This is a genomic window from Halogeometricum sp. S3BR5-2, assembly GCF_031624635.1.
Lineage (GTDB): Archaea > Halobacteriota > Halobacteria > Halobacteriales > Haloferacaceae > Halogeometricum > Halogeometricum luteum.
Window position 1 is genome coordinate 1 of record NZ_JAMQOQ010000001.1, and the last position, 226,004, is coordinate 226,004.

At 67.9% G+C, this 226,004-nt stretch carries 215 protein-coding genes, 4 tRNA genes and 1 rRNA gene (1 of these 220 running past the window's edge); 126 read left to right on the forward strand and 94 right to left on the reverse strand.

The features are described from left to right. Positions 1-121: ribosomal RNA gene (locus NDI79_RS00005) — 16S ribosomal RNA — on the reverse strand; the annotation flags it as partial. 724 nt (positions 122-845) lie between these two features. Here NDI79_RS00005 and NDI79_RS00010 point away from each other — a divergent pair. Beyond that, positions 846-1,406, forward strand: coding sequence for a TATA-box-binding protein (locus NDI79_RS00010; RefSeq protein WP_310926403.1), 561 nt, complete (start codon positions 846-848; stop codon positions 1,404-1,406). 65 nt (positions 1,407-1,471) lie between these two features. Next, positions 1,472-2,305, forward strand: coding sequence for a helix-turn-helix transcriptional regulator (locus tag NDI79_RS00015; RefSeq protein ID WP_310926404.1), 834 nt, complete (start codon positions 1,472-1,474; stop codon positions 2,303-2,305). A 195-nt stretch (positions 2,306-2,500) separates the two neighbouring features. Here NDI79_RS00015 and NDI79_RS00020 read toward each other — a convergent pair whose 3' ends face one another. After that, positions 2,501-3,706 (reverse strand): Cdc6/Cdc18 family protein, encoded by a 1,206-nt coding sequence (locus NDI79_RS00020; RefSeq protein WP_310926406.1) that lies wholly within the window; start codon positions 3,704-3,706, stop codon positions 2,501-2,503. A gap of 1,222 nt (positions 3,707-4,928) precedes the next feature. Between NDI79_RS00020 and NDI79_RS00025 the strand changes: the two genes are divergently transcribed. From NDI79_RS00025 to NDI79_RS00040, 4 genes are all read left to right on the forward strand, one after another. Continuing rightward, positions 4,929-5,468: a hypothetical protein gene (locus tag NDI79_RS00025; protein WP_310926407.1), complete on the forward strand. Its 540-nt coding sequence runs from the start codon at positions 4,929-4,931 to the stop codon at positions 5,466-5,468. A gap of 143 nt (positions 5,469-5,611) precedes the next feature. Beyond that, positions 5,612-7,714: a DEAD/DEAH box helicase gene (locus NDI79_RS00030; protein WP_310926408.1), complete on the forward strand. Its 2,103-nt coding sequence runs from the start codon at positions 5,612-5,614 to the stop codon at positions 7,712-7,714. Between the two features lie 165 nt (positions 7,715-7,879). Then, positions 7,880-10,279 (forward strand): N-6 DNA methylase, encoded by a 2,400-nt coding sequence (locus NDI79_RS00035; protein WP_310926409.1) that lies wholly within the window; start codon positions 7,880-7,882, stop codon positions 10,277-10,279. Positions 10,280-10,319: 40 nt separating this feature from the next. Then, positions 10,320-10,393: transfer RNA gene (locus NDI79_RS00040), tRNA-Tyr, on the forward strand. A 171-nt stretch (positions 10,394-10,564) separates the two neighbouring features. Here NDI79_RS00040 and NDI79_RS00045 read toward each other — a convergent pair. After that, positions 10,565-10,948, reverse strand: coding sequence for a 2Fe-2S iron-sulfur cluster-binding protein (locus tag NDI79_RS00045; protein WP_310926410.1), 384 nt, complete (start codon positions 10,946-10,948; stop codon positions 10,565-10,567). A gap of 123 nt (positions 10,949-11,071) precedes the next feature. On the opposite strand from NDI79_RS00045, the gene NDI79_RS00050 reads away from it, so the two are divergent. After that, a complete protein-coding gene (locus NDI79_RS00050; RefSeq protein ID WP_310926411.1) occupies positions 11,072-11,353 on the forward strand; it encodes a DUF7999 family protein in 282 nt (93 codons plus the stop codon). 103 nt (positions 11,354-11,456) lie between these two features. On the opposite strand, the gene NDI79_RS00055 is transcribed toward NDI79_RS00050, so the two are convergent. Further along, positions 11,457-11,873 (reverse strand): MaoC family dehydratase, encoded by a 417-nt coding sequence (locus NDI79_RS00055; protein ID WP_310926412.1) that lies wholly within the window; start codon positions 11,871-11,873, stop codon positions 11,457-11,459. A gap of 84 nt (positions 11,874-11,957) precedes the next feature. After that, positions 11,958-13,718 carry an MFS transporter gene (locus tag NDI79_RS00060; RefSeq protein ID WP_310926413.1) on the reverse strand — a complete coding sequence of 587 codons (1,761 nt, stop codon included), beginning with the start codon at positions 13,716-13,718 and terminating at the stop codon, positions 11,958-11,960. A 243-nt stretch (positions 13,719-13,961) separates the two neighbouring features. Between NDI79_RS00060 and NDI79_RS00065 the strand changes: the two genes are divergently transcribed. The 4 genes from NDI79_RS00065 (at position 13,962) to queC (ending at position 16,511) form a co-directional block, all read left to right on the forward strand. Continuing rightward, positions 13,962-14,354, forward strand: a complete 393-nt coding sequence (locus tag NDI79_RS00065) for an acyl-CoA thioesterase (protein ID WP_310926414.1) — start codon at positions 13,962-13,964, stop codon at positions 14,352-14,354. Positions 14,355-14,445: 91 nt separating this feature from the next. Next, positions 14,446-14,931: a 6-pyruvoyl trahydropterin synthase family protein gene (locus tag NDI79_RS00070; RefSeq protein WP_310926415.1), complete on the forward strand. Its 486-nt coding sequence runs from the start codon at positions 14,446-14,448 to the stop codon at positions 14,929-14,931. After that, the gene (locus NDI79_RS00075; RefSeq protein WP_310926416.1) at positions 14,931-15,701 is read left to right on the forward strand and encodes a 7-carboxy-7-deazaguanine synthase QueE; all 771 of its coding nucleotides are present in this window, start codon (positions 14,931-14,933) and stop codon (positions 15,699-15,701) included. The genes NDI79_RS00070 and NDI79_RS00075 overlap by 1 nt, the downstream gene beginning before the upstream one ends. Positions 15,702-15,770: 69 nt before the next feature. Further along, positions 15,771-16,511, forward strand: coding sequence for a 7-cyano-7-deazaguanine synthase QueC (gene queC / locus NDI79_RS00080; RefSeq protein ID WP_310926417.1), 741 nt, complete (start codon positions 15,771-15,773; stop codon positions 16,509-16,511). Between the two features lie 15 nt (positions 16,512-16,526). Here the strand turns inward: queC and NDI79_RS00085 are convergent, their stop codons facing one another. After that, positions 16,527-17,174 carry a histidine phosphatase family protein gene (locus NDI79_RS00085; protein ID WP_310926418.1) on the reverse strand — a complete coding sequence of 216 codons (648 nt, stop codon included), beginning with the start codon at positions 17,172-17,174 and terminating at the stop codon, positions 16,527-16,529. A gap of 127 nt (positions 17,175-17,301) precedes the next feature. Between NDI79_RS00085 and NDI79_RS00090 the strand changes: the two genes are divergently transcribed. Both NDI79_RS00090 and NDI79_RS00095 read left to right on the forward strand, forming a co-directional pair. Beyond that, positions 17,302-18,105, forward strand: coding sequence for a class I SAM-dependent methyltransferase (locus NDI79_RS00090; protein WP_310926419.1), 804 nt, complete (start codon positions 17,302-17,304; stop codon positions 18,103-18,105). 246 nt (positions 18,106-18,351) lie between these two features. Next, positions 18,352-20,379, forward strand: a complete 2,028-nt coding sequence (locus NDI79_RS00095) for a hybrid sensor histidine kinase/response regulator (protein WP_310926420.1) — start codon at positions 18,352-18,354, stop codon at positions 20,377-20,379. Positions 20,380-20,390: 11 nt separating this feature from the next. Here the strand turns inward: NDI79_RS00095 and NDI79_RS00100 are convergent, their stop codons facing one another. Next, complete coding sequence (locus tag NDI79_RS00100; RefSeq protein ID WP_310926421.1) at positions 20,391-20,903, reverse strand: SRPBCC family protein; 513 nt, start codon at positions 20,901-20,903, stop codon at positions 20,391-20,393. Between the two features lie 73 nt (positions 20,904-20,976). Then, on the reverse strand, positions 20,977-25,512 hold the full coding sequence (locus NDI79_RS00105; protein WP_310926422.1) for a DUF7997 domain-containing protein: 4,536 nt from the start codon (positions 25,510-25,512) through the stop codon (positions 20,977-20,979). 215 nt (positions 25,513-25,727) lie between these two features. Here NDI79_RS00105 and NDI79_RS00110 point away from each other — a divergent pair, with 215 nt between their 5' ends. From NDI79_RS00110 to NDI79_RS00125, 4 genes are all read left to right on the forward strand, one after another. Then, positions 25,728-27,839 carry an alpha-amylase family glycosyl hydrolase gene (locus NDI79_RS00110; RefSeq protein WP_310927603.1) on the forward strand — a complete coding sequence of 704 codons (2,112 nt, stop codon included), beginning with the start codon at positions 25,728-25,730 and terminating at the stop codon, positions 27,837-27,839. A gap of 4 nt (positions 27,840-27,843) precedes the next feature. Continuing rightward, positions 27,844-30,366 carry a glucosylglycerol hydrolase gene (gene gghA / locus NDI79_RS00115; RefSeq protein WP_310926423.1) on the forward strand — a complete coding sequence of 841 codons (2,523 nt, stop codon included), beginning with the start codon at positions 27,844-27,846 and terminating at the stop codon, positions 30,364-30,366. 192 nt (positions 30,367-30,558) lie between these two features. Continuing rightward, the gene (locus NDI79_RS00120) at positions 30,559-30,801 is read left to right on the forward strand and encodes a hypothetical protein (RefSeq protein ID WP_310926424.1); all 243 of its coding nucleotides are present in this window, start codon (positions 30,559-30,561) and stop codon (positions 30,799-30,801) included. Between the two features lie 17 nt (positions 30,802-30,818). Further along, the gene (locus NDI79_RS00125; protein WP_310926425.1) at positions 30,819-31,316 is read left to right on the forward strand and encodes an HPP family protein; all 498 of its coding nucleotides are present in this window, start codon (positions 30,819-30,821) and stop codon (positions 31,314-31,316) included. Positions 31,317-31,320: 4 nt separating this feature from the next. Here the strand turns inward: NDI79_RS00125 and NDI79_RS00130 are convergent, their stop codons facing one another. Next, complete coding sequence (locus NDI79_RS00130; protein ID WP_310926426.1) at positions 31,321-33,696, reverse strand: DEAD/DEAH box helicase; 2,376 nt, start codon at positions 33,694-33,696, stop codon at positions 31,321-31,323. A gap of 141 nt (positions 33,697-33,837) precedes the next feature. Here NDI79_RS00130 and NDI79_RS00135 point away from each other — a divergent pair, with 141 nt between their 5' ends. The 3 genes from NDI79_RS00135 to NDI79_RS00145 all read left to right on the forward strand — a co-directional run bounded on the left by NDI79_RS00135 (position 33,838) and on the right by NDI79_RS00145 (position 36,265). After that, entirely contained in the window at positions 33,838-34,263 is a 426-nt protein-coding gene (locus NDI79_RS00135) for a DCC1-like thiol-disulfide oxidoreductase family protein (RefSeq protein WP_310926427.1), read from the forward strand. Then, positions 34,263-34,745, forward strand: coding sequence for a GIY-YIG nuclease family protein (locus tag NDI79_RS00140; RefSeq protein WP_310926428.1), 483 nt, complete (start codon positions 34,263-34,265; stop codon positions 34,743-34,745). The genes NDI79_RS00135 and NDI79_RS00140 overlap by 1 nt, the downstream gene beginning before the upstream one ends. 398 nt (positions 34,746-35,143) lie before the next feature. Further along, entirely contained in the window at positions 35,144-36,265 is a 1,122-nt protein-coding gene (locus NDI79_RS00145) for a pyridoxal phosphate-dependent aminotransferase (RefSeq protein ID WP_310926429.1), read from the forward strand. A gap of 48 nt (positions 36,266-36,313) precedes the next feature. Here the strand turns inward: NDI79_RS00145 and NDI79_RS00150 are convergent, their stop codons facing one another. After that, a complete protein-coding gene (locus NDI79_RS00150) occupies positions 36,314-39,442 on the reverse strand; it encodes an FAD-binding and (Fe-S)-binding domain-containing protein (protein WP_310926430.1) in 3,129 nt (1,042 codons plus the stop codon). 193 nt (positions 39,443-39,635) lie between these two features. On the opposite strand from NDI79_RS00150, the gene NDI79_RS00155 reads away from it, so the two are divergent. Further along, positions 39,636-39,929 carry a PRC-barrel domain-containing protein gene (locus NDI79_RS00155; RefSeq protein WP_310926431.1) on the forward strand — a complete coding sequence of 98 codons (294 nt, stop codon included), beginning with the start codon at positions 39,636-39,638 and terminating at the stop codon, positions 39,927-39,929. Positions 39,930-40,003: 74 nt separating this feature from the next. On the opposite strand, the gene NDI79_RS00160 is transcribed toward NDI79_RS00155, so the two are convergent. Further along, entirely contained in the window at positions 40,004-41,455 is a 1,452-nt protein-coding gene (locus NDI79_RS00160) for a DHH family phosphoesterase (RefSeq protein ID WP_310926432.1), read from the reverse strand. A gap of 180 nt (positions 41,456-41,635) precedes the next feature. On the opposite strand from NDI79_RS00160, the gene NDI79_RS00165 reads away from it, so the two are divergent. Further along, positions 41,636-41,709: transfer RNA gene (locus NDI79_RS00165), tRNA-Lys, on the forward strand. A gap of 266 nt (positions 41,710-41,975) precedes the next feature. On the opposite strand, the gene NDI79_RS00170 is transcribed toward NDI79_RS00165, so the two are convergent. Both NDI79_RS00170 and NDI79_RS00175 read right to left on the reverse strand, forming a co-directional pair. Then, entirely contained in the window at positions 41,976-42,320 is a 345-nt protein-coding gene (locus tag NDI79_RS00170; RefSeq protein WP_310926433.1) for a DUF7999 family protein, read from the reverse strand. A 124-nt stretch (positions 42,321-42,444) separates the two neighbouring features. After that, positions 42,445-42,933, reverse strand: coding sequence for an Lrp/AsnC family transcriptional regulator (locus NDI79_RS00175; protein ID WP_310923898.1), 489 nt, complete (start codon positions 42,931-42,933; stop codon positions 42,445-42,447). Between the two features lie 199 nt (positions 42,934-43,132). Here NDI79_RS00175 and NDI79_RS00180 point away from each other — a divergent pair, with 199 nt between their 5' ends. From NDI79_RS00180 to NDI79_RS00195, 4 genes are all read left to right on the forward strand, one after another. Continuing rightward, positions 43,133-44,119, forward strand: coding sequence for a DMT family transporter (locus NDI79_RS00180; RefSeq protein WP_310926434.1), 987 nt, complete (start codon positions 43,133-43,135; stop codon positions 44,117-44,119). A gap of 65 nt (positions 44,120-44,184) precedes the next feature. Then, positions 44,185-45,465: an MFS transporter gene (locus NDI79_RS00185; RefSeq protein ID WP_310926435.1), complete on the forward strand. Its 1,281-nt coding sequence runs from the start codon at positions 44,185-44,187 to the stop codon at positions 45,463-45,465. Positions 45,466-45,533: 68 nt separating this feature from the next. Continuing rightward, positions 45,534-46,091 carry a hypothetical protein gene (locus NDI79_RS00190; RefSeq protein WP_310926436.1) on the forward strand — a complete coding sequence of 186 codons (558 nt, stop codon included), beginning with the start codon at positions 45,534-45,536 and terminating at the stop codon, positions 46,089-46,091. Positions 46,092-46,116: 25 nt separating this feature from the next. Beyond that, entirely contained in the window at positions 46,117-47,589 is a 1,473-nt protein-coding gene (locus tag NDI79_RS00195; RefSeq protein ID WP_310926437.1) for an alpha/beta hydrolase, read from the forward strand. 41 nt (positions 47,590-47,630) lie between these two features. Here NDI79_RS00195 and thrS read toward each other — a convergent pair whose 3' ends face one another. After that, on the reverse strand, positions 47,631-49,556 hold the full coding sequence (gene thrS, locus NDI79_RS00200; protein WP_310926438.1) for a threonine--tRNA ligase: 1,926 nt from the start codon (positions 49,554-49,556) through the stop codon (positions 47,631-47,633). Between the two features lie 205 nt (positions 49,557-49,761). Between thrS and NDI79_RS00205 the strand changes: the two genes are divergently transcribed. From NDI79_RS00205 to NDI79_RS00215, 3 genes are all read left to right on the forward strand, one after another. Further along, positions 49,762-50,679, forward strand: a complete 918-nt coding sequence (locus tag NDI79_RS00205) for an endonuclease/exonuclease/phosphatase family protein (protein WP_310926439.1) — start codon at positions 49,762-49,764, stop codon at positions 50,677-50,679. Positions 50,680-50,773: 94 nt separating this feature from the next. Beyond that, a complete protein-coding gene (gene malQ / locus NDI79_RS00210; protein WP_310926440.1) occupies positions 50,774-52,264 on the forward strand; it encodes a 4-alpha-glucanotransferase in 1,491 nt (496 codons plus the stop codon). A 206-nt stretch (positions 52,265-52,470) separates the two neighbouring features. After that, entirely contained in the window at positions 52,471-53,568 is a 1,098-nt protein-coding gene (locus NDI79_RS00215) for a CNNM domain-containing protein (protein WP_310926441.1), read from the forward strand. Here the strand turns inward: NDI79_RS00215 and NDI79_RS00220 are convergent. Then, a complete protein-coding gene (locus tag NDI79_RS00220) occupies positions 53,565-54,146 on the reverse strand; it encodes a DJ-1/PfpI family protein (RefSeq protein ID WP_310926442.1) in 582 nt (193 codons plus the stop codon). The genes NDI79_RS00215 and NDI79_RS00220 overlap by 4 nt on opposite strands. Positions 54,147-54,220: 74 nt before the next feature. Here NDI79_RS00220 and NDI79_RS00225 point away from each other — a divergent pair, with 74 nt between their 5' ends. The 3 genes from NDI79_RS00225 (at position 54,221) to NDI79_RS00235 (ending at position 56,803) form a co-directional block, all read left to right on the forward strand. Beyond that, positions 54,221-55,177, forward strand: a complete 957-nt coding sequence (locus NDI79_RS00225) for a mechanosensitive ion channel family protein (RefSeq protein ID WP_425499555.1) — start codon at positions 54,221-54,223, stop codon at positions 55,175-55,177. A 68-nt stretch (positions 55,178-55,245) separates the two neighbouring features. After that, positions 55,246-56,178, forward strand: coding sequence for a DNA-3-methyladenine glycosylase family protein (locus NDI79_RS00230; protein WP_310926443.1), 933 nt, complete (start codon positions 55,246-55,248; stop codon positions 56,176-56,178). A 178-nt stretch (positions 56,179-56,356) separates the two neighbouring features. Next, positions 56,357-56,803, forward strand: coding sequence for a DUF555 domain-containing protein (locus tag NDI79_RS00235; protein ID WP_310926444.1), 447 nt, complete (start codon positions 56,357-56,359; stop codon positions 56,801-56,803). Positions 56,804-56,952: 149 nt separating this feature from the next. Here the strand turns inward: NDI79_RS00235 and NDI79_RS00240 are convergent, their stop codons facing one another. Then, positions 56,953-57,189: a UPF0058 family protein gene (locus NDI79_RS00240; RefSeq protein ID WP_310923795.1), complete on the reverse strand. Its 237-nt coding sequence runs from the start codon at positions 57,187-57,189 to the stop codon at positions 56,953-56,955. 275 nt (positions 57,190-57,464) lie between these two features. On the opposite strand from NDI79_RS00240, the gene NDI79_RS00245 reads away from it, so the two are divergent. After that, positions 57,465-57,872, forward strand: a complete 408-nt coding sequence (locus NDI79_RS00245; protein ID WP_310926445.1) for a translation initiation factor IF-2 subunit beta — start codon at positions 57,465-57,467, stop codon at positions 57,870-57,872. A 42-nt stretch (positions 57,873-57,914) separates the two neighbouring features. On the opposite strand, the gene NDI79_RS00250 is transcribed toward NDI79_RS00245, so the two are convergent. The 9 genes from NDI79_RS00250 to NDI79_RS23545 form a co-directional block, all read right to left on the reverse strand. Further along, positions 57,915-58,094, reverse strand: a complete 180-nt coding sequence (locus NDI79_RS00250) for a DUF7836 family putative zinc-binding protein (protein WP_310926446.1) — start codon at positions 58,092-58,094, stop codon at positions 57,915-57,917. Between the two features lie 117 nt (positions 58,095-58,211). Next, positions 58,212-59,210, reverse strand: a complete 999-nt coding sequence (locus tag NDI79_RS00255; RefSeq protein WP_310926447.1) for a transcription initiation factor IIB — start codon at positions 59,208-59,210, stop codon at positions 58,212-58,214. Between the two features lie 227 nt (positions 59,211-59,437). Then, entirely contained in the window at positions 59,438-60,433 is a 996-nt protein-coding gene (gene corA, locus NDI79_RS00260) for a magnesium/cobalt transporter CorA (protein ID WP_425499556.1), read from the reverse strand. Beyond that, a complete protein-coding gene (locus tag NDI79_RS00265) occupies positions 60,430-60,597 on the reverse strand; it encodes a hypothetical protein (protein WP_310926448.1) in 168 nt (55 codons plus the stop codon). The genes corA and NDI79_RS00265 overlap by 4 nt, the downstream gene beginning before the upstream one ends. Positions 60,598-60,646: 49 nt before the next feature. Beyond that, the gene (locus NDI79_RS00270; RefSeq protein WP_310926449.1) at positions 60,647-61,291 is read right to left on the reverse strand and encodes a DUF6517 family protein; all 645 of its coding nucleotides are present in this window, start codon (positions 61,289-61,291) and stop codon (positions 60,647-60,649) included. A gap of 131 nt (positions 61,292-61,422) precedes the next feature. Next, on the reverse strand, positions 61,423-61,917 hold the full coding sequence (locus tag NDI79_RS00275; RefSeq protein ID WP_310926450.1) for a glutathione S-transferase family protein: 495 nt from the start codon (positions 61,915-61,917) through the stop codon (positions 61,423-61,425). Next, positions 61,914-62,051 carry a hypothetical protein gene (locus tag NDI79_RS00280; RefSeq protein ID WP_310926451.1) on the reverse strand — a complete coding sequence of 46 codons (138 nt, stop codon included), beginning with the start codon at positions 62,049-62,051 and terminating at the stop codon, positions 61,914-61,916. The genes NDI79_RS00275 and NDI79_RS00280 overlap by 4 nt, the downstream gene beginning before the upstream one ends. Further along, complete coding sequence (locus tag NDI79_RS00285; protein ID WP_310926452.1) at positions 62,048-62,503, reverse strand: DUF8009 family protein; 456 nt, start codon at positions 62,501-62,503, stop codon at positions 62,048-62,050. The genes NDI79_RS00280 and NDI79_RS00285 overlap by 4 nt, the downstream gene beginning before the upstream one ends. Continuing rightward, positions 62,496-62,630 carry a rubrerythrin-like domain-containing protein gene (locus NDI79_RS23545; protein ID WP_425499557.1) on the reverse strand — a complete coding sequence of 45 codons (135 nt, stop codon included), beginning with the start codon at positions 62,628-62,630 and terminating at the stop codon, positions 62,496-62,498. The genes NDI79_RS00285 and NDI79_RS23545 overlap by 8 nt, the downstream gene beginning before the upstream one ends. A 163-nt stretch (positions 62,631-62,793) precedes the next feature. Here NDI79_RS23545 and NDI79_RS00290 point away from each other — a divergent pair, with 163 nt between their 5' ends. After that, a complete protein-coding gene (locus tag NDI79_RS00290) occupies positions 62,794-63,012 on the forward strand; it encodes a hypothetical protein (RefSeq protein WP_310926453.1) in 219 nt (72 codons plus the stop codon). 110 nt (positions 63,013-63,122) lie between these two features. Here NDI79_RS00290 and NDI79_RS00295 read toward each other — a convergent pair whose 3' ends face one another. From NDI79_RS00295 to NDI79_RS23550, 3 genes are all read right to left on the reverse strand, one after another. Next, a complete protein-coding gene (locus NDI79_RS00295; protein ID WP_310926454.1) occupies positions 63,123-64,469 on the reverse strand; it encodes a glycoside hydrolase family 68 protein in 1,347 nt (448 codons plus the stop codon). Positions 64,470-64,678: 209 nt separating this feature from the next. Then, positions 64,679-67,099, reverse strand: coding sequence for a heavy metal translocating P-type ATPase (locus NDI79_RS00300; protein WP_425499558.1), 2,421 nt, complete (start codon positions 67,097-67,099; stop codon positions 64,679-64,681). After that, the gene (locus NDI79_RS23550; protein ID WP_425499559.1) at positions 67,096-67,416 is read right to left on the reverse strand and encodes a heavy-metal-associated domain-containing protein; all 321 of its coding nucleotides are present in this window, start codon (positions 67,414-67,416) and stop codon (positions 67,096-67,098) included. The genes NDI79_RS00300 and NDI79_RS23550 overlap by 4 nt, the downstream gene beginning before the upstream one ends. Before the next feature lie 275 nt (positions 67,417-67,691). Here NDI79_RS23550 and NDI79_RS00310 point away from each other — a divergent pair, with 275 nt between their 5' ends. Next, a complete protein-coding gene (locus NDI79_RS00310; RefSeq protein ID WP_310926455.1) occupies positions 67,692-68,051 on the forward strand; it encodes an SHOCT domain-containing protein in 360 nt (119 codons plus the stop codon). Positions 68,052-68,162: 111 nt separating this feature from the next. Here NDI79_RS00310 and NDI79_RS00315 read toward each other — a convergent pair whose 3' ends face one another. From NDI79_RS00315 to NDI79_RS00340, 6 genes are all read right to left on the reverse strand, one after another. Next, positions 68,163-68,564 (reverse strand): helix-turn-helix domain-containing protein, encoded by a 402-nt coding sequence (locus NDI79_RS00315; RefSeq protein ID WP_310926456.1) that lies wholly within the window; start codon positions 68,562-68,564, stop codon positions 68,163-68,165. Positions 68,565-68,657: 93 nt separating this feature from the next. Next, a complete protein-coding gene (locus NDI79_RS00320; protein ID WP_310926458.1) occupies positions 68,658-69,656 on the reverse strand; it encodes a sulfite exporter TauE/SafE family protein in 999 nt (332 codons plus the stop codon). Positions 69,657-69,658: 2 nt separating this feature from the next. Further along, positions 69,659-69,805, reverse strand: a complete 147-nt coding sequence (locus tag NDI79_RS00325) for a DUF7512 family protein (protein WP_310926459.1) — start codon at positions 69,803-69,805, stop codon at positions 69,659-69,661. 95 nt (positions 69,806-69,900) lie between these two features. Then, positions 69,901-70,377, reverse strand: coding sequence for a YeeE/YedE family protein (locus NDI79_RS00330; protein WP_310926460.1), 477 nt, complete (start codon positions 70,375-70,377; stop codon positions 69,901-69,903). After that, complete coding sequence (locus NDI79_RS00335; RefSeq protein WP_425499560.1) at positions 70,374-70,871, reverse strand: YeeE/YedE family protein; 498 nt, start codon at positions 70,869-70,871, stop codon at positions 70,374-70,376. Before NDI79_RS00335 ends, NDI79_RS00330 begins: the two co-directional genes overlap by 4 nt. Before the next feature lie 24 nt (positions 70,872-70,895). Next, complete coding sequence (locus NDI79_RS00340) at positions 70,896-72,131, reverse strand: MBL fold metallo-hydrolase (RefSeq protein WP_310926462.1); 1,236 nt, start codon at positions 72,129-72,131, stop codon at positions 70,896-70,898. A gap of 232 nt (positions 72,132-72,363) precedes the next feature. Here NDI79_RS00340 and NDI79_RS00345 point away from each other — a divergent pair, with 232 nt between their 5' ends. The 4 genes from NDI79_RS00345 to NDI79_RS00360 all read left to right on the forward strand — a co-directional run bounded on the left by NDI79_RS00345 (position 72,364) and on the right by NDI79_RS00360 (position 74,520). Then, a complete protein-coding gene (locus NDI79_RS00345) occupies positions 72,364-72,609 on the forward strand; it encodes a sulfurtransferase TusA family protein (protein WP_310926463.1) in 246 nt (81 codons plus the stop codon). 2 nt (positions 72,610-72,611) lie between these two features. Next, on the forward strand, positions 72,612-73,220 hold the full coding sequence (locus NDI79_RS00350) for a DsrE/DsrF/DrsH-like family protein (protein WP_310926464.1): 609 nt from the start codon (positions 72,612-72,614) through the stop codon (positions 73,218-73,220). Between the two features lie 45 nt (positions 73,221-73,265). Next, positions 73,266-73,652, forward strand: coding sequence for a DUF302 domain-containing protein (locus NDI79_RS00355; protein WP_310926465.1), 387 nt, complete (start codon positions 73,266-73,268; stop codon positions 73,650-73,652). A gap of 202 nt (positions 73,653-73,854) precedes the next feature. Then, positions 73,855-74,520: a DUF2270 domain-containing protein gene (locus NDI79_RS00360; RefSeq protein ID WP_310927607.1), complete on the forward strand. Its 666-nt coding sequence runs from the start codon at positions 73,855-73,857 to the stop codon at positions 74,518-74,520. 35 nt (positions 74,521-74,555) lie between these two features. On the opposite strand, the gene NDI79_RS00365 is transcribed toward NDI79_RS00360, so the two are convergent. Beyond that, a complete protein-coding gene (locus NDI79_RS00365; protein ID WP_310926466.1) occupies positions 74,556-75,686 on the reverse strand; it encodes a VIT1/CCC1 transporter family protein in 1,131 nt (376 codons plus the stop codon). Positions 75,687-76,069: 383 nt separating this feature from the next. Between NDI79_RS00365 and NDI79_RS00370 the strand changes: the two genes are divergently transcribed. From NDI79_RS00370 to NDI79_RS00390, 5 genes are all read left to right on the forward strand, one after another. Next, positions 76,070-76,924 (forward strand): NOP5/NOP56 family protein, encoded by an 855-nt coding sequence (locus NDI79_RS00370; RefSeq protein WP_310926467.1) that lies wholly within the window; start codon positions 76,070-76,072, stop codon positions 76,922-76,924. Beyond that, positions 76,921-77,556, forward strand: coding sequence for a fibrillarin-like rRNA/tRNA 2'-O-methyltransferase (locus NDI79_RS00375; protein WP_310926468.1), 636 nt, complete (start codon positions 76,921-76,923; stop codon positions 77,554-77,556). The genes NDI79_RS00370 and NDI79_RS00375 overlap by 4 nt, the downstream gene beginning before the upstream one ends. 496 nt (positions 77,557-78,052) lie before the next feature. Continuing rightward, positions 78,053-79,129, forward strand: a complete 1,077-nt coding sequence (locus NDI79_RS00380) for a glutamate--cysteine ligase (protein ID WP_310926469.1) — start codon at positions 78,053-78,055, stop codon at positions 79,127-79,129. 52 nt (positions 79,130-79,181) lie between these two features. Continuing rightward, positions 79,182-79,712, forward strand: a complete 531-nt coding sequence (locus NDI79_RS00385; RefSeq protein ID WP_310926470.1) for a winged helix-turn-helix transcriptional regulator — start codon at positions 79,182-79,184, stop codon at positions 79,710-79,712. Positions 79,713-79,779: 67 nt separating this feature from the next. After that, entirely contained in the window at positions 79,780-80,280 is a 501-nt protein-coding gene (locus NDI79_RS00390) for a phosphopantetheine adenylyltransferase (protein WP_310926471.1), read from the forward strand. A 47-nt stretch (positions 80,281-80,327) separates the two neighbouring features. On the opposite strand, the gene NDI79_RS00395 is transcribed toward NDI79_RS00390, so the two are convergent. Further along, on the reverse strand, positions 80,328-80,636 hold the full coding sequence (locus tag NDI79_RS00395; RefSeq protein WP_310923779.1) for a transcription initiation factor IIB family protein: 309 nt from the start codon (positions 80,634-80,636) through the stop codon (positions 80,328-80,330). Between the two features lie 145 nt (positions 80,637-80,781). Here NDI79_RS00395 and NDI79_RS00400 point away from each other — a divergent pair. The 12 genes from NDI79_RS00400 (at position 80,782) to NDI79_RS00450 (ending at position 94,822) form a co-directional block, all read left to right on the forward strand. Continuing rightward, positions 80,782-80,866 (forward strand) — tRNA-Leu (locus NDI79_RS00400). A gap of 50 nt (positions 80,867-80,916) precedes the next feature. Continuing rightward, positions 80,917-82,077 carry a tyrosine-type recombinase/integrase gene (locus tag NDI79_RS00405; RefSeq protein ID WP_310926472.1) on the forward strand — a complete coding sequence of 387 codons (1,161 nt, stop codon included), beginning with the start codon at positions 80,917-80,919 and terminating at the stop codon, positions 82,075-82,077. 374 nt (positions 82,078-82,451) lie between these two features. Beyond that, entirely contained in the window at positions 82,452-82,643 is a 192-nt protein-coding gene (locus NDI79_RS00410; protein WP_310926473.1) for a hypothetical protein, read from the forward strand. Positions 82,644-83,034: 391 nt separating this feature from the next. Next, the gene (locus NDI79_RS23555; protein WP_425499575.1) at positions 83,035-83,190 is read left to right on the forward strand and encodes an LEPR-XLL domain-containing protein; all 156 of its coding nucleotides are present in this window, start codon (positions 83,035-83,037) and stop codon (positions 83,188-83,190) included. A gap of 908 nt (positions 83,191-84,098) precedes the next feature. Beyond that, positions 84,099-88,010, forward strand: coding sequence for an Eco57I restriction-modification methylase domain-containing protein (locus tag NDI79_RS00415; protein WP_310926474.1), 3,912 nt, complete (start codon positions 84,099-84,101; stop codon positions 88,008-88,010). 62 nt (positions 88,011-88,072) lie between these two features. Next, a complete protein-coding gene (locus NDI79_RS00420; protein WP_310926475.1) occupies positions 88,073-88,708 on the forward strand; it encodes a DUF3267 domain-containing protein in 636 nt (211 codons plus the stop codon). Positions 88,709-88,867: 159 nt separating this feature from the next. Beyond that, positions 88,868-90,562 carry a DUF262 domain-containing protein gene (locus tag NDI79_RS00425; RefSeq protein ID WP_310926476.1) on the forward strand — a complete coding sequence of 565 codons (1,695 nt, stop codon included), beginning with the start codon at positions 88,868-88,870 and terminating at the stop codon, positions 90,560-90,562. A 313-nt stretch (positions 90,563-90,875) separates the two neighbouring features. Then, positions 90,876-90,949, forward strand: a tRNA-OTHER gene (locus NDI79_RS00430). A gap of 305 nt (positions 90,950-91,254) precedes the next feature. Further along, the gene (gene dacZ / locus NDI79_RS00435) at positions 91,255-92,076 is read left to right on the forward strand and encodes a diadenylate cyclase DacZ (RefSeq protein WP_310926477.1); all 822 of its coding nucleotides are present in this window, start codon (positions 91,255-91,257) and stop codon (positions 92,074-92,076) included. After that, positions 92,076-92,915 carry a mechanosensitive ion channel domain-containing protein gene (locus NDI79_RS00440; protein WP_310926478.1) on the forward strand — a complete coding sequence of 280 codons (840 nt, stop codon included), beginning with the start codon at positions 92,076-92,078 and terminating at the stop codon, positions 92,913-92,915. Before dacZ ends, NDI79_RS00440 begins: the two co-directional genes overlap by 1 nt. Before the next feature lie 90 nt (positions 92,916-93,005). After that, on the forward strand, positions 93,006-93,734 hold the full coding sequence (locus NDI79_RS00445; protein WP_310926479.1) for a hypothetical protein: 729 nt from the start codon (positions 93,006-93,008) through the stop codon (positions 93,732-93,734). Between the two features lie 50 nt (positions 93,735-93,784). Further along, entirely contained in the window at positions 93,785-94,822 is a 1,038-nt protein-coding gene (locus NDI79_RS00450) for a sensor histidine kinase (protein WP_310926480.1), read from the forward strand. A gap of 52 nt (positions 94,823-94,874) precedes the next feature. Here NDI79_RS00450 and NDI79_RS00455 read toward each other — a convergent pair whose 3' ends face one another. Beyond that, the gene (locus NDI79_RS00455; protein ID WP_310926481.1) at positions 94,875-95,435 is read right to left on the reverse strand and encodes an acyltransferase; all 561 of its coding nucleotides are present in this window, start codon (positions 95,433-95,435) and stop codon (positions 94,875-94,877) included. Between the two features lie 59 nt (positions 95,436-95,494). Then, positions 95,495-96,787: a phosphoribosylamine--glycine ligase gene (gene purD / locus NDI79_RS00460; protein WP_310926482.1), complete on the reverse strand. Its 1,293-nt coding sequence runs from the start codon at positions 96,785-96,787 to the stop codon at positions 95,495-95,497. Positions 96,788-96,950: 163 nt separating this feature from the next. Here purD and NDI79_RS00465 point away from each other — a divergent pair, with 163 nt between their 5' ends. Continuing rightward, on the forward strand, positions 96,951-98,354 hold the full coding sequence (locus NDI79_RS00465) for a PQQ-binding-like beta-propeller repeat protein (RefSeq protein ID WP_310926483.1): 1,404 nt from the start codon (positions 96,951-96,953) through the stop codon (positions 98,352-98,354). 102 nt (positions 98,355-98,456) lie between these two features. Next, positions 98,457-100,634, forward strand: coding sequence for a thioredoxin domain-containing protein (locus NDI79_RS00470; RefSeq protein ID WP_310926484.1), 2,178 nt, complete (start codon positions 98,457-98,459; stop codon positions 100,632-100,634). A 1-nt stretch (position 100,635) separates the two neighbouring features. Here the strand turns inward: NDI79_RS00470 and NDI79_RS00475 are convergent, their stop codons facing one another. Both NDI79_RS00475 and NDI79_RS00480 read right to left on the reverse strand, forming a co-directional pair. Then, positions 100,636-101,442, reverse strand: coding sequence for a hypothetical protein (locus NDI79_RS00475; RefSeq protein WP_310926485.1), 807 nt, complete (start codon positions 101,440-101,442; stop codon positions 100,636-100,638). Between the two features lie 33 nt (positions 101,443-101,475). After that, a complete protein-coding gene (locus NDI79_RS00480) occupies positions 101,476-101,907 on the reverse strand; it encodes a thioredoxin domain-containing protein (protein ID WP_310926486.1) in 432 nt (143 codons plus the stop codon). 127 nt (positions 101,908-102,034) lie between these two features. Here NDI79_RS00480 and NDI79_RS00485 point away from each other — a divergent pair, with 127 nt between their 5' ends. Continuing rightward, positions 102,035-103,207: a low temperature requirement protein A gene (locus tag NDI79_RS00485; protein ID WP_310926487.1), complete on the forward strand. Its 1,173-nt coding sequence runs from the start codon at positions 102,035-102,037 to the stop codon at positions 103,205-103,207. A gap of 79 nt (positions 103,208-103,286) precedes the next feature. Then, positions 103,287-104,321, forward strand: a complete 1,035-nt coding sequence (locus NDI79_RS00490) for a PLP-dependent cysteine synthase family protein (RefSeq protein WP_310926488.1) — start codon at positions 103,287-103,289, stop codon at positions 104,319-104,321. A gap of 9 nt (positions 104,322-104,330) precedes the next feature. On the opposite strand, the gene NDI79_RS00495 is transcribed toward NDI79_RS00490, so the two are convergent. From NDI79_RS00495 to NDI79_RS00505, 3 genes are all read right to left on the reverse strand, one after another. Then, positions 104,331-104,786 carry a DUF5804 family protein gene (locus NDI79_RS00495; RefSeq protein WP_310926489.1) on the reverse strand — a complete coding sequence of 152 codons (456 nt, stop codon included), beginning with the start codon at positions 104,784-104,786 and terminating at the stop codon, positions 104,331-104,333. 97 nt (positions 104,787-104,883) lie between these two features. Beyond that, a complete protein-coding gene (locus NDI79_RS00500; protein WP_310926490.1) occupies positions 104,884-105,156 on the reverse strand; it encodes a hypothetical protein in 273 nt (90 codons plus the stop codon). Positions 105,157-105,280: 124 nt separating this feature from the next. Next, entirely contained in the window at positions 105,281-106,459 is a 1,179-nt protein-coding gene (locus tag NDI79_RS00505) for a tRNA sulfurtransferase (RefSeq protein ID WP_310927608.1), read from the reverse strand. Between the two features lie 196 nt (positions 106,460-106,655). On the opposite strand from NDI79_RS00505, the gene ppk1 reads away from it, so the two are divergent. Then, positions 106,656-109,379, forward strand: coding sequence for a polyphosphate kinase 1 (ppk1, locus tag NDI79_RS00510; RefSeq protein WP_310926491.1), 2,724 nt, complete (start codon positions 106,656-106,658; stop codon positions 109,377-109,379). A 31-nt stretch (positions 109,380-109,410) separates the two neighbouring features. Here the strand turns inward: ppk1 and NDI79_RS00515 are convergent, their stop codons facing one another. Next, positions 109,411-110,616, reverse strand: coding sequence for a methionine adenosyltransferase (locus NDI79_RS00515; protein WP_310926492.1), 1,206 nt, complete (start codon positions 110,614-110,616; stop codon positions 109,411-109,413). Between the two features lie 91 nt (positions 110,617-110,707). Beyond that, on the reverse strand, positions 110,708-111,268 hold the full coding sequence (gene cyaB / locus NDI79_RS00520) for a class IV adenylate cyclase (RefSeq protein WP_310926493.1): 561 nt from the start codon (positions 111,266-111,268) through the stop codon (positions 110,708-110,710). Between the two features lie 111 nt (positions 111,269-111,379). Here cyaB and NDI79_RS00525 point away from each other — a divergent pair, with 111 nt between their 5' ends. The 5 genes from NDI79_RS00525 (at position 111,380) to NDI79_RS00545 (ending at position 115,916) form a co-directional block, all read left to right on the forward strand. Continuing rightward, positions 111,380-111,898, forward strand: a complete 519-nt coding sequence (locus NDI79_RS00525; RefSeq protein ID WP_310926494.1) for a DUF6789 family protein — start codon at positions 111,380-111,382, stop codon at positions 111,896-111,898. A 90-nt stretch (positions 111,899-111,988) separates the two neighbouring features. Continuing rightward, a complete protein-coding gene (coxB, locus tag NDI79_RS00530; RefSeq protein ID WP_310926495.1) occupies positions 111,989-112,753 on the forward strand; it encodes a cytochrome c oxidase subunit II in 765 nt (254 codons plus the stop codon). Then, positions 112,750-115,413: a cbb3-type cytochrome c oxidase subunit I gene (locus tag NDI79_RS00535; RefSeq protein WP_310926496.1), complete on the forward strand. Its 2,664-nt coding sequence runs from the start codon at positions 112,750-112,752 to the stop codon at positions 115,411-115,413. Before coxB ends, NDI79_RS00535 begins: the two co-directional genes overlap by 4 nt. 11 nt (positions 115,414-115,424) lie before the next feature. After that, positions 115,425-115,682, forward strand: coding sequence for a cytochrome C oxidase subunit IV family protein (locus NDI79_RS00540; RefSeq protein ID WP_310926497.1), 258 nt, complete (start codon positions 115,425-115,427; stop codon positions 115,680-115,682). Between the two features lie 15 nt (positions 115,683-115,697). Further along, a complete protein-coding gene (locus NDI79_RS00545; protein ID WP_310926498.1) occupies positions 115,698-115,916 on the forward strand; it encodes a hypothetical protein in 219 nt (72 codons plus the stop codon). Positions 115,917-115,931: 15 nt separating this feature from the next. Here NDI79_RS00545 and NDI79_RS00550 read toward each other — a convergent pair whose 3' ends face one another. Then, positions 115,932-116,483, reverse strand: coding sequence for a GNAT family N-acetyltransferase (locus tag NDI79_RS00550; protein WP_310926499.1), 552 nt, complete (start codon positions 116,481-116,483; stop codon positions 115,932-115,934). A gap of 86 nt (positions 116,484-116,569) precedes the next feature. Between NDI79_RS00550 and NDI79_RS00555 the strand changes: the two genes are divergently transcribed. Beyond that, positions 116,570-116,773: a hypothetical protein gene (locus tag NDI79_RS00555; protein ID WP_310926500.1), complete on the forward strand. Its 204-nt coding sequence runs from the start codon at positions 116,570-116,572 to the stop codon at positions 116,771-116,773. Positions 116,774-116,824: 51 nt separating this feature from the next. On the opposite strand, the gene NDI79_RS00560 is transcribed toward NDI79_RS00555, so the two are convergent. From NDI79_RS00560 to NDI79_RS00570, 3 genes are read right to left on the reverse strand one after another with little or no spacing between them, the layout of a single operon-like run. Beyond that, positions 116,825-117,112, reverse strand: coding sequence for a DUF7410 domain-containing protein (locus NDI79_RS00560; protein WP_310926501.1), 288 nt, complete (start codon positions 117,110-117,112; stop codon positions 116,825-116,827). Then, positions 117,109-118,536, reverse strand: a complete 1,428-nt coding sequence (locus NDI79_RS00565) for a hypothetical protein (protein WP_310926502.1) — start codon at positions 118,534-118,536, stop codon at positions 117,109-117,111. The genes NDI79_RS00560 and NDI79_RS00565 overlap by 4 nt, the downstream gene beginning before the upstream one ends. Before the next feature lie 9 nt (positions 118,537-118,545). Then, positions 118,546-119,007: a hypothetical protein gene (locus NDI79_RS00570; protein WP_310926503.1), complete on the reverse strand. Its 462-nt coding sequence runs from the start codon at positions 119,005-119,007 to the stop codon at positions 118,546-118,548. Positions 119,008-119,243: 236 nt separating this feature from the next. On the opposite strand from NDI79_RS00570, the gene NDI79_RS00575 reads away from it, so the two are divergent. Continuing rightward, the gene (locus tag NDI79_RS00575) at positions 119,244-120,251 is read left to right on the forward strand and encodes an FKBP-type peptidyl-prolyl cis-trans isomerase (protein WP_310926504.1); all 1,008 of its coding nucleotides are present in this window, start codon (positions 119,244-119,246) and stop codon (positions 120,249-120,251) included. Between the two features lie 70 nt (positions 120,252-120,321). Beyond that, positions 120,322-120,591, forward strand: a complete 270-nt coding sequence (locus NDI79_RS00580; RefSeq protein ID WP_310926505.1) for a DUF8049 family protein — start codon at positions 120,322-120,324, stop codon at positions 120,589-120,591. Between the two features lie 20 nt (positions 120,592-120,611). Here NDI79_RS00580 and NDI79_RS00585 read toward each other — a convergent pair whose 3' ends face one another. From NDI79_RS00585 to NDI79_RS00595, 3 genes are read right to left on the reverse strand one after another with little or no spacing between them, the layout of a single operon-like run. Beyond that, positions 120,612-121,235 (reverse strand): RAD55 family ATPase, encoded by a 624-nt coding sequence (locus NDI79_RS00585; RefSeq protein ID WP_310926506.1) that lies wholly within the window; start codon positions 121,233-121,235, stop codon positions 120,612-120,614. 21 nt (positions 121,236-121,256) lie between these two features. Beyond that, positions 121,257-121,955 (reverse strand): nucleotide-binding protein, encoded by a 699-nt coding sequence (locus tag NDI79_RS00590; protein WP_310926507.1) that lies wholly within the window; start codon positions 121,953-121,955, stop codon positions 121,257-121,259. Between the two features lie 53 nt (positions 121,956-122,008). Next, positions 122,009-122,383, reverse strand: a complete 375-nt coding sequence (locus NDI79_RS00595) for a YlbF/YmcA family competence regulator (RefSeq protein WP_310926508.1) — start codon at positions 122,381-122,383, stop codon at positions 122,009-122,011. A gap of 135 nt (positions 122,384-122,518) precedes the next feature. Here NDI79_RS00595 and NDI79_RS00600 point away from each other — a divergent pair, with 135 nt between their 5' ends. Genes NDI79_RS00600 through NDI79_RS23755 form a run of 3 tightly spaced genes read left to right on the forward strand, consistent with a single transcriptional unit; the run spans position 122,519 to position 125,341 of the window. Further along, complete coding sequence (locus NDI79_RS00600) at positions 122,519-124,009, forward strand: hypothetical protein (RefSeq protein ID WP_310926509.1); 1,491 nt, start codon at positions 122,519-122,521, stop codon at positions 124,007-124,009. A gap of 48 nt (positions 124,010-124,057) precedes the next feature. Continuing rightward, positions 124,058-125,092, forward strand: coding sequence for a diphthamide biosynthesis enzyme Dph2 (dph2, locus tag NDI79_RS00605; RefSeq protein ID WP_310926510.1), 1,035 nt, complete (start codon positions 124,058-124,060; stop codon positions 125,090-125,092). 42 nt (positions 125,093-125,134) lie between these two features. Further along, positions 125,135-125,341: a DUF8173 domain-containing protein gene (locus tag NDI79_RS23755; protein ID WP_484494541.1), complete on the forward strand. Its 207-nt coding sequence runs from the start codon at positions 125,135-125,137 to the stop codon at positions 125,339-125,341. 22 nt (positions 125,342-125,363) lie between these two features. On the opposite strand, the gene NDI79_RS00610 is transcribed toward NDI79_RS23755, so the two are convergent. Then, positions 125,364-125,810: a TIGR00725 family protein gene (locus tag NDI79_RS00610; protein ID WP_310926511.1), complete on the reverse strand. Its 447-nt coding sequence runs from the start codon at positions 125,808-125,810 to the stop codon at positions 125,364-125,366. Positions 125,811-126,360: 550 nt separating this feature from the next. Between NDI79_RS00610 and NDI79_RS00615 the strand changes: the two genes are divergently transcribed. The 3 genes from NDI79_RS00615 (at position 126,361) to NDI79_RS00625 (ending at position 129,850) form a co-directional block, all read left to right on the forward strand. Then, positions 126,361-127,194: an MBL fold metallo-hydrolase gene (locus NDI79_RS00615; protein WP_310926512.1), complete on the forward strand. Its 834-nt coding sequence runs from the start codon at positions 126,361-126,363 to the stop codon at positions 127,192-127,194. Positions 127,195-127,272: 78 nt separating this feature from the next. Next, positions 127,273-128,859, forward strand: coding sequence for a hypothetical protein (locus NDI79_RS00620; RefSeq protein WP_310926513.1), 1,587 nt, complete (start codon positions 127,273-127,275; stop codon positions 128,857-128,859). Positions 128,860-128,953: 94 nt separating this feature from the next. After that, a complete protein-coding gene (locus tag NDI79_RS00625) occupies positions 128,954-129,850 on the forward strand; it encodes a phosphoribosyltransferase HisG-related protein (protein WP_310926514.1) in 897 nt (298 codons plus the stop codon). Between the two features lie 63 nt (positions 129,851-129,913). On the opposite strand, the gene NDI79_RS00630 is transcribed toward NDI79_RS00625, so the two are convergent. From NDI79_RS00630 to NDI79_RS00650, 5 genes are all read right to left on the reverse strand, one after another. Then, positions 129,914-131,140, reverse strand: coding sequence for an AI-2E family transporter (locus tag NDI79_RS00630; RefSeq protein ID WP_310926515.1), 1,227 nt, complete (start codon positions 131,138-131,140; stop codon positions 129,914-129,916). A 70-nt stretch (positions 131,141-131,210) separates the two neighbouring features. Next, positions 131,211-131,822 (reverse strand): class I SAM-dependent methyltransferase, encoded by a 612-nt coding sequence (locus tag NDI79_RS00635; protein WP_310926516.1) that lies wholly within the window; start codon positions 131,820-131,822, stop codon positions 131,211-131,213. Positions 131,823-132,017: 195 nt separating this feature from the next. Next, positions 132,018-133,073, reverse strand: a complete 1,056-nt coding sequence (locus NDI79_RS00640) for a tyrosine-type recombinase/integrase (RefSeq protein WP_310926517.1) — start codon at positions 133,071-133,073, stop codon at positions 132,018-132,020. After that, positions 133,063-133,449, reverse strand: coding sequence for a DUF5805 domain-containing protein (locus NDI79_RS00645; RefSeq protein ID WP_310927609.1), 387 nt, complete (start codon positions 133,447-133,449; stop codon positions 133,063-133,065). Before NDI79_RS00645 ends, NDI79_RS00640 begins: the two co-directional genes overlap by 11 nt. 1,139 nt (positions 133,450-134,588) lie before the next feature. Continuing rightward, the gene (locus NDI79_RS00650) at positions 134,589-134,900 is read right to left on the reverse strand and encodes a hypothetical protein (RefSeq protein WP_310926518.1); all 312 of its coding nucleotides are present in this window, start codon (positions 134,898-134,900) and stop codon (positions 134,589-134,591) included. Positions 134,901-134,965: 65 nt separating this feature from the next. Between NDI79_RS00650 and NDI79_RS00655 the strand changes: the two genes are divergently transcribed. The 7 genes from NDI79_RS00655 (at position 134,966) to NDI79_RS00685 (ending at position 144,746) form a co-directional block, all read left to right on the forward strand. Next, complete coding sequence (locus NDI79_RS00655; protein WP_310926519.1) at positions 134,966-135,514, forward strand: gluconate 2-dehydrogenase subunit 3 family protein; 549 nt, start codon at positions 134,966-134,968, stop codon at positions 135,512-135,514. Next, positions 135,511-137,136: a GMC family oxidoreductase gene (locus tag NDI79_RS00660; protein WP_310926520.1), complete on the forward strand. Its 1,626-nt coding sequence runs from the start codon at positions 135,511-135,513 to the stop codon at positions 137,134-137,136. The genes NDI79_RS00655 and NDI79_RS00660 overlap by 4 nt, the downstream gene beginning before the upstream one ends. 73 nt (positions 137,137-137,209) lie before the next feature. Then, positions 137,210-138,382 carry an alpha-1 4-glucan-protein synthase gene (locus NDI79_RS00665; RefSeq protein WP_310926521.1) on the forward strand — a complete coding sequence of 391 codons (1,173 nt, stop codon included), beginning with the start codon at positions 137,210-137,212 and terminating at the stop codon, positions 138,380-138,382. After that, positions 138,375-139,553: an extracellular solute-binding protein gene (locus NDI79_RS00670; RefSeq protein WP_310926522.1), complete on the forward strand. Its 1,179-nt coding sequence runs from the start codon at positions 138,375-138,377 to the stop codon at positions 139,551-139,553. Before NDI79_RS00665 ends, NDI79_RS00670 begins: the two co-directional genes overlap by 8 nt. A gap of 16 nt (positions 139,554-139,569) precedes the next feature. Continuing rightward, positions 139,570-141,216 (forward strand): ABC transporter permease, encoded by a 1,647-nt coding sequence (locus tag NDI79_RS00675; RefSeq protein WP_310926523.1) that lies wholly within the window; start codon positions 139,570-139,572, stop codon positions 141,214-141,216. Then, positions 141,209-142,471, forward strand: coding sequence for an ABC transporter ATP-binding protein (locus NDI79_RS00680; protein ID WP_310926524.1), 1,263 nt, complete (start codon positions 141,209-141,211; stop codon positions 142,469-142,471). Before NDI79_RS00675 ends, NDI79_RS00680 begins: the two co-directional genes overlap by 8 nt. 1 nt (position 142,472) lies before the next feature. Further along, positions 142,473-144,746 carry a DUF7846 domain-containing protein gene (locus NDI79_RS00685; RefSeq protein ID WP_310926525.1) on the forward strand — a complete coding sequence of 758 codons (2,274 nt, stop codon included), beginning with the start codon at positions 142,473-142,475 and terminating at the stop codon, positions 144,744-144,746. A gap of 19 nt (positions 144,747-144,765) precedes the next feature. On the opposite strand, the gene NDI79_RS00690 is transcribed toward NDI79_RS00685, so the two are convergent. The 3 genes from NDI79_RS00690 to sp36 all read right to left on the reverse strand — a co-directional run bounded on the left by NDI79_RS00690 (position 144,766) and on the right by sp36 (position 146,785). After that, entirely contained in the window at positions 144,766-145,464 is a 699-nt protein-coding gene (locus NDI79_RS00690; RefSeq protein ID WP_310926526.1) for a dolichyl-phosphate hexose transferase, read from the reverse strand. Between the two features lie 66 nt (positions 145,465-145,530). After that, positions 145,531-146,577 (reverse strand): DUF7972 family membrane protein, encoded by a 1,047-nt coding sequence (locus NDI79_RS00695; RefSeq protein WP_310926527.1) that lies wholly within the window; start codon positions 146,575-146,577, stop codon positions 145,531-145,533. Further along, positions 146,570-146,785, reverse strand: coding sequence for a Sp36 family protein (gene sp36, locus NDI79_RS00700; RefSeq protein ID WP_310926528.1), 216 nt, complete (start codon positions 146,783-146,785; stop codon positions 146,570-146,572). Before sp36 ends, NDI79_RS00695 begins: the two co-directional genes overlap by 8 nt. A 118-nt stretch (positions 146,786-146,903) precedes the next feature. On the opposite strand from sp36, the gene NDI79_RS00705 reads away from it, so the two are divergent. After that, on the forward strand, positions 146,904-148,214 hold the full coding sequence (locus tag NDI79_RS00705) for a DUF389 domain-containing protein (RefSeq protein ID WP_310926529.1): 1,311 nt from the start codon (positions 146,904-146,906) through the stop codon (positions 148,212-148,214). 59 nt (positions 148,215-148,273) lie between these two features. Here NDI79_RS00705 and NDI79_RS00710 read toward each other — a convergent pair whose 3' ends face one another. Further along, positions 148,274-148,978 (reverse strand): SOS response-associated peptidase, encoded by a 705-nt coding sequence (locus NDI79_RS00710; RefSeq protein WP_310926530.1) that lies wholly within the window; start codon positions 148,976-148,978, stop codon positions 148,274-148,276. A gap of 131 nt (positions 148,979-149,109) precedes the next feature. Here NDI79_RS00710 and NDI79_RS00715 point away from each other — a divergent pair, with 131 nt between their 5' ends. Next, complete coding sequence (locus NDI79_RS00715; protein ID WP_310926531.1) at positions 149,110-149,940, forward strand: ribonuclease H-like domain-containing protein; 831 nt, start codon at positions 149,110-149,112, stop codon at positions 149,938-149,940. 73 nt (positions 149,941-150,013) lie between these two features. Further along, the gene (locus tag NDI79_RS00720; protein ID WP_310926532.1) at positions 150,014-150,355 is read left to right on the forward strand and encodes a DUF8002 family protein; all 342 of its coding nucleotides are present in this window, start codon (positions 150,014-150,016) and stop codon (positions 150,353-150,355) included. 40 nt (positions 150,356-150,395) lie between these two features. Here the strand turns inward: NDI79_RS00720 and NDI79_RS00725 are convergent, their stop codons facing one another. Beyond that, on the reverse strand, positions 150,396-150,596 hold the full coding sequence (locus tag NDI79_RS00725; RefSeq protein WP_310923722.1) for a DUF5800 family protein: 201 nt from the start codon (positions 150,594-150,596) through the stop codon (positions 150,396-150,398). A 98-nt stretch (positions 150,597-150,694) separates the two neighbouring features. On the opposite strand from NDI79_RS00725, the gene NDI79_RS00730 reads away from it, so the two are divergent. The 3 genes from NDI79_RS00730 to NDI79_RS00740 all read left to right on the forward strand — a co-directional run bounded on the left by NDI79_RS00730 (position 150,695) and on the right by NDI79_RS00740 (position 153,766). Next, positions 150,695-151,546 carry a polymer-forming cytoskeletal protein gene (locus tag NDI79_RS00730; protein WP_310926533.1) on the forward strand — a complete coding sequence of 284 codons (852 nt, stop codon included), beginning with the start codon at positions 150,695-150,697 and terminating at the stop codon, positions 151,544-151,546. A gap of 75 nt (positions 151,547-151,621) precedes the next feature. Continuing rightward, positions 151,622-152,536, forward strand: a complete 915-nt coding sequence (locus NDI79_RS00735; protein ID WP_310926534.1) for a DUF4349 domain-containing protein — start codon at positions 151,622-151,624, stop codon at positions 152,534-152,536. A 54-nt stretch (positions 152,537-152,590) separates the two neighbouring features. Further along, the gene (locus NDI79_RS00740) at positions 152,591-153,766 is read left to right on the forward strand and encodes a redox-regulated ATPase YchF (RefSeq protein ID WP_310926535.1); all 1,176 of its coding nucleotides are present in this window, start codon (positions 152,591-152,593) and stop codon (positions 153,764-153,766) included. A gap of 209 nt (positions 153,767-153,975) precedes the next feature. Here the strand turns inward: NDI79_RS00740 and NDI79_RS00745 are convergent, their stop codons facing one another. Both NDI79_RS00745 and NDI79_RS00750 read right to left on the reverse strand, forming a co-directional pair. After that, positions 153,976-154,272 (reverse strand): DUF7344 domain-containing protein, encoded by a 297-nt coding sequence (locus tag NDI79_RS00745; RefSeq protein WP_310926536.1) that lies wholly within the window; start codon positions 154,270-154,272, stop codon positions 153,976-153,978. A gap of 158 nt (positions 154,273-154,430) precedes the next feature. Continuing rightward, on the reverse strand, positions 154,431-155,552 hold the full coding sequence (locus NDI79_RS00750; protein ID WP_310926537.1) for a pyridoxal phosphate-dependent aminotransferase: 1,122 nt from the start codon (positions 155,550-155,552) through the stop codon (positions 154,431-154,433). A gap of 243 nt (positions 155,553-155,795) precedes the next feature. On the opposite strand from NDI79_RS00750, the gene NDI79_RS00755 reads away from it, so the two are divergent. Beyond that, positions 155,796-156,719, forward strand: a complete 924-nt coding sequence (locus NDI79_RS00755; protein ID WP_310926538.1) for a sulfite exporter TauE/SafE family protein — start codon at positions 155,796-155,798, stop codon at positions 156,717-156,719. Positions 156,720-156,725: 6 nt separating this feature from the next. On the opposite strand, the gene NDI79_RS00760 is transcribed toward NDI79_RS00755, so the two are convergent. Both NDI79_RS00760 and NDI79_RS00765 read right to left on the reverse strand, forming a co-directional pair. Further along, positions 156,726-156,878, reverse strand: coding sequence for a hypothetical protein (locus NDI79_RS00760; RefSeq protein WP_310926539.1), 153 nt, complete (start codon positions 156,876-156,878; stop codon positions 156,726-156,728). 64 nt (positions 156,879-156,942) lie between these two features. After that, on the reverse strand, positions 156,943-158,187 hold the full coding sequence (locus tag NDI79_RS00765; RefSeq protein WP_310926540.1) for an inorganic phosphate transporter: 1,245 nt from the start codon (positions 158,185-158,187) through the stop codon (positions 156,943-156,945). A gap of 120 nt (positions 158,188-158,307) precedes the next feature. Here NDI79_RS00765 and NDI79_RS00770 point away from each other — a divergent pair, with 120 nt between their 5' ends. Then, complete coding sequence (locus tag NDI79_RS00770) at positions 158,308-159,708, forward strand: DEAD/DEAH box helicase (RefSeq protein WP_310926541.1); 1,401 nt, start codon at positions 158,308-158,310, stop codon at positions 159,706-159,708. Positions 159,709-159,760: 52 nt separating this feature from the next. On the opposite strand, the gene NDI79_RS00775 is transcribed toward NDI79_RS00770, so the two are convergent. After that, positions 159,761-160,168, reverse strand: coding sequence for a transcriptional initiation protein Tat (locus NDI79_RS00775; protein WP_310926542.1), 408 nt, complete (start codon positions 160,166-160,168; stop codon positions 159,761-159,763). Between the two features lie 68 nt (positions 160,169-160,236). Next, entirely contained in the window at positions 160,237-160,635 is a 399-nt protein-coding gene (locus NDI79_RS00780; protein ID WP_310926543.1) for a hypothetical protein, read from the reverse strand. A gap of 137 nt (positions 160,636-160,772) precedes the next feature. On the opposite strand from NDI79_RS00780, the gene NDI79_RS00785 reads away from it, so the two are divergent. Beyond that, a complete protein-coding gene (locus NDI79_RS00785) occupies positions 160,773-162,317 on the forward strand; it encodes a DUF790 family protein (RefSeq protein ID WP_310926544.1) in 1,545 nt (514 codons plus the stop codon). Positions 162,318-162,542: 225 nt separating this feature from the next. Here the strand turns inward: NDI79_RS00785 and NDI79_RS00790 are convergent, their stop codons facing one another. Then, positions 162,543-163,094, reverse strand: a complete 552-nt coding sequence (locus NDI79_RS00790; protein ID WP_310926545.1) for a DUF7122 family protein — start codon at positions 163,092-163,094, stop codon at positions 162,543-162,545. Next, a complete protein-coding gene (locus NDI79_RS00795; protein ID WP_310926546.1) occupies positions 163,091-164,029 on the reverse strand; it encodes an RsmB/NOP family class I SAM-dependent RNA methyltransferase in 939 nt (312 codons plus the stop codon). The genes NDI79_RS00790 and NDI79_RS00795 overlap by 4 nt, the downstream gene beginning before the upstream one ends. A 97-nt stretch (positions 164,030-164,126) precedes the next feature. Between NDI79_RS00795 and NDI79_RS00800 the strand changes: the two genes are divergently transcribed. After that, positions 164,127-164,867 carry a proteasome assembly chaperone family protein gene (locus tag NDI79_RS00800; RefSeq protein WP_310926547.1) on the forward strand — a complete coding sequence of 247 codons (741 nt, stop codon included), beginning with the start codon at positions 164,127-164,129 and terminating at the stop codon, positions 164,865-164,867. 10 nt (positions 164,868-164,877) lie between these two features. Here the strand turns inward: NDI79_RS00800 and NDI79_RS00805 are convergent, their stop codons facing one another. Then, on the reverse strand, positions 164,878-165,558 hold the full coding sequence (locus NDI79_RS00805) for a hypothetical protein (protein ID WP_310926548.1): 681 nt from the start codon (positions 165,556-165,558) through the stop codon (positions 164,878-164,880). Between the two features lie 103 nt (positions 165,559-165,661). Between NDI79_RS00805 and NDI79_RS00810 the strand changes: the two genes are divergently transcribed. From NDI79_RS00810 to NDI79_RS00835, 6 genes are all read left to right on the forward strand, one after another. Then, entirely contained in the window at positions 165,662-166,342 is a 681-nt protein-coding gene (locus tag NDI79_RS00810) for a nucleotide exchange factor GrpE (RefSeq protein ID WP_310926549.1), read from the forward strand. A gap of 117 nt (positions 166,343-166,459) precedes the next feature. Further along, entirely contained in the window at positions 166,460-167,191 is a 732-nt protein-coding gene (locus NDI79_RS00815; RefSeq protein ID WP_310927610.1) for an alpha/beta fold hydrolase, read from the forward strand. 233 nt (positions 167,192-167,424) lie between these two features. Next, on the forward strand, positions 167,425-169,350 hold the full coding sequence (gene dnaK, locus NDI79_RS00820; RefSeq protein ID WP_310926550.1) for a molecular chaperone DnaK: 1,926 nt from the start codon (positions 167,425-167,427) through the stop codon (positions 169,348-169,350). A gap of 155 nt (positions 169,351-169,505) precedes the next feature. Next, positions 169,506-170,684 (forward strand): molecular chaperone DnaJ, encoded by a 1,179-nt coding sequence (gene dnaJ, locus NDI79_RS00825; protein WP_310926551.1) that lies wholly within the window; start codon positions 169,506-169,508, stop codon positions 170,682-170,684. A gap of 139 nt (positions 170,685-170,823) precedes the next feature. Further along, positions 170,824-171,144: a cupin domain-containing protein gene (locus NDI79_RS00830; protein ID WP_310926552.1), complete on the forward strand. Its 321-nt coding sequence runs from the start codon at positions 170,824-170,826 to the stop codon at positions 171,142-171,144. A 70-nt stretch (positions 171,145-171,214) separates the two neighbouring features. Then, complete coding sequence (locus NDI79_RS00835; protein ID WP_310926553.1) at positions 171,215-172,309, forward strand: CobW family GTP-binding protein; 1,095 nt, start codon at positions 171,215-171,217, stop codon at positions 172,307-172,309. Here the strand turns inward: NDI79_RS00835 and NDI79_RS00840 are convergent. Further along, entirely contained in the window at positions 172,284-172,457 is a 174-nt protein-coding gene (locus NDI79_RS00840) for a hypothetical protein (RefSeq protein ID WP_310926554.1), read from the reverse strand. The genes NDI79_RS00835 and NDI79_RS00840 overlap by 26 nt on opposite strands. 121 nt (positions 172,458-172,578) lie before the next feature. Here NDI79_RS00840 and NDI79_RS00845 point away from each other — a divergent pair, with 121 nt between their 5' ends. After that, positions 172,579-172,734, forward strand: coding sequence for a hypothetical protein (locus tag NDI79_RS00845; RefSeq protein ID WP_310926555.1), 156 nt, complete (start codon positions 172,579-172,581; stop codon positions 172,732-172,734). Between the two features lie 46 nt (positions 172,735-172,780). Here NDI79_RS00845 and NDI79_RS00850 read toward each other — a convergent pair whose 3' ends face one another. Continuing rightward, the gene (locus NDI79_RS00850; protein ID WP_310927611.1) at positions 172,781-173,938 is read right to left on the reverse strand and encodes a glutathione-independent formaldehyde dehydrogenase; all 1,158 of its coding nucleotides are present in this window, start codon (positions 173,936-173,938) and stop codon (positions 172,781-172,783) included. A gap of 237 nt (positions 173,939-174,175) precedes the next feature. Between NDI79_RS00850 and NDI79_RS00855 the strand changes: the two genes are divergently transcribed. Beyond that, positions 174,176-174,931 (forward strand): AMP-binding protein, encoded by a 756-nt coding sequence (locus NDI79_RS00855; protein ID WP_310926556.1) that lies wholly within the window; start codon positions 174,176-174,178, stop codon positions 174,929-174,931. Here NDI79_RS00855 and NDI79_RS00860 read toward each other — a convergent pair whose 3' ends face one another. After that, on the reverse strand, positions 174,932-176,983 hold the full coding sequence (locus tag NDI79_RS00860) for an AMP-binding protein (protein ID WP_310926557.1): 2,052 nt from the start codon (positions 176,981-176,983) through the stop codon (positions 174,932-174,934). It abuts the gene before it with no gap. 122 nt (positions 176,984-177,105) lie between these two features. Between NDI79_RS00860 and NDI79_RS00865 the strand changes: the two genes are divergently transcribed. Together NDI79_RS00865 and NDI79_RS00870 are read left to right on the forward strand one after the other, a co-directional pair. Next, the gene (locus tag NDI79_RS00865; protein ID WP_310926558.1) at positions 177,106-178,515 is read left to right on the forward strand and encodes a short-chain fatty acid transporter; all 1,410 of its coding nucleotides are present in this window, start codon (positions 177,106-177,108) and stop codon (positions 178,513-178,515) included. Positions 178,516-178,566: 51 nt separating this feature from the next. Continuing rightward, positions 178,567-179,160, forward strand: a complete 594-nt coding sequence (locus NDI79_RS00870; RefSeq protein ID WP_310926559.1) for a GNAT family N-acetyltransferase — start codon at positions 178,567-178,569, stop codon at positions 179,158-179,160. 17 nt (positions 179,161-179,177) lie between these two features. Here NDI79_RS00870 and NDI79_RS00875 read toward each other — a convergent pair whose 3' ends face one another. Continuing rightward, on the reverse strand, positions 179,178-179,477 hold the full coding sequence (locus NDI79_RS00875) for a DUF8142 family protein (RefSeq protein WP_310926560.1): 300 nt from the start codon (positions 179,475-179,477) through the stop codon (positions 179,178-179,180). 71 nt (positions 179,478-179,548) lie between these two features. Next, entirely contained in the window at positions 179,549-179,848 is a 300-nt protein-coding gene (locus NDI79_RS00880) for a DUF7520 family protein (protein WP_310926561.1), read from the reverse strand. 87 nt (positions 179,849-179,935) lie between these two features. Here NDI79_RS00880 and cdd point away from each other — a divergent pair, with 87 nt between their 5' ends. The 3 genes from cdd (at position 179,936) to NDI79_RS00895 (ending at position 182,630) form a co-directional block, all read left to right on the forward strand. Then, on the forward strand, positions 179,936-180,349 hold the full coding sequence (cdd, locus tag NDI79_RS00885; protein WP_310926562.1) for a cytidine deaminase: 414 nt from the start codon (positions 179,936-179,938) through the stop codon (positions 180,347-180,349). 125 nt (positions 180,350-180,474) lie between these two features. Further along, positions 180,475-181,293 carry a nucleoside phosphorylase gene (locus tag NDI79_RS00890; protein ID WP_310926563.1) on the forward strand — a complete coding sequence of 273 codons (819 nt, stop codon included), beginning with the start codon at positions 180,475-180,477 and terminating at the stop codon, positions 181,291-181,293. Between the two features lie 146 nt (positions 181,294-181,439). Next, positions 181,440-182,630 (forward strand): NAD(P)/FAD-dependent oxidoreductase, encoded by a 1,191-nt coding sequence (locus tag NDI79_RS00895; protein WP_310926564.1) that lies wholly within the window; start codon positions 181,440-181,442, stop codon positions 182,628-182,630. A gap of 218 nt (positions 182,631-182,848) precedes the next feature. On the opposite strand, the gene NDI79_RS00900 is transcribed toward NDI79_RS00895, so the two are convergent. Further along, on the reverse strand, positions 182,849-183,382 hold the full coding sequence (locus NDI79_RS00900; protein ID WP_310926565.1) for an Rrf2 family transcriptional regulator: 534 nt from the start codon (positions 183,380-183,382) through the stop codon (positions 182,849-182,851). Positions 183,383-183,593: 211 nt separating this feature from the next. Further along, positions 183,594-185,036: a TIGR00341 family protein gene (locus NDI79_RS00905; protein ID WP_310926566.1), complete on the reverse strand. Its 1,443-nt coding sequence runs from the start codon at positions 185,034-185,036 to the stop codon at positions 183,594-183,596. A 143-nt stretch (positions 185,037-185,179) separates the two neighbouring features. Between NDI79_RS00905 and NDI79_RS00910 the strand changes: the two genes are divergently transcribed. Next, positions 185,180-186,631 carry a DUF389 domain-containing protein gene (locus NDI79_RS00910; protein ID WP_310926567.1) on the forward strand — a complete coding sequence of 484 codons (1,452 nt, stop codon included), beginning with the start codon at positions 185,180-185,182 and terminating at the stop codon, positions 186,629-186,631. Positions 186,632-186,691: 60 nt separating this feature from the next. Then, positions 186,692-187,600: an arginase gene (gene rocF, locus NDI79_RS00915; RefSeq protein ID WP_310926568.1), complete on the forward strand. Its 909-nt coding sequence runs from the start codon at positions 186,692-186,694 to the stop codon at positions 187,598-187,600. Between the two features lie 158 nt (positions 187,601-187,758). Here the strand turns inward: rocF and gyrA are convergent, their stop codons facing one another. Beyond that, positions 187,759-190,296: a DNA gyrase subunit A gene (gyrA, locus tag NDI79_RS00920; protein ID WP_310926569.1), complete on the reverse strand. Its 2,538-nt coding sequence runs from the start codon at positions 190,294-190,296 to the stop codon at positions 187,759-187,761. Next, positions 190,297-192,210 (reverse strand): DNA topoisomerase (ATP-hydrolyzing) subunit B, encoded by a 1,914-nt coding sequence (gene gyrB / locus NDI79_RS00925; protein ID WP_310926570.1) that lies wholly within the window; start codon positions 192,208-192,210, stop codon positions 190,297-190,299. A 248-nt stretch (positions 192,211-192,458) separates the two neighbouring features. On the opposite strand from gyrB, the gene NDI79_RS00930 reads away from it, so the two are divergent. Both NDI79_RS00930 and NDI79_RS00935 read left to right on the forward strand, forming a co-directional pair. Continuing rightward, positions 192,459-194,855, forward strand: coding sequence for a DNA topoisomerase VI subunit B (locus tag NDI79_RS00930; protein WP_310926571.1), 2,397 nt, complete (start codon positions 192,459-192,461; stop codon positions 194,853-194,855). 5 nt (positions 194,856-194,860) lie between these two features. Then, positions 194,861-195,955, forward strand: a complete 1,095-nt coding sequence (locus tag NDI79_RS00935) for a DNA topoisomerase IV subunit A (RefSeq protein ID WP_310926572.1) — start codon at positions 194,861-194,863, stop codon at positions 195,953-195,955. Positions 195,956-195,985: 30 nt separating this feature from the next. Here the strand turns inward: NDI79_RS00935 and NDI79_RS00940 are convergent, their stop codons facing one another. From NDI79_RS00940 to NDI79_RS00955, 4 genes are all read right to left on the reverse strand, one after another. Further along, positions 195,986-196,801 (reverse strand): alpha/beta fold hydrolase, encoded by an 816-nt coding sequence (locus NDI79_RS00940; protein WP_310926573.1) that lies wholly within the window; start codon positions 196,799-196,801, stop codon positions 195,986-195,988. Positions 196,802-196,885: 84 nt separating this feature from the next. Then, the gene (locus tag NDI79_RS00945) at positions 196,886-197,602 is read right to left on the reverse strand and encodes an MBL fold metallo-hydrolase (RefSeq protein ID WP_310926574.1); all 717 of its coding nucleotides are present in this window, start codon (positions 197,600-197,602) and stop codon (positions 196,886-196,888) included. 136 nt (positions 197,603-197,738) lie between these two features. Further along, on the reverse strand, positions 197,739-199,166 hold the full coding sequence (locus NDI79_RS00950) for an alkaline phosphatase family protein (RefSeq protein ID WP_310926575.1): 1,428 nt from the start codon (positions 199,164-199,166) through the stop codon (positions 197,739-197,741). Further along, the gene (locus NDI79_RS00955; RefSeq protein ID WP_310926576.1) at positions 199,163-200,485 is read right to left on the reverse strand and encodes an inositol-3-phosphate synthase; all 1,323 of its coding nucleotides are present in this window, start codon (positions 200,483-200,485) and stop codon (positions 199,163-199,165) included. The genes NDI79_RS00950 and NDI79_RS00955 overlap by 4 nt, the downstream gene beginning before the upstream one ends. Before the next feature lie 190 nt (positions 200,486-200,675). On the opposite strand from NDI79_RS00955, the gene NDI79_RS00960 reads away from it, so the two are divergent. From NDI79_RS00960 to NDI79_RS00975, 4 genes are read left to right on the forward strand one after another with little or no spacing between them, the layout of a single operon-like run. Then, complete coding sequence (locus NDI79_RS00960; RefSeq protein ID WP_310926577.1) at positions 200,676-201,551, forward strand: TatD family hydrolase; 876 nt, start codon at positions 200,676-200,678, stop codon at positions 201,549-201,551. Positions 201,552-201,557: 6 nt separating this feature from the next. Then, on the forward strand, positions 201,558-202,388 hold the full coding sequence (locus NDI79_RS00965; RefSeq protein ID WP_425499576.1) for a sugar phosphate isomerase/epimerase family protein: 831 nt from the start codon (positions 201,558-201,560) through the stop codon (positions 202,386-202,388). 5 nt (positions 202,389-202,393) lie between these two features. Next, on the forward strand, positions 202,394-203,326 hold the full coding sequence (locus tag NDI79_RS00970; RefSeq protein WP_310926579.1) for a UbiA family prenyltransferase: 933 nt from the start codon (positions 202,394-202,396) through the stop codon (positions 203,324-203,326). Positions 203,327-203,341: 15 nt separating this feature from the next. Beyond that, positions 203,342-204,187 (forward strand): sugar phosphate isomerase/epimerase family protein, encoded by an 846-nt coding sequence (locus tag NDI79_RS00975; RefSeq protein ID WP_310926580.1) that lies wholly within the window; start codon positions 203,342-203,344, stop codon positions 204,185-204,187. Between the two features lie 14 nt (positions 204,188-204,201). Here the strand turns inward: NDI79_RS00975 and ligA are convergent, their stop codons facing one another. Next, on the reverse strand, positions 204,202-206,025 hold the full coding sequence (gene ligA, locus NDI79_RS00980) for an ATP-dependent DNA ligase LigA (protein WP_310926581.1): 1,824 nt from the start codon (positions 206,023-206,025) through the stop codon (positions 204,202-204,204). Between the two features lie 146 nt (positions 206,026-206,171). On the opposite strand from ligA, the gene NDI79_RS00985 reads away from it, so the two are divergent. Continuing rightward, positions 206,172-207,701 carry a glutamate-cysteine ligase family protein gene (locus NDI79_RS00985; RefSeq protein WP_310926582.1) on the forward strand — a complete coding sequence of 510 codons (1,530 nt, stop codon included), beginning with the start codon at positions 206,172-206,174 and terminating at the stop codon, positions 207,699-207,701. A 133-nt stretch (positions 207,702-207,834) separates the two neighbouring features. Here the strand turns inward: NDI79_RS00985 and psmB are convergent, their stop codons facing one another. Together psmB and NDI79_RS00995 are read right to left on the reverse strand one after the other, a co-directional pair. Beyond that, complete coding sequence (psmB, locus tag NDI79_RS00990) at positions 207,835-208,566, reverse strand: archaeal proteasome endopeptidase complex subunit beta (RefSeq protein ID WP_310926583.1); 732 nt, start codon at positions 208,564-208,566, stop codon at positions 207,835-207,837. A 161-nt stretch (positions 208,567-208,727) separates the two neighbouring features. After that, on the reverse strand, positions 208,728-208,913 hold the full coding sequence (locus tag NDI79_RS00995) for a hypothetical protein (protein WP_310926584.1): 186 nt from the start codon (positions 208,911-208,913) through the stop codon (positions 208,728-208,730). Positions 208,914-209,208: 295 nt separating this feature from the next. Here NDI79_RS00995 and NDI79_RS01000 point away from each other — a divergent pair, with 295 nt between their 5' ends. Both NDI79_RS01000 and NDI79_RS01005 read left to right on the forward strand, forming a co-directional pair. Continuing rightward, positions 209,209-209,577, forward strand: coding sequence for a DUF555 domain-containing protein (locus NDI79_RS01000; RefSeq protein WP_310926585.1), 369 nt, complete (start codon positions 209,209-209,211; stop codon positions 209,575-209,577). Positions 209,578-209,620: 43 nt separating this feature from the next. After that, positions 209,621-210,160, forward strand: a complete 540-nt coding sequence (locus NDI79_RS01005) for a CBS domain-containing protein (RefSeq protein WP_310926586.1) — start codon at positions 209,621-209,623, stop codon at positions 210,158-210,160. A gap of 44 nt (positions 210,161-210,204) precedes the next feature. Here NDI79_RS01005 and purM read toward each other — a convergent pair whose 3' ends face one another. Then, positions 210,205-211,212 carry a phosphoribosylformylglycinamidine cyclo-ligase gene (purM, locus tag NDI79_RS01010; RefSeq protein WP_310926587.1) on the reverse strand — a complete coding sequence of 336 codons (1,008 nt, stop codon included), beginning with the start codon at positions 211,210-211,212 and terminating at the stop codon, positions 210,205-210,207. A 365-nt stretch (positions 211,213-211,577) separates the two neighbouring features. On the opposite strand from purM, the gene NDI79_RS01015 reads away from it, so the two are divergent. Next, positions 211,578-211,826 carry a DUF8028 family protein gene (locus NDI79_RS01015; protein WP_310926588.1) on the forward strand — a complete coding sequence of 83 codons (249 nt, stop codon included), beginning with the start codon at positions 211,578-211,580 and terminating at the stop codon, positions 211,824-211,826. 81 nt (positions 211,827-211,907) lie between these two features. On the opposite strand, the gene NDI79_RS01020 is transcribed toward NDI79_RS01015, so the two are convergent. Continuing rightward, a complete protein-coding gene (locus NDI79_RS01020) occupies positions 211,908-212,546 on the reverse strand; it encodes a zinc metalloprotease (RefSeq protein WP_310926589.1) in 639 nt (212 codons plus the stop codon). Between the two features lie 106 nt (positions 212,547-212,652). Further along, a complete protein-coding gene (locus NDI79_RS01025) occupies positions 212,653-214,332 on the reverse strand; it encodes a TraB/GumN family protein (protein WP_310926590.1) in 1,680 nt (559 codons plus the stop codon). Between the two features lie 53 nt (positions 214,333-214,385). On the opposite strand from NDI79_RS01025, the gene NDI79_RS01030 reads away from it, so the two are divergent. From NDI79_RS01030 to NDI79_RS01050, 5 genes are all read left to right on the forward strand, one after another. Then, positions 214,386-215,768, forward strand: a complete 1,383-nt coding sequence (locus NDI79_RS01030) for a glycerate kinase type-2 family protein (RefSeq protein ID WP_310926591.1) — start codon at positions 214,386-214,388, stop codon at positions 215,766-215,768. Between the two features lie 58 nt (positions 215,769-215,826). Next, positions 215,827-216,441 (forward strand): ArsR/SmtB family transcription factor, encoded by a 615-nt coding sequence (locus tag NDI79_RS01035; RefSeq protein ID WP_310926592.1) that lies wholly within the window; start codon positions 215,827-215,829, stop codon positions 216,439-216,441. Between the two features lie 74 nt (positions 216,442-216,515). Further along, complete coding sequence (locus NDI79_RS01040) at positions 216,516-216,983, forward strand: bifunctional nuclease family protein (RefSeq protein ID WP_310926593.1); 468 nt, start codon at positions 216,516-216,518, stop codon at positions 216,981-216,983. A gap of 73 nt (positions 216,984-217,056) precedes the next feature. Further along, positions 217,057-217,515 (forward strand): DUF7992 family protein, encoded by a 459-nt coding sequence (locus tag NDI79_RS01045; RefSeq protein WP_310926594.1) that lies wholly within the window; start codon positions 217,057-217,059, stop codon positions 217,513-217,515. A gap of 50 nt (positions 217,516-217,565) precedes the next feature. Further along, positions 217,566-218,147 carry a DUF8130 domain-containing protein gene (locus NDI79_RS01050; protein ID WP_310926595.1) on the forward strand — a complete coding sequence of 194 codons (582 nt, stop codon included), beginning with the start codon at positions 217,566-217,568 and terminating at the stop codon, positions 218,145-218,147. 9 nt (positions 218,148-218,156) lie between these two features. On the opposite strand, the gene NDI79_RS01055 is transcribed toward NDI79_RS01050, so the two are convergent. Then, positions 218,157-218,420, reverse strand: a complete 264-nt coding sequence (locus tag NDI79_RS01055) for a glutathione S-transferase N-terminal domain-containing protein (RefSeq protein ID WP_310926596.1) — start codon at positions 218,418-218,420, stop codon at positions 218,157-218,159. A gap of 137 nt (positions 218,421-218,557) precedes the next feature. Here NDI79_RS01055 and ileS point away from each other — a divergent pair, with 137 nt between their 5' ends. The 4 genes from ileS (at position 218,558) to dhaM (ending at position 223,991) form a co-directional block, all read left to right on the forward strand. After that, positions 218,558-221,695, forward strand: a complete 3,138-nt coding sequence (gene ileS / locus NDI79_RS01060) for an isoleucine--tRNA ligase (RefSeq protein WP_310926597.1) — start codon at positions 218,558-218,560, stop codon at positions 221,693-221,695. A gap of 107 nt (positions 221,696-221,802) precedes the next feature. After that, positions 221,803-222,798 carry a dihydroxyacetone kinase subunit DhaK gene (gene dhaK / locus NDI79_RS01065; RefSeq protein ID WP_310926598.1) on the forward strand — a complete coding sequence of 332 codons (996 nt, stop codon included), beginning with the start codon at positions 221,803-221,805 and terminating at the stop codon, positions 222,796-222,798. A gap of 96 nt (positions 222,799-222,894) precedes the next feature. Then, positions 222,895-223,608: a dihydroxyacetone kinase subunit DhaL gene (gene dhaL / locus NDI79_RS01070; protein ID WP_310926599.1), complete on the forward strand. Its 714-nt coding sequence runs from the start codon at positions 222,895-222,897 to the stop codon at positions 223,606-223,608. Next, positions 223,605-223,991, forward strand: coding sequence for a dihydroxyacetone kinase phosphoryl donor subunit DhaM (dhaM, locus tag NDI79_RS01075; protein WP_310926600.1), 387 nt, complete (start codon positions 223,605-223,607; stop codon positions 223,989-223,991). Before dhaL ends, dhaM begins: the two co-directional genes overlap by 4 nt. Positions 223,992-224,021: 30 nt before the next feature. Here dhaM and NDI79_RS01080 read toward each other — a convergent pair whose 3' ends face one another. Both NDI79_RS01080 and glpK read right to left on the reverse strand, forming a co-directional pair. Then, on the reverse strand, positions 224,022-225,077 hold the full coding sequence (locus tag NDI79_RS01080) for a DUF7973 family transport facilitator (RefSeq protein ID WP_310926601.1): 1,056 nt from the start codon (positions 225,075-225,077) through the stop codon (positions 224,022-224,024). 2 nt (positions 225,078-225,079) lie between these two features. Then, positions 225,080-226,004 carry the 3' portion of a glycerol kinase GlpK gene (gene glpK / locus NDI79_RS01085; RefSeq protein WP_310926602.1) on the reverse strand. The gene runs 617 nt beyond the window's last position, so the window shows 925 of its 1,542 coding nt (coding positions 618-1,542); its start codon lies beyond the right edge, outside the window; its stop codon occupies positions 225,080-225,082.

The window sequence follows — 226,004 nt, forward strand, 5'->3', positions numbered from 1 at the left end:
GTGTCTGCAGGGTAGCTTGGCCACGTGTTACTGAGCTATCTGCTGCGAGTCTGAACTCGCGCAACTAGCATGGCTAAGTCGGACTCCGATAGCAATGGCCTCCGGCAGGATCAACCGGAATGTTCCCTTCTGTGACGAAGGGGGTTTGGCGGGATGGTCCTCGACGATGTGTCGAGGGCATCACCATTGCGTGGTCCGTTCGTGGTGCTCGGCACCACCGTATAACCGAACGGGTGGCACCGAACTACCAAGGCTAACATCAGATTCCATCTGTACGGCGGACCGCAGGGGTGGAATCCTCATGGCTTCGGACTTGGACGTTGCACGTTCGTTGGCTTAAGGCCGTCGGTTCGTGCTCGGTCGAGTGGTCCCGAAGGACCGTGTCCGAGTGTGCGCCGGGATTGAACCGTCGCACGGTCGCGGTGTGTCGTTCGCATTCTTCCGAAATGGACTCGAACACTTAAGGGCGTCGTCTCGCGTTTGTCGTGAGAGTGCGAGGCACTCCCCCGACGGGAGACGAGGCGGTTCAAGCTGACTCGGAAGGTGGCGCTCCGGACCTCGGTGGCCCGGGGCGCCCCGCGTATTTCTACGAATGGCCGGGTTGTACTTAACCTCGTTGATTCGGGACGATCTCCAAAAAATAGTGAGATATTGGTGGTATTGTGTAACGAAGACGCGCTATAGCTCGCCTCGAACGACATCCGAACAGATTATATACCGCTCGGGATGCCAACGTACGCGGGCGAACGCGCGAAACGAGCAGTGGTATAAGTGCCGAAGGCCGGTTAGGTCCGTGTGACAACGGGTCGCTTTATAAGCTAGGGGAGAGACGTTTGCAGCGAACAATGAGTGCGCCGGCAGACTCCATCGAGATTCAGAACGTAGTCGCATCGACCGGAATCGGACAGGAACTCGACCTCGAAGCACTCGCGGACGACCTCCCCGGTGCCGACTTCAACCCCGACAACTTCCCCGGTCTGGTCTACCGGACGCAGGACCCGAAGGCGGCCGCCCTCATCTTTCGGTCCGGAAAGATCGTCTGCACGGGCGCGAAGAGCATCGACGACGTCCACGAGGCACTGGGCATCATCTTCGACAAACTCCGCGGGCTGAACATCCCCGTCGACGAGGACCCCGAGATAACCGTTCAGAACATCGTCTCCAGCGCGGACCTCGGACACAACCTCAACCTGAACGCTCTCGCAATCGGCCTCGGCCTCGAAGACGTCGAGTACGAACCGGAGCAGTTCCCCGGTCTCGTCTACCGGATGGACGAACCCGAAGTCGTCATCCTCCTGTTCGGTTCCGGTAAGATAGTCATCACGGGCGGAAAACAGACCGACGACGCCGAGACGGCCGTCGTCGAAATCGTAAAGCGCATCGACAACCTCGGACTGCTCGACTGACTGCCAGGTTCGAGGGGGCCGAGCAGTCCAAAGCGTGATAGCACCGGCCAAGCAAGTAGTCGAGTATGAGTGCACGCGATGAGATAGCGTTTCTCGTCGGATCTGAGAGTCGGGTCGCGATTCTGCGGGCCCTTCGGAAACACCCTCACCGACCGAGCGAGTTGGGGACGGAGTGTTCGTGCGCGCGCGAGACGGCGCAACGGACGGTGAGCGCCTTCGTCGAACGCGGATGGGCCGAAAAGGAGACCGAGGACGGGCGGTACGCGCTGACGGCCGCGGGGGATATGGTCGCGGACGGATACGAGGAGTTCGAGGCGACGGTCGCCGTCGCCGACCGGTTCTCGGTGCTACTCGCCAATGTGGGCAGCGTCGTCGCCGACCTCGACCCCGTCGTTCTCCGCCGACTCCACGGGACGGCGGCGACGTCTGACAACCCGCACGCGCCTATCAACCGATTTCTGACCGTCACCGGGAGCGAGTACGTCGACGAGTTCCGCGGAATCACGCCCATCGTCAGCCGCATCTTCAACGAGGCGGCCGAGCGCATCATCGGCCCCGAGTCGAGCGTCCAACTCGTCATCGACGAACGCGTCTTCGAGACGTCCGCGTCGGAGTATCCCGACGACCTCGCCCGCGCCTACGAACTCGACCAGTTCCAACTGTTCGTCTCGCCGAGGCGATTGGAGTTCGGACTCATGCTGGTGGACGGCCACGCGTACCTCGCCGCGTACGACGAGCAGGGCAACCTCATCGCCAGCGTCGACGGCACCGACGAGGAGTTCGTCGACTGGGCCGAACGGACGTACGCCCGCTACCGGACCGACTCGTACACCCCCTCGGTGGGCGACGAGACGAACGGCGAGACGGCGAAGAACCCCTTCGAGCCGGACGGTGCGTGAGCCGCCCGGTCACTCGTGACCGTTCCAATCACTTCTGAACGTGGGAAGATATAAGTTCCCGCTCGTGAACTATCAGATGCGGTTGCGTCGATGTCGATCCCGACGCTCGGACCCCGCTTCGCTTCGGCCCGACACCGCCCGGCGGCCAGTGAGCGCGTTCGGCTGAGCACTCGTGCCTCGTGCCCTTCGGACGACTCACGTTCCGACGTTTTCGGTCAGTACGTCCCTGACGACTTGCGGGTCTTCGAGCAGTTGGTGTTTCGTGTAACTCCCCTCGGCGCTCCCGCCGCTGTGTTTCGACTGCTCGATGATGTCGAGGAACGCGTGTTCTTTCAGCAGGTCGCGGACCCGCCTGAGCGACAGGCTGTCGGAGCCCTGACCCGTGCAGATGTTTTCGTACACCTCGTAGACACGACTGGTCCGGAAGCCGTCCTTGCGGTCGTTCGAGAGCGACAGCATCGCGAGGGCTTGGAGGACGTACCGGGAGTGCGGCGTCGACCCGCGGATGAGTTCCCGGAAGCGGTCGGTTTCGGCCCGTTCGCGGGCCTGCGTAACGAACTCCTCGCGAACGGTCGAGGCGGCCGTCGACTGCGCTATCTCGCCGGCGTAGCGGAGGATGTCGATGGCCTTCCGAGCGTCGCCGTGTTCCCGCGCGGCCAGCGCCGCGGCCCGCGGAATCGTCGACGCGTCCAGCACGCCGTCGCGGAAGGCGTCGCTGCGGGCCTGCATGATGTCACGGAGTTGGTTCGCGTCGTACGGCGGGAAGACGAACTCGCGTTCGCAGAGACTGGATTTGACCCGTTCGTCCATCCGGTCTTTGTACTGTATCTTGTTGCTGATTCCGATGACGCCCAGTTTGCACTGGTCTATCTTACCGGCCTCGCCCGCCCGCGAGAGCTGCATCAGGATGTCGTCGTCGTTCAACTTGTCTATCTCGTCGAGGATGATGAGAACGACGTCGTACTGCGCGTCGAGGATGCGCCAGAGGCGTTTGTAGTATGTCGACGTGCTGAGACCTTTGTCGGGGACCTTGATTCCGGTCACCTCCGACCGGTTGACGCTGTCGGCGATGGTCTGGACCGCTTGGGTCTCGGTCGTGTCCTGCGCGCAGTCCACGTAGGCGAAGGTCGCTTTCACCGCCTCCTCGCTCGCGGTTTCGACGAGGCGCTGTGAGACGTACTTCGCGCAGAGCGACTTTCCGGTACCCGTCTTTCCGTAGATGAGGACGTTGCTCGGACTCTGCCCGAAGATGGCGGGGTTGACCGCCGTCGCGAGGTTGGATATCTCGTCGTCGCGGCCGACGATGCGGCCCTCGCCCGGCAGGTGGTTTATCTCGAGGAGTTCCTTGTTGGCGAAGATGGGGTCCTCCCGAGTGAAGAGGTCGTCGCTGGCGTTCGGCATACTACAGGACACCACGTTTCCGGTGAAATGGCTTGTCATCTTCAGGTCCGACACACACACCGGGTTTCCGGTGAACGGCCCCACACCCGGGGGTAGGTCCAGTCGAAACGGGGGAAGAGGTTCACCGGAAACCCGGTGTGTTCGGCGGCGTCCTCGCTCTCCGTGGAGGGACGAAGAGGGGGAATCGTCGCGGAGAAGGTAGCGAAGGTATCGGGGCGAGTGAAGCGCTCGGGACTCCACGAGAAGCCGCGTGACCGCAAGAGAAGCCGCGTGACGACGAGAGAAGAGTCGAACCGGAACTCGAAGGAAGCAGTCATCTCGGACGAGAGCCGAGTCGACGACACCCTCGTGGACCGGATGCGCGAGCGGTAAGTCCTCCCCAGTCGGACGCGGCGAACGAAATCGAGCGTCTCACTCGCCGAGTCGGTGAACGCCTTCCCTTCTCCTGTAGTCGGTTCGAGTATCGAACCTCTAATCTCTTGCGAGTGTATCAATGGACGTTTACACTAAACAACTATTTAATAGTTGTTATAGTAGTCGTTCTAGATGCCGGTGGTGGCCTCCGCCACGTGTGACCCCTGATGGTAAAATCGGGAGAAAAAGGACGATTAGGGGAGTCGGGAGTTGTCCGGGCGTCCCGGACCGATCGGGTCCACGACGGAGTACCGTCACCGTTCGAGCCGAACCGTTTCACCGGAAACCCGGTGTGACCACGACTCACACGAGGTCTGAGCTATCTGCCTCTCCGTAGCTGTCATCCCGTCGAACGGGGAAATACACCGGAAATGGGGTGCGAACCACGGGTTCGAGAAATTCCCCGTTGCTCGCAGATTGGCCTCCCCGTGACCCTCGCCTCCCGTCGACCCGATTCACCGGAAACCCGGTGTGTCCGCGTCTCACGGAACCCCGCCGTCGCTTCGCGTCGTCTCACCGGAAATCCGGTGTGTCTCCGCCACCACCCGTCCGCAGTCGACGGGTCCGTCACCCCGAGACCGCCCGCGCCGTTTCACCGGAAACACGGTGTCCGCCCGCGCGTCGGACTCCCGTCCGCCCTCTCGGTTCGACCGTCGCCCTAGGTCGGTGTGGGAGACACTCGTTCACCGGAAACCCGGTGTGTCTCTCCGAGACGGCCGAGGAGCGCCGCGTCGCTCCCGACGGGAGACTACCCGGCCGGCGGCGCGCGTCCGTCAGTTCGATAAGGGGTCCCGCCCTACGGTCGGTGATGACGTCTTCGGTGCTTCGCCGAACGGGGCGCGGGGTCCGACGGGTCGGGTCCCGACTCACCGCACCGTTTCGGCGAATCGTACACGCGGTTCGACCGTCCGACGACGCCTCCGACGACGACGGCTGGCGACTCGCGGACCTCCGACAGACCGAGACGCGGTGGCGGCGAGGCGACGAGACGGTTCGCTGTTTCCGCTTCGACGACGGCTACGTCTCCACCGTCGAGTACGGGTCGCGCGACGTGACCTGGCAGTTGACGCCCGGACAGGTCCCCCTCGCGAGCGCGCTGGCGATGACGGCGCTGTACCTCCAGCACGGGACGACTCCGCAGTCGGACCCGGACGGTCGCCCGTTCGTCGCCGTCGGCGAGTCGGGACCGCGGCAGGTGTTCGAGGAGATAGCCGACGAACCCGTCGACTACGTCTACCTCGACGCCGTCCGGACGCTGGAGGAGTTCCCCGCGTTCGTCGAAGTCGGAGAGGACCTCCGGGCCGTCTACGACCAGATGTCGCCGGCGCGGTTCAACACGCTCGGCTGACGCCGGTCGGCCGAGACAGAATCCGCGGCGTTCCGAACTCGCTTTTCGCCGTCTCGACCGCCCTCTGTCGCGCCGAACTCGCTTCCTCGACGGACTTCTCCGCAGCGCAAGCCGTTTCCCCGCCGCGCCCCAGACGTGAGACGATGACCGAGGACGACGCCGGCGACACCGGCGACGCCGATGCCGACGCCGACGTTGACGCCCGCGCTGGGAACGACTCCGCGCCCGGTGCCGACGGCGCCGACGGCTCCGACGCTCCTTCGACGCTCTCCGAGATGCGGTCGCAGGAGTCCAACACCGGTGTCCGCGACGAGGCCGACGAAGCGACCGCCGGCGACGCGGCCGCGGACGACCACGACCGAGACGCGACTCCGGACGACCCCGGCGAGGCTGTCGAACCGGCGGACGACGCGGCGCCCGCAACGTCGGCCGAACTCGTCGACGTCTCCGTCGACGGCTTCTACGACGCTTTGGAGGCCGAGGGTCGCCCCGTCGTGACCGCCCAGCAGGCGAGCCGACGGCTGGGCCTCACGCAGTCGGAGGCGTCCGAAGCCCTCGACCGGTTGGCCCGCGAGGGGGCGGTCCAGCGGATGAACGTCGAGGCGGACCCGGTGGTCTACTACCCGACCGAGTGGGGGAAACTGGCCGAACGCGAACGCGTCGTCCTGTTCCCGGAGCGCCGCGAGATAGTCGTCGACCACCCGACACAGTACACACGCGCGCGACTCGCCCAGTTCGCCCACCTCGTCGACTCCACGGGCGACCGGAACACCGGCACTCGGGGCTACCTCTACAAGATTCGACAAGAAGACGTCTGGCAGGCGCCGTTCGAGTCGCTGGAGGACTTACTGCGGATGATGCGCTCGGTGCTCCCCCGCCGGTCGCCGCACCTCGAACAGTGGGTCGAGAACCAGTGGAAGCGCGCGAACCAGTTCCGCCTCTACACCCACGAGGACGACTACGTGGTGCTCGAAGCCGCCTCCGAGAGCCTGATGGGCAACGTGGGGCGGCAGAAACTCGACGAGGAACACCTCGTCGCGCCCATCTCCGACACCGAGAGCTGGGTCCGCGACGGCAAGGAGTCGCACATCAAGCGCATCCTCTACGAGGCGGGCTACCCGGTGAAAGACGACCGCGACTTGGAGACGGGGGCGCCCCTCGACGTGGACCTCCGCGTGGAACTCCGCGACTACCAGCAGGACTGGGTCGACCGCTTCACAACGCAGAAGGCGGGCGTCCTCGTCGGTCCGCCCGGGGCGGGCAAGACCGTGACCGGCATCGGCGTCCTCGGGGCCGTCGGCGGCGAGACGCTCATCCTCGTCCCCTCGCGCGAACTCGCCGCGCAGTGGCGCTCGGAACTGCTCAGACACACCTCCTTGGAGGAGGACCAAATCGGCGAGTACCACGGCGGGGAAAAGCAGGTCCGACCGGTCACCATCGCCACCTACCAGACGGCCGGGATGGACCGCCACCGTTCGCTGTTCGACGACCGCGAGTGGGGCCTCATCGTCTACGACGAAGTGCACCACGTCCCCTCGCGCATCTACCGCCGGAGCGCGGACCTGCAGGCGAAACACCGACTCGGCCTCTCCGCGACGCCCATCCGCGAGGACGACAAGGAGAAGGAGATATTCACGCTCATCGGCCCGCCCATCGGCACCGACTGGTCGAAACTGTTCGACGCGGGCTACGTCCAAGAGCCCGAAGTCGAAATCCGCTACGTGCCGTGGGCGGACGACACCGCCCGCAACGAGTGGTCCAGCGCGGACGGGCGCGAGAAACACCAACTCGCGGCGATGAACCCGCAGAAGGTGGCCGAGACGCGCCGTCTCCTGCGCCAACACCCCGAGTCGAAGGCGCTCGTCTTCGTCGACTACCTCGACCAGGGCGAGGCCATCGCGGAGGCGTTGGACGTCCCCTTCATCAGCGGCGAGATGCGCCACCACCACCGCGAACGCCTGTTTCGGCAGTTCCGAGAGGGGGAGCTCAGAACGCTCGTCATCTCCCGCGTCGGCGACGAGGGTATCGACCTCCCGAACGCCGAACTCGCCGTCGTGGCCTCGGGTCTCGGCGGGTCACGCCGACAGGGCGCCCAGCGCGCGGGGCGGACGATGCGCCCCGCGGGCAACGCTCTCGTCTACGTGCTCGCCACGCGCGGGACGAGCGAGGAGGACTTCGCGCAGCGACAGATGCGCCACCTCGCGGAGAAGGGCGTCCGCGTCACCGAGAGCGACCTGAGCGACTGACGAGCGACGACGGACGAGACGACTGACTATGGACCACGCTCTCGGCTCCCCCCATTCCTCCCGAACGGATGCCGTTAAGTCCGGACCGCCCGTCGTCCGGTGCAGACGCGCGCGTCGTCGCCCCGTCTCGCCGCGCCCCGCCGGACGGCGACGCGTTCCCAACCGATGACCCCCGCACCCGAATCCGACTCCAACCTCGACGAGGACCGACTCGACGCCTGCGAGACACTCCTCGACCGGTACCGCGCCGCCCTCCGCGACCGCTCGGACGACCCTCCGGTGGCCGAGGCCCGCGAGTCGTGGCGGGCGTTCGTCGGCGAGCACCACGGTCCGGTGTTCGACCGACTGGCGGACGAATCGACCTCCGGTTCGCGGTCCGCGACCGAACCGCTGTCGCCCCCGGACGACGCCGACGATGTCGCCCGCGAGGTGTTCGTCCGGACGCTCTCGTTCGATTTCCTGCTCTCGACGCTCTCGGCCGCCGCCGAACGCGAGTTCTCGGTCGCGGTGACTCCCCCTCGTTCGTCCGCTTCCGACGGCGACGGCGGTCGTTCCGATTCCACCCCCGACCTCCTCGCCGCGTTCGACGCCGTCCACGGGACGGTCCGTCCCGACCTCTCGTCCGCGGTTCGGACCGCCGCGGCCGACGCGGCGGGCGCGTTCGTCCGCGAGTCGGACCCGACGGCCGTCGCCGAACTCCACCGGCGGACCGTCCCGCGCCCCGTCCGGCGCGTCTTCGGCCGCTACGACACCCCCGCCGGACTGGCCGAACTGGCGGTCGAGAGCGTCCGCGCCGACGAAACCGATGCGTTCCGCGACGCCCTCGTCCTCGACCCGGGGTGCGGCGCGGGCGCGTTCCTCGCCGCCGCGGCGCGGGCGAAATTCGACTCCGCAGACGCCGACGCCGACGCGAACCCCTCCGCCCTCGCCGCACACGTCGCCGAGTCGGTCCGCGGGTTCGACGTGAACCCGGTCGCCGTCCGCGCCTCCCGCCTCGCACTGGTCCTCGCGTGTCGTCCCCTCCTCCGCCGCGACGGCGTCGAAGCGTTCGCGCCGCGGGTCGCCCTCGCGGACGCGACGGAGACGACGGCCGAAGACGCACCCCTGAGCGGTGCGCGCGCGGACGTCCTCCTCGGCAACCCGCCGTGGCTGACGTGGGACTCGCTGACGCCGCGGGTGAAAGAGCGCTGGCGCGAGGGGCCGATGGCCGACCCGGCTCTCGACCTGTTTCCTCATCGGGGGCGGGAGGCCCGCCTCGGGCACGCGAACGACGACCTCTCCGTCCCGTACGTCTGGACCTGTCTCCACCGCCTCCTCCGCGACGGCGGCCGCGCGGCGTTCGTCCTCAAGCGAGACCTGATGACCGGACCGGCGGGCGAACTCCTGCGCCGGCGCCGCGTCGGCGACCGCTCGCTGGCGATGCGCCGCGTCCACGACTTCGGGTCGCTGTCGCCGTTCGGCCGCGAGGTCGACGCCGGAACCGCGCTGTACCGTCTGGACGTGGGCGGCGCGGGGAGCGCCGACACGCCCGACGACTCCGCGGCCGAGAAATCCGCCGCCGACAACCCCGGTACCGACGTCGAGATTCCGGCGACGAGGTGGTCGCGCGCCGACGCGCGACCCGACGACGCGCGGTCCGCCGACGTCGCGCCCGCGTTCGGATCGCTGTCGGACCTCCGGCGGACCCTCGCCGCCGAGGAGACGGCGTTCGTCGCTGCCGACCCGACGACCGAGGCGTCGCCGTGGATTCGCGCGGACGCCGAACGCGGGGCGCTCGGTCCCTCCGAGTACCGCATCCGTCACGGCGTCAAGGACGACGCGAAGGCGGTGTACGCGCTGGACCGCGAGACCATCGAGGCGAACGACATCGAACCCGACCACGTCTACCCCTACCTGAAATCCAAGCACGTCGTGAAGTACGGCCTGTTCGGCCACGATAGACTCCTCGTCCCCCAGCGACTCGCCGGCGAGAACAACGAGGCGGCCCTCCGCCGCGAGGCGCCGAACACGTACGCCTACCTCGACGCGAACCGCGAGCGACTGGAGTCCCGCGGGTCGTCGTGGTTCGACGGCGGGCCGTTCTACTCGCTGTTCGGCCTCGGGCCGTACACGTGGGCCGACTACAAGGTCGTCTGGTGTCGCCTCGGCTACAAACCTCACTTCGCGGTCGTCTCGACCGTCGATGACCCCCTTCTCGGCGAGAAACCGGTCGTCCCCGGCGACCACTGCATGTTCGTCGGCACCGACGAGGAACGCGAGGCGCACTACCTCTGCGGCCTCCTGAACTCCGCGCCGTACCAGCGCTGTCTGCGCGATATCTCTTCGGGGGGAAAATCGAGCCTCTCGAAATCGACCGTCTCCAGACTGGCGACGCCCGAGTGGGAGGGCACGGAGCGACAGGCCGCCCTCGCAGAGGCGTCGATGCGAGCCCACCGAATCGTCCCCGACCACGTCGACTGCTCGAAGCGAGCGTACAACGCGAAGACCGTCCCGGAACTCGACGCCGCGCAGGCGCGGGTCGACCGACTCGCCGAGCGGTTTCTGGCCGCCCGCGACGACCAATGAGTAATTCTTAAGTCCGGCGACGGCGCTACGAGTAGATGGACCGCCCTTAGCTCAGACTGGTAGAGCAGCCGACTGTAGATCGGCTTGCCCCCCGTTCAAATCGGGGAGGGCGGACTCGTTCTGTCGCCGCCACTACGCGAGCGAAGCGAGCGTACGTGCGGCGATCGTCGTGGCACCCTCGACTCGATTCGAGCAGCGAGCGAACGCGGTGAGCGAGTGAGTTCAAATCGGGGAGGGCGGACTCGTTCTCTCACGCGACCCACACGGCCTGAGCGGCTGAACTCGTCATTCCCGTCCGCCCCACACGTACTTGTCCTCGACCAACTCCACCGTCATGGGTTCGCGCACTCGAATCTGACACGAGAGCCGCGGGTAGCCGAACCGCGCCGCCAGCCTGTCGTGCCAGTGCTCCGGCGCGGGTTCGCCCTCTCTAATCCGAACGCCGCAGGTGGCACAGAGCCCGTTGCCGCCGCAGTTCGCGCGCTCGGTCAGCCGCGTGTACGGCGAGAGGCCGCAGTCGAGCAGGTGGTCTCTGAGCGTCTCGCCGACGGAGGCGAACGTCTCCGTTTCCTCGTTCCCGTGGCGAACGAGGACGCGAACCTCGTCTCGATTCCTGTTCTCATCTCCGCTCGCGCCGTTCCCGTCCCCGTCCCCGTGCCGTTTGTTCACAAACGAGCGTTCGTCCACACCGAACGAAACGGTTCCGGCCGAGAACCGTGCCAATCGCCGTCTCTATACCACGATATATTCAACATATTTCAGTTTAAGGGCCTCCAGTCACAAGTGGGAAGTATGAGCGTCGAAACCACCGCGCCGACGCGCGTCGTCGTCAGAAAGACCATGAACGACCACCACACGATGACCGTCGAAGTCGAGCGGTCGAACGAGACCCGTCACCTCGTCGACTACGCCGACGCCGACCTCCGCGACACCTTGGCGGCGCTTCCGCCGGGGACGACCATCCCGGTATCGCTCTCGCGCGCCGGCGCCCGGTCGAACGTCTGGCGCGTCGAGTCGCTGCACCGCGGGGCATCCGCGGGCGGTCCGGACCGGGCCGCGCCCACGTCGGACTGACGGCGCCGACCGCTCGTCACCCGACGAGTCCCGCCCCGGCGACGCTCTCCACGGCTTCGCAGGCCGTTCTTCTCTTTTCGGCGCGGCAGTTGCTAGAGACTCGCTAGCACGCGTTCTCCTCTCCGTCCTCGTGCGGGAGCGACAGCACCGTCGCCTCGCCGCTCACCGCGACCGCCCCGTCGACGCGGGCCGTCGTCTCCGCGCGGAGGCGGTCGCCGCCCAGTTCCTCGACCACCTCAGCCGTCGCTCGAATCTCGTCGCCCGGCCGGACCGGACGCTCGAAGGTGAGGTCCTGCGAGCAGTAGACGATGTCGCCGGGCAGTCTCGCCATCGCCGCGCTGAGGACGGAGGCGGCTATCATCCCGTGAGCCACCCGGCCGCCGAACAGCGTCTCCGCGGCGTAGGCGTCGTCGAGGTGGATGGGGTTCTCGTCGCCCGAGAGGGCGGCGAACTCGTCGATGGTCGACTCGGTGACGCGGAGCGACGCCTCGGCGGCGTCGCCGACGGTTGCGACCGGCATGCGTGACGGTTCGCGCCCGGGCACTTCGTCTCTGTGACGGATCGAGAACGCGAGAGAGGGCAGTTCGGAAGCACTACCGGTCGTTCACTCGCCGCCGCTTCCGCTCCTGCTCCCGCTCTCGCCTCCGTCGCTCGCGGACTCCGGTTCGGCGTCGCGAGGGGCGGCGCTCGGCTCCCGCGTCCGTCCCCGACGCGGCTTCGACAGGGTGAGAAAGCTCGACGCGAGGAGCGTGACGAGGACGAACAGCACGAGGACGACGAACACGCTCCGCTGTGCGCTCACCATCGCCTCCCGGATAATCTCGGTGAGTTGCCGCTGCACGTCGGGGGACAACCCGTTCACGAACGCCTGTTGCTGCGCCTGTGTCGTCGTCTCCACGGCGTCTTCGAGTTTCACCGCGAGTTGTCGCCGCTCCTCGCCGGTGACCGCCGTCCCGTTCGAGAGCAGCGTCGCCCCCGCGACGACGTCCGAGTAGAACGCGGCGAGTTGGATAGACCCGACGACGGCCGTCCCGAACGCGTACCCGAGTTGGCTCAGCGAGTTGATGACGCCCGAGGAGACGTCCGAGTACGACTCCGGAACGGCCGACATCGTCAGGTCGACTAACTGCCCGGTGAACAGGCCGAGGCCGATACCTATCACCGACATCGGCAGTATCATCCCGGAAACGGTCTGGTCGAGTCCGGTCTGCCCGAGCAGCAAGAGCATGCCGGCGCCGATGAGCACGAGGCCCGCTTGGACGATGCGCTTCTGGGCGGCGTAGCGCCGCCAGCCGGTCGAGACCACCGCCACCACCAGCGTCGCCACCGAAAACGGCAGCAGCGCCACCCCGCTGTCGAACGCCGACAGGCCGAGCGCCGACTGGAGGAACACCGGGACGGTGAACATGAATCCCGACAGGAACAGCGACTCGCTCGCGAACGTCGAGATGCCGGCGGCGAACGTCCGGTTCCGCAGGACGGTCGGCGGGACCAGCGTCGGCCGGTCGCGGCGTTCCTGCCGGAGTTCCCACTGGACGAACAGCACGAGGAGGGCCGCTCCCAGCCCGATGCACCATATCGCGGGCGAGAGCCCGAGCGGTTGGACGAGGGCTCCCTCCACGACGAGCGGGCGCAACGGGCGGACCCAGCCGTAGTGTCCGGCCAGCAGCGACCCGCCGATGACGCCGACGATGCCCAGTATCGACAGGACCGTCCCGCCGACGTCCAACCGGATTCGTCCGTCGCTCGGGTTCGACTCCAAGTATCGCAGGGTCAGCGCGACGATTCCCAACACGACGAAGAACTCGCCGATCAGCCCCCAGCGCCAGCTCGCGTACGTCGTGAGCGTCCCGCCTATCATCGGACCGACGGCGACGCCGACGGCGGTCACCCCGCCGACGGCCCCGAACGCCCTCGCGCGGTCGCTCCCCCGGTAGTTCTCGACGATGAGCGAGTAGGTTATCGGCAGCAACAGCGCCGCGGCCATTCCCTCGATTACCGACCAGCCGAGGAAGAGCACCGCCATGCTCCAACTGAACCCCGCCAAGAGCGTCCCGACGCTGTACACGGCGAGCGTAGCGACGAGGAGGCGCTTGGTGTCGATGGCCGCCCGGAGGCTCCCCCCGGGGATGATGAGCGCGGCCATCACCATCGAGTACACCGCGATGGCCCCCTGAAGCGCGCTCACCGAGGTGTCGAGGTCCCGCGCGATGGCCGGGACGGCGACGTTCATCATCGAGGAGTCCAGCACGCCGAGGAACATGCTCGACGCCGCAACCACGGCCGGCGCCCAGTACCGGAACCCCTTCCGCCCGCCGCCGAGCGCGGAGCCCTCTTCGTCGGCCGGGTTCGTTGCTGTGCTCATGCCCGACTCTACGTCGCACTCTCAAATAATCGAATTGGTGACATATACTGAACTAATATCGGGTCATTCACCGACTGAGGTCCGTCTCGGGGGGTGATAGGGACTCACGAGAACAGTCAGACTACAGTACTATATGTTCGACACCCACCGACGCGCCGTCTCCGCCGAAGGTGCGACGGCGCGGGGGTGACCGAGAGAGCGACGACCGGCGGAATTTAGCGCCCCGCCGGCGACCACTCCCACGTGACAGAGTTCATCTACGAGAGCGAACTGCAGGTCCGTTTCCGCGACCTCGACCCGCTCGGACACGTGAACAACGCCGTCTACGCCAGTTACTGCGAGCAGGCCCGAATCGAGTTCTTCCAGGAGGAGTTCGACATCGAGGAGGTCAACACCGTGCTGGCGAACATCGAGATAGACTACCGCCGACCCATCGAGGGCCTCGGCGAACTGACCGTCGGCCTCGACGTGACCGACATCGGTAACTCCTCGTTCGAGATGTCCTACGAACTCCGGTCCGAGGGAGAGGTGGTCGCCACCGCCTCCACCGTGTTGGTCGTCATCGACCCCGAGACGACGGAACCCACCCGGGTGCCCGACGAGTGGCGCGAGGCCGTCGCGGAACTGCGGGGCTGAGCGGGTCTGAGCGGGGAGGAAACGAGGACGGCGAAACTCGGGGACGCCGCCGAAACGGCGGACTTTTCACCCTAACGGATAATCTCGGAGTATGCCCGAGAACTTATTGGGGTCCGAACGGAGTCGTAACGACTCCGCCGACCGCGCCTCGCTCGCGGCCCGGGCGGGCGAACGCGTCCTCCGCATCGGCGCGGACCGGCCGATTCGCATCAGCGCCGGACACCGACTCCTCCACCACGACGGCAAGTGCAGTCGCCCGCACGGCCACAACTACGAGATAGCCGTCGAGGTGACCGGCGAACTCACCAAGGAGGGCTGGGTCGTCGACAAGGGCGCCGTGACGGACGTGATAGACGAGTGGGACCACCGCTTCCTCGTGGAGTCCGGCGACCCCCTCGTCGAGGCGTTCGAGGCCAGCGGCGACGGCGACTCGCTGGTCGTCCTCGACGCGCCGCCGACGGCCGAGGTGATGGCCGCCCTCCTCGAAGAGGAACTCTCGGCCCGCCTCCCGGACACCGTCTCCGACGTGGCCGTCGAGGTGGCCGAGACGGGCGAACTCCGGACGAGCCGTCGATAATGCCCGTCTCCTCCGAGGTCGAGAGACCGGAGAGCGCCCCCGACGGCCCCGCCCTCCCGGTGAACGAACTGTTCGCCTCGTTACAGGGCGAGGGCAAACTCGCCGGCGTGCCGAGCACGTTCGTCCGCACCAGCGGCTGTAACCTCCGCTGCTGGTTCTGCGACTCCTATCACACCTCCTGGGAGCCGACCCACGCGTGGATGGGCGTCGACGACGTCGCGAGCGAGGTCGACGCCCGCGACCCCGACCACGTCGTTCTCACCGGCGGCGAACCCCTCATCCACGACGAGAGCGCGACGCTCCTGCGCGAACTCGCCGACGACTACCACGTCACCGTCGAGACGAACGGCACCGTCGTCCCCGACGCGCCGATGGACCTCGCCTCGATAAGCCCCAAACTCTCCACGTCGACGCCGACGCCCGCCAACGCGCCCGAGGGCGTCGACGTGGGCGAGTGGGAGGCGCGCCACGAGGAGCGTCGCATCGACCTCGACCCGCTCTCGACGCTGGTCGAACGGCACGACTTCCAGTTGAAGTTCGTCGTCACCGGCCCGGACGACCTGCCCGAAATCGAGGGCCTGCTCGACGATTTGCGCGGCGTCGCCGACGCCGAGATACGCGACGACGACGTGCTCCTCATGCCCGAGGGGCAGACCCGCAAGGAACTGGCGGCGACGCGGAACGTCGTCGCGGACCTCGCCCTCGAACGCGGCTACCGGTACACCCCGCGTCTCCACGTCGACCTGTGGAACGACGCGCCCGAGACCTGAACCGACGAACCGCGACGTTGAACCGAGAACCCGCCACGACCGAACACGACCCCGCCACACCACACGACGATGACCGACCAGACTCACGACACCGACACGACCGACGCCCCCGCCGACGAGGACGGACGGACCGCCGTCGTCCTCCTCTCCGGCGGCATGGACAGCGCGACGACCGCCTACGAGGCTAAATCCAGAGGCTACGACCTCCACTGTCTGCACACCTCCTACGGCCAGAAGACCGAATCGAAAGAGTACGACTGCGCGAGACGGCTCGCCGACGACTTGGACGCCGCGGACTTCCTGCACGTCGAGACGGACCACCTCTCCGACATCGGCGCGTCGAGCCTCACCGACGCCGAAATCGAGGTCGACGACGCCGACACGGACAGCGAGGAGATACCGACCTCCTACGTCCCGTTCCGCAACGCGAACCTCCTCTCGATGGCCGTCTCCTACGCCGAGGCGAACGGCTGTTCGGCCGTCTTCGTCGGGGCGCACTCGGAGGACTACGCGGGTTACCCCGACTGCCGCCCCGAGTTCTTCGAGGCGTTCGAGGCGATGGTCGACGTCGGGACGAAGCCCGAAACCGACATCGCAATCGAAGTCCCGTTCGTCACCGACTCGAAGACGGACATCGCCCGCCGCGGCCGCGAACTCGGCGTCCCGTTCGAGCACACGTGGTCGTGCTACCGCGACGAGGAACCGGCCTGCGGGACGTGCGACTCCTGCGCCTATCGCCTGCAGGCGTTCCGGAACGTCGGCGCGCGCGACCCCATCGAGTACGCCGAGCGACCGGAAAACGCGAAGTAAGAACCGGCGACCGCCTCACGCCTCGCCGTCGAGGTGCGCCGCGTCGCCGGACCGCTCGACTCGCCAGTCCGTTCCTCTCTCTTCACCGTTTTCACCTCCGTCGCGGGCGAACTCCGTCACCCCGCACGGCGGCGCCTCGACTCCCTCGGCCGACCCGACGAGGCCGTGGGCGACGCCGTCGACGGTGGCGCGGTGGCCGACGAACAGCACCCGGTCGGCGTCCGCGCTGTCGAGGATTCGCCGCGCCGTCTCGCCGATACGTCGCTCCGCGTCGGCGGCGTCCTCGGGGAACGTCGGTTCGAGGAGCGGTCGGTGGTCGGTGTCGGTCCGGGGGAACCGCTCGACTCGCTCCGCGCGCCCGAGTAGTTCCGGGTGCGCGTCGAACCGTTCGGGGTCGAGGTGCTCCCCGAGGCCCGGTTCGACGCGGACGGGGACCCCGACGGCGTCCGCGACGGGCGCGGCCGTCTGGACCGCCCGGAGGAACGGCGACGCGTATATCTCTCCGACGTCCGCCTTCCGGAGTCGCTCGGCGGCCCGGTCCGCCTGTCTGCGCCCGCGGTCGGTCAGCCCCGGGTCGTGGACGCGTTCGGCCGTCTCCCGCCGGTTCTTCTCGACGCTCTCCCGCCGTTCCCCGTGTCTGAGGACCAGTACGACGTCGGTCATTCCCTCCGGAACTCGCCCGCCGACTCGAATGAGGGTTGCGGCGGTCCGCGTTCGCGGAGCGTCCCTCGCCGCGGACGCGTCGCCGTCGGGGCGGTCCTACTTCCCCCCGCGCCGCGAACCGGCGCGTATGAGCGACGACCGGGGAGACGGCAAGCGCGAGACGGCGAGGCGGTTCGGCGCCGCCGCGTCGGCGTACTTCGAGAGTTCGGTGCACAGGGACGGCGAGGACCTACGGACGCTGGCGTCGTGGTGCGGGGACGCGACCCGCGCCCTCGACGTGGCCACCGGCGGCGGCCACACCGCGGGCGCACTCGCCGAGGCGGGCGTGCCGCGCGTCGTCGCGGCGGACGCTGCCCCCGAGATGGTCGCCACCGCGGTCCGCGAGTACGGCGTCGAGGGCGTCACCGCGGACGCCGAACGACTCCCGTTCGCCGCCGACGCCTTCGACGCGGCCGCCTGTCGCATCGCGGCGCACCACTTCCCCGACCCGGCGGCGTTCGCCGCCGAAGTCGCGCGCGTCCTCGAACCCGGCGGCGTCCTCGCCTTCGAGGACAACGTCGCCCCCGAGGACGACGAACTCGCGGCGTGGCTGAACGGCGTCGAACGCCTCCGCGACCCCGCGCACGTCGCCCTCCTCTCGGTTTCCGAGTGGACGGACCTGTTCGAGGACGCCGGTCTGACCGTCGAGGAGACGACGGGCGCGAAACTCACGCTCGAATTCGACGCGTGGGTCGAACGGACCGGCGTCGCCGACTCGGACGTCGCCGAACTGCACCGCCGGTTCCGAGAGGCGCCCGACGGCGCGCACGACCTGTTCGAGGTCGAGTTCGCCGACGGTGCGGGAGCGAAAGACGCCCGCGACGCCGACGACCCGCGCACGGTCGTCTCGTGGGCGAATCCGAAGGCGCTGATGCGGGTCCGCAAGCGCTGACCCGCCCGAGAGCCGTTCGGTCCCGCGCCGTCCGACCGCCTCCCGGCCGAGCGTCGTATCGGATTCGGTACTCGACCGACCGGAACACCGTCTCTCTGACAGATATCAATATTGATTCTTAGAGGAAAACAAGTGCAGATGAGACGCAAACAGCTCCGGATTCCTCAGTTTGAATAACCAACGAGAATATCCATTCTGATATTGAGGTCGCAACGCTGATATGCCATCGAGTCAGCTAGACGTGATATGACGTTCCGCGAGGAGATATCCGTGCTCTACGTCGACGACGAGACGGAACTCTCCTCGATGGTCGCCACCTATCTCGAACGGGAGGTCGGGGACGCCGGACTCGCCGTCGAGACGGTGACGGACCCCCGCGAGGCCCTCGACCGCCTCGCGGACGCCGAGGTGACGGTCGACTGCGTCGTCAGCGACTACGAGATGCCGGACATGAACGGCGTCGAGTTCCTCCGCGCCCTCCGTCGCGTCCGGCCGAACCTCCCCTTTATCCTCTACACCGGCCGAGGGTCCGAAGACGTCGTCCGCGACGCGTTCCGGGTCGGAGCGACCGACTACGTGCAGAAATCGACGGGGACGGACCAGTACGCCGTGCTGGCGAAACGGGTCGCGAACGCCGTCTCGCGGAACCGCGCCGAGGAGACGACCGAACGCTACGACAGCGCGTTCGAGGCGCTGGAGACGGCCGTCTACGTCCTCGACCGGTCGGGCCGGTTCGTCTCCGTCGACGACGTGTTCGTCGATCTGCTCGGGTACGACCGCGACGCCGTCGTCGGCAGCCACGTCTCGACGGTGTCGGTGGACGAGGAGGACCGCATCCGCGAGAAACTCGACCGCCTGTTCGACGAAGGCGGGTCGGAGACGGCCCGCTTCGAGACTGAAGTGTACACCGTGGACGGCGAGCGCATCCGCTGTGTCGCCACCGTCTCCCCCCGCGTGTTCGACGGAAGCGTGCACCGCGCGGTGGGCACCCTCCACGACGTGACCGAACAGCACCGCCGCCGGGAGGTCGAGCGGTCCAGAGAGCGACTGAAGGACCTCGTCCTCGACACGTCGACGACGCTGATGAGCGCCGAGGTGGACGAGATAGCGACGAAGGTACACTGGACGCTCCAGAACGTCGGCGAGTTCGCCGGCGTCGACGCGGCGGCCGTCTACTCCTACGACGCCGACGCGGAGGCCCTACAGAAGACCCACGAGTGGACGACCGACGGGGCGTCGCCGCGACCGACCGCGGTGACGTCGGGCGACTGCGAATGGTTCCTCGACCGCCTGTGCCGCTTCGAGAACGTCCGCGCACCCGACGCGGGCGCCGTGCCCCCCTGCGCCGCCGACTCGCTGTCGCTTCCCGACGGCGGGAGCCTCCTCGCGTTTCCGATGGTGTCGAACTGGTCGCTCGCGGGGGCCCTCGTGCTCGTCTCCAACGACCCCCGGCGGTGGCCCAACAAGGAGGTGTCGCTGTTCGGCACCGCGGCGGACGTGCTGTCGCACACGCTCGAACGCAAGCGGCGCGAGCGACAGCTCCGCCAGCAGAACGAGCGACTGGAGGAGTTCGCCAGCGTCGTGAGTCACGACCTCAGAAATCCCATGAACGTCGTCGAAGGGTTCGTCGACCTCGCCCGCGAGACGGGCGACGTCTCCCACCTCGACCGCGCGGTCGACGGCCTCGAACGGATGAACGCTCTCGTCAACGACGTGCTCGAACTCGCCCGGCAGGGCCGGACCGTCGGCGAGACGTCCACCGTCGACCTCGCCGGCGTCGTCGAACGCGCGTGGGACGCCGTCGAGACGGGCGGGGCGACGCTCGAACTCGTCGGGGACCTCGGCACCGTCTCCGCCGACGCCGGCCGACTCACGCAGGTCGTCGAGAATCTCGTTCGGAACAGCGTGGAGCATGGCTCCACGAGCAGTCGGGCGAAGCCTGACGACGCTGTAGAGCACGGGTCTACAGGCGCCCGAACGGAGTCCGACGATTCCCTCTTTCTCACCGTCACCGTCGGCCCCCTCCCGAACCGCGGCGGCTTCTACGTCGAAGACGACGGCCCCGGCATCCCGCCCGAGGAGCGCGCGTCCGTCTTCGAGCAGGGCCACACCACGACCGAGGGAGGGTCGGGGTTCGGCCTCTCCATCGTCGAGAGCATCGTCGAGGCCCACGGCTGGTCCGTCGCGGTCACCGAGGGGACGGCGGGCGGCGCGCGCTTCGAGGTGACCACCGCGCCGCACGCGCAGGCGTTCGATCCGACCCGCGCGGACTGACGCGCCGCCGGTCACTCGTCCCGTCGACCCCGCGCCCGGATGCCCGACTCCAGTAGCTCCTTCGTCTTTCGGTGGCGGTAGCGGAACATCGGTTCGAAGCCGACGACGGCCGCCGGCGACGCCGCCCGGCCGACGGGACCGCCCGGCAGTTCGTACTCCAGGCGGTCCTCGACGAGCGTCTCGTCGCCGTCGGCATAGAACTGGTGGGTGTGGACCCACTTGCGGAACGGGCCGCCGACCATCTCGTCGCGGAACATCGCCGTGCCGCCCCCGTACTCGCGTTCGACGATGTGGGAGGTCCACCGCTGGGCCGGGCCGATGCCGAGCGGTCGCATCGACATGCGGACCTTCGACCCGGTCAGCAGTTCCTCGGGGTCGGGTTCGCCGTCGGGGCCGCGGACGGCGACGACGTCGAGGTTCATCCACTCGGGCGTCAGCGCCTCCAGTCCAGATATCTTCGAGTGAAACTCCCAGACCTCCGAGAGCGGGGCGGCGACCCGCGTCCGACGGGTGTACGTGGCCATACCCCGGCTACGGGCGTCCGAAGGAAAAGCCCGCGGGCGTATCGGGCCGCGGGGTGACGTGAGCGACGCCCTCTCAGAGCGTAAAGCGGGTGACGGTCGTGCCGGCGGCGGTCAGGTCGGCGTCCGTCGCGCCGGCGACGGTCACCTGGTTCTCGCCGTGTTCGATGTCGACGGCCACCTCGAAGGCGCCGTCCTCGGGTTCGACCATCGACGTCTCGCTCGGCGTCTTGACCGCGACGACGGCCGCGTCCGTCTTCCCGGAGACGACGAGGTTGTCGCCCATGAAGCGCGTGCTCACCTGTAGCTTCGGCCCCTCGGGCCGGTCGGTGTCGAGGTAGCGTTCGCGGACGAACGCGGGCATCTCGACGGGTTCGCCCACGTCGATGCTGTGCGCGAGGCGCACGAACTGCGCCATCGACCACGCCAGCGGCGTCGCCGCGCCCGTTCCCTCGCCGAACTCCCAGTTGTAGGCGGTGCTGTACTCGCGGTCCCACACCTGCTCGGATATCATCCGCCCGGAGTTGGCGAAACTGGCCATCGTCTCCAGCATGTTCGCGGGTTCGAGCGCCTCTTCTTCCGTCTCGTTCAGGAGTTCGAACTCGCCGCGCTCGCCGGTGAAGATGGGCCAGAGACGACCCTTCCCCTTCGACTCGATGGACCACGGCGCACCCTCCTCGTCGCGTTCGCGTTCGCCGTAGCCGTCGCCGTTGTAGCGGTAGAACGCCGGTCCGTACGGCGTGTCGACGCGGATGGTGTTGTCCACCTCCGCGACGGTGTTCTGGACCACCTCGTCGTCGGCGGACTTGATTCCCAGCCTGACGAGTTCGAGGAAGCCGCCGTCGATTATCTCGCGTTCGTCCAGCGTCGGACCGCTGTTCGCGAGAGTTCGCAGGTGGCCGGCGTCCGGGTCGCCGTCGCGGGTGACGCGGACGTAGTACGGCGTGTGCTCGTGGCGGTCGGTGCCCGACTCCGTCGCCGTCCACGACTCGACGCTCTCCGTCCAGTCGTCGGCGAGGGCCAACCAGATGAGCGCGTCGGCGTCGTGGCCCTCGTCGATGGCGAGGGCGGCGGCCGAGGCGAGGCCGGCTATCTCGGCGGCGATGGACGAGGGCGAGTAGCCCGCTTCCTCCTCCCAGCGCTCCTGGGCCGTCGGCGGCCCGTTGCGCGCCACGTAGTCGGCCGAGCGCTTGACGTTCACGTAGTCGTAGCTCACGTCGTCGAACTCGACGCCGCGTTCGGACAGCATGTACGCCATGACGGCCGGGAACGAGATGTTGTCCATCTGCTCGCCGCCCCAGCGCGTCCGACCGTTGAGGTAGGTGTTCTGCGGGATGAAGCCGCGTTCGTCCTGCTGGTACTCGTAGATGTACTGCAGGGCGTGGACGCCCGTCTCCACGTCGCCGATGGCGTCGAAGACGGTGAACACCTCGTACAGGTCGCGCGACCAGACGAAGTTGTACCCGTACCCCTTCGGCTCCTCGGAGGTGACGGCTTCACCCCACGGCACCGACGGCGACGCGATGCCCGCGCCGAGGAACGTCTTGTCCTCGACGGCGCGCAGCGCCATCAGGCAGGCGCGGTACTGGTTCGCCAGCGTCTCGTCGCCGGCGACGGAGGCGGGCAGTTCCTTGTCCGCGAGGAACGCCTGCCAGGAGTCGACGTACTTCGCGCGCGCCGACTCGTAGCCGCGCGTGAGGGCGCCGGCGGCCTCGCCGAGGGCCGCCGCGGTGTCGGCGTTCTCGGCGAATCCGAGCGCGAGCGTCTCGCGCACGCGCGTTCCGGTGCCGATTCGACCCACGAGCACGACGTTCTCGTTGTCGACGCGCTCCTGGGCGTTCGGCAGTTCGCCGTTCGAGAACAGTCGCGCGAGGTGTTCGGTGCCGGCGACGCCCACCGTCGCCCAGTCGAACCGCCCGGCGGCGGTCATGGCGACGGCGACGCTGTACTCGTCGCCGTTCTCGTCGATGAGGAGCGGTCGGGCCTCGCCCTCCTGGTCGTACGCGCCGGCGTCTCGGGCGACGAGGTGGTAGCTGCCCATCTGCCCGAGGCGGAGGCCGCGGTCCTTCCCGCCGGTGTTGACGAGCGCCGTGTCGGCCACCGCGTACAGTTCGTACTCGTTGTCGTCTTCGGCCTCGAAGGAGGCGTCGACGAGGAGCGCGTCGTGTTCGGGGTCGGCGGCGTACTCGATGGTCAGTTTCCACTGGTGGCCGCGCCCGTCGCCGGACTCGGTGATGACGTGTCTGAACACGAGGGCGTCGTCCTCGGCCATCTCCGTCCGGCGCTCGATGGTGTCGGTGGCGTCGTCCCGGCGCGTCTCGTTGTGCGTCCGCGCGGTGTACGACGACTCGGGGTCGGCGTCCACCACCAGCATGTCGAGCGTCCGCAGGTTCATCAGGTCGACCCGCGGGAACCGCACCTCGGTGAGCGACCCCTCGGTGAGCGTGAACCAGACCCGCGAGGGGTCCTCCTCGGTGTGGTCGGCGACGGTGCCGACGCCGTACTTCTCGCCGGTGGTCCACCGGGGGCGGCTCTCGGGTCCGGAGGGCGCCGGTTTCGGCGCCGGCAGCGCGTCGTACTCCGAGAGCAGGGCGGTGGTGTTCAGACGAACCGCGTGCGACCACCCCAGCGGCGCGGCGCTGTCGGGCGTGCCGTCGTCGAACACCTGTTCGGTCAGGTAGCCGCCGCCCGTCGTGAACGCCCCGTCGGGGCGGAGCAGGTCGTACAGGTCCGTCGCCTCCTCGAGGAAGGCGTCGGCCTCCTCGCTCCGGCCGTACTCGTCGAGGAGGACGGCGAACGTCGCGGCGGCGTTGGCGCCCCACGCCGTCGACAGCGACCACAGCTTCGGCTCGTCCTGCTCCGCGGTCCGCCACCAGTCGTCCTCGAAGCGGACGAGGCCGGCCACCTCGCCGGTGTCGCGGTAGAGTTCCGACAGCGTCGTCTCAAGGTGCGACTCAAGTCGGTCGAGGGTGTCCTCCGAGAGCCCCTCCAGTCCGTCGTACGCCGCGAACGCGTCGACGAGCGACAGCGTCGCGGAGTCGAGCCGCGAGTCGAGTTGCTCGCCCTGCAGTCGCGCGCCGTACACCTCGCGCTCGTCGTCCCACAGCGCGTCGAGCCCCTCGAAGACGGCTCTCGCCTGCTCGGCGGCGTGCCCGGCGAGCGACGAGTCGACGGGGGCGCGCGAGACGGCGACGTACGCCTGCAGGAACGTCGCGGCGGTGTGCGTGAACCGGCCCACCATGTTCTCCCACGCGTTCTGACACGTCTCCGGGAGCCCGTCGTCTTCGAGGCTGTCGTCGAGCGACTCGACGCCCAGTTCGATGGCGTCGCGGACCCGCCCGGCGAGTTCCTCGTCGAGTTCGTCCCGGCGGCCGTCGAGGAGCGTCGAGAGGAACGTCACGACGCTGGCCGTCTGGTCGGCCTGGTATTCGGGCTTCTTGGACCCCTCGACGCGGGCGTTCGCCCACCCCGGCGCCAGCGACCCGTCGACGGCCCACGCGCGGTGGGGCCAGGAGCCGTCGTCCAACTGCGTCTCGCAGAAGAACTCCGCGTTCGTCGTCAGTCGGTCGGTGAGTTCCAGGTCGAAGGAGTCGTCGGCGCCGAGGAGGTACCGCGACACCTCCGCCTCGTCGCGGAACCACGTGTAGCCGTAACCGCCCGAGTGGGTGTAGAAGGGGTCGAACTCCGGCCCGGCGATGTGCGCGCCCGTGGGCGCGGTCAGGAGCGACAGCGCCCGCAGGTCGGCGCGGACGAGGTTCTGTCGGGGCACGTGTTCGGGGACGTACACCTCCGCGCGTTCGCGTGCCGCCGCCCGCAGGTCGTCCGCGGTTGCGTGCGCCAGCGCGCAGTGGTTCAGGTCCGAGAGCGCCTCCTCGCGGCTGAGCGAGCGGTGGTCGGACAGTTGGGTGACGAGCGTCGCTCGGACCGCCCGGCCCTCCGGTTCGAGGGGGGCGGAGACGACGATGTCGCCGCTCAGGTGGGTGTCCTCGTACCGCTCTAAGACGGCCTCGCGGGGGAACTCGAAGGTGTCCTCGGAGAGTATCTCGTCGAACCGCTCGGGCACCTGCCCGCGGACGTCGTCGAGGCCGGTGGAGGCCGTCACGTAGTCGTGCTCGTTGCGGTGGAACACCTCGACGGCCTGCGTCCCTTCGGGGCCGCCCTCCTCGTGGACGAGGCGGCCGACGCGCGTCTCGCGCCCTTCGGGCGCCAGCGTCAGGAACGCCGTCAGGTGCGCGTCGGTCGGGATAGCGCCTCGAAGTTCCACGTGCGTGACGTGCGCTCGGCCGAGCGTGAGGTCGTACTGGTGGACTGTGTACTCGCCGGCGTCGTACTCCGTCTCCACGAGGCTCGTCTCGCGGTAGTAGTGCTGTCGAACCGTGTCGAGGCTGTCGAACCAGCGGATCTCGCCGTTCGCCTCGATGGCGAACCGCGACCGGTCGATTCCGTACAGTCCCGAGAGCGCAGAGGAGTAGTCGCGCAGTTCGCCGTCGGTCCCGACGTGCACTAATCGGTCGCCGTGGCCGGAGAACGCCCCGTCGGCGGTCGGACGCTCCTCCGGAAAACGCCCGCCGTGGTCGCGCTTGTATTCGTTCAGCGCGGTCCGTAGTCTCATATACGCAGGAGGTGTGCGCTCGGAGCATAAGTATTGGCCGTCTTCGTCCGCGTTCGGACGTGCCTACGTCGGAGTGTCGCCGAACGAAACGAACTCGCGAGTCCGCGGGCGTCGCGCGCCCGTCACAACACGTCACGCCGCCCGAAGGAGGGGTAAAGGCAAAGTCCCGAGGGGTGTTTGCTCTCTCCATGCACCATCCCGGCCCACCGCGATTCATGGCCGTCGGCGAGACGGTACAGCTCGCACCGAGAGACCCCAACCCCGACGAGACGTACCGCTGGCACCTGAAGAGCGCGCCCGTCGCGAGCCAACTCGAACTGCCCGACGACGAGGACGTCGTCTCCTTCTCGCCCGACACGGCGGGGACGTACGTGCTCGAACTCGACGCCCCCGACGGGACGCACACGCTCACGGTCCGCGTCTTCTCCGGCGAACTCGCCCCCGTCGGCGTCGGCGGCGGCGCCAGCGGAATGAGCGGGATGAGCGGAATGAGCGGGTCGGCGCGCCCGGCCGGGCAGAGCGGCGGCGCCTCCGGGTCCGGGTCGGGCGCGGGGTCCGGCGGCGGCAAGGGCGGCGGTCGACCCCGCGTCCAACTGCAGGGCAGCGTCGAGGACGACGCGTTCGTCGTCCGCGCCGACCCGCATCCCCACCCCGACAGCGACACCGACCGCGACGACATCGTCGTCGAGTTCCTCGTCGACGACCGCGACGGCGTCTCCTCGTCGGCCGTCTCGATAGACGGCTGGGAGCTTCGGATTCCCCTCTCGGCCGTCGGGAACCGCGTCCGCGTCCACGGCGTCGCCCTCGCGGACGCCTACAGCGTGCCCGACACCGTGGAGTTCTCGCGCGAGCAGATGACCGACGGCGGCGAGGAAGCCGCGGATTTTCGAGCCTCGTCAGAGCTCCGCTCTGACGGCGACGAGCGAGTCGAAGAGTCGCGAACTACGTCGGCGCTTCGTTCCGACGGCGGTGAGCGAGTCGAAGAGTCGCGAACCTCGTCGAAGCTCTGCTTCGACGGCGGCGAGGCGGAGGCGGTGCAGACCCGCGGGGACGCCGTCGCCGGCGTCGTCGACCGCCCGAACGACCCGCCGGAGTGGTCCAAGGACGTGACGCTGTACGAGATTTACGTCCGCGGGTTCACCGACGACGACGAGCACGACTCGGTGTTCGAGGCGTTCGAGGAGCGACTCGACTACCTCGAAGAACTCGGCGTCGACTGCCTGTGGCTCACGCCCGTCCTGCAGAACGACCACGCGCCGCACGGCTACAACATCGTCGACTTCTACGACATCGCGGAGGACCTCGGCACCCGCGAGGACTACGAGGCGTTCGTCGACGCCGCCCACGACCACGGGATGAAGGTGCTGTTCGACCTCGTGTTGAACCACTCCGCCCGCGACCACCCGTTCTTCGAGGACGCGTACAAGAACCCCGACTCGGAGTACTACGACTGGTACGAGTGGCAGGACAGCGGCGAACCGGGCACCTACTTCGACTGGGAGTACATCGCGAACTTCGACTACACCAACCTCGAAGTCCGCCGGTACCTCCTCGACGCCGTCGACATCTGGGCGGAGATAGCCGACGGCTTCCGCTGCGACATGGCGTGGGCCGTCCCGAACACGTTCTGGCAGGAACTGCACGACCGGGTGAAGGAGAAAGACCCCGAGTTCCTCCTCCTGGACGAGACCATCCCGTACATCGCGGACTTCCACAACGGGATGTTCGACATGCACTTCGACACGACGCTGTACTTCACGATGCGGCAGGTGGGCGACGGCAACATGCCCGCCGAGGGGATTCTCGACGCCGTCGACCAGCGAGCGGAGGTCGGTTTCCCGCCGCACGCGTCGTTCATGCTGTACATCGAGAACCACGACGAGACGCGCTACATCGTCGAGTGCGGCGACGACGCCGCGATGGCCGCCGCGGGCGCCCTGTTCACGCTTCCCGGCGTCCCGATGCTGTACGGCGGGCAGGAACTCGGCCAACGGGGCCGCCGCGACGCCATCGCGTGGGACCACGCCCGCGAGGAGATACAGGAGCACTACAAGCGTCTCATCGAGGTGCGAAACGAGACGCCCGCGCTCGGGTACGACGGCGCCTACCGGCGCATCGACTACGAGTCCGACACCGACCGCGCCGTCGCGTTCCTCCGCGAACTCGACGGCGAGGCGTACGTCTGCGTCCTCAACTTCGGGTCCGACCCCGCGACGGTGACGCTGGACGACCGCGAGGTGGAGTCGGTCGACCTGGTCACCGGCGAGGACGCCGCCACCGCCGAAGGTCTCGAAGTCGACCACGTCGCCGTCTTCCCGGTGAACTGAGGGGATGACGACCGACGCCGGCGTCCGACTGCTCGACGAACCGACCGACGAACTCCTCGCGTGGCACCGCGAGACGGCCGCCGCACACGACGACCCCTTCGAGGCGGCCAAGCGACTCACCGAACGCCTCGGCGCGCACGTCGTCCGCGACGGTTCCGACGCGACAGTCGCCGACGACGGGACGGGCACCCACGACGGGACGGACGAGACCCGCACCGAAGTCGGCTTCTGGACGCCCGAACTCCTCGAAGACGGGGTGCCGGCGGAGGACGTGTTCCTCGAAGTGCTCACGCCCGACGCCGACGTCGACCCCGGCGAGACCGACGTTCGGGAGGTCCGCTTCCGCCGCGACCGCGTCCCCCTCCGCCGCGAGGGCGAGTACCACTGGGGCGTCGTTGCCGGGATGCGCGCCGGGACGCGGGAGCGACTCGGGTCGCTGTACCGCCTCGTCTACCGCGAGAACGGAAGCAGAAACGACGGCCGCGACGACGGGGGCGGATGGGAAACCGTCGCCGACTCCCTCGCGTACTCCGTCCCGTTCGGCGCGTTCGCGCCGGCCGAGTTGTACGACGTCGAGCGACTGGACGAGACGCGCGCCGACCGCGACTACTTCGCCTCGCTCGGCACCGACGAGGAACGCGTCTCCACCACCGACCACGACGGCCTCCCCCGAATCGACCCCGCGGCGAGCGTGCTGGAGATTCACCCCGGTACCGCGACCGAATCCGGATCGCTCGCCGGTCTCGCGGACGTGTACGAGGATATCGGCGAGAAACTCCGGGCGGACGAACCGCTCGCCCCGTGGGAGCGCAACTTCGCCGGTTACGACGGCATCCAACTGATGCCCGTCGAACCGCTCACCGAGAACCCCGAGACGCACGAGTTCTGGTCGGTCGCAGACGAGACCGAGGACGAACTCCTCGTCGCCGTCGGTCGGCCGGACGCGCTCAACTGGGGGTACGACATCGTCGTCAGCGCGTTCTCCGCGCCGAACCCCGCCATCCTCGAATCCGGCCGACCCGACGAACTCGTCGACTTCATCGCCGCCTGCCACGCCCTGCCGCGGCCGATTCGCGTCGTCTTCGACGTGGCCCTCGGCCACGCCGACGACCGCGGGGCGGAACTGTTGGACGACCGCTACGTCCTCGGGCCGGGGATGTACGGCAAGCACCTCGACTACACGGAACCCACGGCGAGAGCGGTCATCCTGGAGATGCAGCGCCGGAAGATGGACTTCGGCGCCGACGGCATCCGCGTCGACGGCGCGCAGGACTTCACCTCCCACGACCCCGAGACGGGGGAGATGTACCACGACGACGCGTTCCTCGCGGAGATGGACGCCGTGACCCAGGAGGTGGCCGGCACCGAGTACCGCCCGTGGATGATATTCGAGGACGGCCGGCCGTGGCCGCGGGAGGACTGGGAACTCGCCTCCTCCTACCGGGCGCTCATCGAGCAACATCCCCACTCGTTCCAGTGGTCGCCGGTGACGTTCGCGCACAACACGCCCGCGCTTCTCACCTTCTGGGCGACGAAGTGGTGGCGCGTCCGCGAGGTGGCCGAGTTCGGCGGCCACTGGCTGACCGGCGTCGCCAACCACGACACCGTCCGGCGGGGAACGCAGATAGACCCGACGGTGGCGTTCAACCAGTCGCCGGTGAACCCCTATCTAGGCGACGACTACCCCGAGACGCTGGACGCCGCCTACGACAACCCCGCGGCGGCGACGCTGTTTCACTGCTTCCTCCCGGGCGTACCGATGGACTTCGTCCACGCCAACATGCGGGCGCCGTGGGGGTTCGTCCGCGACACCGACCCCGAGTGGAACGTGAAGGTGGTCGCCGAGGAGGCGAACTTCCTCTACTGGCAGCTCGGGGACGAGAAGTTCGACGACCCGACGCAGTTCCGGCGCGTGAAGGACCTCGGCTTCGACTCCCTCGACTCGCTGCACTCGTTCATGGACGCTCTCGCCGCGTCCGTCGAGGCGACGGAGTACGACCTCGACGCGATGGCCGCGATGCTCTCCGCGTTGGACAACCCCCTCGGGGGCGGCGACGGCGAGAACGGGAACCTCTCCGCGACCGACCTCGACGCCTACGCGGACGCGTGGATGCGCGACGTGTACGAGTTCGCCAACCTCGCCCACTGGCGCGACGGACAGGACGACGACCGGACGGCGAATCGCCTCGCAGTTCGGGAGTTCCGCCACGACCGACCGTGGCTCCGAGAGGACCTGCGCGACGGCGATTACTTCACCTACCGCCACCCGACGGAGGGAACCGTCCTCTACTACGGGTTCCGCGAGTCGCCGGACCGCGACGAGCAACTCCTGTTCGCGGCGAACATGGAGGGGGTGCCCGTCGAGGTGTCGCCCGACTCCCTCGCCGCGGACGCCGCCGGAGACGCGAACGCCCCGCCGATTCCGACCGACGGCTGGGAACCCGCGCTGACCGCGCCGGACGTCGACGCCGGTACCGATGTCACGCTCGCCAACGCCGACGCAATCGTCTGGCGGCGGGAGCCGTAGCACCGGAGCGACTGGGTCGAGACGCCGCTTTTCGATGTGGCAGCACAACCCACGCGGGCGAGACTTCCGCGAGATATGTTCGACGTTCCGGTCGTCTTTCCGACCGTTCCGGTTCGTCTCACACCGAAGCAGCCGTCGGAGAACGGACGCGACCCGCAAACCCTGAATACCCGCAGTTCAAACGGGGGGACAGTGACAGAGACGTACGTCTGCCCGCACTGCGGCACGACCCAGGAGCGTTCGTATCGGGTCAGGCTCATCATCGTGACGTGCCCGGAGTGCGGCGAGAACGGTCGGCACGTCCACGCCTCCTACGTGGACCTGCTGGACGACGTGCCGGAGGAGGACAAACCCGACGAGTGGTCGCGGATGCCGCTCGACGAGCGACTACTGGACGCGGTGAAGCGCGGCCTCGTCGACCTCAGGTTCTCCTGAGTCTCTTCCTCGACTCGATGCCTCTCAACGGACCGACGTTCGGTCTGCCGGACCCCGTCACCGTCGGCGTCCGAGCGACGCTCCTCTTGGCCATCGCGGGGGCGACGGCGTGGATTACCGGGATTCCTGCGCTGTTTCCGAGCCTCGGCCCCTCCGCGTTCGTCCTCGCCGCTCGAGACCAAGGGCCGACCCCCCGAACGGTTCTCGGCGGCCACGCCGTCGGCGTCGTCTGCGGCCTCCTCGCCTACACCGCCGCCGCGGCGGTGTTCTCGGTGCCGTCGACGCCGCTGGATTTCCACCCGCCGTGGCTCGTCGTCAGCGGCGTCGTCGCCGTCGGCCTCACGAGCAGCGGGATGCTCGCCGTCGACGCCGTCCATCCCCCGGCGTGCGCCACGACGCTCATCGTCGCCCTCGGCCTCATGTCGACGCTGTCGGAGGCCGCGCTGGTCCTCCCGGCGGTGGCGTCGCTGCTCGTCGTCGACCGGTTCACGTCCCGGATTCACCTTCCCTTCTGACGGCTCACGCCTCCCGCCCGCTCAGCGCCGCCAGTAGGTACACGGCCTCGGCCTTCGACAGCGGGTCGTTCGCGTTGCCGCACTGCGGCGACTGCACGCAGGCCGGACAGCCGTCCTCGCAGTCGCAGTCGCGTATCAACTCGTGTGTCCTCCGAAGTAGCGTTTCGACCTCTCCGTACCCGCTCTCCGTCAGGCCGACGCCGCCCGGGTGGCCGTCGTAGACGAACACCGTCGCCCGGTCGGTGTGCGGGTGGTGCGGCGTCGACAGGCCGCCGATGTCGCCGCGGTCGCAGAGAAAGGACAGGGGAAACAGCGATATCATCCCGTGCTCGGCGGCGTGGATGCCGCCGCCGAAGCCGTACTCGCCGCCCGAGAGGTCGTACTGCCCGGCGCCGTCCTCGCGCGTCTGCTCGCCGATGGCGCGCATCTCGCGTTCGACGCCGTCGGGGACGGTGTAGTAGAGCGCCTTCGTACGGAGCGTCGTCTCCGGCAGGTCCAGCGACTCCCGACCGATGGCCTCGCCGCGTTTGGGGTCGCGGCGCTCGAATCCCGTTATCCGTTTGCGCATCGTCACCTCGGCGAAGCGCACCTCGGTGTCGGGCCGGGCGTCGAGCGGTTTCGATTTCACGTCCGCTTCGACGGTTATCTCCTTGTCGTGCAGGACGCGCGTGTAGTAGTCCGCCCACGTCGGTTGGAGCGTCGCCACGTCGCGGTCCAAATCGAGTTCCGACACCTCGTAGGACTGCCCCTGGTGGTGGTATATCGCGCCGGGGTGGGCGTCGCGGAGGGCGTCCCCGAACGACAGCGACGCGATGACCTCGTTCGAGCGGCCGTCGAGGAGGTCCACCTCGCGGCTCTCGATGGTCCGCAGGCTCATCTCGTGCTGGGGGCTGCCGCCCCCCGAGTGGGTCCAGCGGACCCCGTCGGCGGTGTCGCGGCGCTCCAGCGACCCGGCCGACTCCAACTCCGCCACCACGTCGGGCGTCGTCGGGCCGAAGTGCCGGTCGTCGTCGGGTTTCAGCCAGTTCTCCGCGGCGGCGCTCTTCAGGTGTGCGGGAAGCAACTCCTCGTTCTCGGGGTTGCAGACGGCGCGTTCGGGCTCTCCGTCCCAGAACTCCTCGGGGTGGCGCACGAGGTACTGGTCGAGTTGGTCCTCGCCGCCGACCAGAATCACCAGGGCGTCGTCGCTCCCTCTTCCCGCCCGCCCGGCCTGCTGGAACGCCGACATCCGCGTGCCGGGGTAGCCGTCGATGAGGACGGCGTCGAGGCCGCCGACGTCGACGCCGAGTTCCAGCGCGTTCGTCGACCAGACGCCCGTCACGCTCCCGTCGTGCAGGCCGGCCTCTATCTCCCGGCGCTTCTCGTGTTTCAGCGCGGCCTGGTACGCGGCGACGCCGGCGGCCGCCTCGGTCTGCCCGCGTTCTCTGAGTTCGCTCGCGCTCTCGGAGGCGTAGCGCTCGGCGGCCTGTCTCGCCCGCGTGAACGCGAGCGTCTGGTGGCCCCTCGATAAGAGGTCCGCAAAGAGGTTCTTCGTCTCGACGTGGCTGGAGCGCCGCCGGCCGCTCCCGCCGCGGTCACCCTCGTACTCCGGCGGGTTCCACAGCACCCAGTGGGTCGCGCCCGTTCCGCTGGTGTCCTCGTCGACGAGGCGGAAGGTGTCCTCGCCCTTCCCGGTGATTCGCGCGGCGTGCTCCACCGGGTTGCCGATGGTCGCCGAGCAGCAGACGTACTGCGGGTCGCTGCCGAACCGCTCGCAGACGCGGTTCAGCCGTCGGAGCGTCAGGGCGACGTGGCTGCCGAACACGCCGCGGTAGCCGTGTACCTCGTCTATCACGACCGTCTCCAGCGAGGAGAAGAACCACTCCCAGAGGCGGTGGGCGTGCGGCAGGAGGGCGTAGTGGAGCATGTCGGGGTTCGACAGGAGGACCGTGGGGCGGCGGTCGCGCACGTCCTGCTTTTCCGTCTTCGAGAGGCGGCCGGTGTACTGCTCGACGGAGACGCGACTGCCGAAGCCGAGGCCGTGTGCGAGGTCCGACAGCGTCTCCTCCTGGTCGGCGACGAGGGCGTTCTGCGGACCGAGATAGAGGGTCCGGCCGCCGTGGTCCATCGCCCGTTCGAACGCCGGCACGGTGTACGCGAGGCTCTTTCCGCTGGCCGTTTGCGTCGCGAGGACGACGTTCTCGCCGTCGCGGACGCCCTCGACGGCCTCGACTTGGTGTCGGTAGAGGCGGTCGATGCCGCGGTCCGCGAGCGCCGATTCGAGGCGGGGTTCCAGCGTCGTCTCCGCGAACTCGGGGTCGCGCGCCGGGACGCGCCGGTGGTCGCGTATCTGCCCGTCGTAGTACGGTCGGTCCCGAAGCCACGCGACGAGTTCGTTCACGCCGCCCCTCGGGACGCGACCGACCTGACGGTTTCGGGTGGGGGCGGTTCGGGGAGCGGCGCCGGTCGCTTCGCGTCCGGTTTCACTCTCGACCCGCCCGACCCCGGCACCGTTTTGCGGTCGCGGCCCCGATATCGGACGATGTCCGAGTACGAGTCGGTCCTCGTGTACGACGGCGAGTGTCCGTACTGCTCCGTCGCGGCGCGCGCCCTCCGGGAACTGGAGGACGTGGGAGCCATCTCCTGGTACGACGACGCCGCGCAGTCGTTTCTCGAACGGCAGTTCGGCGAGGCGCCGTTCGCCATGTTCCTCGTCGACCGGCGGGAGGGGCGCGTCTACGCCGGGCGGTCCGCGGCCGAAGAACTCGCGGAGCGCGCGGGGACGCCGGGTCTCGTGAGTTCGCTCGTCCGCGACAACTACGAGCGCATCGCGAAGGTCGTCGGTGCGGCCAGCGGACGCGGCCGCGACCCGGACGACTACCACGAGGCGTACGACCTGACCGACGACGCGGCCGCCCGCTTCGACGCCCTCGTCGACGCCGCCGCGGAACGACCCGCGGCGCTCTAGTGGTTTCGCTGCTCGACCCCGATGCGATAGCGGCGGGGACGGACCCCCTCGGCGTCGGCGCGGGCGACGCGCCGCCCGGGACGTACGTCCTGCTCTTCGAACTCTCGGAGACAAGCGAGATAGCCGTCGGTGCGCTCGGAGCGGCGACGTTCCCGGCGGGCGCGTACGCCTACGTCGGGAGCGCCTTCGGGTCGAACGGCCTCGGACGGGTCGACAGGCACCGCCGCGTCGCCGCCGGCGAACACGGCGTCCGCCACTGGCACGTCGACTACCTCGGCGGCCACCCGAACGCTTCTCTCGCCGGCGTCGCGGCCGCCCCCCGCGCGGATATCGAGTGCGACCTCGCGGCCGCGTTCGACGCTCGAACGTCGCCGCTCGCGGGGTTCGGGGCGTCGGACTGCGACTGCGAGGCGCACCTCGCGCATCGGACGGAGTACGAGAGACTGCGCTCGGCGGTCGTAGGATATCTCGAAGGGAAATGACTGGGGGAGACCCCCAGTCGACGCGTCGGTCCGGGCAAGGCCGACGCGACGTAACTGCCGGTTGTCAGAGGCACCCCGGCGAGATTACGTAGTGTTCTTACCGACTTATATTCACTCGTCGACTATCCACTCACCGAGTGGTAATAGTATAAATAAATTTCTATTATTTATATACCCGGCCGAAGCAAGAAAGCGAAACTGACGTCGTCGCGGCGGTGAGACGGGGGACGGACGCCCCCGCAGTCGTGCGATGGCGGCCGCTCGGACGGCCGCGTCTCCGGTCTCGGGGACGAACTCCGGAGGGCGGTCCGCGCTCCGATACGTGTCCCGCTTCCGGTCCGCTCTCGCTCGAACGCACACCATTTTGTGGTCGACCGTCTACTCTGGGCCGACGCTCTATGTTCCCACCGTTACCCTATCTCGAGTGGATATCCGGCCGGCCGGAGGAGGCGACGTACGACCTCGGGTCGAGCGACCTGCGAACGTCGGCGCACCGGTCGGGGGTAATCCCCGAGAGTCTGGCCGACCTCCCCGACCCCGACGAGGAGGTGACGCTCCGCTCGCAACTCGCCGACGAGTACGGCGTCGCCGAGGAGAACGTGCTCGTCACCGCCGGCGCGACGCACGCGAACCTCATCGCCGAGTCGGCCGCCCTCTCGGTCGCCGAGAGCGGGGACGGTGACGAGGACGACGGGACGCCGCCGCAGGTGCTCGTCGAGAAACCGGGCTACCAACCCCTCGTCTCCACGCCCGGCGCCCTCGGCGCCCGCGTCGACCGGTTCATCCGACCGGAGGAGGACGACGAACTCTCCGCGGACCGAATCGCCGCCGCGGCGCGGAGCAGTTTCGCCCTCGCGGTCACCTCGAACCGCCACAACCCGACGGGTCGGCTGACGACCCGCGAACGCCTCTCGAAGGCGGCCGACGCCGCCCGCGAGGCCGGCGGGTTCCTCCTCGTCGACGAGGTGTACGGCTCGTTCGTCACCGAGAACCCGGCCGGCCGCGCCTTCGGCGGCGTCACCGCCGCCGGCCTCGACGGGGCGGCCGTCACCGGGTCGCTGACGAAGTTCTACGGTCTCGGCGGCCTCCGAATCGGCTGGCTCATCGGCCCCGAAGAACTGCTCGACGCCGCCCGCGACGCGGCGTTTCACCTCCCCACCGTCGCCGAACCGAGTCGGGCGCTGGCCCGCCGCGCACTCCACAACCGCGAGCGACTCTCCGAGGCGGCCCGCGAACACCTCCGCGCGAACCACGAACTCCTCGCGGGGTTCGCCGCGGCGCACGAGAAACTCTCGGGGGAGGTGCACGACGGCAGTTCCTACGCGTTCCTCGCCCACGAGGACGCCGACGGCGACGAGGTGGCGGAGGCGGCGTGGGAGGAGGGCATCCTCGTCGTCCCGGGCCGCTTCTTCGACGACGCCGACGGCTTCCGGGTCGCCCTCGGGCGCGAACCCGACCACGTCGAGGCGGCGCTGGACGCCCTCTCGGAGGTGCTGGCGTCGTTGTCGGCGGACGACTGATTTTCCCGTCGCGCTCCGTTCGCCCCGGTTCCATCCCGTCCGCTTCGCTCAGGTCAGCGCTTCGGCCAGCATCTCCACCGGGTGCGGCGGTTCTTCCCCCTCCTCGCGTTCGCCGAGTTGCGACCGGCAGGACGCGCCGGGGGCGACGACCACCTCGCCCTCCGAACCCTCGACTTGGTCGTAGAGGATGCGTCCCATGGCCTTCGACAGCGAGTAGTGTTCGCGTTCGTAGCCGAACGACCCGGCCATCCCGCAACAGGTCGAATCCAGCGGGTCCACCTCGTAGCCCGCGCGGCGCAGGACGCCGACGGCGTGGTGGTCCTTCTTCGTCGACTTCTGGTGGCAGTGACCGTGGTACGTCAGCGACCGGGGCGGGGCGTTCGCCTCCAGACCCGCGTTCTCCAGGAGACGGAAGGCGTCGAAGTACTCCATCACGCCGTAGGTGTTCGCCGCGACGGTCTCGACGTCCTCGCCCGAGAGCAGGTCGAGGTAGTCGTGTTGGAACATCACCGCGTCGGAGGGTTCGACGACGACGACGCTCCAGTCGTCGCGGACCTGCGGCGCGAGGGCGTCGACGTTCTGCTTCGCGCAGTCGCGCGCGCTGTCGACGAACCCCTTCGAGTGCGGCGGCCGGCCGGACCCGGTGACGCCCTCCGGAATCCGGACGTGGACGCCCGCCGCTTCGAGGGCGCGGACGGCCGCCCTGCCGGCGTCGGGGTGGTTGTAGTTCGTGTACGTGTCGGGGAACAGGAGCACCTTCGAGGCGGCCTCCCGCTCCGATATTCGGGCGCCGCCACGGGAGTCAAACCAATCCACGAACGACTCGCGGTGGAACTCGGGGAGGTCGCGTTCGCTCGCGATGCCTACCGTCTTCTCCATCACGAAGCGCGCGCCGGGCACCTTCGAGGCGAGGTTCGAGACGGGGGCGAGGGCGCTGCCGACGGCCGACAGCGTCCCGATGTTCGCGAACATCTTGTCGCGGAGGCTGGACCCGTTGCGCCGGTGGTACTCGTGGGTCAGTTCCGCCTTCATCTTCGCCATGTCGACGCCGCTGGGGCAGTCCTTGATGCAGCCCTTACAGCCGACGCAGACGTCCAGCACCTCCTCGACGAACTCGTCCGTGAACTGCTCCTCGTCCGAGAGGTCGCCGCTCATCGCCTGTCGGAGCATGTTCGCCCGCCCGCGCGTGGACTGTATCTCCTCCTCTGTGGCGCGGTAGGTCGGACACATCACGCCGCCCGTCGTCTCCTGCGGGCCGCGACAGCCCGCACAGCCGTGACAGAGTTCGGCCATCCCCTGAAAGCCGTTCTCGTTGGGCCACTCCATCGCTGGGTCGAACCCGGCGTCGAACTCGTAGTCGGGGTCGAAGCGGAGGTGCTCGGTCATGTCGTGGGCGCTCCTCCCGACCGTTCCCTCCGGTCGCTGCTCGTCGTCTTGGTAGCCGCAGACGTTGCCGGGGTTGAGGAGCCAGTCGGGGTCGAACGCGGTCTTGAGGTCGCGGAAGGTCCGCCAGAGGTCGTCGCCGTACAGCTTCCGGTTCCACTGCGTGCGGGCGCGGCCGTCGCCGTGTTCGCCCGATACCGACCCGCCGTACTTCATGACGAGGTCCGTCGCCTCGTCGGCGATGGCCTCGAACGTCTCGACGCCCTCGACGGTCTTCGTGCTCACCAGCGGCCGGATGTGGAGGACGCCCGGTCCCGCGTGGGCGTAGTAGGAGGCGAACGTGTCGTGCTCTTCCAGAATCTCCTGGAACTCCGCGACGTACGCCGGGAGGTTCTCCGCGGGGATGGCGGTGTCCTCGATGTAGGCGATGTGCTTCTCGTCGGTGGTCCGCGAGAGGAGGATGGGGAGGCCGGATTTGCGCATCTTCCAGAACTTCGCGCGCGTCTCGGCGTCGTGCGCCTCCATCGCCGCCACGGCGGTGTGTGACTTCCCGGTCGTCTCCGCCGCGCCCGCCGAGGGGTCGGCCTCGCTCACCCCGCCCGGAACTCGGTCCGCGACGAGGTCGGCGACCTGCTGACGACCGTGTTCGTCGTCCTCGGCGTAGAACTCGACTAAGAGAACCGAGTCGGTCCCGTCGGGCAGCATCCCGACCACGTCCTCGAACTCGGGCGTCTCCCCCGCCAACCCGAGAAGCACGTCGTCCATCACCTCGACGGCGGCCGGGTCGTGTTCGAGGATGGGGGCGACGTCCTCCATCGCGTCGACCACGTCGTCGTACGTCAGAAGCGCCACGGCGGCGGTGTTCGGGACGGGTTCGAGCGAGACGGTCGCCTCCGTGACGATACCGAGCGTCCCCTCGGACCCGGCGACGAGTCGCGCGAGGTTCACCGTCCCCGGTTCGCTCTCGGGGTCGACGCCCGAGTCGTCCGGGAGGCGTCGCTCCCCGCGCATCTCGTCGACCAGCATGTCGAGGTTGTACCCCGAGACGTTGCGTTTCAGGTCCGGATAGCGCTCCGAAATCTCGTCGGCCTCCTCGTCCAGCACCCGCGCGACTTCGGCGTAGATGCGCTCTTCGATGGAGCCGTCGGGGTCGCCCTCCTCGCGGAGCGTCTCGACTTCGACTTCGCCGAACGTCGTCACGGTGCCGTCGGCGAGCACCACCTCCGCCGATTCGAGATAGTAGTCGGTCTTGCCGTACTTCAGCGAGTGCGCGCCCGTGGAGTTGTTGCCGACGGCGCCGCCGAGCGCCGACTTGTCCCCCCACGCGGGGTCGGGGGCGAACTTCAGCCCGCGCGGCTCCAGTTCGGCGTTCAGGTCGCCCAGTCGGACGCCGGCCTGCGCCGTCGCCGTCGCGGCGTCGGGGTCGACGTCGTAGACGGCGTCCATGTTCGCCATCAGGTCGAGGACGACGGCCCGGTTGACCGTCTGCCCGGCGAGACTCGTCCCGCCGCCGCGCGGGAGGACCGGAATCTCCCGCCTCGCGCAGTACTCCATCACCGCGACCACGTCCTCGGTCGAAGCCGGCATGACGACGCCGATGGGCGTCTGCTCGTACGCCGAGGCGTCCGTCGCGTACAGTTCCCGCGAGTAGGTGTCGAAGCGCACGTCGCCCTCGACCAGCGACTCCAAGTCCGAGACCATCCCCGGACGCTCGACGTCGTCGTTCACGTAGTCGTAGTTCGCGTCGTCGTCCGCCGCGGGGTCGGCGAACCGCTCCCGTGAGTTCGATGCCATCAGTTGTCACGTCGTTCGGCCGTTCCGCGTATAAACCCCGGGACGGCGGCACCCCGGCCGGAAGGATTCCGAGTCCACTCGGTCCTCGGTCGGCGCCCCGTCAGACGGCCGTCTGCCGCCGTCTCCCTCGCGACCGGCTCTCGCGGCCGCGGAGCTACGAACAATTAAGGCGGATGGCCTCAAGAGAATCCACATGGACGGGACTCCCGAAGAGCTGACGACGCTCGTCGGGCGCGAGGTCTACTCGAACAACGGCGTCTTCGTCGGGGAGGTCGAGGACATCCGCCTCGACCTCGACCGACAGACCGTGACCGGACTCGCGCTCGGTAGACTCAACGACGAACTGTTCGGCACCCGGATCGAAGCCGGAAAGGGCGTGCTGCTCCCCTATCGCTGGGTTCGCGCCGTCGGCGACGTCATCCTCGTCAACGACGTGATAGAGCGTCTGAGACAGCCCGAAGAGGAAGAGGAGACGGTCGTCGCCTGAGGCGGGCGGAGCCGAACTCGAACTCGAATTCGACCCCGACCGCTCTCAGTTTCGTTTCTGCTTCAGTCTCAATCTCAGTTTCCGTTTCCGCTCTCGCTCTCGACGCCCATCGCCGCGAACAGTTTCTTGCGGACCGCCTCCTCGGTGAGTTGGAGCAGCGTATCGCGGTTGTCCTCCGAGGTTTCGATGCCGGTGAAGATGCCGAGCGGAATCTCGACGTCGCCCTGCGTGGAGTGGCCGCCCGCCTCGCCGATGCCCTGGAAGGCGTCCTGCAGGACGTTGCCGATGTTCATGCGGATGTCCTTCGACCGGGCCGAGAGGTAGATGTTGTTGTCGACGATGCCGAAGACGGCCGTCGTCGTCACGCCCTCCAGATTGAGGAGGTGCTGAGCCGCCTGCCCGAGGGCGTCCCTGTCGCGGATGAACCCCGCGTTCGAGACGAGGTGACTCCCCTGTACGTCGCGGTTCTGGATGGCTTCCGCGAGGACGTCCAGCGTCTCCGGCGACATCGACGGCGACTCCACCTGTTCGAGGGTGTCGTGGTCGGCGAACGGGTAGAGGTACGCCGCGGCCGTCAGGTCGGCGGGCGTCGTCTCGCGCTTGAAGTCCAGCGTCTCCGCGCGGATGCCGTAGAGGAGGGCAGTAGCGACGGCCTCGCTGGGGCTGATGTTGAACTCCTGGATGTACTTCGTGAGGATGGTCGACGTCGAGGAGACGTTCGGTCGCACGTCGATGAAGGCGGGGTCGATGGTTTCGCTCGGCTCGAAGTGGTCGATGAACACGTCCACCTCGGTGCCGATGTCGGGTTCGCCCGACTTCATGTGGTCGACGAGGGCCACCGCGCCGTAGGAGGCGAGGTCCGGCGCCTCCGACAGTCGCAGCAGGTCGATGCCGAGGAGGTTGACGAACGCTCGGTTCTCCTGGTGGCCCATCTCGCCGTCGTAGAGGATGTCGGCCTCCACGTCGTACTCGGTGGCGATTGCCTGGAGGGCGGCGGCGCTGGCGATGGAGTCGGGGTCCGGGTTGTCGTGCGTCAGGATGGCCAGCGTCCCCTCCGTCGACTCCAGGAGGTCGGCCAGTTGGCGGGCTTTGTACTCCAGTTCGCCCGACTCCAGGGAGCGGAGCGCGGAGTCGGCGATGACCTCCGAGGGGTTGATGACGACGTCGGCCCCGAGTTCGGCGAGTTCGTCCTCGGAGACGGGGTCGGAGGCGCGGACGACGACGAACTGGTCGTCGCCCCGTTCCCGGATGGCCGACACCGCCGCCTTGTTCGCCTCGACGTCCGACGAGAGGATGAGGATCACGTCCCGGTCGCTGACGACGTCCCCCACCTCGGACTCCGAGATGTCGGTCGTCTGCGCGTTCAGGTCCTGGTCGCGGAGGGCTTCGACGCGGCTCTCGTCCTTGTCGAGGATGAGGACGTCTTTTCCCTCCTCGGTGAGTTCCTCGGCGACGGCGTGCCCGACGCTCCCGCACCCCAGAATCGCGTAGGTGGACATCGAGGAGATGGTGACCCCAGCACTCATAATCGTCAGCACGTCTGGTCGGACGACACTTAACAGCACTCGTTTCCCGCGGTAGCGTCTGCGAACCGACGCGTTCGCCGACGGCGCCCCATCCGGTCAGCCGGTCGGCGTGCGCCGTTCTCCCACCAAGGGACTTAAACGAAAGGTCTTTACTTATCCCCCGGAAACGAACGACTGCACGGGCCGGTAGCTCAGTTAGGGAGAGCGTCTGACTCTTAATCAGACGGTCGGGGGTTCAACTCCCTCCCGGCCCGCTTCACTTCTCTTCGGAACCACGCCCGCCGAGCGGCGGGCTCGGCCGACACACCACGTTTCCGGTGAAATTTCTATAGAGAGCCCTCGAAAAATCTGTTTTCGGCGTTATCGCTCCGCCAGTTCGAAGCCGCTCTCGGAGTCGGCCCACGAACAGGTCGTCGCGGGCGGTGCCGAACGAGTCCGTCCGGGGTGCTCGGCGAGGAATACGGCGAAGAAGGGGTCGAATCGAGTCGCTTCCGAGGCATCGTCGACGCGGCGCTCCGTCTCAGACCTCGACGCGCCGTTCGCGTTCGCCGCGTTCCTCGTCGGCGCGGCGGGCGTCGTCGCGCCTCGGGGCGTCCGTCCGTCGGGTGTGGTCGACGCCGACGAGTTCGGTGACGCGCCACGCGTTGCCGCGCGACCCGAGCGACTCCATCTTCAGCGGTACCGTCGCCCCCGTCGGAAGCCGCGCCAGCGTGCGCCGAACGGCGTCGCTCTCGTACTCGACCAACTGTCGAACCTCGCTCGACGCCTCCACCCGCACCGTCATCGCGCCGTGGTCGTTCATCGGCCACTCGATTCGCGCCGTCGTCGTCCCCGCGCCGGACGGGTTGGTGGTGTGGGACCACATACTGAATACCTGTCACCACACCATCTTAAACTCTAGTTTGCAGCCGCTGTGTTTATTATCATAATCTGAGAACAACAAGAACTAGTGAAGAATTATCTCGTCTCGAAGACGATGCGTCCGGCGGTTACTCGTCTTCGAGTAATTCGTCGAGAAGCGTCTCCAACTCGTAGTTCTGGAGGACGCGCGAACTGTCGCGGAGCGTCGAGACGACGAACGTGGAGTTCGTCCGTTCCACCTCGTCTATCTGCTCGAAGTCGGTGATGAGTCGTTCGACCATCTCCCGGCCCGAGAGGTGGGCGACGACGATGAAGTCCGTCTCGCCCATCGTGAAGTACGCCTGCGTGACCCCCTCCACGTCGAGAATCTTGTCCTGAAAGGTGTGGTGGGGTCCGCTGTAGTCGGTGAGCAACTCGACCAGTACGGTCACGCCGAGTCCCACCTTCTCCAAGTCGATGTCGTACAGGTCGTTCTTGATGATGCCCGCGTCGCGCAGGTTGTTCAGCCGGTAGTGTATCGTCGAGACGGGGATGTCCGTCTCCTCGTGGAGTCGTTCCGGACTCCCGGTTTCGAGGTCGGAGATGGCCTTTAGAAGGCGGATATCACGTTCGTCCATGGCCCAGTTGTCTCTCCATACGTCGCTCCGCGGTTGTATGTTCCGTCTTCCGCTCGGATTAGCGCCGCGCCGCAACTCGGTGGCCCGTGTATCGAATTACCACGGGTTTTGTGGACACAAGATTGTACCAGAATCGGATTTACAACGAACTCTTGTAGACAGGTTTAATTACCCGCGGACGAATGAATGTACTACGCAGATGTCGCTCCGAACCTCCTCCACCTCCGCCGACCGAAACGCCCTCCTCTTTCTCGCACTCGCGTGCTTTTGGGGTACGTCGTTCGTCGCTATCGAAACCGGACTCGAATACTTCCCGCCCGTGCTGTTCGCGGGCGTGCGCTACGTCCTCGCCGGCCTCGTCATCCTCGCCTACGCCGTCGCCACCACCGACCGCTGGATTCCCCGTACCCGCGCGGAGTGGCTCAGCGCGGGCGTCGCCGGTCTGTTCGTCATCGCGGCCTACCACGCGCTGGCCTACCTCGGACAGATGCACGTCTCCGCGCCCGTCGCCGCCGTCGTCGTCAGCCTCTCGCCCGTGCTGACGGCCGTGTTCGCCGCGGCGATGCTCGACGAGTCGCTCGACGCCGTCGCGGGCGTCGGCTTCCTCCTCGGCGTCCTCGGCGTCGTCATCGTCGCCAACCCGGACCCGGCGAACTTCCTGTCGTCGAACCTGCTCGGCATCGTTCTCGTCCTCCTCGGGGCCGCAAGTTTCGCCCTCGGGTCGGTGCTCACGGCGCCCCTGCGGACGACGCTCCCCACCGAGTCGATGCAGGCGTGGGCGATGCTCATCGGCGCCGCCGTCCTCCTCGCGGTGTCGGCCGCCCGCGGCGAGTCCGTCGCCGCCGTCGAGTTGACGCTCCCGGCGCTCGTCTCCCTCGGCTACCTGACGCTCGTCTCCGGCGTCGTCAGCTACCTCATCTACTTCGCCCTCCTCGACCGCGTCGGCGCGACCGAGATCAACCTCGTCGGCTACCTCCAACCCGTCGCCGCCGCCGTCACCGGGTGGGCGCTGTTCGGTCAGGTCGTCGACGCGACGACGCTCGCCGGCTTCCTCGTCATCTTCGTCGGCTTCGGTCTCGTCACCCGCGAGACGCTCCGCGCGCGCCTCTTCGGCCGGTCCGCCCCCGCCGCCGTCCCGGACGGTTCGGCGACGACGACACGGGCCGACGGCTACGACGCGGACTGAGCGCCGATACCGTCGAATATACTACGAATCGAAACCGCTTTTCGACCCTCCCGCGCAGTACCGCCGTGAACCGGGAGAAAATACAGTTTTACGCGCTCTACCTCACGCGCTTCGCCGGCGGTTACGGGTTCATCACCCTCATCACGCTCCTCTCCGAGTACATCGACGCGCTCGACCCTACGAGCGTCTCCGTCTTCGGCCTCTTCACGGTCGGGGCGGGGTTCATCGTCGGAATGTACACCGCGGGGTTCACCGGCGCGCAGACCGTCGCCGTCGTCCCCCTCGCGTGGGCGGGCGACCGCTTCGACAAGGGCGACGTGCTCGTCGGCGTCCTCGCCCTCGGAACGGTCGCGTACGCGCTCTTCGTCCCCGTCGACTCCAGTCTCGGGTTCATCGCCGTCCGCGCCCTGCAGGGCGTCGCCGTCACCGGCGCCGGCCTGATGTCGCTGGCGCTGGTGGGCGAACTCTCCGCCGTCGGGTCCCGCGCGAACAACATCGGCAAGGCGAACGCGTCGGCGTTTGCCGCCTCCATCCTCGGCAGCCTCCTCGCGGGGGCGCTGTACGACGCCTTCGGCTTCACGCCCATCTTCGCAATCATCGTCGTCATCATGGCGATAGCCACCGTCACCTGCTGGCTGTTCCTCGACGACGACGACACCCGCGTCCCCGGCTTCCCGTTCACCGACCTCGCGCTGAACCGACGCATCCTCACCATCGCCACCTTCCGCGCGCAGTACGCCGTCGCCGTCACCCTCGTCCGGACGTGGGTGCCCATCTATGCCGGTGTCTCGGCGGCCACGGGCGGCCTCGCCTACGCCAGCCTCGCCGTCTCCTTCACCGTCGTCGCCGAGAAGTTCACGAACATGCTGTTTCAGCCCCGGACGGGGACGCTCTCGGACCGCTACGGCCGCGCCCTGTTCGTCTTCGTCGGCGGCGGCGCGTACGGCCTCGTCGCCCTCGCGGTGCCGTTCTCGCCCGCCATCGGCGCCGCCCTCGATCTGCCGGGCGCGTTCCCGATTCTGGGACCGCTCTCGCCCGCGTTCCTCCCCCTCGTGGGGCTGTCGGGGCTACTCGGCGTCGCCGACAGTTTCCGCGAACCGGCGAGCATGGCGCTGTTCGCCGACGAGGGCACCGACAGCGGCGGCGTCGCCTCCTCGTTCGGCATCCGCGAACTGCTGTGGCGGCCGGGGAGCGTCGTCGGCCCCCTTCTCGGCGGGTGGCTGATGTACGAAGTCGGAATGGAGTGGGTGTTCTTCGTCGGCGGCGGAACGGCGCTTACGGGCGTGCTGACCTTTCTCGCCGTCCTCGTCTACGACTTCGGACCGGGTGCGCTCACCGAGTGGTGAGCGCCCGGCTATCATTCAAGATAACCGACCGGTCGGTATTTATGCCGTTGGCGGCTTCGTTTCACCTCATGTTCCGCGCGGACGCACCACCGGAGGAGGCCTACGAGCGACTGCGGAAGACGCTCCGTTCGCTCCCCGAGGAAGTGGTGCCGCTGGCCCGAGTGACCGAAGAATTCCAACACGCCTACGGGGGATTGTTCCCCGACCTCAACGTCCCGCGGGCGATGCAGGACCTCATCGTCCTCGGCGAGGTCGAACTGTGCGCCGAGACCGAATCCGGCGCGCGCGTTTGGCTCCGCCACCGCTGGGGGGACGTCGATCCGGACGACAGGGCGGACGACCACCTCGCCGTCGCCGGGACGGCGTGGCGGTCCTACGTCGCCCCCGACTTCCGCCGCCGCCGCGCCGACCGCCTGTTCACCACCCGGAGCGCCGCGTTCGACCACCTCCGGCGCGCCGGCGGCGTCGACGTCGACGCGCTCGAACCCGTCTGGTTCCTCGACGAGGTGTGGGCCGCGGGGCTCGACTCCGGCGAGACCGCCGTCGTCCGGCGCGAACCGGTGTACGAACGCGAGGCCGCCCACGGCGAGTTCTACGAGGACGCGAGCGACTTCGGCCTAGAGTGAAGAAACGCCCCCTCGTAGGGACGGTATGGACAGCCTCGACACCCCGCGCCGACACCGACTCCTCGGCTCCCGCCTCGGGGGCCTGTTCGAGACGCAGACGTACGAGACGGTGGCGCTGCGTCGACTCCGGCGTCGGTACGCGGTCCGCCGCGCCCGCGCCGCCGCCGACGTGTCGCTCGGTTCCGGCCCCGCGGCGTTCCTCCGGGCGGCCGACGCGCCGCCGGCGCCGCACCTGCACGAGCGAATCGAGGCCGCCTTGGCCCGCTTCGCCGATATCCGAGAGCGACACGAGGACGCTGCCGACCGCTGGGAGGCGGCGTTCTGGGGCGACGAGGAGACGACGCCGGACGAACGCGTCGCCCGCGAACGCGAGCGTCGGGCGGCCGACGACGCCCACGCCGTCCCGGACGACGTGTTCGGGTTCCTGGACCGCGACCACCTCGTCCCGCCCGTCGCGTTCGACGTCCCGACTCCCGACGACGCCCGCGAGCGCTGGGCGCACGAACTCGCCGAACCCGAACGGCTGTACGGCTTCGCCGACTCCACGGTGAACGAGTCGCTCCCGCGCGTCTCGCGGTCGAAGACGGTGCACGGTCCCGAGACGGTGGAGTACCGCGTCCGGTTCGACACGCCGTCGCTGCACGTCGGCGACACCGCCACCGCCCGGGTGTACGAACCCGAGTCGGCGACCGACGACCTGCCGACGCTCGTCTTCTTCTCCGGTCTCGGCTCCCTCGGCGACCGGACGGCGTACTGGCTCGAAGAGGAGGCCGTCGCCCGACCGCTGGCCCGCGAGGGGTACCGGGTCGTCCTGCCGGACGCGCCGTGGCACGGCCGGCGCGAACCCCTCGGCGCCCACGCGGGCGAACCCTACCTCGCCCGGGCACCCGTCGGCCACTTCGAGTTGTACGGCGCCGCCGCCCAGGAGACGGGCGTCCTGGTCGACTGGGCGCGCACCGAGGGGGCGCCGGCCGTCGCCGTCGGCGGTCTGAGCCTCGGCGCCATCGTCTCGCTGCACGTCGCGGGTCGGTGCGGCGACTGGCCCTCGTCGATGCGTCCGGACCTCGTCGCTCCCGTCTCCGGCGTCGGCTCGGTCGCGCAGGCGCTCACCGGGTCGCGCCTCGTCTCCATCCTCGGCGTCGACGACGCCCTCACCGCCGCGGGGTGGACCGGCGACGACCTGAACGAGTTCGCCCCCCTCTTGAATCCCCCCGCGAAACCGGCGCTGCCGCCCGAGCGAATCCTCGCCTGTTACGGCTCCCGCGACGACGTGGCGCCCGCCGAGGGGATGGCGAGCCTCCTCCGCCGCTGGGACGTCCCCCGGCGGAACGTGATGGTGTGGGACCGCGGCCACGTCGGCACCGCGACGCGTCTCGCCCGCGACGACGGCTTCAGAAACGTCCTGACCGACGAACTCGACCGTCTGGCGGCGGACGCGGGCGGGAACGGCGACGGGAACGAGGGGGCCGACGAGGACGCCGCGGCGTCGACCGAGTAGACCGACGCTGTAAGTCGGCGCGTCGCTCCCGAACCGGAGAATCAGTCCGCGAGGAAGTCGGGTTCGAGGCGCTTCTCGCCGTACTCGGCGTCGAGGTGCTCGCGGAACGCCTCGACGGCAACGTCCTGCTCCTCGCGCTCCTTCCGGTCGCGCACGGAGATGGTGCCGGACTCGGCCTCGTTCTCGCCGACGACGAGCATGTACGGCACGTTGTCCTCCTGCGCCTCGCGTATCTTCCGCCCGAGCGTCCACGAGCGGTCCTCCACGTCGACGCGGAACTCGGAGAGTTCGTTCTTCACGCGGTGGGCGTAGCCGAGTTGGTCGTCGGAGATGGGGAGGATTCGGACCTGTTCGGGCGCCAGCCACAGCGGGAACTTCCCGTCGAAGTGCTCGATGAGGACCATGAAGAACCGCTCGTAACTGCCGTACAGCGCGCGGTGAATCATCACCGGGCGGTGCTCCTCGTTGTCCTCGCCCGTGTACGTCAGGTCGAACCGCTCGGGCATGTTGAAGTCCACCTGCACCGTCGGGCCGTCCCACTTCCGGCCGAGGGCGTCCTCGAACGCGAAGTCTATCTTCGGCCCGTAGAACGCGCCGTCGCCGGGTTCGAGGTCGTAGTCGATGTTCTGGTTGTCGAGGACGGAGCGGAGTTGCGTCTCCGACTGCTCCCATATCTCGTCGCTCCCGACGGACTTCTCGGGGCGCGTGGCGAGGGCGACGTGTGCTTCTAATCCAAACGTCTCCAGCACCTCGTAGATGGAGTCCATCACCTGTCGAATCTCCGCCTCTATCTGCTCGGGGCGACAGAACAGGTGGCCGTCGTCGATGGTGAACGACCAGACGCGCGAGAGGCCGGACAGTTCGCCGCGCTGTTCTTTTCTGTAGACTTTCCCGTCCTCGAAGTAGCGGACCGGGAGATCCCGATAGGACCACGAGTGCTGGTCGAAGATGGTCGCGTGACCGGGGCAGTTCATCGGTTTCAATCCGTACTCCTCGTCGTTCACGTCGAGGAGGAACATGTCGTCGACGTAGTTGTCGTAGTGCCCCGACTTCTTCCACAACTCGGTTCGAAAGAGGTGCGGCGTCTCGACGGGGTCGTAACCGGCGTCGACGTTCAGCGACTCCGCGAAGCCCGACAGTTCGTCGAGTATCTTCTTGCCGTTCGGGTGGTAGAGGGGGAGGCCCGGCCCCGTCACCTCGGGGATGGAGAAGAGGTCCATCTCCTGACCCAGTTTGCGGTGGTCGCGCTCCTCGGCCTCCGCCCGCAGTTCCATGTACTCCTCTAAGTCCTTCTCGGACTCGAACGCCGTGCCGTACACGCGCGTCAGCGTCTCGTTGTCCTCGTCGCCGCGCCAGTACGCCGAGGAGATGTTCAGCAGTTGCACCGCGCCGATTTCGCCCGTCGACTCGACGTGCGGACCCTTACAGAGGTCCTCGAAGTCGCCCTGCACGTAGAAGGAGAGTTCCTCGTCGCCGGCGGCCTCGTTCTCCAAGATGTCGCGTTTGTACGGGTTGTCCTCGTACAGTTCCAGCGCCTCCTCGCGCGAGCGGAGTTCGCGCTCGACGGGGAGGTCCTCCTCGAGTATCGACTCCATCTCGGCCTCTATCGCTTCGAGGTCGTCGGCGTCGAGGTCGACGTCCGTCACGTCGTAGTAGAAGCCCTCGTCCGTCGGCGGCCCGATGGCGAGTTTCGCCTCGGGGTGCAGGCGCTGGAGCGCCTGCGCGAAGACGTGCGCGGCCGTGTGCCGGAGGACGCGGAGGTACTCGTCGCTCTGGTCGGTGACGATGACGACCTGCGCGCCGTCGTGGACGGGGGCGGCTTTGTCGACCAGTTCGCCGTCGACGACGCCCGCGACCGTGTCCTTTCCGAGCCCCGGCCCGATTTCGTAGGCGACGTCCGCGACCGTCGCACCCTCCTCGACGGACAGCTCCGAGCCGTCGGGGAGCGTCACCACGATTTCACTCATGTGCGTTCGGAATCGGAGCGCACGAATAAGTGTTTTTGAAGGGCGCTACGGGGTCGCACGGGCGCGCTGGCCGTCGAGGACGGCCGCCGTGCGACCGGTCCGCGACGCCGTCTCCGGCGCGCCCCTCGGGGGCGACCGGCGCCCGAAGAGCGCGAACTTCGGAGACGGCGAAAATACCTTTGCACCGCCGCACGCACGAACCTGAATGGATATCTCCTCGCTGTCGCGACGCGAAGCGCTCTCCGGTGCCGCCGTCGCCGCGGGTGCGGTCGGGGGCGGAGCGCTGGTCGGCGAGCGTCTCGGCTTCGACCCGCTCGGAATGGGCGGGCCCTCCGGCGACCCGACCCTCGCGGCCTGTTCGTTCAACGTCCTGCACGAGACCTCCGACAGCGAGTTCCCGTGGGAGCCCCGACTCCCCCGCGTCGTCGACGCCATCGAGCGCATCGACGCCGAACTGCTCGGTCTCCAAGAGATCATGCCGGAACAGCGGAGCGACCTGCGGGCGGCGCTCGACGGCTACGAGTGGTACGGCCGCGGCCGCGAGGGCGGCGACGAGAGCGAGGCTGTTCCCGTCGTCTGGTCGGCGGACCGCTTCGAGGCGCGCGACCGGGGAGATTTCTGGCTCTCGTCGACGCCCGGAGAGCCGAGCGCCGGGTGGGGCGCTCCCAACCGACGCGTCGCGACGTGGGTGAGCCTCACCGACGGGAACACGGGAACCGACATCTGGTTCTGCAACACGCACTTCTCCTGGGCCGACGAGGAGACGCGCCTCCGGTCGGCGGAACTCGTTCGACGGCGGGCGGTCGAACGCGCGGAGGGCGGCGAGTCGGTCGTCCTGACGGGCGACCTCAACGCCGAACCGGAGTCCCCGGCCCACCGCCGCCTGACGGGTGCGTCGGAGACCCGTTCGAGCCCGCTCGCCGACGGCCGCCGGACGGCGGACGCCGATTCGGTGTCCGGCCCCTCGCGGACGTACCACGACTTCTCGGACGACCTGGAGGACCGGGTCGACTACGCGTTCGTCCCCCGGGAAGCGGACGTGCTCGGTTATCGAACGCTCGGAATCCGGGAGGAGGGCTACCGCTCGGATCACCTGCCGGTCGTCGCGCGCTTCCGCCTGTAACCGGGGACGACGACGGCCCCCTCCGGACCCGTCGGCGGCCGGCCGTCGTCCCGACAGCCACACGCTTATCTCCCCGGACTCGGACAGGGAAACTATGAGATTCGACCGACAGTCGGGCGTCTTTATGCACGTCACGTCCCTGCCGGGGCCGCACGGCATCGGCGACCTCGGCGACGGCGCCCGCGCGTTCGTGGATTGGCTCGCGTCGGCGGAGCAGTCGCTCTGGCAGTTCTGTCCGCTCGGACCGACGGCGTCGATTCACGGCGACTCGCCGTACCAGTCGTACTCGGCGTTCGCCGGCAATCCGCTGCTCGTCGACCTCCGCCGACTCCGGGAGGAGGGCTACCTCACCGACGACGACCTCGAACCCGTCCCCGAGTTCTCGCCGCACGACGTGGAGTACGACCGCGTCCGCGAGTACAAGACCGAGATGCTCCGCACCGCGCACGACCGATTCCGCGCGGAGGCGACCGACGAGGACCGCGAAGCCCTCGAATCGTTCCGAGAGCGCGAGTCGGCGTGGCTCGACGGCTACGCGCTGTTCATGGCGCTGCGGACGCGCTACGACGGCGCGTGGATCGAGTGGCCGCAGGAGATACGCACGCACGAGGAGGAGGCCGCCGAGCGACACCGCGAGGAACTCGCCGAGGAGGTTCGCTACCGCGAGTTCGTTCAGTTCGTCTTCGACCGGCAGTGGCGCGACCTGAAGTCCTACGCCAACGAGCGGGGGGTCGAACTGGTGGGCGACCTGCCCATCTACGTCGCCCTCGACAGCGCCGACGTGTGGGCGTCGCCGGAGGCGTTCGACCTGACAGAGGAGAACGAACCCGCCGCCGTCGCGGGCGTCCCGCCGAACCCCGGCGACGACGGCCAGCGGTGGGGGAACCCCCTCTACGACTGGGAGTACCTCCGCGAGAACGGCTACGACTGGTGGATGGACCGGCTCGAACGGCTGTTCGAACTCGTCGACGTCACCCGCATCGACCACTTCAAGGGATTCGACGAGTACTGGGCCATCCCGGCGAACGCGCGGTCCCCCGAGGCGGGCGAGTGGCGACAGGGCCCCGGGGCGGCGTTCTTCGAGGCCGTCGAAGAGCGGTTCGGCGACCTGCCGTTCGTCGTGGAGGACCTCGGCTTCATCGACCAGAGCATGGTCGACCTGCGCGACCGGTTCGGGTTCCCGGGCATGCGCGTCCCCCAGTACGCCGACTGGTGCCAGCAGGGCGATATGTACCAGCCGATGCACTTCCCCGAGAACAGCGTCGGCTACACGTCGACGCACGACACCAACACGTTCGTCGGCTACTACCGCGACCTGCCGGACCAACAGAAGGACTGCCTGCACTACAACGTCGGAGCCGACGGCTCCGAGATACACTGGTCGGTCATCGACGCCGTCTGGCGGTCGAACGCCGTCCTCGCGTTCACGACGATGCAGGACGTGCTCGGACTCGGGTCGGAGGCGCGCTTCAACCTCCCCGGCACCGCACAGGGCAACTGGCGGTGGCGCTGCACCGACGAGGGGTTCGACCCCGACGCGGCGAACCGCCTCGCGGCCCTCACCGACGAACACATCCGCAACTAAACGACTCCCTTTCGTTCTCCCCGTCCGCCACCGCGGTTCCGCACGGCGCCGGTTGAGCAGTTGGCTGTTCGGGTCGGAACTCGAACGCCGTTCGACGGCTTGCCAATCGGAAACAATATCCTTGTGTACATGTCCTCGAAGCACGCCAAATTCAAAACGGCCGATGGATTCTAACCGCTGGCCCGGGAACCGAGAGCCACTACCAGATGAACGCAACAGTCATCAGTCTCCGTCTTCTCGCGGGCGTCGCGCTCATTCTCGCGAACGGCTTCTTCGTCGCTATCGAGTTCGCGCTGACGCGCGCCCGGCAGTTCACCGAGGACGAGTTCGTCGGCGACGACTCGCGACTCGAACGCGCGTGGTCGATGACGCAGGACCTCGAACTCTACTTGACCACCTGTCAGGTCGGCATCACCGCGTCGAGTATCGCGGTCGGTATCGTCGCGGAACCCGCGCTCGCGGCCCTGTTCGAACCGCTGTTCGGCGGCACGGCGCTCGCCACGGTCGGCGCGGGCGCGATACTCGCGTACGGTATCATCAACCTCGTCCACCTCACCCACGGCGAACAGGCGCCGACGTACCTCGGCGTCGAGCGCTCCCGGACGGTGTGCCGGTACGGCGCGGCACCGCTGTACTGGTTCTACGTCGTCATCTCGCCGCTCATCACGCTGGGCGACGCGGTGGCGAAGTGGACGCTCAAACTGTTCGGCATCGAGATGACGGGCGCGTGGCTCGAAACCGAGGAGGACGTCATCGAGACGCGCGCGCAACTCCACAATCGGATGAGTTCGCTCCTGGACCGCGGCGAGATATCCGGCGAGCGACACGAGGAGGTGCTGAACGCCTTGGAGGCGGGGGAGATTCAGATTCGAGACGTGATGGTCGACGCCGCGGACGCCGTCTACCTCTCGATGGACGCCTCGCCCGAGGAGAACCTCCGTCGCGTCTCCGACACGCCGCACACCCGGTATCCACTCGTCGACGGCAACCTCGGCTCGGTCGAGGGCGTCGTCTACGTCCCGAGCGTCGTCGACCGCATCGACGACCTGCGGTCCGGCGACGTGACGTTCGCCGAAATCGCCGCGCCGCCGATGACGATATCGGCGGAGACGACCGTCAGCGACGCGATAGACCGCTTCCAAGCCGAACGACAGGAACTCGCGGTCGTGTTCGCCGACGGCGACGCCATCGGACTCATCACCGCGACGGACGCGCTGGAGGCCGTGATGGGCGACCTGGAGGACCCGCTGGACGCGGGGGACGACCGGGACCCGTCCGACCGCGGCGACGCGACGCCGAGTTAGAGCGCCGAGCGACCGCCCTCCTCTCCGTTCGGATAATCCATCTGTTCTGCGACCGCCGCCCGCGTCTCGGCGTCGGTCAGTCGCTCGACGAGGTACAGACCGAGGTCCAGCGCCGAGGTGACGCCGCGGGCGGTCACCACGTCGCCCTCGTCGACGACGCGGTCCGACGACACCTCGCAGTACGCCGCGAGTTCCTCCGTCGCCCCGGGGTGCGTCGTCGCCGTCTTCTCCTCCAGGAACCCCGCCGCGCCGAGCAGCAGCGACCCGGTGCAGACCGACGCCAACAGGTCCGCATCGGCGGTTTCGAGCCACGCGAGGAAGTGCTTGTCCGCCTGCAGGGTTCGGGTGCCCGCGCCCCCCGGGACGACCACCAGGTCGTACCCGTCCAAGGGTTCGCCGACCCTGTCGGCCTCGAAACGGAGACCCGCCGTCGCCGTCACCGTCTCCGTGGGGGCGCAGACGTCCCATTCGAACGGGAACGGCGCGAGGTCCATCGTGTCGAGGCGGGTCAGCGGGTCGAACGCCCCGACGAAGTCGAGGGCGGTCATCTCGTCGAAGGCGACGAAGGCGGTTCGCATACGGGCGCTTCGACGCCGGAGGAGGTAAAGCCGCCCTCCGGTAGTTTTTCGCCGTCCCGCGGAGACGACGACGCGTGCCGCGCCGCCGCCTCGGTTACCTCTCACTGCTGCTCGCGCCCGCCCTCCTCGTCGCCGCCAGCGTCGTCTCCGCGTTCTCGCTGTTCGGCGACGCCGCCGTCGGCGACGTCCCCCTCACGTTCGTCGTCTCGCGGGCGCTGACCGCCGTCGCCATCGTGTCGGCCGCGTTCGGGGCGTACCTCGTGGTCCTCCACGCCGTCGCCGCCCGGTTCGACAACAAGCGCCGGTCGCACGACGCGCGGAACGTCCTCCGACTCCTCTTCGGCGCGGTGGGTCTCGTCGCCGTCCTCGGCGTCGTCACCGACCAGTGGGTGGGCGTCCTGCTCTCCTTGGGCGTCGTGGGGTTCGCAATCACGTTCGCCCTCCAGCAGCCCCTGCTGTCGCTCATCGCGTGGTTCTACGTGATGCTCAAGCGGCCGTTCTCCGTGGGCGACCGCGTCGAAATCGGCGGGACGCGGGGCGACGTGGTCGACGTGGGCTTCCTCGCCACGACGCTGTGGGAGGTGCAGGGACCGCTCGTCTCGACGGGGCAACCCTCCGGACGCGTCGTCACCGTCCCGAACGCGCAGGTGCTCTCCTCGCAGGTGACGAACGACTCGGCGCTGTTCAGTCACGTCTGGGCGGAGGTGACCGTGCAGGTGGCCTACGAGACGGACCTCGCGTTCGCCCGCGCCGTCATGGTCGAGGCGGCCGACGACCACCTCGGCGACGAGATGGCCGCGGCCGTGCGCTCGTACCGCGAACGACTCGACGAGACGGCCGTCGTCCTCGACGTGCACGACCGGCCGACCGTGAACGTCGTTCAGCGGGAGTCGTGGGTCGAACTCCGCCTGCGCTTCCTCTCGCTTCCGCGGCGCGTCACCCGGAACCGCAACGCCATCTACGAACGGGTGCTCGCGCGGTTCAACGAGGAACCCGAACGGGTGCAGTTCCCCGTCGGCCGCAACCGCTGAGGCGCCTCGAATCGGAGAGCGCCGGCGCATCGAAACCCCGATACCCGCCGCCTCCCTGACCCGAGACGATGGAGTTCGAAACCGGGGCGATTCCCCTGTCGGACCTCGACGGCGCGTTCGACCTGCAGGCGACGCTGGAGAGCGGGCAGTCCTACCTCTGGGACCGCGCGGACGGCCGGATGTACGAGACGATGAGCGTGCACGGCGGCGACGCGTGGTACGAAACGGTCGTGCCCCCGATTCCGGGCGTCTCCGAGGAGTCCCTCGTCGTCCGGGTCCGGCAGACCGGCGACGAACGCGAGGGGCGTCTGGAGTGGGAGGCGACGGGGGACGCGGTGCCGGTTCTCACCCACCTCCTCCGCCTCGACGACGACTTGGACGCGATACTCGGGGGGACGCCCGACGATTCACTGCTCGACCGCGCCTACGACGCCTACGAGGGGATGCGCCTCGTGCGCGACCCGGCGTTTCCCTGCCTCGTGTCGTTCATCTGCTCGGCGCAGATGCGCGTCTCCCGCATCCACGGGATGCAGATGCGACTCGCCCGCGAGTACGGCGAGACGGTCGCCGTCGACGGCGAGACGTTCCACGCGTTCCCGACGCCCGAACGGTTGGCCGCGCGGACGGAGGAGGAACTCCGCGACCTGTCGCTGGGCTACCGCGCGCCGTACGTCCGGCGGACGGCCGAGATGGTCGCCGACGGTGAGGCTCACCCCGACGAGGCCGCGGGACTCCCCTACGAGGAGGCCCGCGAGTCGCTGACGCGGTTCGTCGGCGTCGGCGACAAGGTGTCCGACTGCGTGCTCTTGTTCTCCTTGGGCTACCTCGAAGCGGTCCCCCTCGACACGTGGATTCGCTCCGCCATCGAAGAGCACTACCCCGACTGCGAGAAGGGGTCGTACGCCGCCACCTCCCGGGCCATCCGCGACCGACTCGGCGGAACGTACGCCGGATACGCTCAGACGTACCTGTTCTACTATCTCCGCGCCGGCGGGGAGTGACCGTCCCGGAATCCGACCGGCGGTCGCCGGACCGACCTCGGTTCTGACGACCGCGGGATACCGCCGGTACCCGATTCACCGGAATACGGGGTCGCTCGCGCCGGAGACGGGGGTTCGGCTCCGACGAGATGCGAGCGTCCGGGCCAACCTTCATGCGGCGCCCGACGTAAGGTCGACTATGGACTGCAGGGTCGTCGTCGAGGCCGCGGTTCCCGTGTACGACGTCGAGACGGAGGACGAGGCCATCCGCATCGCCATCGCGAAGACCGGCGAACTGCTGAACCCGGACCTCAACTACGTCGAGATCAGCATGGGGTCGCGCACGTCGCCCGCCGGCGAGGAACTCGTCCCGGCGTTCGTCGCCGCCGACGAGGCCCTCGTCGCCCTCGAACTGGAGATGACCGTGTTCAACGTCGAACGGGAGGAACACGCCGCGCGCATCGCGCGCAAAGAGATCGGTCAGCGACTGGAGAGCGTCCCGCTGAAGGTGCTCCGCGTCGACGTCCTCCCCGACGAGGAGGAAGAGGAGGCCGAGGAGGCGAACGGGAACGGAGGCGGGAACGCAGACGCGGACGCGGACGACGACCTCATCCCGGAGTTCGACGACCTGATGGACGACGGCTGAGGGAGTCCGTTTCGGACTTCGACCGCTCTCCCGCCGTCAGTCTCGCGACCGAAGCCCGTTCTTCGCGTCGCTCCGTCTCCGCTCGGCGCCGAGGAGAGATGTGACTCGGCGGTCGGGGTGGTCGGAGGAGTCGCTGTTCTGTGGGCGTTTCAGTCCGCGTGCGGTGCGACGGCTTCTTGCTCGGGTTCGTCCATCGACGAGGTGATTCCTTTCACGAGTTTGAAAACAGCGGCCTTGTGGTCGGTCTTGGACTTGTGAATCGACGTCGGTCGGACGCCGAGTTCGTTGTACGCTGTGAGCGGGATATCGCTGTCTTCTCGCTCCTCGATTTCTGTGTGTACCTCTGCGAGCAGGCCGTGCAGGTGGATGAGTTCCTGCTTCTTCATGAGCAAACCCCACTTGAGACTGGAGGATTATATTACTATCTTGACCCTCGTTAGCACACCCTCCCTAAACGGCCGGAAAATACCGTCTGAAGGCCGATTTCAATACGTTAGATGATGACAGTTCGGCCGCGTGCGCGGTCTCATCGCGTTCGAATACAGTCGTTCGCAGAGACCGTTCGCCGCTCGCGGCCTAAGGGCTGACGGTTCGCGGACGCGCCGTGCGGGACGCGCCGCTCTCCTGAACGTTTTAGACGCCGCGTTCCCTTCTTTCCCCCATGGGCTACGAGGACCAACTCGACAGAGCGCTCGAACAGTCGCCCGACGTCGCCGACAGGAGCGACCGCTTTCGGGTCCCCGACCCGCGGATTCGTTCGGAGGGGAACGCGACGGTGTACGAGAACTTCGACGAGACGTGCGACCGACTCGCGCGCGACCCCTCGCACCTGATGAAGGCGATACAGACCGAACTCGGGACGAGCGCGGAGATAGACTCCAAGGGCCGCCTCCGTCTCACCGGGAACTTCAACGACCGGCGCCTGCAGGTCGCACTCGACGAGTACGTCGACGACTACGTCCGCTGTTCCGAGTGCGACTCGCCGGACACGCGCCTCGTCACCGAGCAGGGGACGACGGTGCTGAAGTGCGACGCCTGCGGGGCGCTCTCGGCGGTTCCGGACCTGTAGAAAGGGGTTCCGTCGTCCGTCGCCGGGGCGTCCGACCCCGCGCTACTCGAACTGTCTCACCGTCTGGAGGTCGCGTTCGGTTCGCATGAACTCGGCGAGGCGGCGGGTCGCGCCGCACGACGAGCACGTGTAGTTCTTCTTGGTGCCGGGGAGTTCGGACGGGTTCGCTTCCCAGTCCTTCCCGCACTCGGGGCACAGCAATCGAACAAACGCTTCGACCATGGTTGCCATTGACTCGCGGTGCAGGAATAAAGGTTTCCGCGTCGAAAACTCGCGTTCCGCGTCGGGTTCGTCGGCGCCGTCCGCCGCCGAGTCGTGCGAAAAAATGCGGCCGCGTGATCAGGCGAACAGGCCCGCATCATCCACTTCGAGCAGCTCTTTGTACCGGTTCCGGATGGTGACTTCGGAGATGCTCGCCACCTCGCTCACCTGGCTCTGCGTCACCTTCTCGTTGGTGAGCAGCGCGGCCGCGTAGACGGCCGCGGCGGCGAGGCCGACGGGCGATTTGCCCGAGTGGATGCCGGCCTCCTTCGCCCCTCGGAGCAGCGTGTGGGCCTGCCGCTCGGCCTCGTCGGAGAGGTCGAGTTCGGAGGCGAACCGCGGGACGTACTGCTCGGGGTCGGCGGGCTCGATTTCGAGCTTCAGTTCGCGGACGATGTATCGGTACGTCCGGGTGAGTTCCATCTTGTCGACGCGGGAGACCGTCTTCAACTCGTCGAGCGACCGGGGCGTTCCGGCCTGTCGCGCGGCGGCGTACAGCGACGCCGTGGCGACGCCCTCGATGGACCGTCCCGGAAGCAGGTCGTCGTCAAGCGCGCGGCGGTAGATGACCGAGGCCGTCTCGCGGACGTTCTCGGGCAGGCCGAGCGCGGAAGCCATGCGGTCTATCTCGCCGAGCGCCTGCTTGAGGTTGCGCTCCTTCGAGTTCCTCGTTCTGAACCGCTCGTTCCACGTGCGGAGCCGCTGCATCTGCTCTCGCTGGCGCGCCGACAGCGAGTTGCCGTAGGCGTCCTTGTTCTGCCAGCCGATGTTGGTCGACAGCCCCTTGTCGTGCATCATCCGGGTCGTCGGCGCGCCGACGCGGGACTTCGAGTCGCGCTCCGAGGAGTCGAACGCGCGCCACTCGGGGCCGCGGTCGACGGCGTCCGTCTCGACGACGAGGCCGCAGTCGCCGCAGACCGTCTCGCCGCGGGCCTCGTCGGTGACGAGCGACCCGCCGCACTCGGGACACACCTGCCGCTCGGTCTCCGCTTCCGTCTCGCGTTCCGTCGCCGTCTCGTCGGCGCTCTCGCGCCGTCGGTCTGTGCTGACGTACTCTCTGATTGTCGTATCGCTCATGGTGGGATGCGGACCCGTCGCCGACCGGGTGAAGAACTGAGAATCGAGAGAGACCGGCGGCCCGAGTCCTTACTCTTAGTAACCGCGACAAGTATTTAAATGTTTCCCCAATTTAGACCCCAGAAAACCGCAGTACTGAGGCGACGAACGGACAGATTTCGGGCGCTTCGGGACGAATCGTGAACGACTGTTCGGATGGTATCGAATAATATATGGCTTTCGGCGGCTCAGAGCCACCCCTCGCGGTCGAAGTAGAGGAGGAGGACGGCCGTGACGAGGGTCATTCCGACCATCACCGCCGGGTAGGCGTACGGCCACGTCAGTTCGGGCATGTTCCCCGCCCCGGAGAAGTTCATCCCGTAGACGCCGACGACGAACGTCAACGGGATGAAGATGGTCGCCACGACGGTGAGGCGCCGCATCACCTCGTTGGTCGACTGGGAGACGACGCTCAGGTAGATGTCGCGGGCGCCCCGAGCCAAATCGCGGTACGTCTCGGTCAGGTCGACCACCTCGACGAGGTGGTCGTACACGTCGCGGTAGTACTTCTCGGTCGGTTCGCGGACGTGCGCGGCGTCGCCGCGGGCGAGTATCGAGACGGCCTCGCGGGTCGGCCACACCACCTTCCGGAACGACAGCAGGTCGCGCCGGACGGCGTTGAGGCCGTCGAGCACCTCCTCGTTCGGTCCGTCGAGCACTCCCTCCTCTATCTCCTCGATGGTGTCCTCGACGTCGTCCAAGAGGGCGAAGTAGTCGTCGACGACGCGGTCGATGACGCGGTAGGCCGCGAAATCCGGGCCGTTGACGAGGATGCGGCCCTCCCGGTTCTCGACGGACTGCCAGACGCGTTCGACGGCCGGCACGGCGGCGTCCTCGACGGTGAGGGTGAGCACCCAATCCGCCCCGACGAACAGGCCGACGGACTTCGTCCGCACCTCCTCGTCGAACGTCGTCTCCCCCCGCCTGAGCGACGCCGCCTTCACGAGGACGAACGTGTGGTCGGGGAACTCCTCGGTCTTCGGCCGCACGCCGTTCCGCACGTCTTCGAGTTCCAGCGGGTGGATGGCGAACACCCGCGAGACGGCCTCTATCTCCGCGTCCGTCGCGGCGCTGACGCGGATCCACGTCGTCCCCGGCGCGTCGCGCGCCCGTTCGAGGTCCGCCTCGGAGTCGACTTCGCGGGTATCGACGCCGCCCACGTCGTACACTCGCGCGTCTATCACGCGCCGCCTCCGCCCCCGCCCGTCCCGACGGCGACCAGCGTCACTCCGACCATGACGCCGACGATGGTGACCGAGCGACCCGGGTAGGCGGCGACGACGCCGACGCCGTAGCCGAGAAGCGAGAGGCCGGTCAGGACGGTTCCGGCGGTCCGTTCGCGGTTCATGCGCGGTACGTCCCGCGGCGACGAGAAAAGCGTTGTTCGGTCGCCCGCGTCAGGCCGGGTGTTCGATGGCCCGCATCATCGACAGCACGTTCGCCTCCTCGCCGTCCAGTCGCTGCGGGTAGACGCCGATGGCGACGACGAAGTCATCGCCGTCGCGGTACTTCGTGACGTGGACGTACACGTCGACTTCTTGGCCCTGCACGGTCGCGGTTCCGGAGTACTTCGTCACCTCCGTCTGTTGACCCTGAACCGTTATCGTCTGCGAACTGACCTCCTGCACGTCGTTCAGCCCTTCGTACTGGTCCTGCACGAGGGAGACGAGTCGCCGGTTCGAGAACTCCCCGATGGGGTTCAGCGTCTGCCCGGCTATCTCGACGGCGGGCGTCGAGACGACGGTGAACACGCCCAAGTCGGCCTCGAAGATGCCCAAGTCGAGCGTCTTCCGGTACGTGGTCACCTGGTTCTCCGCGACCACTTCCCGCTCCTGTCCGGCCGCGGACACCGTCCGGTTGACCGAGAGGGTGCGGGGACCGTCGGTCGAATACCCGGCGCTCTCGGCGGCCGACTCGTCCACCACCGCGGGGTCGGCGGAGAACGACAGCGCTTCATCTCCGGTCAGAAATCCGATACAGCCGGACGTCGTCGTGAGCATCGCCACCGCGAGCACCGCGGCGACGACTCGTCTGGAGGTCATCGTTAACTGACTTTTCTTCCCAAGTAGAATAAGTTGTTCGGAGAAATATCTCCGATTCGTCATTTCTGGCATTCGGGAGAATCGGCGCGTCACTCTCGCTGTGCCACCCCTGCGGCCGCCGGTTCGTCGCCCTACTCCGAACCTGTCCGGTCGCGTTCCGCCGACGGCCCCGGCGGCCCGTCGTTCGCCGTCTCGGCTCTATCGCCCGCCGTCTCCGCTCCGTCGCCCGCCGCCTCCTCGCCGTCGTCCGGCGATTCGTCCTCGGAGAGGCCGCGCCGCTCGTTCTCCCGTCGGACGATGCGGCCGACGTACCAGCAGTAGACGAGCGTGACGAACGGGAACACCAGCGCCGACGCGAACCAGAGGTGTCGGGAGAGGCCCCACTCGACGCCCTGCTTCCGCAACGCGCGGATGTCCGCCCAGATGATGCCCGAGAAGAAGATGTGCATCACCACGACGACGGCGAGGGCGCCGCTGACGTTCGCGCCGAAGACGGCGAGGGCGATGACGGTTCCGATGGTCCAGATGACGAGCAGGAGCCTCCGGTAGACGCTCCCCACCCGTCGCCTCCCCTCCGTTTCGGCCCGACGGCCGCGCCGGTAGCCGTCGTCGCTCGTCCGACTCATACCCGTTTCGTCCCGCCCCCGATGTAAAAGCCCGTCGCGCTTCCGTCGTCCCGTCGCTCGTCCCCGTTATCTCCGTCCGTCGGCGCCGCGTGTCCGCCCGCGTCGCCGTCGCGCCCCGTCTCGGCGCGACTCACCCGAGGTAGTTCACGTCCACGTCGTGGGCGCCCGACGGCGTCTCCAGCGTCGCCCGCCCCTCCAGGCTGTCGCGGACGGTCCGTCGCCACGCCTCGACGGCCTCGGCGTGACGCTCGCGGTGTCGCTCGCGGCTGTAGGGTTCCTCGGAGGCGCGGAGTTCGTCGCCCGTCTCGTCGACGGCCGGGAAGGACGGGGCGTCGCGGACCAGTCGCTCCGGCGGGAGGTGGACGGGCCGCGCGTCGTCGTCGTACCCGCCCTCGGCGCCCGCGAGGTGGAGACGCGCGCGCATCCGCCCCGCGAACGGCGGCGTCACGCGCAGGACGGCGTTCCGGCCGCGCCGCTCGTTGGCTTCGAGCGCCGTGACCACGTCTTCGGTCGTCACCGCCAGCGACCTGATCCGCTCGGGACTCCCTCGCGACTCGCCGGCGCTCGGGTCCGACTCGTCAGTCACCGGTGACTCTCGTCGGTCCGTCGAACGGACCGAGCTCTCCGCCGCAGTCGGGGCAGGTCGACCGGAACGACCCCGCCGAGACACGGTTCCCGCAGTCGCGACAGACGAAAGGTGACCGTTCGCTCATCGTTGACGGCAGATAATTAGAGACTCCGCGTGTTAAACGTTACCGCAGCGTAGGGGGTGCCCCGCAGTTCGATTTTTCACTGTATAGCGTCGCGATTTCGGGGGTGCTATGAGTCTAGATACTGTTCTTTCGGGGTTAGGGACCTTCCATGAGGGTGGATCTCATGAGCAAGAGACCACGCGGAATCGACGGCGCGTTCCTGTGGGGGTTCGCCTGCCCGCGGTGCGGGGGCGACACCGACGTGTTCGTCGACGAGCGGTCGGAAACCTACGGGTGGATCTGCCCCGCGGCGGACTGTACTGCCGTCGGGTTCGGATTCGAATCGCGCCGCGCGGCGCGAGTGGGCCTTCGCGCGTACCTCGACGAAGGACCCGCGTCCTGACGGTCGCGGTGCCGGCGCCCGAGCATCGCCGGCGGGAGCGGTGATTCCCTCCCGCCTCCGCGACCGCCTGTTTTACTCGTGTGTGTCCTCGCCTCGCGCGAGGATTCGAGTCAGTGCTGCTTGGCCCGACCGTTGCCCCGTTGCTGGGCGCCGATGGCGGGCGAGAAGTAGCCGTCCTTCATCTCGCGCACGATTTCGGTCTCCGCGCCGTCTATCCGGACCTGGAGGCTCGGTGCGAGCGTCCCCCCGAACAGCCGTTTTTGCTCCTCCGGGGGGAGGCTCCCGACGTCCTGCAACGAATCCGTCTCGCGGAAGTTGTAGAAGCTGGTGACCGCGAGGTCGTCGCCCATCGGGAGCGCGAGCCACGAGTACGTCTGGAACGGCGCAGACTCGGGGTTCGAGACGACGAGTCCGCCCTCGTTCAGCGGTTCGTAGTCGCCGTCGAGCGAGTCGGCGACGAAGCCGTAGAGACCGTCGGGACCGGTGAGTCCGGGGGCGAACGTGAACTTGTGGCTGATGGTGAACAGGTAGTAGTTCCCGTCGTTCACGACGACGTGCGGCCGTTCGAGTTGCTGGTTGACCGTGATGGCCTCCACGAGCGGTTCCTGCAGTTCCCACTCGTCCAATCCGTCGCCGGTCGCCTTCGCGACGCCGACGTTGCCGTTCCAGTCGGTGTACTCCGAGGGGTTCTCGATGGGCGTGTTGCCCTCGAACAGGGCGTACACCGCTCCCGTCTCCGGGTCCTCGAAGAACCACGGGTCGCGGAAGGCGTAGATGATGCCTTGGTCGCGCGACTGCTCCAGCGTCTGGTAGAGTTCGCCGTCCGCTTCGGCGATGATGTCGTGGTCGAACCCGTCGGTTATCTCGACGCCGTCGCCCGACGTCTCGATGGACGCCCCCGTGCCGACGGCGAGTCGCTGGCGGTACTCCGGCGCCGCGCTGACGGCGGTGTAGAACACGTTGACGTCGCCCGTCTCCTCGTCGTACATCGCGGACCCCGCCCACTGGTGGTGGCCGAGGGCGGCGTCCGCGTCGAACACCTCGCCGCCCTGTTGCCAGTCGTGGCCGTTGTGCGAGTAGAAGTAGCGGATGCTGGCGAGGTTGTGCCGGGCGCCCGGTACCACGTCGTCCGTCGCGGTCAGCGAGAAGATGACCTGGTAACCGTTCACCTTCGCGAGCGACCCGTCGCGGTTTCGGAGCGGCCACGTGTCCCAGACGTACTGCTCCTCGGAGAGTTGCTCGACGGAGTCGTCGATGAGCGGTGCGGTCGTGTCGTCCGTCCGCTCTATCTGTTCGGCCTGCTCGCGCGTCCAGTCCGCGGCGTCCGGGTAGCCGAGCGAGGCGGCGGCCGACCCCGACCCGGCGGCGAGGCCGGTGGTAGCGGCGACGCCGAGCGAACCGACGCCTTTCAGGAACGAACGGCGAGTCGCGTCTCTCGCTTCGCTGTCGTCTTCCATCGCTCATAATACAATACGCAACCGAGTAAAAGTTTTTGACCGTTTGAAAACAGGCTAAATATTATTCGTGGTCGGAGGATAAAACAGTCAACCCCGACGGTAGGTTTCCCCCGTCGCGTTCGGAGGCGTCGACCGACGGCACGGAGACGGCGAGCACCTTCCCGGCGCGAAATGTAAGTGTGTACCTCGCGCGTCGGCGCGGGAGGATGTCAGGTCGAGAGGTCGACCCGTTTGAGCCCTCGGGCGTTGATCGCGACGATGACCGTCGACAGCGACATGAACACCGCACCGACGGCGGGCGACAGGAGGACGCCGACGGGAGCCAGCACCCCCGCGGCGAGGGGAAGCGCGAACACGTTGTACCCCGTCGCCCAGACGAGGTTCTCCTGCATCTTCCGGTAGCTGGCTTTCGAGAGTTTGATCAGTCGAACGACGTCGAGCGGGTTGTTCTCGACGAGGACGATGTCGCCCGACTCGATGGCGACGTCCGTCCCCGACCCGATGGCGATGCCGACGTCCGCGCGGGTCAGCGCCGGCGCGTCGTTGACGCCGTCGCCGACCATCGCGACCAGTCTCCCCTCCGATTGGAGCCGTTCGACCGTCGTGTCCTTCTCCTCGGGGAGGACTTCGGCGAAGTACTGGTCGATGCCGAGTTCCTCGGCGACGGCCCTCGCGACGTCCTCGGAGTCGCCGGTCAGCATCGCCACCTCGATGCCCATCTCGTGCAGGGCCTCGACGGTCCGTCTGCTCTCCTCGCGAACGACGTCGGCGAGGGCGAACGCGGCCGCGACCTCGCTCTCGCCGCGAATCAGGTAGACGACCGTCTGCGCGTTCGCGCCCGCCTCCGCTGCGAACGAGACCATCGCGTCGGACCGCTCGACGCCGAGTTTCTCGACGAGGTTAGGACCGCCGAGGTGAACCGTCTCGCCGTCCCCCGGGTCACTCCGCTCCCCGTCGACGGTCGCCTTCACCCCGAGGCCGCGGAGGTTCTCGAAGTTCGAGACCCGCGCCGGTCGGACGCCGCGTTCCTCGGCGGCGTCTCGGACGGCGCGAGCGATCATGTGTTCGGAGTCGCCCTCGACGCCGGCGGCCACCGCGAACGCCCGTTCCTCGTCCCAGTCGCCCGCCTCGACGGCTTCACCGTCTTCCTGCCGCGTCTCCGACGCGACGCGGACCCCGACGACGCCCTGTTCGCCCTTCGTGAGCGTCCCGGTCTTGTCGAACATCACCGTATCGAGGTTCCGGGCCTCCTCCATGGCGATGCGGTCCCGAATCAGCATCCCGTTCCGCGCGGCGGTAGAGGTGTTGATGGCGACGACCAGAGGGACGGCGAGGCCGAGCGCGTGCGGGCAGGCGATGACGAGGACGGTGACGACCCGTTCGAGGACGGCGACTTCGAACCCCTCGACGGCAACCCACGCTACGGCCGTGAGAGCGGCGACGCCGAGGGCGACGTAGAACAGCCATCCCGCCGCCCGGTCTGCCAGCAGTTGAGTGCGGGACTTCGACTTCTGCGCCTCGTCGACGAGGCGCATGATTCCCGCGAGCGTCGTCTCCTCACCGGTCTTCGTTACGCGGACGCGGAGACTGCCGTCCTGATTCACGGTCCCGGCGACGACGTCGGACCCGGATTCCTTGTCGACGGGCTTCGATTCGCCCGTTATCATCGACTCGTCGACCGACGACTCCCCCTCGACGACTTCGCCGTCGGCGGGGACGCTGGCGCCCGGACGGACGAGGACGACGTCACCCACAACGAGGTCCGAGACGGGGACCTCCTCCGTCCCTCCGCTCTCCGTCACTCGCTCGGCGGTGTCGGGCATGAGTTTTGCTAGTTCGTCCAGCGCGCCGGACGCCTGCCTGACCGAGCGCATCTCCATCCAGTGGCCCAAGAGCATGATGTCGATGAGCGTGACGAGTTCCCAGAAGAACGGCGTCGTGCCTTCGATAAACAGGCTCGCGACGGAGTAGACGAACGCCACCGTGATGGCCAAAGAGATGAGCATCATCATCCCCGGTTCGCGGTTCGTCAGTTCCGTTCGCGCCATCGAGAGGAAGGGGACGCCGCCGTAGGCGAAGACGACGACGGAGAGCACGGGCGTAATCCAGGCGCTTCCGGGGAACGTCGGCGCGGCGTACCCGAACACGTCCTGGACGAACTCGCTGAAGAAGACGACCGGAATCGAGAGGACGAGCGACACCCAGAACCGCCGCCGGAACATCCGCTCGTGGCCGGTGTGGTCGGTGTGGGCCGCGTGACCCTCGTGACCGCCTCCGCGGCCATCGTGGCCGCTCCCGTGACCCTCGTGCTCGCCTTCTCCGTGTTCGCCTCCGCCGTGCTCCACCGCCTCTTCGGGCGGTTCGCCGTTCGTCTCGGGCGCCGTGCGGTGCGTCCGGTCGCCCGTCTCCGCGTGACCACCCGCGTGCTCGCTCCCGCGTTCGCGGGCCGAGCGGACGTCTTCCGCGGTCGGCCGCCCTTCGCGCCCTCCGTGCCCGGCGTGAGGGTCGGGACTCGCGGCCGCTCCGTCCCCTCGCGCGTCGGCGCCGGCCTCCAGCCGACAGATTCGACAGCACCGGACGCTATCGCTCGTCTCCCGTCTCGCCTCGTTCTGACTCGGATGGTCGTTCATGGGTTCGTCTCGCCCCGTTCTCTCCGATTCGTTCCCTCGCGACGCTCTTCGACCGCGTCTCGGGACCGATTTCGCGACCCGATTCGTTCGTTCGCGACTCGGCGCCTCCGGTCGACCGGGCTACGCGTGCGCGGCGTACCCGGCGTCTTCGACCGGTCGGACGAGTGCCGCGGGGTCTGCATCCCCCTCGTGTTCGCCCTCTCGCCGGCGCGGTCGGCGGCCGCGGCGGTGACGCCGTCGACGCCGCGGAGGGCCGCTTCGACGGCCCGTTCGCGGTGTTCACACGACAGTCCTTCCACGGCGATCGTCGTCGCCATCCGTCTCTCGATACGCGCTCCCCTCTTATGCGGATTATTCTATCGAACCATCCGATGCGACGGGGCTCACACCTTCGAAACCAAAGCTTTCGGGAGTCACTCACGATGCAGGGTCGCCTGGATCGGTGTCTCTCCGTGGCCGTTTCCGCTGCGACCGGTCGACACAATCCATATCGACTCTCGAACACGATATTGTGCATAATTCACTATACAATACGTCCGGAGACCGACAGTGCGCTCGGAGTCATCGGTGGAGCGACGGGAGGCGTCTGACGATGGCGACGTCGGACCGACGCAGTCTGACGGTCGTCGTTCTGGTCGTCCTCGCCGCCCTCCTCCTGTGGCCCGCGCTGATGATGCTGGGATTCGGCGGCATGGGGATGATGCGGTACGGCGGCTACGGCGGGATGATGGGCCCGTACGGCGCGTCCGGCTACGGCTGTGTCGGCCTCGGCGTTCTGGTCGCCTTCCCGCTCCTCGTCCTCGGCGGGGGTTACCTCCTCGCCCGACGGCTACTCGACGAACGCGAGGCCGGCGACCCGGCGCTGGAGGAACTCCGTCGGGCCTACGCTCGCGGCGAACTCACGGACGAGGAGTACGAGACGCGACGGACGAAACTCCGGTCCGAGGACTGAGCGCGACCGCGACGCCGCGAGCGCTCCGAGCGGGAACGTATCGCGGTTTCAGAACGAGATACACAGAAGGTCTTCCGAGGCCGGGTCACGCGACACCGGGGGAACGCTCCGCTATCCTTCGGCGGCGGACGTCGTCTCGGACCGCTCGTACTTGGTCTCGAACTCCTGGATGAGTTGACCCATCATCGCGTACCAGTCGTTGAGCATCCGCTGCATGTCGTTCGTGATTTTCGTGGGGTCCGTCGGCGAGTAGACGTGGTAGTACCCGCCCTGTTCGTAGTTGACCTGCTCTTTCTGGAGGAGCCCCGTCTGGAGCAGTCGCTGAACGGACCGGTACGCGGTCGAGCGCTCGCGGTCCACGGCGTCCGCGATTTCGTCCACCGTGAGCGGCTTCGTCTCGTTCACGAGTACCTCGAAGCAGTCCCTGTCCAACTGCTTGAGCCCGTGGAAACACTCGAGTAGCCCCTCGCACTCCATATCCTGTTGGAGCTGGGCGGACATCGAATCTGGCATGGTTATCACCGCCGAGTAGTCGATACGCGAGTAAAAGACTTGTGTATAGTTGATACAATTTTGCGTTCTCCTCGCCGGCGGGACGAGGGGGGCTTAGGCCGCGGTGAACCGACACCACGTCCCCGTCCCGTCGTTCCGGAGACGGCAGACGGCGGCGAGCACGACCGCACCGCTGACGAGGACCGCCGCACCGAAGATGAGCGCGATGCTCACCGCGCTCAGGAGTTCGATTCCGTACGCGGCCCCGAGTTCCTTCGCCGCCACGGCGACGCTCCCGGCGAGCAGCATCGCCGCGAAGTAGCCCTTGATGGCGCCCTCTTCGACGAGTCGCGTCGCGCCTGCCCCGATGCGCGCGCCGAGTGCGCTCCCGGCGAGCAGCGCCGCGACGACCGGGAGCGCGACCGACCCGGACTGCGCGTAACGGAACGCGCCGAACGCCCCCGAGACGGTGATCTGGAGGATGTCTGTTCCGACGGCGACGGCGGCCGGGACGCCGAGGCCGTACATCATCGCGGGCATCAGGAGGAACCCGCCGCCGACGCCGAGGAATCCGGACAGCACGCCGACGACGAGTCCGACCGCGGCGATTACCCACCCGGACACGCGGACGTCGCCGCGCAGCGTCACCATCGGCGGGACGCGAAGCGACTGCACGCGGTCGGCGAGGGTGCGTCCCTCGGAGTCGGTGTCAGCCGAACCCCGCGCGTCGCGCAGCGTGAACAGGCCGACGACCGCGAGCAGTCCGACGTACGCGACGCTGAGAACGAGGTCGGCCGTCCCGGTCGCATCCAGGAAGAACACGACCCGCTTTCCGCCCTCGATACCGACCGTCATGGCGGCGGTCATGATGAGCGCGAGTTTGTAGTCGACCTGCCCGTGGTTCCGGTGACGAAGCGCGCCGATGACGCTCGTCCCGAAGACGAACGCCAGACCGCTTCCGACGGCGACCGTCGAGGGGTAGCCCATCACCAACAGGGCGGGCGTCACGAGGAACGACCCTCCCATCCCGAAGAAGCCGAACAGGATTCCGACGAGCAGGCCGAAGCCGACGAATATCACCGCCAGCAACGGGCTCAATCCGAGGAACTCCACCCTCAATCACCTCCGAGTGCGTCGAGGACCGCCGACTCGACGAGGCCGCCGAGGGCGCCGTACCCCACGTACAGGACGACGGCCTCCGCGAGGACGAGCCCTACCGTCGTTATCGCTTCCATCCCGCTCACGGCTTCTACTCCGGACATGTCACTCCGTTCTCTTTTGTGTGCCTAATAGTTCCATTTCTACACAATACTACTTGTCGTCGTTTACCGAGTTGATTTCTTCGAAACATGAGGACTCAGTCGCCGGAGGCGGCGGTTCCGGCGTCGGCCTCGTCGGCGCGGGAGGCGCGGACGAACCCCTGCGCGTACGCCCCGAGGAACATTCCGAGGACGGCCCACAGGATGGGGAGGTTCCCGACGCCGACGCTCGCGTAGGCGGCGCCCGGACAGATGCCCGAGAGCCCCCATCCGACGCCGAAGATGGCCCCGCCGACGGGGACGTTCCTGTCCATGGTCTTCAGCCGACGCGTGTACCGGCGACCGGTCAGCGGCGCGCGGCCGAGGAACCGCGTCGCCCCGAAGAACGTCACCCCGGAGACGACGGCGGCCCCGCCCATCACGAACAGCAGGCCGAGGTCCTCGAACTGGAGGAAGCCCAGCACGATTTCGGGCTTCGCCATCCCGCTGAGTCCGAGGCCGAACCCGAACACGAGTCCGCCCAGCAGGATGACGAGGGTGAACGCGGGTCCGCGCCCGTCGTCGTCGTCGCTCACGGGGACACCCCCAGCGCGGCGACGACCTGCGCCGTCCCGATGGCGACGGCCATGAACGTCGCGACGTTCACCAGCGACGTCTCCGAGAGCGACCCGACCCCGCAGACGCCGTGCCCGGAGGTACAGCCCTTGCCGACGCGGGTGCCGACGCCGACGAGGAAACCCCCGCCGAGCAGACGCCACGGTTGCACGTCGGTCGTCCAGCCGAACTCGCCGAACGCGAGGGCGTACACGGCCCCTCCGCCGACGATGCCCAGCGTGAACACCACGCGCCAGTCGCGCGAGGCGAGGTACTTCGCCCGGTTGAACCGGGGAACGTCCGAGACGTACGACAGCGTCGACTCGAGGAACGTGCTCGCGCCCGCGATGATGCCCGTTCCGAGGTATATCACGGCGACGCCGAGGCCGATGAGTAGCCCACCGGCGGCGTACTGGGCGACGCCCCGCGGGAACAGGTCCGCGAACGCGATAAGCGGGAGTGTCATCATATCCATTAGCTTAGCTTCAGAGCTCCGTCATCAGTCGCTCGTCATCGCGTCGCCGCTGGCGGCGCAGTTGTTCGGTCCCAGTTCGAGTTCGAACGCCTCCTCGTCGCCGGCGTCCCGCCGACCGAGGTTCGTCGCGATGATCTCTTCGTAGTTCGAGGGGCGCGGCGGCATGTCCGAGAGGATGAACTCGACGAACTCGTCGCGGTCCATCGACAGCGCGTCCATCCGCGCCGTCAGGTCGCCGAGGCGCGCGGCGTAGGTGCCGTCCTCGCGGGGGGTCGCGGCGTCATCGGACTGCGTCCGATTGCCCGACACGTCGCCTTGCGACGTGTCGACGTCGCTGAAGTGCGCCGGCGCGACGAGCACGTCGTCGTCCAGCGGGAGAATCGTCGACCGGAGGGTGTCGTACAGTTCGCCCGCGGCCGCGCGGGCCGCCTCGTCGTCGGCGCCTTCGAGGTCCGGCCGGGCGACGCTCTCGGTGAACAGGCCGTCGCCGGTCAGGAGCACCGCGTCGTCGACGAGATAGGAGGTCATCCCGGAGGTGTGGCCGGGGGTGTGGAGCACGTCGATGTCGACGGCGCCGACCGAGAGCGCGTCGCCGTCGGCGACCGTCTCGTAGTCGGTGTCGTACTCGACGCCGCGTTCGACCGCCGACTCGGGGAGGACGACCCGCGCGCCCGTCTCGGCGGCGAGTTCGCGGACGCCGCTGACGTGGTCGGCGTGGACGTGCGTGTCGACCGCGTACTCGATGTCCGCGCCCATCACCCGCGCGTCGGCGACGTACTCGCCGACGAACGCCCGCAGGGGGTCGACGACGACGGCCTCGCCGTCGCTGACGACCATGTAGGCCAGACAGCCGCTGGAGGGGCGCTGGTACTGGGCTATCGTCGCTTCGGTGTCGGCGTCGAGTTCGCGGTAGTCGTATATCCGCGCCCACCCCTTCATGCCGCCTTCGAGGTTCGCGGCGTTCACGCCCGCCTCTACGAGGTGGCCCGCGACGTACTCGCTGGAGCCGCCCTTCGCGCAGACGACGATTGTCGGGTCGCCCGCCGGGATGCGTTCGAGTTGGTCGTCGTCGATGCCGTCGAGGAGTTCGAAGTAGGGGACGTTGACGACTTCGACGCCGTCGCCGTCGATGCGCCACTCCTCGAACTCGCTCTCGGCGCGCACGTCGAGGATGGCGACCCGCTCACCGTCGTCGATGCGCCGCTTGACCGTCTCGGGTGCGACCGATTCCACTTCCGCGTTCGGTTCCGGAGCGTCCATCTGTACCTCTCGCTACCATGCCCTCTCACATAAGAGTTTGCATAGTATTTCACAAGAGATGCAATACTAGATGGGGCGGATAGAGGCGAAGACGCGCCGGAACGGCGTAGTCAGGGGTCGGTGTAGAGGTTACTAGACGCAGTAGTGTGCGACAAACCCAAGAATCGACACACTTTTCAGTGGCCCAGTGATATTGTGGGGTAAGCCCAATACGGAAACGGGCAACCCAACAATGAGTACGGAATACACTGTCACCGAGACGCTCGACGTACAGGGCGAATCCTGTCCGATGCCGGTCGTGAAGACGAAGGGAGCCACCGACGGTCTGAGCGAGGGCGACGTGCTGGAGGTGCTCGCCACCGATTCCGGCAGCGTGAGCGACATCGCCGGCTGGGCGGAGACGACCGACGGCGTCGAACTCCTTGACCAAGAAGAGGACGGAGACGTGTTCAAACACTACGTGCGCAAGACCGAGTGAACATGAGTACGGACACCTCCGACACCTCGGACACGCAGGAAATCGCCGAATCGGTCGACGCGACCGGAGACCGCTCCGCGGCGGAACTCGCCGCCGAGGTCGAAGAGCTACGCGAGGAACTCGCGGACCTGAAGGCCGACGTCGCCGACGACGGGACGTCCATGGTCATCGTGTCGACGAAGGGGACGCTCGACATGGCGTACCCGCCGCTCATCCTCGCCTCGACGGCCGCGGCCTTCGGCTGGGACGTCACGGTGTTCCACACGTTCTGGGGGCTGGACATCCTCCACGAGGAGAAGTCGAAGAACCTCAAGCTCTCGGCGGTCGGGAACCCGAGCATGCCGATGCCGAACGCCATCGCGTCGCTCCCCGGCATGGACTCGATGGCGACGAAGATGATGAACAAGAAGATAGCCGACAACGGGACGGCGACCATCGAGGAACTCATCGACGTGTCGCTCGACCAGGGCGTCGACCTGCAGGCCTGTCAGATGACCGTCGAACTGATGGACTACGACGAGGAGGAGTTCTACGACGGCGTCACGACGGGCGTCGGCGCCGCGACGGCGCTCCAGCGCATGGCCGACGCCGACGTGCAACTCCTCGTCTGAGCACCGCCCGCCGAACACGCGATACCACCACTACTCCACCACATCATGAGTTACACGACGCGGAAACAGGTAGACGGACAGTTCGACGACGTCGTCGACCGGACGGTCGGAGCGCTCGAAGACGAAGGGTTCGGCGTCCTCTGCGACGTCGACGTGCAGGCGACGTTCGCGGAGAAACTCGACGAGGAGTTCCGTCGGTACCGGATCCTCGGCGCGTGCAATCCGCAACTGGCCTTCGAGGGTCTCCAAGAGGAAATCGAACTCGGGGCGCTCCTCCCGTGCAACGTCGTCGTCTACGAGGGAGACGACGGGTCGGTCACGGTGAGCGCGGTCGACCCCGGTCGACTCGTCGGGATGGCCGACAACTCCGACCTCGATTCGATCGCCGAAGACGTCTCCGAGCGGTTCGAGCGCGTGTTCGACGCCCTATGAGTGAGGCGCCGAACGGCCCGGTCACGACGGACCACGAGCAGGAGGCCGCCGCGCCGCCCTCCACGGGAACCTCCCCGGCTATCTGACCCACCACATGACCGACTCTACCTCGAATACGGACGAAGGAACGCGCTCCGACCCCGCGAGCGACGGGTACGACTGCGACGAGTCGTTCGACGCGGCGAGCGAGGAGGCCCGGACGATGGGTCGGGGGTTCTTCGAGGAGTCGAGCGCCCCCGGGTCGGCGATGGCGCACCTCTACCGGGGAGAGATCCACCGGATGAAACTGTGGCGCGAGCGCCTCGACCGCACCTCGAACTGGGCGGTGACGCTCATCGCCGCCATCCTCACGTACGCGTTCTCCAGCGCGACCCGCCCGCACTACGTCATCCTCGTCGGTATCGTGATGGTGACGGTGTTCCTCGTCATCGAAGCCCGACGATACCGGGGGTACGACATGTGGCGGTCGCGGGTTCGACTGCTCCAGCGGAACGTGTTCGCGTACTCGCTGGACCCCTCGCAGGGAATCGAGGACCAGAACTGGCGCCCGCGCCTCTCGCGGGACTACCGCGAACCCCGCACGAAAATCTCCTACGAGGAGGCCATCGCCCACCGACTGCGCCGGGTGTACCTCCCGCTCTTCACCGTGCTCCTCGCCGCGTGGGCGTTCCGCATCTCCGTGACGCCCGACGTCGGAAGCGCGTGGCCCGCGAGCGCGTCGGTCGGCGTCCTGCCCGGTGTCGCCGTCGCCGCCCTCGTCGGCGTGTTCTACGCGGTGCTCCTGGGCATCACGTTCCGCCCCCGCGCCTGGCAGGCGACCGGAGAGCTTCGACGGAGCGACGTCGGCGCGTGGGACGACATCGAGTGAGGTTCGCTCGCGCGCACGAAGCGCTCCGATACTGCTTATCCGACCACGGCCACCCCGATGAGCGTGCCGACGCCGTACGTGAGCACCGCCGCGGCGAGTCCGATGCCGACCTGCCTGAACCCCGAGTACAGGACGCTTCGTCCCGTCAGAAGCGTGATTCCGGCGCCGATCGCGAAGAGCGCGAGCGCGCTCAGCGTCAGGCTCGCTCCGATCGCGGCGACGCCGCCGAAGAGGAAGAACGGAAGCACGGGGACGATCGCACCGAGTGCGAACAGGACGAACGACGCGGCGGCCGCTTCCCACGCCGAGCCGCCGAGTTCCTCGGGGTCGATACCGAGTTCCTCGCGAGCGAGCGTGTCGAGCGCCATCTCCTCGTCCCCGACGAGTCGCGCCGCCAGCGATTCGGCCTGTTCCCTCGGAAGTCCTTTCGCCTCGTAGATGAGCGCCAACTCCCGTTCTTCCTCCTCGGGGATCTCGGCGAGCTCCGCCGCCTCGATATCGATCTGACGCTGGTAGAGTTCGCGAGAGCTCTGAACCGAGAGCCACTCGCCCATCGCCATCGAACCCGCGCCCGCGATGAGTCCGGCGAGCCCCGTGACCAGTATCGTCCCCGATTCGAGCGCCGCTCCCGCGACGCCCATCACCAGGCTGAGATTCGAGACGAGACCGTCGTTCGCACCGAGCACCGCGGCGCGGAGCGCGTTGCCGCTCGTCGCGCGGTGACGCCCCTCCAGTCGGGCCAAGACGCCGCCTTCGACCCCTCGCCCCGGAACCTCCGCTATCGCCGCCAACAGCCGGTCGTGAGAGTGCTCCTCCGCTGACAGTTCGGTCCCCCGCGTCTCGGGCTGCGTCGCGTACCCTCGACCGCCGGCGACTTCGCCCGCTCGCATCGTCGAGAGCACGACGCCGGGACCGACGCGTCGCGCGAGCCACGCCAGCGCTCTCGCCCGCGCGGTCGGTCCGGGGGCCGGTTCGTTCACTCCGGCCTCGTCGAGCCGCTCCGTCCAGAACTCGGCGTGTCGCGTCTCCGTCTCGGCCAACCGGCGGTACACTTCGGCGACCTGCGGGTGTGACTCCGCCTCCGCCATCGCGCGATAGACCGCCGCGCTGTCGACCTCGTCCTGTCGATTTCGGCGGTAACGCGCGACCGAATCTTCGTCCGGCATCGTCGGTCTCTATTCAACGAGATGTCACATAGTAGTACCGCGCAGTCGACCCGCGTGGGATAAATGCGGTTCTCCCCGCCCTCCGGCCCGCGCGTCGAACGGCGCCGTGCTCAACCCACCATTCGGGTTTCGCCCGTAGAAAGAGCCGAGACCCGGGTCGCTCGTCGTCCGCTCCAAACCATGATGGTTGCCAACTATCGACACTCTGCGCTCGCTCTCTCCTACTGCTCTGTTCTGCCCCGAACCACCCTCAGTTCGCCCAACCGGGGTTGCGGTTCGGCGGGGTTCGACCGACTCGACGGAGAGCGAACGGGGTCGACGGCGCCGAGGTATGCGCTCTCCGTACCGGGACGGATATACTGGTCCGGGGACAGCGTGAAACCATGAACGACGGAGCGCCCTCGGCGCGCGCGGGTTGGTTCGAGGGCATCGACCCCGGCGACGTGGACAGTGCGAGCGAGGCGATAACCGACGGCGAGGCCGAGGCGCCGCGGGACTGGCCCGCGGTCGCGGTCGAGTCGGGATTCGCCGACTCGGAGGCGGAGTACTACGAACGGCTTCGCGAGGCGACGCTGAACGCCACGAGGGAGGAAGTCCGCGAACGGGAACGAGCCGACGACAAGCAGTTGGTCCACGCCGTCCGCGCGATGGACGACGCCGAACGGACCGCGAACGAACTCGCGGAACGACTCTCCGAGTGGGCCGGAACGCTGTTCGAGGACGCCGACGTCGGCGTCGACGGCGCCCGCGCGGTGGCCGACAGGGAGCCGGAGACCCCCCTGGAAGAGCGCGTCGTCTCCTTCGCCGGGCGCATCGCGGACCTCGCGGACGAACGCGACGACTTGCGGGCGTTCGTCGAGTCGCGGGCGCCGGCCGTCGCGCCGAACCTCGCGGAGATGGCCGGCCCCGTCCTCGCGGCCCGCCTCGTCGCCCTCGCGGGCGGCCTCGAATCGCTGGCCAAGAAGCCCTCCGGGACCGTGCAGGTGCTCGGCGCGGAGGACGCCCTGTTCGCGCACCTGAAGGGGCGTGCGTCCTCCCCGAAGCATGGTATCATCTACGTCCACGACTACGTGCGCGGTACCCATCCCGACCACCGCGGGTCCGCCGCGCGCGCGTTCGCCGGCAAACTGACCATCGCCGCCCGAATCGACCACTACTCCGGGGAGCTGAAACCGGAGGTACACGAGGAGTTGCGCGAACGGATGGAGACGATTCGGGCGCGGGAGGTGGACGAGTGACCGACATACCCGAGGGCGTCGAGCGCCGCGCGTTCGACGGCCGCGAGCGACTCGCCACGCGGGGGGAGACGGTGTACGGCGAACCCCGCGACGAGGAGGGGTGGCGCGCGTGGGACGCCGGCCGGTCGAAACTCGGCGCGATGCTCGAACTCGGAATGGACACCGGTCTCGTCGGCGGCGAGTCGGTGCTGTATCTCGGTGCGGCGTCGGGCACCACCGTCTCGCACGTCGCCGACTTCGCGGGTCCGACGTACGCCGTCGAGTTCGCGGCGCGACCGGTCCGCGACCTCCTCGGCGTCGCCGAGGACAGGGAGAACCTCTTTCCCCTCCTGAAGGACGCGCGGAAACCCGAGACGTACGCCCACGTCGTCGAATCGGACCTCGACTGCATCGTGCAGGACGTGGCGACGCGCGGGCAGGCCGACGTGGCGGTGCGCAACCGGCGGTTCCTCGGCGACGACGGCCGCCTCCTCGCGGCCGTGAAGGCGCGGAGCGAGGACGTGGTGGCCGACCCCGAGGACGTGTTCGAGGCGTTCCTCGAGGACCTGCGGGAGTCCTACGAAGTGCTGGAGACGGAGCGATTGGACCGCTTCCACGAGGACCACCTCGGCGTCGTCGCCCGGCCGAAGTAGTCTACAGAAATCGCCGTCTTGCTCCCGAAACGATAGAACTCTGCATGATATGTTCGGATAATAGAATGAACCGGAGCGATTGCACTACTCCTGAGCGGGTGTTCGACGAACACCCGCTCATACGTAGTCCTCGGTAGTAACACTTAGCCTCCGCTATCTACAGTACATAGTATGACTGGCCGACCTCGAATAACCGATCTGTCGGTCATCGAACCTGAAAACTTCAAATTCCGGAACACGCAGTTTCTCGAAGACACGTCACTCACATACGAGGGGTACGGTGACTACCAATCGACCCGGCGGAATATCTGGAGTACGCGAAACCACGACCTTCGTCGAGTCCTACGCGAATTCCCAACTGACGAGCCGCTCGCCTCTGGCCAGATCGAAAAGCGGGTCGGGTTAGATTGAGATACTGCTCACCGGTTCGTCGGTCGCCCGCACGGGTCGCCGGGGTCCACGACCTATTTAATGAGCCCCCCCCAACGACCGTGCGATGGAACTAGGGTCCGCGGACGCCTTCGACCGGATGGGCACGCTCGGCGTCGAAGAGGAGTTCTACATCGTCGACGGCGACGGCCGCCCCGCCTCGGGCATCTCGGACCTCGTCTACGACAACCCTCCGGGGGGACTTCTCGGCGACCGCATCGACCACGAACTGTTCCGGTTCACCGTCGAGACGCAGACGCCGCTCATTGAGGACCCCTCGGAGGCGGGCGACCTCGTCCGCGCCGTCCGGGAGGCACTCGTCGACCACGCGGCCGACCACGGCTACCGCATCGCGGCAGCGGGTCTCCACCCGGCGGCGAAGTGGCGCGAACTCGACCACGCGACGAAGCCGCGGTACAAATCGCAACTCGACCGCATCCAGTACCCGCAGCACCGAAACACGACCGCCGGCCTGCACGTCCACGTCGGCGTCGACGACGCGGACAAGGCGATCTGGGTCGCCAACGAGGCGCGGTGGTATCTCCCGCCGCTGCTCGCCCTGTCGGCGAACTCCCCCTTCTGGAACGGGTTCGACACGGGCCTCTCCTCGGCGCGAGCGAAGATATTCGAGAACCTCCCGAACACCGGGATGCCCTCGCGCTTCGCGGACTTCGAGGCGTTCCAGGAGTTCGAGCGCCGGATGGTCGAGTTCGGCTCTATCGAGGACCGCGGCGAACTCTGGTTCGACGTGCGCCCGCACACCGGCCACGGCACCGTCGAGGTCCGGACGCCCGACGCGCAGTCGGACCCCGAGAAGACGATGGCGTTCGTCGAGTACGTCCACGCTCTCGTCCTCGATTTGGCCGAACGCTACGAGGACGGCGAGTCGGGGACGGACCTCCGTCGGGAACTCCTCGACGAGAACAAGTGGCGCGCGACGCGACACGGCCACGACGCCGGGTTCGTCGCCCGGGACGCCGAGGGGACGGTGTCGCTCGGCGAGTTCGTCGACCGGGAGTGCGACCGACTCGGCGTCGACGGCCTCCGAGCGGTGTACGACGCCGAGAGCGGAACCGAACGACAGCGACGGATTCGCGCCGAATCGGGCCTCGATGCCCTCTGTGAACGCCTGTGTCTCGACTGACCGTTCGGAAAGGTTTTTAACTGGCTGGTTTTGACCTATGGGGCAGAACAGTATGTCTGCGGACGATACTCCCGACGACACGAGAGAGGAGGGTTCGGAGAGCGACGCGGTGGCCGACCCGACCGAAACGCCCTCGGAGCAGTCGACCCGCGAGCGACTCGAAGCGGAGGCCGACCGGGCCGTCTCGGAGTTCGACGAGAACATCGTCGACCTCCTGGCCTGGTTGCTCGATACGGAGACGCGCGCTCGCATCTACGTCTACCTCCGACAGCACCCCCACACCACGAGCGACGAGGTGGCCGACGGCACCGGCCTCTACCCCAGCACCGTCCGCGAAGCGCTCGCGGAACTCCACTCCGAGGAGACGGTGACGCGGCGCAAGCGAAAGAACTCGGGAGCGGGCAACAACCCCTACGAGTACACCGCTATCGCGCCGAGCGACCTCGTCCAGAGCGTCGTCGGGCAGGTCCAATCGCAACTGAACACGGTCTTCAACCTCGACCGGCGTCTGCTCGGGGACGACGAGGCGGGCGATATCGAACCCGTCACCATCACCGTTCGCCCGGACGGCGGCGACGACTGAACCCCGGCCCCGCCGCCCTCGCTCCGTGAGCCGACCTTTTTAAGTCACGAGCCCCCGACCCCCGGATATGAACGTCGCGCTCGGCGGGACCTTCGACCCGGTTCACGACGGCCACCTCGCGCTGTTCGCGAGGGCCTTCGAACTCGGCGACGTGACCGTCGGTCTCACGAGCGACGAACTCGCGCCGCAGACCCGCCACGTCGACCGGTACGTCCGACCGTTCGAGGAGCGGAAGCGCGACCTCTTGAACCACCTGCGACCGCTGGCCGAGGAGTACGGTCGAGAGTTCGACATCCGGGAACTCGCCGAACCGACCGGCATCGCCACCGAACCCGGCTTCGACGTGCTCATCGTCTCCCCGGAGACGAAAGACGGCGGCGCGCGGGTGAACGAGATTCGCGAGGAACGCGGCCTCGACCCCCTCGACATCGAAGTGGTCGGCCACGTCGCCGCCGAGGACGGCGAGCGCATCTCCTCGACGCGCATCGTCCGCGGGGAGATAGACCGCCACGGCAACCTCACGCCCGAGCGAGACGGCCGCGAGGCGACCCGTCCGGAGGACGCTTGAGGTCGCGTTCGGTTACGATTTCCACTCTCACCCCCCCTCGACCCGCCTCACCACGTCGGCGGCCGAAACCCCGCGTCTTCGAGGATGTCCTTCCAGCGCTGTTGGATGCTGAGCCGCGTCACGTCCATCGCGTCGGCGACGCGCGACTGCGAGCGCTCCTCGCCCGCGATGAGTGCGGCGGCGTACAGGCTCGCGGCGGCGACGGCCCGCTTCGAGCGGTCGGTGTCGGGCACGTGCGAGAGGAACATGTCGCTCGCGTACGACCGCGCCTCGGACCCGAGTTCCAAGCGGTCCCCGCCCGCCTCGATCCGCTGTAACCACTCCTCGTTGTCGACCCTGTCCCGGGCGCTGTACATACTGACTGCTCCGCGTCGACGCACTTGACGCTTGCTCCGACCGACGCCGCGAATCGGCCGACGGGGTCGATTCCGCGGAGGCGGTGGGACCCGTGCCGGAGACGAACGACAGCTTCTTACCTCGATTCCTGATACTACCGGGTGCGCGCGGGTAGCCAAGCCAGGCCAACGGCGCAGCGCTTAGGACGCTGTCCCGTAGGGGTCCGCCGGTTCGAATCCGGTCCCGCGCATCCGCGGCTTCGCCGCGTCTTGCGATTTTCACTTCGGCAGGAGACCCTACATGGAAGACCTGCCAATCACGCTCTCGCGCTGTAACGTTTTCACCAACGGGGAGTTGGACACCGAACGCCCCATCCCGGTGGTGCCAAAATCGCACGACGGCGTACTGAACGAGAAGCAATTCGTAGACTACAAAGACAGGCGTGTTCGATTCCTGTCATGGCTGTTGAAGGTTGGGAAGTACCCCGACAAGGCCGAAGGGTACTCGCCGTACACCGTTTACTCGACGGCGTACCGAACCGCGCGGTTCGACCTGTGGCTCTGGGAGCAGAAGAACGAGTACACGTACCCGCCTCAATCCGATGACGCCGCCGCCTACATGGACTGGTTGGCGTTCTCCGACCAGAGTCAAGTGATGAAGGGGAAGGCGCAGGAAGGCCTCCAGCACCTCTCGAAGTGGCTCCACCACGAGTACGGCTACGACGAGTGGGAGTTCGAGTACACCTTTGACGGCTCCGGCGGCAACCACCAGCCGCAGGACTTCCTCACGCGTGAGGAGCGCCGTGCCATCCGACAGGCGGCCCTCAACGAGGGGAACATCCCCGCCTACGACTCCCTCACCGCAGAGGAGCGGAACGGGTGGAAACTCTACATCTCGAACGCACTCGGGAAGGCGTACGACGAGGTAACGCGCGAGGACTGGGACGAGGTGAACGGGTGGGAAATCACCTCTCTCGTTTGGACGAGTCTCGACGCCGGTCTCCGTCCCAACGAGGTCCGCAACGCTCGGACGGAGTGGGTGGACACGAGGAACGGCGTTCTCCGCATCCCGAAAGACGAGTCCTCGAAGAACGAGGGCAACTGGACCGTCAGCCTCACCGAGCGGACCGCGACGGCGTTGTCTCGCTGGCTTGAGGAGCGCGAGCAGTACGAACGGTACGAGGACACCGACACGCTCTGGCTAACGAGTCACGGCAATCCTCACGGCTCCAGCAGCCTTCGGAGACTCCTTCACCGACTCTGCGACCAAGCCGGTATCGAGACCGCGAATCGAAAGATGTCGTGGTACACGATACGGCACTCGGTGGGGACCTACATGACCAAGGAGCGGGACCTCGCCGCGGCGAAAGCCCAACTCCGCCATAAGAACCCCATGACGACGATGAAGTACGACCAAGTGCCGGTTGAGGACCGCCGTAGCGCCCTCGACAGGATGGGGTAAAAACCGATGACGCCGCAGACAAACCCCCACCGGAACGCCGAGAAAGTCGTCAAGTGCCCTGTGGACGGCTGTGAGGCCGAGAAGTTGAGCCGCGGAATGCACCTTCACGTCCTTCGGAGTGCCGGTAACGGACACGGCCCACAGGGAGAGGTCCCCGAACATCTCGACTTCGAGAATCTGGAGGATGTCGGGACGCGAGAGGTCGAAGTCAACTACCCCGAGGAACGGAAGACCGAGTCGGTCGCTCGGCTCTGCCCGTACTGCGGGAAGCCGTTCAAGGGCAAGAACGGGGTGCTGATTCATCTCGGACAGGTAGAAGGCCGGAAGAACCACCTGCCAACGCCTCCGAGGTCCACGAGCCGGGTGACTTCCCCGTGGTCGAACTCGATGAGGCCGAGAACGTCGTCGCCGTCGTTGAGGGACGGATACCGTCTTTGGCGGGGAACTGGCCCTACGAGGAGAGCGTCCCGGTCGAACGGGTCTACCGCCTCATCGCGGAGTTGCTGGCCGAAGGAAAACCCGAAACGGCGTCACGAGCGCGAAGCCTACTGCTCACCGACGAGTGACTGAGAACTCGTTCTGAAACGACGGACGGGTGCGTGGGAATCCACGCACCTATCCTCCGTTTGTCCTACCGGAACGGCGGGACACAACCGGGAGTCGGAGACCCCCGGATTGGGTGTCTCGTCGTCCGCATTAAGTCCGAGCAACAACTCTTTGCCTTCCTCCCTCACTCCGTTACTGTTGGACCACACTAAACCAACCCCGAAAATGGAGTGATTTTCGCCCTCAGTTCGTGACGGAACTTACTAACAAGCATGCGTTCGCCCGTTTGCTGGTGTAACAACCTATGGCAGTAACGAGTCCGGCGAAAGAGGTCGAGAGGAGGGCGAGTTGACGCAGATGTGTTTTGACGAATCTAAACCATAATGTCTGATAGACTGGACAAATGTCAAAATTGCTTTAGAGCAGAGAATCCTCCATTCCGCCGACCCTCTCCAAACGAAAATCGCCGAAGCCCTGTGCGGCCACGAGAGCGGTTCTTTTGCGACAGATGATGGATGCCACTCACAACTTGCAAAAACCGATTCTGAAGGCCATCAGGGGCCTTAAAATGGAACCTGGCCGTTTGTCTCAGCCCCTACTCGCTCTGGCCGCTAAGATGGAGGCATTTTCCTGCCTGCTTATCGCGTGACTCGTACTCTATTAACCGTCTCTCCTTGAAGAACCTACTCGTTGTGGGAACGAGTTTTGAAGGCGTTACAGAATGGCGGGGTCATCGGATGGTTACTCAAGGGGGGACTACAGGGGGGATACTACTACAGGGTATCAACTCGTTGTTCCTATCCGATGAGGGCCGCCTTTAGAGTACGTTAGTGTAAACACGTCTTTCTCTACAGTATCGAACTACGTGCTGTAAGAACGGTAATGAAACACGGGGTAGTCCACGAGGGGAAACCCTACGGGGTACTACTACGGGGATGTGTGCCCCATGGATGTGTGCCCCATGTTTGACACACCTGTACCGCGGCATTCTGCAATCGAGCCGCCGACCGAAGCGCGGGTGAACTGCTTGACGAAGTCGTTGCGTCCAATACCGCGTCACCACGGTATGTTATCTCCCGACACGGACAGAATTGTTTGGAAAACAACGTTCGTATTGGATTTTTGTGATTGAGTATGCTTTTGTCAAATTCAATCTTTTGCACAAATGTCTCCCTTCATGCGATTCAACGAGATGAATTCAAATTGCCACCGTCCATAAAGGTGGGAATTCCGCCTCTGAGAAAAAGACAAATTTGGGTTGACTGGCTACCCTGTACTGGGTTACTTTACCCGAACACAACAGTCCACTACGAGACACCCGCGCCGCCCTCATCGGCTGACTGCCGAATACCAAACGAGTGAGGAGCAACGTAGACGCCGGGGTATCCTGAAATCAGAGAAATTTGACAGACTTCCCGAGTTGACTCTCAGCAACTCGGCTACTTTTATGAAGGCCTATTGAGTTGAGGCCGCTAATGGCAGACCCTTCGGCTCTACACGACTCTCTCCAAGCCATCGCCGGACAGGTCGATGGCGACATGAGCGAGCGTGATGTTGAAAACCTCTTTCTGGAACACGGGTTCTACGACGCGCTCGACTACGAAGGAACAGGCACGGACATCCGTAGCGAGTTCACGCTTCCAGATGACCGGCGACCCGACTACATCACTCTCGATTCGAACGAAGCGGTCACGGCGGTCTACGAGTTCAAGACGACCGGTCGTGACCTCCCGCCCCACGAGTCGCAACTGTTCCACTACATGGACTACCTCCGTTCGGAGTTCGGCGTCCTAACCAACGGGGAACAACTGCGTCTCTACCGCCGAGGACAGGATTCTCCGATTCTGATTGTCTCGCTTGACTCCGCGACAGAAAGTGACGCCCGAGACCTCGTCAGTTCGCTCCAGAAACGGGAGTTCGACCTCACGAACCCGGACGACGTGAACCGATTTCTGTCCGAACTTGACCCGATTCCGCTCAACGAGGAGGCCGAACTCGGGCAGGCTCACTTCTTCGACACCTTCCGACTTGAAGATGGAAGCCCCTTCGCCGACCTCGTCACAGGGATGATGGACCTGCTCCACGAACTGCGCGACGAGGAGGAGGCCAAGTTCGTCAAAGGGGCGTACGACTTCTGGGAAGCGACCTACGCGAGCGAGCCGGATGAGGTCCCGGCCTCTTGGGACCCGTTCATCGACGGGAAGCAGTCCCTCCGTGATTTCATGTTTTGCTTGGAGAGCGGTCACGCCGTCCTCGCGCGGTTGCTACTGGCGAAGGCGACCGAAGACCACCAGTTTTTCGCGGGTACGGGTTACGACGGGATGGAGGACTACTTCCGCGGACTTCAGGGCTTCAGCGACTCAATCAACCTCGACGCCTTCCCGGTCGCCGCGGACAACCTCATCGACGACATGCAGGAACAGTTGGTCGAAGGGCTGTTCCAAGACGACATCTTCGTGTGGTGGACCGACGGCTACGCGGAACAACTCTCCCGGTTGCACGAGTCAGGGGCGAACCAGTTCAAGGCCGTGGCCGAGGGGACGGGGTCGGTCGAACGAATTAGCGCGGCCACTCGGGACCGCTTCAGTCGGGCAGTCGCCGAAGTGTTCCTCAACATCCTTCGATTCGATTTCTCCCACGTCGAAGGAGACCTGCTCGGCGACCTCTACCAGCGGTACTTCGACCCGGAGACGCGGAAGGCACTCGGGGAGTTCTACACGCCGCAACCGGTCGTTGACTACATCATGGACGGCGTCGGCTACGACCGCGGCGTCTCGAACAGACGACTCATCGACCCCTCCTGTGGGTCCGGGACGTTCCTCGTGGAAGCCGTGGAGCGGTACATCGCCGACGTTGAACGCTACGAGGACAACCCCGACTGGCAGGACAAACTCCGCGACCTCTGTACCCGCCCGCGCATCGTCGGTCTCGACATCCACCCGTTCGCCGTGCTGATGGCTCAGATTCGGTTCGTGGTCGCCATCCTCCCCGCCTACAGAAAAGCGAAGCAGGAGAACTCAAACTTCACTATCCGGCGGCTTCCGATTTACCGGACGGACTCGCTCCGGAACGAGCGCAAACTCTCCGGGGTGGATTTGGGTACCGGAGACGCGGAGACGTGGCAGTCGCCCCTCGATGCATGGGACGAGGACGAGAAGGAGGTCAAAGTCCCGGTCCCGCTTCCGGTCGAAGTGGACGAGGAAGACGGGGTCGAAACCGAGGACGGCTTCCTCGTTCGCCGCGTCCGTATGCCGCTCTATACGACGATTCGAGCGGAGACGAGCGTGAAGAACTTCGGGGAGTATTTCGCCGCCCTGCAAGGCGTGCTGGACACCGTAAAAGACCACATGGCCCAGTTCGGCGACACCACCGACTGGGATTGGACCTACGGCGGCGGCCTCGAACCTCGAATCAACCGGTACACCTCCCAAGAGTACGACGGCTTGGAGGAGTTCTTCGAGGAGTACGTCAACGACATGTTGGAGAACGTCCGGTACCTCAAGGAGGAACACAACGACGGGCGGCTGTTCAAGATGTTCGAGGACACGGTGTTGGCCCTCGTCGTGAAGAACTACATGGAATACGACTACGTGGTGGGCAATCCCCCGTACGTCCGAATCCAGAACCTCCCGGACAAGCAGAAGGCCATGATGAGCCGTCTGTACGACGCCACGACCGGGAACTACGACATCTACTGCCCCTTCTACGAGCGAGGTCTCGACTGGCTGCGGGACGATACGGGGAGACTCGGATTTATCACCCCGAATCAGTTCATGGTCACGGACTACGGCGAGGGTCTACGGAAGGTGATGCTCGAAGATAGCCGCATCAAGGAAGTGTACGACTTCCGCGACTCCGGGGTCTTCGAGGACGCGACCAACTACCCCGCCATCGTGATTCTTGAGGACGAATCCGATGAGGCCGCCCGTGAGGAGAACCAGATTCGGTGTGTTCGGGTGAAGGCGAACACGGACGATGGCGATGACCGCGAACTGGACGAGGCCATCATCGAGTCGGTACGCGACCACCGCGGCGAGCCGGGCCACTCTGACGAGTTCATCGACGTGTTCGACTTCCCGCAGGCGGAGTTGAACGAGGGGTACTGGTCGTTGATGCCTCCCGAGGAGTTGCAGGTATTCAACAAACTGGAGGAGCAGAAAGACGCGTTCATCGGGGACGTGACCGATGCCGTTTTCCAAGGTATCCGAACCAGCGCGAACAAAATCTACGTTGTAGACGTGGTGGATGCAGACCGGGTAGACTCGGACGATGAAGGCAGTACTGTGACTATAGTCCCTACTGGCGAATCAAGAGAGTACGAAGTCGAAACAGACCTTCTCCGACCGTTCCTGAAAGGCAACGACGTTGAGCGATGGCGGGGTGATTGGTCCGGATTACACGTCATTTACCCCTATCACGTTGAGGAAGGAGAGTCAGGGGAAACAGAAGCAACCCTCTATTCAGAGGATGAACTAAGAGAAAACCTCCCTCTATCTTGGGACTACTTTAGCCATCACGAGGAGGCACTTCGGGGGAGAGAGCGAGGGAATTGGGAAGACAGTAACACGTGGTGGGAGTTCGGACGAACGCAAAATCTGGAGAAATTTGAGCAACCCAAAATCATCCAAGCCCACATCTGTCAAAATGCCACGTTCATGATTGACGAAGTAGGGACGTGGTATTTTACTACGGCGTACTCCGTGCTTCTTTCGGACGACTACCGTGACTTTACCGAGGAGATGGCCTGTCAACTCAACTCGAAAGCCCTCGACTTCTACTTCAAGCACATCACGACGGTCAAGATGGGCGGATACTACGAGTACCGCTCACAGTACGTCGAGAAACTCCCCTGCGTGACCGACGACACCGCGGGCGTCTTCGGATTGATGCGCGAGAAAGCCGGGGAGATTGTGGACTCCATCGACCTCGACAGCAAGACCGACCGCTTCCCGGAGGCGTACCTCGGAGACTACGACGGTGAACTCGACTACATCACCTACGAGTGGCAGACTCGCCGCTACCCGGTGAGCGCCAACGTGCAGGGGGACGTTGGGGGGGATTTCACGGTGCAGGCCGGTCGCTCCGACACCATCAACGACCCTGCGATGTACTCCGAGGACCGCGAGGCCCGGAAGATGCGAGCCGAGTACGTCCGCGCGGCTGTGGACGGTCGGAACGTCAAGAGCGGTGAGGAGACGACCATCCCGATACCCCGGAGTGACGCAGGCGTGGGGACGCTTCTCGACAGGCTCGAATCGGACCGCAGCCGAGTTGCGGAGACAGACATCGAGGCATTGGAGGCCGAGATTGATGAGGCTGTGTACGACCTGTTCGACCTCGATGAGGGCGAGCGCGAGGTCATCGAGGACTACTTGCAAGTGTTCTGAGATTAGTTAGAATTCGTTATGTTACCCAGAAGACACTTGTTGAATCGGCGACTAATTTGTGTATGCCGGAACATTGGCCTCCAAACGGTCACACAGAACCGAAAGAGTACAACCGAAGTGAACGCGCCGTTCTCGTCCTCGGGCTAATACTGACGGGGCTGTTTGGGTTCACTACCTTTCAGCCAATCGCGGCCGGGTCTGAAGCGTACGTCAATTTGTGGTTCGACTTCGCCGCGGGCATAGGGCTTTCAATCCTTCCTGCTCTCGTCGCAGGTGTCGCAATAGTCTTTGTGGGACTCGCAGTCCTGCTCTATGGTATCGTGACGCCGGTTCACGAGGGGATACACTACGGAGTTGCCAGTTACCTGAATCTGAACCCGGACTTCGGCTTTGACGAGATGTGGCGCGTAAAAAACCCTCGCGTAGTCGCACTCTCGACGGGTATTCCGGTCTGGAAGAACATGCTGATGCTCATCACACCGTTCGTTGCGATTGGGCTTGTCTCGGCAGGAGTCCTGCTTGTCGCTAACGGTCTCGTCGCGGGCGTCGCCGGAGTCGTGCTGTGGGTTAACTCGGCGGCGTCAGCACAGGACGTGTACCATTATCTCCGCCTCCTTCGGATGGACCCAAAGGCGAAGTTCGCAAACTTCGAGCGAGACGGAGAAATCAGGACGGAGTACGTCGTTCCGGAGCGGTAACGTAGTTCCTCCGTTCTGAATTTACGTGACCCGGATAGTTCTCGCTACCCTGAGAGGACGTGAGCGAGGCGTCATAATTGTATTTCATGAAGGCGGTACACCCACCAAACAGACTATTCAACAGAAATACCTATTACTGAAACCTGTTTTCAAAGGGTCATGAGCGGAAGTCTCGGTATCTCTGCTAACGAAGATACCATCGAGAGCGTTCTCTCCCGGAACTATCGGTACACCGTCCCGGACTACCAACGCCAGTATTCGTGGGGGGAGGAACAATGGCGCGCCCTGTGGGAAGACCTCCAAGCGCTTGACAATGGAGAAACGCACTTTCTCGGTTCCATCGTCGTCATCGAACGTTCATCCGGACTGAACGAACTGGACCGACTCGAAGTCGTTGACGGACAGCAGCGAATGGCGACCATCCTTACGATGCTCGCCGTGATGCGCCAGAAGTACCTTGATGAAGGGGAGAGCGGGCAGGCCAACGCAATTCGAAGTGAATACCTGTTTGAACAGGACCTTGACCAGCAGGAATACCAGAACCTCACTCTCAGCCGTTATGACAATGACTCCTTCTCGGCGATACTCAACTGTAACTTCGGGCAGGTAGATAACGAGAATCTAAATGAAGCACTCGAATTTTTCGGCTCACGGATTCATGGCTTGACCGTAGATGAGACGGATACACTTAGAAAGCGACTGCTGAGTTCTGTCACACTTGTTTCAATCGAGTGTACTGAGGAGCAGTCGGCGTTCCGGCTATTCGAGACTCTGAACGAGCGGGGGCTGGAACTTTCCTCGGTTGACCTCATGAAGAACCACATCTTCAGTATCGCCGCACAAGACGATGATGTCGATTACGAAGCGGTCAAGCAATCGTGGCAAACGACCGTTGACAACACGGTCCCGTATCTCAACAAGCCAAGCCGATTCTTCCGCCACTACATTATGTCGGCACCGGCTCCGGACCATCCCGACGACGTTTCCGATTACAAACTTTATGACACCTTCCAAGGCATCATCAGCGATGTTCGGGACTCGGAAGACCTCACGCTCGAATCCTATCTGGCTGACGCGGCTAACCAGTCGGAGTTGTACCTACAGATAGTCCACGCGGACATTGACCGGTATGACCACGGAGGAAACGACGCCATCAACGAGAAACTGACTCATCTCCACCACATCAAGTCCGTTCAGGCCCGAACGCTACTCCTGCGTATCTTCCGGGAGTTCGACAACCCAAACAAGGTTATGGAAGCACTCGGTGTCCTTGAACGGTTCTTGGTTCGTTGGAAGGTGGCCAACTACGCGACGGGTGGACAGTTAGACCGCATCTATTCTGAACTCTGTTCGACCGTTTTCGATGAGAGCGACCCCGTAGAGGAGATGCGGGGATACCTCCGCGGCAAGTACCCGAGCGATGCCGAATTTAAGGCTGGTATTGAGAACAAGAGGGTCAAACTCAATAACCGGACAAAGTACATGCTCAAACGAATTGAGGAAGTCCACTACAACGGAAATGTGGGCCGATTGGAAGACTACGACATAGAACACATCGCACCTCGCTCCGCGTACACCGCGACTCGCCATAGTGCGTGGGTTACCACGTTGAACACTACTCAGGCAACGTTTGAACAGCACCGGGACCGACTCGGGAATCTTACGCTCCTCGAAACAGACAAGAACATCCGCGCAAGCAACGACCCCTTCGAGACAAAAAAGAGCGAATACAGCACATCGGACATCGCTATGACTCGGTCTGTCGCAGAGACCTACGACAACTGGAACCTCAACACCATCGAAGAACGAACTTCCGAACTCGCCGAAGTCGCCCTAAACATCTGGTCTCTTTAGGTTTGATTTCTCCGCGTGTCGGCTGTCTCTGAAAACAGGAGGAACGAAAGCAGCATGAAGGCCGGTATACCTCGGAGTCTAAACGTGATTCTGAAAAACGCAGTCAAAATCGACCCAATGACGCGAGCCGACTTACCAAAATGCGCGCTCGAAAGGCCCGCTCGTGTGCCAACCCGGACCCGCCCCAACGCCCCGGCCCTCATCGGATTGGTGCGAAAGGGAACAGCGACTGGGGCTGTCTCGTAGAAGCACTTTTAGCACTTGCCGTTTAGTTACGTACTGTCGAAGTGGAAATTGGGGATAGCCACCCAAAGTGCCGGGTAACGGCCCGAGGCGCTTAGGACGCTGTGTGGAAGCACTCCGCCGGTTCGAATCCGGTCCCGCGCATGGCTTCTCCGAACGTCAGTGAGGAGAGCCGTCGGTACTGCCGGATTCGAAGCAGGGAGCGTCGCGAGCGAAGCGAGCAGAGCGACCGGGGTTCGAATCCGGTCCCGCGCATTTTGCAGGTCCCACCGTCGACCGAGAATCGAACCCGCGCTGTCGACACCGACGCCTCCGTCGGTCTCCCGCCGGCAGCCCCCGGTCTCCCGTTCTCGCGCTTCCCTCGACCCCGTTGTCTGACGCACGTCAGCCGATATCACCTCCGAGAACGTCCCACAAGCCTTTTTCTCGCTGCAAGAGACGTGTAGTTGATGGTGGCGCTATCGGACCTCCTCGACGACGTCGTAGCCGACGTGGACGCGTTGTTTGTTTTCTCACCCAGCGGTTCGTACTACGAACGGTTCACCGACCCCGATTCGACCCTCGACACGCCCGTCGTGGTCGTCGCCCCCGAGAACGCCGTCGACGCGGACACGTACATCGAACTCCCCTTGGAGTTCGACAACGTCCGCGACCGCATCCGCTTCGGTATCGAGGGGGCGATGGAAGCCGACGTCGTCGAGGAGGGTGACGTCGTCGCCTGCAGCGTCGCCGTGTTCGACGGCGACCAGGACGCGGTCATCCGCGTCCGCGTCGAGGAGAAGATGCGCTCGGGCATCTACGAGTTGTTCGCCAACTCGCGGGCGGACCCCAGCGTCATCCGCGACGTGTTCGAGGTGGCCATCGAACTCGGCAAGAAGGGCCAGAAGGGCAAGCCCGTCGGCGCCCTGTTCGTCGTCGGCGACGCGGGCAAGGTGATGAACAAGTCCCGACCGCTGTCGTACAACCCCTTCGAGAAGTCCCACGTCCACGTCGGCGACCCCATCGTGAACGTGATGCTCAAGGAGTTCTCCCGCCTCGACGGCGCGTTCATCATCTCCGACTCGGGGAAGATAGTCAGCGCCTACCGCTACCTCGAACCCGCCGCCGAGGGCGTCGACATCCCGAAGGGTCTCGGCGCGCGCCACATGTCCGGCGCGGCCATCACCCGCGATACGAACACGACGAGCATCGTGCTCTCCGAATCGGACGGCCTCGTCCGCGCGTTCAAAGGCGGAAAGATGATCTTGGAGATAGATCCGGAGGACTACTGATGACGCCCGCGGCGACGCTCCTCGCGGCGCAGACCGGCGTGCCGACCGAGGCGCCCGACGCCGCCGAACCGTTCTTGGAGGGGATTTTCGGTCTCCTCCCCCGCGATATCTGGTTCGCCCTCGTCGTCCTCGTCGTCGGCGTCGCCGTCGCCCTCCTCCTCGGGACGCTCACGCGGCGCGTCCTCGAAGGCCTCGGCGTTCCCGACTCCATCGAGGGCACGTCGTTCGAGCGAACCGCGCGCAACTTCGACACCTCCACGGTCGAACTGCTCGGGTGGCTAGTCCGCTACTTCGTCGTCGGCGTCGCCGTCCTCGCGGCGCTCTCCATCGCGAACGTGAACTACGCCGACCGCTTCTGGAGTCAGGTCGTCGAGTTCCTCCCGATGCTGTTCTTCGCGGTGGTTATCGTCATCGTCGGCATCGTCGTCGGCGACAAGGTGGGACTGCTCATCGCGGAGCGACTGCGCGGCGTCAAACTCCCGCAGGTCGGCGTCATCCCCGCGGCCGCGAAGTTCACCGTGTTCTTCCTCGCGGCGCTCATCGCCCTCTCGCAACTCGGCGTCGCCACGACGGCGCTGGTGGTCCTCCTGGCCGCCTACCTGTTCGCCGTGGTGTTCCTCGGCGGCATCGCCTTCCGGGATATGCTCCAGTCGGGCGCGGCGGGGACGTACCTCCTCCTCACCCAACCCTACGCCATCGGGGACGAGGTGCGCGTCGGCGACACCGGCGGCATCGTCCAAGAGGTCGATCTGTTCGTCACGCGCGTCGAGAGCGACGACGAGGAGTACATCGTCCCGAACCGGAAAGTGTTCGACGAGGGTATCGTCCGAGTTCGGTGATAACGGCCCTAACTGACACATCAGTTACCGAAACTGTTTTGCGCTGTCAGGGGGACTATCTCCCGAACGCGAACATCCCGCACAGCATACATGAATCCGGACTCCCCTCCGACGCTCCGCTCCGACGCTCCCTGCGCGGCGGCACGCGACGTCGCCGAGACCCTCCTCGAAGCGTTCTATCAACAGGATATCCGCGAGGAGTGTCTTCTGAGCGGTGACGCGGCGGGTGCGGTCGAGGCGGCCGACGCGAGCGCCGAGGCGATGGCCGCGGTGTTCCGGGCGGAGTTTCCCGGACGCCCGCCCGAACGCGCCGAACGCGCCGGGAGGACGTTCGCACGCGCCCTGTTCGTCCAGGACGAAATCGAGAACTGGTTCGCGCTCCGGTCGAACGCCGCGGCGTTCGACCGGCCCGCGACGGAGTTCCTCTTCACCGACCTCTCCGAGGAGTACGACGGGGACGTCGGGGACGACCCTCGCTGGGCGAGAGTGCGGGGACTGCTCCGCCGCGTCTGTGCGGAGACCGGTATCGACGCCGCCTACGGCGACCGACAGACCGAGTTCTGGCGCCAACACGGTCAACGCGACGAGAACTGGGTGCGGACGGCGCTGGAAGCCCACCGGCTGAAAGTCGAGGCGATGGTCGCGGGCTGCGAGGCGGAGGAGGCGACGGCGCTCTCGGAGCGGTTCCTCTCCGGGGTGAAGTTACACGACCGGTGGAGTCGGGTCGACCGCGACCGGGATTTCGCCGCGATACGCGAAATCGTCACCGCGTACTACCAACGGGTCTTCGAACTCCGGGGAACCCCTCCCTCGGCGTGACCGACCTGTCGAACCCCGAGGATAAAATACTCTGAGCGTCTGGTGGACGTGTGGAGTGGAGCCCCGACGGAGACGACGACCGCCCCGGCGGCGAGGTGTACCGCCAGGCCTTCCGCAGTACCGGCGCTCCCGCGCTCATCGCCGACCCCAACTTCGTCATCCGCGACGTCAACGACAGCGGTCTGGAGTTTCTGGGCTACCAGCCGGGCGAACTCGTCGGACGCTCGGCGGCCGAGATATCCGGCGACGACGACATCTACGCCGACATCGTCGACCACCTCTCGCGCGGCGAGACCTGGAGCGGTCGGTTCGTCGCCCGGACGAGCAGCGGTGACAAGGTGTATGGCCGCGGGTCCGCGGCTCCCATCCTGGTGGACGGCAGCGTCGAGGGCGTCGTCGCCATCTTCGTCGACACGACGAAACAACAGCAGTACGAGAACGCCTCGGAGGTGCTGAACAGGCTGCTCAGACACGACCTGCGCAACGAACTCAACGTGATGTACGGCCACGTCCAGCGCGCGCAGTCGGCCGCCTCGAAGGACGAGGCGGCCGAGAGCCTGCAGAAGGCCCAGAAACTGATACTCGAAATCGTCCGTAAATCCGAACGCGCGCGCGACCTGCGCGACCTGTTGGAGCGCTCGTACGGCGCGACCAACCGCCCCGTCCGTCTCGATATCGTCCTCAACAACGCGATGGTCGAGGTGATGCGGGAGTTCCCCGACGCGGCCTTCCGCTTCGAGGTGTTCCCCGAAGTCGTCGTCAGCGCGGACGACCTGCTGTCGACGGCGGTGGAGGCGGTGCTGGAGAACGCCGTCACGCACAACGACAGCGCCGACCCGGTGGTCACCGTCGACGTGGAGGTCCGCGAGGACCACGTCGTCCTCGCCATCTCCGACAACGGCCCCGGCGTCCCGGAACCCCAACGCGACCTGATATTCGGGCGCGAGGAGTACGACCAACTCCACCACGGCACCGGAATCAGCCTGTTCTTCGCCGACAGCGTCTTCGACAGTTACGGCGGCGACATCTGGGTGGAGGACAACGACCCGCGCGGCGCGACGTTCAAGATTCGACTGACGCGCGTCTGATCGGTAACACGCTCCCCTCTCAACTCACTGTCCTGCCTCCTCTCGGGGGTAGTCAGTCGTCGTCGTCCTCGTCTCCGCCGTCCCCGTCCTCGAACTCCGCGCTCGACATCGGGCGGGCGGGCACGCCGGCCACCGTCGTCCCCGGCGGCACGTCTCGCGTCACCAGCGAGTTCGCGGCCACCTGCGCGTCCTCGCCGACGGTGACGCCCGGGAGAATCACGGCCTTCGCGCCTATCATCGCCCGGTCTTCGAGGACGACTTCGCCCGTGCGGTACTCCTCCTGCAGGAACTCGTGACAGAGGAGCACCGAGTCGTAGCCGACGATAACGTCGTCTCCCAGTGTGATGAGTTCGGGCCAGAAGACGTCGGGCGTGGCTTCGAGGCCCCACGAGACGCCGCTGCCGACGGTGACGCCGAGGCGCCGGAGCGCCCAGTTCTTCCACCGGAGGAACGGCGCGACGCGGGCGACCCACACCAGAACGTAGTTCAGCGCCACCCGCCAGACGGGCTTGGCGTCGGTCCAGTACTGGAGGGAGTTCAGGGGACCGGGCGTCGGGTGCGAGGTCACCCGGCGGTGTCGGGGTCCCGCCGCGTCGTCGGTGTCGTCGCTCACGTCCGTCGATTGGTCGCGTTCGTACAAAAGGCTCCGCAGTCGACGCGGCGCCGACCCGCTTACTCCCCGCGCAACTCGGCCATGTGGTCGATTCGCTGCTGCACCAACTCCGGCGTACCGATATCGTGCCGGACGCGGAGTCCGTCGCCCGCGGCCGACAGGGCCGCCTCGGCGGACTCCTCGGCGGCTTCGATGGTGTCCTCGACGCCGACGACGGCGAACGACCGCGAGGTGGTGGTGTAGAGGCCGTCCTCGCGGGCGTCGACGCTGGCGTAGAAGAGGAGGGCGTCACCGGCGCTCTCCTCGTCCACCTCGATTCTCGCGCCCGAGTTCGGGTCCGTCGGGTAGCCGTCGGGGACGGCGTACTTACACACCGTCGCCTTCCCCGAGAACGCAAGTTCCGGCAGTTCGTCGCCGTCGCGCGCGGCGGTCACCACGTCGAGGAACGGGGTTTCGAGGACGGGCAGGGTGTTCATCGCCTCCGGGTCGCCGAAGCGGGCGTTGAACTCGACGACTTTGATTCCGTCAGTCGTCAGCATGAACTGGCCGTACAGGACCCCTTTGTAGTCTTCGAGCGACTCCACGACGGCCTCCAGCACGTCGACGGCATCGGCGTACTCCTCGAACGACATGAACGGCAGTTCGGCGGCGGCGTCACTGTAACTCCCCATGCCGCCAGTGTTCGGCCCCTCGTCGCCCTCGTAGGCGCGCTTGTGGTCCTGCACGGCGGGCGTCGGGCGCACCTCGCCGTTCGCCACGAACGCCTGCACGGTGAACTCCTCGCCCACCAGACGCTCTTCGAGGACGACCTCGTCGTAGTCGGAGTCGCGGAGGTACTCCTTGGCCTCCTCCTTGGTCACCTGGTCGCCGGTGACCTTCACGCCCTTGCCCCCCGTCAAACCGGCCGGCTTGACCGCCAGGTCGCCGTCGTAGTCGTCGATGTAAGCGCACGCCTCGTCGGTATCCTCGAAGACGGCGAAGTCCGGACAGCCCGGAACGTCGTGGTCGGCCATGAACTCCCGCTGAAAGGCCTTGTCCGTCTCGATGCGCGCGTCGTCGGACGTCGGACCGAACGTGTAGACGCCCGCGTCGTCCAACGCGTTGGCGACGCCCGCTTCGAGGGCCGACTCGGGGCCGACGACGGCGACGTCGGCGCCGACGTCCCCGGCGTAGTCGACGATGGCCTCGGCGTCCGTCTCCGACACCTGCCGGAACCCGGCCGAGAGCGACGCGATGCCGGGGTTGCGGTTGCTCGCGCAGGCGTACAGTTCGCAGTCCGAATCCGACGTCAGCGCGCGCGCGATGGCGTGTTCGCGGCCGCCGCCGCCGACGAGGAGCGCAGTCTCCGTCATACTCGCCTGACCTCGGCACGAGGGTGTAAAGGTTGCTCTTCTCGGGGGCGAATCTGTGCGCGGTCGTGCACACCCGAACCCTCTCGGCGCGACGCCCGCACGTCTGTCAAACCGACGTTTGACCCACCAGAAGACCCTTTCCGTCCTCTTCACCAGTGGGCGTATGGTCTCTCGTAGACGCTTCCTCCGACTCGGCACCGGCGCGGTGACGGCGACGGCGGCCGCCGGATGCATCGGCAGTTCCCACGGCGGCGACGACACCGTCCCGGTCACCGACGCGTCCGACTCGACCGACGGGACGACGACGGGAGGGAACGGAGACGAGTCCGCGTCTCCCCTCGAACTCCCCGAGTGGGACCCCGACTGGACGCTGTCGTTCGACGGGCCGAACGTGCTCGGAGTCGATGCCGACGGCGCCGGTCCGCTGTTCGTCACGCTGAGCGACGACGGCGGCGACGCTCCGTCCTCCGCCGTCGTCGCCGTCGACCCCGCCGAGCGCTCGGTTCGCTGGCGGACCGAGATACGGGGCGAAGCGGTCGCCGGGTCGCACGCCGCCGCGCGGGGCGTCGCTCGTGGCAGATGGGGCGCGACGCTCTCCGACGATGCGCTGTACGCCGTCGCCGGCCGGACGGACGAACGGGAGTGGACGGCGCTCCACGCCCTCGACCGGTCGACCGGCGAGCGCCGCTGGTCGCTCGAACGCGGGCGGGAACTCGGCGTCGCCGGCCGCTCGGAGGGCCTCGTCGTCGCCGCCGGGACGGAGTTCTTCCCGCCGCCGGGCGTGACGCCGACCAGCCACCAGACGCCGGAGGACCCGCTGACGACCGTCGTCTACGGCCTCGGCGCGGACGACGGGAGCGTTCGGTGGACGCGCGAGTTCGAGGCCGTCTCGGACGTCGCCGTCGGAGACCGGAGCACCTTCGTCGTCGCTTCCGGCCGCCTCGTCGCCCTCGGCCGCGACGGCGAGACGCGGTTCACGCTCGGCGGCGGCGCTCCGGCCGCGCGCGTCGAAACCATCGACGACCGACCGTACCTGCTCGCCGGGGAGGACGGGGGCGCGACGCTCTCGGGCGTCGCCCCGAACGGCGACGTGGACTGGCGGGTCGACGCCCCCGTCGGCGAACTCCTCGCGGGGGAACGCCGCCTGTACGCCGGCGGCGACGCAGTCCTCGCCGTCGACCCGGACGGGACCGTCCGCTGGCGCGACGACGACTACGGGAAGTGGCTCCTCCTCGACCCCGACGGCGACACGCTGTACGCGCGGTCGGGCGTGGCCGCGGACGCCGCGACGGCGTACGGTGCGGGCGGTTCGAACGGAGGGAAGCGCTGGACGTTCGACCCGCCGTCGAGAAACGCGTGGCCCGAGGCGGCGACGGAGGATTCGCTGGCCGCCACAGCCATCACCGGCGACGACGCGGACGACCCGTTCTACACCGTCTACTCGGTGACCGGGGACGGCGAGGCGACGAAGTCACTCGGCGTCGACACGGTCTTCGACGCCCTCGGACGCGAGGAGCGGGTGTACCTCGGCGACGGCGAGTCGAACCTGCTGGCGCTGACGCCCTGAGGCTCGCGCGCGGCCGTGTCGCCACTATCTCGTCCTGCGTCGTCGCCGTCGGGACTCGCCGTCTCCACGGCCCTTTAGTCTCCGCGGCGTCGTCTATTCGATATGAGCGACGCGACGGGGCGAAATCGGCTCGGCGACGAACAGAGCCCGTACCTCCGACAGCACGCCGACAACCCGGTCAACTGGCAGCCGTGGGACGAGGCGGCCCTCGAAACCGCCCGCGAGGAGGACAAACCCATCTTCCTCTCGGTGGGCTACTCGGCGTGTCACTGGTGTCACGTCATGGCCGACGAGAGCTTCGAGGACGAGGAGGTGGCGCGGGTGCTGAACGAGTCGTTCGTCCCCGTCAAGGTCGACAGGGAGGAGCGGCCCGACCTGGACAGAATCTACCAGACCATCTGCCAACTCGTCTCCGGCGGCGGCGGGTGGCCGCTGTCGGTGTGGCTCACTCCTGAAGGAAAGCCGTTCTACGTCGGGACGTACTTCCCGAAGGAGGAACGGCGCGACAGGGGGAACGTCCCCGGATTTCTCGACCTCTGTCGGTCGTTCGCGGACGCGTGGGAGACGGATAGAGAAGAGATAGAGAACCGCGCGCAGCAGTGGACGGACGCCCTGAAGGACCAGTTGGAGGAGACGCCCGACGAGGCGGGCGAGGCGCCCGGGACGGAGGTGCTCGGCGAGGTGGCGAAGGCCGCCCTGCGCGGCGCGGACCGCGAGTACGGCGGGTTCGGTTCCGGCGGGCCGAAGTTCCCCCAACCCGGTCGAATCGAGGCGCTGCTCCGTTCGTACGTCCACTCCGACGAGGAGGAACCGCTCGACGTGGCGATGGAGGCGCTGGACGCCATGGCCGGCGGCGGGATGTACGACCACGTCGGCGGCGGCTTCCACCGCTACGCAACCGACCGACAGTGGACCGTCCCGCACTTCGAGAAGATGCTGTACGACAACGCCGAGATTCCGCGCGTCTACCTCGCGGCCCACCGTCTCACGGGCCGGGAGGACTACGCCGACGTCGCCCGCGAGACGTTCGACTTCGTCGCGCGCGAACTCCGCCACCCGGACGGCGGCTTCTACAGCACGCTCGACGCCCAGAGCGGCGGCGAGGAGGGGACGTTCTACGTCTGGACGCCCGAACAGGTGCGCGAAGCGCTGGACGACGAGACGCGCGCCGACGTGTTCTGCGACTACTACGGCGTCAGTTCTGGGGGTAATTTCGAGAACGGCACCACCGTCCTCACCGTCTCGACGCCGATAGACGAGGTGGCCGAGGAACACGGCCTGACGACCGACGAAGCGGTCGACCACCTCGATTCGGCGCGCGAGACGCTGTTCGAGGCGCGGGAGTCGCGGACCCGCCCGCCGCGCGACGAGAAGGTGCTCGCCGGCTGGAACGGCCTGATGATTTCGAGCCTCGCGCAGGGGTCCTTGGTCCTCGGCGAGGAGTACGCCGAACGCGCGGCCGACGCGCTCGGGTTCGTCCGCGAGCACCTGTGGGACTCGGATAGAGAGCGGCTCTCCCGCCGGTTCAAGGACGGCGACGTGAAGGGGGACGGTTACCTCGAGGACTACGCGTTCCTCGCGCGTGGCGCGTTCGACCTGTACCAGGCCACCGGCGACGTCGACCACCTCGCGTTCGCCGTCGACCTCTCGCGGACGCTGGTCGACCTGTTCTACGAGGAGTCGGCGGGAACGCTGTACTTCACGCCGGCCGACGGCGAGGCGCTGGTCACCCGCCCGCAGGAGCTACAGGACCAGTCGACGCCCTCCAGCGTCGGCGTCGCCGCCTCCCTGCTCCTCGACCTCGACTCGTTCGCCCCCGACGCCGACTTCGCCGCCGTCGCGGGGTCGGTGCTCGACACGCACGCCGACCGGATTCGGGGTCGGCCGCTCGAACACGTCTCCCTCGCTCTCGCCAGCGAGAAGCGCGCCCGCGGCGGGTCCGAGATAGTCGTCGCCGCCGACGCCCTGCCCGAGTCGTTCCGCGAGACGCTGGCGGCGCGGTACGTCCCCGGGTCGGTCCTCTCCGTCCGACCGCCGACGGAGGAGGAACTGGCGCCGTGGCTCGATACGCTCGGTCTCTCGGAGGCGCCGCCCGTCTGGAAGGGCAGGGAGATGCGCGACGGCGACCCGACAGTCTACGCCTGCGAGGGGCGGGCCTGCTCGCCGCCCGCGCACTCGGTCGACGAGGCGCTGTCGTGGTTCGGCGGCGACGGCGGCCTCGACGTGGAGCCCTCGGACGTGGACCTCGACGAGTCGGGACTCGACCTCGACGGCGAGTGAGTCAGCTCCGAATCCCGCGGCCGTCGTAGCCTCGGAGCGTTTCGGCGAGGAAGTCGGCGACCGACTCCGCCCGTTCGACGTCCGCGCAGGGGAGCGCTCTCGGCGGTCGGTGCAGTTTCTCCAGCGTCCACGACAGCGCCTTTCCTATCGGGTCTTCGGAGACGGGTTCGCCGAGGCTCCACGACAGTTCGAGCGCCGTTCCGTCGGCGGTGACGCGGAGTCCCCTGAGGTTCGAGATACCGTAGCAACTGCTCCGGCGTTCGTCCAGCGTCTCCTCGCAGACGGCGGGGCCGACGCTCCACCGCCGGTTTTCGGCCTCCCACTCGGTGTGGGGTTCGCCCGCGACGAGGCAGGCGTCGAGACCCGCGAGCGAGGCTTCCGCCGCCGCGAACGCGTCTTCCGGAAGTACGCCCGCGTCGACGGCGAGGTCCGTGTGGTGCGGCATCGCCGACAGCACCGTCCGACCGTCGCGGACGAGACGAATCTCGGCGACGAAGTGCGAACCGACGACGTCGTTCGTCAGTTCGACGAGGCGGCGCATCGCGTCGCGGCCCGGTCCGTCGAGTTCGACGCCCCACGCCGTCCAGCCGTGTTCGTCTCGGTTCGGGAGTCTATCGAACTCCCCGCGAATCGCGTCCCACGCCCGCGCGCAGTCTTCGATGTCCGGCGTTTCGTCCAGCCATTCTTCGTCCAGTCTGACGAGTCCGCGGCCCGCGTACGGGGACAGGGCGTCGAACAGACCGAACAGGGCGTCGACGTAGTCGCCGCTCAGGAGGGTGTGCGTCCCGTGAAAGTCGGTGGAGGGCATGTCGCCGGGGAGTCGGACGCGGCGACCGTCAGCTTACCGCCGCAGTTCGTCCGCGAGGTAGACGGCGATGGAGACGGGTTCCTCCTCGACGAACCGCGCCACTTCCTCGCCGTTGACGGCTTCGCCGTCTGCTCGGGGCGTCTCCGACGACCCGGTGTCGCGTTCGACGACGACCGTCGGAATCAGTTCGATGTCGTACTCCTCGACGAGCGGTCCGGTCTTGCTGCCGTCGTCCTCTTTCTCCACCGGGTAGTGGTGGATGTTCTCGTCCGGGACCTCGGCGGCGTCGAGGGCGGCCCCGAAGTCGGGTAGTTGGTTTCGGCAGTCGCTGCACCAGTCGCCGCCCCAGATTCGGAAGACGAGTCCGTCCTCCGAGAGGGTCTCGACGGCGTCGGCGTAGGAGTCGGCGTCCCACGCGGGGTTCGGTCGCATCGTCTCCAGCGTTCCGGATTCGGCGTCGGCCATGGGGGAGGATAGCGAACGCGGGGACGTAAACCGCGCGGTGGCGGTGAGGCTCGCCGCGCGCCCGTCTCATCGGTCGCGTGGGCTCCCCGAAGTGCTTTTGTCGATTCCTTGCTACCATATCCCATTCGTGTCGAGAACGACGCCGCGGACCGACGGCGGGACGGAGGACGACCCAGAGCGGTCGGTGACGCCGCTGGAACTGTTCTTCGACTTGGTGTTCGTCTTCGCGTTCACGCAGGTTTCGAGTCTGCTCGCGCACGACCTCACGTGGACCGGATTCGCCAGCGGCGCGGCGCTGTTGGCCGCCCTGTGGTGGGCGTGGGTCGGCTACTCGTGGCTGACGGGTGCCGTGGACGCCGAGGCAGTGCTTCCGGTTCGGCTGGTGGTTCTGACCGCGATGGCGGCGATGCTCCTCGTCGCGCTGGCGGTCCCCGACGCGTTCGGCGACGACGCACTCCTCTTCGCCGCCGGCTACCTCGTCGTCCGGACGTTGCACCTCGTGCTGTACGCCGTCGTCGCCGCTTCCGAGAGTCGCTCGGCGGTCCGACGGGTCGCGCCGGGGTTTCTCGGCGGTCCACTCATCTTGGTCGCCGCGGCGTTCTCCGACGGAGCGGTGCAGGCGGGCCTGTGGCTGTCGGCGCTCGCGTTGGACTACGGCGTCGTCTTCGTGCGCGGTGTCGAGGGTTTCCGCGTCACCGTCTCGCACTTCGTCGAACGACACCGGCTCGTCGTCATCATCGCCCTCGGCGAGTCGCTCGTCGCCATCGGAATCGGCGCCGACGGCCTGCCGTTGAGGGCGGGCGTCGTCGTCGCGGCGCTGCTCGGCATCGTCCTCGTCGTCGCGCTCTGGTGGCTCTACTTCGACTACGTCGTGCTCGCCGCGGAACGCCGACTGGCGCGCGAACGCGGGGACGCCCGGGCGGCGCTGGCGCGCGACTCGTACAGTTACATCCACCTTCTCATGGTCGGCGGGGTCATCTACGTCGCCCTCGGCATCGAACGGACGCTCGCTCACTTCGACGAACCGCTCGGCCTGCTCCCCGCCGTCGCGCTCTGCGGCGGGTGCGCGCTCTACCTCTTCGGACACAACGCGTTCCGGTACCGCGACCACCGGACGGTCAGCGTCCCGCGACTGGTCGTCGCCGCCGCGGTGCTGGCGCTGATTCCGCTCGCCGTCCGCGTCCCGTCCGTCGCCGCGCTCGCGGCCGTCACGGCGCTGTTCGTCGGACTCGCGGGCTACGAGACGGTTCGGTCGGAGCATCGCAAGCGGCTCCGGGCCGCCGGAACCGACGCCGGGTGACCGGCGACACCTCGGCGATATCGGCGTCTCTTGCCCCCGTCCGCCATCGTTTTCGGTCGGAGTCTACTACTGAGTCCCAATGGACGCGAACATCCTCGAGACCATCGGCTCCCCGCTGGTCGAGGTGTCGTCGCCCGAGGGGGCGACGGTGGCGGCGAAGGTGGAGTCGAAGAACCCGGGCGGGTCGGCGAAGGACCGCCCGGCGCTGGCGATGATAGAGGCGGCCGAGCGTGAGGGCGACATCTCGCCGGGCGACAGCCTGGTCGAACCGACCAGCGGCAACACGGGCATCGGCCTCGCGATGGTGTCGGCGGCGAAGGGCTACGACATGACCATCGTGATGTCCGATTCCGCCTCGAAGGAGCGCCGCGACGTCATGCGCGCCTACGGCGCGGACATCGAACTCGTCGAGGGCGACATCTCCGCGGCGAAGGAGCGCGCCGACGAGTTGGAGGCCGAGGGGATGACGCAACTGCGCCAGTTCGAGAACGAGGCGAACCCCCGCGCGCACTACCGGACGACGGCCGAGGAGATTCTCGAACAGGTCGGCGACAGGGAGATAGACGCCCTCGTCGCGGGCGTCGGTACCGGCGGCACGCTCTCGGGCATCGGCCGCCGCCTCCGCGAGGAGTTCCCCGAGATGACCGTCGTCGCCGTCGAACCCGCCGGGAACGCCGTGCTCTCGACGGGCGAACCCGGCCGCGACGACTATCAGGGGATGGGACCGGGGTTCGTCAGCCCCAACCTCGACAGGGACCTCTTGGACGACATCGAAGTCGTCGCCCTCGGAGACGCCGAGGCGGAGTGCCGCCGCCTCGCCCGCGAGGAGGGGATTCTGGTCGGCCAGTCGTCGGGCGCCTCGAACCTCGCCGCTCGTCGCGTCGCCGAGGAACTCGCCACGCCCGAGGCGAACTGCCCCGAACCGCCGGAACGGTACGTCATCGAGGACGCGGCGGACGACGTGCGCTCGGAGGAGTCTCGCTCCGGCGACGTGCGCGCCGACGGCGGCCCGGCGGGCGCCGGCGGGGGCGCCGAAGCCGACGACTGCCCCCTCGTCGTCACGGTGTTTTGGGACAGCGGCGAGCGCTACATGTCGACTGGAATGTTCGACTGAGGCGGCGACTCACGCGCCGAACTCCGACTCGTGGACGCGGACGACCACCGTCTCCTCCACCTCGCGCAAGTCGTAGGACGGAATCGACCCGTCCGGACGGCGCGAGACGAACATCGGTTCGACGAGGCGGCCGTCCGCGAGGCCGTAGACGGCGAGTCGCTCGCCCGTCTCCTCGGGACGCATCTCGCCGTCGCGCACCGCCTCCGCGAGGCGGCGCGAGAGCCACTCCTCCGAGGAGATACTCGGCTCCCGCACCAGGACGTGGTCGACGAAGCGGACGAGATACCAGTTCAGGTCGTTACACAGCGAGACGGCGGCGCCGACGCTCACCGTGTCGACGGCCAGGGAGTTCTCGAACGGGGTGCGGATTTCGTACGTCGAGAGGGCGGCCCGGGCGGTGTCTCTCGACAGGAGTTCGTACTGCACGTTCGCGTCGGGCGACCCTACGAAACAGACCCGCGTCACGGTCTGAGACCTGACGCGGGCGGGGTTTATCCGTTCCGATGCGGGCCGCCGGTCCGGCGGGGACTCGCCGTTCTGAGCGTTCGCGCGGAGAAGAGAACTACGCGTCGTGTTCGTACGCTTCGACCCAGTCGGCGGCGCACGCCTCGTCGCAGAAGGCGAGGAGACGACGCTCCCGGGTCAACTTCTCCGTTCGGTTCGGCGAGCGCTCGCGGTCGAGTTCGGCTTGGTAGTGCGGTCCGTCCAGTTCGACCGTCGCGCCGCAGGTGGGACAGGTGTCGGTGCCGGTCCGCCAGCGACTGCGCGGGACGACTTGCAGGACGGTCCATCCCGCGCCGGCCGCCGGAGTGGAGGGGCTGCGAGTCTCAGACATGGTCGAACGTACGAGTTCGTACTATGTAAAGGCATTTACACCCGGTTTTTCATTCGGTACGCGTCCGTTCGTGTGGAAAATAGTGAGGTTACTCCGGATATGTAATCTGTCCAGTGGTAGCCAATCACACGTCCCGGTCCAGCGGTTCCACCGACGCCTCCCGCCCCGCGCGTCGCGCCGCGTCGAGCAGTCCGTCGGGTTCGGCGGCGACGACGTCCGCCAGGGAGGCGTTCGTCTCGGGATGTGAGGGGGCGACCCGTTCGCACCCGACGGGCAGCGTCGAGTCGTCGTAGGTGCCGAGGCGGCGCGCCTCCTCGACGATGTCGGACTTGTCGGCCGTCGACACCGGTCGGTGGACGGGGAGCGCCGCCGCCGCGTCCGTGACGGCGAGGTTCGGACCGGTCTGACTCGACTTCTGCCCGATGGACTCCCCGGTCGCTATCGAGTGGGCGCCGTCGCGCCGGGCCACCGCCTCTGCCATGACGAGCATCGCGCGGCGGAGCGACAGCATGCGCGTGTCGTCGACGGCCGCGACGAGACGGTCGACCACGGCCGCGCCGTCGACGACGCGCGGGCGCAGGTCCTCGTCGGGGGCGCGCGCCGCGAGCGTCCGAACCACCTCGAACGCCCGGGCGCGGTGGTCGGCGCCACCGTAGTCGCCGATGTCGACGTACACCGGAATCGGAACGCATCCGCGGCGCATCAGTCGCCACGCGGCGACGGGGGAGTCGATGCCGCCGCTGACGAGGACGGCGACGCGGCCCTGCGTCCCGAGGGGGAGGCCGCCGGGGCCGTCGAACCGGACGACGGAGACGTACGCCTCCCCGCCCCGGACCTCGATGCGGTACGTCCGGTCGGGGTCGTCCAATTCAACCGTCGCATCCGTCAGGTCCTCCACGAGTCGCCCGCCCCCGACGTTCAGGTCCCGGCCGGAGAACCCGTGCTCCTCGGCGGGGCCGACCCGTTTCGCGTCGACGGCGAACGTCGCCCCCTCGGGGTGGCCGGCGGCGAGGGCTTCGAGGGCGCCGTACACCGCTTCGCGCGTCGCGTCGACGGCGAGCACCGGGCGGGCGAAGGAGACGCCGGGAAGCGTCGCCACCGCCGCCGCGACGGCCCGCGCCTCCTCGGCGTCCGACGGGCGGACGACGATACGGGACCACCGACGCTGCACCTCCGCCTCGAACCCGCGTTCGCGGAGGAGGGCGCGCACGCTCGCGGCCAACCGGTCGGCCATCTTCGCTCTGACCTCGCTGCTCTTGGCCCCGAACTCGCCGAACCCGACGAGGACGGCGTCCGCTCGCATCACGACGCGGAGTTGACCCCCGACCGGTATCAGCGTCCCGGTGCGTCCGCGGGAGTTATATACCATATGTATGCTACTACTTCCCACACGAGACGGACGGGGACCCAATATAAACCGATTAGTGCGGATTCGGGATACTCTCCGCTACGTACCCCGACTCCCGCCCATCGCTCCCCTTCACCCCGACCATACCACAATGGACGAAACTGACGGTTACGCCCCGTACGAACCGGCCGACCGAGACGTCGACCTGACGGACCCGACGTACTACCTCAACCGCGAGTTGAGCGAACTGGAGTTCCAGCGGCGCGTCCTCCACGAGGCCGTCGACGACCGGCAACCGCTCCTCGAACGCGTCCGGTTTCTCTCCCTCTTCACGAAGAACATGGACGAGTTCTTCATGAAGCGGGTCGGCGGTCTCAAACAGCAGATAGACGCCGACGTGACCGAACGCACCGTCGACGGCCGGACGCCGAGAGAGCAGTTGACCGCGGTGCTGGAGAAGGCCCGCCCGATGTTCCGGGCGCAGGCGTCGTGTTACCTCGAAGCGGTCCGCGGCGCCCTCGCCGCGGAGGGCATCCGCGTCCGCGACTACGGCGACCTGACCGCCGACCAGCGAGGGCGGATGCGCGAGTACTTCCGGGAGTCGGTGCTGCCGACGCTGACGCCGCTGGCGTTCGACCCCGCGCATCCGTTCCCGTTCATCTCGAACCTCAGCCTCTCCCTGGCCGTGATGACCCGCCGCGAGGCGAGGGCCGACCCGACGTTCACCCGGGTGAAGATTCCGCAGAACCGCCCGCGACTGGTCGAGGTGCGGGGGAACGGCGAGGGGAGAGACGGGAGCGAGGGGGTCGAGTACGTCCTCCTCGAGGACGTCGTCCGCTCGAACCTCGACCTGCTGTTCCCGAACGTCGAGATAGTGGACACGACGCTGTTCCGCCTCACGCGCAACGCCGAGGTGCGGCGCAACGAGGAGGTGGCCGAGGATCTCATCGACATGATCGAGGAGGTCATCGAACAGCGACGCTTCGCCACCGTCGTCCGCCTGGAGGTCGAAGAGGACGCGCCGGAGGCGGTGGTGGACCTCCTCGCCGAACAGCTAGCTCTGTCGGACGAGGAGGTGTTCCGCCTGCCCGGTCTGCTCGACTACCGGGAACTGCTGTCGCTGACCGACCTCGACCGGCCGGACCTGAAACTCGACTCGTGGACGCCGCGGCCGCACCCCCGCCTCGAACGCGACGCGACGCCGGCGGTCGGCGCGGACCGCGCCGCCGACGTGTTCTCCGAGATTCGCCGCGACGACGTGCTGCTCCACCACCCCTACCACTCCTTCGACGACACCGTCCAGCGGTTCCTCGACGAGGCGGCGAACGACCCCGACGTGCTCGCCATCAAGGCGGCCATCTACCGGACGGCGTCGGATTCGCAGGTCATCCAGAGCCTCATCGACGCCGCCGAGAACGGCAAGCAGGTGGCGGTGATGGTCGAACTGAAGGCGCGGTTCGACGAGCGGAACAACGTCGAGTGGGTGCGCCGCCTCGAAGAGGAGGGCATCCACGTCGCCTACGGCACCATCGGGCTGAAGACGCACACGAAGACGGCGCTGGTCGTCCGCGAGGAAGACGACGGCGTGCAGTTGTACTCGCACGTCGCTACCGGAAACTACCACTCGGAGACGGCGAAGGGGTACGTCGACCTCGGATTGCTCACCGCCGACCGCGACGTGGGACAGGACCTCGTGAAGGTGTTCAACTTCTTCACCGGCCCCTCGCTGGACGAGGAGTTCCGCAAACTGCTCATCGCGCCGGTGACGATGCGCGAGGAGTTGACCGAGTGTATCCGGCGCGAGGCGTGGCACGCGCGGAACGGCCGGGACGCGCGCATCGTCGTCAAAGTGAACGGACTGGAGGACCCGCAGATGGTCGAGGAACTGTACCGCGCGTCGATGGCGGGCGTCGACATCGACCTCGTGGTGCGCGACATCTGCCGGCTCCGACCCGGCCTCGACGGCGTGACCGAGAACGTCACCGTCCACAGCGTCGTGGGGCGCTTCCTCGAACACTCCAGGATATTCTACTTCGAGAACGGAGCGAGCGCGGCGCCCTCGCAGGTGCCCGACGACGGCGAGTGGGGAGAACCGGAGTGGTACGTCGGTTCGGCCGACTGGATGACCCGAAACCTCGACAAGCGCGTGGAGGCCGTCGCGCCCGTCGAGGACCGCGAACTCCGCGAACAGCTTCGATTCGTCCTCGAACTGGCGACGAACGACAACCGCAAGCGCTGGACGATGAACGCCGACGGGACGTACGACCAGTGTCACCCTACGGACGGCGAACCCGTCGTCGAGATGCAGCGAATCCTGATGGACCGGACGGCGGCCGCCGCCGAGAACGGGGACGGCCGGGGGGTGCGAACGGACCACCCCGCCGCGCCCGGCGAACTCCTCGTCGAACCGCGTCGGGACGGGGATGAGAGAGACGAGGAGAGCGGAGCGGCGGACGGGGAAAGCGACGCGGACGCCGACGCCGACGGCTCACCCGACGACGCCGACACCGGCACCGGCACCGCCGACGCCCCCGGTACCGCGGACAACGTGACCCCCGACGCGGCGGCGCCGTCGGCCGAGGCGGACGCGACGGGGACAGGGAGGGCCGACTTGGGAGACGGCGTCGACGGACCGGACGAGAGCGAGAAACGCAGCGACGCATCGCGTGCGGACGAGACCGACGCGGGGTCGGGTTCGGACTCGGACCCGAACTCGGGGGCCGACCTCCCGCCGGCGATGCGCGAACACGGGGACCGCTGGTACGTCCCCGACAGCGACCACTACGCGTACGCGGTCCGGACGCCGGACGGGGACCGGCGCTACCGGAAGACGCGCGAGGCGACGGAGGAGTTGTTGGCGCGCTACTACGGGTGAGCCGACTCGGAGCGTTCGCTCGTCGCTCGCCTCAGAACGTCGTCAGTTCGCCGTCGATGACGCGGCGCGTCACGTTCGTCACGTTCGCCAGTTTGTCGTCGATGATGGCCTCCACGTCGGCCTCGATGTCCGAGAGGGGGACGCCCTCCTCGGTGACGACTTTCGCGTCGGCGACGTGGGGTTCGTCGATGGGACGACCGATCTGCGAGAGCAGGCGCACCTGCAGGTCGCGGATGCCGTCGACGTCGGCGACGACAGATTCGGCCACGTCGGTCGACAGCAGGTTGTATATCTTCCCGATGTGGTTGACGGGGTTCTTCCCGGAGGTGGCCTCCATGCTCATCGGCCGGTTGGGCGTGATGAGGCCGTTCGCACGGTTGCCGCGGCCGACGGAGCCGTCGTCGCCCATCTCGGCGCTGGTGCCGGTGACGGTGAGGTAGATGGAGCCCTCGTCGTAGTCGTCGGCCGTGTTCACCTGCACGTTCACCTCGCGGTCGGTGTAGTCTCCGGCCACGTCGCCGACGTACTCGCGGACGTGTTCGACGGCCTCTTTGTACTCTCCGAGGTCGGCGATGTACGCGTCGACCATCGCGGCGGCGACGGTGATGTCTATCTGGTCGTCCTCGCGCTTGCCCATCACCTTCACGTCGGGGCCGAGGTAGGGGTGGCGTTCCGCGTACGGGCCGTTGAGCTGTCGCTCGACGTTCAGCACGATGCTCTCGGTCTCGGTGAGGGGGGCGTGACCGACGCCGAAGGAGGTGTCGTTCGACATCGGCACCTCGACGGCGTCCTCGCCGAAGACGTCCTGGAGGTCGCCGGAGCCCTCGCCGAGTTTCACGTCGACGATGACGTCGGTGCCGAACTCCAGTTCGGGGATGTTCTCCGCGAGGTAGTCGCGCGCGGCCTCGAGGGCGACGGCGTCGACGGGGAGTTTCTCGCCGTCGTACTGCTTGGTCGCGCGGCCCACGAGGAGGATGTAGATGGGTTCGATGACCTCGCCCCCGCCGAACCCGGGCGCGGACTCGCCGGCGACGATCTGGGTCTCGTCGGTGTTGTAGTGGAGGACTTTGCCGACCCGGTCGAGATAGAGGTTCGAGAGCGCCCGCGAGACGTTCTCCGCGATGCCGTCGGCGATGGAGTCGGGGTGACCGATACCCTTCCGCTCGACGATTTCGACGCTCTGATCCTCGACGGCGAGTCGCTCGACCGCCTCGATCTTGATGTTCCGCTCGGTCATTACGTCTCCTTCCGACCCACTCGGTGCTATAACTTGCGGAAAACTTCTTCCGCTCTCGTATTACTGGTGAGAATACGCCCCGGACGGGCGGTCACTCCGCGAGGAGGAGTGCGAGGTAGGAGGTCCGAATCTGGTCGTCCGGGTCGAGGCCGAGGCGGCGGAGAACCTCGAAGGCGCCCTCTCTGACGGCGTCTATCTCCGCTTCCGTCTCGGCCGCCGCCTCGACTTCCACGAACTCGCCGAGGCCCGCCACGGCGTCGAGGGTGACCGTGTAGCCGTCGAGGGCGAAGAACTCCCGGTCTTTCTCCACCGTCTCGACCGGTTCGAAGCCGAGGCCCGAGAGGATGCCCTCGACGCTCTCGCCGTCTCCGACGGTCGTCTCGTGTTCGCTCCGCGTCTTCGACGCCTCGTCGACGAGGGGGCCTTTGTACGTCACCTTCGTCGTCTCCCCCTCGTCTCCGCCGTCGCCGTCGTCGACGCGCGCCTCCCGGCGGATTCGGAGCGCCTCGTCCGTCTCCGCGAAGTCGCGGTGCGGGGCACCGTAGTAGGTGTCTGTCTGCTTGACACCGGCCTCGCGGACGGCGCCCGCCTCGGCGAGTCGCTCCCGAACCGTCCCGTGGTCCGCGCGGAGTTTGACCTCCACCTCGTACATACCCGGACTGGCGCCCCCCGCGGCTAAAAACGCACGTTCTCTCTCGCCGCCAGAACACTCAGAAATTCTATGTAATGGTTTATCACTCACAAGAGCGTGCTAGTATGTACCATGAGTGGAGAGCTCGCGGAGCGGGAGTCCGTCGGCGCCGAGGAATCGCTGGCCGAATCGTTCGAGATACCCATCAGCGGGCGCGTCGTCCTGATGGCGATGTCCGGCGGGTTCGTCGGCACGGTGCTGATGATGCCCGTCCTCGTCGGCATCCCCGAACTGCTGGGACTGTTTCAGACGGCGCCCATCACCGGGTTCGCCGGGTTCGCCGCGTTCTTCGGCCTCGAACCCACCCTGTTGCTCGGCGTCGTCCTGTTCGGGTTCGGCGGCACCGTCGTCCTCCCCCTGACGTTCCTCGTCCTCGGGGCGTTCCTCCCGCCGGAGTCGCCGCGCTACCTCCGCGGCGCGACGTTCGCGACGTTCTTCTGGACGGGGTTCCTCCCGGCGTTCTGGCCGGACGCCGGCCTCCTCACCGTCCTCTCCTTCCTCGTCTTCTCGCTTCTCGCCCACTGGGTGTACGGGCTGACGCTCGGCGTGGTGCTCCACCGCACGACCGGCATCCCGCAGCACGACGTCTGAACCTCCCCCTGTCCGCCCCTCCCGCACTCCCGGCGCGCCGCCGGGAAAACAGATAAATAGTATAAATAATAATTAACCACTCGTGCTCTCATGCCAACTACTACCACGGGCGTGGGGCTCGGCGTCCTCGCCCAGACGGGCCTGATTCCGCGCGGGACCCGCGCGTTCGTCTTCGAGCGCATCTTCGTCGTGTTCCTCGTGTTGGGCACCGCCGTCGGCGTCGTCGTCGTCGGCTACATGCTGTACAACGCGTACAAGTACCGCGCGGGCGGCGGGCGAGGCAGCGACGCCGACCGCCCCGTCCTCGGCGAACTGCCGTCCGGGAGCGGCGGCGGGCGGAAACTGTTCACCTCCTTCTTCCTCAGCACCGTCGTCGTCATCTCGCTCGTCTCGTGGACGTACGGGACCCTCCTGTTCGTCGAGGAGGGGCCGCAGGCGGAGGACACGATGGAGGTCCGCGTGGAGGGCTACCAGTTCGGGTGGCGGTTCGTCTACCCGAACGGGTACGAGTCCGACACCCTCTACGTCCCGCAGAACGAGTCGGTCAGACTCGTCGTCACCTCCGACGACGTGTTCCACAACTTCGGTATCCCCGCGTTGCGGGTGAAGACAGACGCCATCCCCGGACAGGAGACGGAGACGTGGTTCCGGGCCGAGGAGACGGGCAACTACACCGCTCGGTGCTACGAACTCTGCGGGTCCGGCCACTCGTTCATGACGGCGACGGTGGTCGTGATGGAACCCGGGGAGTACGAGGCGTGGTACGACGGAACCGAGGGTAACGCGTCCGTCACGGGAGGCGCGTCGGGCACCGAGACGGCGGCGAACGAGGCGGTCGCGGAGGCGGCGAAATGAGCGACGAACGCCGCACCGACGGCGGACACCCTGCAGACGACCAACCGAACACCGCGGACCGACGACCCGACGGCGGCAGCGCGGAACGGGCGGACGCCTCGACGGCCGTCGGCGAACTGACCGTCCCGGCCGCGGAGAGCGACTACGAGGAGACGGCCTCGGAGTTCCCGTCGACGGGGAGCATCCGCCGGTGGTTCGTCACGACCAATCACAAGGACGTGGGCATCCTCTACGTCGTCACCTCGCTGTTCTTCCTCGTCCTCGGCGGCGTGCTCGCGTGGCTCCTCAGAATCCAACTGTGGGCGCCGCGGACGCCGACGACGACGGTGCTGGAACCGCTGGCGTACAACCAGGCCGTCTCCGCGCACGGACTCATCATGGTGTTCTGGTTCCTCTCGCCGTTCGCGTTCGGCTTCGCCAACTACGTCGTCCCCCTGCAAATCGGCGCGAAGGACCTCGCGTTCCCTCGGCTGAACGCCCTCTCCTACTGGCTCTACCTCTTCTCGGGCATCCTGTTCGGCGTCTCCTTCTTCCAGGGCGGGACGTTCGCCGGCGGGTGGACGATGTACGCGCCGCTGAACGTCCCGACGTTCACGCCGGACGTGGGCGCGAGTACGGCGGTGCTGGCGCTGACGCTGTTCGTCGCGTCGGTCACCGTCTCCTCGGTCAACTTCCTCACCTCGATGCACACGATGCGCGCGGAGGGGCTAACGCTCAGGAAACTCCCCCTGTTCACGTGGTCTATCCTCCTCACGGTCTGGATGATGCTGTTCGCGTTCGCCGCGTTGCTGGCGGCGCTCATCATCCTCTCCTCCGACAGGCTCCTGGGGACGACCTACTTCGCGCTCGAATCGCCCGCCGGGTCGATGCTGTGGGCGCACCTGTTCTGGTTCTTCGGCCACCCCGAGGTGTACATCGTCTTCTTCCCGGCGTTGGGGGTGATGGCCGAGGTGTTCCAGACGTTCACCGGCCGCCGCATCGTCGGCCGCAAGTGGTTCATCGCGGCGATGGTTCTGGTTGCGCTCCAGAGCTTCGTCGTCTGGATGCACCACATGTTCCTGACGACCATCAACCTCCAGATAAAGACGCTCTTTATGATAACCACCATCGGCATCTCGCTGCCGTTCGACCTGATGGTGTTCGCGCTCATCTACACGATGCTGAAGGGGAAGATACGCTTCACCACGCCGTTCCTGTTCGTGTTCGGCGCCCTCCTGCTGTTCATCATCGGCGGAATTACGGGCGTCTTCCTCGGCGCCATCGTCCTCGACTACGAATTCAGAGGGACGTACTGGGTCGTCGCGCACTTCCACTACGTGATGGTCGGCGGCGTCACCGCCCTCGTCGGAGGGCTGTACTACTGGTTCCCGAAGATGACCGGGCGGATGTACGACGAGTTCCTCGGGAAACTCCACTTCGGCGTCTACTTCGTCGGCTTCAACCTCCTCTACTTCCCTCTGTTCGTCGCGTGGGAGACGCCGCGCCGCGTGTTCGACTACTCGGCCGGCCTCCAAATCTGGCACCAACTCGCCACCGTCGGCGCGTTCGTCCTCGGCCTCTCGTTTCTCATCATGTTCTACAACCTGACGAAGAGCGCGTTCTCCGGCGACCCGGCGGGCGACAACCCCTGGGAGTACGCCACCACCGCCGAGTGGGCCGTCCCCTCGCCGCCGCCGTTGGAGAACTTCCCCGGCCTGCCGACGTACCGGGACGGGTCGCTCGGGTTCCGCGAGGAGTCGACGGCGGCGGACGGCGGGGAGGCGGCCGCCGACGGCGGCGAGGCGGCGACGGACGGCGGGGAACGAGACGGGGACGCCGCCACGGACGGCGGCGTCGCCACCGCCGACGCGGCGACGCCCCCGGCGCGGCACGACGAACAGGAAGAGCACGCCAGCCACGCGAGTATCTGGCCGTTCGTCGTCGGCGCCGGGACGTTCCTCCTGTTCCTCGGCCTCTCGGGCCTCCGAGACGCGTCGTTCCCGGAGGGTGTCGCCGGGAGTTTCTACCTCGGCACCGCCGCCCTCGGCGGCGTCGTCACGCTCGGGTCGCTCGTGTTCATGGGGCTGGAACCGTTCCACGGCCCCGAACTCGCCGACGGCGAGGCGTGGCCGTTCAGCGGCCTGGAGTACGGGAAAGTCGGAATGTGGATATTCCTCGCCAGCGACGTGGTGCTGTTCGGCGGGTTCATCGGCGCCTACGTGTTCACGCGCGTGGCGTTCGGGTGGACGGCGTGGGAGCCGATTCCGTCGAATCCGGTTCCGGGGCTGGTGAACACCTACCTCCTCCTGACGAGCAGTTTCACCGTCGTCCTCGCTCTCGTCGCCGCGGAGAAGAGGAACCGGGCGGGGCTGGTCACCAGCCTCGCCGCGACGTTCCTCCTCGGCGTCGGCTTCCTCGTCAACAAGGGTATCGAGTGGGACCACCTGTTCCACGAGGGCCTGTGGCTCTCCTCGAACGTGCGCGCCTCGACGTTCTTCCTCACAACGGGACTGCACGCCGCGCACGTCATCGTGGGTCTCATCGTGACGCTGTATCTCGTCGCCCGCGCGTGGCGCGGGGCCTACTTGGAGGACAGCAGTTCGGTGGAGTACTTCGGCCTCTACTGGCACTTCGTCGACATCGTCTGGCTGTTCCTCTTCCCGCTGTTCTACATCCTGTGAGGTGACAAAAAATGAACACGAAACTGTACACGGTAATCTACGTGGTGTTGTTCGTCTCGGCGACGGTGCAAGTGCTGGTCGAGTTCGCCGGACTGGCCTACTGGACGGCGTTCGCGCTCATCATGGTGCTGTCGGCGGCGAAGGCGGTGCTCGTCGCCGCCTACTTCCAGCACCTGCGGTGGGAGCCCCGTTCGCTCACGTACCTCGTCGGAATCGGCCTCGCGGCGGCGCTGGCGCTGACGTTCGCCGCGTCGTACTCCATCCTCTGAGGTGGAGGTGGAGAGATGAGTCTCACACGCGCGCCCGCGAGGCGGTTCGACCGGCGCGCCCTCGGCTACGCCCTGCTGTTCTCGCTCCCGATGGCGCTCGGCATCACGGTGATGATGCTGAAGGTTGTCGGCGGACCGCTCTCGCGGCCCCTCGTGTTCGCGCCGGGCGCCGTCGTCGCCGCCTGCGTGTTCCTCCTCGTCGCCGTCGCGGCGACGGGGGGCGAGGCCGAGTAGGGTCCCGCCCCCGCCCTACAGTTCGTCGGCGGAGACGACCATCCGGTGGCGCCGCGTCTCGAATCCAAGCGAGTCGTAGAACGAGCGCGCCCGCTCGTTGTCCGCGTCCACGTCGAGGGCGAGTTCGCCGCACTCGGCCTCCTCCGCGTAGCGCGCGGCCCGGCGGACGAGTCGGTGCGCGAGCCCCGTTCCCCGGAACGCCGAGCGCACGTAGATATCGCCCACGACCAGCCTGTCGGGTCGGTCGAAGACGCTCGGGGACCGCTCGACGTCCGCCGAGACGAACCCGGTGAGCGCGCTCTCGGGGTCGGTCAGGACGGACGCCCCCTCGCCCTCCTCCCTCTCCGTCCCCATCGTCTCCGACTCGTCGACGGCGACCCACGTCCGATAGTCCTCCGAGGCGAGGCGGTCGAGCCGGAAGGGTGTCTCCTCCTCTACGACGTCGACGTCCCCGGCGAGGCCGTGGTCGGCGACGGTCCGCGACAGTTCGCGGTGGTAGGGCAGCCACAACTTCTCGACGTAGCGGCGAACGGCGGGTTCCTCGGCGGGGAGACGACGGAGGTGCATGCGAACCCCGATTCCGACGGGGCGCACTTCGTTCCTCCGCAGTTCCGGAACGAGCATTTAACATGTTCTATGATAACATCACACACATGGACGCAGAGCTGTTCGCGCTCGGGGCCGCGACGGCGGCGCTCGTCGTCGGCCTGTCAGCGCTCCTGTACGGCGAGTACGCCGGCATGACCACCACGCTCGTTCCCGTCGGGGGCGTCGTCGCCCTCACCGGCGTCGGCGTCCTCACCGCGCACGTCGCCCGCCTCCCCGACCCCGAGGAGTCCGACGAGACGGGGCACTGAGAGTTCTTCCGCCTCCCCGCTCGCTCCCGCGACGCGAACGGTTTGGACGGTTCACCCGGCGATACTGAACCCGATGATGCCGAGGATGACGAACGCGGCGTAGACGCTCCCGAGCGCCGCGACCACTTTCAGGTGGTAGAGAAAGAGGTCGTCCTCCTCGGCCGTCACCGCGGACTCGTATGCTTCCTGCTCGGACTCGGTCCGGCGCGCCGCGTGCGCCTCGCCGACGTGGAGGGCTCGAAGCCGCGCCGTGCGGAACGGGCGGCCGCAGTAGGGGCACGTCGCCGGCGGCGTCTCCCCGTCGGGAACCGCCGTCTCGGGTCGGACGCGCTCTCTCATCGCACCGCCTCCGCGACGGGTTGGGCGACGACCCAGAGGCTGACCACGGTGTACAGAACGGTGACGGCGACGAACGGGTACTGGCTCCGGAGCGGTTGGAGTCGGCCGGGGAACAGGTCGAACGACCGCGCGTGCGCCACCCAGACGGCGACGAGGTGTCCGCCGACGACGGCGGCCAACTGGACCGCGCCGAACCACGGCGGGAGGGCGAGGACGGGCACGGCCGCGGGCGGCGAGAGGGGCGTCGAGGCGACGGCGACGAACGCCGGGAGCAGACCGAGGAAGTAGCCGAGGAAGTGCGCGAGGTGGTAGCCCGCGGCGATGGGGACGAGGGCGGGCGCGAACCACCCGGCGACGAACCGCGCGGCGACGTAGGTGTCCGCCGTTCGGCGGGCGAGACGGGCCGCGAGGCGGTAGACGGCGAGGAAACAGGCGAACCCCGCGAACGCGAGGGCGAGGCCGAGGAGCCACCCGGGCACGCCGACGCCCGCGGCCGACTCGCGCACGCCGTCCCACGCGGTAGTGGCGGCGAGGCCGTCGTACGTCGTCACCCAGAGGAGGGCGACGACGAACGCCGCGTCGTCCTCGGCCATCGCCGCCGGGTGGCGGACGAGCGCGGCTCCCGGCACCAAGACGGCGAGGCCATCCTCGGTCCGCTGGACCGGCGCGAGCAGCCCGTACAGCCGGAAGACGCGCGAGACGGGGTCGACGCGCTCGAACCACGCCGACCCGTAGCGCGCCGCCCCGGCGACGGTGACGACGGTGTAGGCGAGGACGGCGGCGGAGAGGACGCGCGGGTCCGAGGCGACGGGGCTCTCCACCTCGACCCAGACGAGGGCGAGGAGGCCGAGGACGCTCGGCCACGCGCCGAGACGTTCGGGCAGTCGGGCGGACGCGCGGCCCGGTGCCCCGGGGGCGGCCCGGCGGACGGCGCGCGCGAGCGTCCGCCACGGGTTCACGACCGGCCACGCGTCGACGACGAGGTAGGTGAACATCGTGAAGCCGGCCCACCAGCCGACCCAGACGACCAGGACGGCGAGGTTCGCCAGCGGCGCCCGCGGCCCGGCGAGTCCCGCCCACACCACGAGCGCGAGGACGGCGACGGCCGCCCACCCGAGGAGCCGACGGACCCGTTCCGCGGCCGCGCGGCGTCCAACGCGGAGGGGACGGCGCGGGCGGGCGAACGCGTCCAGCGCCGCGGCGTCGGTGACGAAACTGGAGAACAGAAAGGAGACGCCGACGACGCCGCCGCCGGAGAGGAGGACCAGCCAGAACGGGGCGGGCGCCGAGCGGAGCGACCCGGCAAGCGACCCCGCGTGCGCGAGCGCCGGACGGGAGTACAGCGTCGCTCCCAGCGCAGCGACGAGGGCGAGCGACCCGAGACGGGCGGGGAGTCGGGCGGAACGAGCGCGGTCGGAGGACACGGTCGCGGGTCAGAACGCGCCGAGCAGTTTGAGGGTGACGGCGAGGACGAACAGCGACCCGAGCGCCCACACCCCCAGCAGGGCGGCCTGCGCGTTCTTCAGCCCCCGACCGCGCGCGGAGACGAACGTCCCGTAGAAGACGTAGAGGGCGAAGACGAGCACCGCGGCGGCGAGGAGGAACGCCCCGCCCGCGGCGGCCAGTTCGGCCGGCACGTCCCCACCGGCGACGAACAGGACGCCGGCCCCGCCGAACGCCAATGCGACGACGACGAACGCGGCGGTCCACGCCGCGGGACTGTCGGCGGCCCGGGACAGCGCCGACGGCCGCGTGCCCGTCCCCGTCCGCGTCGACCACCCGCCGGCGACGGAGTACTCTCGCCGCCCCCGACCGGTGAGGACGACGGCGGCCGCGAGGGCGACTCCGAAGACGAGACCGGCGAACAGCGCTTCCTGTGCCATGTCAACACTCACCTATCATTAACTATTATTACAGTATCGGCCATAAACGTTCGCTTCCGCGCCCGTCCGGTCGTTCGGAAGAGCCGAGACGACGGTAGACGGGCGACGCGGCGGTCCTCCGGGCGGCCGGGACCGCGAGACGGCGTCGACCGCCGCGGCCGAACGCGTCGATCGTGCGGTCGTGAGCGGTCCGTTCGGGCCATCGACGAAACGTGATTCTTAAGGGTCGCACGGGTATTGTTGCGCGTATGAGTGACGAACAGCAGGCGGAGGCCGCCGAGGCGGAGGCCGATGCAGCGGAGGACGTCGAAGAAGAGGTCGCCGAGGAGGAGACCGAGGGCGGGATTCAGGACGGCGACTTCGTCCGCCTCGCCTACACGGTCCGAACGGTCGAAGACGACACCGTCGTCGACACGACCGACGAGGAGGTGGCCGAGGAGGCCGAGATAGACACCGACGAGTACGACTTCGAACCCCGCGTCATCATCGTCGGCGCGGGCCACATCTTCGAGTCGGTCGACGACGCTCTCGTCGGCGCCGAGGTGGGCGACACCGGCACCGTCGAGATTCCGGCCGCCGAGGCGTTCGGCGAGTTCGACGACGACGAGGTGCGCACGGTCAGCGCCAACAAGATAGACGAGGACGACCGCTACCCCGGCGCGCAGGTGCAGGTCGACGGCGACCAGGGCCGCATCGAGACCATCATCGGCGGCCGCGCCCGCGTCAACTTCAACCACCCCCTCGCCGGCGAGGACCTCGAGTACGAGTACGAGATTCTCGAACTCGTCGACGACCGCGAGGAGCAGGCCGAGGGCCTCCTCGGCATGTACCTCCAGCAGGTCCCCGAGGTCTGGATCCAGACCGACGAGGAGGAAGAAGAGCAGGTCGTCGAGTCCGACGACGAGGACGACGACGCCGAACCCGAGACGGAGACGGTCACGACCGAAAAGGAGACGCTGTACATCGAGGCCACCCAGCAGATGACGATGAACCAGCAGTGGATGTTCTCGAAGCAGCAGATCGCACAGGACCTCATGGACCGTCTCGACCTCGACCGCGTCATCGTCCAGGAGACCATCGACGGCATGGGCGGCATGATGGGCGGCATGGGCGGTATGATGGGCGGCATGGGCGGCGGCGCCGACGCCGAGGACATCGAGGACGCCATGGAGGACGTCGACGTCGACGCCGACGAACTCGTCGAGGAACTCGAAGAGGGCGACCTCGACGTCGAAGCGGACGCCGACGAGGAGTAGCGCGGACGCTCGCAGTCGAACTCGAACCAGCGCTTTCTTTTGCGACACCCGCCCAGCAACACCGAGAGCCATGTCCGAGGAGTCGCCGCCGACGTCCGTCCCCACCGACGACCTGAAACTGGCCGCCGTCGCCGCCGGGTGTACGGTCGGATTGACGCTCGTCCTCCAGTTCGTCCTGAACCGCGACGTCTCCTTTCTCGTCCGTCTCGCGCCGCTGGTTCCCTACTTCGCGTACCTCGTCGCCAAGCGGACGGGGGTGGACGCACTCGCCAGCGTCCGCAACTGGTCGGCGCTGACCGTCGCGCTGACCGTCGCGACGCTCCTCTATTACGCGGTCTGAGCGGGTCGAAATAGCTCGAATCAGGCGATGTCGCGGCTGGTGTCGACGGCCACCTGCTCGCTGAGGCGGAGTTTGATGGTCTCCTCCGGGGCGCGGCCGCCGCGGAACTTCGGGACGGCCAAGCGATTCTCTATCTCCGCGCCGTCGACGGCCGTCCGCAGGTCGAACACCACGTCGGCCATGTGTTCGGTGTACCGTCGGTTCGTCGGCGCGTCCCCCTTCATCCCGTGGAGGACGGCGAGGCCGCCGGTATTCACCATGTGCGTCTGGAGACCGTTCAGGAACGCCCGGTACCGAACGGGGTCGGCCGCCTCCAACACGTCCACCACGTCCACGATGAGGTTCGCGCCCTCCGGCAGGTCGCGGACGAGTTTGTTCGCCGCGTCGAGGGGCGCCTCCGCGCCCACGTCGCGGACGGTGGGCGACCCGACGCGCGTTCGCGTGCGCGAGATGGCGTCTTCGACCGCCTGATCCGAGCGGACGGTCGTCAGATACAGCGTCCCGCGGACGGCGGTGAGTTCGTAGAGGAACAGTTCGGACTGACTGGCCGGGTCGGCCAACAGGGCGACGATGCTCCCCGCCGGGATGCCGCCGCCGAGTTCGCGGTCGAGGACCGTGATACCGGTCGTCAGTCGGTCGGACACGACACGTATACAGACAGTCAGCTATATTATGTCTTTGTGATGCTGTAGACTGACTGCCACGTCTCGGTACGCGCTCCCGACGCGCGCGTCGTCCAGCACGGGCGGGTCGACGGGGGGGACGACGCCGAGAAGGGGACACCCGAGCAGCGACTCGACGCTCGCCGGCGACAGCCGCGAGCGGGTGAGGACGGCGCCGACGACGGGCGTTCCCAGCGCTCGGGCCGTCGCCCCCGTCTTCGCCGCGTCGCGCAGGGAGGGGGCGCACGCGGACGCGACGAGGAGGACGCCGTCCGCCGCGCGTACGGGCGCGGCGGCGTCCGGCCCCGCGCCGGCGGGACAGTCGACCAGCACCGTTCCCGCGTCCGGCGCGGCCTCGCGGACTCGGTCGAGGCGCGCGGTCGTTCCGTCGTCCGTCCGCCCTCCTCCGGCCGTTCGTCTCGCTTCGCCCGACGCCGCCGGTGCCGGACAGACTCTCACCCCGTCGTGGTCGGGGTGGCGGTGACCGAGGGAGTTCGGGTTCCAGTTCGGGTCGGGATTCCGATTCGGGTCCGAGTCGGCATCCGGCGCGGGCGGGTCGCGCGGGACGCCCGCCATCGCGTGGAGGTTCGGCATGTCGGCGTCGGCGTCGACGACGAGGGTCGGACCGTCGAGGGCGACGGCCAACCCGAGCGCCGTCGTGGTCTTGCCGCATCCGCCCTTGCCGCCGGCTATCGCGAGCATGGGGCGACTGGCCGCCTCATCGGAGAAAAAGTCGCGGGTCCGGTCTCCCCCGCTCAGTCCTGACAGCAGCCGCCGGCCTCGCCGCCGAAGTCGACGGCGAGGGGGTCGGAGATGGCCTTGTTGACCGCTTCGAGCCGCTCCTGAAGCGTCTCTTGGGCCTCCAGGTACGTCGCCATCTTGTCCTTCGAGTGCAGTTCGCGCTGCGCCGTCTGGACCTCCTCCAGGCCCTCCTGCGTCGCCTCGCCTCGCTGTCGGGCGAGCATGAACTCCTCGCGGCGCTGCTGGAACTCGCGTATCTCCGCCTGCAGTTCCTCGTCGTTCTCGACGGCTTCCTTCGCCTCCTCGAACGCCTCGTACTCCGGCGTCCCCGCGATGGCGTCGCCGAGTTCGCGCCCCATGTCTTCGAGTCGCTCGGTCTGGATGCTCATACTTCGAGTTGGAAGTCGATTCGTTTGAACCTGCCGGAGGCGGCGGTGGTCGGCCGCCGTCCCCCGTCCCGCCGCGCTTCCCGCCGGACTCCCGAAGGGGAAAGAACCGTCACCGCTCGAGTGGTACGGTATCGTATGCCGGTCGTCACGTCCGACGAGTTCGCCCGGTGGCTCCGCCGACTCGACGGGGACGCGCTGACGGCGTTCGTCGCCGACCTGTACGCCGCCCGGGGGGAGTCGGTCGCCGTCCGCGACGACGGGGCGGTCGTCCTCCGCGACGGCGGCAGAGTGTTCTCGCCCGTCCCCGGACGGCGACGGCTCCGCCGACCGAGCGTCGCGGCCGACGCCGACGCCGTGGTCGCGGCGAGACCCACGTCCGCGCTTCTGCGCCGCGCCGCGCGGGCGGACGCCTCCGTCGTCGGCCCCGCGGAACTTCGCGACCTGGCGCTGTACGGCCTCGACCGCCGGGACGCCGAGCGCCTCTTCCGGAAGCACTTCGACGCCTCGCCCGTCGTCGACGCGCCGAACCCGGACGAGTCGTCCGGCCGCCGGGCCGCGCTCGGGCGGGTCGGGGACTCCCTCGGGATGGGCGTCGCCGCCGTCGTCCTCGCCGCGCTCGTCGTCGCGGCGCTATTCGGCCCGTTCGGTCTCGCGCTCCCCCCGACGGACGGCGCCGCGGGGTCGACGTCGGGTTCGGGCGGGGGCGCCGAACCCACCGCCCGGACCGAGAGCGAGTCGTTCCCGCCGGGTATCGGCCCGACGGGCGTGACGGATCCCGAAGGGCTCGCGGCCGCCCACGCCGACGCCGCCGTCGACCGGTCCTACCGCCTCGTCGTTCGCGCCTCGGGCACCGAGACGTGGGACGGAGACGTCTGGACCGACGTTCGACGGCGGGCCGCCGTCGCGGGGCCGCTGACGTACCGGTACGCCGTCGTCGGGTCCCTCCGCGACGGCGACGACGGAGCGACGGCGGACGGAAGCCTCGTCCGGTACGCCGCGTACGCGGACGGGCGGTACACGTACGTCCGAAACAACCCCGAAGGGGAAGAAGAGCGGTTCCGGCGCTATCCGGCCCGCCTCGACGAGGGCGGCCACGGCGTCATCGAGCGGGGGGCCGCCGTGGCCGTCGCGCGCTACCTGAACGCGACGCGGACGTCGGTCGCGCGCGAGGCGGAGTCGTCTCGGCTCCGCGTCGTCGCCACCGGCGTTCCGGAAGCGGTCGACGACCCGGCGAGCGTCGACGACTACCGCGCTGAGGCCCGGGTCGCCCCCGACGGCTTCGTGGAGACGCTGGTCGTCTCCTACAACCGGACCGACGGCGGAGAGGCACGGCGGGTGACGTACCGACTGACGTACGACGACGTCGGCGCCGTCGACGTCTCCCCGCCGGCGTGGTACGAGCGCGCCCGGACGGAGACGCGGCCCGACTCACCCCCGCCGATGTCGACGCCGGACCGGATGCCGCCGGGCGGGCGCGCGACGGGAAGCGAGTCGTCCGCCGACGCGACGGCGGCCTGCCGCGCGAACCCGACCGGCGACGACTCCGCCGACGGGTCCGCGCCGTCGCCGGCCGTGGCGACCGAGAGCCCGTCGCACAGCCTCGTAACGGCCGAACCGACGTGTTAGGGGGAGGAACCGCCGACGTTATCCCTCCCGACTGGCAAGAGAGGTGCAATGAGCCAAGACGCGACCTCGGAGGGGGACCTCAGAAACACCGGGATGTCCCTGCGGCACGACCGGGAGTGGGACTACGAACTCGAACGCATCGTCGAGGAGGTCGAAGAGCGCGGCGCGAGCCGCGTCGGCCTCCAGTTCCCCGAGGGCCTGAAGCGCCGCGGTCCGGCCGTCGCCGACGACCTGCGCGAACTGTGCGGCGACGACGTGACGTTCATGCTGTCGGGGCAGCCCTGTTACGGCGCCTGCGACCTCGACACCTACCTGATGCGCCGGACGGACGTGTTCGTCCACTTCGGCCACTCGCCGATGAAGCAGTCGGACAAGATCATCTACGTCCCGCTGTTCTCGAACGTCGACCCGATGCCCATCCTGGAGGACTCCCTCGAGGAACTCGACGGCGAGGAGGTCGGCCTCGTGACGACGGCCCAGCACATGAACCGCTTCGAGGACATGTGCGATTGGCTCGAAGAGCGCGGCTACGACGTCCACACCCGCCGCGGCGACGACCGACTCTCCCACGAGGGGCAGGTGCTCGGCTGCAACTACGCCTCCGCCGACATCGACGCCGACCAGGTGCTGTACGTCGGCGGCGGGAAGTTCCACCCGCTCGGTCTGGCGATGGAACACCCCGAGAAGAAGGTGGTCATCGCCGACCCCGTCAACAACGTCGTGAAGATAGCCGACACGGAGCAGTTCATGAAGCAGCGCTACGCCTCCGTCCACAAGGCGATGGACGCCGAGAAGTGGGGCGTCATCTTCTGTACGAAGATCGGACAGGGTCGCATGGAGATAGCCGAGAAGATACTCGAGGACAACCCGAACGCCTACCTCATCACGATGGACGAGGTGACGCCCGATAGACTGCGAAACTTCGACATGGACGCGTTCGTCAACACCGGGTGCCCGCGCATCACCACCGACGACGGCCCGCGCTTCCACAAGCCGATGCTGACGCCCGGCGAGTACCGAATCGCCGTCGGCGACAAACCACTCGACTCCTTGGAGTTCGACACGTTCCACGGGACGTGGTGAGGTAGCCCTCCCGCCCGGGACTCTCTTCTCCACAAGGATTTTATCCGATTCGCGCTCTCTCCGGCCGTTCCCTCCACACGTGTCAACGAAACGCCGTTCGTAGCGTCCGCGTTCGCCCTCCTCGTCGGCGCCGTCGTCGTCTCCGCGCTCTCGGTGATTCCCGTCGTCGGCGACCTGACCAACTTCGTCCTCGGAACCGTCGGGACGGGCGCCGTCGCGTCGCGGTTCTGGGAGAATCGGAAGGAATGACGGGCACCACCGTACGGTGGTACTAGACACCTAACTCGTCTTCGACGTACCGAACCGCCTCCTCGGGCGTCTCACAGGCCTCCACGCCCGGAACATCGTGGGTGCCTAACCCCGCGATGGGCCGGTCGAACACGAGCGAGAAACCCACCTCCGAGAGCGTCCCGCCCGCGCCGTCGATAGCTATCACGCCGTCGCCGTTCATCACGACGAGGCCGTTGCGCGCGTGGCCGAGACCGGTGGCGACGGCGATATCTACGTAGTCGTTCGCGTCCGCGCGTCGCTCCGTGGGGAGGATTCCGACGGTGTCGCCGCCGGCCTCCTTCGCGCCGCGGCAGGCCGCCTCCATCACGCCGCCGAGGCCGCCGCAGACGACGGTGTGACCGCGCTGGGCGACGATACGGCCGGCGGCGACGGCCGTCTCGCGGGCCTCTTCGCCGACCGTGCCGCCGCCGATGATGCTGATTCGCATATCGGTTCGTCAGCGCCGCGGCTGGTACGTGTTTCGTCCGAAAACGGACCGAGAGAACGGTCGTCGTTGAGGGCGGGCGATTCGGTTGCGGGGGGACGGACGGCGCGCCGCGCGGGTTCAGTCCAGGTCGGAAGCCGGCGGTTCCGGCTCCCACTGTCCGAGCAGGCGCATCGTCTCGTCCATCTGCGAGAAGTCGGCCGTCTGTCTGCGATGAACTGACATGACGTACTATGTCACGTCGGTGTCCAATATATATCTTATGCCGGGTATTAGTTTGCTAACGGGTAGTAGTGAGTAGCTTCCCTATCCGTATGTAGGTTATAGAGTTCCTACTCGCTACGATCGTTGTGTTCTTTCGTGATGTTTTCGCGTTCCGGCTGCGTGAAACGAGGCGGGTCGAACGCTCCGTATCCTGGCGGCGGTCTGCGAGGTTGACCTTTGTTTCGAGCCTCAGTTGTATGAACCTTGGGCCCTACATAGTTCGGGTCGTCGGGACCGTTCGGGGTCCGCAACAGCAACACTTAGCCCCCGCCCGGACGCACGCACGGGCATGAGCGTCAGTGACTGGGGCGATTGGCTCCCGCGCGCCGTCGAAGCGGCGTCGCCGGACACCGTCTCCGCGTGGTATCTCGGCTGCAACGGCTTCTTCCTGAAGGGCAGCGAGGGGACGACCGTCGCCATCGACCCGTACGTCGGTCTGGGCGACCCGCCGCGGACCGTCCGCATGATTCCGGTGCCGTTCGACCCCGACGATATCGAGGAGATGGACGCGGTGCTCGCGACCCACGAGCACACCGACCACGTTCACGGGCCGAGTCAGGCCCCTATCCTCGAATCGACCGGCGCGCAGTACTACGCGCCCGACGACTCGTTGGACGTGGCGTACGAGGACGAGGCGTGGTTGGACGAGTACGACCTCTCGGAGGAGCAGTTCACCGAGGTGGCAGAGGGCGACACCTTCGAGGTCGGGGAGTTCACGATTCACGTCGAGTTCTCCCACGACCCCGACGCCACGCATCCCGTCTCCTACGTCATCGAACACGATTCGGGGACGTTCTTCCACGGCGGCGACACCAAACCGCACGACGACTTCGACGAACTCGCCGAAGAGTACGACATCGACGTGGGCGTCCTCGCGTTCGGCGCCGTCGGCAACATCGACGACAAGGAGACGGGCGAACCGGTCCGGACGAAGTGGTACTCCACGGAGAACGAAGTGGTGAAGGCCGCCTCGGACCTCCAGTTCGACCGTTTCGTGCCGACCCACTGGGACATGTGGAAGGGCCTGACCGCTGACCCGACAGTGCTCCACCACCACGCGAAGAGCTACGACCACCCCGAACGGCTCGATATCGTCGAGATAGGCGACCGCGTGGACCTGTAGCGGACCCGTCGCGCTCCCTTTCTCAGATCTCATATTTTCCCCGGTTGATTTATGTCATCTCTTCTGGTAGGAAGGCGCATGAGTCGCGAGTCCGATGTGGGGGAGCCGGTGTCCGTCTCCAACGGAGACGTACGGGTGGAGAAGTCGTTCGTCGCCGACGAGTTTCCGGTGCCCGCCATCAAGTTCCGAATCGTCTCAGACAGCGAGGAGCCCGAACATATCCGTATCGTCGACCAGATTCCCGAGGAGTTCCCGATGGAGGGCGTCGGGTTCCACCCGGAGTACGAGAGCGACAACTGGGCGGCGTACAAGGACCACCGTGTGGAGTACGAGCGAACGCTCGAACCGAACGAGGAGGTGATCACCGTCTACGGCGTCCGACTCGACGAACTGAACGAGGCCGAGGCGTTCCTCGTCGACCCCGTCCTCGAACGGCCGCCCGTCCCGGAGGAGGGCGAAGACCCCGGCGACGGCGGCGTCGAGGACATCCTCGGCGAGGACCGGAGTCAATTGGTCCGCGACGCCCTCCAAGGACACGGGAGTCTCGCCGACGAGGACGACCGAGAGACCGTCGAGGCCGCTATCGGCGACGCCGAGAGCGAGGTTCCCGACGCCGAACCGACGACGTCCGCGTCCGCCGAACTCGACTCCACCTCCGCCTCCGCCGCGGACGTGGAGACGGCGCTCGGCGAATCGGAGGGGTCGACGGCCGGCCCCGCGGCCGCGGAGGTCGCCCCGCGAGAACTGGCTACCGGGGCGACGCCCGCGATAACGCGCGCGTCGGACTCGGACTCCGGAACCGACCTCGCGGTCGAGACGCCCGCGGACGCGGAAAGGGAGTCGGACGACGAGGCGGAAGTCGACGTCGACGTCGGCGCGACCGCCGACGGCGCGGCACCGGGGTCGTTCGCGGCCGGTCTGGCGGCCGAACTGCGGGCCGGCGAGGTGAACGAGGAGGACCTCGACCTCCTCCGCTCGGAACTCGACTTCGGCCTGCCGCGCAGCGCCGACGTCCGCATCCGCCGGCTGCAGGCGCAGATGGACGACCTGCAGGCGTACAGCGACGCCCTCGCGGAGTTCATCGACGAGGAGGGTACCGGACAGGACCTCGTCGCCGGCCTGCGGCGCGAGGTCGAGGCGCTGAACGAGGAGATAGACACGTTCAGCGAGGACCTCGCCGCCCTCGACGCCGAGATGACCGCCGCCGACGCCGACCGCGACGACATCCGCGAGGGCGTCTCGACGCTCGAAGGCGACGTCTCGGCGCTCGACCAACGCGTCGAGGACGCCGCCGCGCGCCTCTCGGACGTCGACGACCGGGCGACCGAGGCCGTCGCGGGCGTCGAGGAACTGAGCGCGACGCTGGACGAGGAGATGGAGACGGTCCGCGCCGACGTCGCGGAACTGTCCGAGGACCTGAGCCAGACCGCCTCCGCGACGGCCGGACTGGACGAGGAACTCGGCGACGTGCGCGAGGACATCGCCGACCTCGACGGCGACCTCGTCTCCGCGCGCGAGTCGCTGGCGGGCGACATCGACGACCTGCGTTCGGAACTCGAAGAACTCGACGAAGTGCGGTCCCGCGTCGACGACATCGAGGACGACATCGAGGTGCTGATGGCGTTCCGCGAACGGCTGAACGACGCGTTCGGCCCCGGCGAGTAAGCGTCCGAGCGCCCGTTTTCGACCCGCATCGACCGAGGGAGAGACGCCGAATCGAAGCGCAACCTGTTTAATCGCTGTCCCCGTGCACCCGATAATGACAGAGACGGTGCGCGTCGCCGTGCCGCGCAAAGGGCGACCGCTCGAAGCCGTGCTCGACCGGTTCGCCGCGAGCGCCGACGCGGCGCAGGTCGCAGACGACGTCACTTCGACGCTCCGACACGAGAAGGCGGTCACCAAGGGGAAGGCCCATCCCGACCGCGACGTGTACGAGCGACTCGCGGCCTACTCGGACCTCTCGGACCCCGCGGCGCCGGAGTACACGCTCCTCCGCGACGACCGGGAGGGGATGCCCCGCCGCATCGTCTTCGACAGCGTCACCCTCGACGTCGACGGCGTCGACGTCCAACTCGTCGGCCGCGAGGAGCCGTTTCGGGCGCTCCGGACCCACGAGTTCGGTCTCGGCTTCGACAGCGCCGACCTCGTCCTCGAAGAGGTCGTGCAACTGCGCGAGGAGGGCGTCGGCTCCCTCGCGGACATCAACGCCCGCATCGACCCGATGGACACCGACGTGCGCGTCGTGAGCGGGCTCGGTGACACCGTTTACCACACGCTGATGGCGAAACCCGAGATTCTGCCGCCGGGGTCGGAGTTGAACCGCGAGTTCGTCGCCGGCTACGAGGGGCCGCTCTGCATCTCGCCGCGCTACGAGCGACTCGTCGAGGCCGTCCTCGGCACCGGTCCCCTCGACGGCGTCTCCTTCGCCTACCCAGACGAATCCGTCGAGGAGGAGGCGGCCGTCGCGGACGTGGGTCTCGGCGTCTACCTCACGATGACCGGGTCGACCGCGCGCGAGAACGGCCTCGTCCTCGGCGAACACCTCTTTCCTTCCGAGACGGTGCTGATGGAGAACGTCGCCGAGACGACCGAGACGGCCGAACGGGTCGAACGGGCGATAACGGGTCCCGACGTCGAGACGGAACTGGTCGTCTGATCTCCCTTTTCTTTCCGCTCCACATTCTCGGCGTCTACACACAGCGACCCGGTTCGCTCTCCTCTAACCCTTCCCCTCGTCCTCGCCTTCCGCTTCGTCCGCGGCGTCGCTGCTATCCGGGTTTGACCCGCCGTCCGTCGCGTCGGCGCCGGCGTCGGTGTCCGCCTTCGCTCCCCTCGGGTCGGTACCGAGACCGGTCGTATCGGTCGGAAGCGGAGAGAACGGACGCCCCCACAGGAGGTCCTCCAGCACGAAGTTGGCGAACTGGACGACGATGACCAACAGCAGGGGCCCGAGGAACAGGCCGTACCAGCCGAACAGCGCCGTGCCGAGGATGTACGCGAACAGCACTGCGCCCTCGTGCATCGTCTGTCCCGAGATGTACGGCCGTACGACCGACTGCGGGAGGATGTCGAGGAGGAGGAAGACGACGACGAGGAACCCGGCGGGGTAGACGAGCAGGCTCCCATCGGCCTGCACCGCCCGCCAGGCGAGGAGCGCCGTCGCCGGGACGTACACCAGTTTTCCGACGACGAGGGGGACGAACGTCGCGAGACCGGTGAGGACTGCGAGCAGCGTCGGGAACGGGAGTTCGACGGCCGACGGGGCGAGGACGTTGTAGCCGTTGTAGACGGCCATTGACCCGAGCGTCACCGCGAGGACGGTGAGGACGTTCCCGAAGTACACCACCTCCAAGTCGGCGTCGACGCCGGCGAGATACGAGTACGCGGCGGTGTCGCGGCCGCCGACGGTCTTTCGGTACCACGCCTGTAGCCGGTGGCCGTCCCGGTAGAGGAAGAACGCGAACGCCAGCGCCAGCGTGAGGTGCAGCAGTCCCGTCGTCAGCGTGCCGAGCGCGCCCGCGGCCGTCTGGAGGGCCTGCCGGAACTGCGACATATCGCCGAGTTGCTGGACGAACTGAGGGAAGTTTCGGGCGACGCCCGCCAACGTCTGCTGGTCGCCGGGGAGTCGGTTCAACAGGAGCGTGACCGTCCCCGAGTCGAGCGTCGCGGTGAGTTCCCGGAGGGCGACGAATCCGGCGTATCCCAGAAGCGCCAGCGTCGGCACGACGATGAACAGGAGCGTGACCGTTGCCGACAGTCCGCGAGAGCCGACCACCCGCTGGATGCGCCGGTTGACGGGCCGGGCTCCGTAGTAGACGAAGAGTCCGAGGACGAACGTCCCGACGAACGAGTACAGAAACAGTCCGACGATGCCGGCCACCCCCGCCGCGACGAGCCACCATCCGACGCGCCGCCGGTCGATAGCCGGCGCTCCTCCGACGTTCATATTATCGAGTCCAGTCTCCTGCGGATATAGCTACTGCCCGAAGCGACGGCCGGCGACCGTCGCTCCCGGCTCACCGCCGTCGCAGTCCGACGAAGTACGCCGGGTTGCTGCTGTGTCGCCGCTCGAACACCGTCCGGTAGCCGAACTCCGTCTCCCACTCGCCCGTCGACTCGAATCGGGCACCGACCTCTCCGGGCGTGATGCCGTACCCCGAGCGGTCGTCGGTGCGCGCGTCGCCGAGGACGCAGTACCGACCCCCGGAGCGGACGACTTCTCCGAGGCCGTCGACCAGTCGGTCTCGCTCCTCCGCCGTGAGGACGTGGTACATGGCGGAGTCGAGCACCGTCCGAAAGGCGAACCCGGCGTCGGCCAGTCGGTCGAGGTAGAGGGCGTCCCACACCAAGAACGCGGCGTCGATACGGCGCCACCGAGCCTTCTCTCTGCTCTGCCGGATCGCTGCGGGCGAGATGTCGATGCCGAGCACGTCGAAGCCCTGCCGCGCCAAGAACAGCGACAGTTCGCCCGTCCCGCATCCGAGATCCAACACCGGTTCGCGGACGTACCCCGTCTCGACGAGGTGGACGAACGGTCGCTGCGGCCGGCCGATGTCCCAGTTCGGGACGCCCGCGTAGGCGGCGTCGTAGACGTGCGCCAGCGGTCGTTCGGGCGGGAGCGCACTCATCTCGGGAACGAACCCGGGCTCATCCGAACGGCGGTCGTCCGGTTGCGTTCGTCTCCCGACGCGATGATTCCGTGCGACGGCATGTCCCCGACTGCGGTCACCGGGGTAATAACTCGTGGTGCGCCGGCGTCCGAAACCCCGGATTTAGTATAGCAACATACCATTTACTCGTCCGCGCGGCGACGTCCGAACGTATCAGAGAAGCGAATAAATGTGGCGTTCGTACGTCTCTCGCACGCTGTCGCCCCAGTTGTGGGTGTAGGTGTCGATGATGTCGCCGCCGACGTCGCCGCGGAGGTACTTGACGATGCCGCGGTCGCCGGTCCGGTCTCGGAGGTGCGTGGTGAAGAAGTGCCGGAAGTAGTGGGGCGTGACGTTCTCCTCGGCGTCTCCGCCGGCGCGGTGCCATCCCCGCTCGGCGGCGTGGCGTTCGACGAGGTGGTGGACCATGTCGGTCGTCAACCGTTCGCCCCAACTCCCCGAGGTGCTGACGAACAGCGGTTCGGCGGGCGAGCGCACGTCGGGCCTGACCGCCAACCAGCGCGCGAGGGCGATTTCCAACTCCCCGTCGACGGGAACGACCGTAGAGCGCTTGCGCTTGTTCGACGCCGTCCGTCGCTCGCCGTTGGTCGTCTCGCCGGCCGACGGTTCGGCGGAGACGTACAGCGAGGGGCCGCGGCCGTCGAGTTGCGCCCGCTTCGAGACGTCGCCTAGCGGCGTCCCGTCCGCGAGGGACACGTCCCGACAGTCGAGATTGCAGAGTTCGCCGACGCGCATCCCCGTCTTGAGGAGCGTACACAGCACCGCGTGGTCGAGCGGATGGTGGACCCCCCGCAGGAACTCGCGCATCGCCGGGACGGATATCTCCCGGCGGGAGGGGTTCGCGTCTATCTGTTCGTCCATCTCCTCCATCACGAGCGTCATCGGATTCCCCTCGAACGCGCCCACCTGCGTCATGTACGCGTAGAACCGGTGGAGATAGGTCGCGTACGTGGCGACGGTGCTGTCCGCGGCGTCCGACCCTCGCAGCGAATGGATCCACGCCATGCAGTCGCGGTGCGACGCCCGTTCGACGCGTCGCTCTGCGCCCATCGGGTTCGCGTCGGCGTCCGCGAGGAACGCCTCGAACCGCCGCAGGACGCGCTCGTAGGCCTCTCTGGTCCGTTCGGTACGACCGTGGTACGTCATGTCTTGGAGGAAGTACGCGACGGGGTCCTCGACGGTTTCCCCGTCGGCCGTCTCAACGGCCATCGTCCCCCCCGGACGCGCCCGGCGCGAGCGAGTAACCGCCGTGCCGACCGCTGTACTGCACCCGATTCGCCGCCTGGAGGTCCTGCAGCGTCTCGTCCAGTCGGTCTTCGATGTCGTCGGTCAGGGCGCTCAGGAGTTCGTCCCACGAGCGGTGGTCGGCCGCCGAGAGGGCTCCGAGGACGCGCTCTTCGAACTCGCTTCCCCCTTCATCTCCGTCGTCGGACTCCGCTTCTTCGGATTCGCCGTATCGGTCCGGGACGGCGAAGTCGCTGCGGCCCGCCTGCACCATCGTCCGAACGAACTCGCTTTGACTCATTCCGAGTCGCTCGGCGTGGCGCTTCCACTCGTCTTTCTGGTGGGCGGGGACGTAGGTCATCACCGACTTCCGTTCGGCTTCCGAGTCGTCGCTCGACACGGAGTTACGCCACCTTCCCGTGCCGTCGGTTGGAGGACCGAACGCCGTGACGGCCGACGGTCCGCACCGGACCCGGTAATCGAATTCTCCGGTCGGGGTCGGAACCGAGTCGACGGCCGAATCCCTCCCTTCTCTCCGCTGGCGTTCGCCCCGTTCGGGCGGACACTACTGTCTCGAATCGTAGTTCGGTTTCGGACACGAGGGCTCGTCTCTCGATGCAGTCCTCAACAATATAACTCTACTTATATTGTTAGAGAGGGGTGTGGAAAATGAGATTATCTGTGCAAACGCATGTACAGAGGCGCCACGAACAGTATGCACACAGATAAGGGTAGAGCGAATTCTGTCGTCGTAGACCCGACCCGTCCGGTACGTACCCGTCCCGGACGGTCCGCCGTTTCCCCTCCACCGCGCACACGACCTTCCCCTACATCGAGCGATATATTCTCTAACAACGAGGATGAATATAAGGCTGCTCGGAACCCCTTCTTCCACCCGTTCACCCTGGGGGTCGCGGCCCGAGAACACCTGTCCAGAAGAACGCCAATGTTGCCGGTACTCGGCCGGTGACCGTGTGGCAGGATTCACGGTTAGTCGTCGCGCCGGGAATTGAGAGACGGCCCGACCGACCGCCGCGCACGTTGGGCAAGCGGAGCGTCCGAACGCTGGTCGTCCACCGGACCGGGTCCCCCGATTCACGGGATGGCACCTGACTTCGTACCGGGACATACCAGCGTGACCCGACCCAACCCAACTTCCGGGAGTCGTCCGAAACCGTCCCAACCGCACTCGCCGCTCGGACGCTCCGCCGTTCCGACCAGACGTACCGATACTCAGTACCCCGCGGATGGACTCTCGAAGCCCAACAGGTTCTCCGAAGCGGCGAGTGCACTTCCGCCGGCGTCCCGCCGTACCGACGAGTCCGTCCGTTCGCCACCTGTGGGAACTCGCGCGTGTGCGAGCAGACGCGGCCGGCCCGTGTTTCGCGGAAGAGCCGTCGGTTTCCTCGTTCGAACTCGAACCATCGTCGACCGAATCGGGGGCTGCACCGCTCGGTGGAGCTTCGTCGGGTATCGATATCTCTCGGTGCCGTGGGCCTTCTACTTCGTCCGTTTCAGCGGTTCCGCGGCTTCGACTGTCGCTGCTCGGATATCGCCTCCTCTTCCCGACTGCTCCGGTTTCTTGCCTCCGTCGAGCGCCGAGGAGACTCGAAACCCCCTCGGCGACTCTGAGGGTCCGACTCGGCGCCGACGCCGCCCGCCGACGCTCTCCCAGCGAACCACGGTCTCTGAGGTCCCGAGCGTCGATTTCCCGATTCGTATGTCTAGTGCTACCACTAGTCGTTCGTCTCCTCCGAGTCCTGTAAACTCTATGGGGCTATATACAATGCCCACCTTCGTCTCGAACTCCATAGACCAAATCGGCGCCCGAGCCCGAACGCAAGTCTCTTGTTTAGGCCTGCCAAAATCAGCCTCGAATGGAGCTGACGCGTCGGGATGCGCTCGCCGCCCTCGCCGCGACAGGGGCCGGGTCGCTCGCGGGGTGTGCGGCGCCGCGGGCGTCCGACGGCGGTGCCGGGCCGATTGCCTCGAACGGCGCCCCGGTCGGCGACAGTGAGATGGAGACGCTCGTCGCCGTCGCCGAAGTGGTCTATCCGTCGGCGGTCGACGGTGTCGCGGAGTTCGTCGGCACCTACACGGGCGGGCGCGTCGACGGCGACGACGGCTACGCCCGCGGCGTCGCCGCCGCGGTCGAATCGCTCGACGAGTACGCCGACGAGTTCCACGGCGACCGGTACGCAGCGCTCTCGGCGTCGACGCGCCGGGACGTGTTGGACTACATGAGCGTGGACGTGGTGGACCCCGCGCCCGACGGCACCGCGGCCCAGCGAGTGCGCCACTACGTCGTGAACGAACTGCTGTACGCCTTCTACACCTCGCCGACGGGCGCGGGACTGGCCGGTCTGGAGAACCCGCCCGGCCATCCCGGCGGCACCGAGTCGTACCGCGAGGGTCCGAACGGATGAGCGGTCGTTCCGCCCCCGACGGGTCCGTTACCGCGCCGGACCGCACGCCCTCCCCTCGCGCGGACGTCTGCGTCGTCGGCGCGGGACCGGCCGGGTCGCTGGTCGCCGCCGAACTCTCCGCCGCGGGGTACGACGTGGTGGTGCTCGACGCCGGACCCCGATTCGACCCGGACGACCGACCCGACCGGATGGAGCGACACCTCCGGCCCGGAGACGAGCGACCGATATGGGGCATGGGCGGCGAGCGAGACGCCTACTCCTCCTCGGGCGAGCGGTTCTACCCGCTGAACGCCGCGCGGGTGAAGGGCGTCGGCGGGAGCACCCTCCACTGGCAGGGGATGGTGATGCGCCTGCACGAACAGGATTTCGAGCTCGATTCCTCGGTCGGTCTGGGTTCCGACTGGCCCCTCGACTACGCGGACCTGCGCCCCTACTACGCCGCCGCCGAACGCGAGTTGCGGGTTTCGGGCGCCTCCGACAACCCCTTCGCGCCGCCGCGGGAGCGCCCCCACCCGCTCCCGGCGTTTCCCCCCTCGTACAGCGACTCGCTGTTCGCCGAGGCGTGCGAGACGCTCGAAATCGCCACCCACTCGGTGCCGAACGCCCGCAACTCCGAACCGGTCGACGGCGAGAGCGCCTGCGTCGGATACGGCACCTGCAAACCGGTGTGCCCATCCGGGGCGAAGTACGACGCCACCCGGCACGTCGAACGCGCGGAGGCCGAGGGCGCGCGGGTGCTCGACAGGGTCCCCGTTCAGCGACTCGAACACGACGGCGCGGGCGACCGGGTGACGGCGGCGGTGTACGCGACGCCCGACGGCGAGGAGTACAGACAGGAGGCCCGCGAGTTCGTCGTCGCCGCGGGCGGGGTGGAGACGCCGCGCCTCCTCCTCCTCTCGGCGAGCGACCGCTACCCCGACGGCCTCGCGAACTCCTCGGGGGCCGTGGGGCGGTACTTCATGGACCACCTGTTCGCGGGCGTCGGCGGGACGCTCCCGGAACCCACCCGCCAGAAGCACGTCGGCTTCAACACCACCGAGAGCCACCAGTTCTACGACCGGCCGGACGACTCGCGGACGGCGATAAAGCTGGAGTTCCTCAACTACGCCGGCCCGGCGCCCGCGGACGTGGCCCTCGGCGCGGACGTCTTCGGCGACGAGTTGCTCGACCGGATTCGGGGCCGCTACGGCAACCGGATAGCGATGGGCGCCCTCGTCGAGCAACTCCCCCGCGCGGAGAACCGCGTCCGACTGGACCCCTCGCGCACCGACGACCACGGCAACCCCGTCCCCGACGTCGTCTGGAGCCTCGACGACCCGACGCGCCGGACAATCGAACGGGCCAACGAGATTCAGCGCGCCGTGCTGACGGAGATGGGCGCGGACGTCGAGTGGACCGTCGGCCCGGAGAACACCGGCCCCGCGTACCACCACATGGGGACGACCCGGATGGGGACGGACCCCGAGACGAGCGTCGTGAACCCCCGACTGCGGACGCACGACCTCTCGAACCTCACGCTCGCGGGGAGTTCCGTCTTCGTCACCGGGGGCGCGATGAACCCGACGCTCACCATCGCGGCGCTGGCGCTGAAAGCGGCCGACCACGTTTCCGACCGCCTCTGATTCTCTCAGCATCTCGCGCCCGCCGAACCGGCCATCGGTACTTTTAGGTTGGCCTAATCCTGTCTTGCGCACAATGAGCGCGCCACAGGATATCTGCGTCGTCGTTCCGACGATTCGGGAGTACGAGTGCGTCCGCGAGTACGTCGCCAACGCTCGCGAGCACGATTTCGACACCGACCGACTGTTCTTCGTCCTCGTCACCGAGGACTTCTGCGAGGCCGACGCCATGCGCTCGATGCTGGCGGAGGAGGGCGTCGACGGCGCCGTCTTCGACGGAAGCGACCGCGAGGCGTGGTTCGAGTCGCGCGGCGTCGCGGAGTACGACCACCTCGTCCCCGCGGCGAGTCACGCGCAGACGTCGTTCGGACTGCTGTACCTCTGGGCGCACGACCGCTTCGAGTACGGCGTCTTCATCGACGACGACACCCTGCCGCACGACGAGGAGGACTTCTTCGGCACCCACATGTCGAACCTCGCCCACGAGGGCGAGATGGAGTCGGTCCGCTCGGACGAGTCGTGGGTCAACGTCCTCTACCAGAGCGACACCGACCTCTACCCGCGCGGCTACCCCTACGCCGCGATGGACGAGGACGTCGAGACCGGCGTCGAGGACGTCGACTCCGTCGTCGCCTCCCAGGGACTCTGGACGAACGTCCCCGACCTCGACGCCGTCCGCATCCTGATGGACGGCGACCTGCGGGGACAGGCCGAAACGCGGACGGAGGCGGCCGACTTCGACCGCGACTTCGTCGCGAGCGAGGGCCAGTACCTCACCGTCTGCTCGATGAACCTCGCGTTCCGCCGGGAGGTCGTCCCGGCGTTCTACCAACTGCCGATGGACGACAACGAGTGGTCGGTCGGCCGCTTCGACGACATCTGGTCGGGGCTGTTCCTCAAGCGCGCCGCGGACGTGCTCGGCAAGCGGGTGTACAACGGCGGTCCGCTCTGCGAGCACAACAAGGCCCCCCGCTCGACGTTCGACGACCTGGCGAACGAAGTCGCCGGCCTCGAACTGAACGAACACGTCTGGCGCGTCGTCGACGACGTCGGCGACGACGCCGACTCCTTCGAGGAGGCGTTCGCCGCGATGGCCGACGCCCTCGCGGAGGGGGACTTCTCCGAATGGAACAACGGCGCGTTCCTGAATCACTGCGGGGAGTACATGCGCGATTGGCTCGACTGCCTGGCGGCGCTGGAACCGCGTCCGGTCGACGCCGAGGAAGGGGCGGTGGTCGCCGATGACTGAGCGACGCTACAACCGTCGGCGCGTGCTCGCGGGACTCGGCGCCGCGGGCCTCTCGGGCCTCGCCGGGTGCGGCGGGTTCACCGGTAACGAGAGCGAGGGGACCGGCACCCGAACCGACGGCGCCGCGAACGGGACCGCCGGAGGGACGGAGGACTCCTTCGGCGAGTTCCGCGGCTCCGGTCCCCTCGCTGAGGGCCGCGGCGACGTCGGCGGGACGACCATCGCGGACCTGCCGGACCTCAGCGGCGAGTTGACCATCTACCTCGGCGGCGGCGAGGGGGGCCTCTACCGCGACCTCTTGGCCCGGTTCGAGTCGATGTACGACGACTTCAGTTACAACGCGCGCGAGTCCGGGACGTCCGACGCGGCGAACACGCTCATCAACGAGGGGTCGGCGTCGCCCGCCGACGTGTTCTGGTCGGTCGACGCCGGGGCGCTGGCGGCCGTCGCCAACCGCGGACTCACCGCGGAACTCCCCTCCGACGTCGTCGAACCGGTTCCCGAGGAGTTCCACCCCGAGAACCTGTGGGTCGGCGTCGCCGGCCGCGCCCGCGCCGTCCCGTACAACACCTCGGCGCTGTCCAACGAGGACGTCCCCGACAGCGTGATGCAGTTCCCCGAGTCCGAGGCGCTCGCGGGGGCGATGGGCTGGGCGCCGACGTACGGCGCGTTCCAGGCGTTCGTCACGGCGATGCGCCTCATCGAGGGTCGCGACGCCACGCGCCAGTGGCTGCAGGGAATGCTCGACGCCGGCGTCACCGAGTACAACAACGAGTTCCTCGTCTCCAACGCCGTCGCCGACGGCGAACTCAACGCCGGGTTCGCCAACCACTACTACGCCCTGCGGGTGCAGGCCGCGCGTCCGAACGCCCCCCTCGACCTGGCGTTCACCAGGGGCGACGCCGGCGCACTCATCAACGCCGCCGGCGTGGAGGTGCTCTCGGCCAGCGGAAATCAGGAACTCGCGTTCACGTTCGTCCGCCACCTGCTGTCGGCCGAGGCGCAGGAGTTCTTCGCCACGCGGACGTACGCCTACCCGATGGTCCCGGACGTCCCGCCCGTCGGGGGGCTCCCGACCATCGACGAACTGAACCCCCCGAGCATCGACCTCAGTCGGCTCTCGGAGATTCAGCCGACGCTGACGCTGATGCGGGACGTGGGAGTCCTCTGAATGGGGGCGCCCTGAGATGCCCTCGGGCGGGGGGTTCGGCCGCGTCCGCCGACTGTTCGACGACGGCGACGACGAACCCGGAACGGCCGTCGTCGTCCTCGCCGCCGCCGTCGCCGCCGCGGTGCTGTCGCCGCTGGTGTGGCTGCTCGTCGGCGCCTCGTCGCTCGACGTCGACGCCGCCGTCTCGCTTCTCACCTCCGGGACGGCGACGACGGTGCTCGTCAACAGCCTCGCCCTCACCGCCGTCGTCACCGCCGCCTCCGTCGCCGTCGGCGTCCCGCTCGCGGTGCTGACGGTGCAGACGGACCTCCCGTTCCGGCGGCTGTGGACGGTCCTCGCCGCCCTCCCGCTCGTCGTCCCGAGCTACATCGGCGCGTTCGCGTACGTCTCGGCGTTCGGCCCCAGCGGCGCGCTCGCGGACCTGCTCGCGCCGCTCGGTATCACGATTCCCACCGTCTACGGCCTCGGCGGGACGGCGCTCGTGCTGACGCTCTTTACGTACCCCTACGTCTTCCTCACCACGCGCGCCTCGCTGCTGTCGTTCGACGCGACGCAGTTGGAGGCCGCGCGGACGCTGAACCACACCTACCCCGAGGCGTTCCGCCGCGTCATCCTGCCGCAGATAGCGCCCGGGGTGACGGCGGGGGCGCTGCTGGTCGCGCTGTACACCATCTCGGACTTCGGGACGCCCGCCATCATGCGATACGACGTGTTCACGCGCGTCATCTACGTCGAACTGAACAGCTTCGGCGTCGGGCGGGCGAACGCGACGCTGCTGTCGATGCAACTGCTCGCCGTCACCGCCGTCATCCTCGCGCTCGAATCGCGCGTCGGCGGCGACGCCGCCGCCGGCTACGGGACGCCCTCCTCCGTCGAGACGGTGGTCTCGCTCGGCCGCCTGCGTTGGGTCGCCGCCGCGGCCGCCGCGGCCGTGAGCCTGTTCACGCTCGCGCTTCCGGTCGGCATCCTCGCGATGTGGCTCGTCCGCTCCGGTCCGGGGTACAGCGGCGGCGGCCTCGCGTTCGACGCCGCGTTCGCCGCCAACTCGGTGTACGCCGCCGCGCTGACCGCCGGGGTGACGGTGCTGTTCGCCCTGCCCGTCGCCTACTACGCGGGGCGGTCGGACTCCCCGTTCGCCGCGCTGGTCGAACGGGCGACGTACCTCGGCTACGCCATGCCGGGCGTCGTGTTGGGCCTCGCGCTCGTGTTCTTCTCCAGCCAGTGGCTCCGCGACGCCGTCGCGCCGGCGGCCGCGCAACTCGTCTATCAGTCGCTTCCCCTGCTCGTATTCGCCTACGTCGTCCGCTTCCTCCCGCAGGCCGTGGGGTCGACGCGCTCGTCGGTGCTCGGCGTGGACCGCGACCTCATCGGCGCGGCTCGGTTACTCGGGGCGTCGCCGCGCCGCGCGTTCCGCCGGGTGACGCTCCCGCTCATCTCGCCGGGGTTACTCGCGGGCGCGGCGCTCGTGTTCCTCACGACGATGAAGGAACTCGACACGACGCTCATCCTGCATCCGACAGGGTTTACAACCATTGTGACCTACATCTGGCGAGTTCAAGAGGCCGGCTACTACGGCCGGGCGGCGCTGCCGGCGCTGGTCTTGGTCGCCGTCTCCGGTCTCTCGATGATCCCGCTGCTCAGCGGAGGACGCGACGATGCGTGAGGATACAACCACCACCACGGACCGCGAGGAGACGCGGCGGAACCGAGCCGAGGGCGCCGACGCGAGGAGCGAGCGTTCCCGAAACGCGCCCGCGGCGGACCCGAACCCGGCCCCTGACGGCGGCGCGGCCGTCGGCGCTCGGGAGGACCCGGCCGTCGCTTCCGAGACGGTCGCGGCCGACGACGACCCCGAGACGGACGCCGTCCTCGAACTGACCGACGTCGTGAAGCGCTACGGCTCCGAGACGGCCGTCTCGGGGCTCGACCTGACCGTCGGGGAGGGCGAACTCGTCACGCTGCTCGGTCCCTCCGGATGCGGGAAGACGACGACGCTGCGCATGATCGCCGGTCTGGAGACGGCCTCGGAGGGAACCATCGCCGTCGGCGGCGACGTGGTCGACGGCGAGGGCGCTCCGACGCCCCCCGAGGACCGCGACGTCGGACTCGTGTTTCAGGAGTTCGCGCTGTTCCCCCACCTCAGCGTCGCGGAGAACGTCGCCTTCGGACTCGACGACCCCGATTCCGCGGAGGCTGAGCGCCGCGTCGCCGACCTGCTCGAATTAGTAGGATTAGGCGAGTACGGCGACCGCTCGCCCGCGGACCTCTCGGGCGGGCAGCGTCAGCGGGTCGCTCTCGCGCGCTCTCTGGCGCCCGAACCCGACGTGCTCCTCCTCGACGAACCGTTCTCGAACCTCGACGTGAGCCTCCGCGTGCGGATGCGCGAGGAGGTCAAGCGCATCCTCGACGAGGCGGGCGTCACCGCCGTCTCCGTCACGCACGACCAGGAGGAGGCGCTGTCCATCTCCGACCGCGTCGCCGTCGTCAACGACGGCCGGGTCGAACAGGTGGGGTCGCCCGGCGAGGTGTTCGAGCACCCCACCTCGCGGTTCGTCGCCTCCTTCCTCGGGCAGGCGAGTTTCCTCCCGGCGTCGGTGACGGGCGAGGCCGTCGAGACGGCCGTCGGGTCGTACGACCGCGACCTGCTGGCGGGCCTCGGCGACGGCTACGCCGGCAGCAGCGTCGACGTGTTGGTCCGCCCGGACGACCTGCGGGCGACGCCCGCGCCCGAGGCCGACGCCGACGGCGTCGTCGTCCGCCGGCAGTACACCGGCCCCTCGTTCGTCTACCACGTCCGCCTCCACGACGGCACCGTCGTCCGCTGTCTCCACAACCACACCGAGGAGTTCGAGGTCGGCGAACCGGTCGCGGTGACGCTCGTGGCCGACCACGCCCTCGCGTGGTACCCTCCCGAGTGAGATGTCCGGCGAATCGACCGACGCCGACGACCCGACGACGGACCACGCCGCCTCCTCCCGTCTCCGCTCCGCCTTCGCCCGACTCGGCCGTTTCGCCCGACTCGACCGGGGGCGAGTCGCCGCGCTCTGTCTCGCCCTCCTCGCCGCCGCCGTCGCCCTCCTCGTCGCGACCGAACTGTTCCCGTACCGCTCGCTGAACCACGACGAAGGGGTGTACCTCCAGCAGGCCGACCTGCTCCTGCACGGCCGACTGTTCCTCCGCCCGCCCGTCGAGGAGGCGTTCCGCCCGTGGTTCTTCGTCGAGAGCGACCGAGGGCTGTACTCGAAGTACGCCCCGGTGCCCGCGGCCGTCTTCGCCCTCGGGAAGGCGCTCGGCGGCTACCCGCTGGCGTTGGCGGGCGTCGCCGCCGGCCTCGTCGCTGGCGTCGTCGCCCTCGGCCGCGAACTGTTCGACGCCCGCGTCGGCGCCCTCGCGGGGGTCCTCCTCCTGCTCACGCCGCTGTTCGTCGTCCACTCCGGGGTCTACCTGCCGTACGCGCTGACGACGACGCTGAACGTCGCGTTCGCCGTCGGCTACCTCAGAGCCGAGCGACGGGGGAGCCTCCGCGACGCGGCGGCCGCCGGCCTCGCCGTCGGCGCCGCCTTCTTCTCCCGGCCGTACACCGCCGTGCTGTTCGCGCTTCCCTTCGTCGCCCACGCCGGCGTCACGCTCCTCGGGTCGCTTCGGGGGGGTCGTCTCGGCCGCTCGCTGGTCGCCCGCCGCCTCGTCACCGCGGCCGGCGGCACGGCGGGCGTGCTCGCCGCCCTCGGCTACAACGCCGTCGTCACGGGCGACCCGTTCGTGTTCCCGTATCTGGCGTTCGCCCCGTCCGACGGCCTCGGCTTCGGCAGCCGAGCCATCCTCGGACACGAGGTTGCATACACCCCCGAACTCGGCCTCCGCGCCAACGCGCTCGTCCTCGCGGACCTGTTCTCCGAGTGGGTCGTCGCCGGACGGGTCGGCACCGCTCTCGCCGCCGTCGGCGTCGCCCTCGCCCTCCTCCGCCGGTCGGTGGTCCACGGCGGCCGCGTCCGCCCCGGCCTCCTCGCGGCGACGTACCTCACCGTCGCCGCCGGCAACGTCGCCTTCTGGGGGAACTACAACGTCCTCGGCGCCCTCGAAGACGGTTCGGACGGCCTCGTCCACTACCTCGGTCCGTACTACCACTACGACCTCGTCGTCCCGACGGCGGTGTTCGCCGCCCTCGCCCTCGTCGCCGGCGCCGACCGGGTCCGGCGCTTCGTCGCCGTGCGCGCCGCGAGACGGGACGGGGGCGTTCTCGACGCGACCCGGGCGCGTTCGCTCGTGGCTCTCGTCCTCCTCGTCTGCGCCGCCGTCGGCGGCGCCGTCGCCGTCTCGGCCGTCGACGAGGTGGCGGCCCGCGACGCCGCCGTGACCGCGGAGTACCGCGCCGCCTACGCCCCCCTCGCGGACGAGGGGTCGCCGACGACCGTTCCGTCCCCGCTCCCGCCGTCGTCCGCCGACGCGTCGGGGGAAGGGGGAGACGCCGTAGTGTTCCTCCCGACGACGTACGGGCCGTGGCTGAACCATCCGTTCCAGACGCTCAGAAACGACGCCGACTACGACGACGGGAGGGTGTACGCGTTGGGCGACACCCGCGAACTCGCCGTCGCCGCGGCGTTTCCGGACCGCGACCTCCGCCGGTACGTGTACGCCGGGTCGTGGGTCCCCACGGACGACTCGACGGTCCGCGCGGCCGTCGTCCCCGTCTCCCGCGTCTCGGGGGAGCGAGCCGTCCTCGACGCGACGTTCGCCCTGCCGGAGAGCGCCGAGAGCGCGACGGTCAGGGTGCACGCCGACGACGGGTCGACGTACCTCGTCGCGACCGACGCCGAGGGGCCGATTTCGCTTTCGGCGGCGGCCGCTCCGGGTCGGCTGACCGTCTCCGGGACGGGGCTCGAACCCGCGTCCGGGGGCGGGAGGGACGAAAACGCGAGCGTCTCGCTTCCGCTGACCGACGACGACGAGGTGTTCGTCGAGGTGTTCGTCGAGACGGGTCCGGCCAGCGGGTTCAGCTACGAGGTGGTGTTCCCCGTCGAGCGGACCTCGCCGTCGTCGGTCCGCGCGCTCTCCCCCACTATCGAGCGGTGTCCGGTGCCGACGCGGTGCGTCCCGCGCGCCGTCGACGACCCCCCCGCGGGCGTCGGGGTGAACGCGACGCTCTCGGAAGTCTCGGACGGGCGGGACGCGCCGAACGAATCAGCGGACGGGTAGCGCCCGGCGCTCACCGACCCTATCGCCGTCGCCGGCGTCGCTCCTCGACGCAGACGCGGAGGATAGAAGCGGCTATCTCGCCGCCGCCGACGAACGGGTCGAGTTTCGTCTCCCCGAGTCGCTCGGCGTACTCGATGGGTTCCTGTCGAATCCGGTAGCCCCGCATCGCCGGCCGGACGAGCAGTTCGGCGGACAGCCCCGTGTTCTCCGTCCAGCGAATCGACTCGACGACGTCCTCGTGGTAGGCGCGCATCCCGGTCGTCACGTCGTACAGTCGCTCCCCCGAGAGGAGACTCGCCGCCGCCGCGAAGGCGCGGTTGCCGAGGCGGTTCAGCGCCGGCATCGCCTCGGCGCCGTGATACAGTCGGTCGCCGCTCACCACGTCGTACCCCCGGTTCACCAGTTCGAGGAAGTCGGGAACCCGGTCCATCGGGTACGTCCCGTCGCAGTCGGTGGTGATTCGGACCGGGTTCGACGCCTCGGCCAGCGCCCGTTCGACGGCCGCACCGTACCCCTTCGGGGGCTGTTTCACCACCGTCGCGCCGCGGTCGCGGGCGACGGCGGCGGTGCCGTCGTCGGAACTGTCGACGACGACCACTTCGGCCTCTCCGTCGGTCGCGGCGTCGACGTCCGCGAGCACCGACCCGATGGCCTCGACCTCGTTGTACGCTCCCATGACGACGCTCACGTCGTCGAGGCCGTACGCTCGTTCGCTCATACCCGCGACTCGGCGGCGAGCGTTTTAGGTGTGCCGAAAAAGTTCGTTCGCGGAGGCGACGAGGGGTTATCGCTGCGAGTCGCGGAGGATGAGCGGACCGATGGCGAGCGTCCGCTTTGCGACCGTGGCGATGCGGAGGATGTAGGAGGTGAAGAGCAGGAACGGAATCAGCGTCAGGGTGAACGCCCCGCTCACGACCCACGTGATGACCGGCACGTCGAGGAACTGCGTCGACCCGAACGTCTCGGCGCCGACGAACGTGAGCATCACGCCGGCGACGAGGAGGGCCGGCACCGCGACGTAGAGGATGTACTGCGAGAGGTTGACCAGCGCCCACTGGAAGTACAGCGTCTTGATGTGCTCGCGGGCGGGCCCGAACATCGAGAGGGAGGTTCGGAGGTCCTCGAACGCCCGCTTCTGGTCGTCTGTGAGCGAGTCGTCGAACTCGCCCGTGATGCGCTCGACCTGGTATATCTTCCACGAGTAGTTGAAGTTGAGCGCGGCGAACAGCACGTCGAACGTCCCGAAGGAGGCGCCGTCGAACTCGTCTTCGACCTCCTGGGCGTTGCCGTGGATGCTGTCGACGAACTCCGTCACCTGTTCGCGCAGTTCCTCGTCGTCGCTGTCGGCGACGAGTCGGTCGAGCACCTCGCTCCGTCGCTCCGTCTCGCGGACGAGCGCTTGGAGGAACGCCGAGGGGTCGGCCGGAACCGACTGTCCGAGCAGGTCCTTCGCGTACGTGCGGAAGTCCATCGCGTCGCTCATCCGCTCGCGCTGGTCGCCCAGCGGGCCGTTCTCCTGCGACAGCACGAGTTGGTTGATGGTGATGACGAGCGTCGTCCCCGTGACGAGCACGCTGATCATCGTCGAGAAGATGGTCTCTATCGTGTCCGAGGACGTTATCTCGGCGTCCAGCGACGGCGCGAGGAAGACGCTGAAGGCGATGAACCCGGCGAAGATGAACAGGGCGAACGCGCCGGTCACGACCAGCCGGTTCGTCTGGAGGAGAAGTCTGACCTTCAACCGACTCTCGTCCGCCCGCCCCCGCATCGTGTTCGCGGTGCCGATGTCGCTCCCTTCGTCGTCGCCACCGCCGCCGTCGCCCTCACTCATCGCCGTCCTCCGACTCGCTGTCGGCGGGGCGCTTCAGGACGATGTACTTCGTTCCACCCCCGACGTAGTCCAGCGTGTCCGCGAGTTCCCACCCGTCGGCCCCGAGTTCGTTCAGCTTCTCCGTCGGGTCGCTCGTCTCCTTCTTCGTCTCCTCGCGCGGCGGGCGGAGCGTCCGATACTCCCACGTCTGCGTCTCGTTCGATGACACAGGGGGGGTTCGTCGCCGCGCGATAAGCCCATTGGGGCCGCCGAGAGCCGCCCCGCCTAAAAGGCTGGTTTATGGAGGCAGAAGCCATAGCCCCGGTCTGCTCGACGCGTCTAGTTGAATGCGAGAACTCCATCTCTCTGTCTCTGCGGACAAGCGCGAGGACGTCGTCCCCGTCCTCGACGACAACGACATCGACTACGTGACGATACCGCGCGACGGCGACGAGACGTTCTTCATGGTCCCCCTCCCGACGGCGGCCGTCTCGACGGTGCTCGAGGGCCTCGAAGACGCGAACGTCGACGAGGAGTCCTACACGGTGGTGACGAAGGCCGAGACGGTGGAGATGTCCCAGTACGAGGGGCTCCGCGAGCGCTACTCCGCGACGGTCAGAAAGCTCTCGAAGGAGGAACTGCACGCGAAGGTCCGCGAGATGCAGTGGCCCTACCAGATTTACTACGTGGGGACGGTGCTGAGCGTCCTCGCGGCCGCCGCGGGACTGCTCCTCGACCAACCCGCGCTCATCATCGGCGCGATGATTATCGCCCCGCAGGCGAGTTCCGCGCTCGCCGCCCCGGCCGGCGCTCTCCTGAACGACTGGGAGATGTTCGTCGCCAGCGTCCGAGAGCAGTTTCTCAGTCTCGGTCTCGCCATCGCGGGCGCGACGGCGTTCGGCTTGTTTCTCCAGTGGGGGGGATTCGTCCCCGCGACGCTCGAACCGTCGCAGATAGAACTCGTCGGCGTCAGACTGGCGCCGACGTTCCTCTCGACGACGGGCGCGGTCATCGCGGGCATCGTCGGGGCGTTCGGCTACACGACCGAGCAGTCGACGGCCATCATCGGCGTGATGATAGCGGCCGCCCTGATTCCCTCCGCCGCGGCCGCCGGCCTCGGCATCGCGTGGGCGTCCCCGCTCCTCGCGACGGGGGCGTTCCTCCTGCTGTTGGTCAACATCCTCGCCATCAACCTCGGCGTGTTCGTCACCCTCCGGGCGATGGGCTACGTCCCGGACTGGCGCGAGGAGAGCGAGTCGTTCCGGAAGTCCATCTCCCCCGACAATCGGATGGCCGTCTACGGGACGCTCCTCGTCCTCCTCGTCTCCCTCGTCGCCACCGGCTACCTCACCGGCGCGAGCGTCGCCTTCGCCCGCTCGGTCAATCAAGAGGTGGAGGCGACGTTCGAGCAACCGGAGTACGCCAACCTCTCGCTGTCCGGCGTACAGGTCGGCTACGTCGGCACCTCGCTGGAGCGCGAACCCACGAGCATCACCGTCATGGTCGGTCGGACCTCGAATCGCGCCTATCCGGACCTCGCCGGGCGGTTGGAGCAGCAGATAGAACGCGCGACCGGGCGGAACGTCGCCGTCACCGTCGAATTCATCGAATCGCGGTCGTCGAACCGGACGCGGCCGCCGAACCCGGCGACGGCCTGAGGCGGGGCGGTTCGGATTCGACACGACACGGCCGACCCGACTCCCCCGACCGCGCTAACCTAACCGTCGACCGGTTCGACGATGTCGGCGTCGTCGTTCGCGGGGCTGTTCACCCGCGTCGAGACGGGGTACGCCCGCATCTCCGCGTCGGGGAACGTATCGAGCAGCGACGCCGCCTCCTCGCCGTCCCCGCGGAGCCACGTCTCCTCCTCCTCGGGCGCGAGGATGACGGACATCCGGTCGTGCAACTCCGAGACCAGGCCGTTCGGCTCGGCGGTGACGACGGTGAACGTCTCCAGCACCTCCGCCTCGGCGCCTTCGGCGCCGCCGCCGTCGGCGAAATCCCCGAGACCCGTCTGGGTCTGCTTCGGTTTCCAGCGCTCCCACAGACCCGCCATGGCGAACGGCCGGTCGTCCTCGAAGGCGACGCGGTAGGGCTGTTTCCCGCTCTCCGTGTTCACCCACTCGTAGAAGCCGTCGGCGGGGACGAGACAGCGCCGGCGCTCGAACGCCTCCCGGAAACTCGGCTTCTCGCGAACTGTCTCCGCGCGCGCGTTGATGAGTCCGTTCGACCGGTCGTCGGCCCACGGGGGGACCAACCCCCACTTCAGCGACCGGAACGCGTCGGGGTCCTCGTTCGTCACGACGGGGAGTCGCTGCCCCGGCGCGCAGTTGTACCGCGGGTCCGGGGGCGTCTCGAACGCGGCGCCGAACCGCTCTTCTAGCTCTTCCGCCGGGGTGAACAGGCTGTACCGGCCACACATACCCGTCGCTACGCGCGCGGCGGTGAAAACGGTGCGGTCGGGCGGTCGGCCGGCGGGACGGTCGCGGCGGCGGGCGGTTTCGACCGCGTCCACTCGAAGGCTTTAGGCGTCGCGGCGCCCCGACTGCAGGTATGCGCATCGAGAACAGCTTCATCCCGGTCCGCGGGGTGGGCGAACGGACCGAACGGGGGCTGTGGGAGGAGGGCGTCCTCACGTGGGAGGCGTTCGACCCGCGGTCGGCGCCCGTCGGCGAGAAGACGGGCGAGCGAATCGAGACGTTCGTCGCCGACTCGCTCGAACGCCTGGACGACGGCGACGCGCGCTACTTCGGCGAGGTGTTCCCCTCCGGGGAGCGCTGGCGCCTCTACGAGAACTTCCGGGAGGACACCTGCTTTTTCGACATCGAGACGACCGGACTCGACGCCGCCAGCAACGACGTGACCACCGTCTCCTTCCACCGCGACGGCGAGACGACGACGCTCGTCCGCGGCGAGGACCTCTCTTCTGAAACCCTCCGCGAGCAGTTCGACGAGGCCGCCCTCGTCGCCTCGTTCAACGGCAAGCGCTTCGACGTTCCCTTTCTAGAGGAGAACTTCGATATCTCCGTCGACGCGCCACATATCGACCTGATGTACCCCTGCCGTCGCCTCGACCTGACGGGCGGGCTGAAGGCCATCGAGAAGGAGGTGGGCATCGACCGCGACAGACCGGACCTCTCGGGCCGCGACGCGGTGCGACTGTGGCACCGGTACGAACGCGACGGCGACGAGGGCGCCCTCGACACCCTCGTCTCGTACAACCGCGACGACACCGCCAACCTGGCGAACCTGATGGACGTCGTCGCCGACTCGCTGCACGAGAACTCGCTCGGCCCGTTCGTCGGCGGCGCGGGAGACGGCCGCGGCGGCGACGCCGACGGCGGCGAGGGCGACGACGCGGCACGCTCCCCCGTCGAGCGGTGAGCGGACGGGCGGCGCCGAGCGAAGACGAGAGGAGACGAGAGTACTTTTGTACCCCGGGCGATAGGCGGCGCACATGACCGACGACGCGGATTCCGAGGAGACCGTCGACCCGGAGGGGGAGACGAGCGACGCCGACGGGAGCGAGGGCGAACCCGCGGAGCGGTCGGCCTCCGCGGAGGCCGACGGCGGCGACGCGACCGACGGCGAGGACGGACGAGAGACGGAGCTATCGGACGGACGAGACGACACCGTTCCGAACGTCGAACTCGGCCTCTATCAGCTCTCGGTCCGCGTCAGCGGCCGCTCCGACGACGACCTCCAGACCGTCGAGGACTCGGCGAAGCGTCTCATGGACTACCTCATCGACCGCGCCGGGGAACTCGAAGAGCGACCCGACGACCGGGGTCTGAGTTAGACGGCGCCGTCTCCGGAGCGGTCGGCCCGCTTCGGCGGAGTCAGGTGTTCAGGATGTCTCGGATGCGGCGCGGTTCGCCGCTGAGCGCGGGGTTCTTCTCGACTATCTGCAGTACTTCGTGGTCGGTGACGTCGGGGTAGGACTTCTCGGTGGCGTCCTCGATGAGCGCCTTTTCGAGGCGGAACTCCGTCCCCTCGTACTCGACGTCCACGCCTTTGTCGTCGAACGACAAAACCGTCATAGCGCAGGATAGTCCGGGGACCTACAAAAGCCCGTCCCCCCGGCGTCGGCTCTCCGTCTTGCGGGGCGCTTATAACGGAGGCCGCGCCACAAGGGAGTGTGTCACTCGGCTCGGACCCGCTCGACGCCCTCGAGATACCCGACGGCACCACCGTCGAAGAGCGCGCCGTCGTGACCGACGGCGACGTCATCGTCGGCGGGCAGAGCACCGTCGAGTTCGGGGTCCGCGGCCGGAACGTGTTCGCCGGCGAACGGGTGCGGTTCGGCGGCGACATCGAGGCGGAGGGCGACTGCCGCCTCGACGTCTGGTGCGACGTGGCCGGCAACGTCCTCGTCGGGCAGGACGCCTACCTCGGCGAACGCGTCCACGTCGGCGGCCGCCTCATGGTCTCCGGCGACTTGGACATCGGCGACGACGTGGACATCGAGGAGGGGTTCGAGGCCAGCGGCTGGATTGTCATCCGGAACCCGGTGCCGACGCTCGTCTTCTACTTCATCGTCCTCTCGCAACTCCTCCGACTCGGGGAGAACGAGACGGCCGACGAACTCGCCGACTCGCTCTCGGGGGACAGCGACGTCGACCCCTTGGTCATCCCGCGCGGTTCCACCGTCTCCGACGACGCGTGGCGGGCGTCGACGCCGGCCGTCGTCGGCGACGACTGCCGTCTGCACGGCAACATCCGCGCGGAGTCCATCGTCGTCGGCGAGGACGACAACATCTTCGGCAGTCTCCGCGCCCGCGGCGACGTCTCCGTCGGGTCGGGCACCCGCGTCCACGGCGACGTGACGACGCGGGACGGCACCGTCACCATCGCGTCGGGGGCGCGCGTCCTCGGCGACGTCTCCTGCGCGGAACTGGAACTCCACGAGGACGCCGCCGTCGACGGGACGATGCGCGCGAAGGGCGACATGCGAATCGTCCGGGCCGACGTCTCCCGCGACGCGGAGTAGGATTCGACCCAGACTGAAACGCCCGCTTGAGTCTACGGCACCTCTTTTTGATAGGTCGCCGTACGTCCCTCCGTAATGTCACAGAGACGAACGCTCGTCGCCGTCGCTCTCGTCGCTCTCGTCGCCCTCGCCGGGTGCAACGGGGCGGCCAACTCCGGCGAAGGGGGAGATATGAGCACTCAGATGGCCGACGGCGGGGCCGCGACGGCGGCCGAAGCCGCGTCGGGCGGGTCGGGGAGCGGTTCCGGCGGGTCGAACGCCGACGGGGCCGCGCAGGCGCAGGCGAACGTCCAGAGCCGTCAACTCATCAGAACCGGCACCGTCGCGGTCGAAGTCGACTCCTTCGACGCCTCGAAAGCGAACCTCACCGGCGCCGTGCAGGGGTACGGCGGGTACGTCTCCGACACCTCGCAGGAGCGACATAGCGTCGGCAACGAGACGTACACGACGGGCCGACTCGTCCTGCGCGTCCCCGCCGAGGAGTTCGACGCGTTGGTCGAGGACGCGAAGGCCGAGGGCGACGTGCAGGTCGTGCAGACGAACACCGAGGACGTGACCGACCGACTGGTCGACCTCGAAGCGAGACTGGAGAACCTCCGCGCGCAACGCGACCAACTCCGCGACCTGTACGCGCAGGCGAACACGACCGAGGACGTACTGGCCGTCCAGCGCGAACTCTCCGACGTGCAGGGGGAGATAGAGCGGTTGGAGGCGCAAAAACAGAGTCTGGAGGACCGCGTCGCCTACTCCACCCTGACCGTTCGACTGAACGAACCGCGGCCGACGCCGAACCGCATCGCGCCGGACCGCTGGTACGACACGCCCGTCGTCTCGGCGTTCCTCCAGTCCGTCGACGGCGTCGCCGTCGTCGCTCGCGCCCTCGTCGTCGGCGCCGCCTACGCCCTGCCGTACGTCCTCGCGTTCGTCCTGCCCGTCGCCCTCCTCGGCGGACTGGTCTGGCGCTTCCGCCACCGCCTCCCGCGCGTCTGAGCGGTCGACCGCGGGGACCGAAAGGATGTTCCGACCGTCCCTCCATCACCAACCATGCTCTCTGTCGCTCTCGCGGGCAAGCCCAACGCGGGTAAGTCCACCTTCTACAAGGCTGCGACGATGGCGGACGTCGACGTGGGGAACTACCCGTTCACGACCATCGACCCCAATCGAGGGGTCAGTTACGCCCGGACGCGGTGTCCCTGCCTCGACCGGGAGGAACGCTGCGGCAACTGCGAGGACGGCGTGCGCTACGTCGGCGTCGAACTCCTCGACGTGGCCGGCCTCGTCCCCGGCGCGCACGAGGGTCGGGGGTTGGGCAACCAGTTCCTCGACGCCCTCACGAACGCCGACGTCATCCTCGCCGTCGTCGACGCCTCCGGCGGCACGAACGAGGAGGGCGAACCCGTCGAAGTCGGGACGTACGACCCCGTCGAGGAGGCGGACTTCGTCGAGGAGGAGTTAGAGCAGTGGCTCGCCGGCATCATCGAGAAGAACTGGGAGTCGGTCGTCCGCAAGTCCCGGTCGCCCGACTTCGACATCGACGAGGCGCTCTCGGAGATGCTGACGGGGTTCGGCGCGACGGAGTACGACGTGGCGGCCTCGCTGCGCGCCCTGGAGTACCCCGCGGACCCCAAGCAGTGGACCGACGAGCACCGCGAGGCTCTCGCGCGTGACGTGCGCGCGCGGACGAAACCAATCGTCCTCGTCGCCAACAAGGCCGACGTCGCGCCGCCGGAGAACCTCGAACGCCTGCGCGAGACGGACAAACCGGTCGTCGCGGCCACCGCCGACGGCGAACTCGCCCTGCGGAAGGCCGCCGAAGGGGGCGTCGTCGACTACCTCCCCGGCGACGACGACTTCGACATCGTCGGCGACGTGAGCGACGCGCAGGCCACGGGGTTGGAGAAGATACGCGAGGTGGTGGAGGCCAACGGCGGGACGGGGATCCAAGAAGCCATCAACACCGCCGTCTACGACGTGCTCGACACGGTGACGGCGTATCCGGTGCAGAACGAGACGAAGTGGACCGACGGCACCGGCGAGATGCTCCCCGACGCGTTCCTCCTCGAACGCGGGTCGACGCCGAAGGACCTCGCGTACGCCGTCCACTCGGACATCGGCGACGGCTACCTCCACGCGGTGGACGCGCGGTCGGCCCGCCGCATCTCCGAGGACTACGAACTGGACGAGGGCGACGTGATAAAGATAGTCAGCACCGCGAACTGAGGGGCCGCGGGGGGCGACCGACTCGCGCGGCGGTCGCTCGCGGATGCGCGGCGTCGGAGAAACGGGAGTCGGTGCGAACGCGTCGCTCGCGGGGGTAATCTTCTCGAAAACCGGGGATGTGAGGACCTACGTGTCCATGGCAGAGTCCTGCGTACGTCCCGGCCAACTACCACTCCGCACCGACGGGGTATAAGTCTACCTCGACGCGCTCAGTCCGAGAGCGCCGTCGACGTCGGGGCGGGCCGCGCGCGGCGGTCGACCGTGCCGGCCTCGTGGTCGAAGTCGACGAATCCGGCCTCGTCGAGTTTCGGCAGGTCGACGTGGTGGAGTCTGACTAGGGCGGCGTCGCGGTCCGCGTCGGTCACCTCGTCGGGGGCCGTACTCTCGCGCTCGGCGACGACGTCGGCGGCGAGCGATTCGATGTCGACCGCGCCGCGGCGGTCGTCGAGACAGGACAGCACGGTTCGGCGGTCGCGGTCGGCGAAGGTGGCGATTGTGTCGTTCATCGTTCGTAGTGTAACTCGGAGGGACTTTCGATCCCTTCGACTGTACTCTCGTAGAGACGAGACCGGGGTATCACTCCCGGCCCTACATGATTAGGATTCGAGTGCGATTCCGTGATAGTCCGCTCGGAAACCCGCCGTCGCCGTCCGGTCGGCCGTCCTCAGACGACGGCGTCGTAGGCGTCACCCATGATGTCGAGGGCCTCGCGGAGCGACTCCTCGTCGGTCGCATAGGAGAGGCGGGCGTACCCCTCGCCGTGCGCGCCGAACGCCTCGCCGGGGACGACGATGACGCCGCGTTCGAGGCACTCGTCGACGAACCCCTCGGGCACCTCGGGCATCGCGTAGAACGCGCCCGTCGGCGTCGGAACCGTGAGACCGATGTCTTCGAGGCCCTCGACGACGATGTCGCGCCGGCGGCGGAACGACTCGGTCATCTCACCGACCTGCTCCTGCGGGCCGGTCAGCGCCGCCTCGGCGGCGAACTGCGCGGGCGCGGACGCGCACGCCTGCGCGTACTGGTGGACGCGGAGCATCCGTTCGATTCGCCGCGAGGAGGCGTGCACCCACCCGAGGCGCCACCCCGTCATCGAGTACAGTTTCGAGGCGGAGTTGACGACGACGACGTTGTCCGTCTCCGCGAACTCGGCCGGCGAGCGGAACTCGCCGTCGAAGACGGTGTACTCGTACACCTCGTCGGAGATGCAGAGCACGTCGTGTTCGTCGGCGATGCGGGCGAACTCCTCGATATCTTCCGGCGGCGACACCGCGCCCGTCGGGTTGCCCGGACTGTTGACGACGAACGCCGCGGTGTCGTCGGTGATGGCCTCCTCGACGGCCGCCGGGTCGAGCGTCAGGTCGTCGCGGAGGGGGACGGGAACGGGCGTCCCGTCGGCGAGTTTCGTGAGGGCGTCGTAGGAGACGAACCCCGGGTCCGGGATGATGACCTCGTCGCCGGCGTCGACGTGGGCCTCCATCGCGATGTGCAGGGCCTCGGACCCGCCCGCCGTGGCGATGATATCGTCGGGGTGCAGGTCGATACCTTGGTCGCGTTCGTGCTTCGCCGCGATGGCCTCCCGGAGCGACGAGAGCCCCTTGTTCTCGGTGTAGGCGTCCGCGCGGCCGTCCCGGATGGCCTCGACGGCGGCCCGGCGGGCGTGGTCGGGAGCGGAGAAGTCGGGTTGTCCGAGACCGAGGTTTATCGCCCCCTCCCCGGCGGCCTCGAACACCTCTCTGATTCCGCTTATCGACACCGCTTCGACTCGTGCTGAGAAGTCCGACATACGCTATCCGGCGTCCGCCGCCGGGATAGTTCTTCCCTCACACGGTCGCGCTCGCGGTGTACGAGCAACATTTTCTGGTACGTGTGACGCCGAAAGCGAGTCGGCTCCGCCGCGCTCGGTTCCGAAACGGCCGCGAGCGGTCGGAAACGAGCCGCCGCCGGCGACGCGGCTTCGGCACAACCGTCGCCGCCGCCGCGCACCGAAAGGCCGTCCGTCCCGTACCCGCGCTCGGAGAGTCAACACGTGGCCACAGACGACGCGCGCGTCGACCCCGCACAGTTCCTCGAACACCTCCGTGCGTTCCGGTACCGCGAGGTGACGATGACCGCGGCGGCGCTCGCGGTCCTCGTCGGCGCCGTCGCCTTCTTCCCCGGCGCGGAGAACGTCACCGCCGGGATTCGGGCCGACGTGGGGGCGACGACGCTCGCCGTCTTCGTCGCCGTGGCGGTGCTGGCGGGGGCGATAAAGGGGATGCTGGGCTTCGGCTACGCCCTCGTCGCCACGCCCGTCTTCGCCACCGTCATCGACCCGACGCTGGCCGTCGTCGTCCTCGCCATCCCGCCGTGGATGATCAACATGTTCCAGATCGGCGAGACGGACACCGGACTCGACTTCGTCCGCGAGGAGTGGCTCCTGATGCTCCTGGCCGGCGTCGGCGCCGTCCTCGGCGTCGTCTTCCTCGCGGAGTTCAGCACCGGTCCCATCGTCCCCTTCCTCATCGGCCTCGTCATCCTCGGATACGTGCTCTTTCAGGTGCTTCAGGGGTTCGTCACCGTCGAGGAGGCCCACCACCCCGTCGCGCTCTCGACCGCGGGCTTTCTCGAAGGCTTCCTCCTGGCCGTCTCGAACCTCGGACCGCTCCTGCCCGCCTACTTCCACACGTTCGAGCGAGACGCCGAGCGCTACATCGGCGGCCTGTCGATGGTGCTCGGACTCATCTTCACCGTCCGCATCGTCCAGATGGCGCTCTTTACTGATCTGATGACGACCTACCGACTCTGGTTGGGGTGCGCCATCGCCGTCGTGACGCTCGTCGGCCTCCTCGCGGGGACGTACCTCCGGCGCGTCGAGGTGAACGAGACGTGGTTCAACCGGTTCGTCGTCGGCCTGCTGTTCGTCATCTCGCTCAACATCTTCCGGAAGACGGTGCCGGCGCTGTTCTTCTAACCTTCCTCAGCCCTCGTACTCCTCGCGCAGGTCCTCGATGTGACTCATCACCAGCGAGAGCGTCGCGTCCGCGTCCGCGTAGCCCTGTTCGTACTCGCCGTACGCCGTGTCCACGTCGCCGAGGAACGTCTCCACCGCGGCTTCGAGTTCGTCGCTCATACCCGACGGTCCGTCCGCGAGGTAAAAAACGCCCCGTCCGAGCGTCGGGCCGACGGCGGCGCGCTCACAGCAGCATCTCGAAGACGGGGTACGAGGACACGACCGCCAGCGCGGGCGTCAGCACCCACATCGTCGCGATGCGTTTGGCCGCCCCCGAGTCGAACAGGCTCCGCTCGTCGAGGTCCGCCGGCCCCTCCTCCCCGACGTGGGGGACCGAGGGCATCTCGTCGGGTCTCTCCGGCGGTTCCTCGTGGCGCGCGACGTCGCCGATGGTCGGTCCCGTCGGAACCTCCTCGGCGCGCGAGGTGAGGAGGGCACCCGTCGAGACGTCCACCTCGGGTCGTTCGGGTTTCGGCGTCGCCAACTCCGCCAGCGTCGCCGCCCGACTCGCCCGCCCCCACCCGAGACCGATTATCGTAGAGGTCGTGCTCACGGCGAGACTCGCGGGGATGCCGAGGTACGACAGTACGGTGATGACCGTACCGCCGACGACGGAGACGATGAGCGACGCCAGAATCGGGAGCTCAATGATGTCGTCTCCGACGGTTTCGAGCGTCCGGTGCGCGATGGTGAAACTCCCCAGCCCGAAGGCGAACACGGCGAGCAGGACCCCTTGGTCGACGGTGAGTGACCCGCCCGCGCCCACGAGCGGTGCCACGGCGTTCGCCGCGTTCGACGCGCCCGCCGAGAACGCCATGTAGCAGGCGATGGCGACCACCGAGAGGGACCCGACGACGTCCCTCGCCGACGCTCGCGGGTTCAGATGCGGGCGCGGAACCGTCCCCGAACGGTCGAACTGGACGAGGTGGAGGTCGAACTTCGTGAACGCGACGTAGCGGTCGACGTAAGGGTAGACGTACCGCCCGACGACGAGTCCGACGGCGAAACTCGACAGCGGCGCCACGATCCACGCCGAGACGATGACGAACATCAGCGCCTGATTGAGCGTGTCCGACGCCAGGCCCAACCCGACGATGGCGCCGACGGCCGTCATCGACGTCGAGGCCGGAACGCCGTAGAGGTTCGAGACGAGCAGCGAGGCGCCCGTGAAGAACAGGACGACCACGCTCGCGACCGGCGTGAACTGCGTCGCCGGAACGATGCTGCTGCTCATGGTCGCGATGACGTTCCGTCCGACCGTCCACGCCCCGAGCAGCGCGAATCCCACGAACAGGGTCGCCGCGGTCACCTTCCGAACGAGGCGCGACCCGACCGCCGGACCGAACGCGACGCCGGTCGAGGACCCGCCGATGTTGAATCCGACGAACACCGCGACGAGGATGCCGGCGACCGTGAGCGGCGAAACCATGTCGTACGTCACCCGATATCTCTCGACCCCAGTTATAATCCGGGGAACGGGACCGACCCCGAGTCCGGACCGCGCCGTCGGGTCCGTCGATTTATACCCGATGCCGACCCATCTCCGCGCGTGCTCACGCTGACGTTCGAGGACGGGACGGTCCGCGTCGGCGGCCTCTCGGCGTCGGCCGTCGAGGCGGCCGACCTGCCCGGCGTCCGGTGGGACGACCGCGGACTCGTCGCCCGCGCGCCCGCCCACCGGTACGCCGAGGTGCGCGCGGCGCTGGACGACCGGGGGGTCGACTACGAGGACCGCGTCCGCCCGGAGACGCGTCTGGACCTCTCGCACGCCTACGACCTGCGCGACTACCAGCGCGACGCACTCGACGCGTGGCGCGAGAACGGAAATCGAGGAGTGCTCGAACTGCCGACGGGCGCCGGCAAAACGGTCGTCGCCGTCGCCGCGATGGCCGAACTCGGCGTTCCGACACTCGTCGTCGTTCCCACGGTGGACCTGCTCACCCAGTGGCGGCGCGAACTGGAGACGGAGTTCGACATCCCGGTGGGGCAGTTCGGCGGCGGCGAGCAGGTGGCGGAGGATATCACCGTCTCCACGTACGACTCGGCGTACCTCCGCGCCGAGGACGTCGGCGGCGACTTCGGCCTCGTCGTCTTCGACGAGGTGCACCACCTCGGCGGCGAGGGCTACCGCGACGTGGCCCGACTGCTCGCGGCGCCCGCCCGACTCGGTCTCACCGCGACGTTCGAGCGGCCGGACGGCGCCCACGAAGTCGTCGCCGACCTCGTCGGGCCGAAGGTGTACGACCGCTCGGTCGACGACTTGGCGGGCGAACACCTCGCCGACTACGAGGTGCGGCGGGTCGAAGTCGATCTCTCCCCCGAGGAACGGGAGCGCTACGAGGAGGCGCAGGGGACGTTCGTCGACTACCTCAAGCGCTCGAACCTCTCGCTCAGTTCGGGGTCGGACTACCAGAAACTCGTGATGCGGTCGGGGTCGGACCCGAAGGCCAGGGAGGCGCTTCTCGCCAAGCAGCGCGCCCGGCGCATCATGATGAACGCCGACGCGAAGGTCGAGCGGTTGGGTCGACTCCTCGACAGACACCGCGACGACCGGGTCATCGTCTTCACGGCGCACACCGACCTCGTCTACCGGCTCTCCGAGCGCTACCTCCTCCCGGCGATAACGAGCGAGACCGGCGCGAAGGAGCGGCGCGAACTGCTCGACCGCTTCCGCGACGGCACGTATTCGCGCATCGTCGCCGCGAACGTCCTCGACGAGGGCGTCGACGTGCCCGACGCGAACGTCGCCGTCCTCCTCGCCGGCAGCGGGTCCGAACGCGAGTTCACCCAGCGACTCGGCCGCGTCCTCCGGCCGAAGGCCGACGGGAGGACCGAGAACGACGCGAACGGGCCCTCGCCGGAGCCTCGCTCGGACGCCGGGGCCGCGATACTGTACGAACTCGTCAGCGCCGAGACGGCGGAGGAACGGGTGGCCGAGCGCCGCCGCTGACGGGCGAAACGGGCGGAACGGGCGAACCGGGCGCAGCGCGGCTCTCCGGCTCTCAGACGAGCGTCACGTCGAGGCCGCCGGCGCGTTCGAACTCCTCGGCGCTCACCTCGAACGTCACGGAGAACTCCGCCGCGCCGTCGGCCGGAACGGTCACCGACCGGTCCTCGGTGTACGTCTCCTCGCCCATTCGCACGCGCACGCGGACGGTGGCGAGGCGTTCGGCGCCGCCGCGGTTGCCCACCTCGCCGAACACCCGGAGGCTCCCGCCGTCGGTCGCCTCGTAGTCGAACGTCGACACGTACAGGTTCGGTTGGGCGGGCGTGTCGCGCGGCTGACCCTCCGGGGGCGCCGGCGGCCGGCGCGGACCCGTCGCGCTCGGCGGCGAGCCGAGACATCCGGACGAGAGACCGACGAGGAGGCCGAGGAGAGCCCTCCGCGTCGTCGGCCGCGGCGACTTCATACTCCCCCGTCGGCGGACGCTCTCAATAGTCTTTCCGACCGACGCGCGAAGAACCGTCGCGTCGGCCGTCAGGCCGTCGCCGCGCTGTTCGACTCGCCGCCGTACCAGAACAGCACCGCGCCGACGGCGGCGACGACGGCCAGCGCCAGCGTCGTCGTCGACCCGAGAACGGCCCACGTCAGGCCGAACCAGCCAGTCACGTCGATAATCCAGAGCAGTCCCAGCGCGACCGCTCCGGCCGCGGAGAACCACAGTAGCCCGGTGTGGTCGCCGTCGCGGCCGCCCGTCCGGGCCGCGCCGTCGCCGTCGGCGTCACCGTCCGGTTCGGGGTCGGTGGTCCCGTCCCGAACCGTCGTCCCGCCGGCCGTCCGCGCCTCGCCGACGTCGTCGGCCCGCGCCGCGTCGTCCGATTCGTTCGCGACCCGCTCCTCCTCTCTCGTTCGGTCGTCGGTGGGTGCGTCGGACATGCGAATAGTGATTGTGTCTTGACACCATAATATTTTACGGATGTTTATGAATAATATTATCTCGAACAGTAGTGGGCTCTACTCTCCCGCCGTCGCGTTGCGCGCGACTTTAGACGGTTCGCCGCGAACGGCACCCCGTGCTGACGAAGGACCTCCTGCGCGTCTCCCGGGCGGGCGGCGGCTACCGCCCGCGGTTCGCCGGCCGGGAGTCGCGCCCGCTGGCCGCCCGCGTCGTCGGCGTCTTTCAGGGCCACGTCGGCGAACCCCGCCACCGCCTCGACGACGCCCTCGCGTCGCTGGAGGCGGAGGCCGACGACTTCAAACTCGTCCGCGGGTTCGCCGCCCTCCTCGACCGGGAGGCGACGTTCGAGGTGTCGGCCCCCCTCCCGCCCCGTCGCGTCAGGCGCGCGGCGTTCGAGGAGGCCGAGCGAGCGGGCGTCCCGACGACGCCCGAGGAGCGAACCGCCGTCCTCGACGCCGCGGCGGACCGACTCGGGAGCGACGCCGCGGCCGTCGAGTCGTCGCTGTACGCCGACCGCGAGGTCAACGAGGTGCTGACCGCGTTCGACGCGCGGTGGTCGCCGGACGAACTCCTCGAACAGTACGACCTCTCGTTGGCTCAGACGGCGCTCTTCGACGCCGTCGAGGTTCGCGTGCGCAGTTCCGACCCGAAACGCCTCGTCTCGGCGGTCAAGCGCCTCGGTCTGATGTACGAGATTCGCCGCGACGGCGAGGCGCGCGAACTCGTCGTCACCGGGCCGGACGCCCTGTTCCGCCGGACGCGGCGCTACGGGACGGCGTTCGCCCGCCTGCTCAGGACCGTCGCCGGGACGGCCGAGTGGGAACTGACCGCGACGATAGACGACCGGGGGACCGAGCGCGAGATGACGCTCACCGACGCGGACGTGTCCGTCCCCGACGTGGAACCCGTGGCCGAACCGACGTACGACAGCGGCGTCGAGGCCGACTTCGCCGCGCGGTTCGAGGGGTTGGACCTCGACTGGGACCTCCTGCGCGAACCCGAACCGCTGGCGGCCGGCGCGCGGGCGATGATACCCGACTTCGCCTTCGACTACCGGCCCGGCGGCGCTAGCGGTTCCGACGCGTCCGGCGACGACCCGCCGTTCCGCGTGTTCTTCGAGGTGATGGGGTTTTGGACGCCCGAGTACGTCGAGAAGAAACTGTCGCAGTTCTCCGCGGTGGCCGACGACGTGGAACTCGTCGTCGCCGTCGACGACTCCCTCTCAGTCGCGGAGGAGGTGGCCGCCGCGGACCACCGCGTCGTCACCTACTCGGGAACCGTCCGGGTGAAGGACGTGGTGGACGTGCTCCGCTCGTACGAGGCGGAACTGGTCGCCGATGCGGTCGCGGACCTGCCCGCGGAACTTGTCCCCGACGCGGACGCGGTGTCGCTCGCGGACCTCGCCGACGCCCGCGGCGTCGCCGAGGACGCCCTCGACGGGGTGTCGTTCCCCGAGCACGAACTCGTGGGGCGGACGCTCGTGCGCCCCGCCCTGCTCGACGCCCTCGCCGAGGAACTCGAAGCCGGGATGTCGCTGTCGGACGCGGAGGGGATTCTGGACGAACGGGGGCTCTCGGACGCCTCCGCCGTGCTCTCGCGCCTCGGATACCGCGTCGAGTGGGAGGGCCTCGGGGGCGGGACGCTCCGCCGGAAGGGGTGAACGAATCGCCTCCGAATCGCCTGGAACGCGTGCGCTCGCGTGCCTCACCCGACCACGACGCCTCGGAAGAACTGTCCCCGCCGGCGGAGTACGGACGCTGTTCGCTCACGCTCGAATTCGCGGATACGCACGTCGTTATCCGTCAGAACGGGGATATCCGCGCGTTCCTGCTCTCCGACCGGGTCTGAGCGCGGCCGAAGCGGTCGGAGGCGGTCCGCCGGCGGTTCAGGAGAGGTCTTCCTGTCTGCCCTTCGGCACCGTCGAGCGGAGTTCGCCGTGCAGGTAGAGGCCGACGCCGATGGGCTCTCTCGCGCCCTCGAACTCGTGGGCCGCGACGAGGTAGCCCCAGTCGCCGTCCCACCGTTCGAGTTCTTGGTCCTCTCCGCGGACGAACCGCTCGGCCTCCTCGGGTTCGAGGACGACGACGTTCCTCGTCGCCTCCCCGCAGAAGCGCTGGACGGCGTCCGTCGAGGGCTTCCAGTGTTCCTGTCGGGCGCGGATGACGCGCATCCCGACGGCCTCGACGGGGTTCGGACTCACGAGGTCGCCCGCGAACGCCCATATCTTCCCCTTGCCCTTCTCCCAGAACGTGTGGCCGTCCCACGTCTCCGGGGAGAGGCCGTACCGCTCTTCCCACCACTCGACGACTTCTTCGCGCGTGGGGCGCCCGGCGACGACGCGGTCCTCCGCCGTCGCCGGCAGGCGGTCGAACCGCTGACCGTCGTTCTCCGGTCCCCCGGCCGCTCCTCCGTTCGCTCCGCTCTCCTCGTCGCTCATGCGGTCACCTCCAGTTTCGCGCAGAAGAACCCGCCCGTGTCGTTGTGGTGCGGGTAGACGCGGTGGGCGAGTTCGACCGAGGAATCGTACTCCTCGCCGTCCCACTCGGTGACGCCGGGCACCGTCTCGAAGTTCTCGGGGGCGTCCCACCCGACCAACTCGCAGTCCTCCTCCTCGACGGCGTGGTCCAACACGGCCTCGTTCTCCTCGGGGGCGAACGTGCACGTCGAGTAGACGACGGTGCCGCCGGGTCGCGTCGCCTGCACCGCGCGGCGCAGGATGCCCTTCTGGATGCCCGCGACGCTGTGAACGTGGTCCATCGTCCACCGGTCGAGGGCGTCGGGGTTCTTCCGAATCGTCCCCTCGCAGGAACAGGGGGCGTCGACGAGCGCTCGGTCGAAGGCGTCGATGGCCGCCGAATCGTCGATTCCCTCGCCGAACGGCTTCAGCGAGTAGTTTCGTGCATCTTGGTTCGTCACGACGAGGTTGCTCACGCCGAGTCGCTCGGCGTTGTGTCGGAGGGCCGAGAGCCGACCGAGGTTGTTGTCGTTGCCGATCAGGATTCCTCGGTCGTCCATCAGGTCCGCCAGTTGCGTCGTCTTGCTGCCGGGGGCGGCGCAGGCGTCCCAGACGACGTCGCCGGGGTCGGGGTCGAGGGCCAGAGCGGGGAGCGCCGACACCTCCTCCTGCCCGTGGAGCCATCCGTGGAAGTAGGGCCACGTCGTGCCGGGGCCGCGTTCGTCCATCTTCAGGATGCCGGGGTGCCAGTCGGTAACCTCGTAGCCGACGCCCTCGGCGTCGAGCGCCGACCGCGCTCGCTCCGCCGTCGCCTTGATTCCGTTGACGCGGACGACCGACGGGAGCGGCCGGTCGCAGGCCGCGAGAAACGCCTCCTCGTCGTCCACGAGCGGCGCGTACCGCTCTAAGGGGTTCATTGCCCTTCCCTACCGGGGGGGACCGCTTGTGGGTTTCGGACCGCCGCTCCTCCCTCTCCGCCGCGGTTTTACGTCCCCCGCGCCCCAAACCCCCGCCATGGCCGAGATAGCCGTCCTCGACGACAGCGTGTCGCTCTCGGAACCGACGCTGGTCGAAGGACTGCCGGGAATCGGGCTCGTCGGGAAGATAGCGGCCGACCACCTGGTGGAGACGTTCGACATGGTCCACTACGCGAACGTCCACTGCGACGCCATCCCGAAAGTCGCCGTCTACCACGAGGACGACGCGTCGCTGGCGACGCCGGTCCGCCTCTACGCCGACGAGGAACGAGACCTGCTCGTCCTCCAGAGCGACGTCCCCATCGCGCCGCAGGCCGCCTCGCAGTTGGCGTCCTGTCTCGCGGGCTGGTTCGACGAGACGCCCGTCACGCCCATCTTCATCTCGGGGCTGCCCCGCGAGAAGGCCGACGACGTGCCGGGTCTGTACGCGGTCGGAACGGGCGGCGGCGAGGAAGCGGCCGCCGACGTCGACATCGCCCTCCCGGACGAGATGGGGCTCATCTCGGGCCCGACGGGGGCGCTCCTGAACGACGCCGTCGAACACGACCGGCGGGCGGTCTGTCTCGTCGTGGAGTCGGACCCGCAGTTCCCCGACCCGGAGGCGGCCCGCGTCGTCATCAAGGACGGGGTCGAACCGCTCACCGGAATCGAGGTGCCGGTCGACAACCTCGTCGAACGCGCCGAGGAGATACGGAACGCGAAGGAGCAACTCGCCCAGCGGATGCGGCAGGGCGACGAGGAGAGCACGCAGGCCCAACCGCTCCGGATGTACCAGTAGCGCGGTCGAACTACTCCCCGCGCAGGCGCGCCGCCGCGCCGCCGAGGACACCGACGACTCCGGCGACGACGCCGAATCCGGGGGAGTTCGCGCTCGTCTCGGTCTCGCCGACGGCCTCGTCCTCCGAGAGCGAACCCTCGACGTTCGTCTGCGCGGAGGTGTCTATGCGAAGACCCTCCTCCTCGGGGTCCACTTCCCTCAGCGTCAGCGCGATGTGTTCTCCGCACCGCGTCGCCTCGGCTATCTGCCACGTCGAACCGACCTCGAACGACCCGCCGGACTCGGGGGTGTAGAAACTCGTCCCCTTGATGACCTCCGTCGTCTGGTCGAGTTTCTCGAGGATGGACACCTCGTAGGTGGCCGCCCCGTCGGCGCTCCACCCGGCGGCCCCGCAGTTCGAGATGGGCCCCTCCGGCGGTTGCTCGTCGGTCGGGTCGCTGATGAGGAGGTACTGGCTCTGATACGCCTCCCCCTCGCCGCTGAACTCCTCGTACGCGGGGACCAACCCGCGCCGTTCGCCCGCCGACGCCGTTCCGGTTTCGCTCCCGCTTTCGGTTCCCGTCTCCGTCGCCGTCGACTGCCCGGCGGCAGTTCCGACGCCTGCGGCGAGACCGGTCGTCGCCCCGACGCCGGCGAGGAACGTCCGCCGGGAGACTCTTCCAGCGCTTAGGTGTCTTAGTTTATCTGTCACAGCCACCGTATCGAACTCCGACGAAGTTACGCGTTGTGGCGGACGGGCCCTCGGGTCGGACGATTCTGCAACCCTTATGCCCGGCGAGGTACTCCTCGGAACCATGACCGAAGACGCGTCCGACCCGACGGACGGCGAGAGCGCCGACGCGGAGACGGAGGAGTCGGCGGCCGACGCCTCCGCGGCGGAGGCCGGAGCGACGGACCCCGAGGCGGAAGCGGCGTCGAACGCGAGTAACGGGCAGACGGGAGACAGACTCGTCGCGCGCGCCGCCGAGTACGACGAGGAACTCGCCGAGGACGTGGCCGCCCTCCGCGGGCGGGCCGACGAACTCGAAGCGGAACTGGCGGCCGCAGAAGAGGAGAACGAGGAGTTGACGAACCGCCTCAAGCGGACGCAGGCGGACTTCCAGAACTACAAGAAGCGCGCGAAGAAGCGGCAGGACCAGATCCGGGAGACGGCCACCGAGGACTTCGTCGAACGGATCGTCACCGTCCGCGACAACCTCGTGCGCGCCCTCGACCAAGAGGAGGGCACCGACATCCGGCCGGGCGTCGAGTCGACGCTGGAGGAGTTCGACCGCATCCTCGCCTCCGAGGACGTGGACACCATCGACCCCGAACCCGGCGAGGCGGTCGACCCGACGCGCCACGAGGTGATGATGCGCGTCGACAGCGACCAACCCGAGGGCACCGTCGTCGACGTCTACCAGGCCGGCTACGAGATGGGCGAGAAGGTCGTCCGCGCCGCGCAGGTGACCGTCAGCACCGGCGGCGCGGAGTAGGAGTCGGCCCCGACCGAGCGACCGGTAACGGACCGGTTCGCGTACGCTTTTGTCGAACCCGCGCCACGTTCGCCCGTGCGACTCCCCTTTCGAGACCGCCTCCGCGAGACGCCCCGGATGCGTTTTTCCGTCCACGAGGGCGACGGACCCGACGCCGAGGGGCCCGACGACCGGCCGGAACTCCTGTTCGTCCTCGGGTGGGGTAACGAACCGGAGCACGACCCCGTCTCGTGGCTCATCGACCGCCTGACCGAGGAGTACCGCGTCCACGCCGTCACTCTCCCGACGAACGGATGGGACTTCGAGGACCAGTACCTCGCCCCCGTGCGGGCGTACTACGAGGACCGCGCGTTCGACGCGGTGTTGAGCCACAGCACCGGCGGACTGGTCGCCGCCCACCTCGCCGCCGTCGTCGACGTCCCCCCGCAGGTCTTCCTGAGTCCGTGGTGGGGGACCGACCCTGCGGCGGGCGTGGAGTCGGTCATCTTTCCCTACTTCCTGCGCCTCCCGACGGCGCGGCGACTGTTCGAACCGGACCGCGACCGAACCGATATCGGCGCGCTGAAACCCGAAGGGGAGTTCGAGGCGGGGCCGAGCGGAATCTCTCCGGCGTTCCTCCGGACTATCGTCGACGCGCAGGCGCGCCTGCCGCCGTTCGACCCCGCCGACGCGGTGTTCTGCACGCTCTCGGACCGCGTCGTCAGCGTCCGCGCCGTCGGCGACCGGACGCCGGCGGCGAACCTGCGACCGTACGACGGCGGTCACGAGTTCTTCGCCTCCCCCGGTCGGGAGGCGGTGGTCGAGGACGTACTGGCCGCACTCGACGGCGGCGCCGAGGCGATTCGCTGAGCGCAGTCGGAGCGAGTCGGGCGACGTCGAGTCACGAACCCGGGTCGGAGTCGACCCGACGCCCCCTTCGACGGCGACGGACCGCGAGTGACTGACTGCGGTTCGATAAAAAACCCGGTCACGCGACGCGTACCGAGCGGGCGAAACCGGGGGACGGCGGCGACACGGCCGGAGAGCCGTCGCGGTCCCGTCTAGTAACCTTTAACCGATTTAGACCAGTAGTTGGCGTCAAGATGGCGAGCAACAAGATTCTCGGTATCGACCTCGGTACCACGAACAGCGCATTCGCGGTGATGGAGGGGGGCGACCCCGAGATCATCGTGAACGCCGAGGGAGACCGCACCACCCCCTCCGTGGTCGCGTTCACCGAGGACGATGAGCGACTCGTCGGAAAGCCCGCGAAGAACCAGGCGATACAGAACCCCGACCACACCATCCGCTCCATCAAGCGCCACATGGGCGAGGACGGGTACACCGTCGACATCGACGGCGAGGAGTACACGCCGGAGCAGCTCTCGGCGATGATCCTCCAGAAGATCAAGCGCGACGCCGAGGACTACCTCGGCGACGAGGTCGAGAAGGCCGTCATCACCGTTCCGGCGTACTTCAACGACCGCCAGCGACAGGCGACGAAGGACGCCGGGGAAATCGCCGGCTTCGAGGTCGAGCGCATCATCAACGAACCGACCGCCGCGTCGATGGCGTACGGCCTCGACGACGACTCCGACCAGACGGTCATGGTGTACGACCTCGGCGGCGGGACGTTCGACGTCTCCGTCTTAGACCTCGGCGGCGGCGTCTACGAAGTCGTCGCCACGAACGGGGACAACGACCTCGGGGGCGACGATTGGGACCAGGCCATCATCGACCACCTGGCCGACGAGTTCCAGAACAACCACAACATCGACCTCCGCGAGGACCGACAGGCGCTCCAGCGCCTGAAGGACGCCGCCGAGGAGGCGAAGATAGAGCTCTCCTCGCGCAAGGAGACCACCGTCAACCTCCCGTTCATCACGGCGACGGACTCCGGTCCGGTCCACCTCGAAGAGAAGCTGACGCGCGCGAAGTTCGAGTCGCTCACCTCCGACCTCGTCGACCGCACGGTCGGCCCGACGGAGCAGGCGCTCTCCGACGCCGGCTACTCGAAGGACGACATCGACGAGGTCATCCTCGTCGGCGGCTCCACGCGGATGCCGCAGGTCCACGACAAAGTCGAGGAGATACTCGGCTCCGAACCGAAGAAGAACGTCAACCCCGACGAGGCCGTCGCCCTCGGCGCCGCGATTCAGGGCGGCGTGCTCGGCGGCGAAGTCGACGACATCGTCCTGCTCGACGTGACGCCGCTCTCGCTCGGTATCGAGGTGAAGGGCGGTCTGTTCGAGCGACTCATCGAGAAGAACACCACGATTCCGACCGAGGAGTCGAAGATATTCACGACGGCCGCGGCGAACCAGACCTCGGTGCAGGTGCGCGTCTTCCAGGGCGAACGCGAGATCGCCGAGGAGAACGACATGCTCGGCGAGTTCCAACTGAACGGCATCCCGCCTGCCCCCGCCGGCACGCCGCAGATCGAGGTGACGTTCAGCATCGACGAGAACGGCATCGTCACCGTCGAAGCGGAGGACAAAGGCTCCGGGAACGCCGAGTCCGTCACCATCGAGGGCGGCGCCGGCCTCTCCGACGAGCAGATAGAGCAGATGCAGGACGAGGCCGAACAGCACGCCGAGGAGGACCAGGAGCGCCGCGAGCGCATCGAAGCCCGCAACGAGGCCGAGAGCGCCGTCCAGCGCGCCGAGACGCTCCTCGAAGAGAACGAAGAGCAGGTCGACGACGACCTGCGCGCCGACATCGAGGCGGCCGTCGAGGACGTCGAGGAGACCCTCGAAGACGAGGACGCGACGAAGGAGGACCTCGAAACCGCGACCGAGGCGCTCTCGAAGGAGCTGCAGGAGATCGGCAAGCAGATGTACGAAGGACAGGCCCAGCAAGCCCAGGCCGGCGGCGGTGCCGGACCCGGTGGCGCGGGCGCCGGCGGTATGGGCGGGATGGGCGGAATGGGCGGCCAAGACGGCCAGTCCGGCGACGACGACGAGTACGTTGACGCCGACTTCGAGGACGTTCAGGACGAGGACGAAGACGAAGACGAGTCCTCCTCCTGAGCCAACCAGAACGCTTCGCGTTCTGGTGACGTGGACGACGATTCGGACGACTCCGACGACGACAACTGACGCTTCCGCCGGATTCGTCGCCTTCGAATTCTGTCGTCACCGACCCGTTCTTTTGAAGTAGTTCAACCGAGTAACCCAGACAACGAATGAGCGAGGACTTCTACGACGTGCTCGGCGTATCGCGAGACGCGTCCGAGGACGACATCAAGAAGGCCTATCGCGAGAAGGCCGCACAGTATCACCCCGACGTCTCCGACGAACCCGACGCCGAGGAGAAGTTCAAGAAGGTGAAGAAAGCCAAAGAGGTGCTGACCGACGACCAGGCCCGCCGTCAGTACGACCAGATGGGCCACGACCGCTTCGAGCAGGCCGAGAAGCGCGGCGGAACCGGCGGAGGCGCGGGCGCCGGCGGCATGGGCGGCATGGGTGGCATGGGCGGAATGGGGGGCCAGGGCGGTCAGGGCAACCCCTTCGAGGACATCTTCAACCAGTTCTTCGGCGGCGGCGGCATGGGCGGACAGGGCGGCCAGAGCCGGAACCGTCCGCGGCAGGGACAGAACCTGCGCACGCGCGTCGACCTGACGCTCGAAGAGGCCTACGAGGGCGTCGAAAAACAGTTCACCGTCACGCGGCCCGAGCGCTGCCCGGAGTGCGACGGCGCGGGCCACCCGCCGGACGCCGACGTGAACACCTGTCCGGAGTGCAACGGGCAGGGCCAGACCACCACCGTCCGCGACACGCCCCTCGGGCGCGTCCAGCAGACGCAGACCTGCCGTCGCTGCGGCGGCGAGGGCGAGACGTACAGCGAGTCCTGTTCTCGCTGTAACGGCGACGGCGTCGTCCGCGAGGAGGCGACGCTGACGGTCACCATCCCGGCCGGCATCCGCGACGGCCAGTCGCTCCGCATGGAACGCGAGGGCGCGCCCGGCGAGAACGGCGGGCCGAACGGCGACCTGCTCATCGAGGTGTCCATCGCGGAGCACGACGACTTCGAACGCGACGGCGACGACCTGTATCACAACCTCGCCGTCTCCTTCCCGCAGGCCGTCTTCGGCGCGACGGTGGAGATTCCGACCGTCACGGGGACGACGGAGTTCGACGTCCCGAAGGGGACGCAGAGCGGCGAGTCGTTCCGCGTCCGCGGCGAGGGGATGCCGCACCTCCGCGGCCGGGGTAACGGCGACATCCACGTGCAGGTGCAGGTGGTGACCCCCGAGGACCTGAACAAAGAGCAGCGAGAGGCGCTGGAGGCGTTCGCCGAGGCCGGCGGCGAGGAGGTCGACGTGAAAGAGGGCTTCTTCGAGAAGATCAAGAACTCGCTGTAGTCGGTTTCTCCTCGCTCCCCGTCGTTACGCGTCCGTCGTATTTCCGTCCGCTGACCGAGACTATCCGCTCTCGACGGAACTCAGGGCGTCCTTCCGGTGCCAGTAGTTGCATACGTCTGTCAGTCCTATCGAAACGCGGATGTCGCACACCGAAGCCAACTACCGCGACGGAGACGAGAAGGCCGACGGAATGTTCTTCCTGCGCGAGGAACTCGACGCCGAGAACCTCGGGTTCACCGTCGTCGAGGCCGACCCCGACTGGACCGGCATGGAACACGACCACGCCGACGAGGGCGAAGAGGAGGTGTACTACCTCGTCGAGGGCGGCGCGACCCTCCACGTCGACGGCGAGTCGGTCGACCTCGAACCCGGCGACGCCGTGCGCGTCTCGCCCGACGCGAGCAGGCAGTTGGAGAACGGGTCCGAAGAGAGCCGACTGGTCGTCGCCGGCGCGCCGTAGACGGCCGCGCGGTTCTTCGAAGTCGACGATTCCGGAACGTTATTTTCCTCCGCCTCCTCCACTGGTAACGATGACTCTCGGCGACGGCGACGAGATACCCGTAACGATCGTCAGCGGGACGCTCGGCGCGGGCAAGACGACGCTCGTGAACCACGTTCTGGAGAAGCAGACGGACCGCGACGTCGCGGTCCTCGTCAACGACATGGGCGAGGTCAACGTCGACGCCCGACTGGTCGCCGGGGCCGACGAGGACGTTATCGAGTTGACGAACGGGTGCGTCTGCTGTCGGCTCAAGGACGACCTGGCGACCGAGGTGGTCCGCCTGGCGGAAGAGCGCTCGTTCGACTGTCTGGTCGTCGAGGCCTCGGGCATCAGCGAACCGCTCCCCATCGCGCGGACGTTCTTGGAGGACGAGGCGGTGTCCGAGCACTACCGCCTGGACACGATGGTGTCCGTGCTCGACGCCTACGGCTTCTGGAAGGAGTTCGACCCCGAGACGGAGAACCCGAGCGAGACCGAGGAGGGCGGCCGGGAACTCGCCGACGTGCTCGTGGACCAAGTGGAGTTCTGCGACGTGCTCCTCCTGAACAAGTGCGACCTCGTCCCCGACGACGCTCTGGAGGACATCGAGGCCGTCGTCCGGGAACTCCAACCCCGGGCGGGCCTCCACCGGACGACCCGTTCGGACGTCGCTCCGGAGACGGTGCTCGACACCGGCCTGTTCGACTTCGACGCCGTCAGACGCTCCGCCGGGTGGAAGCGACACCTCGCCGAGTCGCACGACCACGGGGACCACGACCACGGCAACGCCCACGGCGTCTCCTCGTTCTGCTACGAGTCCGAGCGGCCGTTCCACCCCGAACGCTTCGAGGCGTGGATGGACGAGTGGCCCTCGGGCGTCTACCGCGCGAAGGGGTTCTTCCTGCTCTCGACGCGGCCGGAGACGGTGATGGGGCTGAACCGCGCCGGGCCGTCGGTGACGGCCGGACCTATCGGGCAGTGGCGCGACGACGACGACCCGGCGACGAGGCTGGTGTTCATCGGCACCGACTTAGAAGAGGGGGCGATTCGAGAGGAGTTGGACGCGTGTCTCTGCACCGACGAGGAGATGGCGAACGCCGACGCGGGCGAGAGCGCCGTCAGCGACCCGTTCCCGCGGGCGTGACCTGCTCTCTGAGTTCGTCCCACGACTCGTCGAACCCGTAGTTCGACTCCCGCTCTCTCGCGGCCGCCTGCGCCTCCTGATACACGTCGTCGTACTCGAGCAGTCCGCCCCAGCCGTCGTCGTACATCAGGGTGCAGTAGATGCACATGCTATTGTTTCGGACGCGCGGGATGCACATAAAATAGTTGCTCGCACCGACCTCGGTTCCCGCTATCGGGCGCGTGACGGCCCGTCCGAAGATATATACTCGTTCGTGACCGCTCGAACGCATGAGCGAACCGACGAACTCGGGCCGCCGAACCGCCGTGACGGGCCGCTGTGAGCACTGCGAGTGGGAGGCCCTCGCCGCCTCCTACTCAGAGATGGTCGAGATGTACAACAGCCACCTGCGCGAGGAGCACCCGAAGGCGTGGCTGCGCGCCTGAAGCGAGGCCGAAAAATAACGGTGTGAACGGGAGACTCCCGCCGGGACTACGGTTCGAGGAGGACCTTCGTGACGCCCTCTTCGCGGTTGTCGAAGCGCTCGTACATCTCGGGCGCCTCGTCGAGTCCCACGCGGTGGGAGACGTAGAAGCTCGGGTCCGCCTTCCCCTCGATGATGAGGTCGCGGAGCTGACGGTTGTACGACTTCACGTCGCACTGGCCGGTGCCGAGTTTCTGCCCCTTCTCGAAGAGTTTCCCGAAGTCGATACCGAGTCGACCCTGCCCGGCCATCGCGTCGGGCGCGCCGGGGTCCGAGGGGACGTAGAGGCCGACGATGCCGAGTTGGCCCGTCGGACGGACGGTGTGAATCAGGTTGTTGAGCACGACCGCCGGGTTCTCGCGGGCGGGGTCGTACGCCGAGTCACCCTCCTTCTCGGAGTCGATTGCCTGATACCCGACCGCGTCGACGCCCTTGTCGACGCCGCCGCCGTGCATCTCCTTGATCTGCTCGACGGGGTCTTTCTCCTCGAAGTTGACCGGAATCGCGTCGCAGTGCTCCTCCGCGAGGTCGAGTCGGCTCTCGACGCGGTCGACGATGTAAATCTCGGAGGCGCCCTGAATCTTCGCGCTGTAGGCGGCCATCGTGCCGACCGGACCGGCGCCGTAGATGGCGATGGACTCGCCGGGTTGGAGGTCGGCGAGTCGGGTGCCGTGCCACCCCGTCGGGAAGATGTCCGCGAGGAGCGCGAACGAGTCCTCGTGTTCGGTCCCTTCCGGAAGCTTCAGCGCGTTGAAGTCGGCGTACGGGACTCTGAGCTTCTCCGCCTGTCCGCCCTTGTACGGTCCCATGGCGACGTAGCCGTAGGCCCCGCCGGCGAAGCCGGGGTTGACGTTCGTACAGAAGCCCGTCTTCCCGTTCTCGCAGTTCTCACAGAACCCGCAGGCGACGTTGAACGGCAGGACGACGCGGTCGCCCTCCTCGAGGGAACTGACGCCCTCGCCGACTTCCTCGATGACGCCCATGTTCTCGTGCCCGAAGACGATGCCGGGGTCGGCGTCGGTCCGACCCTCGTACATGTGGAGGTCCGACCCGCAGATGGCCGACGTCGTGATATCGACGATGATATCGTTCGGGTGCTGCAGTTCCGGTTCGTCCACGTCCTCGACCGCCACCTCGTGTGGCCCCTGGTAGACCACGGCTCTCATTGACATTGCGTTTGCACCGGAAGAACGGTTGGCCGCAGCGCTATTATGACATTTCACGAACTCCATGGACAATCAGATATTTTGTTGTCATCTATATAGCATCAATTAATATCTTCAAACAAGATTCGGCAACAAAACAGTAACACTCGGATGGCCGTCTCGCTCGTACGGTTCGTCGTCTCCGCGCGCCACGGTTCGGACGACGGGATTTTCCCCCGACTCCGCGTGTAGTCGAACATGACCTCCGACGCCCCGCCGCCGCGGCCGGCCGACCCGACCGTCCTCGGCGACCTCGTCGCGCGGGACCGACGGACCTCCGCGCCCGCCCTCCGCGCGGAGGACGCCGGCCGGTCGTACAGCTATCACGATTTCGTGACGACCACGTACAAGGCGGGCAACGTCCTGCGCTACCTCGGCGTCCGCGGCGGCGAGACGGTCGCGGTGGCTTCCGACCCCCAACCCGAACCGGTGCTGGCGTTCTACGGCGCGGCGCAGTTGGGCGCCGCGACGGCGTTCGGTCCGGACCCCGCGGGTTCGGCGGACGCCGGCGACCCCCCGCGGGCCACTCTCGTCGGCGTCGACCGCGAACCCGAGTTCGACCTCCCGCCGGGGCGTAAACTCGCCATCTACGGCGGCCCGCCGGAGCGTCCGGCGACGACCCACTGGGAACAGGAGGTGTGGAGCGAGAACCCCGCGGTCCACCCGGCGACCGTCGCCGCCGACGACCCGGCGCTTCGAGCGGACGGGCGGACGTACTCCCACCGCGAACTCCTCGAGGCGGCCGCGTCGGCGGTCGAGAGCGGGGAGATGGAGGCCGGCGAGTCGGTGGTCGTCCGCGACTCGCTGACGCGGCCGGGAACCGTCGCCGCGGGTCTCGTCGCGCCGATTCTGGTCGGCGCGGTAATCGTCTTCCCCGGCCCCGACACCGTCGGCGACGTGGCCGTCGGCGGGGGACCGGAGGAGCGGTCGGTCGCGCCCGGCGACCTGTTCTGACTACCGGGCGCCCCGAATTTTCTCCAAAGAATCGGGGTTCTCGATGCTGGAGAGGTCGCCGGGGTCCTCGCCTTCGTACACCGCCGCGATGGCGCGTCTGATTATCTTGCCGGACTGCGTCTTCGGGAACTCGCCGACGAACAGGAGTTCCCGCGGGCGGAACGGTTTGCCCTGCTCCTCGCCGACGAGTTCGCGCAGTTCCTCGCGGAGGGCGTCCGCCGGTTCGAAGCCGTCTTCGAGGACGACGTAGGCGACGACGGCGGTGCCCGTCGTCTCGTCGTCGACGCCGACGGCGGCCGCCTGGTTCACGGCCTCGTGTTCGATGAGGATGCCCTCTATCTCGGCGGGGCCGACCTTCCGCCCGGCGACGTTCAGCGCGTCGTCCGCGCGGCCGTGGAGGAACCAGAAGCCGTCCTCGTCCTTCTGCGCCCAGTCGCCGTGGTCCCACATCGGCGGGTCGGTGAACGTCGACCAGTACTCCTCGAGGTAGCGCTCGTCGCCGCTCCAGAGGCTCTTGGTCATCGACGGACAGGAGTCGCGCGCGACGAGGTAGCCGCGTTCGTTCGCGTCGGCGACGCTCTCGCCCGTCGCGTCGACGATGTCGACGCTCATCCCGAGGCCCGGCCCGCCGAGGCTACACGGTTTGAGCGGCTGGTTCGGCATCGGCATGAGGAAACAGCCGCATATCTCGGTGCCGCCGGAGATGTTCATGATGGGCGCCTCGCCGCCGCCGACCTTCTCGTAGAACCACATCCACGACTCGGGGTCCCACGGTTCGCCCGTCGACCCGAGGAGGCGGAGCGTCGAGAGGTCGTGCTTTTCGACCAACTCGTCGTCGTACTTCCGCAGGGCGCGGACGGCGGTGGGCGAGATGCCGAACACGGTGAGGCCGTGCCGTTCGATCATATCCCAGAAGCGGTCGGGTTCGGGGTGGTCGGGGGCGCCCTCGTACATGAACACCGTTCCCCCGAAGGTGTGGTTGCCGATGAGCGTCCACGGCCCCATCATCCACCCGATGTCGGACACCCAGAAGAAGCGGTCCGTGGGCTTGTGGTCGAACCCGAAGTATATCTCCTTGGCCGTCTGCATCAGGAGGCCGGCGTGGGTGTGGACGATGCCCTTCGGCGTCCCCGTCGTCCCCGACGAGTACAGCAGCATCGACTCCTGCGCGGCGGGGAGTTCCTTCGTCTCGTAGGCGTCGTCGGCCTCCCCGACCGTCTCGTCCCACCGCTCGTCGCGCCTCGTCCACGTGATGGCGCGGTCCTCGCTCGCCTCCAGTCCGATGCGGTCGTAGACGACGGTGTGTTCGACCTGTCCCGCCTGTTTTATCGCCCGGTCGGCCGACTCCTTCAGCGTCACCTCGCTCCCGCGGCGGTAGAAGCCGTCGGCGGTGAACAGCACCGAACACCCCGAGTCCTCGATGCGCGTCGCCGTCGCGTCCACGCCGAACCCCGAGAAGATGGGGACGGCGATGGCGCCGACCTTCAGACAGCCGTAGAGGATGGAGACGACTTCCGGCACCATCGGCATGTAGAGGCCGACGGTGTCGCCCGTCTCAACCCCGTAGGATTCGAGGACGTTCGCCACCTGGTTCGACTCCCGGTAGAGGTCGTGGTAGGTAATCGTCCGTTCGTCGCCGGGTTCGCCCTCCCAGATGAGCGCTGCCTTGTTCCGGTTCTCCGCGTCGGGGGCGCCGTGTCTGTCGACGGTGTTGTGCGCGACGTTTATCGTGCCGCCGGGGTACCAATCGGAGAACTGCGGGCCGTCGGCGTCGTCACCGGACCGCGTCCGGTTGCTCGCGGAGCGTCGCTCCGCGCTGTCGCGGACGGCGTCGTAGTCGCTGTAGAACTCCACGCCGAGGTAGTCGACGAGTTCGTCCCAGAACCAGTCGACGCCCGACTCGTCGACGCCGTCGACGCTCTCGCTCGTTCGGCGTATCAGTTCCTCGTAGTCCGAAATGCCGTACTCCCGCATGAACGCGTGGACGTTGGTCGACTCCGCGAACTCCCGGGACGGTTCGTGGACCACCTCGTCCGTGTCGGGTACCTCCATTACGTGCGGACCTCCATCACGTCCTGACATCGTCGCGTCCGCTGAAGTAACTTCCCCGAACGATGATTGCGTTCGAACCGTCCGGAACGTTCATTTCGGTCTCGGATGACCGTCCTCGCGTCATGTCGACAGACACACCGTCGGGGTCGCCGATTCAGCGCTTCGGCGCCCGGATGTCGAGCGTCGTCGAGCGAGTGATGCCGAGTCCGTTCCTGTTCGCCATCCTCCTCAGCTACGTCGTCTTCGCCGGGGCCGTCCTCGTCGAGGGGACGAGCCCGTTCGCCCTCGTGGGCTACTGGTACGACGGATTCTGGGTACTGCTCGACTTCGCCATGCAGATGGTGCTCATCCTCGTCACCGGCTACGCCCTCGCGTACCACCCCCTCGTCCGCGGCGGTATCGAGTGGCTGACGTCGCTTCCGAACGACGGCAAGCAGGCCGTCGTCCTCGTCGGCGTCATTTCGATGACCGTCGCGTGGGTCCACTGGGGACTCGGCCTCATCGTCGGCGCCGTGATGGCCCGCGAGATGGGCCGGCAGGCCGCGAAGACGAATCTACAGGTCCACTACCCGCTGCTCTGTCTCGCCGGCTACATGGGCATGGGGCTGACGTGGCACTGGGGCCTCGCCGGGTCCGCGCCCCTCCTGATGAACACGCCCGGCAACGTCTTCGTCGAACAGGGCATCGTCGAGGGACTGATACCCACCTCGGAGACGGTGTTTCACTCCTACACGCTGACGCTCGTCGTCACCGGCATCGTCTACACCTCCGTAGTGCTGTACCTCCTCGCGCCCGAACGGGCGAACGCCCAACCGATAACCGAGTACGTCCCGGAGTCGGAACTGTTCGGCGCGGCGGGGGACGGCGGGGACTCCCCCGGCGCGTCCGACGCGGACCCGACAACCGTCGGCGAGAAGATAAACCAGAGCCGAGTCGTCGGCGGCGTCATCGCCGTCACGGGCGTCGTCTTCACCGGCTACACCTTCGCCACGCAGGGGCTCTCGGCGCTGAACCTCGACCTCGTCAACTTCCTCTTCTTGTTCCTCGGCCTCGCGCTGTACACCCGGCCGAAGGCCTACCAGGAGCAGTTCTACGACGCCATCACCTCGACGGGCGGCATCGTCCTCCAGTTCCCCCTCTACGCGGGCATCATCGGGATGATGAACAGTTCCGGGCTCTCGGAGACGATGGCCGAGACGCTCGTCTCGCTGTCGACGCCGGCGACGTTCCCGGCCGTCGCGTGGATAACCGCCGGCGTCGTCAACGTGTTCGTCCCCTCCGGCGGCGGCGAGTGGACGGTCATCGGCACCACCGTGCTGCAGGCGGCGAACGAACTCGGCGTCCCCGCCGGACAGGCCACCGTCGCCTACGCCGTCGGCGACGCTCACACGAACCTCCTGCAACCGTTCTGGGCGCTCCCTCTCCTCGGCATCACCGGGATGCGTGCCCGCGACATGTTCGGCTACGGCGTGACGATGATGCTCCTCCTGATTCCGTTCCTCGCGCTGGGACTCATCTTCATCCCGTACTGACCGACTCCGAAGCCCGCAACTTCTTTTCGGAGCGGTGACGTACTCGTCTCCATGTACGTACGGGACGCCAAGAACCGAGACGAGGTTTGGTTGCTCGACCGCATCGAGGAGTCGGGGCTCGAAGACCCGGCGTTCCGGTCCCGCGACTACGTCATCGCCCTCGACGAGGAGTCGGGCGCCAAGGCCGGCCTCGGCCGCGTCCGCGTCCACCAGGAGGACGACGCGGAGTTCTGCGAACTGGCCTTCGTCCTCACCCTCGACGTCTGGCGCGGACAGGGCGTCGGCGCGCACGTCGTCGAGCGACTGGTCGCGGAGGCGGGCGACGCCGGGTTCGACCGCGTCTACACGTTCACCGTCGAACCGGACTACTTCCTCACGTTCGGCTTCGAACCGGTCGACGGCGACGACCTTCCCCCGACCCTCCGCGAACGCCTCGACGCGGTCCGCGCCGAACGCGGCGACGACGCCATCGCCCTGCGGGTGGCCCCCGAGGCGTTCGAGATGCCCGAGGCGTACCGCGACCGGTTCAAGCGGGCGACCCCCGCCGACGAACCCGACCCGGGCGAGGTGGCGATAGAGGAGACGGCCGAGGACTTCGGCATCGACCCCGACGAGACGACGTACAAGTACGATACGGGTCGCTGACGCCGATTCGCCTCGGTTCAGGTCCTGTCTTCGAGGAAGTCCGAACTGAAGACGATGTAGGCGAGGGCGCTACAGAAGAGGATGGGCGGGAGGATGGCGAACGCCCAGAGCGGTTCGAGCCCCCACCCCAACAGGAGGAGGACGCACGCGAGGCCGATGCCCAAGAACGGCAGGACGGCCAGGACGGCGCGCTTTCGGTTCCGTCCCCCCGAGTCGGGTTGGAGGGGCGCGTCAGGGTCGAACTCCTCGTCGAACGCCGCCTCCTCGCCCGCGCCCTCGTCGTCGGCGGGGGAGGATGCGGAGGCGGAACTGCGCATGGTCGTCGTCGGTCGCCCACCGGTAAAAGCGCCGCGCCTCCTCGACTTCGCCCCGCTATCCGCCTCCCGCCTCAGCGGTCGTCTTCTCTCCGCGAGACGAGTTCGACGAGGCCGAACAGGACGAGGAGCACCAGCGTCGAGAGGGCGACGGCGTAGGTGGTCATCGCCAGCGGCGTCGTCGGGATGACGAGCAGACCGCCGAACAGCGCCGACCGGGGGACGGCCTCCGCGCCGTTGGACCCGATGAAGAAGCCGAGTACGCCCGAGAGGGCGACGACGCAGACGCCGACGGCGAGGAGGATGGACCGTCCGCGGCCGTCCTCAGCTTCCGCCGTCACCGGTTCCGTGACGGTGTCGGATTCGGGTGGCACACCGGGAGTTGGAGGGGGACATGCTTGGCCGTTACCCTTCGGTCCGCAGGGCAAGTTACAAACGCCCGTGGGGGAAACTCGGCTCTCATGTCCGACGAACTCGTCGAACGCGCCCGCGACGTCCTCGAACAGGCCCACGTCCCCTACTCCGAGTACCGCGTCGGCGCGGCGCTCAGGACGGCCGACGGCGAGGTGTTCGTCGGCTGTAACATCGAGAACGCGAACTACTCCAACAGCCTCCACGCCGAGGAAGTCGCCGTCGCGGAGGCGGTGAAGAAGGGACACCGCGAGTTCGACCGCCTCGTCGTCACCTCGGGCGCCCGCGACGGCGTCACCCCCTGCGGGATGTGCCGGCAGACGCTCGCGGAGTTCTGCGGCGAGGACCTGCCCGTCGTCTGCGACGAGGGCGACGGGGAGGTGACGGAGTACACCCTCGGCGAACTCCTGCCGAACACCATCTCTCTCGATACGCTGGAGGCGGCCGAACGCGACCGGGAGTGAGTCTCCGGTCGGCGCGCTGAACGCCTTCCCGCCGTCCCTCCGCGCCTCGGCCGAGACGGCCGCGACGCACTCCGCGCGGTGAGCGGAAGCACAAGCACTTCAACCCCGCTCCGCCCACTGGGAGCATGGACGACAGCGAGGACCCGAACAGCGAGGTCCAGTACCACATCGAACTCTCGGCCGGGGACGTCGCGGACGCCGTCCTCCTGCCCGGCAACCCCGAACGGGTCGACAAGGTGACCGCGCTGTGGGACGACGCCGAGGAGCAGGCGTACCACCGCGAGTACCGCACGGCGACGGGGACGTACGAGGGAACGCCGATATCCGTCACGTCCACCGGTATCGGCGGCCCGTCGGCGGCCATCGCCGTCGAGGAACTCGCCCGCGTCGACGCCGAGACGCTCATCAGAGTCGGCTCCTGCGGCGCCATCCAACCCGAGATGGACGTGGGCGACTTGGTCATCACTTCGGGGGCGGTCCGACAGGAGGGCACCTCGAAGGAGTACGTCCGCGAGGACTACCCCGCCGTCGCCGACCACGAGGTGGTCTCCGCCCTCGTCGCCGCCGCGGAGCGACTCGGCTACGACTACCACGTCGGCGTCACGATGAGCGCCGACTCCTTCTACACCGGGCAGGGCCGCCCCGGGTTCGAGGGCTTCCGCGCCGCCGGGTCGGAGTCGCTCGTCGAGGACCTGCGCGAGGCGAACGTGAAGAACATCGAGATGGAGGCGGCGACGCTTCTCACCGTCGCGAACGTCTACGGCCTCCGCGCCGGCGCCGTCTGCTCGGTGTACGCCAACCGCGTTACGGGGGAGTTCCGCACCGAGGGAGAGGCCCGCGCCGTGAAGACGGCCAGCCTCGCGGTCCACCTTCTGGCGCGGATGGACGAGGTCAAGCGCGAGGCGGGCGTCGACCGCTGGCACGCCGGTCTGTCGCTGGAGTAGCGGGGTCTTTCTCCCCGACGAAGGGGGAAGGCTTTATCCGGGAGCGAGACACCGGCAATTTTCTCCGTTCCACGGCGCGGGCGGCCGATTCGGTTCGAATCACGTTCCAAAGCCCCTTTATCGGATGCCTACGCAGAGTCACACATATGAGTACGAAGGTCGTCGTCCTCGGCTCCGGTTACGCGGGTACCGGCGCCGTCAAACGACTCGAAGAAGAGCTCGACTCGGACGCGGAACTCACGTGGGTCTCCGAAAACGACTACCACCTCGTCCTCCACGAGGTCCACCGCTGCATCCGAGACCCGAGCGTCGAGTCGAAAGTCGCCATCCCCGTCGACGAGATAAAAGAGCCCGAGACGGAGTTCGTCAAAGGTCACGTCGAGAACGTCGACGTCGACGAGAAGACCGTCGAACTCGAAGACGGCGAGGTCGACTACGACTACCTCCTCGTCTGTCTCGGCTCCGCGACGGCGTTCTACGGCATCGAGGGTCTCGAGGAGTACTCCCTCGAACTCAAGAGCCTCGACGACGCCCGCGAGATTCACAGCGAGGTCAAGGCGGCCGCCGAGGAGGCCTCCCAGGACGACCCCGCGAAGGTAATCGTCGGCGGTGCGGGCCTCTCGGGCATCCAGTCGGCCGGCGAGATAGCCGGCTACCGCGACGACCACCGCGCGCCCCTCGACATCACCATCGTCGAAGGCCTCGACGAGGTGTTCCCCGGCAACGACCGCGAACTGCAGGGTGCGCTCCGCAAGCGCCTCGAAGCGCGCGACATCGAGATTCTGACGGGCGATTTCATCTCGAAGGTCGACGAGGAGACCATCTACCTCGGCGGCGGCGAGGACGAGGACCCCGAGGAACTCGACTACGACGTGCTCCTCTGGACCGGCGGTATCACGGGCCAGAAGGAGGTCGCCGAGTCGAAACTCGACAAGGACGAGCGCTCGAACCGCATCTTCGCCGAGCAGGACTTCAAGACGAGCGACGACGACGTGTTCGCCCTCGGCGACTCCGCCCTCGTCGAACAGGGCGACGACGCCATCGCGCCGCCGACGGCCCAGGCCGCCTGGCAGGCCGCGGAAGTCGCCGGCGAGAACGTCGCCCGCGCTACGAAGGGTCAGCCCCTGAAGACGTGGGACCACGAGGACAAGGGGACGACCATCTCCGTCGGCGAGGACGCCGTCGCCCACGCCGTGAAGCTCCCCGGCGTCGGTCAGGTCTATCCGAACGTGTTCGGCGGCCCCGCCGCCCGCACGCTGAAGAAGGCCATCGCCGCGCGCTGGATTGCGGACGTGACGACGCCGCGCCGCGCCCTCGAAGCGTGGAACGACCTCTGAACGCCGACTGAGTCTTCGTTTTCTCGTCTTCTCTTCGACGTCGCTCTCCGGAGAGCCTCGGCTCTCGGCGTTCGCGGGACGAACGTCGGAGGGAAGGCGGTACGGGTCGGGAGGTGGAGTAACGGGCGTGAACTACGGCCGGGGCTGGCGAGTCCGCACGGCGGTTCGCGGGGACGATTCGCCGGAAGGTGCGCTCGTTCGGGCGCCGCGGCGCAGCGTCAGTGAGCGGATTCGCCCTCGGGGGCGCGCATGTCCTCGATGCGGAGGATGAGGATGTTGCTGGTGTCGTCCTTGCCGTCGACGACACCCTCGATGACGAGTTTCGAGAGCGGCGTCGGACCGACGCGCACCTCGTCGCCCTCGTGGAAGTCCCGGACCGACCCCTGCACGTGAATCTCCGCGCGGCAGAGTTCGGGGTGGTGGACCGACGAGAGGTCTATCTCGTCGACGTTGACGCCCTCGACGGCCTCGCCCTCGTGGAACAGGGGGACGGCGGCGGGTTCGTCCATCTGCTCGACGTCCAGCGCCTCGTAGGCGTTCGCCGTCGGTTTGTAGCCGCCCTTCGGACCGGGGACGCCCTCGACCAGTTGCAGGGCTTTCAGGCTCTGCATCTGGTTCCGGATCGTTCCCGGGTTTCGGTTCACTTCTTCGGCGATATCCTCGCCCTTGACGGCGTCCTCCGACTGACGGTAGAGGTTGATCAGCGCCGTCAGAATCGTTTTCTGACTAGAAGTCAGCTCGATTGATGACATAGAAGAACGTTCGCCGTATACGTCCTTAAATCCGATGGATGAACGGCACAATCCGGTCGCTGTACTACGATTTTCGACGCTTCCTGTGGGGTATTTTCACAAAATGTGGTTACGGCGACGGATTCGCCGCGCCCGCGGTGGACTGTCTTGAGTTTACGTGTTTCTCTCCCTCGTACGTGAGACAAACGTCTACCCGTGACCGAGGCGGAGGTCAGACCGTCGCCGCGGACGCCCCGGGTCGGCGGGCGTCGCCCGGGCGTCGCAGACGCTCCGAACGCTCCTCGTCGACGCCCGCGCTCTGCCCGTCGACGAACTCCACGGAGACGCGCACGTCGCGGTCCGTCTCCTGTCGCACCTGTCGGCGGACCGTCTCCGCCAGCGCCGGATACGGTTCGTCGGCCGGACGCACGACGACGACGCTCACCTCCGGCGTCTCGCCGACGTAGCGAATCATCCCCACCTCGGTCCGGACCGACGTGAGGTCGAGTTCGTCGTACCGCTGCTGTTCCATCACGTCCTCGACGGCGCCGTTGGCGGCGTTGTCGAACGCGACCTGTCCGAACAGGAGGCCGCCCGCACCGAGAAGCACGGCGAGGAGGCAGGCGAGGGCGACGGCCGCCGGAACGTACTTTCGAATCCCGCGGCTCGCCGTCTCGCCCGCGCCGTTCGCCATCTGTGTCGTCGACGACTCTCCGTCCTCGCTCCCCTCTTCGTCCATCGCCGCGCGCGCCCCGCCGTCCCACGCCTCGGGGCGGTAGCCGAGGTACCACAGTACAGAGAACGCCGAGACGTTGACGGCGACGGCGTTGACGACGAGGAGGAGACCGGCGCCGAGAGCGACGCTCGGGAGGCCCCACGCCATGCCGATGCCGACGGCGGCGGCGGCGGGGATGAGCGCCGCGGCGATCATGACGCCCACGAGCGAGACGGGCAGCGCCGTCGCCAACCCGAACGCGCCCGCCGACCCCGCACAGAGACCGACCAACACCGAGAGAAAACCCGGCGAGATACGCTTGCTGATCTGCCCGACGGTCGAGACGTCGAGCATCGAGGTGACTATCTGTCCGGATTTCAACGTCATCCCGAGCAGGAACGCGCCGGCGATGGCGGCGCCGAACCCGAGCAGTTGCTGGGTGAACCCCATCCGTATCATCCGCCGGTCGTTCAGCGAGATGCCGACGGCGGAGATGAGCGCCGACCCGACCTGCGGGGCGATGACCATCGCGCCGACGACGACGGCGGGCGAGTCCATCAGCAACCCCGCGGCGGCGACGAGGGCGCTGAATATCGTCAGCGCGTAGTACGTCAGCGGGTTCCGGTGCATGTCGAGCGCCTTCGCGCGAATCTCCTCGCGCGCGACGGCGTCGTCCTCCTCGGCGCCGGCGACGAACCGGTCTTCGAGTTCGTGGTAGCTCCGCGTCTTCGCCGTCTCGGCGCTGGCGATTATCGTGTACTCCCGGTCGTCGACGCCCGCGTCGCGGAGTTCGCCCATGACGTACTCGACGGCCTGCGTGGGGAGGGGAAACTCCACCAACACCGTGTCGCCTCGCTCCGTCGCGTCTTTGGTGACGACGAAGTCGATGTTCTCCGACTCTAAGATATCGATGACCGCCGACCGCGACTCCTCGCTCACGAGGAGCTTTATCAACCGCATCGACTCGAACGACGGCTCTCGCCGTCTTGAGGGTACTGGCTCGCACCCCGCGCGACTCGTCGCCAGCGGGAGCCTGACGGCCGTCCGAAACGTTCGTCTCACCGGCCAGAACGCTCATCTCCCCGCGCCAGTGACCCTCCCTCGTGCGACTCATTCGTGTCCGGGTGGACGACGACGCGAGAGATTCGGTCGTCGCCGCCCTCGACCGGGAGGGGGCGACGTACGCCGTCGTCCCGGACGCCGAACGCGTCGACAGCGCGTTCGTGGAAGTCCCCGTCCCCGAGGGAGCCGTCGACCCCGTGCTCGCGTACCTTCAGGAGAACGGCCTCGACGAGGACGCCTACACCGTCGTCGTCGACGCCGACCGCGCGGGGTCGGTGAACGAACACCTCGGCGAGCAGTTCGTCGAGGGGCCGAAGGGCGACAGGGGCATCTCTCACGCCGAGATTCGACAGCGCGCGGAGGACCTGACGCCCGGCCGGGCGACCTATCTCGCGTTCGCCGCGCTGTCGGCGACGCTCGCCACCGCCGGCCTGCTGTTGAACTCGGCCATCGTCATCGTCGGCGCGATGGTCATCGCGCCGTTCGCCGGGTCGTCGCTGTCGGCGTCGGTCGGCGCGGTCATCGACGACCGGCCGATGCTCATCCAGAGCGTTAAAGACCAGACGCTCGGCCTCGTCGTCGCCGCCGTCAGCGCCGTCGCCGTCGCTTACGCCGTCCGCTGGACGCTGTTCGTCCCGTCCACGCTCGCCGTCTCGCGCGTCCAACAGGTCGGCTTCTTCATCACGCCGACGCTCTTAGCCCTCGCCATCGCTATCGCCGCGGGGGCGGCCGGCGCGTTGGCGCTGGCGACGGACCTCCCCGTCTCCATCGCGGGCGTCGCCGTCGCCGCCGCCATCGTTCCGTCTGTCGCCGCGGCGGCCGTCGGCACCGTCTGGGGGCAACCCGTTCTCGTCCTCGGCGCCGTCGTCCTCCTCCTGATGAACATCGTGTTCATCAACATCGCGGCGTACCTCGCGCTGGTCGCCCTCGGCTACCGTTCGTCGGTCGTCGCCAGCACGTGGCGGGACCTCGGGCCCAGCGTCCGGACGGTCGGTTACGCCCTCGTCGTCGTCGGGTTCGTCGCCGTCACGGCAGCCACCGGCGCGGCCACCTACTCGCATCTCACCTTCGAGCAGGACGTGAACGCGGGCGTGCAGACCACGCTCGCACAGGAGGAGTACGAGGGCCTCGAACTCGTCGGCGTCGGCGCGCAGTACGACGACCCCGGCGTCTTCGCCTCTCCCGAGAGCGTCACGGTCACCGTCGTCAGCGACGCCGACACGACCCACCCGGACCTCGCCACGGACATGCAGGGGCGAGTGCAGGATGCCACCGGGCAGAACGTCGCCGTCGAGGTCCACACGCAGGACTACCAGCGCGCGTCGGCCGAGGCGGACTCGTCGACCCCCGTCGCGGACTGGTTCTCCGACGCCTACCGGAGAGTCGCCGGTCTGTTCGGTCGCACGGTGGATGACGCCGACGAGGCGGCCGATAACGCGACCGACGACGCGACCGGCGTCCTCGTCGGTTCTCCGTCGGCCGCCGCCGTCTGACCGCCGCATCTCCCTTCTCGAACCGGAACCACTACCCGTCCCCTCGCCGCACCTTCTACGATGACGGACACCGTGAGAATCATCGGCGCACCGACCGACTACGGCGCGAACCGACGCGGGGTCGACATGGGTCCCTCGGCCATCCGCTACGGCGGCCTCGCGGACGAACTCGGCGGCGCGGGACTCACAGTCGTCGACGACGGCGACGTGACCGCGCCGCCGGCGGAGGCCCGCGACCCCGAGGCGGAGGCGCCCTCCGAAGGGAACGCGAAGTTCCTCCGCGAGACGCGCGAGGTGGTCACCTCGCTAGCCGACCGGGTGGCCGCCGCCCTCGACGAGGGGGAGACGCCCCTCGTTCTCGGCGGCGACCACTCCGTCGCCATCGGGTCGGTGACGGGGTCCGCGCGCGACGCCGAAATCGGCCTCGTCTGGTTCGACGCCCACGGCGACTTCAACACCCCCGGCACGTCGCCCTCCGGGAACGTCCACGGGATGCCGCTGGCGGCCCTCCTCGGAATCGGCGACTTCGCCGACACCCCGTGGGCGAACGCCGCCGGACTCTCCGAGGAACACGTCGCCATCGTCGGCCTGCGCTCGGTGGACGACGCCGAACGCGAGGCCATCCACGACAGCGACGTGACCGCCTACACCATGTCCGACATCGACGAACGCGGCATCGACGCCGTCGTCGACGACGCCCTCGACGTGGCCCGCGCGGCGCCCGACGGCGTCCACGTCAGCCTCGATTTGGACTGGCTCGACCCCCGCGAGGCGCCCGGCGTCGGGACGCCCGTTCGCGGCGGCGTCACCTACCGCGAGGCGCACTTCGCCTTGGAGCAGGTGGCCGAGACGGACGCGCTTCGCTCTCTGGAACTGGTCGAGGTGAACCCCGTCCTCGACGAACACAACGAGACGGCGGCGTTGGCGACGGAACTCGCCGCCAGCGGCCTCGGCAAGCGAATTCTCTGAACCACTCATCGAGACGACACACCGGGTTTCCGGTGAATCTCGCCTCGGCTTCGGCAGCGACGGGAACGGTAGTCCGCCGTAGAACCGAAAGCGCTGATTCGTTCGGTGGATGTTCGACGTTGTCGTCAGATGTCGGCGTACGCGGTAGATACTCGCGCTTACTCCGCGTCCGCGCCCTCGTCCTCGACTTCGTCCACTTCGTCTGAGCCGACGTTGTAGACGTCGACGCTGGCGACGCCGTCGCCGGCGTCCATCTCCATCACGATGACGCCCATCGTGTTGCGGCCGACCGTCGAGATGTTCTCGACGGGCGTCCGGAGAATCTGTCCGGACTCGCTCATGACGAACAGGTGGTCGCCGTAGCCCACCGTCTCCATCGCGCAGACGGGGCCGTTGCGCTCGTTCGTCTTGATGTCGATGAGTCCTTTCCCGTTCCGGGACTGCCGCCGGTAGTTCCCGATGTCGGTGCGCTTGCCGTAGCCGTTCTCGGTGACGGTGAGCACCCAGTTGTGCACGTCTTCGTCGACGGCGGCGACGCCGACGAGTTCGTCGTCGCCGGTGAGTTTCATCCCGCGGACGCCGCGGGCGGAGCGACCCATCGCGCGCACGTCGTCTTCGTCGAAGCGGATGGCCATGCCGTCCCGGGAGGCGAGTATCAGGTCGCGCGTGCCGTCCGTGACTTCGACGTCGGCGAGTTCGTCGCCGTCGTCGAGTTTCGTGGCGATGATGCCCGTCGAGAGGATGTTCTGGAACTTCTCGACGCCCGTGCGCTTCACGTAGCCGTTCCGCGTGACCATCGTGAGGTACTTCTCCGTCTCCTCGTCGATGTCGGCGGTGTTGACGACGGAGGTTATCTCCTCGCCGTCGTCCAGTTCGAGCAGGTTCACCGCGGACTTCCCGCGTGCCGTCCGGGACATCTCCGGGACCTGGTAGGTCTTCAGCTTGTACACCTGCCCGTGGTTCGTGAAGTACAGCAGGTAGTCGTGGGTGTTCGCCACGAACACCGAGGAGACCGTATCTCCCTCCTTGAGGTCGGTACCGATGATGCCCTTCCCGCCGCGGTGCTGGGCGCGGAACGTGTCGAGGGGCATCCGCTTGATGTAGTCGTCCTCGCTGACGACGACGACGACGTCCTCCTCGGCGATGAGGTCCTCGTGGGTGACCGACCCGGTGTCCTCGATGAAGGAGGTGCGCCGGTCGTCGGCGTACTCCTCGCGTATCTCCGTCAACTCCGAGCGGATGACCGCGTCGAGTTCGTCGGCGTCGTTCAGAATCTCGTTGAGGCGGTCGATTCGGTCCTGCACCTCCTCGTACTCGGTCTCTATCTCCGCGGCCTCCATCGAGGTCAGCGAGCCGAGTTGCATGGCGACGATGTGGTTGGCCTGGTCCTCCGAGAAGTCGAAACTCGGGAGCGGTTCGCCGTCCGCCTCGACGGTCTGCTCGCCGCGGAGGGCGGCCTTCGCGTCGTCTCGGCTCTCGGAGTTGCGGATGGTCGCCACGACGTCGTCGATGTTGTCGAGCGCCTTCAGACGGCCTTCGAGGATGTGCGCGCGGTCCTCGGCCTCCGCGAGTTCGTACTCGGAGCGCCGGCGGACCACGTCGCGGCGGTGGTTCAGGTACTCGACGAGCGTCTCCTTGAGGGTGAGAACCCGGGGCTGGCCGTCGACGAGGGCGAGGTTGATGACGCCGAACGTGGATTCGAGGTGGTGTTCGAGCAGTTGGTTCTTCACCACGTCGGGGTTCGCCCCGCGCTTGAGTTCGACGACGACGCGGATGCCGTCGCGGTCGGACTCGTCGCGCAGGTCGCGGATTCCCTCTATCTTCCCCTCGTTGACGTCGTCGGCGATTCGCTCGATGAGACGCGCCTTGTTCTCCTGGTAGGGGAGTTCGTTGATGACGATGTTGTCGCCCTGCTCGTCGACGTCGAAGTCGGCGCGGACGCGGATGCGCCCGCGACCGGTCTTGTACGCCTTGTGGACCGCGTTTCGGCCGACGATGTTCGCGCCCGTCGGGAAGTCCGGCCCCTTCACGAACTCCATGAGGTCCTCGACCGTGCAGTCGGGATTCTCGATGAGGTGCGTCGTCGCGTCGATGACCTCGCCGAGGTTGTGCGGGGGGATGTTCGTCGACATCCCGACGGCGATACCCGACGAGCCGTTGACGAGGAGGTTCGGGAACGACGCCGGGAGGACGACCGGTTCCTGCATGCGGTCGTCGTAGTTCGACTGGAAGTCGACGGTGTCCTTCTCGATGTCGTCGAGCAGTTCCTCCGCGATGGGGGCCATGCGGGCCTCCGTGTACCGCATCGCGGCCGGCGGGTCGCCGTCGACGGAGCCGAAGTTCCCCTGTCCGTCCACGAGGGGGTAGCGCATCGAGAAGTCCTGCGCCATCCGCGCGAGGGCGTCGTAGATGGCCGAGTCGCCGTGCGGGTGGTAGTCCCCCATCGTCTCGCCGACGATGGAGGAGGATTTGCGGTGCGACGAACGGGAGGAGACGCCCGCCTCGTTCATCGCGTAGAGGATGCGCCGGTGGACGGGTTTGAGGCCGTCGCGCACGTCCGGCAGGGCGCGACCCGCGATGACCGACATCGCGTAGTCGATGTACGACTGCTCCATCTCCTGCTCGATGCGCGCGGGCTTTATCTCCGCGGCGACGCCCGCTCCCGGTCTGAACTCGTCTGGTGCGTCCGAACTCATCTAAATGTCCACCCACTCGGCGTCCGTCGCGTGTTCTTTGATGAACTGCTTGCGCGGTTCGACGGCGTCGCCCATCAGGATGTTGAACATCCGGTCGGCGGCGGCGGCGTCCTCGACGGTTATCTGCTTGAGCACCCGGTTCTCGGGGTTCATCGTCGTATCCCAGAGCTGTTCGGGGTTCATCTCGCCGAGGCCCTTGAACCGCTGGACCTGCGTGGGGTTGCCGTCGCACTTCTCCTCGACGATGCGGTCGCGTTCGGCCTCCGTCATCGCGTCGTACGTCTCCCCGCGGTAGCGGACGCGGTACAGCGGCGGTTGCGCCGCGTAGACGTACCCGGCCTCCACCAGCGGCCGCATGTAGCGGTACAAGAGCGTGAGGAGGAGGGTGCGGATGTGCGCGCCGTCGACGTCGGCGTCGGTCATCAGGATGACGCGCTCGTAGCGCACGTCCTCGACGTCGAACTCCTCGCCGACGCCCGCGCCGATGGCGGTGATGAGCGCGCGGACCTCGTTGTTCTCCAAGATTCTATCCAAGCGGTGCTTCTCGACGTTCAGAATCTTCCCGCGGAGGGGGAGGATGGCCTGGAAGTGCCGGTCTCGACCCTGCTTTGCCGACCCGCCCGCGGAGTCGCCCTCCACGACGAACAGTTCGGACTCGGAGGGGTCGCGGCTCTGACAGTCGGCGAGTTTGCCGGGCAGCGCCGTCGATTCGAGCGCGGACTTCCGGCGCGTGAGTTCCTCGGCCTTCTTCGCCGCGCGGCGGGCCTTCGCCGCCTCGACGGCCTTCATCACGATGGACTGGGCGGTGCCGGGGTTCTCCTCGAAGTACGTCCCGAGTTGCTGGTGCGTGACGGACTCGACGATGCCGCGCACCTCGCTGTTGCCGAGTTTGGTCTTCGTCTGCCCCTCGAACTGCGGGTCGGGGTGTTTGATGGAGATGACCGCAGTGAGGCCCTCGCGGATGTCCTCGCCCTTCAGGGAGTCGAGGTCGTCGAGGTGGTTGTTCTCCCGGGCGTAGTCGTTGACGACGCGGGTCAGCGCCGTCTTGAACCCGGTCATGTGCGTCCCGCCTTCGCGGGTGTTGATGTTGTTGGCGAAGGCGTGGATGGAACCCTGTAGCTCCTGCGTCGCCTGCATGGCCACCTCTACCTCGATGCCCTCGTCCTCGTCGTCGTAGTAGATGACGTCCTCGTGCAGCGTCGTCTTCGTCTCGTTGAGGTAGCGGACGAACTCGCGGATGCCGCCCTCGAAGCGGAACGAACTCTCCTCGTCGTCGGGTTCGTCGCGCAGAGAGATACCGACGCCCGAGTTGAGGAAGGCGAGTTCGCGGAGGCGGTTCTCCAGCGTGGTGAACTCGAACTCCAGCGTCTCGAACACGTCCTCGTCCGGTCTGAAGCGAATCGTCGTGCCCGTGTCCTCGTCGGATTCGAGGTCGCGGACGCGTTCGAAGGCGTCGGCCTGCGGTTCGCCGCGTTCGAAGCGGTGCCGCCAGAGTGCGCCGTCGCGCTTTATCTCGACTTCGAGCCACTCCGAGAGCGCGTTGACGACGCTCACGCCGACCCCGTGGAGGCCGCCGGAGACCTGGTAGGATTTGTTGTCGAACTTGCCGCCGGCGTGGAGGACGGTCATGATGACCTCGACGGCGGGGCGGTCGTACTGTTCGTGGGTGTCGACCGGGATGCCCCGACCGTTGTCGGAGACGGAGACGGAGCCGTCGTCGTGGACGGTGACCGCTATCTCGTCGCAGTACCCCGCGAGAGCCTCGTCGATGGAGTTGTCCACCACTTCGTAGACGAGGTGGTGGAGGCCCCGTGAGTCCGTGGAGCCGATGTACATCGCCGGGCGTTTCCGAACGGCTTCCAACCCTTCGAGGACCTGGATCTGCCCCGCTCCGTACTCGCTTTCGTGTGACATACTATCTGCTTCGGAGTTGGCTATCTCCGGCCTTAAACCCTCGCACGCGCGCCCGCGTGAGTACTTACAAATATCTCGACAGCCCGGTTCGCGCCGCGCCTCGAACCGCGCTCGCGTCGCCCGGTCGCTCGGCTTCTCGACGCGAATCGCCCGACGGGACGCCGTCTCCTCGGCCGCGCCGACCGACTTCACTTTCACCCTACTCCCGAACAGTACTTAAGCGCTCATCCAGAAGATTTCCTCACAGAATGACCTCGTTCCAGTCGACACTCGGCGAGGACGCGGGTATCGCGGAGGAGTTGGCCGAGAGCCAACGCGCGATATCCATCGCCGAGTTCTTCGAGAAGAACAAGCACATGCTCGGGTTCGACTCGGGGGCGCGAGGCTTGGTCACCGCCGTGAAGGAGGCGGTCGACAACGCACTCGACGCAACCGAGGAGGCCGGAATCAAGCCCGACATCTCCATCGAAATCCGCGAGGCGGGCGACTACTACACGCTCGTGGTCGAGGACAACGGCCCGGGCATCACGAAAGAACAGATTCCGAAGGTGTTCGGGAAACTGCTCTACGGCTCGCGGTTCCACGCGCGCGAGCAGTCCCGCGGCCAGCAGGGTATCGGCATCTCCGCGGCGGTCCTCTACTCGCAGCTCACCTCCGGGAAGCCCGCGAAAATCACCTCCCGCACGCAGGGCGACTCGGCGGCGCAGTACTTCGAGCTCATCATCGACACGGACACGAACGAGCCGGAGATTCAGGTCGAGCGCGAACTCGACCCCGGCGAGTCGGAGCTCTCGCCCACCCACGGCACGCGCATCGAGGTGGAGATGGAGGCGAACATGCGCGCCCGCCAACAGCTCCACGACTACGTCAAGCACACCGCCGTCGTCAACCCGCACGCCCGGTTGGTGCTCGACGAACCCGGCCTCGAAGCGCCCGTCCGCTACGAACGGGTCGAGGGCGCGGACCTCCCCGCCGAGACGGAGGAGATACGCCCGCACCCCCACGGCGTCGAACTCGGGACGCTCATCAAGATGCTCGGCCGCACCGAGTCCTACTCGGTGTCGGGCTTCCTCCAGGAGGAGTTCACCCGCGTCGGCGCGAAGACCGCCGACAAGATACTGAACAACTTCCGCGACAGGCACTTCGGACGCGAGATGGGATGGGGAGTCGTCGAGAGCGAGGACGCGGACCTCGACGCCGAAATCGAGGACGCCATCGCCAACAAGGGCGCCGAGGCGACGGCGGCGTTCGCCGAACGCGTCGGCGACACGCTCCGGAACCGCGAGCGGACGACGCACTTCGAACTCGAGGACATCGTCGACACCGTCGCGGACGACGTCGGCGGGGAACACGGCGTCTCGTTCGGCGACACCGTCCGCGAGAACGCCGTCGCGGCCGCGTGGGCCGTCCTGACCGAGGGACGGGACCTGTACGCCGTCGTCGACGGGGCGACGAGCACCCAGAAGGACGACGCGACGGTCCGCGGCATCGCCGACCGCGTCGCAGAGAAGTTCGGCTCGAACGACTCCCACCGCGCGACGAAGGGGCAGGTCCGCGAGTACGTCGACCGCTCGGCCGACGTGCTCGTCTCCGAGGACGTGACGTTCGGCGACACGGCCCGCGAGAACGTCACCGAAGCGCTGTGGGCGGTCATGCGCACCGTCCCCGACGACGCGCCGAAGGTGAGCGACGTGGCCGACGACCGCGATATCGCCTCCGAACTCCTCGAAGCCATGCGCGAGGCCGACATCCTCGCGCCGCCGACGAACTGCCTCTCGCCCATCACCGCGGAGTTGGTCGAGGCCGGCCTCCGCAAGGAGTACGACGCCGACTTCTACGCCGCGGCGACGCGCGACGCCGAGGTCCACGGCGGCGACCCGTTCATCGTCGAGGCGGGCATCGCCTACGGCGGCGAACTCTCCGCGGAGGGTTCGGTCGACCTGCTGCGCTTCGCCAACCGCGTCCCCCTCGTCTACCAGCGCGGGGCCTGCGCGACGACCGACGTGGTGAAACGCATCGGCTGGCGCAACTACGGGCTGGACCAACCGGGCGGCTCCGGCATGCCGAGCGGTCCGGCGGTCATCATGGTCCACGTCGCCTCCACGAACGTCCCGTTCACCTCCGAGTCGAAGGACGCCCTCGCCAACATCCCCGAGATAGAAGACGAGATAGAACTCGCCATCCGCGAGGCGGCGCGCGAACTCAAATCCTACCTGAACAAACGCCGCTCGATGCAGAAGCGCCGGAAGAAACAGGACGTGCTCGGGCGCATCCTGCCGGAGATGGCCGACAAACTCTCCGAGGTCACGGGCCGCGAACGGCCGAACATCGACGGCGCCTTGGCCCGCATCATGAACAACCTCAGCGTCGACCGGGAGGTGGAGGGCGACACCGTCACCCTCGTCGTGGAGAACCACTCGGACCGCACCGAATCGCCCGACATCACCGACATCGTCTCGGTCGAACCGACGGACGTGCCCGACGGAGCCACCGTCGTCGACTTGGACGGCGAGTGGTTCGTCAAGTGGAACCCGTCGGTGTCGGCGGGCGACACCGCCGAACTCAGCTACACCGTCGCCTCGGACGCGTCGTTCGACATCAACGTCGACGGCGTCGAGACAGAGAAACTCACCGTCAACACCTAACACACATGAGCACGAGACAGAACGACGAACTCGCGCAGGAACGACTCATCGACCTCGCCGCGGAGTTCTACGACCAGTTCGCGTCGGGCGACATCCCGCACATGGACATCCCCACGCGGACGAAGAGCAACATCGTCTTCGACGAGGAGTCGAAGGTGTGGGTGTACGGCGACCGAAAGTCGACGCGGTCGGCCAACAGCGTCCGCGGCGCGCGGAAACTCCTGAAGGCCGCCTACGCCATCGAGTTCCTCGTCAACCAACTGGAGGAGAACCGCTCGTCGACCCTCCGTGAACTGTACTACCTCTCGGAGTCGTGGGACAACGAGGAGGCGCAGTTCAACGACCAGAGCGAGTCGAACCAACTCATCGAGGACTTAGAAATCGTCTCGCACGTCACCCGCGAGGACTTCCACATGCGCCCCGAGGAGTCGGGCGCGAAGGTGATGGGACCGCTGCACATCCGCGAACAGACCCGCCGCGGCGACAGGGACATCCACTGTCAGGAGGACGTGGGGCAGGGCGGCTACCAGATACCGAACAACCCCGACACCATCGAGTTCCTCGACAACGACGCCGCGTTCGTCCTCTGCGTGGAGACCGGCGGCATGCGCGACCGACTGGTGGAGAACGGCTTCGACGAGAAGCACGACGCCCTCGTCGTCCACCTCGGCGGCCAACCGGCGCGGGCGACGCGCCGCCTCACGAAGCGCCTCCACGACGAACTCGACCTGCCCGTCGTGGTGTTCACCGACGGCGACCCGTGGTCCTACCGCATCTACGGCTCCGTCGCCTACGGGTCCATCAAGTCCGCGCACCTCTCGGAGTACCTCGCCACGCCCGAGGCGAAGTTCATCGGCATCCAACCGCAGGACATCGTCGACTACGACCTGCCGACGGACCCGCTGTCGGACTCCGACGTCAACGCCCTCGAATCGGAACTGGAGGACCCGCGCTTCATGACCGACTACTGGGAGGAGCAGATCGAACTGCAACTCGACATCGACAAGAAGGCCGAACAGCAGTCGCTGGCGGCGCGCGGTCTGGACTTCGTGACCGACACGTACCTCCCCGACCGTCTGGGCGAGATGGGCGTGCTGTAGCGCCGTCGCGCCGTCTCTCGCGACACGGATTCACACCGACTCGCCGCGCAGGAACCGTCTCACCGTCCGACCGAACACCTTCGGATGTTCCGCGGCGGCGGCGTGTCCCGCGCCGGACAGCAACGCCAGCGTCGCGTCCGGGAGCACCGCCTTCGTCTCTCGGAGCAGGTCGGCGGGGAACAGTCGGTCCTCGCTCCCGCCGAGCACCAGCGTCGGCGCCGTCACCTTCTCTAATCTATCGGTCGCGTCGTGGTCGCGGACGGCCCGAATCGACGTCCGCACGTCGTCCGGAGACGGCGGCGCCAGCGCCGGGCCGGCCGCCCGCAGGAGCGGCGGGTACGCCCGCCGTCGCCACCCCGCGTACGTCTCGCGAGCGACGGACGCGTACAACCGTCCCCACTCGCCGTCGCCGGCCCGCGCGTCCCAGTCATCGAGGACCGCGCGGCCGGCGTCGCCGAGGCGCGCGCCGGCGGACGCGAGCACGAGTCTGTCGACGTGTTTCGGATAGTCCGCCGCGAGGTGCTGAGCGACGAGGCCGCCCATCGACCGTCCGAGGACGTGCCCGCCGTCGAGTTCGTCCAGCGCCGTCGCCACCGACCCGGCGAGGTCGCGCGTCGTCGTCTCCGGGTCCAGACCCCGGGGACGGCCGACCGTCCAGACGGTGAAGTCGTCGGTGAGTCCGCGGGACGCCGTCCGCGCGAGGTGTGCCGCCGTCGCCCGCGAACCGAGGAACGCGTCGCTCAGTCCGGGGAGGACCACCAGCGTCTCGGGGCCGTCGCCGACGCGGTAGTAGGGAATTCGCCCGTCGAACCGACCGCGGTCGACGGTCGGAGTCGTGAGTCTCATCTCGGGTCGGTGGACGGTCCGGCGGTGCAAAACGGTTGCCGCGGGGCGACCGACCGGCGGTCGGTCAGCCCCCTACTCCTCGGCTCAGACCGCGTGGTCGGTCGGGTCTTCGAGGACGACCGGGATGTGCCGGGAGGCGACGTCCACGACGAACGCTTCGGGGTCGGTCTTCAGCAGGTCGATGGTGTTGTAGTGGACGGGGAGGACGAGTTCGGGCGCCAACGCCTCCGCGAGGTCCGCCGCCTCGTGGCGGTCCATCACGACGCTGCCGCCGATGTTGGCGAGAAAGAGGTCCACCGACAACTGCTCGAACCCCTCCAGCGCGTCGCTGTCGCCCGGCCAGAACACTTTGACGCCGTCCACGGAGAGGAGGTAGGCGCAGCCGAGTCCACGGGGATGGACGAGGCTGCCGTCGTCGCGGGCGTGGGGGCTGTCCTCCTCGTTGTACGCCGGCAAGGTCCACACGTCGACGGCGCCGACGCTCAGGTGTTCCTCCTCGCCGACGCGGACCACCTCGTACGGCAGGTCCTCGACGGCCTCCACGTCGCGGTCGATGTTCGCCGGGTTCACCCCCTCGAAGACGAGGACGGTGGCGTCCTCCTTCGCCACCGAGCGAATCGCGTCGGGGTCGTAGTGGTGGTCGTGCGTGACGCAGACGAGGTCGCCGTCGCGGGCGTGGTAGTCGTCGAGGACGCCGTAGCGGCCGGGGTCGAGGTAGGCGACGGAACCGGCTTCGGACTCGATTCTGACGGTGGCGTAGCCGAGCCACGAGACTTCGAGGTCGCGGAAAGGAACGGTCATGCCGCACGCTACCGCGCGGAGGGACAAACGCGTTTGGGGTGCGCTGTGACCCGAGTCCGAATCCGCGCCCGGGTCGGGTTCGTCGGTCGAACGGCCGTCGCCCGCCGACCGCTGGTAGCGCCGGCGCCGCCGCCGCTCAGTCGTCGGCGGGCCCCAGTTCGTTCGACGGCGCGAGGATGGACGCGCCCTCGAACTCCATGTCGACGGCCTCGCGGACGCCGAGGAGGTCGAGCACCGTGGGGGCGACCTGCCGCATGTCGATGTCGCCGTCGAGGGACAGCGACGGGGCGGCGGGGCCGCCGACGCCGAAGAACGGCGTCGTCTCGGGGTCGACGCGGCCGTGCGACCCTTTCACCTTCGAGGGGTCCGTCGAGACGAACCCGCCCTCGCCGAGGAACAGTTCGCAGGGGTCGTAACCGGGTTTCTCGTGGATGTCGACGCTGTCGGCGTAGGGGGGCGTCGCCTCCTCCTCGCCCTCGTTCCACCAGTAGTAGGCGAACCACGCGTCCGGGTCGGCGACGAGGACGAGGTCGCCCGCGCTCTGACTGTCGATACCGTACGCGGCCTGGTCGTCGCCGTCGAGGATGCGCTCGATACCGTCGAGGGATTCGAGCGCCTCGCGGGCCGTCTCGACGGCCTCGGCGTCGCAGTAGACGTGCGCGACCTGGTGGTCGGCGACGGCGAACGCTTCAGAGGCCTGGAGGTCCGGAATCTTCCCCTCTTCGTCGCCCTCGGCGTTCTTCGTCTTCATCAGTCCCGCCTCGCGGAGCGCGCGGTTCGGGAAGACGGGCGTCGATACCTCGTGGAAACCGTACTCGCTGACGACGACGACGGCCGTCTCGTCCCAGCGGTCGGTGCCTTCGAGGAACCGGAGGTAGTCGCCGACGAGTTCGTCGATTTCGGAGAGCGCCTCGGCGAACGCCTCGGAGTTCGGTCCGTGGCTCTGCCCCGTGTAGTCGAGGTGGGGAAGGTACGTCCACAGCATCTCCGGGTCGTAGCGCTCCGTCGCCTCGCGGGCCGCCGAGAGGATCCACTCGCTGCTCTGAGCGTTCGCGGCCGGCCCCCAGTAGTTGTGCAGGGGGAAGTGACCGTACTCCTCGCGGAGTTCCTCGTAGAAGTCGTCGGGATTCGTCCAGCAGTTCATCTCGATGAGGTCGTTGTTCTCGTCCTCGATGGGTTTCGGCGTCACCGCCACGTCGGCCGAGGTGCCGTAGAGATGTTGGAAGAACAGCGCGCCCGTCGTCACCCCGGCCTCGTGCGCGGCCTCCCAGACGCGGTCGCGGTCGCCGCTGTTTCGACCCCACAGTTCGACGGTGTCGGTCTCGCGGTCGTACTCCGCGTTCGAGACGTCGCCGTGCGTCGACGGGGAGAGCCCCGTCGAGAGCGTCGTCTGCGAGGGGATGGTCACCGCCGGGAACGGCGGCACCGCGCCCGTCGTCGCGCCGTCCTCGAACAGACCGGCGAGGTTCGGCGTCGTCTCGGCGTCGACGTGGTCGGGTTGGAGGCCCACCACGTCGAGGACGACCACGCGGGTCGCCGCCGACGCGTCCGGTTCGCGGGTCATCGCTCAGCCTCCGCGTTCGCGTCCGTGTCCGCGTTCGCCTCGGCGTCGACACCGACGGCTCCCTCGTCACCGCCGGAACCGTCCGTCCGGACCGCTCCGGCCGGTTCCGCCTCGGCGTCTCGGTGCGCTTCGACGTACGATTCCAGCATGGCGAACTGCCGCGAGAGGTCGTGTTCGTCCACGTCCATCGGCTCTTTGAAGAACGAGGCGAGGTGCGTCTGCGTGCCTCCTTCCCCGCGTTCGTCGGCGTAGGCGACGAGGCGGACGAGGTCCAACACGAGGGGGGCGGCGAGGGCGGAGTCCGCGCCCTGCCAGGTGAACTGGAGGGTCATCTTCGTGTTCATGAACCCCTCGAAGTGGACGTGGTCCCACGCCGTCTTCCAGTCGCCGAGCGAGGGGGTGTAGTCGATGCGGACGCGGTTGTGTGCGTCGTCGCCGAGGACCTCCGAGAGCACGCCGCCCTTGCTCTGTAGCTTGCCGGCCTTGTTCTCGTCGTCGTCGAGCACCTTGCCGTCGCCGTTGCCGAGGATGTTGAACCCGTCCCACGACATGACTCGGAGGTTACGCCCGGCGAACATCGGACCGAGCGCCGTCTTCAGGAGGGTCTCGCCGGTCTTGGCGTCGCGGCCGACGTGCGGGACGTTCTCCCGGTCGGCCAACTCGCGCAGGCCGCCGAGTTCGCTCCCCGTCGAGGGCGTGAAGTTGACGTACGGGTGGCCGTCGACGAGGGCCGCGTAGGCGTACAGCGAACTCGCCGGGAGGTCCGCGTCGTCGGCTTCGAGGGCCGACTCGAAGGCGTCGAGCGTGTCGTACCGCTCGGGGTCCCGCACCGGCGGTTCCGAGGAGGCGAGGTTGACGACGACCAGTCGGTCCACGTCGTGTTCTTCGAGGAAGGCCGCGTAGTCCGCGCGGATCTGTTCGACCACTTCGCTCACGCCGCGGTCGCCGTCGACACCGTCGAGGGTGTCCCCGTCGGCGAGGGAGACGGCGCTGCCGCAGTTCCGCGCGGTGCCCGTCTCGACTCGCTCGTCTATCCCGCGCAGGTCGTCGGCGACGGCTTCGAGCGTCGCCCGGTCGACGATGCCCGAGTCGGCGAGGTCGGTCGCGGTGTGGAGGAGGGGGCGTTCGGCGATGTCGTGGCCGGCGAAGACGAACCCGTCGACCGGCGGTAAATTCAGTCGGGTACAGGGTTCGCGGGCCGTGACCATGCCGGTGTCGTCGATCGTCCCGCGGGCGATTCCGCGCGCCCCGGTGATGGCCGTGGCGGCGACGTTGCCGCGGGCGCCGACGAACCAGACGCCCGTTCGCGTTCGCGTCATATACCCTCTCACGGGACGGAACGGGGTTAGTTATGCATCCGCTTTGCGGGACCGAGGGGTAAATCGCCCTTCCCCCCGCCGATTCAACGACCCGTTAATCGGCCGCTACTCGGGCGCATCGCGGCGTTTCTCTCGTCGCGAAACCTGTAGGGCAACGGTAACAAAGCGGGGGTGGTCCTCAGTGTCGTCTATGCGTCTCATCGACTCCCACGCGCACATGACGTCGCGCACGACCGACGACTACCGCGAGATGCGGCGGTCGGGCATCGAGTGCGTCGTCGAACCCTCGTTCTGGTCGGGGTCGGACAAGCTCTACCCCGAGTCGTTCTTCGACTACTTCGAGCACATCCACGACTTCGAGACCGAACGCGCCGACCGCATCGCCGGGATGGACCACTACATCACCGTCTCCATCAACCCGAAGGAGGCCGTCGACCGCGAGATGTCCGAGGCGGTCATCGACCGACTACCCGAGTACCTCGACCGCGACCGGGTAGTCGGCGTCGGCGAAATCGGGTTCAACCTCCAGACCGACGAGGAGGAGTGGGCGTTCCGCGAGCAACTCCGAGTCGCCGAGGAGCACGAGGCCCCCGTCATCATCCACCTCCCGCACGAGGAGAAACCGAAGGGCGCGGTCCGCACCGTCGACATCATCGAGGAGATGGGCGTCACGCAGGAGCGCATCATCATCGACCACAACGAACCCGCGACGATGGAGACGACGGCCGCCACCGACTGTTGGCTCGGGTTCACGCTCTATCCCGGCAAGATATCCATCGAGGAGGTGATGCCCCTGCTGGAGGAGTACGGCACCGACCGGCGCATCATCAACTCCTCGGCCGACTGGGACGACTCGGACCCCCTCGCCGTGCCGAAGGCCCGCGACGCGATGATAGACGCCGGCTGGGACCGAAGCGAGGTCCGAAAGCTCCTGTTCGAGAACCCCCTGGAGTTCTTCGCGCAGTCCGATAGCTTCGACTACGCGCGGGAGATAGCCGCCGAGTCGTCGACGACCGAGTCCGCCGCCGGGGCGGCCGAGACCGAACCCGGAACCGAGGCCGAGTAGATGTCCCTGGACTTCGGCTTCTCGATGAACGCCTTCCGGGAGTACTCGACCGTCGGCGCCATCGAAGCCGTCGCCGACGCCGGCTACGACGGCATCGAACTGCTGTTCGACGAACCGTTCCTCTACCCGCCGACGGCGACGGGCGAGGAGTACGACGAGGTGAGAACGGCGCTCGACGCGAACGACATCGCCATCAGCAACTGCAACGCGTTCATGCTGACCGCCATCGAGGACTTCCACCACCCCTCGTTCGTCGAACCCGACGAGGACTACCGCCGTCGCCGCGTCGACTACACGCTCGACGCCATCGACGCCGCCGCGGAATTCGGCTGCGACCGCATCTCCATCGAACCCGGCGGGCCCGTCCCCGAGGAGAAATCCCGCGAGTGGGCGATGGACACGTTCGTCGAGGGTCTCGACGAACTCGCGGAACGGGCCGAGGCGAAGGGCGTCGACGTGATGGTCGAACCCGAACCCGACCTGCTCATCGAGACGTCGGACGAGTACCTCGACCTGATGGACCGCGTCGACTCCGAGCGCATCACCTGCAACTTCGACGCCGGTCACCTGTTCTGCATGGGCGAGGACCCCGCGGAACTGGTCGAGACGCTCGCCCCCTACACGCGCCACTACCACCTCGAGGACATCCCCGAGGACCGCTCGCACGAGCACACCCAACTCGGCGACGGCGCGATGGATATCGACGGCTTCCTGCAGGCCGTCGAGGACTCCGGCTACGACGGCTACGTCACGGTCGAACTCTACCCGTATCAGGAGACGGCCGCCGAGACGGCGCAGGGCGCCATGGACTACCTCCGCGAACGCGGGTGGGCCTGAGGCCGATGGCCGCGGGCGTCGGCGACGCGTTCGGGTTCGAGCGGATTCGACGGGTGGCGACCGACTACGCCGAACTCGTCCGACTGCCGAACCTGTTCACCGCGCCGCCCGACGTGCTGGCCGGCGCCGCCCTCGCCGTCGCCCTCGGGGCACCGGCCTCGCTTCCGACGGTCGCCGGTCTCTGCGTCGCCTCCGCGTGCGTCTACGCCGCGGGGACGACGCTGAACGACGCGGCCGACGTCGCAGAAGACGAACGGGAGCGACCCGAACGACCGATTCCGTCCGGGCGAATCGGCCGCGGAAGCGCGCTCGCCTTCGGCGGTGCGCTCCTCGTCGTCGGCGTCGGCGTCGCCGCGGCCACCGGAGGCGTGCTCCCCGGACTGGTCGCGGCCGCACTCGCCCTCACCGTCGCCCTGTACGACGGCCTGCTGAAGGGGGGCCCGGCGGGCTTTCTCGCCATGGGCGCGGCTCGCGGACTGAACGTCCTCCTCGGTCTCTCCCTCGCGGGCGCCGCGGCGTTCGACGCCGTCGGTCTGCTGTTTCCGATAGGAGTCGCCGTCTACGTGGCGGCGTTCACCCGGATGGCCGAGTCGGAGACGGGCGGCGGCGAGGGGTCCGAAGTCGCCGTCGCCGCCGGGGGCGCGACGCTCGCGGCGATGACCGTCCCCGTCGTCGTCACCGTCCTCGGAACGCCGACACTCGGACTCGCCGCCACCGTGCTCGCGGCGTGTTTCCTCGCGTGGGACTGGCACGCGCTCGGTCCGGCGATGGCCGACCCCGTCCCCTCGAAGGTCGGACCGGCCGTCGGCACCTGCGTGCTCGGCATCGTGCTCCTCGACGGCGCCGTCGCCGTCGTCGCCGGGCCGTGGTTCGCCGTCGCCGCCGCGGCGTTCGCGGTGCCGACGCACGTGCTCTCCGAACGCTTCGACATGAGCTGAACTTACGTACACACTATGAAACTGGCATTCTCCACGAACGCGTACACGAACTACACGCTCCCGGAGGCCGTGCGTCGCATCGCCGACCACGGCTACGCGGGAGTCGAACTGCTCGGCGACGCGCCGCACGCGTACTTCCCCGAGTTCGACGCGGACGACGAGGCCGCACTCGCCGACGCCCTCGACGAGACGGGAATCGCCGTCTCGAACGTCAACGCCAATACGGCAATGGGGTACTACCCCGACGCGCCGGAGACGGCCTTCTTCGAACCGAGCGTCATCAACCCCGACCCGGACCTGCGCGCCTGGCGCGTCGACTACACGAAGCGAGCCGTCGACCTCGCCGAGTCGACGGGCGCGCCGGCGGTCTGTCTCGCATCCGGGTCTCCCCTGCCGGGGACGCTACCGGAGGAGGCGTACGACCACCTGCTCGCCTCACTGGACGAGATTCTCGACTACGCCGAACCGCGCGGCGTCGACGTGGGCGTCGAGTTCGAACCCGAACTCCTCGTCGAGTGCACCGACGAGGCGCTCGAACTCGTCGACGACGTGGGTCGGGACGGCTTCGGCATCAACCTCGACCTCGGCCACTCGGCCGTCTACGGCGAGGAACTGCGCGAGACGATAGAGAAGGCGGCGGGGCACATCACCGGCGTCCACCTCGAAGACATCGCCGGCGGCGTCCGCGGGAAGCACTACCACCTCGTCCCCGGCGACGGCGACTTGGACTTCGCCGAGGCGTTCGCGGCCCTGGAGGATATCGGCTACGACGGCTTCGTCACGCTGGAACTGTACACCTACCCGGACCGCCCCGACGAGGCCGCGAGGCGGGCGTTCGAGGCGCTCGAACGCTACGCGTAATACGTAACTGCCGGCTACTGCGACTCGGCCAACCGCTCGATACGCTCCAAGGAGTCCGCGTCCTCGGCGTCTTTGTCCTCCCGGACCGCGACGAACCGCGGGAAGCGGAGCGCGTACCCCGACGAGTACGTCGGCGAGCGCTGTATCTCCTCGTAGCCCACCTCGAAGACCACGGCGGGGTTGAGTTCGACCGTCTGGCCGTCCTCGCTCGCTATCTCCGGTTCGAGCAGTTCGGAGAGTTCGGCCAGTTTCTCGTCGGTGATTCCGGTGGCGACTTTCCCGATGGTCGCGTACCCGGTTCCGTCCCCTTCTCCACCCTTCCCGTCCCCTTTCCCGCCCTCGTCCGTCCGAGCCGACAGCAGGAACGTCCCGAGGTGGTTCGCGCGGCGGCCCTCGCCCCACTCCGCGCCGGTCACCGCGAGGTCGACCGTCTCCACGTCGGGCTTGCGCTTCAGCCAGTTCTTCCCCCGGTCGCCCGGCGAGTAGGTGGAGTCGGGGTTCTTCAGCATGATTCCCTCGTGGCCGGCATCAAGGGAATCCGTCTCGAAGGCGGCTATCTCCTCCTCGTCGTCGGAGATGAGGAGGTCCGAGACGGCGTCCGCGGGCAGCGTCTCGGCGAGGCGGGCGTGCCGTTCGGTGACCGGCGCGTCGAGCAGGTCCTCGCCGTCGGCGTGCAGGCAGTCGAACGCGTGGAGTTCGAGTCGGACCTCCTCGCGCATCCGGTCGACGTCGTGTTTGCGGCGGAAGCGCCGCAGTACCTCCTGAAAGGGGAGCGGCGACCCGTCGTCGTCGACGGCGACGACTTCGCCGTCGAGGATGAGGGGGACGTCGACTCGCTCCGCGACGAACTCCGCGATTTCGGGGAGCGCGTCGGTCACGTCGTCCATGTTGCGCGAGAACACCGACACCGAGGCGTCGTCCGTCCCCCCGCCCGCCCCGCCGCCGGCGTGGACCTGCACGCGGGCGCCGTCGAACTTCCGTTCGACCGCGACCTCCCCCCACTCGTCGAGGGCGTCGGTGACGGTGCCCGCCTGCGCCAGCATCGCCTGCACGGGGCGCCCGACGTCGAGGCGGACCGCTCTGAGGCCCTCGATGCCGACTTCGCGGGCCATGACGGCGACCATGCCGTAGTCGTTCGACACCTGTAGGGCGCGTTCGACGGCCGCGAGGTGTTCGTCGGCGGCGCGGACGGCGGGTTCCTCGCCCTCTTCGGCGCCGTCTCTCCTCTCCTCGACGTTCTCGTCGTCCGCTTCCGCCGGCCTCTCAGTCCCGTCCACGAGGAACGCTTCGGCTATCGCGTCGCGGACGGTACCCTCGCCGACCCCGATGCGCATCTCCCCGAGAACGAGGCGGGCGAGGAACCTCGCCTCCTCCGGACTCGCGCGGTTGAACAGGCCGAACAGGGTGTTGAGCTTGCGGTCCTCGCTGCCGGCTCCGGTCGCGGCGGCGAGTTCGCGGAGCGTCTCGTCCACCTCGCGAACGGTCAAACTGCCGCCGCCGTCGCCGCCCGAGAACGCCGCCAACCCGCGCTGACCACCGAAGTCGTACCCGGCGGCGACGGCGCCTATCTCGCCCTCCTCGGCGAGTCGCTCCTCCACGTCGTCGGCCGTCACGTTCCGCTCGGCGGCGCGGGCGAGCGCTTCCCGGAGGAGGCGCGGTCCGATGTCGAGCGTCGTCGAGTCCCACGCCGGGAAGACGCGCCCCTGGACGAACCGGGCGACGGTGTCCAACTCCTTGCCGCTCTCGCGGAACAGGTCCCGAACCAGGGCGACGGTGGCGAGGTCGGCCGGTTCGGCCTCCATCTCCGACGCGCGCGCGGCGAACTCGGCGAACTGCATCGTCTGTCCGTGGTCGCCGGGGAAGAAAAAGCGCCTCGAATCGCCCGTCGCGCGCTCCGGCGCTCCCGTCCCGCCAGCGCGTGAACGCGTGACGGTGTCGCCGCGCAGCCGCGGGATTCAAGCCGGCCGGGAGCACAGGACGCGGTATGAGCGACGAGCTTGCGGACAGAGTCCGCGACGTGCTCGCCGTCGACGCCGAGGAGTACCAGGCGCAGGCGGAGGCAGACGCGGAGGTGGTCAAATCCGAGTTGGCGGCCGGCACGTTCGACAACCACCAGTCCATCGTCGGACTGGAGTACGAGTTCTACGCCGTCGCGGACGGCCGGTGGGCCTCCGAGGAGACCGAGAGCAACGGTCTCATGCGGGTCCCCCGCCGACTGCTCGAACTCATCGGCTTCGAGAAGGAACTCGGGCTCCACAACGCCGAGATGACGACGAGCCCGCAGCCGCTGAACCCCCACGGCCTCCGCGCGCAGGAGTCGGAGGTGCTCGCCCGCCTCACCGCCGCGCTCCAGTGCACCTCCTCGGAGGGGATGCGCCTCGTCAGCGACGGCATCTGGACCATCCCGCCGCGGGGAGAGACGGCCGAGGGCTACCTCACCGACAGCATCGACGACGGCGGCATCCGCGTCGCCACGAACATGACCGACGCCGTCCGCTACCACGCGATGGCGAACGGCGAACACCCGGTCGACCAGATGTCCGTCGACGCCCCGCACGTCGAACTCGACGCCGACACGGTGATGCCCGAGTCGCTCATCACCTCCATCCAACCGCACTACCAGGTCGCTCACGCCGCGGACCTCCCCATCTACTTCAACTACGCGCTCCGCGTCGCCGGGCCGCTCCTCGCACTCGGCGTCAACTCGCCGTTCTTCCCGCCGGACCTCTACGACGACGCCGCCCCGGAGGAGATTATCGCCGACGCCCACATGGAGAACCGCATCGCCGTCTTCGAGTCCGTCCTCAACGGCGAGGACGCGGAGAAGGTTCGCTTCCCCGACGACCTGCCCGACGTGGAGACGGCCGTCGACCGGGTGGCCGCCGACGCGACTATCGTACCGATGCCCGTCCCGCGCGGCGACCGCTTCGACGACTCCTTCGCCACGCTCCGCCGCAAGCACGGCACCTTCTGGCGGTGGGTCCGCCCGGTGTTCGACGGGGCGACGCGCTCCTCGGCGAACGCCCGCATCGAGTTCCGGCCCATCGCCGCCCAGCCTACGGTCCGCGACTCCGTGGCGTTTCAGGCGGCGTTCGCCGGCCTGATGGAGAGCCTCCCGAAGCGAGAGCACCCCGTCATCAATCAGGACTGGGCGACGGCCAAGGAGAACTTCTACGCCGCGATGCGCGACGGGTTCGACAGCGGGCAGCGCTGGGTCGCCAACGACGGCCACGAGACGACGAATCCCGTCGAGGTGTACGACGACATCCTCGCGCACGCCGTCGACGGACTGAAGTCCGCGGGCTGTTCGGAGGCCGAGGCCGACCGATACGTCGCCCCCCTGCGCGTCCGCGCCGAGGCGGGCCAGACGCCCGCCGGGTGGAAGGTCGACCGGGTCCGCGAGCGACTCGCCGACGGCGCCGACTTCGAGACGGCCGTCTACGAGATGCAACGGGACTACATCGGGCGGCAGACCGAGACGCTGTTGGAAGGCTCGTTCGCCGACTGGGTGTAGTCGGCCCGACGCGACGGGGGCCGAGCGGGTCGGTCCCGCGTCTGTGCGCTCGCCTCATCGGCCGCGCCGACGAAGCCGTCGCTCGGGAATCGAATCGACCGAGAGGAGAAGAGTCGAACTTGCGGTTCTCGAGTTAGAGCAGGCCCTCGAACTCCTTGTGCTGGGTTATCTCCACGCCGTCCTCGGTGACGACGCAGATGTTGATACCGTTGCCGGAGGCCAGGTCGCGTTCGACGGCGCTCTTGACGGCGCGGGCGGCGATGGTCTTCGCCTCGTCGATGGAGAGGCCGTCGTCGTACTCCTGTTCGAGGACGCCGAGGGCGTACTGGCTGCCGGACCCGGTGACCGTGTACTCCTCTTCGAGGATGGAGCCGGCGGGGTCGATGCTGTAGATGTGGGGGCCGTCCTCGTCGACGCCGCCGAGGATGGGCTGGACGACGTAGAACGCGCCCGAGCGGAGGAAGTTACCGAGGAGCGTCGACAGCGCGGTCATGCTCATGTTCTCGCCGCGACGGGACTCGTACAGTCGGACCTCCGCGCGGATGGAGCGGATGAGCGACTGGGCGGCGGAGACGGAGCCCGCGATGGTGAGCGCGCCCGTCGGGTGAATCTCTTCGACCTTCTGGACGTCCTTCGAGGAGACCATGTAGCCGAGACTGGCCCGCATGTCCGTCGCGAGGACGACGCCGTCTTCGGTCTTCAGACCGACCGTCGTCGTCCCCGTCTTCGTCTCCTGCGGCGCCGACTCGCCCGCGCGTTCCTCGGCGTTCGGGAACTCGCCGAGTTCGGGGGCGAACACGCCCGAGTGGTCGCCGTTTAAGGGGTCGAGGCGGCCGGCGGCATCGTCGTTCGTGGGAGTACGCATTACCCCCTTTTGAAGTCCGGCGCTGATAAATGCCACCCTTCCCTCCCCTGTTGCCAGTTTTCGGCCTTACGGCCGCAAGCGGGCCGCTGACGACGGTTCGGTGCGCGCGGCGCGGCGGCTCCGAGGCGAGGCGTCCCGAGGACGAGGCGGTCGGCGGCGGTTCAGTCGCTTCGGCGTCCGGCGTCGGTGCGTTCGTACGCGGTGCCCGCCGCCTCGACCATCCGGTCGACGGGCAGGCGCACGCCGACGCGGCGCGCGAGGAGTGCGACGGGCATCAGCAGGATGCCGAGGGCGATCGTCAGTTGGTAGAGGGCGAACGTGGCGGTCCGGTGCATCGCGTGGAACATCGCGTCGGTTGAGGGGGTGCGCCGGGTGTATATATACGTTGTGCCAGCGGTATCCGGCCCATCCCGGCGCTGTCTGTCGATTAAAGTCGACTTGCGTTCGAGTCATCGAAACTGTCGTTCGGGCCGCTCACGGCGTAGGAGTCCCGTCACCGCTCCCGCTCGTCGGCATAAGTTACGAGATGGATTCGAGTTGCATCCGCGGCTGAAATTCAGTAATGCGTGACAATGTGTGTCGGCGTCCGCGGCGGGGCGACGGAACCGCAAGACACGAAACCCCGTAGCGCGACTGACGGGTATGAGCAACTATCTCGTCGCCATGGAGGCCGCGTGGCTGGTCCGCGACGTCGAGGACATCGACGACGCCATCGGCGTCGCCGTCAGCGAGGCGGGTAAGCGGCTGAACGACAAGGACAAGGAGTACGTCGAGGTGGAAGTCGGCGTGACGGGCTGTCCCGCCTGCGGGGAGCCGTTCGACTCGGCGTTCATCGCCGCCGACACGGCGCTGGTGGGCCTGCTGCTCGAAATCGACGTGTTCAACGCCGACGGCGAGAAGCACGCCTCCCGCATCGCGAAGAGCGAAGTCGGCGGCGCTCTCCGCGACGTTCCCCTCTCGGTCATCGACGTGGTCGAGACGGAGAGCGACGAGGAGGAGGCCGAGGCGTAGTTCTCCGGAAAGCTTTTCATATAACCTCGGGTTATCTCGAGGTATGGAACTGCCGACCCCGCACGACCTGCGCGAACGGCGGAAGGAACTCGACCTCACGCAGAGCACGCTCGCCGAGATGGCGGGCGTCTCTCAGCCCCTCATCGCCCGTATCGAGGGGGGCGACGTCGACCCGCGCCTGTCGACCCTCCGGCGCATCGTCAACGCCCTCGACGAGGCCGAGGGGAGCGTCGTCCGCGCCGACGACCTGATGAACACGACGGTCGTGAGCGTCTCGCCCGACGACTCCGTCCGGACGGCGCGCGACCGGATGCTCGACGAGGGGTTCTCCCAACTGCCGGTCATCCGCGACGGCCGTCCGGTCGGCATCATCTCGAACGGCGATATCCGCCGCGTCGGCGACGACGACGTGGGCGAACTCCCCGTCGCCGAGGTGATGCGCGAGGCGGTCACGACGGTCGAACCGGGAGCGACGCTGGAGGAGATAGACTCCTCTCTGAATCACCACTCGGCCGTTCTCGTCGTCGAGGGCGGGCAGACCGTCGGCATCGTCACCGAGGCCGACGTGGCCGCGCGGCTCTGAGTTCTACGAGTTCTTCACCTCCTCCGGATCGGCCGCGAAACCGCTCAGAGGTCGAGACCGCGAATCGAGACGCCCGAGCCCTCCTCGACGCGTCCGATCACTCGGCCTTCCGTCTCCGCGGCGAGCGACTCCGCGTCCTCGGGGGCGAGGGCGGCGACGAACCCGGTCCCCATGTTGAACGTGCGGTGCATCTCCTCTTCGGAGACGTTGCCCTCCTCCCGAACGAACTCGAACACGGGGTGGGGTTCGAACGCGTCTTCGACGACGTAGCGGAACTCGCCCATGCGTTCGAGGTTCGTCCACCCGCCGCCGGTGACGTGCGCCGCCGCGTTGACGCCGTGCTCGCGCATCGGGTCGAGCAGGTCGGTGTAGATGCGGGTCGGTTCGAGCAGCGCCTCGCCGACGGTGTCGTAGCCCTCGAACGGGCAGTCGTCGCCGTACTCGTGGTTCCGCGTCGTCGCCTTCCGCGCGAGGGTGAGGCCGTTCGAGTGGATGCCCGACGAACGGAAGCCGACGAGGGCGTCGCCCGCCTCGGCTTCGCCGGGGAACAGCGCGTCCTTCCGCGCCAGTCCCGCGCACGTGCCCGCGAGGTCCAGCCCCTTGACCACCTCGGGCATGACGGCCGTCTCGCCGCCGACGAGTTCGACCCCGGCGGCCTCCGCGCCCGTCGAGAGGCCTCGGCCGACTTGCTCCGCGAATCGCTCGTCGGGACTGTCGACGGCGAGGTAGTCGACGAACGCGACGGGGCGGACGCCCGCCGCCACGAGGTCGTTGGCGTTCATGGCGATGCAGTCGATGCCGACCGTCGAGTAGTCGTCGAGGGCCTCGGCGACGATGAGTTTCGTCCCGACGCCGTCGGTGGCCAAGGCGAGGTAGCGGTCGCCGATATCGAGGAGGCCCGCGTAGTCGCCCTCGCTCTCCCCGACGGCGCCCACCAGCGCCGCCGTCGCCGCCTCGCTGGCGTCGATGTCGACGCCCGCGTCCGCGTAGGTCAGTTCGTCGTCTTCGGCCGCGTCGTCCGCGGGGTCCCCGCCCGCGCCGGTGCCGGTCATGCCCGAACGCGCGCGGTGGGAGGGCAAAAAGGTGCCCGTCCGGGCGCGCGCGACGCCCCGCGACCCGGCCGAACCGCCGCGGCGTCGCCTCCGACTCCCTCGAACTGTGGGGGGTCTTTGGTAGTCGGCGCCGATGGCTCGGGTAGGCGCTCCGAAACCCGACTTCGACGCTCGACACCGAGACGCCTTCGCACGATTCGGCGAAACGACCGCAGAAGAGTTTGTGAAGAATCTAACCGATTCTGAAGCGTTCGTGAAACATCAGTAAAATGTCGTCATCGCGTGTAAACGGTCCGAAAATGACGGTAAGGCTCGACTGATTATATGGGAGGAGAACACGTAGGACAGAGTGACGGTAACCAACGATGTCAAGCGTCCCCTCCACCCTCGAACGAACGTCGGTCCGACGTAGTATCGGCCTCGCAAGCAACGCCGCCCGCCTCACTGTCCGCTCGGCGCAGACGGTGACGTTCTGGGCGGCCGTCCTGCTTCCGCTGACGTACCTTCCCCTCCTCCACGGCGGCCTCGAACAGGCCGAGACGCTCCGCTTCGCGGGCCTGCTCGCCTGCAACGCGTTCGCGCTGGTCGCCGGCCACGGTTACGGCCGCGACTGACGTTCGGCGCCCGCGCCGAGAGCGAAAGCGACGCCCCCGTCCGGACGGCAGGTCCCCGCTCCGAACCGTCGTCGCTCCCGGTCAGAACAGTCCGCCGAAGACGAACAGACCGAGCGTCAACAGTACCGACGGGACGAACACGACGAGGAAGACGATTTTGCTCCACGAGAACACCGTCTTGCCGTCGAGCGACCCGAACGGGAGCATGTTGAACGCGGCGAGGAACACGTTGATGGTGACGCCGCGGGAGCCCACGAGGCCGACGAACTCCGACCCGCCGAACGCGCCGAGGAAGAGCAGCGGCAGGAATATCGCGGCCAAGAGGAGGTTCGTCACGGGGCCGGCGAGGGCGATGAGGCCGTGTTCGCGCTCCGTGATGCGGCCCCGGTGGTAGACGGCGCCGGGGGCGGCGAAGATGAAGCCGGCGAGCGAACTCATCACGGCGAGAAACAGCATCCCGTAGTCGGCGCGGAACTCCGCCCGCTGGCCGAAGCGGACGGCGACGACCTTGTGCGCGAGTTCGTGCAGGAGGAAGCCGACGCCCGCGGTCAGGAGGCTGACGACGAGGGGGCCGAGGAGGCCGCCCTCGGTGACGCTGGCGACGGCGCGGGTGCCGCCGCCGGCGAAGAAGATGGCGAAGGCGAGGCCGAGTGCGACCCACGCGACGACCAAGTCGCGGAGTTCGCTGGAACTGAAACTGAGCGAGGTGTTCGTACTCATGTGTTCGCGTCGGCGACCGTTCGGACGGCGCGGGGATGGGCCTTGCGGATGCGGCCGCGGCGTCGGTGTGGCGCCGGCGTGACGGAGGCGCGACGCCGGTGTACCTTCACGTCAGGAGGCCGACGAGGACGTCCCACCCGTTGCGCGCGCCCTCGAACATCAGGTCGATGATGCCGGCCGGGCCGCCGAGGTCCACGGCGAACAGGGGAAGGACGTAGCCGATGAACAGCGCCGAGGCGACGATACTCCCGATGTTCGTCGCCGCGACGACGACGATGAGTCGGAACAGGGGCACCTCGAACATCTGCGAAATCAGGTCGCCGATGGGCGTCTCCTCGTCCGCGAGGAGTTCGTTGAGTCGGCCGATGTCGCCGACGTTGACGGGCCGGTACTGCAGTTCCATGTAGCCCGTGAACCACCCCGGCGCGAGGAACGGGTTGATGGAGGTCATCCACGCGACGGCGCCGCCGACGAGGGCGGAGGGCCACCGCGCGCCCGCGGCCTTCGCGAGTCCGGCCGCGAAGACGCCGTTGATGAGGAACCACGCGCCGAACAGGCGGAGCAGGGTGTCGTTGCCGGCCGTCGAGAGCGCCAGGAGGCCGAAGAACGCGACGACGGCGACGGAGATGGCCGTCCCGACCACCTTCGCCCACGGGACGCCGCCGAGGCCGTCGTCGGCCGTCCCGACCAGCGACTCCATCGGCGGCAGTTCCTCGGGGTTGGCGAGGTAGCGTTCGATGCCGGCGCGGTGGCCCGCGCCGACGACGGCGACGACGTCCCGGCCCGTGCGCCGGAGTCCGACCAACTGGTGGGCGATGTAGGCGTCTCGCTCGTCGATGAGCGCCTGCGCGCCGCCCGGCGAGAACTCGCGGAACTCCTCCATCATCGCGCTGACGGCGTCGGTGTCGGTCATCTCGCTCATGTCGAACTCCTCTATCTCCTCGACCTCGTCGTCGGGGTTCTTCGCGAACGCCGTCGCCAGCGTGAGGGCGAGGCCTCCCAGGAGCAACCCGCCGCCGACGCCGATAGTGAGACTCCCGAGGACGCGGACGGTGAACGGCCCCAATCGGGCGACCAGCGGGTCCGCGAGGCCGAAGGCGACGCCGCCCACGAGGCCGGCCGCGACGCCGACGCCGACGGAGACGGCGGCGCGTTCGCCCGTCGGGAGGACGGACCCGGCGAGGACCCAGAGGGCGGCGGCGACGGCGACGAAGACGAACAGGCCGCCGGTGACGCGGGCCAAGACGTCGAGGCCGACGCCGATAGACCCGCCGAACAGGCCGACAACGGGGCCGACGAGGAGGCCGAAGAACAGGCCGAGGAGGACGGCGACGCCGCGACTGTCCCCGAGGCCGAAGGCGAGGCCGCCGACCATCCGCAGTTTCTCGAGAAACGACATGCGCGACCAGAACCGCCGCATCGTCTCGTTGATGTCGCGGTCGACGAGGGCGACGTCGATGCCCAGCGACTCGGCCGTCTCGACGGCCGCGAGCATGTCCGCGCCCGGTTCCACGTCGAACTTCTCGCCGAGTTGCGCCTGCACGTAGGAGAGCATCCAGTAGGCGATGAACTGGAAGACGGTGTTGCCCCGGAGGAGGTCGCCGGGTTCGATGTCGTCGGGCGTCCCGCCCTTCATCTGGCGGTATCGGCCCTCGTCGAGTTCGACGGCGACCACGTCCGGGCGCTCCTCCGCGACGACTTCCTCTACCTCGCGGACGCTGTCCTCGGAGACGTGCGCCGTCCCGACGACGCGGACGCGACCCTCGCCGGCCGCTTCCTGACTCATTACCCCCCGATTTCGGGCCACGGTTTTTACCCTTGTCGGAGCATCTCGCGGGTATGTCCGACCTCACGTTCGACGTCGAGACGCCGACGACAGCACACGAGACGGCGGTCGCGTGCCTCAGAGACGCCGTCAGGGCGGTCCTCCCGGACCGCGTCGTCCGCGACTCCGTCTCGCTCGACGGCGACGACCTCTCTATCTCGGGGACGACGTACGACCTCGAGGACTTCGACCGCCTCCTCGTCGTCGGCGGCGGGAAGGCGGGCGACGGCGTCGCGGACGCCCTCGAAGCCGTCCTCGGCGACCGCATCGACGCCGGCGTCGTCGTCACGCCCGACCCCGGCGCGGGCGAGCGAATCGACCGGCTTCCGGGCGCCCACCCGGTTCCCTCCGATGCGGGCGTCGAGAGCGCCGGGCGAATCGTGGACCTCCTCGCGGACGCCGACGAGCGAACGCTCGTCCTCGCCGTCGTCACCGGCGGCGCTAGCGCCGTCATCCCGACGCCCGCCGAGGGAATCGCCCTCGAAGACCTCCAGTCGACGACCGACGCCCTCCTCCGCTCCGGCGCGCACATCGGCGAACTGAACGCGGTCCGCAAGCACCTCTCGACACTGAAGGGCGGCGGTCTGGCCCGCCTCGCCGCGCCGGCGACGGTGGCCGGCCTCGTCCTCAGCGACGTGGTGGGCAACGACCTCGGCGTCATCGCCTCCGGGCCGACGGCCCCCGACGAGACGACGTACGACGACGCGCTCTCGGTGCTGGAGCGCTACGACCTCGACGCGCCCGCGAGCGTCCGCGACAGGCTCGAACGCGGCGCGCGCGGCGAGGTGGACGAGACGCCGAAACCCGGCGACCCGGCGTTCGACCGGGTGCGCAACCACGTCCTCGCCGACGGCCACTCGGCGCTGTCGGCGGCGCGGGAGACGGCTCGAGAGCGGGGGTACGAACCGGTACTCCTCTCCTCTCGCGTGCGCGGCGAGGCGCGCGAGGCGGCGAAGACGCACGTCGCCGTCGCCGAGGAGGCGGCCGCCACCGGCGACCCGGTCGAGGCGCCCGCCGTGTTCCTCACCGGCGGTGAGTGCACCGTCACCGTCCGCGGCGACGGCGAGGGAGGACCGAACTTGGAGTTCTGCGTCTCCGCGGCGCGGGAACTCGAAACCGACGCCGTCGTGGCCGCCGTCGACAGCGACGGCGAGGACGGCGGGACGGACGTGGCGGGGGCGATAGTCGACGCGGAGACGGCCGCGGGCGTCGAGGCCGGACGCGAGGCGGCCGCCGCACTCGCGGACAACGACGCCCTGCCGTTCCTCCGCGACCGGGACGCCCTCGTCCGGACGGGACCGACCGGTACCAACGTGAACGACCTGCGAATCGCCGTCGTGGACGGGCGGGAACGCGAGACAGAGGAGGTCCGGGGAGCAGACGCGAGCGAGGAGTGAACGCCGGGAACGTCCGGGGCACGGGAAAGTTTGTATCCCGTGACGCCCTACGGCCGCCATGGCACGCCTCCTGCCCTCCACGTCGAAGACCGAGGTCGACGCCTCGCCGCGCGTCATCGGCCTCGACGACGACGACGCCGACGGTCTGCTGTCGGCGCTCTCCTCGGCGACGGCCCGCCGCCTCCTCGCGACGCTCCACGAGGAACCCGCGAACCCGGCCGCCCTCGCCGACGCCGTCGACACCTCCCTGCAGAACGTCCAGTACCACCTCGGCCGCCTCGAAGACGCCGGCGCCGTCGAAGTCGTCGACACCGTCTACTCCGAGAAGGGCCGCGAGATGAAGGTGTACGCCCCCTCGGACAGACCGCTGGTCGTCGTCGCCGCCGACCGCGAGGGGACGACCGGTCTGCGCGCCGCCCTCCGACGCCTCCTCGCGGCCGTCGGCGTCGTCGGAATCGCCAGCCTCCTCGTCCAGTGGGTGGCCACGGGAGCGACGCTCCCGTTCGTCGCCCAGTCGGGGGGCGCGGGCGGCGACGCGGCGACGATGGAGGCGACGCGCGTCGCGGACGAGGCGGCGACGGCCGCCGGACTCCCGCCCGGACTGCTGTTCTTCCTCGGCGGACTGAGCGTCCTCCTCGTCTGGTCGGTCGCCTGGTATCTCCGCCGCGACTGAGCGGTCGGTCGCCGCCGACGAGGGTCGGTCCCCCTCCCCGTAGGTATTCATACCTCGCGCTCGAACCACCTCGCATGAATCACCGGGCCGAGGTGAAGGGAATCGGCGTCGGCGTCGACGCCGAGGGCGGGAACGTCCCGGCGGTGGTCCTTCAAGCCCGCGAGGAGTATCTCCCCATCGTCATCACCTCCGACCAAGCGCAGGCGATCCAACTCGCCCTCTCGGGCGAACCGTTCGAGCGACCCCTGACCCACGACCTGCTCGTGGACATGATAACGGAGTTCGGCGGCGCCATCGACTCCATCCGCATCGACGACCTCTCGGACGGGACGTTCTTCGCCAAGATAGACGCCGAACGCTACGAGAACGGCGAACCGAAGAAGTTCGTCTTCGACGCCCGCCCGAGCGACGCCGTCTCGCTGGCCGTCCGCGTCGACTGCCCCATCGTCGTCTCCGACGAAGTGTTGGACGAGGCCGGCCAACCGCCCGAGCGGTTCGACCTGGGTGAACAGTCCGACGAGCACGACGACTTGGACTTCTGAGGCGCGGGACGAGACGAGGTGAGGCGCCGGGGAGACTTCCACGCTTTTACCGCCGGCCGACCAACCCCGAGTCATGACACTCGACGTAGACCCCCCGTCGCCACCGGAACTCAGTCCGAACGTCGACCCCAACGAGTACGACGACGCCGACGTGGTCGGCGACAGCGACTACCGCCGCGAGGAACTCGGCGCGTTCCTGGCCGAGGGCGCGTGGGAGGAGGCGTTCGACCAGTGGGCCGCCGAGACGCAGGTGACCGCCGACGAGTGGGCCATCGTGACCGACCTCGGCCTCGGGTCGGACTTCGATTTCTTCTGGGACGACTTCGCCGGGCGCGTCGGCTACCACGCCCCCGGCCTCCCGCAGGACTGGAAGGAACGGGAGGTCCACCCCGACCTCGACTCCTGGAAGCAAGTGTCGAGCATCAACGCCGGTCTGACCGAACTGGGCCAGACGGTGTGCGACGTGCTGAAAGACGACTACATCGACTGGGAGTCCGAGTACGAGGCGCCCGACGACCTCCCCGATTTCTGAACCGACCCGCGAGTGAGAAAGTATTTGTCGCAGGACAGATAGGTCGCCGCATGCGACGACGCGCCCTCCTCTCCGCATCGGTCCTCTCGCTCGCCGGCCTCTCGGGTTGTCTCGGCGACGTCCGACGGCAGGTGAGCGGTCGGGTGACGGCGAGTCACGCGACTGCGGTGATGCACCCCGCGGACGAACCGTGGATTCGCGGCGGCCTCTCGGCCGATTCGGACCGGACGTTCCACGCCGAACTGTTCACCGAGGCGCCCGACGACGTGTACCGGGTGTTCACCGAGGCGTTCCCGCGGCGCAGGGAGCAGTTGGACAACGACGTCCGCAACGACGACTACGCCACGGGCTTTTCGCTGCTCGCGGAGGCGAAGATGCCGAGAGGCGAGGCGTACTCGCTCGTCCCGGTGTTCGGGGAGGCGTGGACCGGGTGGGACGCCGTCTCGTTACCGCTGGAGACGAACCCCTACGACGACGACCCGACGGACGGCGCCGGCGAGTCCGACGAACTGCTCTGCACGATGCTCGCGCGGTACGAGGCGGGGGCGTCGCCGTCGCGGGCGACGGTGACGGTGTACGAGGAGACGGGCGACGAGGTGATTCGGGAGTTGACCGCGGAACCGCGGTTCTGAGTCGACCGCTCAGCCGTAGTGTTCTTCGAGGTGGTCGACGATGTCCTCGGCGTCGTACACCGCCTCCTCGCGCTCTCTGTCGAGGAGGAACGGAATCGTGTCCTCGCCGCCTATCGCGGTCAACTCGTCGTGCGTCTGTTCGTTGAGCACGTCGCCGCCTTCGTCGCCGGGGAGCCGCGGATTGTGGACGACGTAGGAGGCGCCGAGTTCGGTGAGTTTGTTCCGGACTTCCTCGCTGTACGGACAGCTCTCGGCTTGGTACAGTTCGAGCACGGTTCGGGGTTCGTTTTCCGGACACTCGAAGCTACTCGCCGACGCCCCGATTCCGACCGGCGGGGCGACGGCGGGCGGTCCGGAACCGTTCGCACGGTTCCACGGACTTGATATACGTTCCCGGATTGACCTCCTGTATGGACGACCTAAGCGACCAGTATACGCCGGGGGACGTGGAGTCCGCCGTCGGCGACTACTGGGACGAGGAGAACGCCTACGAGGCGGCGAAGGAGGCGCACGCGGACGACCCGTCCTTCTTCTTCGTCGACGGGCCGCCGTACACCTCCGGTCAGATGCACCTCGGGACGGCGTGGAACAAGACGCTGAAGGACGCCATCATCCGCCACAAGCGCATGACCGGCCACAGCGTCACGGACCGGCCGGGCTACGACATGCACGGCCTCCCCATCGAGGTCAAAGTCGAGGAGGAACTCGGCTTCGAGACCAAGCGCGACATCGAGGAGTACGGCATGGAGTCGTTCATCGAGGAGTGCAAGTCGTTCGCAGAGCGCAACCGCGAGGCGATGGACGAGGACTTCAAATCCATCGGCGTCTGGATGGACTGGGAGAACCCCTACCAGACCATCTCGCCGGAGTACATGGAGGCCGCGTGGTGGGCGTTCCAGCGAGTCGCCGAACGGGACTTGGTCGAACGCGGCAAGCGCTCGGTCAACTACTGTCCCCGCTGTCAGACCGCCATCGCCGCCAACGAGGTGGAGTACGACGAGATAGAGTCCCCGTCCATCTACGTGAAGTTCCCGCTGAAAGGGAGAGAAGGGAACCTCGTCATCTGGACGACGACGCCGTGGACCCTGCCAGCAAACACGTTCGTCGCCGTCGACGGCGAGATGACGTATCAGGCGGTCCGCGCCGAAAGAGACGGAGAGAGCGAGGTGCTCTACCTCGCGGAACCCTGCGTCGAGGACGCCCTGAAGAAGGGTCGCTACGACGACTACGAGGTCGTAGAGGAGGTCAGCGGCGAGGAGATGGTGGGCTGGGAGTACGACAACCCCCTCGCAGAACATCTGACCGAGTACGCCGACTTCGAGGGCGCCCGCGAGGTGTACACCGCCGACTACGTCGAGGCCGACCGGACCGGGTTGGTCCACTCCGCGCCCGGCCACGGGCAGGAGGACTTCGCCCGCGGGCAGGAACTCGGGTTGGAGATATACGTCCCCGTCGACGGCCGCGGCGAGTTCACCGAACAGGCCGGCGACTACGCGGGCACGTTCGTCCGCGACGCGAACCCCGAGATAATCGAGGACTTGGAGGCGAACGGGAGCCTCCTGCACTCGGGCGAACACCACCATCGCTACGGCCACTGCTGGCGATGCGACACGGACATCATCTTCCTCGCCACCGACCAGTGGTTCATCACGGTCACCGACATCAAAGAGGAACTGCTCGACAACATCGAGGAGTCCGAGTGGCACCCGCAGTGGGCGCGGGACAACCGCTTCCGCGACTTCGTCGCGGACGCGCCCGACTGGAACGTCTCCCGACAGCGCTACTGGGGCATCCCCCTGCCCATCTGGGAGTCGCCGGACGGCGAGGACTTCGTCGTCGTCGGCACGCGCGAGGAACTCGCAGAGCGGGCCGACCAAGACGTCGACCCCGGCGAACTCGACTTACACCGTCCCTCCGTCGACCCCCTGACAATCACCGAGGACGGCACGACGTACGAACGCGTGCCGGACGTGTTCGACGTCTGGATAGACTCCTCGGTGGCGACGTGGGGGACGCTGGACTACCCCGGTAATCAGGAGCAGTTCGAGGAACTGTGGCCCGCCGACCTCATCGTCGAGGCGCACGACCAGACCCGCGGATGGTTCTGGTCGCAACTCGGGATGAGCACCGCCGCGTTCGGCGAGAGCCCCTACGAGTCGGTGCTGATGCACGGGTTCGCCAACGACGAGAACGGCCGGAAGATGTCCAAGTCCTTGGGCAACATCGTCACGCCCGAGGAGGCCATCGAACGCGCCGGCCGGGACCCCCTGCGCGCGTACCTCCTGAGCCACGACCAGCAGGGCGTCGACCTCTCCTTCGAGTGGGACGGCCTCGCCGACACGCAGTCGTCGCTCAACATCCTCTGGAACGTCTTCCGGTTCCCTCTGCCGTACATGGAACTGGACGGCTACGACCCGGCGACGCCGGACCTCGCCGAGGGCGAACTCACCGTCGTCGACGAGTGGGTGCTCTCTCGCCTGCAGACCGTGAAGGCCGAGGTGGCCGACGCGTGGGACGACTACGAGGTCCACGACGCCCTCAATTCGATATTAGAGTTCGTCACGGGCGACGTCTCGCGCTTCTACGTGAAGGCCATCCGCGAGCGGATGTGGGAGGAGGAGGATTCCGACTCCAAGCGCGGCGCGTACGCGACGCTGGCGACGGTGATGAACGAGACGGTGCGACTGCTCGCGCCGTTCACGCCGTACGTCGCAGAGCGGATGTACCAGCGCATCGACGGCGGCGAGACGACCGTCCACGCCCTCGACTACCCGACGGTCGACGACGAGTGGCGCGACGAGGAACTGGAGCGCAACATTGCCGTCCTCCGGAGCGTCGAGGAGGCGGCCGCGAACGCCCGTCAGCAGGGCGAGCGCAAACTCCGGTGGCCCGTCCCGCGCGTCGTCGTCGCCAGCGAGGACGACGGCGTCGCCGAGGCCGTCGAGGCGCTCTCGGACCTGCTGGCCGACCGGGTGAACGCCCGCGAGGTCGACGTCGTGGAGGCGTTCGACGAACTCGTCGAGTACGCCGACCCGCAGATGGGCGTCATCGGACCCACCTTCGGCGGCGACGCCCAGAAGGTGATGGAGGCGGTGAGGGGGGCCTCCCGCGAGGAGATAGAAGCCGGAATCGAGGTCGACGGCGAGACGGTCGAACTCGACGACGAGATGGTCGAGTACCGCGCCGAACCGCCGGAGAACGTCCACGGCGCGGAGTTCGACGTCGACATCGAGGGCGCGGACGGCGGCGTCGTCTACGTCGACACCTCGCTCACAGAGGAGATAGAGGCGGAGGGGTACGCCCGCGACGTCATCCGCCGAATCCAGGAGATGCGCAAGCGCCTGGACCTCGACGTCGAAGAGGAGATAGCCGTCTCGTTGGACGTGGGGGACGACCGGGTGGCCGACCTCGTCGCGCGGCACGACAGCCTCGTCGCCGAGGAGGTCCGAGCGACCACGCTCGATTCGGACGGCGACGACGCCGACCTGACCGAGGAGTGGGACGTCGAGGGCGTCACCGTCGTCATCGGCGTCGCCCGGACCGAGTAGCGGGCGCGACCCCGCCGCCGCCCCGTGTTTCTTCCCGGGCGTCGTTCTCCGAAACCTGGAGTACGGCGAAGGCTTTTGTCGTCTTCGTGCCACCTACACGGTGGACTATGAAGAAACTCGTTAACGATCCGTCGGACTACGTGGACGAGATGCTCGACGGGATGCTGGCGGCCCATCCCGACAGGCTCCGTCGACTGGACGGGACGAAGGTGCTCGTCCGGGCGGACGCGCCGGTGGACGGGAAGGTGGGCGTCGTCTCCGGGGGCGGGAGCGGCCACGAACCGACGCACGCGGGCTACATCGGCGACGGGATGCTCGACGGCGCGGCGGCGGGCGAGGTGTTCACCTCCCCGACAGCGAACGAACTGAACGAGATGGTGCAGGCCTGCGACGCCGGCGAGGGCGTCCTCTGCGTCGTGAAGAACTACGAGGGCGACGTGATGAACTTCGACACGGCCGCCGAGATGGCCGAGATGGAGGACGTCGAGGTGGCGCAGGTAGTCGTCGACGACGACGTCGCGGTGGAAGACTCTCTGTACACCTCGGGTCGCCGCGGCGTCTGCGGCACCATCCTCGTCCACAAGGCCGTCGGCGCGAAGGCGGCCGCGGGCGGGTCCCTCGAAGAGGTACAGGCCGTCGGCGAGAAAGTCGTCGAGAACGTGGGGACGATGGGCGTGGCGCTCACCTCCTGCGTGACGCCCGAGAAGGGCGAACCGACGTTCGATTTAGGAGAAGAAGAGATAGAACTCGGCATCGGCATCCACGGCGAACCCGGCACCGAGCGCACCGGGATGATGACCGCCGACGAGGTGGCCGACCACCTGACCGGGAAGGTGCTGGAGGACCTCGACGTCGAATCGGGCGAGGAAGTCGTCACCATCGTCAACGGGATGGGCGGCACGCCGCAGTCCGAACTGTTCATCGTGAACCGGCGGGTCCAGCAGATACTCGACGAGGAGGGAATCGAGACGTGGGACGCCTGGGTGGGCGACTACATGACCTCCCTCGACATGATGGGCTGTTCGGTCACCGTCTGCCGCGTCGACGACGAACTGAAGGACCTGCTCGGGGCCGAGGCGGACACGCCGGCGCTGAAGCGCTGAGCGCTCGCCGACGCCGACGCCGAGACGAAATCCGACCGACACGACCGTTTTTCCGCTCGCCGTAGTTTCAAGCCGACCGCCGCCGTGTACGTCGGTATGGCAGACGAATCCGTCCAACGCGAAGCGCTGGCGGCCGCCGTCGAGAACGTGGCCGCACGCATCGAGTCGGAGAAGTCCCACCTCACGGACCTCGACTCGGCTATCGGCGACGCCGACCACGGCAACAACATGCACCGCGGCTTCCAGGCCGTCGCGGAGAAGACCGACGAGTTCGAGGAGATGGACGTCGACGAGATAGTGAAGACCATCGGGACGACCATCATCGGCAACGTCGGCGGCGCCGCGGGACCGCTGTACGGCGGGTCCGTCATGACCGCGAGCCAGGAGTTCGAAGAGGGTATCACGGCCGAAACCTCGGTCGCCTTCGCGGAGGCCTACTTGGAGAAGGTGAAAGACCGCGGCGACGCGCCCGTCGGCGCGAAGACGATGGTGGACGCGCTGACGCCCGCCGTCCACACGTACAAGAAGTCCATCGAGCACGACGACCTGCCGCCGCTGACGGCGCTGGCGAAGGCCGTCGACGCGGCCGAACGCGGCGTCAACTTCACCGTACCGCTGCGGGCCTCCAAGGGCCGGGCGTCGTTCCTCGGGTGGCGGTCGGTCGGCCACCAAGACCCCGGCGCGACGAGCACGCTGTTCATCTTAGAGGAGATTCTGGACACCGCCTCGGAGTATCTGGAGGGCGAGACCGACGTGGAGGCCGTCGCCGAGTCGGCGCCCGACGAGGACCCCGAGGAGGCGCAGGAATGATCGGACTCGTCGTCGTCTCGCACAGCGCGAAGGCGGCGGAGGGCATCCGGGACATCGCCGCGCAGATGGGCGGCGGCGACGCCCGCATCGAACCCGCCGGCGGCGACGGCGAGGAGATAGGCACGGACGCCAACCGCATCGGCGAGGCCATCGCCGCGGCGGACGACGGCGACGGCGTCGTCGTCCTCGTCGATTTGGGGAGTGCGGTGATGAACACCGAACTCGCCCTGGAGATGTCCGATGCGGAGGCAGTCATCGCCGACGCACCCATTCTCGAAGGGGCGCTCAACGCCGCCGTCGAGGCCACGTCGTCGAAGGCGACGCTCGACTCGGTGGTCGAGTCGGCGGAGGACGCGCGCGAGTACCACAAATTGAACGACTGAAGAAGAGGAAAAATTTCGTTTTCCGGCCTCTCAGAGGCCGAGCGTGGCGACCCACGACGCACTCGGGAACACGCCCGCGATGTACAGCACCGCGACGAGGAACGTCCCGAACACGATGGCCGCGGCCGGCGGGTCCCAGTGGGTGTCGCCGTGCGAGTAGAACACGCGCTGGAACAGTTCGCCGAACAGACCGCAGGCGACGCCGAATATCGCCCCGACGACGAGGGCGACGAGGAGCGACCCCTCGCCGCCGTTCGTCACCGCGAGCGCCGCCGTGCTTCCGGGGAGCGCCATGTGGTGCGTCACCGGGATGCGCTCGACGCCGAGGTTGAGGAAGACGAGCGACGCGGCGCTGATACCGAACGCGAGGAACGCGCTGCCGGTCACCATGGCGATGTAGGCGCCGAGGATGCCCACGACGAGGCTGACCATCGCCACGTTCGCCCACTTGTACTGGTGGGGGAGCCACGGTTCGACGGCGAGGCGCGACGGCGCCGTCGCCGTCCCGCCGTCAGTCTTCGCGTTTCCGCCCCCGTCGGTCGCCGCGTCGCCGACGACGCGCATCTCCTCTCGCTCGAACGGCGACATGTCGAGGAGGCTCTTCCCGCGGCGCTCTCCGACGATGTCGTAGCCGAACGCGATGCGGTGGATGAGCGCCGACAGCGTGACGCCCATCGCGATGTGGTCGTACGGCATGGCGAACGTCCCCGAGAGGACGGTCAGCCAGTAGCCGACGATACCGAAGGCGCCCCCGACGGCCAGCACGTCGGGTCTGGTCCCGAGGGCGAACCCGATGTTCTTCGCCTCGTAGTAGTCGAACCCCGAATCCATGTAGCCCTTCTTCGCCGCGTACGCCGCGGCGGCCGCGCCGCCGGCGAAACTGATGGCAGGCGAGAACGGCGCGCCGAACGCGACGGAACCGGTGATGCTTCCGGCGTCGGCGTTGGCGATGACCGCCGCCTCGCCGGCGACGACGAGGAAGCCCGTGAAGATGAAGGCGGGGAGCGCCCCGAGGGCGGCCCCGAACGCGCCGCCCGCGAAGGCGGCGATGAGCATCTCGACCGTCCAGAGGTCGGCGAGCGCCATCGTCAGTCACCCCCGTCCCGCGCCCAGTCGCGGGAGCGTTCGACCGCCTCCTGCCAGCGGCCGTATCGGGCGTCGACGTTCTTCGCGCCGTCGTCGGGGGAGAACTCGCGGTCGACCTGCCAGTTGTTCCGGAGTTCGTCGAGGTCGCTCCAGTAACCGACTGCGAGGCCGGCCGCGTACGCCGACCCCAGCGCCGTCGTCTCGTCGACCTGCGGCCGGACGATGTCCGTGTTCAGGATGTTGGACTGAAGCTGACAGAGGTAGTTGTTCTTGACCGCGCCGCCGTCGACGCGGAGCGAGGTGAGTTCGATACCGCTGTCGGATTCCATCGCCTCGGCGACGTCGCGCGTCTGGAACGCGATGGATTCCAGCGTCGCGCGAACGAGGTGCTCGCGGCGGGTGCCGCGAGTCATGCCGACGATGGTGCCGCGAGCGCGCTGGTCCCAGTGGGGCGCGCCGAGGCCGGTAAAGGCCGGTACGAAGTACACCCCGTCCGTCGAGTCCACCGACCGAGCCAACTTCTCCGTGTCGGCGGCGTCCTCGATGAGGGTCATGTCCTCGAGCCACTCGATTGCGGCGCCCGTGATGAAGATAGAGCCTTCGAGGGCGTACTGGACGGGTTCGCCGGAGCGCTGGAAGCCGACCGTCGTCAACAACCCGTGTTCGCTCGTGACGGCCTCGTCGCCGGTGTTCATCAGCATGAACGACCCCGTCCCGTAGGTGTTCTTCGCGTCGCCGGCGTCGTAGCAGGTCTGGCCGAACAGGGCGGCCTGCTGGTCGCCCAACGCACCCGCGACCGGAATCTCCGCGCCGAGGAACCCGTCCGCGTCCGTCGACCCGTACGTCGCCTCGTCGGAGGAGGGACGGACTTCGGGAAGCATCGCGGCGGGGACGTTGAACTCGTCTAATAACTCCTCGTCCCAGTCC

Bases quoted from the DNA above. Each gene is read 5' to 3' on its own strand.
- NDI79_RS00010 (WP_310926403.1), top strand. From the start codon at position 846: ATGAGTGCGCCGGCAGACTCCATCGAGATTCAGAACGTAGTCGCATCG.
- NDI79_RS00015 (WP_310926404.1), top strand. From the start codon at position 1,472: ATGAGTGCACGCGATGAGATAGCGTTTCTCGTCGGATCTGAGAGTCGG.
- NDI79_RS00020 (WP_310926406.1), bottom strand. From the start codon at position 3,706: ATGCCGAACGCCAGCGACGACCTCTTCACTCGGGAGGACCCCATCTTC.
- NDI79_RS00025 (WP_310926407.1), top strand. From the start codon at position 4,929: ATGACGTCTTCGGTGCTTCGCCGAACGGGGCGCGGGGTCCGACGGGTC.
- NDI79_RS00030 (WP_310926408.1), top strand. From the start codon at position 5,612: ATGACCGAGGACGACGCCGGCGACACCGGCGACGCCGATGCCGACGCC.
- NDI79_RS00035 (WP_310926409.1), top strand. From the start codon at position 7,880: ATGACCCCCGCACCCGAATCCGACTCCAACCTCGACGAGGACCGACTC.
- NDI79_RS00050 (WP_310926411.1), top strand. From the start codon at position 11,072: ATGAGCGTCGAAACCACCGCGCCGACGCGCGTCGTCGTCAGAAAGACC.
- NDI79_RS00055 (WP_310926412.1), bottom strand. From the start codon at position 11,873: ATGCCGGTCGCAACCGTCGGCGACGCCGCCGAGGCGTCGCTCCGCGTC.
- NDI79_RS00060 (WP_310926413.1), bottom strand. From the start codon at position 13,718: ATGAGCACAGCAACGAACCCGGCCGACGAAGAGGGCTCCGCGCTCGGC.
- NDI79_RS00070 (WP_310926415.1), top strand. From the start codon at position 14,446: ATGCCCGAGAACTTATTGGGGTCCGAACGGAGTCGTAACGACTCCGCC.
- NDI79_RS00075 (WP_310926416.1), top strand. From the start codon at position 14,931: ATGCCCGTCTCCTCCGAGGTCGAGAGACCGGAGAGCGCCCCCGACGGC.
- queC (WP_310926417.1), top strand. From the start codon at position 15,771: ATGACCGACCAGACTCACGACACCGACACGACCGACGCCCCCGCCGAC.
- NDI79_RS00085 (WP_310926418.1), bottom strand. From the start codon at position 17,174: ATGACCGACGTCGTACTGGTCCTCAGACACGGGGAACGGCGGGAGAGC.
- NDI79_RS00090 (WP_310926419.1), top strand. From the start codon at position 17,302: ATGAGCGACGACCGGGGAGACGGCAAGCGCGAGACGGCGAGGCGGTTC.
- NDI79_RS00095 (WP_310926420.1), top strand. From the start codon at position 18,352: ATGACGTTCCGCGAGGAGATATCCGTGCTCTACGTCGACGACGAGACG.
- NDI79_RS00100 (WP_310926421.1), bottom strand. From the start codon at position 20,903: ATGGCCACGTACACCCGTCGGACGCGGGTCGCCGCCCCGCTCTCGGAG.
- NDI79_RS00105 (WP_310926422.1), bottom strand. From the start codon at position 25,512: ATGAGACTACGGACCGCGCTGAACGAATACAAGCGCGACCACGGCGGG.
- NDI79_RS00110 (WP_310927603.1), top strand. From the start codon at position 25,728: ATGGCCGTCGGCGAGACGGTACAGCTCGCACCGAGAGACCCCAACCCC.
- gghA (WP_310926423.1), top strand. From the start codon at position 27,844: ATGACGACCGACGCCGGCGTCCGACTGCTCGACGAACCGACCGACGAA.
- NDI79_RS00125 (WP_310926425.1), top strand. From the start codon at position 30,819: ATGCCTCTCAACGGACCGACGTTCGGTCTGCCGGACCCCGTCACCGTC.
- NDI79_RS00135 (WP_310926427.1), top strand. From the start codon at position 33,838: ATGTCCGAGTACGAGTCGGTCCTCGTGTACGACGGCGAGTGTCCGTAC.
- NDI79_RS00145 (WP_310926429.1), top strand. From the start codon at position 35,144: ATGTTCCCACCGTTACCCTATCTCGAGTGGATATCCGGCCGGCCGGAG.
- NDI79_RS00150 (WP_310926430.1), bottom strand. From the start codon at position 39,442: ATGGCATCGAACTCACGGGAGCGGTTCGCCGACCCCGCGGCGGACGAC.
- NDI79_RS00155 (WP_310926431.1), top strand. From the start codon at position 39,636: ATGGACGGGACTCCCGAAGAGCTGACGACGCTCGTCGGGCGCGAGGTC.
- NDI79_RS00160 (WP_310926432.1), bottom strand. From the start codon at position 41,455: ATGAGTGCTGGGGTCACCATCTCCTCGATGTCCACCTACGCGATTCTG.
- NDI79_RS00170 (WP_310926433.1), bottom strand. From the start codon at position 42,320: ATGTGGTCCCACACCACCAACCCGTCCGGCGCGGGGACGACGACGGCG.
- NDI79_RS00175 (WP_310923898.1), bottom strand. From the start codon at position 42,933: ATGGACGAACGTGATATCCGCCTTCTAAAGGCCATCTCCGACCTCGAA.
- NDI79_RS00180 (WP_310926434.1), top strand. From the start codon at position 43,133: ATGTCGCTCCGAACCTCCTCCACCTCCGCCGACCGAAACGCCCTCCTC.
- NDI79_RS00190 (WP_310926436.1), top strand. From the start codon at position 45,534: ATGTTCCGCGCGGACGCACCACCGGAGGAGGCCTACGAGCGACTGCGG.
- NDI79_RS00195 (WP_310926437.1), top strand. From the start codon at position 46,117: ATGGACAGCCTCGACACCCCGCGCCGACACCGACTCCTCGGCTCCCGC.
- thrS (WP_310926438.1), bottom strand. From the start codon at position 49,556: ATGAGTGAAATCGTGGTGACGCTCCCCGACGGCTCGGAGCTGTCCGTC.
- NDI79_RS00205 (WP_310926439.1), top strand. From the start codon at position 49,762: ATGGATATCTCCTCGCTGTCGCGACGCGAAGCGCTCTCCGGTGCCGCC.
- malQ (WP_310926440.1), top strand. From the start codon at position 50,774: ATGAGATTCGACCGACAGTCGGGCGTCTTTATGCACGTCACGTCCCTG.
- NDI79_RS00215 (WP_310926441.1), top strand. From the start codon at position 52,471: ATGAACGCAACAGTCATCAGTCTCCGTCTTCTCGCGGGCGTCGCGCTC.
- NDI79_RS00220 (WP_310926442.1), bottom strand. From the start codon at position 54,146: ATGCGAACCGCCTTCGTCGCCTTCGACGAGATGACCGCCCTCGACTTC.
- NDI79_RS00230 (WP_310926443.1), top strand. From the start codon at position 55,246: ATGGAGTTCGAAACCGGGGCGATTCCCCTGTCGGACCTCGACGGCGCG.
- NDI79_RS00235 (WP_310926444.1), top strand. From the start codon at position 56,357: ATGGACTGCAGGGTCGTCGTCGAGGCCGCGGTTCCCGTGTACGACGTC.
- NDI79_RS00240 (WP_310923795.1), bottom strand. From the start codon at position 57,189: ATGAAGAAGCAGGAACTCATCCACCTGCACGGCCTGCTCGCAGAGGTA.
- NDI79_RS00245 (WP_310926445.1), top strand. From the start codon at position 57,465: ATGGGCTACGAGGACCAACTCGACAGAGCGCTCGAACAGTCGCCCGAC.
- NDI79_RS00250 (WP_310926446.1), bottom strand. From the start codon at position 58,094: ATGGTCGAAGCGTTTGTTCGATTGCTGTGCCCCGAGTGCGGGAAGGAC.
- NDI79_RS00255 (WP_310926447.1), bottom strand. From the start codon at position 59,210: ATGAGCGATACGACAATCAGAGAGTACGTCAGCACAGACCGACGGCGC.
- NDI79_RS00265 (WP_310926448.1), bottom strand. From the start codon at position 60,597: ATGAACCGCGAACGGACCGCCGGAACCGTCCTGACCGGCCTCTCGCTT.
- NDI79_RS00270 (WP_310926449.1), bottom strand. From the start codon at position 61,291: ATGACCTCCAGACGAGTCGTCGCCGCGGTGCTCGCGGTGGCGATGCTC.
- NDI79_RS00275 (WP_310926450.1), bottom strand. From the start codon at position 61,917: ATGAGTCGGACGAGCGACGACGGCTACCGGCGCGGCCGTCGGGCCGAA.
- NDI79_RS23545 (WP_425499557.1), bottom strand. From the start codon at position 62,630: ATGAGCGAACGGTCACCTTTCGTCTGTCGCGACTGCGGGAACCGTGTC.
- NDI79_RS00290 (WP_310926453.1), top strand. From the start codon at position 62,794: ATGAGCAAGAGACCACGCGGAATCGACGGCGCGTTCCTGTGGGGGTTC.
- NDI79_RS00295 (WP_310926454.1), bottom strand. From the start codon at position 64,469: ATGGAAGACGACAGCGAAGCGAGAGACGCGACTCGCCGTTCGTTCCTG.
- NDI79_RS00300 (WP_425499558.1), bottom strand. From the start codon at position 67,099: ATGAACGACCATCCGAGTCAGAACGAGGCGAGACGGGAGACGAGCGAT.
- NDI79_RS23550 (WP_425499559.1), bottom strand. From the start codon at position 67,416: ATGGCGACGACGATCGCCGTGGAAGGACTGTCGTGTGAACACCGCGAA.
- NDI79_RS00310 (WP_310926455.1), top strand. From the start codon at position 67,692: ATGGCGACGTCGGACCGACGCAGTCTGACGGTCGTCGTTCTGGTCGTC.
- NDI79_RS00315 (WP_310926456.1), bottom strand. From the start codon at position 68,564: ATGCCAGATTCGATGTCCGCCCAGCTCCAACAGGATATGGAGTGCGAG.
- NDI79_RS00325 (WP_310926459.1), bottom strand. From the start codon at position 69,805: ATGTCCGGAGTAGAAGCCGTGAGCGGGATGGAAGCGATAACGACGGTA.
- NDI79_RS00335 (WP_425499560.1), bottom strand. From the start codon at position 70,871: ATGGATATGATGACACTCCCGCTTATCGCGTTCGCGGACCTGTTCCCG.
- NDI79_RS00340 (WP_310926462.1), bottom strand. From the start codon at position 72,131: ATGGACGCTCCGGAACCGAACGCGGAAGTGGAATCGGTCGCACCCGAG.
- NDI79_RS00345 (WP_310926463.1), top strand. From the start codon at position 72,364: ATGAGTACGGAATACACTGTCACCGAGACGCTCGACGTACAGGGCGAA.
- NDI79_RS00350 (WP_310926464.1), top strand. From the start codon at position 72,612: ATGAGTACGGACACCTCCGACACCTCGGACACGCAGGAAATCGCCGAA.
- NDI79_RS00355 (WP_310926465.1), top strand. From the start codon at position 73,266: ATGAGTTACACGACGCGGAAACAGGTAGACGGACAGTTCGACGACGTC.
- NDI79_RS00360 (WP_310927607.1), top strand. From the start codon at position 73,855: ATGGGTCGGGGGTTCTTCGAGGAGTCGAGCGCCCCCGGGTCGGCGATG.
- NDI79_RS00365 (WP_310926466.1), bottom strand. From the start codon at position 75,686: ATGCCGGACGAAGATTCGGTCGCGCGTTACCGCCGAAATCGACAGGAC.
- NDI79_RS00370 (WP_310926467.1), top strand. From the start codon at position 76,070: ATGAACGACGGAGCGCCCTCGGCGCGCGCGGGTTGGTTCGAGGGCATC.
- NDI79_RS00380 (WP_310926469.1), top strand. From the start codon at position 78,053: ATGGAACTAGGGTCCGCGGACGCCTTCGACCGGATGGGCACGCTCGGC.
- NDI79_RS00385 (WP_310926470.1), top strand. From the start codon at position 79,182: ATGTCTGCGGACGATACTCCCGACGACACGAGAGAGGAGGGTTCGGAG.
- NDI79_RS00390 (WP_310926471.1), top strand. From the start codon at position 79,780: ATGAACGTCGCGCTCGGCGGGACCTTCGACCCGGTTCACGACGGCCAC.
- NDI79_RS00395 (WP_310923779.1), bottom strand. From the start codon at position 80,636: ATGTACAGCGCCCGGGACAGGGTCGACAACGAGGAGTGGTTACAGCGG.
- NDI79_RS00405 (WP_310926472.1), top strand. From the start codon at position 80,917: ATGGAAGACCTGCCAATCACGCTCTCGCGCTGTAACGTTTTCACCAAC.
- NDI79_RS00415 (WP_310926474.1), top strand. From the start codon at position 84,099: ATGGCAGACCCTTCGGCTCTACACGACTCTCTCCAAGCCATCGCCGGA.
- NDI79_RS00420 (WP_310926475.1), top strand. From the start codon at position 88,073: ATGCCGGAACATTGGCCTCCAAACGGTCACACAGAACCGAAAGAGTAC.
- NDI79_RS00425 (WP_310926476.1), top strand. From the start codon at position 88,868: ATGAGCGGAAGTCTCGGTATCTCTGCTAACGAAGATACCATCGAGAGC.
- dacZ (WP_310926477.1), top strand. From the start codon at position 91,255: ATGGTGGCGCTATCGGACCTCCTCGACGACGTCGTAGCCGACGTGGAC.
- NDI79_RS00440 (WP_310926478.1), top strand. From the start codon at position 92,076: ATGACGCCCGCGGCGACGCTCCTCGCGGCGCAGACCGGCGTGCCGACC.
- NDI79_RS00445 (WP_310926479.1), top strand. From the start codon at position 93,006: ATGAATCCGGACTCCCCTCCGACGCTCCGCTCCGACGCTCCCTGCGCG.
- purD (WP_310926482.1), bottom strand. From the start codon at position 96,787: ATGACGGAGACTGCGCTCCTCGTCGGCGGCGGCGGCCGCGAACACGCC.
- NDI79_RS00465 (WP_310926483.1), top strand. From the start codon at position 96,951: ATGGTCTCTCGTAGACGCTTCCTCCGACTCGGCACCGGCGCGGTGACG.
- NDI79_RS00470 (WP_310926484.1), top strand. From the start codon at position 98,457: ATGAGCGACGCGACGGGGCGAAATCGGCTCGGCGACGAACAGAGCCCG.
- NDI79_RS00475 (WP_310926485.1), bottom strand. From the start codon at position 101,442: ATGCCCTCCACCGACTTTCACGGGACGCACACCCTCCTGAGCGGCGAC.
- NDI79_RS00480 (WP_310926486.1), bottom strand. From the start codon at position 101,907: ATGGCCGACGCCGAATCCGGAACGCTGGAGACGATGCGACCGAACCCC.
- NDI79_RS00490 (WP_310926488.1), top strand. From the start codon at position 103,287: ATGGACGCGAACATCCTCGAGACCATCGGCTCCCCGCTGGTCGAGGTG.
- NDI79_RS00500 (WP_310926490.1), bottom strand. From the start codon at position 105,156: ATGTCTGAGACTCGCAGCCCCTCCACTCCGGCGGCCGGCGCGGGATGG.
- NDI79_RS00505 (WP_310927608.1), bottom strand. From the start codon at position 106,459: ATGCGAGCGGACGCCGTCCTCGTCGGGTTCGGCGAGTTCGGGGCCAAG.
- ppk1 (WP_310926491.1), top strand. From the start codon at position 106,656: ATGGACGAAACTGACGGTTACGCCCCGTACGAACCGGCCGACCGAGAC.
- NDI79_RS00515 (WP_310926492.1), bottom strand. From the start codon at position 110,616: ATGACCGAGCGGAACATCAAGATCGAGGCGGTCGAGCGACTCGCCGTC.
- cyaB (WP_310926493.1), bottom strand. From the start codon at position 111,268: ATGTACGAGGTGGAGGTCAAACTCCGCGCGGACCACGGGACGGTTCGG.
- NDI79_RS00525 (WP_310926494.1), top strand. From the start codon at position 111,380: ATGAGTGGAGAGCTCGCGGAGCGGGAGTCCGTCGGCGCCGAGGAATCG.
- coxB (WP_310926495.1), top strand. From the start codon at position 111,989: ATGCCAACTACTACCACGGGCGTGGGGCTCGGCGTCCTCGCCCAGACG.
- NDI79_RS00535 (WP_310926496.1), top strand. From the start codon at position 112,750: ATGAGCGACGAACGCCGCACCGACGGCGGACACCCTGCAGACGACCAA.
- NDI79_RS00540 (WP_310926497.1), top strand. From the start codon at position 115,425: ATGAACACGAAACTGTACACGGTAATCTACGTGGTGTTGTTCGTCTCG.
- NDI79_RS00545 (WP_310926498.1), top strand. From the start codon at position 115,698: ATGAGTCTCACACGCGCGCCCGCGAGGCGGTTCGACCGGCGCGCCCTC.
- NDI79_RS00550 (WP_310926499.1), bottom strand. From the start codon at position 116,483: ATGCACCTCCGTCGTCTCCCCGCCGAGGAACCCGCCGTTCGCCGCTAC.
- NDI79_RS00555 (WP_310926500.1), top strand. From the start codon at position 116,570: ATGGACGCAGAGCTGTTCGCGCTCGGGGCCGCGACGGCGGCGCTCGTC.
- NDI79_RS00560 (WP_310926501.1), bottom strand. From the start codon at position 117,112: ATGAGAGAGCGCGTCCGACCCGAGACGGCGGTTCCCGACGGGGAGACG.
- NDI79_RS00575 (WP_310926504.1), top strand. From the start codon at position 119,244: ATGAGTGACGAACAGCAGGCGGAGGCCGCCGAGGCGGAGGCCGATGCA.
- NDI79_RS00580 (WP_310926505.1), top strand. From the start codon at position 120,322: ATGTCCGAGGAGTCGCCGCCGACGTCCGTCCCCACCGACGACCTGAAA.
- NDI79_RS00590 (WP_310926507.1), bottom strand. From the start codon at position 121,955: ATGCTCGCGATAGCCGGCGGCAAGGGCGGATGCGGCAAGACCACGACG.
- NDI79_RS00595 (WP_310926508.1), bottom strand. From the start codon at position 122,383: ATGAGCATCCAGACCGAGCGACTCGAAGACATGGGGCGCGAACTCGGC.
- NDI79_RS00600 (WP_310926509.1), top strand. From the start codon at position 122,519: ATGCCGGTCGTCACGTCCGACGAGTTCGCCCGGTGGCTCCGCCGACTC.
- dph2 (WP_310926510.1), top strand. From the start codon at position 124,058: ATGAGCCAAGACGCGACCTCGGAGGGGGACCTCAGAAACACCGGGATG.
- NDI79_RS00610 (WP_310926511.1), bottom strand. From the start codon at position 125,810: ATGCGAATCAGCATCATCGGCGGCGGCACGGTCGGCGAAGAGGCCCGC.
- NDI79_RS00615 (WP_310926512.1), top strand. From the start codon at position 126,361: ATGAGCGTCAGTGACTGGGGCGATTGGCTCCCGCGCGCCGTCGAAGCG.
- NDI79_RS00620 (WP_310926513.1), top strand. From the start codon at position 127,273: ATGAGTCGCGAGTCCGATGTGGGGGAGCCGGTGTCCGTCTCCAACGGA.
- NDI79_RS00625 (WP_310926514.1), top strand. From the start codon at position 128,954: ATGACAGAGACGGTGCGCGTCGCCGTGCCGCGCAAAGGGCGACCGCTC.
- NDI79_RS00630 (WP_310926515.1), bottom strand. From the start codon at position 131,140: ATGAACGTCGGAGGAGCGCCGGCTATCGACCGGCGGCGCGTCGGATGG.
- NDI79_RS00635 (WP_310926516.1), bottom strand. From the start codon at position 131,822: ATGAGTGCGCTCCCGCCCGAACGACCGCTGGCGCACGTCTACGACGCC.
- NDI79_RS00640 (WP_310926517.1), bottom strand. From the start codon at position 133,073: ATGGCCGTTGAGACGGCCGACGGGGAAACCGTCGAGGACCCCGTCGCG.
- NDI79_RS00645 (WP_310927609.1), bottom strand. From the start codon at position 133,449: ATGACCTACGTCCCCGCCCACCAGAAAGACGAGTGGAAGCGCCACGCC.
- NDI79_RS00650 (WP_310926518.1), bottom strand. From the start codon at position 134,900: ATGGAGTTCGAGACGAAGGTGGGCATTGTATATAGCCCCATAGAGTTT.
- NDI79_RS00655 (WP_310926519.1), top strand. From the start codon at position 134,966: ATGGAGCTGACGCGTCGGGATGCGCTCGCCGCCCTCGCCGCGACAGGG.
- NDI79_RS00660 (WP_310926520.1), top strand. From the start codon at position 135,511: ATGAGCGGTCGTTCCGCCCCCGACGGGTCCGTTACCGCGCCGGACCGC.
- NDI79_RS00665 (WP_310926521.1), top strand. From the start codon at position 137,210: ATGAGCGCGCCACAGGATATCTGCGTCGTCGTTCCGACGATTCGGGAG.
- NDI79_RS00670 (WP_310926522.1), top strand. From the start codon at position 138,375: ATGACTGAGCGACGCTACAACCGTCGGCGCGTGCTCGCGGGACTCGGC.
- NDI79_RS00675 (WP_310926523.1), top strand. From the start codon at position 139,570: ATGCCCTCGGGCGGGGGGTTCGGCCGCGTCCGCCGACTGTTCGACGAC.
- NDI79_RS00680 (WP_310926524.1), top strand. From the start codon at position 141,209: ATGCGTGAGGATACAACCACCACCACGGACCGCGAGGAGACGCGGCGG.
- NDI79_RS00685 (WP_310926525.1), top strand. From the start codon at position 142,473: ATGTCCGGCGAATCGACCGACGCCGACGACCCGACGACGGACCACGCC.
- NDI79_RS00690 (WP_310926526.1), bottom strand. From the start codon at position 145,464: ATGAGCGAACGAGCGTACGGCCTCGACGACGTGAGCGTCGTCATGGGA.
- NDI79_RS00695 (WP_310926527.1), bottom strand. From the start codon at position 146,577: ATGAGTGAGGGCGACGGCGGCGGTGGCGACGACGAAGGGAGCGACATC.
- NDI79_RS00705 (WP_310926529.1), top strand. From the start codon at position 146,904: ATGCGAGAACTCCATCTCTCTGTCTCTGCGGACAAGCGCGAGGACGTC.
- NDI79_RS00710 (WP_310926530.1), bottom strand. From the start codon at position 148,978: ATGTGTGGCCGGTACAGCCTGTTCACCCCGGCGGAAGAGCTAGAAGAG.
- NDI79_RS00715 (WP_310926531.1), top strand. From the start codon at position 149,110: ATGCGCATCGAGAACAGCTTCATCCCGGTCCGCGGGGTGGGCGAACGG.
- NDI79_RS00720 (WP_310926532.1), top strand. From the start codon at position 150,014: ATGACCGACGACGCGGATTCCGAGGAGACCGTCGACCCGGAGGGGGAG.
- NDI79_RS00725 (WP_310923722.1), bottom strand. From the start codon at position 150,596: ATGACGGTTTTGTCGTTCGACGACAAAGGCGTGGACGTCGAGTACGAG.
- NDI79_RS00735 (WP_310926534.1), top strand. From the start codon at position 151,622: ATGTCACAGAGACGAACGCTCGTCGCCGTCGCTCTCGTCGCTCTCGTC.
- NDI79_RS00740 (WP_310926535.1), top strand. From the start codon at position 152,591: ATGCTCTCTGTCGCTCTCGCGGGCAAGCCCAACGCGGGTAAGTCCACC.
- NDI79_RS00745 (WP_310926536.1), bottom strand. From the start codon at position 154,272: ATGAACGACACAATCGCCACCTTCGCCGACCGCGACCGCCGAACCGTG.
- NDI79_RS00750 (WP_310926537.1), bottom strand. From the start codon at position 155,552: ATGTCGGACTTCTCAGCACGAGTCGAAGCGGTGTCGATAAGCGGAATC.
- NDI79_RS00760 (WP_310926539.1), bottom strand. From the start codon at position 156,878: ATGAGCGACGAACTCGAAGCCGCGGTGGAGACGTTCCTCGGCGACGTG.
- NDI79_RS00765 (WP_310926540.1), bottom strand. From the start codon at position 158,187: ATGGTTTCGCCGCTCACGGTCGCCGGCATCCTCGTCGCGGTGTTCGTC.
- NDI79_RS00775 (WP_310926542.1), bottom strand. From the start codon at position 160,168: ATGAAGTCGCCGCGGCCGACGACGCGGAGGGCTCTCCTCGGCCTCCTC.
- NDI79_RS00780 (WP_310926543.1), bottom strand. From the start codon at position 160,635: ATGTCCGACGCACCCACCGACGACCGAACGAGAGAGGAGGAGCGGGTC.
- NDI79_RS00790 (WP_310926545.1), bottom strand. From the start codon at position 163,094: ATGAGCGACGAGGAGAGCGGAGCGAACGGAGGAGCGGCCGGGGGACCG.
- NDI79_RS00795 (WP_310926546.1), bottom strand. From the start codon at position 164,029: ATGAACCCCTTAGAGCGGTACGCGCCGCTCGTGGACGACGAGGAGGCG.
- NDI79_RS00800 (WP_310926547.1), top strand. From the start codon at position 164,127: ATGGCCGAGATAGCCGTCCTCGACGACAGCGTGTCGCTCTCGGAACCG.
- NDI79_RS00810 (WP_310926549.1), top strand. From the start codon at position 165,662: ATGACCGAAGACGCGTCCGACCCGACGGACGGCGAGAGCGCCGACGCG.
- NDI79_RS00815 (WP_310927610.1), top strand. From the start codon at position 166,460: ATGCGTTTTTCCGTCCACGAGGGCGACGGACCCGACGCCGAGGGGCCC.
- dnaK (WP_310926550.1), top strand. From the start codon at position 167,425: ATGGCGAGCAACAAGATTCTCGGTATCGACCTCGGTACCACGAACAGC.
- dnaJ (WP_310926551.1), top strand. From the start codon at position 169,506: ATGAGCGAGGACTTCTACGACGTGCTCGGCGTATCGCGAGACGCGTCC.
- NDI79_RS00830 (WP_310926552.1), top strand. From the start codon at position 170,824: ATGTCGCACACCGAAGCCAACTACCGCGACGGAGACGAGAAGGCCGAC.
- NDI79_RS00835 (WP_310926553.1), top strand. From the start codon at position 171,215: ATGACTCTCGGCGACGGCGACGAGATACCCGTAACGATCGTCAGCGGG.
- NDI79_RS00840 (WP_310926554.1), bottom strand. From the start codon at position 172,457: ATGTGCATCTACTGCACCCTGATGTACGACGACGGCTGGGGCGGACTG.
- NDI79_RS00845 (WP_310926555.1), top strand. From the start codon at position 172,579: ATGAGCGAACCGACGAACTCGGGCCGCCGAACCGCCGTGACGGGCCGC.
- NDI79_RS00850 (WP_310927611.1), bottom strand. From the start codon at position 173,938: ATGAGAGCCGTGGTCTACCAGGGGCCACACGAGGTGGCGGTCGAGGAC.
- NDI79_RS00855 (WP_310926556.1), top strand. From the start codon at position 174,176: ATGACCTCCGACGCCCCGCCGCCGCGGCCGGCCGACCCGACCGTCCTC.
- NDI79_RS00860 (WP_310926557.1), bottom strand. From the start codon at position 176,983: ATGGAGGTACCCGACACGGACGAGGTGGTCCACGAACCGTCCCGGGAG.
- NDI79_RS00865 (WP_310926558.1), top strand. From the start codon at position 177,106: ATGTCGACAGACACACCGTCGGGGTCGCCGATTCAGCGCTTCGGCGCC.
- NDI79_RS00870 (WP_310926559.1), top strand. From the start codon at position 178,567: ATGTACGTACGGGACGCCAAGAACCGAGACGAGGTTTGGTTGCTCGAC.
- NDI79_RS00875 (WP_310926560.1), bottom strand. From the start codon at position 179,477: ATGCGCAGTTCCGCCTCCGCATCCTCCCCCGCCGACGACGAGGGCGCG.
- cdd (WP_310926562.1), top strand. From the start codon at position 179,936: ATGTCCGACGAACTCGTCGAACGCGCCCGCGACGTCCTCGAACAGGCC.
- NDI79_RS00890 (WP_310926563.1), top strand. From the start codon at position 180,475: ATGGACGACAGCGAGGACCCGAACAGCGAGGTCCAGTACCACATCGAA.
- NDI79_RS00895 (WP_310926564.1), top strand. From the start codon at position 181,440: ATGAGTACGAAGGTCGTCGTCCTCGGCTCCGGTTACGCGGGTACCGGC.
- NDI79_RS00900 (WP_310926565.1), bottom strand. From the start codon at position 183,382: ATGTCATCAATCGAGCTGACTTCTAGTCAGAAAACGATTCTGACGGCG.
- NDI79_RS00905 (WP_310926566.1), bottom strand. From the start codon at position 185,036: ATGCGGTTGATAAAGCTCCTCGTGAGCGAGGAGTCGCGGTCGGCGGTC.
- rocF (WP_310926568.1), top strand. From the start codon at position 186,692: ATGACGGACACCGTGAGAATCATCGGCGCACCGACCGACTACGGCGCG.
- gyrA (WP_310926569.1), bottom strand. From the start codon at position 190,296: ATGAGTTCGGACGCACCAGACGAGTTCAGACCGGGAGCGGGCGTCGCC.
- gyrB (WP_310926570.1), bottom strand. From the start codon at position 192,210: ATGTCACACGAAAGCGAGTACGGAGCGGGGCAGATCCAGGTCCTCGAA.
- NDI79_RS00930 (WP_310926571.1), top strand. From the start codon at position 192,459: ATGACCTCGTTCCAGTCGACACTCGGCGAGGACGCGGGTATCGCGGAG.
- NDI79_RS00935 (WP_310926572.1), top strand. From the start codon at position 194,861: ATGAGCACGAGACAGAACGACGAACTCGCGCAGGAACGACTCATCGAC.
- NDI79_RS00940 (WP_310926573.1), bottom strand. From the start codon at position 196,801: ATGAGACTCACGACTCCGACCGTCGACCGCGGTCGGTTCGACGGGCGA.
- NDI79_RS00945 (WP_310926574.1), bottom strand. From the start codon at position 197,602: ATGACCGTTCCTTTCCGCGACCTCGAAGTCTCGTGGCTCGGCTACGCC.
- NDI79_RS00950 (WP_310926575.1), bottom strand. From the start codon at position 199,166: ATGACCCGCGAACCGGACGCGTCGGCGGCGACCCGCGTGGTCGTCCTC.
- NDI79_RS00955 (WP_310926576.1), bottom strand. From the start codon at position 200,485: ATGACGCGAACGCGAACGGGCGTCTGGTTCGTCGGCGCCCGCGGCAAC.
- NDI79_RS00960 (WP_310926577.1), top strand. From the start codon at position 200,676: ATGCGTCTCATCGACTCCCACGCGCACATGACGTCGCGCACGACCGAC.
- NDI79_RS00970 (WP_310926579.1), top strand. From the start codon at position 202,394: ATGGCCGCGGGCGTCGGCGACGCGTTCGGGTTCGAGCGGATTCGACGG.
- NDI79_RS00975 (WP_310926580.1), top strand. From the start codon at position 203,342: ATGAAACTGGCATTCTCCACGAACGCGTACACGAACTACACGCTCCCG.
- ligA (WP_310926581.1), bottom strand. From the start codon at position 206,025: ATGCAGTTCGCCGAGTTCGCCGCGCGCGCGTCGGAGATGGAGGCCGAA.
- NDI79_RS00985 (WP_310926582.1), top strand. From the start codon at position 206,172: ATGAGCGACGAGCTTGCGGACAGAGTCCGCGACGTGCTCGCCGTCGAC.
- psmB (WP_310926583.1), bottom strand. From the start codon at position 208,566: ATGCGTACTCCCACGAACGACGATGCCGCCGGCCGCCTCGACCCCTTA.
- NDI79_RS00995 (WP_310926584.1), bottom strand. From the start codon at position 208,913: ATGTTCCACGCGATGCACCGGACCGCCACGTTCGCCCTCTACCAACTG.
- NDI79_RS01000 (WP_310926585.1), top strand. From the start codon at position 209,209: ATGAGCAACTATCTCGTCGCCATGGAGGCCGCGTGGCTGGTCCGCGAC.
- NDI79_RS01005 (WP_310926586.1), top strand. From the start codon at position 209,621: ATGGAACTGCCGACCCCGCACGACCTGCGCGAACGGCGGAAGGAACTC.
- purM (WP_310926587.1), bottom strand. From the start codon at position 211,212: ATGACCGGCACCGGCGCGGGCGGGGACCCCGCGGACGACGCGGCCGAA.
- NDI79_RS01015 (WP_310926588.1), top strand. From the start codon at position 211,578: ATGTCAAGCGTCCCCTCCACCCTCGAACGAACGTCGGTCCGACGTAGT.
- NDI79_RS01020 (WP_310926589.1), bottom strand. From the start codon at position 212,546: ATGAGTACGAACACCTCGCTCAGTTTCAGTTCCAGCGAACTCCGCGAC.
- NDI79_RS01025 (WP_310926590.1), bottom strand. From the start codon at position 214,332: ATGAGTCAGGAAGCGGCCGGCGAGGGTCGCGTCCGCGTCGTCGGGACG.
- NDI79_RS01030 (WP_310926591.1), top strand. From the start codon at position 214,386: ATGTCCGACCTCACGTTCGACGTCGAGACGCCGACGACAGCACACGAG.
- NDI79_RS01035 (WP_310926592.1), top strand. From the start codon at position 215,827: ATGGCACGCCTCCTGCCCTCCACGTCGAAGACCGAGGTCGACGCCTCG.
- NDI79_RS01040 (WP_310926593.1), top strand. From the start codon at position 216,516: ATGAATCACCGGGCCGAGGTGAAGGGAATCGGCGTCGGCGTCGACGCC.
- NDI79_RS01045 (WP_310926594.1), top strand. From the start codon at position 217,057: ATGACACTCGACGTAGACCCCCCGTCGCCACCGGAACTCAGTCCGAAC.
- NDI79_RS01050 (WP_310926595.1), top strand. From the start codon at position 217,566: ATGCGACGACGCGCCCTCCTCTCCGCATCGGTCCTCTCGCTCGCCGGC.
- ileS (WP_310926597.1), top strand. From the start codon at position 218,558: ATGGACGACCTAAGCGACCAGTATACGCCGGGGGACGTGGAGTCCGCC.
- dhaK (WP_310926598.1), top strand. From the start codon at position 221,803: ATGAAGAAACTCGTTAACGATCCGTCGGACTACGTGGACGAGATGCTC.
- dhaL (WP_310926599.1), top strand. From the start codon at position 222,895: ATGGCAGACGAATCCGTCCAACGCGAAGCGCTGGCGGCCGCCGTCGAG.
- dhaM (WP_310926600.1), top strand. From the start codon at position 223,605: ATGATCGGACTCGTCGTCGTCTCGCACAGCGCGAAGGCGGCGGAGGGC.
- NDI79_RS01080 (WP_310926601.1), bottom strand. From the start codon at position 225,077: ATGGCGCTCGCCGACCTCTGGACGGTCGAGATGCTCATCGCCGCCTTC.